Origin of the sequence: Marisediminitalea lipolytica (genome assembly GCF_001758465.1) — a bacterium.
GTDB lineage: Bacteria > Pseudomonadota > Gammaproteobacteria > Enterobacterales > Alteromonadaceae > Alteromonas > Alteromonas lipolytica.
The window spans coordinates 115,343-346,028 of sequence record NZ_MJIC01000015.1 but is presented as its reverse complement, the minus strand read 5'-3'; the positions used below and the strand labels follow the sequence as shown (position 1 = coordinate 346,028).

223 protein-coding genes (2 of these 223 cut by a window edge) are annotated in these 230,686 nt (G+C 49.5%); 100 read left to right on the top strand and 123 right to left on the bottom strand.

The features are described from left to right. Positions 1-309, bottom strand: the beginning of a protein-coding gene (locus BFC17_RS16090; protein WP_083271783.1) for an efflux RND transporter permease subunit. 2,244 nt of this gene lie to the left of the window's left edge; 309 of the gene's 2,553 nt are visible here — the first part of the coding sequence; its start codon is at positions 307-309; its stop codon lies beyond the left edge, outside the window. 210 nt (positions 310-519) lie between these two features. Here BFC17_RS16090 and BFC17_RS16085 point away from each other — a divergent pair, with 210 nt between their 5' ends. The 11 genes from BFC17_RS16085 to BFC17_RS16040 all read left to right on the top strand — a co-directional run bounded on the left by BFC17_RS16085 (position 520) and on the right by BFC17_RS16040 (position 10,982). Continuing rightward, on the top strand, positions 520-1,719 hold the full coding sequence (locus tag BFC17_RS16085) for an MFS transporter (protein WP_083271782.1): 1,200 nt from the start codon (positions 520-522) through the stop codon (positions 1,717-1,719). A gap of 221 nt (positions 1,720-1,940) precedes the next feature. After that, positions 1,941-2,522, top strand: a complete 582-nt coding sequence (locus tag BFC17_RS16080) for a TetR/AcrR family transcriptional regulator (protein ID WP_070177502.1) — start codon at positions 1,941-1,943, stop codon at positions 2,520-2,522. Continuing rightward, positions 2,519-3,454 (top strand): DMT family transporter, encoded by a 936-nt coding sequence (locus tag BFC17_RS16075; RefSeq protein WP_070177501.1) that lies wholly within the window; start codon positions 2,519-2,521, stop codon positions 3,452-3,454. The genes BFC17_RS16080 and BFC17_RS16075 overlap by 4 nt, the downstream gene beginning before the upstream one ends. Before the next feature lie 95 nt (positions 3,455-3,549). Continuing rightward, positions 3,550-5,049 carry a leucyl aminopeptidase gene (locus BFC17_RS16070; protein ID WP_070177500.1) on the top strand — a complete coding sequence of 500 codons (1,500 nt, stop codon included), beginning with the start codon at positions 3,550-3,552 and terminating at the stop codon, positions 5,047-5,049. A gap of 98 nt (positions 5,050-5,147) precedes the next feature. After that, the gene (gene pqqA, locus BFC17_RS22950; protein ID WP_073324441.1) at positions 5,148-5,219 is read left to right on the top strand and encodes a pyrroloquinoline quinone precursor peptide PqqA; all 72 of its coding nucleotides are present in this window, start codon (positions 5,148-5,150) and stop codon (positions 5,217-5,219) included. A gap of 160 nt (positions 5,220-5,379) precedes the next feature. After that, positions 5,380-6,303 carry a pyrroloquinoline quinone biosynthesis protein PqqB gene (gene pqqB, locus BFC17_RS16065; protein WP_070177499.1) on the top strand — a complete coding sequence of 308 codons (924 nt, stop codon included), beginning with the start codon at positions 5,380-5,382 and terminating at the stop codon, positions 6,301-6,303. A gap of 12 nt (positions 6,304-6,315) precedes the next feature. Next, positions 6,316-7,074 carry a pyrroloquinoline-quinone synthase PqqC gene (pqqC, locus tag BFC17_RS16060; RefSeq protein ID WP_070177498.1) on the top strand — a complete coding sequence of 253 codons (759 nt, stop codon included), beginning with the start codon at positions 6,316-6,318 and terminating at the stop codon, positions 7,072-7,074. Beyond that, on the top strand, positions 7,075-7,350 hold the full coding sequence (gene pqqD, locus BFC17_RS16055) for a pyrroloquinoline quinone biosynthesis peptide chaperone PqqD (protein WP_070177497.1): 276 nt from the start codon (positions 7,075-7,077) through the stop codon (positions 7,348-7,350). Continuing rightward, the gene (pqqE, locus tag BFC17_RS16050) at positions 7,343-8,473 is read left to right on the top strand and encodes a pyrroloquinoline quinone biosynthesis protein PqqE (protein WP_070177496.1); all 1,131 of its coding nucleotides are present in this window, start codon (positions 7,343-7,345) and stop codon (positions 8,471-8,473) included. Before pqqD ends, pqqE begins: the two co-directional genes overlap by 8 nt. A 7-nt stretch (positions 8,474-8,480) precedes the next feature. Continuing rightward, on the top strand, positions 8,481-9,929 hold the full coding sequence (locus BFC17_RS16045) for an insulinase family protein (protein WP_070177495.1): 1,449 nt from the start codon (positions 8,481-8,483) through the stop codon (positions 9,927-9,929). Between the two features lie 264 nt (positions 9,930-10,193). After that, positions 10,194-10,982, top strand: a complete 789-nt coding sequence (locus BFC17_RS16040; RefSeq protein WP_070177494.1) for a siderophore-interacting protein — start codon at positions 10,194-10,196, stop codon at positions 10,980-10,982. Here BFC17_RS16040 and BFC17_RS16035 read toward each other — a convergent pair. The 10 genes from BFC17_RS16035 to BFC17_RS15995 form a co-directional block, all read right to left on the bottom strand. After that, positions 10,979-11,578 (bottom strand): DNA-J related domain-containing protein, encoded by a 600-nt coding sequence (locus BFC17_RS16035; protein WP_083271781.1) that lies wholly within the window; start codon positions 11,576-11,578, stop codon positions 10,979-10,981. The two genes, BFC17_RS16040 and BFC17_RS16035, sit on opposite strands and share 4 nt — an antisense overlap. A gap of 61 nt (positions 11,579-11,639) precedes the next feature. Continuing rightward, on the bottom strand, positions 11,640-12,515 hold the full coding sequence (locus BFC17_RS16030) for a DMT family transporter (RefSeq protein WP_070177492.1): 876 nt from the start codon (positions 12,513-12,515) through the stop codon (positions 11,640-11,642). 141 nt (positions 12,516-12,656) lie between these two features. Continuing rightward, on the bottom strand, positions 12,657-12,797 hold the full coding sequence (locus BFC17_RS22615; RefSeq protein WP_175439584.1) for a hypothetical protein: 141 nt from the start codon (positions 12,795-12,797) through the stop codon (positions 12,657-12,659). A 125-nt stretch (positions 12,798-12,922) separates the two neighbouring features. Continuing rightward, positions 12,923-13,270 carry a Fis family transcriptional regulator gene (locus BFC17_RS16025; protein ID WP_070177491.1) on the bottom strand — a complete coding sequence of 116 codons (348 nt, stop codon included), beginning with the start codon at positions 13,268-13,270 and terminating at the stop codon, positions 12,923-12,925. 18 nt (positions 13,271-13,288) lie between these two features. Continuing rightward, positions 13,289-13,864, bottom strand: a complete 576-nt coding sequence (locus BFC17_RS16020; protein WP_070177490.1) for a DUF502 domain-containing protein — start codon at positions 13,862-13,864, stop codon at positions 13,289-13,291. A 72-nt stretch (positions 13,865-13,936) separates the two neighbouring features. After that, positions 13,937-15,445 carry an ADP-ribosylglycohydrolase family protein gene (locus BFC17_RS16015; RefSeq protein ID WP_070177489.1) on the bottom strand — a complete coding sequence of 503 codons (1,509 nt, stop codon included), beginning with the start codon at positions 15,443-15,445 and terminating at the stop codon, positions 13,937-13,939. Positions 15,446-15,510: 65 nt separating this feature from the next. Next, positions 15,511-16,692 carry a BaiN/RdsA family NAD(P)/FAD-dependent oxidoreductase gene (locus tag BFC17_RS16010; RefSeq protein ID WP_070177966.1) on the bottom strand — a complete coding sequence of 394 codons (1,182 nt, stop codon included), beginning with the start codon at positions 16,690-16,692 and terminating at the stop codon, positions 15,511-15,513. A gap of 71 nt (positions 16,693-16,763) precedes the next feature. Further along, positions 16,764-18,395 (bottom strand): carboxylesterase/lipase family protein, encoded by a 1,632-nt coding sequence (locus BFC17_RS16005; protein WP_217494032.1) that lies wholly within the window; start codon positions 18,393-18,395, stop codon positions 16,764-16,766. A gap of 77 nt (positions 18,396-18,472) precedes the next feature. After that, positions 18,473-18,946, bottom strand: coding sequence for a peroxiredoxin (locus BFC17_RS16000; RefSeq protein WP_070177488.1), 474 nt, complete (start codon positions 18,944-18,946; stop codon positions 18,473-18,475). A 149-nt stretch (positions 18,947-19,095) separates the two neighbouring features. Continuing rightward, positions 19,096-19,344 (bottom strand): superinfection immunity protein, encoded by a 249-nt coding sequence (locus BFC17_RS15995; protein WP_070177487.1) that lies wholly within the window; start codon positions 19,342-19,344, stop codon positions 19,096-19,098. A 161-nt stretch (positions 19,345-19,505) separates the two neighbouring features. Here BFC17_RS15995 and BFC17_RS15990 point away from each other — a divergent pair, with 161 nt between their 5' ends. The 5 genes from BFC17_RS15990 to envZ all read left to right on the top strand — a co-directional run bounded on the left by BFC17_RS15990 (position 19,506) and on the right by envZ (position 25,664). Beyond that, entirely contained in the window at positions 19,506-20,522 is a 1,017-nt protein-coding gene (locus BFC17_RS15990) for an ion transporter (protein ID WP_070177486.1), read from the top strand. 106 nt (positions 20,523-20,628) lie between these two features. Further along, positions 20,629-21,525, top strand: a complete 897-nt coding sequence (locus tag BFC17_RS15985; RefSeq protein WP_070177485.1) for a phosphoribulokinase — start codon at positions 20,629-20,631, stop codon at positions 21,523-21,525. A gap of 699 nt (positions 21,526-22,224) precedes the next feature. Continuing rightward, positions 22,225-23,478, top strand: coding sequence for a sodium:proton antiporter NhaD (gene nhaD / locus BFC17_RS15980; protein ID WP_070177484.1), 1,254 nt, complete (start codon positions 22,225-22,227; stop codon positions 23,476-23,478). 104 nt (positions 23,479-23,582) lie between these two features. After that, positions 23,583-24,305, top strand: coding sequence for an osmolarity response regulator transcription factor OmpR (gene ompR, locus BFC17_RS15975; RefSeq protein ID WP_070177483.1), 723 nt, complete (start codon positions 23,583-23,585; stop codon positions 24,303-24,305). An 18-nt stretch (positions 24,306-24,323) separates the two neighbouring features. Then, the gene (envZ, locus tag BFC17_RS15970) at positions 24,324-25,664 is read left to right on the top strand and encodes a two-component system sensor histidine kinase EnvZ (protein ID WP_070177482.1); all 1,341 of its coding nucleotides are present in this window, start codon (positions 24,324-24,326) and stop codon (positions 25,662-25,664) included. On the opposite strand, the gene BFC17_RS15965 is transcribed toward envZ, so the two are convergent. After that, positions 25,665-26,840, bottom strand: a complete 1,176-nt coding sequence (locus BFC17_RS15965) for an MFS transporter (RefSeq protein WP_070177964.1) — start codon at positions 26,838-26,840, stop codon at positions 25,665-25,667. A gap of 138 nt (positions 26,841-26,978) precedes the next feature. On the opposite strand from BFC17_RS15965, the gene BFC17_RS15960 reads away from it, so the two are divergent. Next, positions 26,979-27,860, top strand: coding sequence for a hypothetical protein (locus tag BFC17_RS15960; protein WP_139142109.1), 882 nt, complete (start codon positions 26,979-26,981; stop codon positions 27,858-27,860). Positions 27,861-27,863: 3 nt separating this feature from the next. Here BFC17_RS15960 and BFC17_RS15955 read toward each other — a convergent pair whose 3' ends face one another. From BFC17_RS15955 to hslR, 3 genes are read right to left on the bottom strand one after another with little or no spacing between them, the layout of a single operon-like run. Further along, complete coding sequence (locus BFC17_RS15955) at positions 27,864-28,133, bottom strand: hypothetical protein (RefSeq protein ID WP_217494031.1); 270 nt, start codon at positions 28,131-28,133, stop codon at positions 27,864-27,866. 46 nt (positions 28,134-28,179) lie between these two features. Continuing rightward, a complete protein-coding gene (gene hslO / locus BFC17_RS15950; RefSeq protein WP_070177480.1) occupies positions 28,180-29,079 on the bottom strand; it encodes an Hsp33 family molecular chaperone HslO in 900 nt (299 codons plus the stop codon). Positions 29,080-29,106: 27 nt separating this feature from the next. Then, positions 29,107-29,505 (bottom strand): ribosome-associated heat shock protein Hsp15, encoded by a 399-nt coding sequence (gene hslR, locus BFC17_RS15945; protein ID WP_139142108.1) that lies wholly within the window; start codon positions 29,503-29,505, stop codon positions 29,107-29,109. Between the two features lie 138 nt (positions 29,506-29,643). Here hslR and gspC point away from each other — a divergent pair, with 138 nt between their 5' ends. Genes gspC through BFC17_RS15885 form a run of 12 tightly spaced genes read left to right on the top strand, consistent with a single transcriptional unit; the run spans position 29,644 to position 41,008 of the window. Then, positions 29,644-30,603 (top strand): type II secretion system protein GspC, encoded by a 960-nt coding sequence (gspC, locus tag BFC17_RS15940; protein ID WP_070177478.1) that lies wholly within the window; start codon positions 29,644-29,646, stop codon positions 30,601-30,603. Positions 30,604-30,630: 27 nt separating this feature from the next. Beyond that, positions 30,631-32,700, top strand: a complete 2,070-nt coding sequence (gspD, locus tag BFC17_RS15935; RefSeq protein ID WP_083271780.1) for a type II secretion system secretin GspD — start codon at positions 30,631-30,633, stop codon at positions 32,698-32,700. After that, positions 32,700-34,259, top strand: coding sequence for a type II secretion system ATPase GspE (gspE, locus tag BFC17_RS15930; RefSeq protein ID WP_070177477.1), 1,560 nt, complete (start codon positions 32,700-32,702; stop codon positions 34,257-34,259). Before gspD ends, gspE begins: the two co-directional genes overlap by 1 nt. Continuing rightward, positions 34,259-35,482 (top strand): type II secretion system inner membrane protein GspF, encoded by a 1,224-nt coding sequence (gene gspF / locus BFC17_RS15925; protein WP_070177476.1) that lies wholly within the window; start codon positions 34,259-34,261, stop codon positions 35,480-35,482. Before gspE ends, gspF begins: the two co-directional genes overlap by 1 nt. Beyond that, complete coding sequence (gspG, locus tag BFC17_RS15920) at positions 35,482-35,919, top strand: type II secretion system major pseudopilin GspG (protein ID WP_070177475.1); 438 nt, start codon at positions 35,482-35,484, stop codon at positions 35,917-35,919. The genes gspF and gspG overlap by 1 nt, the downstream gene beginning before the upstream one ends. Before the next feature lie 16 nt (positions 35,920-35,935). After that, complete coding sequence (gene gspH, locus BFC17_RS15915) at positions 35,936-36,598, top strand: type II secretion system minor pseudopilin GspH (RefSeq protein ID WP_083271779.1); 663 nt, start codon at positions 35,936-35,938, stop codon at positions 36,596-36,598. After that, positions 36,589-36,975 carry a type II secretion system minor pseudopilin GspI gene (gene gspI / locus BFC17_RS15910; protein ID WP_070177474.1) on the top strand — a complete coding sequence of 129 codons (387 nt, stop codon included), beginning with the start codon at positions 36,589-36,591 and terminating at the stop codon, positions 36,973-36,975. The genes gspH and gspI overlap by 10 nt, the downstream gene beginning before the upstream one ends. Continuing rightward, positions 36,975-37,592 carry a type II secretion system minor pseudopilin GspJ gene (gspJ, locus tag BFC17_RS15905; RefSeq protein ID WP_070177473.1) on the top strand — a complete coding sequence of 206 codons (618 nt, stop codon included), beginning with the start codon at positions 36,975-36,977 and terminating at the stop codon, positions 37,590-37,592. The genes gspI and gspJ overlap by 1 nt, the downstream gene beginning before the upstream one ends. Further along, the gene (gspK, locus tag BFC17_RS15900) at positions 37,589-38,572 is read left to right on the top strand and encodes a type II secretion system minor pseudopilin GspK (RefSeq protein ID WP_139142107.1); all 984 of its coding nucleotides are present in this window, start codon (positions 37,589-37,591) and stop codon (positions 38,570-38,572) included. The genes gspJ and gspK overlap by 4 nt, the downstream gene beginning before the upstream one ends. Beyond that, the gene (gene gspL / locus BFC17_RS15895; protein ID WP_070177472.1) at positions 38,572-39,777 is read left to right on the top strand and encodes a type II secretion system protein GspL; all 1,206 of its coding nucleotides are present in this window, start codon (positions 38,572-38,574) and stop codon (positions 39,775-39,777) included. The genes gspK and gspL overlap by 1 nt, the downstream gene beginning before the upstream one ends. Then, positions 39,774-40,250, top strand: a complete 477-nt coding sequence (gene gspM, locus BFC17_RS15890; protein ID WP_070177471.1) for a type II secretion system protein GspM — start codon at positions 39,774-39,776, stop codon at positions 40,248-40,250. Before gspL ends, gspM begins: the two co-directional genes overlap by 4 nt. Next, entirely contained in the window at positions 40,247-41,008 is a 762-nt protein-coding gene (locus BFC17_RS15885) for a type II secretion system protein N (RefSeq protein ID WP_229680923.1), read from the top strand. The genes gspM and BFC17_RS15885 overlap by 4 nt, the downstream gene beginning before the upstream one ends. Before the next feature lie 9 nt (positions 41,009-41,017). On the opposite strand, the gene yjjX is transcribed toward BFC17_RS15885, so the two are convergent. Then, positions 41,018-41,548, bottom strand: coding sequence for an inosine/xanthosine triphosphatase (yjjX, locus tag BFC17_RS15880; protein ID WP_070177470.1), 531 nt, complete (start codon positions 41,546-41,548; stop codon positions 41,018-41,020). A 14-nt stretch (positions 41,549-41,562) separates the two neighbouring features. After that, positions 41,563-42,249, bottom strand: coding sequence for a GMP/IMP nucleotidase (gene yrfG / locus BFC17_RS15875; RefSeq protein WP_070177469.1), 687 nt, complete (start codon positions 42,247-42,249; stop codon positions 41,563-41,565). A 68-nt stretch (positions 42,250-42,317) separates the two neighbouring features. Between yrfG and nudE the strand changes: the two genes are divergently transcribed. The 4 genes from nudE to BFC17_RS15855 all read left to right on the top strand — a co-directional run bounded on the left by nudE (position 42,318) and on the right by BFC17_RS15855 (position 44,631). Further along, the gene (gene nudE / locus BFC17_RS15870) at positions 42,318-42,890 is read left to right on the top strand and encodes an ADP compounds hydrolase NudE (protein WP_070177468.1); all 573 of its coding nucleotides are present in this window, start codon (positions 42,318-42,320) and stop codon (positions 42,888-42,890) included. Further along, on the top strand, positions 42,883-43,701 hold the full coding sequence (gene cysQ, locus BFC17_RS15865) for a 3'(2'),5'-bisphosphate nucleotidase CysQ (RefSeq protein ID WP_070177467.1): 819 nt from the start codon (positions 42,883-42,885) through the stop codon (positions 43,699-43,701). The genes nudE and cysQ overlap by 8 nt, the downstream gene beginning before the upstream one ends. A gap of 15 nt (positions 43,702-43,716) precedes the next feature. Then, on the top strand, positions 43,717-44,286 hold the full coding sequence (locus BFC17_RS15860; protein ID WP_070177466.1) for a YceI family protein: 570 nt from the start codon (positions 43,717-43,719) through the stop codon (positions 44,284-44,286). A gap of 123 nt (positions 44,287-44,409) precedes the next feature. Continuing rightward, the gene (locus BFC17_RS15855; protein WP_070177958.1) at positions 44,410-44,631 is read left to right on the top strand and encodes a VF530 family protein; all 222 of its coding nucleotides are present in this window, start codon (positions 44,410-44,412) and stop codon (positions 44,629-44,631) included. Positions 44,632-44,773: 142 nt separating this feature from the next. Here BFC17_RS15855 and mdoH read toward each other — a convergent pair whose 3' ends face one another. Together mdoH and BFC17_RS15845 are read right to left on the bottom strand one after the other, a co-directional pair. Further along, a complete protein-coding gene (gene mdoH / locus BFC17_RS15850) occupies positions 44,774-46,741 on the bottom strand; it encodes a glucans biosynthesis glucosyltransferase MdoH (protein ID WP_139142106.1) in 1,968 nt (655 codons plus the stop codon). After that, positions 46,722-48,353: an OpgD/OpgG family glucan biosynthesis protein gene (locus BFC17_RS15845; protein WP_229680924.1), complete on the bottom strand. Its 1,632-nt coding sequence runs from the start codon at positions 48,351-48,353 to the stop codon at positions 46,722-46,724. Before BFC17_RS15845 ends, mdoH begins: the two co-directional genes overlap by 20 nt. Positions 48,354-48,755: 402 nt before the next feature. Between BFC17_RS15845 and BFC17_RS15840 the strand changes: the two genes are divergently transcribed. Further along, positions 48,756-49,304: an outer membrane beta-barrel protein gene (locus tag BFC17_RS15840; RefSeq protein WP_070177465.1), complete on the top strand. Its 549-nt coding sequence runs from the start codon at positions 48,756-48,758 to the stop codon at positions 49,302-49,304. 113 nt (positions 49,305-49,417) lie between these two features. Here the strand turns inward: BFC17_RS15840 and BFC17_RS15835 are convergent, their stop codons facing one another. The 6 genes from BFC17_RS15835 to BFC17_RS15810 form a co-directional block, all read right to left on the bottom strand. After that, positions 49,418-50,803 (bottom strand): M16 family metallopeptidase, encoded by a 1,386-nt coding sequence (locus BFC17_RS15835; protein ID WP_083271778.1) that lies wholly within the window; start codon positions 50,801-50,803, stop codon positions 49,418-49,420. 2 nt (positions 50,804-50,805) lie between these two features. Next, a complete protein-coding gene (locus tag BFC17_RS15830) occupies positions 50,806-52,275 on the bottom strand; it encodes a M16 family metallopeptidase (protein WP_070177463.1) in 1,470 nt (489 codons plus the stop codon). Positions 52,276-52,440: 165 nt separating this feature from the next. Next, on the bottom strand, positions 52,441-52,668 hold the full coding sequence (locus tag BFC17_RS15825) for a YheU family protein (RefSeq protein WP_070177462.1): 228 nt from the start codon (positions 52,666-52,668) through the stop codon (positions 52,441-52,443). Then, entirely contained in the window at positions 52,665-53,690 is a 1,026-nt protein-coding gene (locus tag BFC17_RS15820; protein WP_070177461.1) for a hydrolase, read from the bottom strand. The genes BFC17_RS15825 and BFC17_RS15820 overlap by 4 nt, the downstream gene beginning before the upstream one ends. Further along, positions 53,687-54,157 carry a TIGR02444 family protein gene (locus BFC17_RS15815; RefSeq protein WP_070177460.1) on the bottom strand — a complete coding sequence of 157 codons (471 nt, stop codon included), beginning with the start codon at positions 54,155-54,157 and terminating at the stop codon, positions 53,687-53,689. Before BFC17_RS15815 ends, BFC17_RS15820 begins: the two co-directional genes overlap by 4 nt. Continuing rightward, entirely contained in the window at positions 54,141-56,054 is a 1,914-nt protein-coding gene (locus BFC17_RS15810; RefSeq protein ID WP_070177459.1) for an ATP-binding cassette domain-containing protein, read from the bottom strand. Before BFC17_RS15810 ends, BFC17_RS15815 begins: the two co-directional genes overlap by 17 nt. 124 nt (positions 56,055-56,178) lie before the next feature. On the opposite strand from BFC17_RS15810, the gene BFC17_RS15805 reads away from it, so the two are divergent. Then, a complete protein-coding gene (locus tag BFC17_RS15805) occupies positions 56,179-56,382 on the top strand; it encodes a YheV family putative zinc ribbon protein (protein ID WP_070177458.1) in 204 nt (67 codons plus the stop codon). Between the two features lie 35 nt (positions 56,383-56,417). Beyond that, positions 56,418-56,951: a YgjV family protein gene (locus tag BFC17_RS15800; RefSeq protein ID WP_268235979.1), complete on the top strand. Its 534-nt coding sequence runs from the start codon at positions 56,418-56,420 to the stop codon at positions 56,949-56,951. Positions 56,952-56,963: 12 nt separating this feature from the next. On the opposite strand, the gene BFC17_RS15795 is transcribed toward BFC17_RS15800, so the two are convergent. The 3 genes from BFC17_RS15795 to BFC17_RS15785 all read right to left on the bottom strand — a co-directional run bounded on the left by BFC17_RS15795 (position 56,964) and on the right by BFC17_RS15785 (position 62,193). Further along, on the bottom strand, positions 56,964-59,540 hold the full coding sequence (locus BFC17_RS15795; protein WP_070177456.1) for a PKD domain-containing protein: 2,577 nt from the start codon (positions 59,538-59,540) through the stop codon (positions 56,964-56,966). A 106-nt stretch (positions 59,541-59,646) separates the two neighbouring features. Continuing rightward, positions 59,647-60,060, bottom strand: coding sequence for a hypothetical protein (locus tag BFC17_RS15790; protein ID WP_070177455.1), 414 nt, complete (start codon positions 60,058-60,060; stop codon positions 59,647-59,649). 96 nt (positions 60,061-60,156) lie between these two features. Then, the gene (locus BFC17_RS15785; protein ID WP_070177454.1) at positions 60,157-62,193 is read right to left on the bottom strand and encodes a winged helix-turn-helix domain-containing protein; all 2,037 of its coding nucleotides are present in this window, start codon (positions 62,191-62,193) and stop codon (positions 60,157-60,159) included. Positions 62,194-62,397: 204 nt separating this feature from the next. Between BFC17_RS15785 and BFC17_RS15780 the strand changes: the two genes are divergently transcribed. Together BFC17_RS15780 and BFC17_RS15775 are read left to right on the top strand one after the other, a co-directional pair. Beyond that, positions 62,398-63,027, top strand: coding sequence for a YqiJ family protein (locus tag BFC17_RS15780; protein ID WP_070177453.1), 630 nt, complete (start codon positions 62,398-62,400; stop codon positions 63,025-63,027). 71 nt (positions 63,028-63,098) lie between these two features. Next, positions 63,099-63,539 (top strand): DUF1294 domain-containing protein, encoded by a 441-nt coding sequence (locus BFC17_RS15775; RefSeq protein ID WP_070177452.1) that lies wholly within the window; start codon positions 63,099-63,101, stop codon positions 63,537-63,539. Positions 63,540-63,575: 36 nt separating this feature from the next. Here the strand turns inward: BFC17_RS15775 and BFC17_RS15770 are convergent, their stop codons facing one another. Further along, positions 63,576-63,821 (bottom strand): SlyX family protein, encoded by a 246-nt coding sequence (locus BFC17_RS15770; RefSeq protein ID WP_070177451.1) that lies wholly within the window; start codon positions 63,819-63,821, stop codon positions 63,576-63,578. 1 nt (position 63,822) lies between these two features. Next, a complete protein-coding gene (locus BFC17_RS15765) occupies positions 63,823-64,818 on the bottom strand; it encodes a WD40 repeat domain-containing protein (RefSeq protein WP_070177450.1) in 996 nt (331 codons plus the stop codon). Between the two features lie 209 nt (positions 64,819-65,027). Between BFC17_RS15765 and fkpA the strand changes: the two genes are divergently transcribed. After that, the gene (fkpA, locus tag BFC17_RS15760) at positions 65,028-65,795 is read left to right on the top strand and encodes an FKBP-type peptidyl-prolyl cis-trans isomerase (protein WP_070177449.1); all 768 of its coding nucleotides are present in this window, start codon (positions 65,028-65,030) and stop codon (positions 65,793-65,795) included. A gap of 361 nt (positions 65,796-66,156) precedes the next feature. Here fkpA and BFC17_RS15755 read toward each other — a convergent pair whose 3' ends face one another. From BFC17_RS15755 to BFC17_RS15745, 3 genes are all read right to left on the bottom strand, one after another. Then, a complete protein-coding gene (locus BFC17_RS15755) occupies positions 66,157-66,444 on the bottom strand; it encodes a hypothetical protein (protein ID WP_070177448.1) in 288 nt (95 codons plus the stop codon). Between the two features lie 347 nt (positions 66,445-66,791). Beyond that, complete coding sequence (locus BFC17_RS15750; RefSeq protein ID WP_139142105.1) at positions 66,792-67,775, bottom strand: GGDEF domain-containing response regulator; 984 nt, start codon at positions 67,773-67,775, stop codon at positions 66,792-66,794. Positions 67,776-67,881: 106 nt separating this feature from the next. Continuing rightward, a complete protein-coding gene (locus BFC17_RS15745; protein WP_070177447.1) occupies positions 67,882-69,276 on the bottom strand; it encodes a sigma-54-dependent transcriptional regulator in 1,395 nt (464 codons plus the stop codon). 268 nt (positions 69,277-69,544) lie between these two features. Here BFC17_RS15745 and BFC17_RS15740 point away from each other — a divergent pair, with 268 nt between their 5' ends. From BFC17_RS15740 to BFC17_RS15710, 7 genes are all read left to right on the top strand, one after another. Next, positions 69,545-70,801, top strand: coding sequence for a PP2C family protein-serine/threonine phosphatase (locus tag BFC17_RS15740; protein ID WP_083271775.1), 1,257 nt, complete (start codon positions 69,545-69,547; stop codon positions 70,799-70,801). Further along, the gene (locus tag BFC17_RS15735) at positions 70,798-71,241 is read left to right on the top strand and encodes a hypothetical protein (RefSeq protein ID WP_070177445.1); all 444 of its coding nucleotides are present in this window, start codon (positions 70,798-70,800) and stop codon (positions 71,239-71,241) included. The genes BFC17_RS15740 and BFC17_RS15735 overlap by 4 nt, the downstream gene beginning before the upstream one ends. Continuing rightward, a complete protein-coding gene (locus BFC17_RS15730) occupies positions 71,234-72,175 on the top strand; it encodes a hypothetical protein (protein ID WP_070177444.1) in 942 nt (313 codons plus the stop codon). The genes BFC17_RS15735 and BFC17_RS15730 overlap by 8 nt, the downstream gene beginning before the upstream one ends. Further along, complete coding sequence (locus BFC17_RS15725) at positions 72,175-75,036, top strand: SLBB domain-containing protein (RefSeq protein ID WP_070177443.1); 2,862 nt, start codon at positions 72,175-72,177, stop codon at positions 75,034-75,036. The genes BFC17_RS15730 and BFC17_RS15725 overlap by 1 nt, the downstream gene beginning before the upstream one ends. Further along, positions 75,029-76,087, top strand: a complete 1,059-nt coding sequence (locus tag BFC17_RS15720; RefSeq protein WP_070177442.1) for a GumC domain-containing protein — start codon at positions 75,029-75,031, stop codon at positions 76,085-76,087. The genes BFC17_RS15725 and BFC17_RS15720 overlap by 8 nt, the downstream gene beginning before the upstream one ends. A gap of 131 nt (positions 76,088-76,218) precedes the next feature. Then, positions 76,219-77,541, top strand: coding sequence for a lipopolysaccharide biosynthesis protein (locus tag BFC17_RS15715; protein ID WP_070177441.1), 1,323 nt, complete (start codon positions 76,219-76,221; stop codon positions 77,539-77,541). Further along, positions 77,528-78,454 (top strand): sulfotransferase family protein, encoded by a 927-nt coding sequence (locus tag BFC17_RS15710; RefSeq protein WP_070177440.1) that lies wholly within the window; start codon positions 77,528-77,530, stop codon positions 78,452-78,454. The genes BFC17_RS15715 and BFC17_RS15710 overlap by 14 nt, the downstream gene beginning before the upstream one ends. Here the strand turns inward: BFC17_RS15710 and BFC17_RS15705 are convergent. Genes BFC17_RS15705 through BFC17_RS15690 form a run of 4 tightly spaced genes read right to left on the bottom strand, consistent with a single transcriptional unit; the run spans position 78,442 to position 82,846 of the window. Then, on the bottom strand, positions 78,442-79,710 hold the full coding sequence (locus BFC17_RS15705) for an O-antigen ligase family protein (RefSeq protein ID WP_070177439.1): 1,269 nt from the start codon (positions 79,708-79,710) through the stop codon (positions 78,442-78,444). The two genes, BFC17_RS15710 and BFC17_RS15705, sit on opposite strands and share 13 nt — an antisense overlap. A 13-nt stretch (positions 79,711-79,723) precedes the next feature. Then, the gene (locus BFC17_RS22610) at positions 79,724-80,770 is read right to left on the bottom strand and encodes a glycosyltransferase family 2 protein (RefSeq protein WP_070177438.1); all 1,047 of its coding nucleotides are present in this window, start codon (positions 80,768-80,770) and stop codon (positions 79,724-79,726) included. After that, a complete protein-coding gene (locus BFC17_RS15695; protein ID WP_070177437.1) occupies positions 80,757-81,968 on the bottom strand; it encodes a glycosyltransferase in 1,212 nt (403 codons plus the stop codon). Before BFC17_RS15695 ends, BFC17_RS22610 begins: the two co-directional genes overlap by 14 nt. After that, positions 81,965-82,846, bottom strand: a complete 882-nt coding sequence (locus BFC17_RS15690) for a DUF6492 family protein (RefSeq protein WP_070177436.1) — start codon at positions 82,844-82,846, stop codon at positions 81,965-81,967. The genes BFC17_RS15695 and BFC17_RS15690 overlap by 4 nt, the downstream gene beginning before the upstream one ends. Before the next feature lie 267 nt (positions 82,847-83,113). On the opposite strand from BFC17_RS15690, the gene BFC17_RS15685 reads away from it, so the two are divergent. The 5 genes from BFC17_RS15685 to BFC17_RS15665 all read left to right on the top strand — a co-directional run bounded on the left by BFC17_RS15685 (position 83,114) and on the right by BFC17_RS15665 (position 88,073). Then, on the top strand, positions 83,114-83,686 hold the full coding sequence (locus BFC17_RS15685) for a hypothetical protein (RefSeq protein ID WP_070177435.1): 573 nt from the start codon (positions 83,114-83,116) through the stop codon (positions 83,684-83,686). Between the two features lie 163 nt (positions 83,687-83,849). Next, the gene (locus tag BFC17_RS15680; RefSeq protein ID WP_083271774.1) at positions 83,850-84,629 is read left to right on the top strand and encodes a sugar transferase; all 780 of its coding nucleotides are present in this window, start codon (positions 83,850-83,852) and stop codon (positions 84,627-84,629) included. After that, positions 84,629-86,059 carry a glycosyltransferase gene (locus BFC17_RS15675; protein WP_070177434.1) on the top strand — a complete coding sequence of 477 codons (1,431 nt, stop codon included), beginning with the start codon at positions 84,629-84,631 and terminating at the stop codon, positions 86,057-86,059. Before BFC17_RS15680 ends, BFC17_RS15675 begins: the two co-directional genes overlap by 1 nt. After that, on the top strand, positions 86,056-86,391 hold the full coding sequence (locus tag BFC17_RS15670; protein WP_070177433.1) for an STAS domain-containing protein: 336 nt from the start codon (positions 86,056-86,058) through the stop codon (positions 86,389-86,391). The genes BFC17_RS15675 and BFC17_RS15670 overlap by 4 nt, the downstream gene beginning before the upstream one ends. A 44-nt stretch (positions 86,392-86,435) precedes the next feature. After that, complete coding sequence (locus tag BFC17_RS15665; RefSeq protein WP_070177432.1) at positions 86,436-88,073, top strand: WecB/TagA/CpsF family glycosyltransferase; 1,638 nt, start codon at positions 86,436-86,438, stop codon at positions 88,071-88,073. 26 nt (positions 88,074-88,099) lie between these two features. On the opposite strand, the gene BFC17_RS15660 is transcribed toward BFC17_RS15665, so the two are convergent. Together BFC17_RS15660 and greB are read right to left on the bottom strand one after the other, a co-directional pair. Beyond that, positions 88,100-90,865: a PAS domain-containing hybrid sensor histidine kinase/response regulator gene (locus BFC17_RS15660; protein ID WP_070177431.1), complete on the bottom strand. Its 2,766-nt coding sequence runs from the start codon at positions 90,863-90,865 to the stop codon at positions 88,100-88,102. 164 nt (positions 90,866-91,029) lie between these two features. Next, a complete protein-coding gene (greB, locus tag BFC17_RS15655) occupies positions 91,030-91,506 on the bottom strand; it encodes a transcription elongation factor GreB (RefSeq protein WP_070177430.1) in 477 nt (158 codons plus the stop codon). A gap of 199 nt (positions 91,507-91,705) precedes the next feature. Between greB and BFC17_RS15650 the strand changes: the two genes are divergently transcribed. The 3 genes from BFC17_RS15650 (at position 91,706) to BFC17_RS15640 (ending at position 95,862) form a co-directional block, all read left to right on the top strand. Beyond that, positions 91,706-92,407 carry a hypothetical protein gene (locus BFC17_RS15650; RefSeq protein WP_070177953.1) on the top strand — a complete coding sequence of 234 codons (702 nt, stop codon included), beginning with the start codon at positions 91,706-91,708 and terminating at the stop codon, positions 92,405-92,407. A gap of 11 nt (positions 92,408-92,418) precedes the next feature. Continuing rightward, entirely contained in the window at positions 92,419-93,342 is a 924-nt protein-coding gene (locus BFC17_RS15645) for a hypothetical protein (protein ID WP_070177429.1), read from the top strand. Positions 93,343-93,528: 186 nt separating this feature from the next. Beyond that, positions 93,529-95,862: a Tex family protein gene (locus BFC17_RS15640; RefSeq protein WP_070177952.1), complete on the top strand. Its 2,334-nt coding sequence runs from the start codon at positions 93,529-93,531 to the stop codon at positions 95,860-95,862. 74 nt (positions 95,863-95,936) lie between these two features. Here the strand turns inward: BFC17_RS15640 and BFC17_RS15635 are convergent, their stop codons facing one another. The 3 genes from BFC17_RS15635 to bioH form a co-directional block, all read right to left on the bottom strand. Next, positions 95,937-96,863 (bottom strand): putative metalloprotease CJM1_0395 family protein, encoded by a 927-nt coding sequence (locus tag BFC17_RS15635; protein WP_070177428.1) that lies wholly within the window; start codon positions 96,861-96,863, stop codon positions 95,937-95,939. Positions 96,864-96,880: 17 nt separating this feature from the next. After that, the gene (locus tag BFC17_RS15630; protein WP_070177427.1) at positions 96,881-97,207 is read right to left on the bottom strand and encodes a hypothetical protein; all 327 of its coding nucleotides are present in this window, start codon (positions 97,205-97,207) and stop codon (positions 96,881-96,883) included. A gap of 161 nt (positions 97,208-97,368) precedes the next feature. Next, entirely contained in the window at positions 97,369-98,169 is an 801-nt protein-coding gene (gene bioH / locus BFC17_RS15625; protein ID WP_083271773.1) for a pimeloyl-ACP methyl ester esterase BioH, read from the bottom strand. Positions 98,170-98,205: 36 nt separating this feature from the next. On the opposite strand from bioH, the gene BFC17_RS15620 reads away from it, so the two are divergent. Beyond that, entirely contained in the window at positions 98,206-98,964 is a 759-nt protein-coding gene (locus BFC17_RS15620) for a ComF family protein (protein ID WP_070177426.1), read from the top strand. Between the two features lie 4 nt (positions 98,965-98,968). Here the strand turns inward: BFC17_RS15620 and BFC17_RS15615 are convergent, their stop codons facing one another. Continuing rightward, entirely contained in the window at positions 98,969-101,575 is a 2,607-nt protein-coding gene (locus BFC17_RS15615) for a M14 metallopeptidase family protein (RefSeq protein WP_083271830.1), read from the bottom strand. A gap of 141 nt (positions 101,576-101,716) precedes the next feature. On the opposite strand from BFC17_RS15615, the gene nfuA reads away from it, so the two are divergent. Next, positions 101,717-102,295, top strand: a complete 579-nt coding sequence (nfuA, locus tag BFC17_RS15610) for a Fe-S biogenesis protein NfuA (protein WP_070177425.1) — start codon at positions 101,717-101,719, stop codon at positions 102,293-102,295. 17 nt (positions 102,296-102,312) lie between these two features. Further along, complete coding sequence (locus tag BFC17_RS15605) at positions 102,313-102,528, top strand: hypothetical protein (RefSeq protein WP_070177424.1); 216 nt, start codon at positions 102,313-102,315, stop codon at positions 102,526-102,528. Here BFC17_RS15605 and BFC17_RS15600 read toward each other — a convergent pair. Then, the gene (locus BFC17_RS15600; RefSeq protein WP_083271829.1) at positions 102,525-103,793 is read right to left on the bottom strand and encodes an MATE family efflux transporter; all 1,269 of its coding nucleotides are present in this window, start codon (positions 103,791-103,793) and stop codon (positions 102,525-102,527) included. The genes BFC17_RS15605 and BFC17_RS15600 overlap by 4 nt on opposite strands. Positions 103,794-103,901: 108 nt before the next feature. On the opposite strand from BFC17_RS15600, the gene BFC17_RS15595 reads away from it, so the two are divergent. After that, the gene (locus BFC17_RS15595) at positions 103,902-104,996 is read left to right on the top strand and encodes a polysaccharide deacetylase family protein (protein WP_070177423.1); all 1,095 of its coding nucleotides are present in this window, start codon (positions 103,902-103,904) and stop codon (positions 104,994-104,996) included. A gap of 65 nt (positions 104,997-105,061) precedes the next feature. On the opposite strand, the gene BFC17_RS15590 is transcribed toward BFC17_RS15595, so the two are convergent. From BFC17_RS15590 to BFC17_RS15565, 6 genes are read right to left on the bottom strand one after another with little or no spacing between them, the layout of a single operon-like run. Continuing rightward, positions 105,062-105,670: a GNAT family N-acetyltransferase gene (locus tag BFC17_RS15590; RefSeq protein WP_070177422.1), complete on the bottom strand. Its 609-nt coding sequence runs from the start codon at positions 105,668-105,670 to the stop codon at positions 105,062-105,064. Beyond that, the gene (locus BFC17_RS15585) at positions 105,671-106,315 is read right to left on the bottom strand and encodes an SCO family protein (protein ID WP_070177421.1); all 645 of its coding nucleotides are present in this window, start codon (positions 106,313-106,315) and stop codon (positions 105,671-105,673) included. It lies immediately after the preceding gene. Then, positions 106,312-107,247, bottom strand: coding sequence for a heme o synthase (cyoE, locus tag BFC17_RS15580; protein ID WP_070177420.1), 936 nt, complete (start codon positions 107,245-107,247; stop codon positions 106,312-106,314). The genes BFC17_RS15585 and cyoE (BFC17_RS15580) overlap by 4 nt, the downstream gene beginning before the upstream one ends. An 11-nt stretch (positions 107,248-107,258) precedes the next feature. Then, positions 107,259-108,236, bottom strand: a complete 978-nt coding sequence (locus BFC17_RS15575) for a COX15/CtaA family protein (RefSeq protein WP_070177419.1) — start codon at positions 108,234-108,236, stop codon at positions 107,259-107,261. Between the two features lie 9 nt (positions 108,237-108,245). Next, a complete protein-coding gene (locus BFC17_RS15570; RefSeq protein ID WP_070177418.1) occupies positions 108,246-108,818 on the bottom strand; it encodes a hypothetical protein in 573 nt (190 codons plus the stop codon). A gap of 1 nt (position 108,819) precedes the next feature. After that, complete coding sequence (locus tag BFC17_RS15565) at positions 108,820-109,563, bottom strand: SURF1 family protein (protein ID WP_175439583.1); 744 nt, start codon at positions 109,561-109,563, stop codon at positions 108,820-108,822. On the opposite strand from BFC17_RS15565, the gene BFC17_RS15560 reads away from it, so the two are divergent. Further along, positions 109,562-109,771 (top strand): DUF2909 domain-containing protein, encoded by a 210-nt coding sequence (locus tag BFC17_RS15560; RefSeq protein ID WP_070177417.1) that lies wholly within the window; start codon positions 109,562-109,564, stop codon positions 109,769-109,771. The genes BFC17_RS15565 and BFC17_RS15560 overlap by 2 nt on opposite strands. A gap of 3 nt (positions 109,772-109,774) precedes the next feature. Here the strand turns inward: BFC17_RS15560 and BFC17_RS15555 are convergent, their stop codons facing one another. The 5 genes from BFC17_RS15555 to lexA all read right to left on the bottom strand — a co-directional run bounded on the left by BFC17_RS15555 (position 109,775) and on the right by lexA (position 115,054). Next, a complete protein-coding gene (locus tag BFC17_RS15555; protein WP_070177416.1) occupies positions 109,775-110,653 on the bottom strand; it encodes a cytochrome c oxidase subunit 3 in 879 nt (292 codons plus the stop codon). Between the two features lie 16 nt (positions 110,654-110,669). Then, a complete protein-coding gene (locus tag BFC17_RS15550) occupies positions 110,670-111,245 on the bottom strand; it encodes a cytochrome c oxidase assembly protein (protein ID WP_070177415.1) in 576 nt (191 codons plus the stop codon). Positions 111,246-111,255: 10 nt separating this feature from the next. After that, entirely contained in the window at positions 111,256-112,872 is a 1,617-nt protein-coding gene (gene ctaD / locus BFC17_RS15545; RefSeq protein WP_070177414.1) for a cytochrome c oxidase subunit I, read from the bottom strand. Positions 112,873-112,881: 9 nt separating this feature from the next. Further along, complete coding sequence (coxB, locus tag BFC17_RS15540; protein ID WP_070177413.1) at positions 112,882-113,988, bottom strand: cytochrome c oxidase subunit II; 1,107 nt, start codon at positions 113,986-113,988, stop codon at positions 112,882-112,884. 442 nt (positions 113,989-114,430) lie between these two features. Further along, positions 114,431-115,054, bottom strand: coding sequence for a transcriptional repressor LexA (gene lexA / locus BFC17_RS15535; protein ID WP_070177412.1), 624 nt, complete (start codon positions 115,052-115,054; stop codon positions 114,431-114,433). Positions 115,055-115,411: 357 nt separating this feature from the next. Here lexA and BFC17_RS15530 point away from each other — a divergent pair, with 357 nt between their 5' ends. Beyond that, complete coding sequence (locus tag BFC17_RS15530; protein ID WP_070177411.1) at positions 115,412-115,834, top strand: hypothetical protein; 423 nt, start codon at positions 115,412-115,414, stop codon at positions 115,832-115,834. Positions 115,835-116,279: 445 nt separating this feature from the next. Here BFC17_RS15530 and BFC17_RS15525 read toward each other — a convergent pair whose 3' ends face one another. After that, on the bottom strand, positions 116,280-116,492 hold the full coding sequence (locus BFC17_RS15525; protein ID WP_070177410.1) for a hypothetical protein: 213 nt from the start codon (positions 116,490-116,492) through the stop codon (positions 116,280-116,282). A gap of 205 nt (positions 116,493-116,697) precedes the next feature. Between BFC17_RS15525 and BFC17_RS15520 the strand changes: the two genes are divergently transcribed. The 5 genes from BFC17_RS15520 (at position 116,698) to BFC17_RS15500 (ending at position 121,906) form a co-directional block, all read left to right on the top strand. Next, a complete protein-coding gene (locus BFC17_RS15520; RefSeq protein WP_070177409.1) occupies positions 116,698-117,156 on the top strand; it encodes a hypothetical protein in 459 nt (152 codons plus the stop codon). Positions 117,157-117,599: 443 nt separating this feature from the next. Then, complete coding sequence (locus BFC17_RS15515) at positions 117,600-118,577, top strand: DUF1852 domain-containing protein (RefSeq protein ID WP_070177408.1); 978 nt, start codon at positions 117,600-117,602, stop codon at positions 118,575-118,577. Positions 118,578-118,603: 26 nt separating this feature from the next. Further along, on the top strand, positions 118,604-119,632 hold the full coding sequence (locus BFC17_RS15510; protein WP_070177407.1) for a methionine synthase: 1,029 nt from the start codon (positions 118,604-118,606) through the stop codon (positions 119,630-119,632). A gap of 174 nt (positions 119,633-119,806) precedes the next feature. After that, positions 119,807-121,468 (top strand): sensor histidine kinase, encoded by a 1,662-nt coding sequence (locus tag BFC17_RS15505; protein WP_070177406.1) that lies wholly within the window; start codon positions 119,807-119,809, stop codon positions 121,466-121,468. A gap of 51 nt (positions 121,469-121,519) precedes the next feature. Then, a complete protein-coding gene (locus BFC17_RS15500; RefSeq protein ID WP_070177405.1) occupies positions 121,520-121,906 on the top strand; it encodes a VanZ family protein in 387 nt (128 codons plus the stop codon). Between the two features lie 8 nt (positions 121,907-121,914). On the opposite strand, the gene BFC17_RS15495 is transcribed toward BFC17_RS15500, so the two are convergent. The 7 genes from BFC17_RS15495 to BFC17_RS15465 form a co-directional block, all read right to left on the bottom strand. Continuing rightward, on the bottom strand, positions 121,915-122,583 hold the full coding sequence (locus BFC17_RS15495; protein WP_070177404.1) for a YoaK family protein: 669 nt from the start codon (positions 122,581-122,583) through the stop codon (positions 121,915-121,917). Positions 122,584-122,722: 139 nt separating this feature from the next. Further along, entirely contained in the window at positions 122,723-123,010 is a 288-nt protein-coding gene (locus BFC17_RS15490; RefSeq protein WP_070177403.1) for a hypothetical protein, read from the bottom strand. A gap of 254 nt (positions 123,011-123,264) precedes the next feature. Next, on the bottom strand, positions 123,265-123,909 hold the full coding sequence (locus BFC17_RS15485) for a tetratricopeptide repeat protein (RefSeq protein WP_217494030.1): 645 nt from the start codon (positions 123,907-123,909) through the stop codon (positions 123,265-123,267). Then, a complete protein-coding gene (locus BFC17_RS15480) occupies positions 123,906-124,715 on the bottom strand; it encodes an SDR family oxidoreductase (RefSeq protein ID WP_070177402.1) in 810 nt (269 codons plus the stop codon). The genes BFC17_RS15485 and BFC17_RS15480 overlap by 4 nt, the downstream gene beginning before the upstream one ends. Then, positions 124,715-125,386: an iron-containing redox enzyme family protein gene (locus BFC17_RS15475; RefSeq protein ID WP_070177401.1), complete on the bottom strand. Its 672-nt coding sequence runs from the start codon at positions 125,384-125,386 to the stop codon at positions 124,715-124,717. Before BFC17_RS15475 ends, BFC17_RS15480 begins: the two co-directional genes overlap by 1 nt. 16 nt (positions 125,387-125,402) lie before the next feature. Then, positions 125,403-126,845: an AMP-binding protein gene (locus BFC17_RS15470; protein WP_070177400.1), complete on the bottom strand. Its 1,443-nt coding sequence runs from the start codon at positions 126,843-126,845 to the stop codon at positions 125,403-125,405. Continuing rightward, positions 126,845-127,543, bottom strand: a complete 699-nt coding sequence (locus tag BFC17_RS15465) for a thermostable hemolysin (protein WP_070177399.1) — start codon at positions 127,541-127,543, stop codon at positions 126,845-126,847. Before BFC17_RS15465 ends, BFC17_RS15470 begins: the two co-directional genes overlap by 1 nt. A 269-nt stretch (positions 127,544-127,812) precedes the next feature. Between BFC17_RS15465 and BFC17_RS15460 the strand changes: the two genes are divergently transcribed. Next, positions 127,813-128,391 (top strand): DapH/DapD/GlmU-related protein, encoded by a 579-nt coding sequence (locus tag BFC17_RS15460; protein ID WP_070177398.1) that lies wholly within the window; start codon positions 127,813-127,815, stop codon positions 128,389-128,391. 113 nt (positions 128,392-128,504) lie between these two features. Next, positions 128,505-129,035, top strand: coding sequence for a cold shock domain-containing protein (locus BFC17_RS15455; protein ID WP_070177397.1), 531 nt, complete (start codon positions 128,505-128,507; stop codon positions 129,033-129,035). On the opposite strand, the gene BFC17_RS15450 is transcribed toward BFC17_RS15455, so the two are convergent. From BFC17_RS15450 to BFC17_RS15380, 15 genes are all read right to left on the bottom strand, one after another. Continuing rightward, a complete protein-coding gene (locus BFC17_RS15450; protein ID WP_070177396.1) occupies positions 129,036-129,734 on the bottom strand; it encodes a hypothetical protein in 699 nt (232 codons plus the stop codon). Continuing rightward, positions 129,731-130,498 (bottom strand): hypothetical protein, encoded by a 768-nt coding sequence (locus BFC17_RS15445; RefSeq protein WP_070177395.1) that lies wholly within the window; start codon positions 130,496-130,498, stop codon positions 129,731-129,733. The genes BFC17_RS15450 and BFC17_RS15445 overlap by 4 nt, the downstream gene beginning before the upstream one ends. Then, entirely contained in the window at positions 130,488-130,844 is a 357-nt protein-coding gene (locus BFC17_RS15440) for a cupredoxin domain-containing protein (RefSeq protein WP_070177394.1), read from the bottom strand. Before BFC17_RS15440 ends, BFC17_RS15445 begins: the two co-directional genes overlap by 11 nt. Beyond that, positions 130,841-132,142, bottom strand: coding sequence for a sensor histidine kinase (locus BFC17_RS15435; RefSeq protein ID WP_070177393.1), 1,302 nt, complete (start codon positions 132,140-132,142; stop codon positions 130,841-130,843). The genes BFC17_RS15440 and BFC17_RS15435 overlap by 4 nt, the downstream gene beginning before the upstream one ends. A gap of 3 nt (positions 132,143-132,145) precedes the next feature. Then, the gene (locus BFC17_RS15430) at positions 132,146-132,811 is read right to left on the bottom strand and encodes a response regulator transcription factor (protein ID WP_070177392.1); all 666 of its coding nucleotides are present in this window, start codon (positions 132,809-132,811) and stop codon (positions 132,146-132,148) included. Positions 132,812-132,954: 143 nt separating this feature from the next. After that, positions 132,955-133,881, bottom strand: a complete 927-nt coding sequence (locus BFC17_RS15425; RefSeq protein ID WP_070177391.1) for a flavin reductase — start codon at positions 133,879-133,881, stop codon at positions 132,955-132,957. Between the two features lie 8 nt (positions 133,882-133,889). Continuing rightward, positions 133,890-134,081 carry a 2-hydroxymuconate tautomerase gene (locus BFC17_RS15420; protein ID WP_070177390.1) on the bottom strand — a complete coding sequence of 64 codons (192 nt, stop codon included), beginning with the start codon at positions 134,079-134,081 and terminating at the stop codon, positions 133,890-133,892. 43 nt (positions 134,082-134,124) lie between these two features. After that, a complete protein-coding gene (locus BFC17_RS15415; RefSeq protein ID WP_070177389.1) occupies positions 134,125-135,081 on the bottom strand; it encodes a PDR/VanB family oxidoreductase in 957 nt (318 codons plus the stop codon). 22 nt (positions 135,082-135,103) lie between these two features. After that, complete coding sequence (locus tag BFC17_RS15410; RefSeq protein WP_070177388.1) at positions 135,104-135,847, bottom strand: SDR family NAD(P)-dependent oxidoreductase; 744 nt, start codon at positions 135,845-135,847, stop codon at positions 135,104-135,106. Positions 135,848-135,855: 8 nt separating this feature from the next. Further along, the gene (locus tag BFC17_RS15405; RefSeq protein ID WP_070177387.1) at positions 135,856-136,335 is read right to left on the bottom strand and encodes an aromatic-ring-hydroxylating dioxygenase subunit beta; all 480 of its coding nucleotides are present in this window, start codon (positions 136,333-136,335) and stop codon (positions 135,856-135,858) included. Between the two features lie 4 nt (positions 136,336-136,339). After that, positions 136,340-137,632, bottom strand: coding sequence for an aromatic ring-hydroxylating oxygenase subunit alpha (locus tag BFC17_RS15400; RefSeq protein WP_070177386.1), 1,293 nt, complete (start codon positions 137,630-137,632; stop codon positions 136,340-136,342). An 11-nt stretch (positions 137,633-137,643) separates the two neighbouring features. Beyond that, positions 137,644-138,153, bottom strand: a complete 510-nt coding sequence (locus BFC17_RS15395) for a nuclear transport factor 2 family protein (protein WP_070177385.1) — start codon at positions 138,151-138,153, stop codon at positions 137,644-137,646. An 8-nt stretch (positions 138,154-138,161) separates the two neighbouring features. Beyond that, entirely contained in the window at positions 138,162-138,521 is a 360-nt protein-coding gene (locus tag BFC17_RS15390) for an IacB protein (RefSeq protein WP_070177384.1), read from the bottom strand. Between the two features lie 29 nt (positions 138,522-138,550). Further along, positions 138,551-139,696: an acyl-CoA dehydrogenase family protein gene (locus tag BFC17_RS15385; RefSeq protein ID WP_070177383.1), complete on the bottom strand. Its 1,146-nt coding sequence runs from the start codon at positions 139,694-139,696 to the stop codon at positions 138,551-138,553. Positions 139,697-139,699: 3 nt separating this feature from the next. Further along, a complete protein-coding gene (locus tag BFC17_RS15380; RefSeq protein ID WP_070177382.1) occupies positions 139,700-140,851 on the bottom strand; it encodes an amidase in 1,152 nt (383 codons plus the stop codon). 419 nt (positions 140,852-141,270) lie between these two features. Between BFC17_RS15380 and BFC17_RS15375 the strand changes: the two genes are divergently transcribed. Beyond that, positions 141,271-141,732, top strand: a complete 462-nt coding sequence (locus BFC17_RS15375) for a MarR family winged helix-turn-helix transcriptional regulator (protein WP_070177381.1) — start codon at positions 141,271-141,273, stop codon at positions 141,730-141,732. A 10-nt stretch (positions 141,733-141,742) separates the two neighbouring features. Here BFC17_RS15375 and BFC17_RS15370 read toward each other — a convergent pair whose 3' ends face one another. Beyond that, positions 141,743-143,056, bottom strand: coding sequence for an MFS transporter (locus BFC17_RS15370; RefSeq protein ID WP_070177380.1), 1,314 nt, complete (start codon positions 143,054-143,056; stop codon positions 141,743-141,745). A 328-nt stretch (positions 143,057-143,384) separates the two neighbouring features. On the opposite strand from BFC17_RS15370, the gene BFC17_RS15365 reads away from it, so the two are divergent. The 3 genes from BFC17_RS15365 to BFC17_RS15355 all read left to right on the top strand — a co-directional run bounded on the left by BFC17_RS15365 (position 143,385) and on the right by BFC17_RS15355 (position 149,345). Further along, entirely contained in the window at positions 143,385-145,679 is a 2,295-nt protein-coding gene (locus BFC17_RS15365; protein WP_070177379.1) for a TonB-dependent receptor, read from the top strand. Between the two features lie 99 nt (positions 145,680-145,778). After that, on the top strand, positions 145,779-147,860 hold the full coding sequence (locus BFC17_RS15360; protein ID WP_070177378.1) for a PQQ-dependent dehydrogenase, methanol/ethanol family: 2,082 nt from the start codon (positions 145,779-145,781) through the stop codon (positions 147,858-147,860). Between the two features lie 60 nt (positions 147,861-147,920). Further along, complete coding sequence (locus BFC17_RS15355; protein ID WP_070177377.1) at positions 147,921-149,345, top strand: aldehyde dehydrogenase family protein; 1,425 nt, start codon at positions 147,921-147,923, stop codon at positions 149,343-149,345. A gap of 55 nt (positions 149,346-149,400) precedes the next feature. Here the strand turns inward: BFC17_RS15355 and tmpT are convergent, their stop codons facing one another. Beyond that, positions 149,401-150,042, bottom strand: coding sequence for a thiopurine S-methyltransferase (tmpT, locus tag BFC17_RS15350; RefSeq protein WP_070177376.1), 642 nt, complete (start codon positions 150,040-150,042; stop codon positions 149,401-149,403). A gap of 206 nt (positions 150,043-150,248) precedes the next feature. Here tmpT and BFC17_RS15345 point away from each other — a divergent pair, with 206 nt between their 5' ends. The 4 genes from BFC17_RS15345 to BFC17_RS15330 all read left to right on the top strand — a co-directional run bounded on the left by BFC17_RS15345 (position 150,249) and on the right by BFC17_RS15330 (position 154,547). Then, the gene (locus tag BFC17_RS15345) at positions 150,249-150,671 is read left to right on the top strand and encodes a DUF2177 family protein (RefSeq protein ID WP_070177375.1); all 423 of its coding nucleotides are present in this window, start codon (positions 150,249-150,251) and stop codon (positions 150,669-150,671) included. Positions 150,672-150,754: 83 nt separating this feature from the next. After that, positions 150,755-153,232, top strand: coding sequence for a glycerol-3-phosphate 1-O-acyltransferase PlsB (plsB, locus tag BFC17_RS15340; protein WP_070177374.1), 2,478 nt, complete (start codon positions 150,755-150,757; stop codon positions 153,230-153,232). Beyond that, positions 153,219-153,704 (top strand): WbuC family cupin fold metalloprotein, encoded by a 486-nt coding sequence (locus BFC17_RS15335; RefSeq protein WP_139142101.1) that lies wholly within the window; start codon positions 153,219-153,221, stop codon positions 153,702-153,704. Before plsB ends, BFC17_RS15335 begins: the two co-directional genes overlap by 14 nt. Positions 153,705-154,022: 318 nt before the next feature. Beyond that, positions 154,023-154,547, top strand: a complete 525-nt coding sequence (locus BFC17_RS15330; protein WP_070177373.1) for a porin family protein — start codon at positions 154,023-154,025, stop codon at positions 154,545-154,547. Between the two features lie 55 nt (positions 154,548-154,602). Here the strand turns inward: BFC17_RS15330 and BFC17_RS15325 are convergent, their stop codons facing one another. Then, positions 154,603-156,201: a M28 family metallopeptidase gene (locus BFC17_RS15325; RefSeq protein ID WP_070177372.1), complete on the bottom strand. Its 1,599-nt coding sequence runs from the start codon at positions 156,199-156,201 to the stop codon at positions 154,603-154,605. A gap of 211 nt (positions 156,202-156,412) precedes the next feature. Between BFC17_RS15325 and BFC17_RS15320 the strand changes: the two genes are divergently transcribed. Continuing rightward, positions 156,413-156,829 carry a hypothetical protein gene (locus BFC17_RS15320; protein WP_070177371.1) on the top strand — a complete coding sequence of 139 codons (417 nt, stop codon included), beginning with the start codon at positions 156,413-156,415 and terminating at the stop codon, positions 156,827-156,829. Next, positions 156,826-158,442: an LruC domain-containing protein gene (locus BFC17_RS15315; protein WP_070177370.1), complete on the top strand. Its 1,617-nt coding sequence runs from the start codon at positions 156,826-156,828 to the stop codon at positions 158,440-158,442. The genes BFC17_RS15320 and BFC17_RS15315 overlap by 4 nt, the downstream gene beginning before the upstream one ends. 25 nt (positions 158,443-158,467) lie before the next feature. Here the strand turns inward: BFC17_RS15315 and nhaC are convergent, their stop codons facing one another. The 3 genes from nhaC to BFC17_RS15300 all read right to left on the bottom strand — a co-directional run bounded on the left by nhaC (position 158,468) and on the right by BFC17_RS15300 (position 161,028). Beyond that, the gene (nhaC, locus tag BFC17_RS15310; RefSeq protein WP_070177369.1) at positions 158,468-159,871 is read right to left on the bottom strand and encodes a Na+/H+ antiporter NhaC; all 1,404 of its coding nucleotides are present in this window, start codon (positions 159,869-159,871) and stop codon (positions 158,468-158,470) included. Between the two features lie 390 nt (positions 159,872-160,261). Next, complete coding sequence (locus BFC17_RS15305) at positions 160,262-160,759, bottom strand: GNAT family N-acetyltransferase (protein ID WP_070177368.1); 498 nt, start codon at positions 160,757-160,759, stop codon at positions 160,262-160,264. After that, complete coding sequence (locus BFC17_RS15300; protein WP_070177367.1) at positions 160,756-161,028, bottom strand: type II toxin-antitoxin system TacA family antitoxin; 273 nt, start codon at positions 161,026-161,028, stop codon at positions 160,756-160,758. Before BFC17_RS15300 ends, BFC17_RS15305 begins: the two co-directional genes overlap by 4 nt. 104 nt (positions 161,029-161,132) lie before the next feature. Between BFC17_RS15300 and BFC17_RS15295 the strand changes: the two genes are divergently transcribed. After that, positions 161,133-161,372, top strand: coding sequence for a DinB family protein (locus tag BFC17_RS15295; RefSeq protein ID WP_070177366.1), 240 nt, complete (start codon positions 161,133-161,135; stop codon positions 161,370-161,372). A gap of 252 nt (positions 161,373-161,624) precedes the next feature. Here BFC17_RS15295 and BFC17_RS15290 read toward each other — a convergent pair whose 3' ends face one another. The 13 genes from BFC17_RS15290 to BFC17_RS15230 form a co-directional block, all read right to left on the bottom strand. Then, positions 161,625-165,062, bottom strand: coding sequence for a PKD domain-containing protein (locus tag BFC17_RS15290; protein WP_070177365.1), 3,438 nt, complete (start codon positions 165,060-165,062; stop codon positions 161,625-161,627). Between the two features lie 450 nt (positions 165,063-165,512). After that, a complete protein-coding gene (gene cyoE, locus BFC17_RS15285; protein WP_070177364.1) occupies positions 165,513-166,412 on the bottom strand; it encodes a heme o synthase in 900 nt (299 codons plus the stop codon). An 8-nt stretch (positions 166,413-166,420) separates the two neighbouring features. Next, positions 166,421-166,777, bottom strand: coding sequence for a cytochrome o ubiquinol oxidase subunit IV (gene cyoD / locus BFC17_RS15280; protein ID WP_070177363.1), 357 nt, complete (start codon positions 166,775-166,777; stop codon positions 166,421-166,423). Then, positions 166,777-167,397, bottom strand: coding sequence for a cytochrome o ubiquinol oxidase subunit III (gene cyoC / locus BFC17_RS15275; RefSeq protein ID WP_070177362.1), 621 nt, complete (start codon positions 167,395-167,397; stop codon positions 166,777-166,779). The genes cyoD and cyoC overlap by 1 nt, the downstream gene beginning before the upstream one ends. Then, positions 167,394-169,382, bottom strand: coding sequence for a cytochrome o ubiquinol oxidase subunit I (gene cyoB, locus BFC17_RS15270; protein ID WP_070177361.1), 1,989 nt, complete (start codon positions 169,380-169,382; stop codon positions 167,394-167,396). The genes cyoC and cyoB overlap by 4 nt, the downstream gene beginning before the upstream one ends. Before the next feature lie 2 nt (positions 169,383-169,384). Continuing rightward, positions 169,385-170,296: a ubiquinol oxidase subunit II gene (gene cyoA / locus BFC17_RS15265; protein ID WP_070177360.1), complete on the bottom strand. Its 912-nt coding sequence runs from the start codon at positions 170,294-170,296 to the stop codon at positions 169,385-169,387. Positions 170,297-170,430: 134 nt separating this feature from the next. Then, positions 170,431-170,832 (bottom strand): hypothetical protein, encoded by a 402-nt coding sequence (locus BFC17_RS15260; protein ID WP_070177359.1) that lies wholly within the window; start codon positions 170,830-170,832, stop codon positions 170,431-170,433. Between the two features lie 319 nt (positions 170,833-171,151). Further along, positions 171,152-171,895 (bottom strand): protein kinase family protein, encoded by a 744-nt coding sequence (locus BFC17_RS15255; RefSeq protein ID WP_175439582.1) that lies wholly within the window; start codon positions 171,893-171,895, stop codon positions 171,152-171,154. Between the two features lie 98 nt (positions 171,896-171,993). Further along, a complete protein-coding gene (locus BFC17_RS15250; protein WP_070177357.1) occupies positions 171,994-172,410 on the bottom strand; it encodes a MarR family winged helix-turn-helix transcriptional regulator in 417 nt (138 codons plus the stop codon). 100 nt (positions 172,411-172,510) lie between these two features. Next, a complete protein-coding gene (locus BFC17_RS15245; protein ID WP_070177356.1) occupies positions 172,511-172,882 on the bottom strand; it encodes a hypothetical protein in 372 nt (123 codons plus the stop codon). Between the two features lie 134 nt (positions 172,883-173,016). Beyond that, positions 173,017-174,555 (bottom strand): threonine ammonia-lyase, biosynthetic, encoded by a 1,539-nt coding sequence (ilvA, locus tag BFC17_RS15240; protein ID WP_070177355.1) that lies wholly within the window; start codon positions 174,553-174,555, stop codon positions 173,017-173,019. After that, entirely contained in the window at positions 174,552-176,402 is a 1,851-nt protein-coding gene (gene ilvD, locus BFC17_RS15235) for a dihydroxy-acid dehydratase (protein WP_070177354.1), read from the bottom strand. Before ilvD ends, ilvA begins: the two co-directional genes overlap by 4 nt. A 29-nt stretch (positions 176,403-176,431) precedes the next feature. Beyond that, positions 176,432-177,364 (bottom strand): branched-chain amino acid transaminase, encoded by a 933-nt coding sequence (locus BFC17_RS15230; RefSeq protein ID WP_070177353.1) that lies wholly within the window; start codon positions 177,362-177,364, stop codon positions 176,432-176,434. 507 nt (positions 177,365-177,871) lie between these two features. Between BFC17_RS15230 and BFC17_RS15225 the strand changes: the two genes are divergently transcribed. Further along, a complete protein-coding gene (locus BFC17_RS15225) occupies positions 177,872-179,383 on the top strand; it encodes a YifB family Mg chelatase-like AAA ATPase (RefSeq protein ID WP_070177352.1) in 1,512 nt (503 codons plus the stop codon). Here the strand turns inward: BFC17_RS15225 and ilvY are convergent. Continuing rightward, positions 179,365-180,228, bottom strand: coding sequence for an HTH-type transcriptional activator IlvY (gene ilvY / locus BFC17_RS15220; protein WP_070177945.1), 864 nt, complete (start codon positions 180,226-180,228; stop codon positions 179,365-179,367). The genes BFC17_RS15225 and ilvY overlap by 19 nt on opposite strands. Before the next feature lie 155 nt (positions 180,229-180,383). Between ilvY and ilvC the strand changes: the two genes are divergently transcribed. The 4 genes from ilvC (at position 180,384) to BFC17_RS15200 (ending at position 183,660) form a co-directional block, all read left to right on the top strand. Beyond that, a complete protein-coding gene (ilvC, locus tag BFC17_RS15215; protein ID WP_070177944.1) occupies positions 180,384-181,865 on the top strand; it encodes a ketol-acid reductoisomerase in 1,482 nt (493 codons plus the stop codon). Between the two features lie 190 nt (positions 181,866-182,055). Further along, the gene (locus BFC17_RS22945; RefSeq protein ID WP_083271769.1) at positions 182,056-182,685 is read left to right on the top strand and encodes a DNA topoisomerase IB; all 630 of its coding nucleotides are present in this window, start codon (positions 182,056-182,058) and stop codon (positions 182,683-182,685) included. Continuing rightward, the gene (locus tag BFC17_RS22940) at positions 182,652-183,110 is read left to right on the top strand and encodes a hypothetical protein (protein WP_070177350.1); all 459 of its coding nucleotides are present in this window, start codon (positions 182,652-182,654) and stop codon (positions 183,108-183,110) included. The genes BFC17_RS22945 and BFC17_RS22940 overlap by 34 nt, the downstream gene beginning before the upstream one ends. Before the next feature lie 202 nt (positions 183,111-183,312). Next, positions 183,313-183,660 (top strand): hypothetical protein, encoded by a 348-nt coding sequence (locus BFC17_RS15200; RefSeq protein WP_070177349.1) that lies wholly within the window; start codon positions 183,313-183,315, stop codon positions 183,658-183,660. A 7-nt stretch (positions 183,661-183,667) separates the two neighbouring features. Here BFC17_RS15200 and BFC17_RS15195 read toward each other — a convergent pair whose 3' ends face one another. The 5 genes from BFC17_RS15195 to BFC17_RS15180 all read right to left on the bottom strand — a co-directional run bounded on the left by BFC17_RS15195 (position 183,668) and on the right by BFC17_RS15180 (position 188,825). Continuing rightward, positions 183,668-184,891 carry a multidrug effflux MFS transporter gene (locus BFC17_RS15195; RefSeq protein ID WP_070177348.1) on the bottom strand — a complete coding sequence of 408 codons (1,224 nt, stop codon included), beginning with the start codon at positions 184,889-184,891 and terminating at the stop codon, positions 183,668-183,670. 235 nt (positions 184,892-185,126) lie between these two features. Further along, positions 185,127-185,429: a hypothetical protein gene (locus BFC17_RS15190; protein WP_083271768.1), complete on the bottom strand. Its 303-nt coding sequence runs from the start codon at positions 185,427-185,429 to the stop codon at positions 185,127-185,129. Positions 185,430-185,463: 34 nt separating this feature from the next. Then, complete coding sequence (locus tag BFC17_RS22605; RefSeq protein ID WP_175439581.1) at positions 185,464-185,628, bottom strand: hypothetical protein; 165 nt, start codon at positions 185,626-185,628, stop codon at positions 185,464-185,466. Positions 185,629-185,803: 175 nt separating this feature from the next. Then, a complete protein-coding gene (gene ppk2, locus BFC17_RS15185) occupies positions 185,804-186,736 on the bottom strand; it encodes a polyphosphate kinase 2 (RefSeq protein WP_229680925.1) in 933 nt (310 codons plus the stop codon). Between the two features lie 154 nt (positions 186,737-186,890). Further along, positions 186,891-188,825 (bottom strand): alpha/beta hydrolase family protein, encoded by a 1,935-nt coding sequence (locus BFC17_RS15180; protein WP_139142098.1) that lies wholly within the window; start codon positions 188,823-188,825, stop codon positions 186,891-186,893. Positions 188,826-189,026: 201 nt separating this feature from the next. On the opposite strand from BFC17_RS15180, the gene BFC17_RS15175 reads away from it, so the two are divergent. Together BFC17_RS15175 and BFC17_RS15170 are read left to right on the top strand one after the other, a co-directional pair. Next, a complete protein-coding gene (locus tag BFC17_RS15175) occupies positions 189,027-190,778 on the top strand; it encodes an autotransporter assembly complex protein TamA (protein ID WP_070177347.1) in 1,752 nt (583 codons plus the stop codon). Then, positions 190,775-194,443: a translocation/assembly module TamB domain-containing protein gene (locus BFC17_RS15170; RefSeq protein WP_070177346.1), complete on the top strand. Its 3,669-nt coding sequence runs from the start codon at positions 190,775-190,777 to the stop codon at positions 194,441-194,443. The genes BFC17_RS15175 and BFC17_RS15170 overlap by 4 nt, the downstream gene beginning before the upstream one ends. 2 nt (positions 194,444-194,445) lie before the next feature. Here the strand turns inward: BFC17_RS15170 and can are convergent, their stop codons facing one another. The 3 genes from can to BFC17_RS15155 are packed head-to-tail and all read right to left on the bottom strand — an operon-like array spanning position 194,446 to position 196,183. Next, positions 194,446-195,033, bottom strand: a complete 588-nt coding sequence (gene can, locus BFC17_RS15165; protein WP_070177345.1) for a carbonate dehydratase — start codon at positions 195,031-195,033, stop codon at positions 194,446-194,448. 60 nt (positions 195,034-195,093) lie between these two features. Continuing rightward, positions 195,094-195,687 (bottom strand): hypothetical protein, encoded by a 594-nt coding sequence (locus BFC17_RS15160; RefSeq protein WP_070177344.1) that lies wholly within the window; start codon positions 195,685-195,687, stop codon positions 195,094-195,096. After that, a complete protein-coding gene (locus BFC17_RS15155) occupies positions 195,680-196,183 on the bottom strand; it encodes an RNA polymerase sigma factor (protein ID WP_070177343.1) in 504 nt (167 codons plus the stop codon). Before BFC17_RS15155 ends, BFC17_RS15160 begins: the two co-directional genes overlap by 8 nt. A 153-nt stretch (positions 196,184-196,336) precedes the next feature. Here BFC17_RS15155 and BFC17_RS15150 point away from each other — a divergent pair, with 153 nt between their 5' ends. Further along, positions 196,337-196,618 (top strand): hypothetical protein, encoded by a 282-nt coding sequence (locus BFC17_RS15150; protein ID WP_070177342.1) that lies wholly within the window; start codon positions 196,337-196,339, stop codon positions 196,616-196,618. Positions 196,619-197,383: 765 nt separating this feature from the next. Here BFC17_RS15150 and BFC17_RS15145 read toward each other — a convergent pair. Genes BFC17_RS15145 through BFC17_RS15135 form a run of 3 tightly spaced genes read right to left on the bottom strand, consistent with a single transcriptional unit; the run spans position 197,384 to position 202,449 of the window. Next, entirely contained in the window at positions 197,384-200,041 is a 2,658-nt protein-coding gene (locus BFC17_RS15145) for a M14 family zinc carboxypeptidase (protein ID WP_070177341.1), read from the bottom strand. A gap of 21 nt (positions 200,042-200,062) precedes the next feature. Further along, the gene (locus BFC17_RS15140; protein WP_070177340.1) at positions 200,063-201,499 is read right to left on the bottom strand and encodes an ATP-grasp domain-containing protein; all 1,437 of its coding nucleotides are present in this window, start codon (positions 201,497-201,499) and stop codon (positions 200,063-200,065) included. Positions 201,500-201,501: 2 nt separating this feature from the next. Beyond that, positions 201,502-202,449, bottom strand: a complete 948-nt coding sequence (locus tag BFC17_RS15135; protein ID WP_229680932.1) for an ATP-grasp domain-containing protein — start codon at positions 202,447-202,449, stop codon at positions 201,502-201,504. Positions 202,450-202,689: 240 nt separating this feature from the next. Here BFC17_RS15135 and BFC17_RS15130 point away from each other — a divergent pair, with 240 nt between their 5' ends. Continuing rightward, the gene (locus BFC17_RS15130; protein WP_070177338.1) at positions 202,690-203,787 is read left to right on the top strand and encodes a M20 family metallopeptidase; all 1,098 of its coding nucleotides are present in this window, start codon (positions 202,690-202,692) and stop codon (positions 203,785-203,787) included. Here BFC17_RS15130 and BFC17_RS15125 read toward each other — a convergent pair. From BFC17_RS15125 to proB, 4 genes are all read right to left on the bottom strand, one after another. Continuing rightward, complete coding sequence (locus tag BFC17_RS15125) at positions 203,771-204,703, bottom strand: D-2-hydroxyacid dehydrogenase (RefSeq protein ID WP_070177337.1); 933 nt, start codon at positions 204,701-204,703, stop codon at positions 203,771-203,773. The genes BFC17_RS15130 and BFC17_RS15125 overlap by 17 nt on opposite strands. After that, positions 204,700-205,137, bottom strand: a complete 438-nt coding sequence (locus BFC17_RS15120; protein ID WP_070177941.1) for an acyl-CoA thioesterase — start codon at positions 205,135-205,137, stop codon at positions 204,700-204,702. The genes BFC17_RS15125 and BFC17_RS15120 overlap by 4 nt, the downstream gene beginning before the upstream one ends. Positions 205,138-205,236: 99 nt before the next feature. Then, positions 205,237-206,487, bottom strand: a complete 1,251-nt coding sequence (locus BFC17_RS15115; protein ID WP_070177336.1) for a glutamate-5-semialdehyde dehydrogenase — start codon at positions 206,485-206,487, stop codon at positions 205,237-205,239. Positions 206,488-206,500: 13 nt separating this feature from the next. Next, positions 206,501-207,610 (bottom strand): glutamate 5-kinase, encoded by a 1,110-nt coding sequence (gene proB, locus BFC17_RS15110; protein ID WP_070177335.1) that lies wholly within the window; start codon positions 207,608-207,610, stop codon positions 206,501-206,503. A gap of 292 nt (positions 207,611-207,902) precedes the next feature. On the opposite strand from proB, the gene BFC17_RS15105 reads away from it, so the two are divergent. From BFC17_RS15105 to BFC17_RS15090, 4 genes are all read left to right on the top strand, one after another. Then, the gene (locus BFC17_RS15105; protein WP_373287161.1) at positions 207,903-210,350 is read left to right on the top strand and encodes a M1 family metallopeptidase; all 2,448 of its coding nucleotides are present in this window, start codon (positions 207,903-207,905) and stop codon (positions 210,348-210,350) included. 22 nt (positions 210,351-210,372) lie between these two features. Continuing rightward, positions 210,373-210,861, top strand: a complete 489-nt coding sequence (locus BFC17_RS15100; protein ID WP_070177333.1) for a DUF6702 family protein — start codon at positions 210,373-210,375, stop codon at positions 210,859-210,861. A 122-nt stretch (positions 210,862-210,983) separates the two neighbouring features. Beyond that, complete coding sequence (locus BFC17_RS15095) at positions 210,984-211,259, top strand: hypothetical protein (RefSeq protein ID WP_070177332.1); 276 nt, start codon at positions 210,984-210,986, stop codon at positions 211,257-211,259. Positions 211,260-211,265: 6 nt separating this feature from the next. Next, the gene (locus BFC17_RS15090) at positions 211,266-212,579 is read left to right on the top strand and encodes an ABC1 kinase family protein (protein ID WP_070177331.1); all 1,314 of its coding nucleotides are present in this window, start codon (positions 211,266-211,268) and stop codon (positions 212,577-212,579) included. Here BFC17_RS15090 and BFC17_RS15085 read toward each other — a convergent pair. Then, positions 212,576-212,884: a DUF6482 family protein gene (locus BFC17_RS15085; RefSeq protein WP_070177330.1), complete on the bottom strand. Its 309-nt coding sequence runs from the start codon at positions 212,882-212,884 to the stop codon at positions 212,576-212,578. The genes BFC17_RS15090 and BFC17_RS15085 overlap by 4 nt on opposite strands. 265 nt (positions 212,885-213,149) lie before the next feature. On the opposite strand from BFC17_RS15085, the gene BFC17_RS15080 reads away from it, so the two are divergent. Continuing rightward, complete coding sequence (locus BFC17_RS15080) at positions 213,150-213,998, top strand: DUF3014 domain-containing protein (protein WP_070177329.1); 849 nt, start codon at positions 213,150-213,152, stop codon at positions 213,996-213,998. Positions 213,999-214,076: 78 nt separating this feature from the next. Here BFC17_RS15080 and BFC17_RS15075 read toward each other — a convergent pair whose 3' ends face one another. From BFC17_RS15075 to BFC17_RS15065, 3 genes are read right to left on the bottom strand one after another with little or no spacing between them, the layout of a single operon-like run. Then, positions 214,077-215,177: a response regulator gene (locus BFC17_RS15075; protein WP_070177328.1), complete on the bottom strand. Its 1,101-nt coding sequence runs from the start codon at positions 215,175-215,177 to the stop codon at positions 214,077-214,079. Then, a complete protein-coding gene (locus tag BFC17_RS15070; protein ID WP_070177327.1) occupies positions 215,167-218,658 on the bottom strand; it encodes a response regulator in 3,492 nt (1,163 codons plus the stop codon). Before BFC17_RS15070 ends, BFC17_RS15075 begins: the two co-directional genes overlap by 11 nt. Beyond that, positions 218,655-219,596, bottom strand: coding sequence for a cytochrome-c peroxidase (locus BFC17_RS15065; protein ID WP_217494037.1), 942 nt, complete (start codon positions 219,594-219,596; stop codon positions 218,655-218,657). The genes BFC17_RS15070 and BFC17_RS15065 overlap by 4 nt, the downstream gene beginning before the upstream one ends. A gap of 388 nt (positions 219,597-219,984) precedes the next feature. Between BFC17_RS15065 and BFC17_RS15060 the strand changes: the two genes are divergently transcribed. From BFC17_RS15060 to BFC17_RS15050, 3 genes are read left to right on the top strand one after another with little or no spacing between them, the layout of a single operon-like run. Beyond that, on the top strand, positions 219,985-221,091 hold the full coding sequence (locus tag BFC17_RS15060) for a hypothetical protein (protein WP_070177325.1): 1,107 nt from the start codon (positions 219,985-219,987) through the stop codon (positions 221,089-221,091). Then, entirely contained in the window at positions 221,081-222,055 is a 975-nt protein-coding gene (locus BFC17_RS15055) for a hypothetical protein (RefSeq protein WP_070177324.1), read from the top strand. The genes BFC17_RS15060 and BFC17_RS15055 overlap by 11 nt, the downstream gene beginning before the upstream one ends. A gap of 14 nt (positions 222,056-222,069) precedes the next feature. After that, entirely contained in the window at positions 222,070-222,906 is an 837-nt protein-coding gene (locus BFC17_RS15050) for a hypothetical protein (protein ID WP_070177323.1), read from the top strand. Positions 222,907-222,977: 71 nt separating this feature from the next. Here BFC17_RS15050 and BFC17_RS15045 read toward each other — a convergent pair whose 3' ends face one another. Both BFC17_RS15045 and BFC17_RS15040 read right to left on the bottom strand, forming a co-directional pair. Beyond that, a complete protein-coding gene (locus BFC17_RS15045) occupies positions 222,978-223,976 on the bottom strand; it encodes an LPP20 family lipoprotein (RefSeq protein ID WP_070177322.1) in 999 nt (332 codons plus the stop codon). Between the two features lie 91 nt (positions 223,977-224,067). Further along, complete coding sequence (locus BFC17_RS15040; protein WP_070177321.1) at positions 224,068-224,367, bottom strand: DUF3566 domain-containing protein; 300 nt, start codon at positions 224,365-224,367, stop codon at positions 224,068-224,070. A gap of 127 nt (positions 224,368-224,494) precedes the next feature. Between BFC17_RS15040 and BFC17_RS15035 the strand changes: the two genes are divergently transcribed. The 4 genes from BFC17_RS15035 to BFC17_RS22600 all read left to right on the top strand — a co-directional run bounded on the left by BFC17_RS15035 (position 224,495) and on the right by BFC17_RS22600 (position 227,099). After that, positions 224,495-225,784: an amidohydrolase family protein gene (locus tag BFC17_RS15035; RefSeq protein ID WP_070177320.1), complete on the top strand. Its 1,290-nt coding sequence runs from the start codon at positions 224,495-224,497 to the stop codon at positions 225,782-225,784. 68 nt (positions 225,785-225,852) lie between these two features. Beyond that, the gene (locus BFC17_RS15030) at positions 225,853-226,374 is read left to right on the top strand and encodes a YqaA family protein (RefSeq protein ID WP_070177319.1); all 522 of its coding nucleotides are present in this window, start codon (positions 225,853-225,855) and stop codon (positions 226,372-226,374) included. A gap of 102 nt (positions 226,375-226,476) precedes the next feature. Next, positions 226,477-226,914, top strand: a complete 438-nt coding sequence (locus BFC17_RS15025; protein WP_070177318.1) for a PIN domain-containing protein — start codon at positions 226,477-226,479, stop codon at positions 226,912-226,914. Positions 226,915-226,928: 14 nt separating this feature from the next. Beyond that, a complete protein-coding gene (locus tag BFC17_RS22600; RefSeq protein WP_175439580.1) occupies positions 226,929-227,099 on the top strand; it encodes a hypothetical protein in 171 nt (56 codons plus the stop codon). Here BFC17_RS22600 and tusA read toward each other — a convergent pair. Genes tusA through rph form a run of 3 tightly spaced genes read right to left on the bottom strand, consistent with a single transcriptional unit; the run spans position 227,096 to position 228,706 of the window. Beyond that, a complete protein-coding gene (gene tusA / locus BFC17_RS15020; RefSeq protein WP_070177317.1) occupies positions 227,096-227,347 on the bottom strand; it encodes a sulfurtransferase TusA in 252 nt (83 codons plus the stop codon). The two genes, BFC17_RS22600 and tusA, sit on opposite strands and share 4 nt — an antisense overlap. Beyond that, positions 227,337-227,978, bottom strand: a complete 642-nt coding sequence (pyrE, locus tag BFC17_RS15015; RefSeq protein ID WP_070177316.1) for an orotate phosphoribosyltransferase — start codon at positions 227,976-227,978, stop codon at positions 227,337-227,339. The genes tusA and pyrE overlap by 11 nt, the downstream gene beginning before the upstream one ends. Positions 227,979-227,992: 14 nt before the next feature. Then, complete coding sequence (gene rph, locus BFC17_RS15010; RefSeq protein WP_070177315.1) at positions 227,993-228,706, bottom strand: ribonuclease PH; 714 nt, start codon at positions 228,704-228,706, stop codon at positions 227,993-227,995. 216 nt (positions 228,707-228,922) lie between these two features. Here rph and BFC17_RS15005 point away from each other — a divergent pair, with 216 nt between their 5' ends. Next, positions 228,923-229,786, top strand: coding sequence for a YicC/YloC family endoribonuclease (locus BFC17_RS15005; protein WP_070177314.1), 864 nt, complete (start codon positions 228,923-228,925; stop codon positions 229,784-229,786). 234 nt (positions 229,787-230,020) lie between these two features. Here the strand turns inward: BFC17_RS15005 and BFC17_RS15000 are convergent, their stop codons facing one another. Further along, a protein-coding gene (locus tag BFC17_RS15000) for an IS1182 family transposase (protein ID WP_139142097.1) crosses the window boundary here: on the bottom strand, positions 230,021-230,686 show its end. It continues 681 nt past the right edge of the window; 666 of the gene's 1,347 nt are visible here — the last part of the coding sequence; its start codon lies off the right edge, out of view; it ends in the stop codon at positions 230,021-230,023.

Below are 230,686 nucleotides of genomic sequence, written 5' to 3'. Positions count from 1 at the left end.
GTCAATTGCCAAAATTGACTGAGTCAGGTCAAAAATGTCAGTCAAAGATGACTGATTGTAAACACCTTGTGAATTATGGTCATTCACCATACCCACCACAATGGCATCGTACATGCCAAAATTAGCTTTGGTGGCATTGTGAAAAACCCGTGCCGGATGCTCTGCATCCAACATGTTCTCAGGGTCTGTATCAATGGTAATCCGTGGGATCTGGCTACCCACACCCAAAGTCAGAATCAATAATACGGCATACACCCACAATGGTTTTTGGGTACTCACCGCAACAAGTTTGCTGGATAAACTATTCATAATCACCGTCGTTAAGACAATAAAGGATATTACTACAGAGCAATATATGCGCCAAATCTAATATAACAAGTAATATTTTAGCTCTGTGGGTAAGTTTAGGTGGTTTGTTCTATGTCATCGGTATCGGTAACATTCTGACCTGAGGCGAGAATTCTTATTTACCATGGTATTATAACCATTCTGTTTCGTGACCGGACCCTCTGCTACCCGATGACCTTTCGCCTCCTGTTTTTCTCTCTGTTAGCAACAGCCATGGGCCAGTCTGTGGTGATGACAACCCTGCCGCCACTGGGACGTGAGGTAGGCTTGAGTGAATTCAACGTCGCTTTTTTAATGTCGAGTTCGGCGATTATGTACGCTTTGGGTAATGCATTCTGGTCGAGGATTGGCAAAAAGCGTGGCTACCGGCGCATTCTCATCATTGGTCTGAGTGGCTACACCATGGGTACCCTGATTTTTGCGTCGGTGTGGTTTGTCGGTTTACAGGGCTGGCTTGCAGGCAGCGCGCTGTTTGCAGCACTGCTGCTATCCCGTACCGGTCAGGCCACCATCATGTCGGCAACACCGCCGTCGGTGGTAGGTATGGCCATCGCCATCAGTAACGATAACGAACGTGTAAAGGCCATTAGTAAGGTGTCTTCAGCCCATAGCCTTGGGCAAATTCTTGGTCCTACCTTTGCGGGACTCATGGTAAGCATTCATCTGCTGGCTCCGCTTTACGGCATTACGCTGATGACGCTGATAGCCGTAGTCCTGGTCTGGCGATTCCTGCCTCAGGTCCACGCCGCCTCCGCCAATGCTCCCGCGGGAAGCAAAGCCAGTCAGCCAGCACGAACCATCCAACCTTTTGTACCAGTGCTGATTGCCATGAATGTCAGTGTGTTTCTGGCTATCGCCATGATGCAACAGTCCCTGGCGTTTTTCCTGATTGATCATCACGGGCTAACCACCACAGAAGCGGCACAGGCGGTTGGCCTGGCAATGATGATAAGTGCAGTCTGTGCACTGACGATTCAGGTCACGCTGGTACAACGCACCAGCATGCATCCGGGCAATCTGCTGAAAATTGCTTTTCCGTTATTGTCCATCGGCTATCTGATCATCTACCTGCATCAGCAGCCCATGCACCTTTATATTGCCATGTTATTTTTAGGCAGCGGGCTAGGCATCAGCTATCCGGCAATTGCCGCCTTAGCCAGCTCCAGTTGCAAGCCGGAGAATCAGGCAACCGTCACCGGTTTTATCACCGCCTCTCCGGCCATGGGTTATATTATCGGGCCGCCTATTGCAGCAACGCTCTATAGTATGGGTAATCGAATGCCTTTTATTGCCGCCTCTGTGTTGCTGGCGCTGGTAACTGTGATTGCGATAACACATTTACGCGCCCGCCCGACAAAAGTTAATCCCTAGATTTTTCAACAGCGCCAGGTGATGCAACGGCGTCAACTCAACCGCGGAATATCGTCATTAATGGCTTACCTCTGCGCCAAAACCAAAGCTAGACCGATCAGTACAAGAACAAATAGATTCAATAGCTACAAAGAATAGTTATTGATTTCACCGGAGGTTTAACTTGATTATTGAAAATCACTATATAGACTAGTCTGTATAGTTGTAGCACAGAGCATAACATGAACAAAATCACAGCCCGGGAAAAACTGCTAAAAGCAGCGGGCGAATTATTTTATAACAATGGCATCACAGCCACGGGAATTGATTCGGTAATCAACCGCGCCGGCGTTGCCAAAATGTCGCTGTACAACAATTTTAAATCAAAGTCAGATTTAGTTGCTGCCTATATTGATGCGCGTCATCAGGAGTGGCTGGATTTATATGCAATCCGTTCTGCTAACCTGGCCAACGGCTGGGAGCGGGTTCTGGCCATTTTTGATGCTTATCAGGACCATGCTGAATTTGACTATCAGAATGGTTTTCGCGGCTGTGGTTTACTCAATGCCGCCGCCGAAATGCCAGCCAACAGTATTGAACGGGAAGCGGTTAACCGACATAAACAGGAGGTCCGCGCGATCGTTCACCAGCAATTAAGCGAGCTGCCATTTACCGATGATTCACCAGCACATCTGACACAGCTCACCGAACATATCTGCTTTTTGTTAGAGGGTGCTATTTCACTCGCCGGGCTGAGCAAAGATACCGGTGCTATTACCCGGGCCAGAACCATGGCCGACCAGTTAATCGAGCAGGCCCTATGAAGACTCAGCCAAATTATTATGCTGGCATTCTGGCGGTAGTTATTGCGGCGGTACTGTGGGGAACCACAGGCACCGCGGCTACTTTTGCCCCCCAGGTGAGTCCATTGGGGATCGCCTCCGTCACAATGGGTATTGGCGGGTTGCTGCTGGCATTGTTGGCAATCCGGCCTATCAGACAGCATAGATTAGCCCTGTTTGAGGCTAAGTATCTGGTGTTTGCCGCGGCGCTTAATGTGGCTATCTACCCCCTGGCTTTTTACAGCGCGATGAAGTTTTCCGGTGTCGCGGTGGGTAATGTGGTTTCCATCGGCATAGCGCCTATTGCCGCCGCTTTAATTGAATGGTTTTACGACAAACAGGCGCTAAACAAAAAGTGGCTGTTCAGCATTGTATTGGGCGTTACCGGGGTTGTCCTGCTCGCTACGGCAAAGCCAGCTTCTTCGTTTGAATCTGCCGCTACCAACTGGCACAACACCTTAGGTATTTTATTGGGTCTGGTTGCCGCTTTTACCTATGCCATGTATTCGTGGATAGCGCGACGTCTGATTGATAAAGGTATCGCTTCGCGCGCAGCGATGGGGAGCATGTTTGGCGTGGGCGGCCTGATGCTACTTCCGGTGCTGCTAATCACCGGCGGCCCCATTCTGGCCTCGTACAACAATTTCGGCGTAGCCATGTATATGGCGCTGGTGCCGATGGTGCTAGCCTATTTGTTATTTGGTAAAGGGTTAGCCGTGGTGCGCGCCAGCCTGGCTACCACGATTACATTACTCGAGCCTGTGGTTGCCGCATTGCTGGCTGTAACCATTGTCGGCGAGCAGCTCACGCTGACAGGCTGGCTTGGCATTGCTTTAATCAGCACCTGCCTGCTGATTGCCACGGTAAGAATACCTCGCCGTAAAATAAATGCCGCCGCGTCACAAGCCCACTAGCCTGTTTCACGGGCAGAGCAGTTAGCGAAACCAGGCTGTAAACGGTAGACTGGAGTCATCATTAAGAAAGGCTTTAACGCACAGGAGCAGTTGCTGTGATTATTAAAATGCATCAGATAGTCCCCGGCCAGATAGAGCAGCAAGACCCGGAGCTGCTTGTTTTACTGGTGCCAGCCGGTCAGTCCGGCTTTACCGGACACGATTATCCGCAGGCGCTGACAGACACCATCAGCCACTATCAGGCATTGGGCGACTGGCATGAAAAAAGTAAATACTTACTATGTTTAAGCCCTACACAGATTAAAGCCAAACGATTATTGTTAGTAAACACTGACATGGATATCCCAGTTTCGCAGGCGAGGCAGACAAGCCAGCTTATCGACGGTACGCTAAAGCAGCTTAACCTCACCGAAGCACAGCTTTTTATGCCGCCATGGCTAACCAACAGCCAGCGGTTAATTCACGCTTTATACCATGCATCCTATCGGTTTGCTGATTATAAAACGTCACCGCAGCCCGCCTTGCCAGAAAAAATCGAATTACTGGTTTGCAATGACGAACTGCAAGATGAGCTGGCTTACGCCACAGCCTTACACACCGGCAAATGCATCAGCCGTGATTTGGCAAATATGCCCGGTAACTTATGCACACCCACTTATTTTGCGCAGCAGGCGCTTTTACTGGCTGAACGCTATAGCAGCATAACAACCGAAATCCTTGATGAGCAGCAGCTGGCTGAACTTGGCATGGGAGCCTATCTGGCCGTTGGGCGTGGTTCGGCGCAGCCAACCTGCATGCCGGTAATGCATTACCGGGGCACCCTGTCTGACGTACCAACCATTTGGGTTATTGGTAAAGGCATTACCTTTGATACTGGTGGTATTACCCTTAAAAAGCCGCCGGGTATGCAAAACATGATTTACGATATGTGTGGCGGTGCCGCCGTAGCAGGCCTTATGGCTGCACTGGCTGAACTAAAACTTGCGGTTAATGTAACCGGCGTTATCGCCACCGCCGAAAACATGCCTGATGGCGATGCCTTTCGACCCGGCGATATTCTTACCACCATGTCCGGCCAAACCGTGGAAATTATCAGTACCGACGCCGAAGGCCGCTTAGTCCTGTGTGATGCCATTACCTATGCCAGGCAACATAACCCCGCGTTAATTATTGACGTCGCCACCCTTACCGGTGCGCAAATAGTGAGCCTCGGCAGTCACGCCAGCGGTTTAATGGGCAATTCCCCGGCGTTAAATCAGGCGCTGGAGAAAGCCGGCGAAGACAGCGACGATCGCGCCTGGACTATGCCGATATGGCCTGACTATCAGGAGCCTCTGGACTCACCTTTTGCCGACATGCGCAACGCAGGTAGCAATTCACCGGGCATGATTACTGCCGGTTGCTATTTAGCCCGCTTCGCCGGTGACACGCCATGGGCACATCTTGACATCGCTGGCACCAGCTTTCATTATGGAACAGGAAACAGCGCAACAGGCAGACCACTGCCGCTGCTTTTACAATTTTTACGAAATTATAGCAACTTAAGCGCTGCGCAATGGTCGATAGATACGGACGCTTGTGGATTTTTACCCTAAAGGGATTATAAAAAGTAGTTCCAAAGTAGGATTTTTTTTTAGCTAGGCGAGTCCTACAATCATCTAAGTGTTAAAACGAAGTTAATAAGGAGCCCGTTATGTGGACTAAACCTCAATACACTGAAATGCGTTTAGGCTTTGAAGTTACTCTGTACATCAGCAACAGATAATTTCTTACTCAGAGCATCTGCTCTGGAAACGTCATCTCGACAATACCTATAAAAGGTTGCGCTTTAGCTTAAAGTTAGTGCAGCCTTTTTTATTGGTAACGCTTTTAATCATTTATTACCTGCCGCATAAGCGACAAGGTAACCAATCAGGGTTCATTGCATGAAGATTCTGATCCTGGGTGCGGGCGCCGGGGGCGGCTTTCCACAATGGAACTGCCACTGCGACAATTGCCGTGGCGTGCGCGAAGGCACCATCAAAGCATCTCCTCGTACTCAATCAAGTATTGCAGTTAGTGCTAACGGCACAGACTGGGTATTAATTAATGCTTCTCCCGACCTGCGCCAGCAAATCAATCATACACCAGAGCTATGGCCGGTCGATAAAAACCAGCAACGGGGCACCAGCATTCGCTCGATTATTCTGACCGACAGTCAAATCGACCACACTACCGGCCTGCTTACCCTGCGCGAAGGCCTGCCATTACCGGTATATTGTACCGATGTGGTGTATGAAGATCTCACTACGGCATTTCCGTTATTTACCATGCTCAAGCACTGGCATGGCGGCCTTGAACGTCATGGTATCGATACCGATTACCAAGCCGCTTTTACGCCTCAGGGCGCAGAGGGCCTGGTGTTTAATCCGGTGGTGCTGGAGTCAAATGCGCCGCCTTACTCAAGCTATCGCGATAAAGTGGTGCCCGGCAATAATATCGGCCTGCAAATTACCGATACAGCCAGCGGCAAAAGCCTGTTTTACGCGCCGGGTTGCGTACAGGCCAGTCCATTAGTGGAGTCCATGCTGGACCAGGCCTCCTGCGTATTGTTCGACGGCACCTTATGGCTCGACGACGAAATGATCCAAAAAGGCTTTAGTAACCGTTTAGGCAGTCAGATGGGGCATATGCCGGTAAACGGGCCAGACGGCACAGTAAGCCTGCTGAATCGCTTTAATATTGATCGCAAAGTGCTGATTCATATCAACAACACTAACCCGGTTCTGAATGAAGATTCAGACGCGCATCAGTATTTAACTGATAACGATATTGAACTGGCATACGACGGTATGCAAATTACGCTATAAAAGAGGTATCCCATGAGCGATCAACGCCCCTGGAGTAAAGAAGAGTTCGAACAAAAGCTGCGCGCCAAAGGCCAGTACTACCATATTTACCACCCGTTTCATCAGGCGATGAATCAGGGCAAATGCAGTAAAGAACAAATTCAGGGCTGGGTAGCCAACCGTTTCTTCTATCAGATGTGTATTCCGATCAAGGACGCGGCTATTCTGGCTAATTGTCCGGACATGCAAACCCGCCGCAAATGGATCCAGCGTATTCTGGACCACGACGGTGAAGAAGGTGATCCGCGCTTAGGCGGTATTGAAGCCTGGTTACGCCTTGGCGAGGCCGTGGGTCTGGATCGCCAGGACATTCTGGACGAAAAGTTACTGCTCCCCGGTGTTAAATTTGCCGTGGGTGCTTACGTTAACTTTGCCCGCCGCGCCACCTGGGAAGAAGCGGCCTGTTCATCATTAACCGAAATGTTTGCTCCGGAAATCCATCAAAGCCGCCTGGACACCTGGCCAGAGCATTACCCATGGATAGACGCCGAAGGCTTTAAGTACTTCCAGATGCGCCTGGGACAGGCAAGACGAGACGTTGAACATGGTTTACAAATTACGCTGGACCATTTCACTACCCGCGAATTGCAGGAAAAAGCGCTTAACATTCTGCAATTCAAGCTGGATGTCTTGTGGTCGCTGGCTGATGCGATTAGTCTGGCCTACGAATTCGATCGTCGCCCGTTCCATGGCGTAGCCGATCAAAGTATTTGCCATAAGGGGTTAATGTAAGTGAGTGAACTCGCCACGAAAGTACCAAAGTTAAACCGCCTGTTTAAATTTCAGTTTGAAAAGGCCCAGGATTGCTACGTACTGCTGTTTCCCGAAGGTATGATAAAACTCAATGGTAGCGCCTCGGCTATTTTGCTGCAGGTAGATGGCGAAAAAACCGTGGCTGATATCGTTGCGGCACTGGTAGCTGAATATCCTGAAGCCGAGGGTATAGAAGAAGACGTGTTAGCTTTTTTTGAGCACGCCGAAGAAAAACGCTGGATTAATTATGTCTGATACGCCATCGGCCAATCCTAACCAGCCCGGCCCACCATTGTGGTTACTGGCAGAATTAACCTATGAATGCCCGCTACACTGCCCATACTGTTCAAATCCGGTCAATCTTGGGTCCCGTGAGCAGGAATGCGATACAGAAACCTGGTTAAAGGTATTAAGCGACGCCCGTGAAATGGGCGCGGTACAGCTGGGTTTTTCCGGCGGCGAGCCGCTGCTGCGTAAAGATTTGGAACAACTGGTAGCACACGCCAGTGGTCTGGGTTATTACACCAATTTAATCACCTCAGGCATTGGCCTTACCGAAAAACGTATCGCGGCGTTGCGCGAAGCCGGACTGGACCATATTCAGCTGAGCTTTCAGGCGGCTAATGCCGACGCCAACGATTTGATTGGCAATAAGCGCCACTCCTTTGAGCAAAAACTTAAAGTAGCCAAGCTGGTGAAGCAGTATGAATACCCCATGGTGCTTAATTTCTGTCTGACTGCACAAAATATCCATCAAATCGAAGAAGTGATGGCACTGTGTTGTGAGCTGGAAGGTGACTACGTGGAGCTGGCCACCGTACAGTACTACGGCTGGGCGTACCTGAATCGCGATCATCTGCTACCAACTCAGGCGCAATTAATCGAGGCCGAAGCCAAAGTTAACGCCTTCCGTGAAAAACAGCAGGGCAAAGGCCCGCATTTTATTTTTGTAACGCCGGATTATTACGAAGAACGCCCTAAAGCCTGCATGAATGGCTGGGGAACCACGTTTTTAACCGTAGCGCCGGATGGCAGCGCGCTACCTTGTCACAGCGCAAAAATCCTGCCGCTGACCTTTCCCAATGTGAAAGAAAAGTCGGTGCGGGATATCTGGTTTGATGATTTTTCGTTTAACCATTTCCGTGGTTACGAGTGGATGCAGGGCCCATGCAAAACCTGTGACGAAAAAGAAAAGGACTTCGGAGGCTGTCGTTGCCAGGCCTATATGCTTACCGGCGACATGTATAAAACCGACCCGGTGTGCGCAAAATCGCCGGATCATCATTTAATGGCCGAAGCCGCAGCAAAATCTCAAACGCCTCAGCGCGAATTAGTGTATCGTGACCCGAAAGTCACTATCCCAATCACGGAAATCTGATTCAACCATGGCACACCAGACGCGCCTGAGCAACGGCCTCAACGTTGTCAGCTTTAAACAACCCGCCCAGGAATACGGCGCTGCCTTTGTAGTGCCAACTCCTGCGGTCGATAGTTCCGGCATTGCGCATCTGGTTGAACATCTGGTTTTTCGCTACTCCGACCGCTACCAACAGCGCCATGCCCTGTTCGCAGCCAACAGCGTGTTGCCTGTCAAAATAAACGCCTCCAGCCATAACGGGTACAGCTATTTTTATGCGGTATCGCCCAGTAAATCCGTACTCCTGAAAATAATTGGCTATCTGTATGCGGGCTTACAGCAAATGGAATACGCTGGCGACGATATAAAACGTGAGCGCGACGGCGTCATTGCGCGCGAGTTAGCCATGTATGAAGCCACCCAGGGCTATCAGTCACAAATGAGTATCTGGCGTGGCGACAGGGCACCGGATTGTTACCATCACTGGGGCGGCTATTGCGATACGCTGGCGCAGATCTGTACCGACGATGTTACAGCCTACAAGAGTCAGTATTATCAACCAGAGCACATTACCTTGTTACTGGCTGGTGTTGAAGCCGACGAACTGCCACTGCTTTGCACCACCAAAGGCAAGTCTGGCGAGCAGACCTATGAACCCAAACAGCATCGCTTTTTCAGCGATACGTTGCAGGATGATTATATTTTTAGCTGGTGGCTGCCAGAGTGTTACATAGACGGACTGCTATCCGCGCAGGAGCGTCTGAGCCAGAGCATGCAACGTTTTGGCATGCGCGTATTTATTGAAGACTCACCCAACCACCAACAAAAGTTTGCCCTGCGGCTGATTGGCCGGCCAGGACAGCTCATGGCGGCACAACAAGCTTTGATAGACCAGGCACGGCAACTGCATATTGTGCCCAAGCAGCATCTGTTTTTTGAGTCCAAGTATCCCGAAACCATTAATGCCTTATTGGCCTGGTACCATGGCCAGCAGCCGCTGAACCGCAAGGTTGTGGCGCTTTCTCAGGCGCTGGCGCTAACCCCGGTAATCACCGGAGCCCGGCCACTGAAGAAACCAGTTATCCGCATTATGGATCGCAAAACCGAAGTAGAAACCACCTGTCCGCTGGTTAGCGATACGCTGGAAAACCATACGCCGCAAGTGCCCACTGAGCTCCCAGGCCGTTTAAATCCGCTGGCTTTGCTGCTGGACGACAAAGAGCACTTTGCCTGTGACCTGCAGGACTGGATTTACCAGTATTCACTGGCAGGCATGACGCCAGAGCAGCAAAACACCCTGATAACCGGCGTAATGTGTGATGAAAGATTATGGCTCCCTCGCACCGCCGGACATTGCTATGCCATGGGCGTACAGCGGGTAGAAAACGGCCTGCGCATATACGGTGTGATGGACGATGAGCCTCACCAGCGCCGCGAAGCCATTAACCAGCTGCTGGCGCTGTACCGTCACGCCTGAGCCCTGTCTGGTCATTCTAATTTATGGAACATCACGTCCCATTCATTTCACTTTATTGCAAATGATTCTCATTTATAATAACGACAGATGAGATAAATGCTGCGCCCGTTGCACACGCAGACAATGAAAAAAGCAGTATGATGTATACAAGCTAGTCCCAGTGCCAACAACCAGTATGCAGCACGCATCGGGTTGCCGGGCCATTCACCTTTCCTCATTACACGGACGATCAGGACGGGTTCATAACCATAAAAAGGAGTCGCTATGAAAAAACGTCAATACTATACGCTGGAGGTTCTCCGTACCGAGCGTGTTTCCCCTAATTTACAACGTCTGGTATTAACCGGTGACGACCTTATGGCATTTCCGGCGGCACCACCGGGCAGTTACATTAAACTGTTATTCAATCAGTATGGCGAACCACAGACTTCGCTGCCTCAGGAAGACCAGAAAATCCTGATGCGCACTTACACCGTACGCCATTTAGACCCACAGGCACGCACTCTTACCGTAGATTTTATGCTGCACGGTGATGGTGTAGAAGCCGGACCGGCTTCCCACTGGGCCCAAACAGCAAAGGTCGGTGATGTTATTGTGGTTGCCGGACCAGGCTCGTCAAAAGGTCTGGCCGAACAGCGCGACTGGGTAATATTACTGGGTGATATGACGGCCCTGCCGGCCATTAGCGCACAACTGGAAGCCATGCCAAAGGATACGCGCGGCTATGTCATCATTAATATTGTTGATGCGGCCGACCAGCAGTCTCTTACGGCACCCGAAGGTGTAGAAATCAGCTGGCTGACGCAGCCAACCAGCTCCGGACTGGCAAAAAGCCTGCACGATGTCCAGTGGCTGGAAGGCACGCCAGCGGTGTGGGCTGCCTGCGAGTTTTCTTCTATGCGTGCCATTCGTAGTACGCTGGATGTGGAATTTAATGTGCCACGGTCACAGGTATACGTTACCAGCTACTGGCGCGAAGGACGCTCTGAAGACCAGCACAAAATTGATAAACGCAAAGACGTGGAAAGCTATAACGCTGCGGTTGCCGGTTAGTCCATTACCTTACACAGGACCCGGTAAGCCTGGCTGATAGCCTGGGCTTTTGCCGTACTGCCGCCCTTATCAGGGTGGTGCTGCTGTAAAAGCTTGCGGTACTGTTTTTTGACCAGCGCAGGCTCCAGCGGCAAATCGCTCTCCAGCTCCAGGGTCGACCTGGCCGCAGTTACGTCGCTGGCGGGCAGGGTTTGGCCCGCCATACGCTGCCAGAAATCATCCAGTAGCGCGTTAACGTCGTTACTGTTGGTGTCAGTAAAATTATCCCAGTTTAAATAATAGGCCTTTAGTCCGTCGTGCCCGGTAAGCGCAGCTTTACTCTGAGTAACCGGCTTTAACCTGATAGCCAGCGTATGAATATCCAGCTCTCCCACGCCCGCCTGTCGCCATTCTTCGCTAAGCCGGTAAAGGGCATTGAACAGCGCAAAATGACACTGAAACATGGCTAGCGGCTCGCTAAGCTCGATGCCGGTAAACAGCAGCCAGGGCGGCGCTTGTAACTGCTTAATCAGCTGATATTCCGAGATGCCCTCTGCCAGCAGAGGTTTGCATTCTGTCAGTGCTTCCAGCAAAACCGGATCGGTATAATCAGACAAGCTGTTTCCCAGTTGATAGGTAATGCATTAAGCCTAGCGTGGTAGCGCTGATAAAGCGAGACTAGGTCCACATTACCAGCACGGCCGCCAGGCCAATTAACACCAGACCAATAAATTCATGGCGGCGCACCGGCTGCTTAAACCAGAAAATGGTGATCAGCATTGTGGTAAAGACCTCTAACTGACCGAGGGTTTTAACGTAGGCCACATGCTGCATGGCCATAGCCGTAAACCAGCCAATTGAACCTAAACAGCTGGTAATACTGGCCGCCACCACGGTACCAGGCCGGGCTGCCAGTTTTTTAAAGGTGTCGGGTTGTCTGGCATAAATAAACGCACACAGCAGCACCGTTTGAAAGGATAACAGCCAGAATAATACCCAGCCCGCAGCTGGCACAAAAGGAATGCCAAGCGCATGTGCGGCTTCCCGCGCATAAAGGGAAGTGAGGGCAAAACAGGTACCGCAGGCCAAACCAATTGCCACGGTTTTTGCCGACAAATCGCCGCCTTTACGCCAGCCACTTAAAACAAACACAGCCGCCGCACCAATCAGGATCCCCAGCCAGCCCAGCAAGGTCAGGTTACTGCCAAAAAACAACATACCTAACACACCGGCCACCAGCGCCTCGCTTTTGGCCAGGCCTGCACCAACGGCAAAGTTTTTTTGCTTAAACAGCACTACCATCAGCGAGGTGGCGGCTATTTGTAACACTGCCCCCAGACTGATAAACACCCAAAAGCGCAGCGAAAACTCAGGCACACCAAGATTGCCCTGTACCGAAACCGCATACACATAAATTGCCACCAGCGGCGGCGCAAACAAAAAGCGTGAGAGCGTAACGCCAGCTGTTGGCACCGTGCTACTCAGCTTACTTTGGATGGCGTTACGAAACGTTTGAAACACCACGGCCATCAGGGTGAAGAGGATCCAGGTCACAGGCTTTGTATTAATTAATAAAACAAGAAGGGTCGCTAGAGTACTCTATTCTGGCAGGCAATGGGCAGATAAATATCAAGAAACTAAGACGATAAGGCGCTTAAGACAGGCAAAGGGCTTAAGCCCCTTGCCTGCTGCTGACTAACCAAACAGAAACACTTTTAAGCTTGCCATCATGGCCGGGTTACCGGCTGTAACGGCGACCATAGCTGAACTAAAAGCCACCAGTGCCGGAGCGTATTTCTCGAAAAATGCAGGTTTATTTTTTGCTGAAGTTGTCATTGCGATTTCCTTTTAAGTGAATAAGAACAAGTCATTTACTCTAAAGAAACTGCAATCGATAAAGGTGTGACAAAAATAGTGAATTATTTTTTGCTGATTATATAAAAGGTTTGCTGTTGCGCCGCTTAGCAGTGGATAAGGCGCTTATCCCAGTCGCCCTGATGTTCGCGTTCGCAGCTTTCCTCGCTGTCGAAACACACATGGCGGCGAATATCTTTTACCTTTATCCCCACTTTTAGCAGATGACTCTGGATAAGCTGGCGCAGCTTTTTGTCATGCTCTGACTCTGTCAGCTGCAAGACGTCATTATCTGTCGAAAATACGCAGGTTACCATCAAACTACCGGGGAAATGCTCATACCGGGCAGTATGCGTTAGCCACACAAACCCAATATCCCAGTCCTTGGCAGTTTCGCAGGCCAGAGTGAGGGCTTTTACTACATTGTTATCGAGCTTCTTGATGGTCTTTTTCATGCTAGCCGAAACCTGAGCTTACTTTGCTTCTTTCTCAATGGAGTTACCGCCGGTCACGGCAATCCGCATAGCGGTTTCCACATCAATATCCAGCAGGGTGACCTTGTCACGCTCCAGATAAACCGTGTAGCCGCCAATCTGATAACTCAGAGGCAGATACACCGCCACCTTGTCTTCATCCGGAAACAGCTTATTAGCCACTTTATCGCTGGTCATAAAACCCACGAGCTTCATACCGTTAATCTCTACCGCTACGGCTTTTCTGCTGTCTGACTCTTTCTTAACTTCAAACAGTTCCACTGCATCCTGCACCGCACCAAATAAGGTTTTTACAATCGGCACCCGGGCAAAAATGCGCTCACCCAGCAAAATAATCCAGTTAAACAAATAGGCGTTAATCAGTATGCCCACCAGGGCCAGCGCCAGGATTACGGTAACAACCCCTAAGCCCGGAAAATAGTAGCGTGCGGGTAACAACGGCGATAACAACGCTTCGGTAGTACCAACCAGCCACACCAGAAAATAAATGGTAATCGCAAAAGGCAAAATGGTAAGCAGGCCTTTTACAGGTAATAACAACAGTTTATTAAACATATTTGCCTTTTAAAAATACCGGGCGGGCATTGTAACCCACCACAACCGGAAATCTAACCGCGCGCCTGTAGGTTACTGGTAAACAGCAATACTGTTAAGCTGAAGATACGCTTCGCTGTTGTGATTATTCAGCGATATCTTCATTTTGTGCTGGCCAGCCGGCAGGGTGAGATCCCAGTTTAAAAAGAAGCGACGGGTTAAATAATTTACTGGCGCAGTAACGGTTTTTGGCGGGTTATCATCAATTTGGATCACCGCCTCAATCACATCCCCCTCATTACCAAAGGCATCAGCAATAACCACAATTCCTCTGCCTTCAAACTCGTAGAGAAAATCGTCTGGCATGGTAATTCCCCCCTGGTAATCCGCCAGGAAAAAGGGATCGTAGCGATGTTTATCCGCCGGTTTCAGATCTGCGAAAGACTGCTCCAGCGGTTGTGTAACTGGTGCCTGCACAGCAATTGAAACCTGGCTATCCTCGACTTTGCCGCCATTTCTGCCAATATTGGCCAGCGCATGTTCGTAAGAAAGCTTATAGACCTGCTCAAGAGTGAGGGTAGTGTACGGAAAAGGTTTATCAGCAATGGCCTTCAAACCGTTTGTCCATTTTGGCGAAATAGCCTGGTAGCCAGAAATAGCGCCTAAAATCCCTAAGGCGGTAGCCGGATTACAGTCGGCGTCGTCACCCGCGCGGGTAGCAATATCCATGGTTTTAGCAAAATCCCCTTCACCATACAGTAGCGCCAGTACAACCCAGGCCGCATTGATTTTTGCGTCGATATTAAACGGCCCCTGAATGCCCTTGGGATCCATATCCAGATGCGCCCACTTGCGATGCACCGCAAACCACGCCTGTCGCCAGTCGGTTTTGTTATCCGCATATTCGGTGACGACGTCACGAATAATCCGATAGAACAGGCTCTCTTTGGGCACCATCTTAAGCGCGGCATCAACAATAGCTGAAATATCATTCTGCACCAGCGCCTGCGAGTACATAGAGGCAACGAACAAACCGCCGTAGTAACCATCGCCATAATTCATGATATGACCCACTTTGTCGGCGTATGCCGCCGCTGTATTTGGCATTCCCGGGGTCATAATGCCGATAAAATCTGACTCAATCTGAAAATCAATATCGTCGGCCGCCGGGTTATTCTGCCAATGGCCAGATTCGGTAGCCGGAATACCATTTAACAGGTTATTCCGCGCCACCTGATTAGCAAACCATAAGGGATACGCTGCGTGGGCGAACGCGTCGCCGTAATCCTGGGCGGTGGCATCCAGCCCTTTTTCGGCGATCACGTTAACAAAAGTCAGATCCACATAGATATCATCGTAAGCACCAGGCTCGCTGTTAAACAGGTCAGCAATGCTGTTAGCATGCCAGTCTAACCGATGATTATCCGGGATCATGGTGCTCATATATTTGAATTCCACAGGAAAGCCGTAAGTAACACCAATAACCTGCGCCGCCCATGCACCTTTGATCTTATCTTTAAGGGCGTCTTTGGAAAGCGTTACTGTTTCCCCGTGGACCAGCCACGGCAAAGCCAACAGCAACACTACTGCAAATTTTTTCATTCTTGGATACCAATTATATTTATTTAAAAAAAAACAATACGTTGATTGTGTTTCTGCGGATAAAATCAAACGTATTGCGCGGCAGCCCAGCCACTGCTCCAGGCCCACTGGAAGTTATAACCTCCTAGCCAACCTGTTACATCCACTACTTCGCCAATAAAGAACAGCTGTTCTACTTTTTTGCTCATCATGGTTTTAGAAGACAACTCATCTGTGTCTACGCCACCCAATGTGACTTCGGCAGTACGGTAACCTTCGGTTCCGTTTGGCTGAATTTGCCAGTCTTCAAAAAAGTTAGCTATTGCCGAGACTTCCCTGCTATTTAGCTGTTTTACCGGCTTATTTTCCCAGTTATTCAGCTCACAAAAGGTTGCTGCAACGCGTTTGGGAAAGTGTTTGGCCAGCCAGGTAGTAATTAAAGAATCAGGGTTCTTTAATTGTGCCTCAGCAAGGCTCTCAGCCACATCAAAGGTGGGAGCAGCATTAATATGCAAGGTATCGCCCGGATGCCAGAAGCTGGAGATTTGCAGCATAGCAGGTCCGCTTAGGCCGCGGTGGGTAAACAACGTGTTTTCCCGGAAGGTGGTCCCGTTACAGCTGGCGTAGGTGTCGATAGCAACACCGCTGAGTTCGGCCAGAATTTCTTTGTCTTTTTCATGCAGGGTAAAGGGCACCAGACCAGCGCGGGTTGGCAACACTCTGATACCAAACTGCTCGGCAATTTTATAGCCAAATGGCGTAGCGCCCAGTTTGGGCAGGCTTAAGCCGCCAGTAGCGATAACCAGCGATTCGCATTCGTAGTCGCCCATGGAAGTACTGAGTGCAAAGCCCGATTCGGTTTTTGCCACGCTTTGAATTTCGCAACGGGTGGTAATGGTTACGTTAGCTTTACTGCATTCACTCACCAGCAAGTTAACGATATCGGCTGCTGAATCATCACAAAACAGCTGGCCCAGGGTTTTCTCGTGATAAGCAATGCCGTGCTCTGCCACCAGCGAGATAAAATCCCATTGCGTATAACGACTTAGCGCTGATTTGCAGAAATGAGGGTTAGTACAAAGGTAGTTTTCGTGGGTGGCATACATGTTGGTGAAATTACACCGCCCGCCGCCAGACATGAGGATTTTACGGCCAATTTTTTTAGCGTGATCCAGCACTGCCACACTGCGCCCGCGTTTACCGGCTTCTGCCGCGCAAAACAATCCGGCCGCCCCAGCGCCAATCACCACTACATCAAATTTATTCACAACCATTCGCTCCTCTCCCGACCGGCGTATTATAGGTCAGGAGAGGCGCGGTTAATATGGCCGGAATTGATTTAATTACGGGCTTCGGTTGCCGCTTTCACCACATCAAGACGGGCTTTCCATGGGTCGGTACCATGCACCACTTCGCCATTACGTTGCATGTCGAGCATGTTAGACAGCTCAGCACGGAAGGGTTGCCACTCTGCATTTCCTTCTCCACCGGGTTTACCGGTTTTCGCGAAGTTCACAATGTACTGGTGAATGGTTTGTGCAGCCATTTTGTCTTGTTCGGTAAGGGCGTCACCGTATTTGGCCGCCACAGTATTAAAGAAAAACGGTATGTCAGAGGCGTGCGGAGCGCCAGGGCTGTCGTTACTTTGCGCAACCGTACCAAAACGGTAGTAATAAGCACGAGGGCCCATGCTGGAAACCTGCTCAGCCACGTAACGCGCCGGTTCCTGCATACTGCGATCCTGACCTACCAGGTAACCCACTAACTGAAATGGTGCTTCACCCGTTGGGTCGTACACTTTACGCGCTTCATCGGCGTAGGCACCAAATGAGGCAAACAGGGCGTCTTTATCGGCAAACATGTTAAAACCGATGTCGGCACTGGTTGCGCCAACCATAACGTCTACTTTGGCTACGGTGCCATTTTTAAGCGCACTGCCGGTGCTGTTGGTGATAATCTCACCGTCTTGCATTGGCCCGCCCACAAAAGTGGGTTTGTCAGTTGGCGTAGGACGGAACAAGGCAGCCAGGTTAAGGCCATCAACCACATCTTCCGCGCTGAGCGCTCTTAACGCCGACAGTGCCGCGGCATCAGTGCCTTCGATACCGTGTTTTTCAGCGTAGTTCAGGCCATACTGCTCACCGGAAAGTGCCCCGGGCATTGCCTCGGTAATTTTACGCTCGCCAAACAGCGAACGACCGCCGCCCGACATAATAATCGCGCGATCAAATAAGCCTCTGACCTGCTTAGCCTGCATCATGGCATGCACCGAACCGCCGCCGGCCGATTCACCCATAATGGTAACGTTGTTCACATCCCCACCAAAGGCGGCAATGTTGTTTTTTACCCATTGCAGCGCGGCAATCTGATCCATGTAAGCATAGTTACCTAACATATCGCCGTTGGCCTTAGCTTCGGCGGTAAGCGCCGGGTGAGCAAAAAAGCCAAAACGACCCAGACGATAGTTAAAGCTAACGAAGATCACGCCGTTTTTAGCAAATTCGCTGCCGTCATAAACAGCCGGTGACGCACCACCGTTAACGAAGCCACCGCCGTAGATCCACACCATTACCGGCGTGCTGCCATCAGCATCTTTAGGGGCCCAAACGTTGGCGTATAAGCAGTCTTCTGCGGGGGTTTTACCTAAAGGGGCAGCATCGCTGGGGAAAGGCAGCTGCATACAATCGTTACCGTAATCGATAGTTTGCTTAACGCCTTCCCATGGTGTTACGGGTTGCGGTGGACGCCAGCGCAAATCACCTACTGGCGGTGCCGCAAACGGGATACCTTTGTAGATAGCCAGCGTATCGGTTAACTCGCCCTTAATTGCACCGCCGGTTACTGTTGCTTCGCCTGCCACCCTTACGACTTCAGGTTCGGTGGTAGTTTCGGTTGTCGGTGAACATGCCATTACACCAAACAATGCGCCAAGCATAACCAGGCAACACTTTTGCAATGAGTTACTGCTCATGAAGAGATCCTGTAAAAAAAAATAGAATTGTAGATTTGGAAACCCCAGGGCGCGGCAGCGCCCTGATGGCTAAAATATTAGAGGCTGTTGAGCATGGTTTCGGCATCGCTTACTTCAAAGCGCCCCGGATCTTCGACGTTCAGTTTAACCACTTCACCGTCTTCCACTAACATGGAATAACGCATTGAGCGAATACCACCAAAGTCGCTGGTGTTCATATCAAGGCCAATGCTTTTGGTAAAGAACGCGTTACCATCAGCCACCATCAGAATTTCTTCGGCGTTGGCAGATTTTCCCCAGGCGTCCATAACGTAGGCATCGTTTACGCTCAGACAAATAATGCTGTCTACGCCTTTGGCTTTGATTTTATCTGCCAGCGCGACATATCCTGGCAAATGGGCTTCTGAACAGGTTGGAGTAAATGCACCTGGCACAGCAAATACCACTACTCGTTTACCACCGAATAAGTCGTTTGTGTGCGGGCTGGTCATTTTACCGTCTTTCATCAGACCAAAGGTCACTTCAGGCAAAGTGCTACCGACGTCAATCATGTTGTTCTCCTGGCGAATTAATTTTATTTAACAGCATGCTATGTCATCTCATGCAATGCATTTCATAACTATAACAGTATCTGTAAATTGTGGTACAGAAAAGCCGCTTATATAAGCGGCTTTTTATCGCATATAAAAGAAGTAAATTATTATTCTGTAGCGTTTTTTTTGTTAAAACGATTCAACATATTGCCCGTTACTGCCCACACCATTACGCCACTCCAGGCAATCAGTGAAAAGCCAGCAGGCACACAGGCCATGGCAATCAGGCGAACCTGTTTCCGATTAGTCACCAACGCAACCAGCGCCGGTAAAAACCACACCAGCAGCACTAATGCGCCAATTAAAACAAATTGCACCGGTGTTGCCGTTGCGAATATTTCAGTGAACGTTTCCATAACCTGTACCTTATTTAATGAGAGTTACTGGTATAGTCTTAAGCTCGGCAAAAAAATTACAGCTCGCGAAAAAAATGTATTTATTGCTGTGGCTCAATGCCACTGTCTTGCCCTCTGTATCGTTAGGCGGGTAGAGTAAGCGGGTATTTTAAGGAAGCTAAATGAGTCAAAACCCGTTACGCGATCGCCTGTATCATATTCTGGAGCCTCACCGGAAGGGCGACTATGTCAGTCAGGTTTTTGATATATTCCTTATTTTACTGATTCTGGCTAACACCGCCGCTGTAATGGCATCAACCGTAAGCGAGATTCATCAGCAGTGGCACCCTCAGCTTTATGCTTTTGAGGTTTTCTCGGTTGTGGTTTTTAGTCTCGAATATATCGGACGGGTGTGGAGCGCTACCAGTGCACCGCAAACCCTGCCTTTTCGCAAAGGGCCATACCAAAAGCCCTGGCAGCAGCGCTTGCGCTACGTGTTCACCCCCATGGCGCTGGTTGATTTAGCCGCCATCCTGCCGTTTTTTCTGAGCATGTTTGTGCTCTTGGATTTACGTATCCTTCGTCTGCTGCGTTTAACTCGTCTTATTAAACTGGGGCGCTACTCACGGTCAGTTAATCTGCTGTTCACGGTTATCAAAAAAGAACTGCGTGTTTTAGCCGCTGCCGTATCGGTACTCATCATTGTAATGGTGCTGGCCGCTACCGGTATGTACTACATCGAACAGCATGCACAGCCTGAGGCATTCGGCAGTATCCCTGCTGCTTTGTGGTGGGCAATTAATACGCTTACCACGGTTGGCTACGGCGACGTAACCCCGGTAACAGCATTGGGTAAGGTGTTTAGTGGTGCCATTACCATTTTGGGTGTAGGTATTTTTGCCCTGCCTGCCGGTATTCTAGCCTCGCGGTTATCCGAGCAATTACGACTGCGCCGGGATACCTTTCGTAAGCACGTTATGGAAGTGATGGAGGACGGAAGTTTAACACCACATGAGTTATCACGCCTTAATCAACTCCGCGAGACGCTTGGCCTGGACGACGATCAGGCGAATTTATTAATTGATCTTGCCCAGGATTATAAACAGCAAAATCAGCAAGACGACCAACACTTTCGGTACTGCCCTCACTGTGGAAAATCCTTGCCACAGCCGGAAGACAGCCATTCTCATCAGGGTTGATTATTAACGCGCGCCAGCTTATAACTAGTAATTATCTTATTCAGTGTCTGGCGCGGCTTATCAAACTGCCGGTAAACTCAGATACCAATCATTCAAAAGAGTACGCATGTCGGTAAAACACCCCATTATTGCTATTACCGGTTCATCTGGTGCAGGCACGACCACAACTACCAATGCGATAAGGCATATTTTCCGCAACCTTAAAATTGATGCGGCTTACGTTGGTGGCGACAGTTTCCACCGTTTTACCCGCCCGGAAATGGAAGTCGAAATTCGTAAAGCCCAGGAACAAGGCCGGCATATCAGTTATTTTGGCCCTAAGGCAAATGATTTTTCGTTGCTGGAAACCCTGTTTAATCAATATGCAGAATCCGGTACCGGCCAGTTTCGCCAATACCTGCATACCTTCGACGATGCGGTGCCTTTTAATCAGATGCCCGGCACGTTTACGCCCTGGCAGGAATTGCCTAACGATACTGATTTGTTGTTTTACGAAGGCCTGCATGGCGGCGTAAAAACCGAAGATATCAATGTGGCCCGTCACGTGGATTTGCTGGTAGGCATGGTGCCGATTGTAAACCTGGAGTGGATCCAGAAGATTGTACGCGACACCACCGACCGCGGGCATTCAAGAGAAGCGGTAATGAGCAGTATTGTGCGCGGCCTGGATGATTACTTCCACTACATCACGCCACAATTTTCACGCACACACATTAACTTTCAGCGTGTACCAACGGTAGATACTTCAAACCCGTTTAGTGCACGGGAAATCCCCACTCAGGACGAAAGCTTTGTGGTCGTTCGCTTCCGCCGCGAAATGAAAAACGTAGATTTTCCGTATTTACTGCAAATGATCGACGGCGCCTTTATGTCGCGCATCAACACCCTGGTGGTGCCAGGCGGCAAAATGGGTCTGGCCATGGAGCTAATCTTAACGCCGCTGATTGAAGATTTAATGAAGCGCAAGAAAAGCCGTGGTTATCAGATGGATTGGGTGCAGTAATTTAGCTCTTGGGGGACAATGCTTTTTGTCCCCACATTTTGCAGGCCCTGATTTTTCCCCAAAGTTTCCTTACCCAAGAGGTCTCCTCATAGCTCCCTATTTGAACATAGGTTGGTGTGGTGCAGATTAGCCCATCAGGATAACGGTTAGTCAAAATAATGGGTGTGCACTCGCCAGAATCAGCTTTATTGTGCTTTTTCGAATTTATCCATCGGGGCGGAGGTAACGTTGACATTGGCACGCTTCAATCTGCTAAAGACCTTAATGACCTCTACCATAGCTCAGGCACGGGCCTGGTTAAAGCAGTTGTGTTTAACAATTAGCGTATCCCATACAATCCAGCGTTTTTTTAAGTCATCAATTTCGATGATTTTAAAATGTAGATTGTTTCATAGCCCCGAAAACCCAACAGAATTACGGTATCTTTTCCCGCTAAGAAAGGACAACGTTAATACTCCGGCACTACAATAACCCCAACGGTAGTGGATTTATCCACGTTTATCATGACCTCCAATCGTCTGCCGATCGAATAATACATAGCGTATTATTTGCGCAACGCTAAGGTCTTAAGACCAAAGTCGCTTATTATCCACATGAATAATAAGTATTTAAAATATTACCGGTATAAATCCCGCTGAGCCCTTTACTGGCGTGACTTTCGCCGTAAACTACGGCCACTGAAATTGCGGGACCCTCTTCATGATCGATACTATTCTCATTATTCTGGCCGCACTGGCGTTGCTTGGTGTGATGTTTGAAGAAGTGCTTCACATTAATAAAGCCAAAATTACGCTGTTTTTTGGCACCCTGGCCTGGATGATCTTGTTTATTTCTTCTGAGAGTCCGCTTCAGACCGAAGCCGTTAACGAAGGGTTGCTACACAACATCACCGAAATATCGACACTGTGGTTGTTCCTGGTTGCCGCCATGACCTTTGTGGCCTACCTCAACCGCAAAGGGCTAATTGCCAATTTGCTTAATCTGGTGATGCCCACCAATATTTCCCTGAAAAAACTCATGCTAATCACAGCCCTGTTTAGCTTTTGTTTTTCTTCACTGGCCGACAACATCACCGCAACCCTGGTGTCTATTGCGCTGGTGTTATCACTGAGCCTGCCCTTTAACCAAACCATGCGTTTCTCGGTACTGGTGGTGTTTGCGGTTAACTCCGGCGGTGTATCGTTAATTACCGGTGACGTCACCACGCTAATGATTTTTATGCAAAAAAAGGTCACCATCACCCAGTTGTTCTGGCTGCTGGTACCGTCTTTTGTAGCCGTTATGGTACTTACCGGTTTGCTTAGCATCGGTATGACTGGCAACGTCAAAATTCGTAAAACTACTCACGATACCAACAGTATCGATTATGTTATCGCCGGGATTTTCCTTAGCACCATTATCGCTACACTTATCCTTAACGTGTTGTACGCTATTCCCCCCATGCTGACATTCCTGGCCGGCATGGCCATTATGTTTTTGGTGGCCAACCAGCTTGGCGAAGATGACGACCAGGATCCCATCATGGATTATATTCGTTACATCGAGTTTGATACCCTGTTGTTTTTCCTCGGTGTGCTGCTCCTTGTGGGTATGCTGGAACACATTGAAGCCCTGCATTCCCTGCTGTTCCTGTACGAGATGTTCCCGCCGCTGGTGGCCAACTACATCATGGGCGCCACCTCCGCCCTTATCGACAACGTGCCGCTAACCGCCGCACTGCTTAAAGCGAATATCGGCATGTCGGTCAGTGAATGGATGCTGTTAACCTACGCCGTTGGCGTGGGCGGTTCGTTGCTGGTAATTGGCTCCGCAGCCGGTATTGTTACCATGAGTAAGGTAAAAGGCTTAAGCTTTGCCCGCTATGGCAAGTATTTCCTGCTGTTGTTAATGGCCTACTCGGTGGGATACGCGCTGGTGTATGGCGTTGCAACCTATATTATGCCGGCGGTTTGACACGCTTTGTAACAATCCGCGCAACTTCGAAACATTTGAGCACTTTTGTCCGGTTTCACTTAGGGTTATAGTGACACCGGAACACGGTTGTCAGTGAGGCTTAAATGGGTCAGGAAACATCAAAAATACTGGTCGTCGACGACGACATGCGCTTACGAAGCTTGTTGGAGCGATATCTGGTAGAGCAAGGCTTTCAGGTGCGCAGCGCTGCCAATGCAGAGCAAATGGACCGTTTATTAGAGCGCGAAAACTTTCACCTGATGGTGCTCGATTTGATGTTACCCGGCGAAGATGGCTTATCCATTTGCCGCCGCCTGCGTCAGGCTGAAAACAAAATGCCTATTATTATGCTTACCGCTAAAGGCGATGAAGTCGACCGTATTATCGGCCTCGAGATGGGCGCCGATGACTACCTGCCTAAGCCGTTTAACCCACGAGAACTGCTGGCCAGAGCCAAAGCGGTACTGCGACGCCAGACCCATGAAGCACCCGGTGCGCCATCAATGGAAGAGCAAATTGTGGAATTTGGTTCGTACCGCCTTAACCTGGCTACCCGTGAAATGAGCGACGATGGCAAACCTTTGTCACTCACCAGTGGTGAGTTTGCCGTATTAAAATCTTTGGTTACGCACCCCCGCGAGCCTTTGTCCCGCGACAAACTGATGAACCTGGCCCGCGGCCGCGATTACAGTGCGCTGGAGCGCAGTATTGATGTACAGGTGTCACGCCTGCGCCGGATGCTGGAAGAAGATCCTGCCAATCCGCGCTACATTCAAACCGTGTGGGGCCTGGGCTACGTATTTGTGCCCGATGGCGCTATGGCCTGATGTTTAGTTAATCTGGCAGTGCGATTACTTCCCAAAAGCGCTTTTGGTCAGACAGTCCTGCTCATTGGCGTGCTATTGCTAATCAATCAGGTGGTTTCCTATCTGTCGGTAACCATGTACTTTATTCGTCCCAGCTACGAGCAGATCAACAGCTTAATCGCTACCCAGGCCGCCACGCTGAAAACCCATATCAGCGACCTGAACGACCCGCAGTACCGCAAGTTATTAAAACAGCAAACCGGCATCGAAATCCTTAGTGATGACCAGGCCCAGACTGCCAGACTGGCCCAGGCGACCTTCTATCAGTTTATGTCGGCGCAAGTTTCAGACCAGTTAAACGAGCACGCCGAAGTCAGGATTAGCGCGCCTCAGCTGGATCAGAAAGCCACCCCCTATTACGTCTGGATCAAACTCGACAGCCTGCCAGACAAATGGATCAGGGTGCCGGTTTATGGCCTGAGTGAAGCCAATATCTTTCCGCTAACCTTATACCTGTTGTTAATTGGTATTCTCAGCGTAGGCGGCGGCTGGTTATTTGTATTCCGACTTAACCGCCCCCTGAGTGCCTTACAACAGGCGGCAGTGAAAGTAGGGCGCGGGCAGTTTCCGCCGCCGTTAAAAGAAGACGGCACCAGCGAAATGATCGAAGTAACCAAAGCATTTAACCGCATGAATCAGGGCATAAAGCAGCTCGAGCACGATCGTATGGTCATGACTGCAGGAATTTCCCACGATTTGCGAACACCGCTCACCCGCATCCGCCTTGCTACCGAAATGCTGCCGGAAGATCAGGACTGGGTAAAAGAAGGCATTGTCAGCGACATCGAAGACATGAACGCCATTATTGACCAGTTTATTGAGTATGCACGCCAGGAACAGCAGGAACGCCAGGTTATTGGCAACCTCAATCCGCTGATTACCGAACTATCTGATGCCCGTAACAGCAACCAGCAGTTTAACCCTGCCACATCTGAGCGGCAGTCTATTCACCTGGAACTTAATCCGTTACCGAATATTCCACTACGTAAAGTGGCCATCAAAAGGGTGCTGGATAACCTGATTGAAAACGCCTTCCGTTATGGCAGCAACCATATCGAAATCACCACCTACTTTGAGCTAAAGCAGCAGCGGGTGGTATGTCAGGTGCGTGATTTTGGACAAGGGATCCCAGAAGACAACCTGGAACAGGTCTTTCGACCATTTTCCCAGGGAGATGAAGCCCGTAACTCAGGTGGTTCCGGACTGGGGCTGGCAATCACCAAACGCATCATCGAAATGCACGGCGGCCAGATAAACCTGCGCAACCATCCCACAGAAGGACTGGTGGCGGAATTCTGGCTACCCAGTGAAGGACTCTGACTAGCCCTTTTTAATCAGCCGGCTGTAAAACCAGGTCGCCGCCCACAACAGAATAGCCGCCATGGCAATAGACCAATAAGCTACCTCAATAGACTCAAACCCCGCCCAGGCACCGGTCCCCAGTGAGACCACCTGCACCCCGGCGGCGTTTCCAAGAATGGTGATTCCTGAAAGCAGTGGCCCCTTGTCACTGTCTATATTCATGGCCGCAGACAATACCAGTGGGAACAACCCACCCAGACCAAGACCAAGTAAAAAATTGCCCAGCCAGATAGGCGTAAATGCCGTACCCAGCTTGGCAATGAGCGCACCTGCCAGTAATAGCGAGACCAGCACCATCATTAGCCGGTGTACACTAAACCAACGTAAAAACCAGGCAAAACTCAGGCGACTTAATGCCATGCCACCAGTAAAACCGGCCAGTAATAAACGAGCATCGTCACCCGTAAACCCCAGTCCCTGCTGGGCATAGCTAACAAACCAGTTTACCGTACCAAACTCAACGGCACCGTAACCAAAGCTCGCCACAGCCAGCAGGATAAACACCGGCTGGCGCAAAATAGTAGCAAAGGCCAGAGTTTCCTTAGGTTTGGAAGCCTGCGGCTGATCCACTGGCCGCGTTGCCTGAGCATGGCGAACGCGCAACAACGTAAACAAAGCTAATGCCACCCACAACCCGGCCAGAATATGCAGCGAAACGCGCCAGTCAGGCCGCCACAGGTAAATTAAGGACACGTAAAACGAGGCCACCAGGGTGCCCAGGCTAAACATAAAATCCATGATACCCATCATCGCAAACCGCTTTTCTTCATACAGCTGGGCGATCAACGTGTGGCCAATGGTAATTTTGCAGGAGCTGATAATTCCCACTATAAACACTAACACCAGCAATCCTGACCAGGTGGGCATGAGCGCTGCAATCACAATAAACAGAGCGTTAACCAGTGAAAGCGTGGCAAAGAGTGGCAGAAATTCAAAGCGCGAAGCATATTTGCCACCAACAATGGCGCCAATCATCATGCCCAGAGAGAACAGCGTAAACAAGGCACCGCTCACCAGGTTACTCATAGCCAGCTGTTCTGCCATTCGCGGCAACAGAATACCCCACATCAACAACAGCATGCCCAGCAGAAAGAATCCGCTAAAAATAACCGTTGTTGCCAGTCGTCGATTCATGCCTTCTCCTGAAACCTGCTGTAAAGTCATTACTTTTTTTACTGTACCAGCAGTATGCGCGAACACACAGGCACTGCAATAAGAATTCGTATGCATCCGATAAATTCGGGTAAAGTATTGATTACCTGTGCAATCGAGATGAAACTTTTGAAGATAAATGAAACCACTATTCACTACCTCACTATCTTCGGCTTTTTCGCCCTGATGATTGTATTTGCTTTCATCGGTTGGCAGCTCGTTGAGCACACACAATGGTTTGCCGAGTTCTGGCAAATCAAGCGCAACCGGCTAATGCTGTTAATTGGCCTGGCTGCAGGGTCTGTCTGGTTACTTGTTTATGGCTATTCCTATTTTTGGGGCACTAAAAAGCTCATTCGTACCTTTAAAGCCATAGAACAAAAGAATATCGCGGACTGCCAAAGTGGCGAAACCGTGCGTCTGCAAGGCGAGGTAGTTTTGCTCAAGACGGCATTATCCGCGCCTTTCACACAACGCGACTGTGCGGCATATACACTAAAAATTTCAGAAAAAGTCGAACGGGTAAGAGCCAATGGGCACACCGAAACGGCCTGGGAAACCAGTAAATTTTTTGCAGCATCAACCGATTTTTTAATCCGTTATAAAAGCCACTACGCTTTAGCCAGGGTGCAGGCGGCGAACATCGTTATTCAGCCAGATACTGTGCATGACGATAGCACTTATCACCGGGATAGCGGAGGGTTTCTCAGCGACACGGAAAATACCAAAAGACAACAAACGCTGGAGGCAGTTGGTGAATCTTTCCGTCGCTTTACCGGCGTGTACGGTGCTGATGTTAAATTTGAGGAGGGCGTTCTGGAAGCCGGCGAAGAAGTGGTAGTACTGGGCACCGGTCACTGGAAAGACACCGGGAATACTGATGATGAAACAATGCACTACCTGGCGTCACAATCCATTAAAACCTTATTCGTCATTGAATCAACCGTGCAGCAAAGCGTAAGCATCAGTGATTCGACTGCGTTGTTAAAAGCGCTGAACTAACCCTTAAGAAGATTGCACAACCAGTTGCTTCAAGCGCTCAAGCTCCTCATTCAGACGATTTTCAGGCATGGTATGTCCGGCGCGGGTATACCAGTAGCGGGCATTAAACTCATCGCCTTCAACCCGATGCAAATAACCGTGTATCAAACAGGAAAACTCGTCGTTGTGTGCTTCTACTAGATCGTGGGCCGTATCCCATTGCCCTTGTTCGGCGAGGGTGAGTGCCTGAAGATGAAAATCAGCCAAAACAGACTCCATTTTTAGTAACGCCATAAAAAAGCCCGCTCACGCGGGCTCGAATTATCATTAAGGCCCGAAGTTACTGCGTTGTATCGGGCGCGCTGCTATAGCCACTTTTGATGGCTTCGACATCAATTTCGTCAAAACGATACTCGGTATGGCAGTACTGACAGTTCATGGTAATTGCGCCTTCATCTTTAATGATGGCCAACAATTCGTCTTTCTCAATGTTACGCAGGGCTTCGGCACTGCGCTCGCGAGAACAGGTACAGGAAAAAGTCACCGCTTCTGGCGCATACACTTCAACGGTTTGTTCATGATACAAGCGGTACAGCACGTCATGAGCCGGCAGCGCAAACAGCTCTTCTGCGGTCATGGTTTCGGTTAGTTTGCACAGGTGCTCAAAGTCACTGTCAGCAGTAACACTGGTGGCTTCGCTGCTTTGTGGCACTACCTGCAGGAACATACCGGCCACTTTAGGCGCTTCGCTGTCGGTTATATCAGTATGAATAAACACCCGGGTAGCAAGCTGCTCGGAGCGTTCAAAGTAATCTTCGATACAGCCCGCCAGCGATCCTTTATCCAGTGCTACCACACCCTGATAACGCTCGCCTTCGGTAGGAGTGATGGTAATCACCAGCACGGCATTAGCCACTAAGTCAGCAAAGGTCGCACTGCTTAAATCGGCCTCTTCGTCCCAACGCGCCACGCCGCGCAGGGCTTGCTTGTGGGTAGCATTTACCACGGCATAGCGGACTTTGCCCTGACTTTGAATTTGTAGCCCTACCTCACCATCAAATTTGAGCGTAGCAGTAAGCAAACTGGTAGCTGCGGCCATTTCTGCCAGCAACTGCTGGATAGCCAGCGGATAATCGGTGCTGTGAATTATCGGCTTTAACGTGTCCTGCAATCTGACTAATTCACCGCGCACGCTCACGTCGGTAAATAAATATCGATGTAACTGATCAAACTGGTTCATTTCGGTATCCTGTTTTCACCAACGCGATTATTGGTGTTTAAATTTAATAAGTTCGCGACGCTGCTTCTTGTCCGGCCGGCTTTCTGGGTGAGGATTATGAAAGCTCTGCATTTTGCGGGCTTCCTGATTCTGCTCACGTTGCGCCACACTTTCAGGCGTTTCTTCATACAATAGCTGAGCCTCTTTGGCAGGCAAACGTTTTTCCGCCAGCCCTTTTACCACCAGCTCTCTGACATCCCATCCGGCGGGTATCCGAATCGAGGCATTAATCTCAACAACTTTGCCCGGCTTACTCTTTTGGCCATTGTAGTGAACTTTTCCGGCCTGAATCAGGTCTCTTGCCAGAGCACGGGTTTTGGTCAGTCGGGCTGCCCAAATCCATTTATCTAACCTGACTTTGAGTTCTGACGATGCATCATTAGCCATAGGTTTCACCATTCGTTTAACTGTAAAACTGTAATATTATTTTAACCTGATCGGATTAAGGTTGTTGCCCCCGCGCAGACTAAGCTATGATGAGAGCGTTTTGTCGCGGTTATTTGTTCACCAATTAGTTGTTTTCAGATGATATTAAATCAATCCAGCTTGCAAAATTTACCGGCCGTATTCAGCGCCCAACAACCACGTATAAGATTAGTGGTGATGGTGCTGTTGTGCCTGTATTTAATTGCTTATGCTGTCGAAATTACCTGGAAACTCATTCCCGAACCCACCGCTGGCAGTCAGGCAACCGGCGCTGCTCCAACGACTAACCGGTTAGCAACCTCGTCTTCAACCTCCCAACGTGGGGTCGATGTAGCCCAAATACAACGCCTCAATCTGTTTGGCGAAGTAAATAAGGTGGCTGCCCCCAAGCCGGTGGAAGAAACCATCACCGACGCCCCCGAAACTCAATTAAATCTGGTGTTGTCAGGCGTAGTCTCTACCTCAGATGAAGAACAAGGCACCGCCATTATCGAAAATCGTGGCAAGCAGGCCACCTACGCCATTGGCGAAAAAATCGACGGCACCAATGCCACTTTGGCCCAGGTGCACAGCGATCGCGTCATTATTAAAAATGGCGGACGCCACGAAACCCTGATGCTGGATGGTCTGGATTTTACCAAGCGACGCCCCGGGCAACAATCATCTAATACCGCAAGTTCAACCGCTCGCACTAACCGTCCCTCCGTCAACCCAGGCCGGGCTGGACAGCGCCGAGAGTTAAGTGATGAAGCTGTTGCCGCCACCGAAGCGCTGCGCGACAGCCCCTCCAGCTTTATTGATTTTATCGCTGTAACGCCGGCACTGGAAGGCGGGCAGATGGTCGGATACAAAGTAAAACCCGGCAAAAACCCGAGCTTGTTTGAGTCGGTGGGTTTGCAAAATGGTGACATTGTTATACAGATTAACGGATTGGATGTAACTGATCCGGCTCAGGCCAGAGATGCCATGGGCGAATTAAGAACCGCGCAGTCTATAGAGCTCACGGTTACCCGTGATGGCGAGTACAAAACCTTGTACCTGGACATGCCAGAGCAATAATTTAAGCAAGTAAAACAGGAATTAAACATGAGGCGATTTGGTCGAACCTGGTTGACCCGAGTGAGCGTAGCAATTTGTACCACGCTAATGTGTGTGCAGGCTGCAGCAGTCGATCGTATGCCCAAATTTCAGGATACCGATATCAACGAGTTCATCACGATTGTTGGTAAAAACCTGCAAAAAACCATTATTGTCGACCCTAACGTGCGCGGCAAAATCAGCGTTATCAGTTACGACATGCTAAACGAGGAACAGTATTACCAGTTCTTCCTTAACGTGCTGCAAGTATATGACTTTGCCGTGGTAGAAATGCCTAACGGTATTTTAAAAGTGGTACGTTCCAAAGACGCGAAAACCTCCAATATCCCGGTGGTAGAAAACGCCAATTTAGATGGCGATGAAATGATTACCCGGGTTATCCCGGTGTATAACGTGCCGGTTAGAGAACTTGCGCCCATTTTGCGCCAGCTGAACGATCAGGCAGGCGGCGGTAACGTGGTAAGCCACGATCCCTCTAACGTAATGATGCTCACCGGCCGTGCTGCTGTAGTAAACCGTCTGGTTGAAATTATCGAACGGGTAGACCGCGCCGGCGATGAAGAAGTAGATATCGTTAAACTTAAATTCGCGTCTGCCTCTGAGATGGTGCGAATTATTGAAAGTATCAACAAATCCCAGGGTAAACAGGCCGCAGGCGGCAAAAGCGAACCTCGCGTAGTAGCCGACGACCGCACCAACAGCGTTATTGTGAGTGGCGATTCTAAAGCCCGTAAACGCCTGATTAACCTTGTCCAGCGCATGGATCAGGAGCTGGAAACCAACGGTAATACCCGGGTTATCTTTTTAAACTACGCCAAAGCTGAAGATTTGGTAAAAGTACTGCAAGGCGTCAGCGACAGTATTCAGGCCGAAGAAAATGCCAGTAACAACAACGCCCGTCGTTCGTCGTCTAACCGCGATGTCAGCATCGATTCCCACGAAGACTCAAACGCGCTGGTGATCACCGCCGAGCCGGATATGATGCGCTCGCTGGAAGAAGTTATTCGCCAGTTAGACGTGCGCCGCGCCCAGGTACAGGTTGAAGCCATTATTGTAGAAATGTACGAAGGCGATGGCACCTCTTTGGGCGTGCAGGTTGTCTCCGAAGCAGGTGGCGGTACACAGTTTAATAACGGTGTTATTCCGGTAGGCGCACTGGGTGTAGCCCTGCGTCAGGCGGAAGACCAGGTTACCCGTTCAACCTACGTAACCGCTAATGGTCAGGTGGTGCCTACCGAAGATGTAACTCAGGGTGACTTCACCACGCTGGCAAGTTTACTGGGCGGCGCTAACGGCTTAATTGCCGGCGTCATCAAGAATGGCTGGGGCGCGGTAGTGCAGGCTGTCAGTAACGACACCAACTCAAACGTACTGGCTACCCCGCACCTGACTACCATGGATAACGAAGAAGCGTTCTTCATTGTTGGTCAGGAAGTGCCGGTTATCACCGGACAAACCACTGGCGCGAATAATTCGAACCCCTTCCAAACCGTTGATCGTCAGGAAGTGGGTATTAAGCTGCAGGTGACCCCGCAAATCAACGAAGGTAACGCCGTACAGCTGACCATTGAGCAGGAAGTTTCCAGCGTATCCGGCGCGACTGCGGTGGACATCTCAATTAACAAACGCCAAATCAAAACCACGGTTATTGTGGATGACGGCGGTACCATCGTATTGGGCGGATTAATCGACGAAGACGTTCAGGAAAGTGTATCCAAAGTGCCATTACTGGGCGACATTCCAATTCTTGGCCACTTGTTTAAATCCACCAGCAGCAGCAAACGCAAACGTAACCTGATGGTGTTTTTACGGCCTAAAATTGTTCGTGATGGCGTTACCATGAACGACATCAGTAAACGTAAGTACAACTTTATTCGCGCCGAGCAACTACAGCGTCAGTCAGAAGGCGTGACCCTGATGCCACGCACCGAAACCCCGGTATTGCCTGAGTGGAATGAGAGCCTGGCATTACCACCGTCGTATGATGATTATCTTAAACGTCGTGAGGAAGAAGAAGCCAGAGCACGTGAACTGATTAAAGATCAGGAAGGCAATTAATGAGCACCGAAGCACGGCAGCCCGATATTATCGATTCAGTAGCCAGTGTGGCGGCTGAATCAGCGGAAGCGCTGTTACCTGAAGAAACGGTTGACGAACAGCAGTTGCCCTTTGGTTTTGCCAAACGACATAAGGTGCTGCTGGAACTGAATCAGGTGCCAGCACTGCTTTATCACACCAGTGATACACCGGTTGATATATTTGCTGAAGTACGTCGCTACCATGCCGGGCCGCTGGCGTTAAAAGAACTTCCCCAGGACCAGTTTGAGCCATTGCTCACACAGGCCTATCAGCGCGACTCCTCAGCCGCCAAACAGCTAATGGAAGACCTGGGTAACGAAAGCGATTTATTCTCGCTGGCCGAAGAACTACCGGATACCGAAGACTTGCTCGACAGCGAGGATGATGCGCCTATCATCAAACTTATCAACGCCATGCTGGGTGAAGCTATTAAAGAAGGTGCTTCGGATATCCATATCGAAACCTTCGAGAATCAGCTGGTTGTGCGTTTTCGGGTAGACGGCGTGCTGCGCGAAATTTTGCGTCCTAACCGTAAGCTGTCGTCAATGCTGGTATCGCGTATTAAGGTTATGGCCAAGCTGGATATCGCCGAAAAACGCGTTCCGCAGGATGGCCGGATTACCCTGCGCATTGCCGGTCGTGCAGTGGATGTGCGGGTATCGACCCTGCCATCCAGCCACGGCGAGCGGGTGGTATTACGTTTGCTGGACAAAAACAACGCGCGGTTAAATCTGGCCGACCTCGGTATGACCGAAGTTAACCGCAACCATTTCTCATCGCTTATCCGTAAACCCCACGGCATTATTCTGGTTACCGGCCCTACCGGCTCGGGTAAAAGTACCACTTTGTACGCGGGCTTAAGCGAAATAAATTCCAAAGACCGTAATATTATGACGGTTGAGGACCCTATCGAATTCGATTTACAGGGCATTGGCCAGACCCAGGTAAACCCACGGGTCGAAATGACCTTTGCCCGCGGCTTACGGGCGATTCTTCGTCAGGACCCTGATGTGGTGATGGTGGGCGAGATCCGTGATATCGAAACCGGCCAGATCGCGGTACAGGCCAGTTTAACTGGTCACCTTGTGTTATCTACCCTGCACACCAATACCGCAGCCGGTGCGATTACCCGTCTGGAAGACATGGGGATAGAACCCTTTTTGCTGTCATCCAGCTTACTGGCTGTGCTCTCTCAGCGTTTGGTACGGACACTGTGCCCCGAATGTAAGGAGCCCCACACCCCCGGTGAACAGGAAGCCCTTATACTCGGCCTGACTCAGGGCGATGGTAAAGTGATTTACTCACCAAAAGGTTGCGCAGCCTGCAACCAAACCGGCTACCGCGGACGTACTGGTATCCATGAGCTGTTAATTGTGGATGAAACCGTACGTACCATGATGCACGAAGGCAAAGGCGAGCAGGCCATTGAAAAGTATATTCGCCAGAATACCCCCAGCATTCGCGAAGATGGCTGTCATAAAGTACTGAGCGGCGAAACGTCGCTGGAAGAAGTGCTAAGAGTGACACGGGAGGATTAATGGCAGCATTTGCATATAAAGCCATTGCTGCCAACGGGCGTAACAAAAGTGGCGTACTGGAAGGGGACAATGCCCGCCAGATTCGCCAGCAATTGCGCGAAAAAGGCCTGGTACCACTGGAAGTGGAACAGGTTGCCGAAAAGAGCGCCAAACAATCAGGCGGTGGTTTTCAACTGTTCCGTCCGCGAATCTCTGCCAGCGATTTATCGCTGCTCACCCGCCAGCTGGCCACGCTGGTAGAGTCTGCCCTGCCGATAGAAGAAGCCCTGCTGGCCGTTGCCGAACAAAGCGAAAAGCCGCGCCACAAAAACATGATGATGGCGGTGCGCAGCCGGGTGGTGGAAGGCTACACACTGGCCGATGCGTTAAGCGAATTTCCCAGCGTGTTTGACGATTTGTACCGGGCAATGGTGGCTGCAGGCGAAAAATCCGGCCACCTGGATACGGTGTTAAACCGTTTGGCAGATTACACCGAGCGTCGCCAGCAAACCCGCAGCCAGGTGATTCAGGCGCTGATTTACCCGGCTATCATGATGTTTTTTGCCATGATGATCGTAGTAGTACTGCTTACCGTGGTGGTACCTAAAATTGTTGGCCAGTTTGACCATATGGGTCAGGATTTACCCACGATTACCACAGTGCTCATTGCAGTGAGCGAATGGATGCAAAACTACGGTCTGTATTTACTCGTGGCTATCATGCTTTTAATTGTAGTGTGCCAGCGGCTGGTACAACGGCCTGCTATCCGGCTGCGCTATCATCGGGCGCTGCTAAAAGTGCCGATGATAGGTAAAGTCTCCCGTGGGTTGAACACCGCGCGCTTTGCCAGAACCTTAAGTATTCTTACCGCCAGTGCCGTGCCGCTACTGGAAAGTATGCGTATTGCAACGGATGTACTGCAAAATTTATATATTAAAGAGCGTATTGCCGAAGCCGCGGTGCACGTGAAAGAAGGCTCCAGTTTACGAGCTGCGCTGGACAATACCCGAATATTTCCGCCAATGATGATGCATATGATTGCCTCGGGTGAACGCTCGGGTGAGTTACAACAGATGCTCGGCAGGGCTGCCGATAATCAGGACAGGGAATTTGAGTCGCTTATCAGTGTCTCACTAAAGGTGTTTGAACCTTTGCTTATTGTAACAATGGCTGGCGTGGTTTTATTTATCGTCATGGCCATTATCCAACCAATTCTGGCATTAAATAATATGGTGAATGTGTAATGAAAATGCTTAAACGACAGTCGGGATTCAGCTTAATCGAAATCATGGTGGTGCTGCTGATCATTGGTATCCTCGCTTCAATGGTTGCACCACAAATCCTGGGTAATCAGGAAGAAGCGCAGCTTAAAAAGGCCGCCGTGGATATTCAGCAACTGGAAAGTGCGCTGGAAATGTACAAACTGAAAAGCAACCGTTTCCCCACTACTGAGCAAGGCCTGGAAGCCCTGGTGAGCGCGCCGACACTTGACCCTATCCCGCGTAACTATCCAACTGATGGTTATATTAAGCGTCTTCCAGACGATCCATGGGGTAACCCTTACACCCTGATCAGCCCCGGAGAAATGGGTACTATCGATATCTTCTCTAATGGTCCCGATGGTGAACCGGGTACCGATGACGATATTGGTAACTGGAATATCAACGACTACCTGAACTAAGATTTAACGCGTTTTTATGATTGCGTCAGGCCGGCTCCGGCACAGCTTCGCTAAGGCATCGTTGTCGGCCCGCCGCCAGCGTGGTTTTACATTGCTTGAAGTTATGCTGGTACTGCTGTTAATGGGGTTAGCCGCTGGCTACGTAATCTTTAACGCGTTTTCTAGCGATCTGTCTGAGCAGCTGGAACGAGAGGCCCGGCGCTTGCAGGTGGTTATTGATATGGCCAGCGATTACGCCGTACTTAACCAGCGTCAGCTCGGTGTGTTTATCGATCAGGAAAATCGCACTTACAGCTTTATGCAACTCAGCGAAGACGATGAGTGGCAATTTATTGAAGATAACCCGTTGTACGAACCCGTCACGCTCACCGAACCGTTCTTTTTTACCCTAAACCTGGACGACCTGCCCTGGCAGAACGAAGATCGCCTGTTTGACCGGGAAATGTTCGACAGCTCACTCAGCGTTAATGATAAAGACATTCAAATTGGTGATGAACAGCCGCCTCCACCGCCGCCACAAATCCTGATCATGTCGAGCGGCGAAATTACGCCATTTAGCCTGGTGTTTCATTATGAGCCGGAGTTCACTAACGAGTTACCGGCGTATTATGTGCTGAACTGCCAGGACATGCCGCCGCTGGAATTGCTCGGTCCGCTGGAGCGGCCAGAATGGGATTAAGCCTCAGACAACGCGGCATGACCCTGCTGGAGGTGATGGTAGCACTGTTTATCTTTGCCATGACTGGCACCGCAATTATGAAAGCCGCCTCCGAACACCTCAGCGGTGTGGGGCAGATTGAAGAAATCTCGATTGCCACCTGGGTCGCCAATAATCACCTTAATCAGTTGCAACTGGAACGCCCGTGGCCACTCAAGAATAACCGCAAAGGCAGTGCTGAAATGGCCGAGCGCACCTGGTACTGGAAGCAAGTGGTTAAAGACACCGGCGACAGTGAATTTAAAGCGGTGGAAGTGAGCGTAAGTCTGAATGAAGATTTTAACGACACCATTACTACCGTGGTGACCTACTTTGCTAAACCCGCGGAGAAAAGCTAATGCATAACCGCGGTTTTACGCTGATAGAAATTCTGATTGCCATGGCGATTTTTGCCATGCTCGGCCTCGCCTCTACCGCATTGCTGACCACTGTTATCGACAGCGACGAGATCTCCACTGAGAAGTTTGCCCGCCTACAGCAATTACAACGATTTATGATTACCCTCGAACGGGACGTACAGCAGGCAATGCCTCGTGCAGCCAGAGTAGAAGGGCTGGACAACAATATCGTTATGCGTGGCGGCAGCGAAACCGACGACAGCGATGCCGGGGGCTTAGCCTTTGTCCGGGGCGGCTGGCACAACCCTAAGCTGGCACTGCCGCGCAGCACATTGCAAGGTGTGGCTTATCGACTGCGCGAAGACAAGCTGGAAAGGCTGAGCACCGTGTATGTGGATAACGTTCTGGGCAATGAGCCTAAAGTCAGGGAAATGCTGGATCAGGTGACTAATTTCAGCGTGGAATTTTATACCGGCGGTGGCGAGTCCGGTGAATCAGCCTGGCACGACAGCTATATTGGCGAAGCGCTGCCAAGAGGCGTACGTATAACTATCACGCTGGCCGATATCGGCGAAATTCAGCGTGTTTTTGCGCTTACGGAGCAATCTCAGTCATGATGGCACGCCAGCAGCGCGGCGCTGCCCTTCTGATTGTATTGATGGTAGTTGCCCTGGTGGCAATTCTGGCCACCGAAATGGGCTCTCGCCTGCAACTTCAGGTGCAAAGAGCAAGTAACATCAAAAGTAGCAATCAGGCTTACTGGTATGCCAAAAGCGCCGAAGAATACGCGCGGATGTCGCTGGTTACCCTGATGGAAGAAACCGGCGACAAAATCACCCTGAACCAGCCCTGGGCCCAGGAATTTGATTACCCCATGGAAGACGGCGGTATTAATGTCACCCTGGAAGACATGCAAAGCTGCTTTAACCTTAATGCCGTACCGGGCGCCAGTCAGAATAACTCAGCCGGCCAACAGCCTACCGAAGTAATGAACGCCTTCGCCCGGTTATTAAAAAATACCAAAGACGATATCCCCAGCTATACCATTGATACGGTGAGAGACTCACTGGCTGACTGGCTGGACGGTGATGATCGTATGCGTACCTATGGTGCCGAGGATAGTGAATATGCATCCCGGGCTTTTCCGTATCTGGCGGCAAACAGTCTGATGAGCAGTCAGTCTGAATTGCGCCTGGTAAACGGCGTGGAGACAGAATGGCTGAACGATTTGTTGCCCTTTGTGTGTGTCATTCCTGACAACGACCAGCTGTTGATTAACGTAAATACCTTAACCGAAGAACGGGCACCGCTGTTAGCAGCCCTCACCGGATTAAGTGTTGCACAGGCATCATCAATCATCAGTGCGCGGCCCATGGATGGCTGGGATGATGTGAACACCTTTTTGGCAGAGCCGGATATTGCAGCGTTAAATCTGCAGGCAGAACAAACCCAGTGGTTCAGCGTAACCACAGAGTATTTTATTTTACATACCAAGAGCCGTTACAATGAGGCAACGTTTGCTATGACAACCGTGTTAAACGCCGCCGCATCAGGCAAAATATCGGTCTTGCGCCGTGAATTTGGAGTCATTAAGTAATGGAACAGTTAGTTGTTAGGCTGGGCACTAACCTCCACGACCCTGTGCATTGGGTCGTCTGGTCAACCCAGAGTCAGGACGTCATTGCCAGCGGCGAACTTGCCAGCGCAGAGGATCTGGCGAGCCTGAGTGAGCGTACCAGCCAGCGCAGAGCCATTGTTTTGGTGCCCGGCGCAGACGTTCGTCTTAGCACGGTTACGCTGCCCGGCAAAGTTAATCGTAAACTGCAAAATGCCATCCCCTTCATGCTGGAAGATGAACTGGCGGAAGACATTAGCGAACTGTTCTTCGCCATGGGCCCGGCCCAGGGCAATCAGCAGTCGATAGCGGTTGTCAGCCATCGCCAGATGGAAAAGTGGCAGCACTGGCTGAGTCAGGCTGAGCTGACCGCCGAAGCCATTATCCCGGATACGCTGGCCCTGCCTGCGCCGCAACAGGAAGAATGGATAGCCATTGCGCTGGGAGACCAGTTAATTGTTCGTCAGGGTGCATGGCAAGGCATGCAGGGTGAGCAGGCATTTCTTACCAGTGTACTGGCGTTTCAGGCTAAAACCCTGGCCGAGCCGGTGGCCGTAACCGCCTTAACGGATGTCGATTTACACGCCGTACCCAATATCAATCAAACCACCGCAAACGAAGACGTGCCGGCCATTGGTGTACTGGCCAAATACGCCGGTAAGGCCTCCTTTAGCCTGCTACAGGGTCAGTACAAAGCGAAAAAACAGCACAATCAGCTTTGGCAGGTGTGGCGTGCCCCGCTGATACTGCTGGCTGTGGTAGTACTGATAACACTGGCAGACCGAACACTTGAACTTAACCAGCTTAAGCAGCAAAACGCCACGCTTAGTGCACAAATTGATACTTTGGTAAAACAAGGGTTTCCGGATATCGGCACTTACCGAAATGTACGCCTCAAAATTCAGCAGGAAATGCAACGCCTGGAGCAGTCCGGCGATGGCAGTTCGTTACTGGTGATGCTCGAGCAATTAAACCCGGCCTTTGCCAGCTCACGGATCACACCGCAAACCTTACGATTTGATGCTAACCGCACGGAAATACGCATGCAGGCCCAGGGGAAGGATTTTAACGCCCTTGATACCTTTAAGCGCACTGCCGAAGCGGCTGGGTTTACCGTAGAGCAGGGGGCCATTAATAATCGGGACAATATGGTTATTGGCACCATGAATATTCGGGGAGCCTCATGAACGCCTTAAAACAAAAATTTGCCGCACTGACAGAGCGCGAACAACGCCTGGTAATACTCTCTGCACTGGTGGTGTTAGTGGGATTATTTTACTGGGGTCTGTGGGCGCCTCTTAATCAAAGCATCGCGCAGCAAACTCAGTTACTGCAAAGCAACAAAAAGCTGGTTACCTGGGTGGAAGAGCAGGGTTTAAAGGCCGCTCAGCTACGCCGCAACAGCGCCGCACCAGCACGGGTCAGCGGCTCATTACCGCAATTGGTCACCAGTACAAGTAGTAAACACTCACTGTCTATTTCTCGCATGCAACCACAAGGTGATGAGATTCAGGTGTGGATTGACGAAGCGCCCTTTAACAGTTTGGTTGGCTGGCTCGATGAACTGGAAAACCGCGGCATAGTAATAGACCAACTGGACGTAGCTGAGGCTAACGATCCCGGCATGATTAAAGTCAGACGACTGGTGCTTACAAAATGATGGGAATTAACTGGCGCTGGCTGCTGGCTGGCATTGCTCTGTATCTGGTTTTATTAATTGCTTATATGCCGGCCTCTCAGGTAGCCAACCGTATCGACCTGCCACGCAACGTTAAACTGGGCCAGGTAGAAGGCACACTGTGGCACGGCGAGGTCGACCGGGTCGTCGTTAACAATATTCCGGTTAATCAGCTAAGCTGGGATGTCTCGCCACTGGCGCTGCTCACCGGCCACCTGGCTCTGGAGCTGGATGCCGGCAACATGCGGGATGCCGCAGCCATCGCTTTTACAGGCCCGCTAAGTCTTAGTTTATTTGACCTGCAATCGGTCACGGCTGAAGACTTTTTACTGTATTTGCCAGTTGATCGCGTGCTCGCAGAAGTGCAGCTGCCGCTGCCGGTAAATGCCGGTGGCCGCTTTCGGGTGAATATAGAGTCACTCAGTTACTCCGGTCAGGGCTGCGATGAGATGATGGCCTATGGCGATTGGCTCAATGCCAGGGTCGCCGGAACCCGGGGCCCCATTGAACTAGGGACTTTCTCGGCGCAAATTCGCTGTCAGAACGAACAAATCGTGATCGATGTGGCCGAGCCTAACGCTTTCGGCCTGAGTATGCAGGCTACCGCTAATCAGGATTTTTCCGGATTTAAGGTAAAAGGTCAGTTTAAACCTGACCCGTCACTACCGCAGGAAGTGCACGATGCGGCCATGTTCTTTGGCCGTCCCGACGCCAGCGGCTACACCCAGTTTCAGCTTTAACTGTTAGTTTTAACGGTTAAACAGGGCTGGGTGATTAAATCTGGCCATGGCCAGAATAATAGCCAGTTCGTAAACACTTTGCCGGGTGGCCAGATGATTGGTGAGCAATCCGATGGCACCGCCTTTTTGTTTAATGTTGTCAGTATTAAACAGTCGGTCCATCACATCCCCAAGCTCCTCGCCAGCGGTTAATGCCGCATAAACCGAGCCGGGTAACGGCAGGTTAGTACTGCGTCCTACCGACCATTGTTCGCCATTACAGATAGCGATATACGCAAAGGTGGCAGGGCCATCGGTAAAATTATCCACGCCGCCTTCAATAGCCACATACCAATCGGCCTGATGCGCCGCCAGGCAGGCTTTAACCCGGTTTACTGCGCCTAGTCGCGTTTCGGCTTCGGTCATGGGTTGGTCAGCCACCAGACTGGGCGCATCCACACCGGTAACGTCCAGACTGACGTCTTCGCCAAGTACTTTTTGTAGTGCCACCCGACTGGCATTAACCTTCACCGGATTTTTTGAGCCCACGATGATTTTCATACTGATTTGTCCGTTTATCCGTTAGCGCAAGGTGTACTGATGATTTCATCAACCAGCGTGCGATAATCACTGATGGCGGGGAAGTCTTCAATCTCCCTTTCAGGCTGCTTGCTATCGGGGTTTTTGACTGCCAGCACATGCTTGATGCCAAACTCCCTGGCCGCCTGCAGAATGGTCAGGCTGTCATCAACAAACAGGGTGGTGGCTGGATCAAAGCCTAATCTGGCCTGCAAGGCCCGCCACAGATCCTGTGATTCCTTAGTGACACCAAATTCGTGGGTCGAGATGAGCGTATCGATATGATTATCCAGTTTGGTGTGCTCAACCTTTAGCGACAGACTATCGGGATGGGCGTTAGTCACCAAAACCACTTCACGCCCACTCTCATGCAATGCATCTAAAAAGGGCAGTGTATCGTCCCGCATGGCGATCAGGTGCTCAATCTCCCGCTTGGCCGCCACAATATCCATATCCAGGTGCCTGGCCCAGTAATCCAGGCAGTACCATTCTATGCGGCCGCTGACACGCGCATAGTGCTCATGCATTTCCTGGCGACAGGACGCTATCGGGCGGCCTGATCGCTCGGCCAGCTTTTGCGGCAGATGCTCCAGCCAGAACTGATTATCAAAATGGAGGTCCAGTAAGGTGCCGTCCATATCCAGTAAGACGGTATTGATTTCTTTCCAGGGCAGAAATGGCAAGCGCTTTTCCTCTAAATACGTTAATCTTAAGTTTGAGAATATGATAACGAAAGACTGACCCAAACAACATGAGCAATATCGATAAGGACAAAACGTTACCGCAAATCCATCAGCGCGAAATCGTGGCGGAGAGTCGCTTTTTCAGGGTGGAGCGTGTCGACCTGGAGTTTACCAACGGTGCAACACGTCAGTTTGAACGCATGGCCGGCTACAGCCGTGGGGCGGTAATGATTGTTGCGGTGCAGGATGGTGATTTTCTGTTGGTCAGAGAATATGCCGCTGGCACCCATACCTACGAACTGGGTTTCCCTAAGGGACTTATCGATCAGGGCGAAAGCATCGTCGAAGCCGCCAATCGCGAACTAAAAGAAGAAGCGGGCTTTGGCGCTAAAGTGCTGGACCCCATTCACAAGGTTAACATGGCGCCAACCTTCTTTAGCGCTCAAATGAATATCGTGATGGCCCGGGACCTGTATCCGGAAAGTCTGCCAGGCGACGAACCAGAGCCACTGGAACTGGTGCGCTGGCCCATTGCAAAGGCCGACGAGTTGCTCGCTCGCGAAGATTTCATTGAAGCGCGCTGTATTGCTGCGCTGTTTCTTGCTCAAAAGTGGTTAAAGGAGCATCCTGACTATGTCTGATAAATCTGATCATGATTTGCTACAACTCGCCAAAGACGCTGCGCTGGCAGCGGGCGAAGCCATCATGCGCTTATACGATATAGGTGATTTTGAAAGTTATCAAAAAGATGATGAATCCCCCGTTACCAGCGCAGACTACAAAGCTAACGAAATCATCACCGATTTGCTGCTTAAGCACACGCCGGACATTCCTATTTTATCGGAAGAAACCAAGCATGCCAGCCTGGAAGAACGCAAAACCTGGAAACGTTACTGGTTAATAGACCCCATTGACGGCACGCAGGAATTTATCGCACGCAGCGGCGACTTTGCCGTTAATATCGCGCTGATTGAGGACAACAAGCCTAAGATAGGGGTGATTTTCTGGCCGCCCGGACAAAGCTTGTATTATGCCCTGGCAGGACACGGTGCGTTTAAAGAGTCACCGGAAGCCAGCGGTCCGATTAGCGTACGAAAACTGGATGATCCCCATAACAGCGTTGTGATACTGGCCATCAGCCGTCGCCAGCCACGTGAGCGGGTTATCTCTAAATTGTGTGCGAAGCGGGTATACCAGACACTGCCTCTGGGCAGTTGTTCGCTGAAGTCCTGTTTTATTGCTGAAGGCAAGGCAGACGTATTTATGCGTTTAGGCGTTACAGGTGAGTGGGACACCGGCGCATCACAATGTATTGTGTCGGAGGCTGGCGGCACTATCTATGCTGCTGATTTTGAACCACTTAGCTACAACCAACGTAACACACTTGAGAACCCTGACTTTATCGTGTTGGGCGATCAAAATGTGCCGTGGCGGGACATCATTCAATATTAGGGAGTAAGTGTTTCTATGCTTAAACAATCGTTAGTTCTTCTTAGCAGTTTACTGGTAGCGCCGGCGTTTGCCGACTGGACAGTCGATCCTGCACAATCCAGCCTGCATTTTATGTCGACCAAGAATGCCCAGGTAACCGAAGTGCATTCATTCGACAAGCTGTCTGGCTCTGTGTCTGAAAGCGGCAGGCTGATGATTGAAGTACCACTTAGCTCAGTAAACACCAACATTCCTATTCGTAACACCCGAATGCAGGAAAAGTTGTTTAATGTTGCCGAGTTCCCGGCAGCGACGTTTTCAGCTGACATTCCGGCAGACCTGATGAATCTGAAAGCCGGTACCAGCACCACGGCAAAAGTCGACGGCACCCTGTCACTGCATGGTGTGGAAGCACCGGTAAGCTTTAACGTAAGTGTTAGTAAAGTGTCTGCAGATACTATGGTAGTAAGTACTGTATCTCCCACTTTAATTGGCGCGGAAACCTTCGGTTTAACTGCTGGCCTGGATATGCTGCAAAACATCGCGGGTCTTAAGAGCATTACTCAGACCTCACCGGTCACCTTCTCGGTAACCTTTGAAATGTAAGCAGTGCTTTACTGAATTCGAAAAGGAGCAGATAACTGCTCCTTTTTTGTTTGAGCTTAAGGCTTTTCAGGCCATCAGGTACAGGCGATAATGCCCCCCTATTACCGAAACAGGGCACCCACAGTGAACCAACAACCGAATAATCCGTTACACGGCCTGACGCTGGAAAAGATCCTTACACGTCTCCAGCAACACTATGGTTGGGATGGGCTGTATCAGCATGTCAGGGTCAATTGCTTTAGTAACGACCCGTCGATTAAGTCTTCATTGAAGTTCTTACGTAAAACCCAATGGGCCAGGGATAAGGTTGAGTCACTGTATATTGATACGTTTAGTGAAAGTTAACGCTGTTATCAATATTGAGCGCTGTAGCCGTTGTTTTGCTACAAAAGATAACTGTGGCCGAGGTTCTGGTAAAAGACTTAATCAACACTTTCGCTTCTTCTAAACCCAAAAGCCGTCATTAGACGGCTTTTTGGATGTGTAATCAGGCAGCCTCAGCGGCCAGGCTATCCCTGGGTGCCGGTTCAGCACTGAAATCCTGAATAATCATGGGCCTCCAGCTGCTTTCTGGTAGTCCCGGAACCTGAGCATTGCGACTTTCAGCTTCGCTTTGCTCGATATTTGCCATGCCGATGCGTACCCGTTTTAAGGCGCGACATTCTTTTAATTCATCGTGAATCACAAAGATACCGCCACGCATGGCTGCGCGACCCAGACTCAGGCTTGAAGTAATCCGGATAATCGGTGCCGCCAACACCAGACCAGTTAGCACTGGTAGCAACCACATAAACAAAGCAGGTGTGTAGATAAAAGTTGCTGCCCCCCAGGCAAGAGCTACCAGCGTAGCTACCTTTGAACGGTTCAGGGCAACTAACCAGGGCACCATGCTGCCTTCGCGCGCCTGTGCTTCCCACTTAACCGAAATCCCGGCGAAGACGCTAATGACAAAGTAGCTGTGATAGAACATCATCAGTGGCGCAATAATGATCGCCATAGCCAGTTCAAGTACACCGCCCTTGATCAAGCGCCATGCACCACCAAACTCTTCACGACGTTGTATTAACGCCAGAATTAGCCCCAGTACTTTAGGCATGAACAGCAACGCTGCGGTGCCCCACATGGTGGCCACCATTAACCCCTGGCGGGCTATCTGCCAGTCCGGGAATAATTGATATTCGGCGCTGAAAAACTCCACCGGAGTAAGGGCGCGATACAGCGCGTCAGCCGTACCGAAAGCCAACACCAGCAGTAACAACAGTGATGAAATATACGCAAAAGCACCAAAAACAAAGTGCAGGCGGCTGGTCGCCTTTAAGCCTTTAACGCCCAGCAGACCTAAATGCTGAATATTCCCCTGCACCCAACGGCGGTCACGGGTGGCATATTCAATCATATTAGAAGGCACTTCTTCATAGCTGCCGGTAGTATCGGTTAACAGGTAAGCCTGCCAGCCAGCGCGGCGCAACAACGCGGCCTCGACAAAGTCATGACTTAAAATATCCCCACCAAAGGGCTCTTTACCTTCCAGCGTTGGCAAGCCGCAGTGCTGCATAAACGGCTCCACGCGGATAATGGCATTATGGCCCCAGTAGTTAGCGCTGTCGGTTTGCCAAAAAGATAAACCAGTTGCCAGCATCGGGCTGTAAAGGTGCGCGGCAAACTGCACAAAACGGGCGAAAAACGTATGCTGGCGCACCGGCATCGGAATAGTCTGAATCAGCGCGGTATTCGGGTTCTGCTCAATCCGATAGGCCAAATCACTCATGCGCTCGCCAGACATTATGCTATCGGCATCCAGCACAATCATGGCTTCGTAGCGACTACCCCAACGCTGACAGAAATCCGCCAGATTACCCACTTTACGGCCGGTGTTTTTCTCACGACGACGGTAGAACACCTGGTTGCTTTTATCGCCTAGACGAGCGGTTAATGCTTCCCAGGCTGCAAGCTCAGCCTCTGCCATATCAGGCTTTGTGGTGTCACTGAGCATGTAAAAGTCGAACTGCTTACCGTTTTCGGTATCCAGTAATTCACGAACACAGGCTTCAAAACCCACCATAATGCGGCGGGTGTCTTCGTTGTACACCGGCATCACCACTGCATGACGCTGCTTTAGCGGTGCTTGCGTATCCGGCGCGGGTAACGCTTTACGCAAACTTAATGGGTCAATATTAAAAAGCTTTAATACAAAGCCAATGGCGGCTGTCCAGAACGACATCGACAGCCACAGAAACAGCAGCATACTTAATGCTAACTGGGCAATTTCCATTTCGGTTAAACGATTTGGCTTAAAGATTTCGTACAAGCTCCATCCGGCCAGCGCCGCGGTGGGCAAGACCAAAACAGCCATAATGGTTAATCGTACGCCTGCTCCCCAGGTCTGCAACGCTGATGTTGCTGCCCCAGTACTACCCTCAGCGTTCGAGTGAGTGTTATTTTGCATGATAGACATAGTTCCATACCTCACTGACACGTTGATTTTCCTGATGAATATAAAGACGCATATCCGCTGGCAGATTGCCTTGCGGCGTTAGCAAAAATGTAGCGCGAAGTAACTTACCGCCAGCAATCGGAAATACACGGGCTTGCTGAATTTGCCCCTGACTGGTGGTAATGGTGAGATTTAGCATGTCCGGTGCAATGCGCATTCCCTCTGGTACAGCAAAGTCCAGTGCGAAACGGCGGGTATGTGACTGTTGTGGCTTTTCACCGGGCAGCACTGTGGCACCCTGGCGTGTGCGAACTACCGTGGCCAGTTCGCTTTCGCGAGCACCTGTTACCGTTTCCAGCTGGTAGGCAAAATAACGACTTTCGCCGGCCAGAAAAGGTTCTTCTGGTACCCAGTACGCCACAATATTATCGTGAGTTTCGGACTTGGTTGGAATTTCTACCACTTCCAGACGTCCCTGAGCAAAACCTGCCTGCGGCGTTACCCACAAGCCCGGACGCAAATGATAATTAGCCTCGCCATCAAGATAGCTGCCAAAATCCGTGTCCCGCTGCAGCACGCCAAAGCCTTGCGGGGCGCTGTCGCTCATAGACGTAATTTGTAGCTGGCTTGGGTTAGTGAGTACTCGCCATATTTGTTCGCCGCTGTCGGTAATCATAGCGACGCCGTCACTGTCGTGTACTTCGGGGCGGTAATCATCAGGTACCACAGCCGTATTTTCACCATACAAAAACATACTGGTAAACGGTGCTATGCCGAGCTTATTAACGTCTTCGCGGGCAAACAACCAGCTTTGTACTGTTACGCTGGTTTCATCCCCCGGCGTGATAACAAATTTATAGGCACCACTGACTGAAGGGCTCTCCAGACGGGCATAAATCATCATCGGCTCGCCGTCTCGCGGCTCGATTAACCAGAACTTAGTAAAATGCGGGAATTCTTCACCCTCGGGCAGGCCGGTATCAATGGCCAGGCCACGGGCAGAAATGCCATAAACATGCTCTTTGCCAATCAGACGAAAATAAGATGCGCCTAAGAAGACCGCAAACTCGTCTTTGTATTGTTGATTTTTGATTGGGAAATGAACACGAAAGCCGGCATAGCCGTTCTCGTCTGAGGTTTCGGCGGCCATTGGCGCAGCGTCACCGTCGTAGCGAAAAGCATCACGCGCAAAAGGCAGGCGTGCTGGCTGGTTATCAGCACCTATAGTGTAAATCGTTACCGGCTGTTGGTAGAGAAAGCCGGGATGGAAAAACTGCACTTCGTAAGGGTTCTGACCGCGCCATAAGCTCTTGTCGGCTTTAAATCGAATTGCACGGTAGGTTTGGTACTTCATTTCTTTTAATGCATCAGACAGCTCATGATCGTCAGTCTGATAGGCTTGTGTCGCAGACTGACGTGCATCTTCAATAACGCTGTTTAATATGGGCGCAGATTCAGGTGGCAGGTTATTAGCAGACACTTCTTCGGCGTGGGTCACTGCCGCACCGCACAGCATAAGAATGGCGCAGGCAAAAGCCCTTACCGAATAAATCATCGTTCGTTCACTGAATACCGGCGCGCCAGCTGATACAGCAGCCAGTACACGCGGAAAAATTTGCTTGGTTGGTGGCATTGCTATCTCCATTTGATTCAAAGCAGCCAGAAAAACTACAGTGACTAGAGCAAAAGCCGATCCAACCTTATTAATTTGCACGCAAATTAATTTTATCTCTTTATTTATCAGTAGGTTAAATTGGTTAAATTACCTTTTTGCTGTTTGATAATTATCACCCACGCAATAAAACTTATACTTTAGTTCAATTAAGTGTTGGTAATTTGCAACACATTTCCCCGGTCATACTTAAAAGCATCTGGCAAAACATGTTCAAAACAGCTTGGTGTTAACGCCAGAAAATATTCTATCTAATTGTTTATATTGAATTTATTAACTTATTTTTAACTATTTTCTCCAATCTGGCCCAATGCTTGCGGTAGCGGTTACAGGATTTATTTTATTTTCATTAAGGAGCAACCAATGAAAGCAACTTCAATAATCGCCCTTACTGCATTATCAGCAGCCTTTATCTCAGTACCTGCAATGGCCGACACGCCAGACTGGCGCTATGTAGAAGGGGGTTACCTGAGCTATGACGGCGATGGTGGCTTTGATCCGGATGGTTTACAGGTTAACGGCAAGTATTTACTCGATCCAAATATCTATGTGAATGGCGAATTCGGCTGGGCCGAGACCGGCAACATCGATTTCACGACTTTGACTATTGGTGGCGGTTACCGCTTCCCATTGAATAATACGACTGATGCCTACGTCGGGGCTAACTTCGAGCGTATCGATGCGGATTTTTATGATGACAACGGCTACAGCCTGAATGCCGGTGTGCGCAGCATGCTAACGCCAGAGCTGGAAGTAAATGGTGAGTTGGGTTATCTCGACCTGGACGACGGTGACGTCACCCTGAAAGCGGGTGCGTATTATTACTTCAACCCGCAATTTGCAGTGGGCGCCAGCTATGAATTTCTCGACGATGCGGACGTGTTTCAAGTGTCAGCACGTTATGCTTTCTAAGTAAAAGTTAGTGCTCTGTCTACAGGGACGTGGCGGGGCTTTTTATACCTCAGAAGTAAAATGCCGGATGTGGGATCCGGCATTTTTTATTGGCTCAGGTTAAGCATTTTTTCCTAGTGGTAGGCCTTAAGCGCCTCTACCTCTTTTAGCTGCGGCATAACGGTTGCAGTATCGCCCACTACCGTTAAATGCATTTTGCCCGCGTCGAGATACTTTTTAGCCGTTTCACTGACCTGCTCAGGCGTTACCCCATACACGTTTTGCACATAGTTCTGCAGATAAGACTTATCCAGCCCGTGTAGTTCCAGGAATGCCAGCTGTGAGATAATGGCACTGCGCGAAGAGTTACGCAGGACAAAAATACCTGCCATGTAATTTTGTACGCCTTTTAGTTCCTCTTCAGCAGGGGCTTCATCAGACAACAAAGCAATTTCCTTGAAGATTTCCATTAAGGATGCACCGGTTGCTTCTGCGGTAACATCAGCGCCTTCATACCACACGGCACTGCCAACCCGGTCAACTACAGCTGAACGGGGTGAGTAGGTATAACCCTTATCTTCCCGAATATTAGAGGTAATTCGGCTGGAGAACGCCCCGCCCAACAGGGTATTCATCACGCTGAGTTTAGTGTAATCAGGATGGGTGGCATCCACCGCCGCCAGGCCAAGGCGTAATGTAGATTGCGGCGCGCCTGTACGCTCAATGATTTCCAGTGTAGGGCCGGGGTTGGTCAGCACGGTTTTAGCAGAACGCTCAGCGCCTTGCTGCCAGTCGGCAAAAGCAGCCTTAACCGCTTTACTCACCGCAGCCTGATCAAATACCCCGGACACATACAGGTGGCTGCGATTAGGTACCAGGTTGCTGCTGATAAAGGTCTTTGTATCATTAACCGTTACCGCCGCCAGACTTTCAGCCGTAGGGAATAAACGACCATAGGGATGATTGCCATACAGCGACTGGTAAAATGCCTCGGTAGCAATGGCGGAAGGATCAGATTTTTGCACGGCCAATTCACGCTGACTATCGGTTTTCAGACGCGCTAAATCCGCTTCATTAAAACTGGCGTTCATTACCATGTCTGCCAGCACGGCTACAGCGTCACCGGTAAATTCGCCCAAAACGTCCATGCCAATAAAGCTGGAGTCCATACCCACACTGGTGGCTATCTCGCCGCCCATACTGGCCACAGCTTCTGCCAGTGCCTTAGCTGACTGATTGGCCGTGCCCTGGCGCAGCATGTCAAAACTCAAATCAGCTAACCACACCTGTTCGCCATCATCAATATTGCCGGTATTGGTTACCAGACGCACGGTTGCCTTTGGCGTTTTGCCATAAGGAATAAAGGTGACTTTCAGGCCGTTATCCAGGGTTATTTCCTGGGTGGCAGGCACAGTAAATTCACCCGGCGTGCCGCCAGCGGGTGGTAGCTCTTTCGCAGCGGCCGAAAATGACAGTACCGCTAACAAGGATGAGGCAATGATGGTTTGCATTAATTTCATTGTTATTCTCCCTGTGCCTGAGATGCATCAGCCGGTGCTTCGCCCGGCGTTACCGTTAGGATGGTGCGATTAGTAGGGCGCAGATACTCGTTTACCGTTTTGATAATCAGCTCTGGCGTTACCTGTTTAAAGTTGGCTTCCAACTCGTTGATCTTCTGTGGTTTATCATCAAACAAGGCAAAACTGGCGAGCAAATCGGCACGACCGAAGCCATAGAGTGAATCAATCGAATCAAACAGACTCGATCGGATCTTAACGATTGCCCGTGACATTTCTTCTTCACTAAGCGGTTGTTCCGACAGTTGATTGATCACCGAATCAATCGCCCCGGTAATGGCTTCGCGACTAACGGTGTCGTCGTGGGTAAAGGAGCTCATCCACAACATTGGGCCGTTGTAATTAAACATATTTCCCAGCAGATAGTTAATTCCACCACCCACACTGCCGGTAATTTGTTTGTTCTTTACCAGTTCCTGATACAACAGGCTGTCTTCACCCTGCACCAGGATCTGGTCGATGATCCCCATGGCATAATATTCAGGTGTGTCACGGGGCGGCATTTTATACGCAAAGGCATAAGCCGGTTTGGGCGCCAGTTTGTCGTACTTGTTAAAGACCTTTTCTTTTTCCTGACGCAGCTCAGACAAATCCGGCTGTGGCGCAATCTCGGCCGCTGGAATACTGCCAAAATACTTTTCGATCATGGCTTTGGCTTCGGCGATATCAATATCACCCACTACCGCTAACGCAGCATTGTTGGGGGCGTAATACATGTCAAAGAAGGCATCGACATCTTCCAGGTTAGCGGCGTCGAGATCCGCCAGATCACCATAAAAGTTGTGGGCGTTGTACCAATTGCTAAACGCGTATTGCGGCATATCCAGCCACGGGAAACCGCCATAGGGCTGGTTAAGCACGTTAACCTTCACCTCGTTTTTCACCACGCCTTGTTGGTTAGCGAGGTTATCCTGGGTAATCGCCAGGCCTTTCATACGGTCGGCTTCTGCCCATAAAAAGGTTTCAAGTTTGTGGGCCGGCACAATTTCGAAGTAGTTGGTAAAATCGAAACGGGTAGAGCCATTCAGCACACCACCGTTATCATTAACCAACTGGATAAATTCCATTTTGCCCAGGTTTTCGGAGCCCTGGAACATCATGTGTTCAAACAGGTGGGCAAAACCCGTGCGGTCTTTAGGCTCATTACGAAAACCGATATTGTAGTAAACGGCAACGGTCACGGTAGGCGCGGTGTCGTCTTTTGAAAGCACCACTTTCAAACCGTTATCCAGTTTGAAATATTCAACAGGCACGTTGTAGCCCACATTCATGTTTACGCCAGCAGCGGCGTCGGCAATCTTCTGGGCGTCGGGCATGGCAGCACTGCTTTGTTGCGCGTCTGGCTGCGCTGGCTGACCACAACCAAACAACATCACAGACATAACGCCCGCAGCGATAACGGAGAGTTTTCTCATAGTATTCTCGAGTGTCGTTAGGGTTAATAATTATCGAAAAGCGGCCTGCTAACTCAAGGCTCGTCCCTGTTGTTATAGTCACCCAGCATGCGCGTTGCAGAAAGATTGGTCAACACTCTGAAATACTTTGAAAAGATTTTGCTCTCTTCGCGAATGCTATAACGATTATTCGGCGTTCGCCTGATAACTGTCGGTTGGGCGAATATCCACGGTTTCATGAAGTTCGGAATACACCAGGATGGCCTCGCCGCTTTTTAATTTGGCTATTACCTGTTCCACCTTGTCTTCAAAGGTAGCTTCTATTTCGCCGTAATCAGTACCTTCCCGCAGCACAAATTCTTTGGCGATGTTTTCCAGGGTATCAGGTGCCAGTTCGTCGATGGGAATAATCATGAGGACTCCGAAGTAACGGGTAAAAAGTCTTTAAAATAGCGCAGTACGCGCTGATGTAACCACACCTGTGGCGCTCTGGGTGTGCCATGCATAAAGCCCACGTGGCCGCCGGTTTCACTAAGCTCTACCGTAACACTGTGGGCCAGCTCTTGCTCCTGCGGGATCACCAGATGATTCATAAAGGGGTCATCCAGCGCATGCAAAATCAAGGTAGGGCAATGAATGGCTTTTAAAAAATAATAAGCACTGCACTTTTCGTAATAATCACGGGCATCGGCGTAACCATGCAGCGGTGCTGTGATGTTATCGTCAAACTGCCAGAAGGTCTGAATGTCCTTAACTTCTGCTTCGCTGATTTGCAGGATGTCGCGGTAATCAATGCGCTGCATTTTTTTAAGCAGGTTTTGCTTCATACTGCCCAGCAAATACTTTTGATAAACCTTAGAAAACCCCTGATTCACGCTGGTTGCGCATTCATCCAGCTTGAGCGGCGCAGACACCGCCACCGCCGCCTGAAGCCCAAGGCTATCAGGGTTTTCACCGAGCAGCTTAAGCAGCATATTGGCGCCTAAGGAAAAACCGATAGCGACCTTGGGAATAGCCGGATAGCGCTGATGCAACAGGTTTATAATAAAACCAGGGTCGCTGGTTTCACCAGAGTGATAGGCCCGTGGCGTTAAATTAGCCTCGCCACTGCAACCGCGAAAATGCATCAGCACCACTTGCCAGCCATTTTGACTCAGCGTGGCCATCATATCGTTAGCGTAGTGCGAATGAATAGAGCCCTCCAGGCCGTGAAACATTATCACGATACCTGTAAGTTTTGCCGGCGCGGGTCCCCAGGCCAGATCCAGAAAGTCCCCGTCAGCAGTTTTAATGCGTTCTGTGGTGTAGCGCAGCGGCAGGCGGCGCTGAATAAAGCGCGGGTAGATGGTCTGGATATGGCGATTCTTCGCCCAGCGTGGGGCGGTAAAACTGCTCTTAACAATGCGTCCGTGTGATTGGTTAGTCCGTATGGTCATGCTTTCAATACTGTATTAATTAATGTCGTTGTCTCGGTAGTAGTGGGTAGTGCCAGCCAGTGGTACAGTGATTCGATGCCCAATTGCTCAATCTCACGCTCGCCCTCAGGCTCGGGCAATCTGTGATGATATGCCTCCACCAGCGCCGCCTGTTGCGCGGCTTCAAGGCTGAGTTCGTCTTGCTTTAGCTGTTCGTAATTGCTGGTGCCTTTGGCTTTACGACGAACTTCCCGATGCGCCTGAATGGCCGCATCTGTCTGGCTTATCACGGTGTTCAGCGCATTGTTTAATGAAGGGCGAACCCGAACCTGATTGCAGTAACACCATTGATAAAACAGCAATAGATTAACGTTCACCTGATAATCATCCTGCAAGGTAAGACATGCTGAAGCCACACCAGGCTTAGCGTACACGGCTAAGCTGTGCTGCCAGAACAGTGCTGGGGTTAACTCAGGCGCTGATGTCATGGGCCTCTTTTGCCGCTTCGATTTGCTCCTGAGCATCCAGCCAAAGCATCTCTTCATCCTCTATTTGAGATTTAAGACTTGCCTGCTGATCAAGAAACTTCATTAACTCGGCCTTTTTATCTGCTTCATATAATTCTGTGCGACCCAGTTCGTTTTCAACCTTGGCCAGTGCAGCATTCAGCTTTTCCATATTCTTTTCAGACTGTTGGATTTGCTTGCGCAGATGCGCGGTGGACTGCCGGAACTCGGCTTCGCGGCGCTTTTCGGCTTTTCTGTCGACCTTGGTTTTGTCGTCCGTTGTTGTTTCTACCGATGACTTGTCGTCACTTTGCTGGGCCAGGATCCAATCGCGGTAATCGTCCAGATCACCATTAAATGGCGCAACCTGACCACTGTCGACCAGATAAAACTCTTCACATACCGCTGATAATAAGAAACGGTCGTGCGACACCAGTACCATGGCCCCTTCAAACCCTTGCAGCGCCATATTAAGGGCATGACGCATTTCTAAATCAAGGTGGTTGGTCGGTTCATCGAGCAGCAACAGGTTAGGCTTTTGATACACAATCAGCGCCAGCACCAGCCGCGCTTTCTCTCCGCCCGACATAGGTGCTACCGGCCCGGTAGCCTCATCGCCATGAAAACCAAAGCCGCCCAGGAAATCCCGGTGCTGCTGTTCGGTAGCTTTGCTGTCCAGTCGCTGTAAATGCAGTAAGGCCGAGGCCTGTGGATCCAGATACTCCAGTTGATGCTGAGCAAAGTAGCCCACGTTCAGGCCTTTAGCGGTGGTAAACATCCCGGTTTTCGGCTCGTGTACACCAGCCAGTAATTTAATCAGGGTAGACTTACCCTGACCGTTGCGGCCCAGTAAACCAATGCGGCTGCCCGGCACCAGATTCAGTTTTACCTGCTCTAGCACAATATGATCGCCATAACCCAACATCACCTTTTCCATCTGAATTAACGGGTTAGGCAGTGCCGTGGGCGCTTTAAATTCAAAGCTGAACTGGCTGGCATGGTGCGCAGGCAGCAGCGTTTCCATGCGCTCTAGTTGCTTGATGCGGCTCTGTGCCTGCTTGGCTTTACTCGCCTTGGCTTTAAAGCGGGTAATAAAGGATTCCAGGTGGGCGATTTTGTCCTGCTGCTTGCGATATTCGATATCCTGCAAGCGCAGGCGCTCAGCACGCTGCGTTTCGTAGCTGGAGTAGTTGCCGGTGTAGGCAACAAGCTTTTGCTGTTCCACGCTGACAATCTGCGCCACGGTGTTATCAATAAAGGCTTTATCGTGAGAAATCAGCAACAGCGTGCCCTGATAACGTTGTAACCAGCGCTCAAGCCATATTACGGCGTCTAAATCGAGGTGGTTGGTGGGTTCGTCGAGCAGCAGTAAATCAGACGGGCATAACAACGCCTGCGCCAGGTTTAACCGCATACGCCAGCCACCGGAAAAATCGGTCACCGGCGAGTTCAGCTGGCTTTGAGAAAAGCCTAAACCGGCCAGAATGGTCGCCGCCCGGGCTTCCACATCGTAAGCCCCCGCCTGGGCCAGCAAGTCGTGATACTTGCCGATATTCTCGCCGTGATGCGCCTCTTCGGCCTCACTGAGTTTTTGCTGCAAGCCGCGCAAATAGGTATCACCGTCGATCACGTAGTCGATGGCACTGCGCTGAACCGCGGGGGTTTCCTGCGCTACGCTGACAATGCGCCAGTCTGATGGAACCTTGCAATCACCGGCATCAACGCTCAGTTCACCACGTAACAGGGCAAACAGGCTTGATTTGCCACACCCATTGCTGCCGATTAAAGCAACCTTATGGCCGGGAAACACCTGAGCCGATGCGCCATCAAGCAACACTTTGCTGCCGCGTAACAATGTGACGTCGGATAACTGGATCATAAAACTGCGAATACCTGTGATTGTGATAACATAGTCTGGCTGCGTAGTTTACCAGAAGCTCAACGAGCGATCTTCATTTGCGCGCAGTGCGTAACTACCTTAATTATTCACAACGGTCTGCAACATGAGTCAACGCCAACGAAAACGCTTTATTGCCGGAGCCACCTGCCCAGAATGCAAAGCTACCGACACCATCATGTTATTTTTTGAAAACAACGTGGAAAAACTTACCTGCGTGGAGTGCGGTTATGCCGAGTCACAGCCCCAGGAAAAGGTAAAAGAAGCCAGTAAGAACGCTAATGTTATCGGCGTTTTTAAGCCTGAATAACCTAGCCAACAATAACAGTAAGTAATTACTTAATCTTGTTCCCTGACCTTCCCGAATTCAATCTGGCCCAGGCCTTTGGCATGCTGAGCTTCGTGCTCGGCATCCTGTGCTTTTATCAAAAAGATGATCAGCACCTGCGCATTATGATGGTGGTGATGAACTTAAATCACGCCCTGCATTTTGCGCTGCTGGGCGCCACAACGGCTTGCCTGAGTGCGTTGTTATCGGTGGTCAGAACCGGCTTATCCATTAAAACCCGCTCCCGCATTGTTGCTTATATTTTTATAGCGATAACGCTGGCGCTGGGTAGTTATCTGGCCGATGAATGGTACGACCTATTTCCCATTCTGGGTACCTGCATAGGCACTTATGCCCTGTTTTGCCTGGCCGGCATTAAAATGCGACTGGCGTTTTTATGCGGGGCTATCTGCTGGCTGACCAATAATATTCTGGTGGGCTCAATTGGCGGTACGTTGTTGGAAATGACATTACTGATGGTGAACTGCTTTACGATATGGCGGTTATACCGGCTAGGGAAATTGAAGATGTCAGGAAGCGATGCTTCCTGACATAAACGATAGTTACTGTGCAAAACACATATCTGTTAAACACTGAGTCTCTGTGGCAAGCTCAATATAGTAAGTCTGCTCTCCGTATTGATTCCACCAACGCATTTGAATATATCCATCCAGGCTTTCGATACCGTAATCAGACAGCAAAAACTTATGCTCACCTTCCTGCTCATAACTCAGATCCCCTATAAATGATGTCGGTTCTTCAAGAGTAGATGACGGAAAATAGGTAATATCTACATTATCTGCCCCTTCCGTTTTCCATGACAATCTCGCTTTCCCCACTAGATCGGCGTCAAGATAATAGTAGAAAACCGTCGGTGCCTGCTCGCTGACATAAGAAAGTGAGAAATCTAATCTTGTGTTACCATAGCTATTTTCCAGCAGTGCATACACATTAACAGTCGACGCGACATCTTCTTCCTCCACGACGTATTTGGCCTCAGCGCCCTCTGGCAAGCGGGTACCTCCATCTGTGATGGCGATTGAATATACTTCAACTGTATTGTCTTCATCTTGAATAAAACCACCACCAACAGTAAGAATGTTATGGGTAATGGTTTGTTGGCCATCTACTTCCTCAAACTTCGGAAACAAGGTGGCACTCCAGGAAGTAAACTGAGGCTTATCATCATCAGGCAGGGTCATGTTTAATTCAATATCTTCACCCAAGCACACAAATGAACGCTTAGAATAGTTAAGACCATCAGATAAGGTAAAACTGTAATAACTACCCGACATTACACGTGATTCGACCGGCTTCCCATAATAAGTAAAAGCGGATGTTATCACGCTGTAAGGCCAGCCCGGCGTTGTTCTTGCCATACGACCGGACAGACCAGAGCCTTCTTTGGGGCCAGTAATATTAATAGTAATATCACACCATTTAGAACGTTGTTCACCGGGAAGATCTGAACCTGGGGCGACAGGACCTGCGCCAGGATAGCCCCATGCATCAGCGTTAAACCATGAAAAATGGCTGGTAGTTGCCTTCAGAGCAAATCCTGTTGGGCTAGTAGTGGATGTTACCACTTCGCCCATACCTTCCTGCATCCATATCCCTGTTTCTTCATCCAGGATCCAAAAAGGAATGCTGTCACCTTCCTGTACTGTATCGCCTCCCAAATGTTGAGCCATAAACAAAGGCACTTCTAGCTCCATGGTATTACCGGGAATCAGTTGTAAGGTTTCTCCCTCATAGATGAAGGTCATTTCCACTAAACCGTAACTGGCAATTTCAACCGGCTCCCCTGGCAAATCTGTCGCCTCTCCCATAAAACTACCAGGAAAGGCATTACGATCAAGCGCGTCACTAATATCCACGGTAGTCATTGTCAGCGTTACCGTATCGGAAATAATCGTGCCGTCAGTGGTTTGCAGTGAATAGGCCGGCACGGTTAATTTTGCACCATCACCGGTAACGAATTCGCCGCCGAGTGTGGTGTCCACTTCAAATCCTTGTCCCAACTGTTTGAAGGTGACATCTTTACTCTGGTTAATCTTCGCACCGTCGAAATAAACTAACGCATCGGTGTACCCGTCTAGCGCTATCCTTAAGAGGCTAGCGTTGTCCTGCGGTAACAAGCGAATTAACAGTTGTTGATACTCGTTTTCTGAATAACTCTCAATCTCGTAATCAGAGGATAATACGGTTACGTCGCTAATATCTTCGCCTTCGCTACCACGCATATTGATGGTCAATGTGATGTATGGGTCGACTACCTCAATCCAGTCTTCGTGCGTGACGCTATCGCTGCCATCCGCAGTCACGCTTAACGAAACGCTGTATGTCCCCGCTTCGGTGTAGGTATGGGAGGGGTTAGCCTCATCACTGGTAGTACCGTCGCCAAAATCCCATAGCCATTGGGTAATCTCTCCACTACCGGCAGAAGAGGTATCGGTAAAGGTCACTGTAAATGGCATATCGCCTGAGGTTGCCGATACTTCCATTGCCGCTTCAGGTGGCACCGCAAGCACAACAATTGGCTCTTCCGCAGTACTGGAGTGGGAACTGTATTCATCACTCACCGTTAAGCTGACTGTATACTCTCCAGACGCGGTGTAAGTGTGTTCCGGCGATGATTCGGTGCTGGTATTGCCGTCACCAAAATCCCATTGCCACTGGTTGATTGTGCCAGTGCCCTGGGTTGAATCATCGCTAAAGGTAACGGTTAGCGGCGCATCTCCCGTGGTAGCACTTACGCTAAACGCCGCAACCGGAGGCAGCGCTTCAACACTGATTAAGTCAGTGCGGGTTTGAGTGTCGGTACCGTCTTCTGAGGTGACCGTTAAGCTGACGGTATAAGTACCCGGAATGGGGTAGTCATGCTGCGGGTTTTGCAAACTGCTCGTGTTACCGTCACCAAACTCCCATAACCACTGATAAATGTCATCACTGCCATCATCAGAGGTATCGGTAAATGTAATCGTTATCGGCGCGGTGCCGCTGGTTTCATTTACTGTGAAACTCGCCGAGGGTGCTTCCGTTTCATCGTCCTTATTAAATAAATCGCAGCCGCTTAATGCACCGAGCAGCAAAGTGAGGGTGGTTACACGGGTAACTAATGGGTATTGGGTTATGTCCATGGTCTTCTCCTGTTGAACCTGACCATGTCACTTTGCGTTTTATTTTTCTGAGTTACCTGAATCTAGTCTGAAACTTTCTGAAAACGCTATATTTCAATACGTTAACTCATCTTTTAGTCAGTATGAACGGTGCACTAACAGCGCCATCCAGGCGCTTTACACACAGGTCATTACCGGGCTGAACAAAGATTTCTGAACCGGCAGGGCAGCTTATTAGCGTTGGTTCCGCCATTGCGCTGAGACACCTGTCCTCCATATGCTGATAATCGGCATTCAGCGTTGAATATGGCGCCTTGCAGGGGGCTGGCTCCACAAAACTTTCCTGCGGATAACGAATACAGCGAGCTGCCTGATGGCGGGCTTCAAAAGTAAAACCGTTTGGGCAGGTATAAAACTGGTCGCTGCCGCCGTCAAAAGCATAAACTGCGCTGGTATTGTGCTGAAAGACAATAAGTCCACACAAAACAACAGCAACAATCAGAAAGCAAACACGATAAGGGTGTCCAGTTAGCATTAACATAGTGGTCTCCGGCATATTAAGTCATCAATATGCTCGCAGCCCCGAAACTGAAAAGCCTGAAATAAACCCTGAAAAACCTGAAAGTGGCTGAATTAGCTACAACACCCGCGCCTGCATGTAGTCAATATCCCGCTTTACGCCGGTGTCAGCGTCATGCAGAAAGATATCCAGATACTTTTGATGTGCAGCCGACCATTGCTCACCCAGGCCTTGTTTTACCGCCAGGGATTCATCCACTGCCTGCTGTAGATTGCCTTTACAATGCGCATAGCTGGCTTTTAGCAGGCTAAAATTGGGGCGGGGGTCAAACCATTCATATTTTTCCTGTTCTGCCAGTAAGTCAGGCACTGGCGCAGGGTTGTTCTGGTTAAGATAAATCAGCGCCATCACGGCAGAGGAATAAGAACGCACATAGGTAAATTGCTCGCCGGCTTGCTCAAATGCTTCTTTTACCAGCGTTAATGCACCGTCCAAATCACCTTTTAATACCGCTATATCTGCCAGCTCAGTTTTAACTAGTAACAATCCTTCTTCATCACCGGCCTGCCGGTACAATTCAGCAACCTGCTTAATCAATGAGCTGGCCTCATCCAACCGGCCTAAATTGCGTTTTTGTTGTGCCAGCGCCGACATCGCATAGGCAAGATAAGCATTCGCCTGAAACTGGCGAAAAATAGCCGCGGCATGTTCGTATTGTTGGGTGGATTCAATGGAGTTTGGTTCCTTTAAAAACAACGCATTGCCTAAATTCAAGCTGGCCTGGGCCTCACGTAACGTTAACTGGTGCTCACGGTACACGGTAATAGCCTGTTGCAGATATTCGATGGCTTTTTCGGTATCACCCAGAGCGGTGTAGCTTGACCCGGTATTCATTAACAAATTGCCCTGCATTTCGAATTCGTTGGCGTTTGCAGCAATCGAAATTAACGGCAGGCTTGCCTCTACCGAGTCTTGCAACAGGCCTTTAGCGTAGAGAGTATTGGCAGTTAAATTACCCAAAAACAGCTTCGCTCTGGCTGAATCAGCTTGTGGTATCAATGCCGTGGTGGCCAGCTCAGCACCGGGGTAATTGCCTGTGCGATACATCACATCGGCCAGATAGGCGCGCGCCCAAAAAAAGTCATCCTGCTGCTGTAACGCCATTCGCAACGCATGTTCGGCAGAGGCATAGTCGCCGTGATATAACGCGCTTACGCCCATGGCAAACTGCATATTGGCGCGCTGATTAGCACTGTAAAGGGGTCTAAGCTCCAGCCTTTCCTGCATCACCGGTACCAGTTGGCCCACCGCATGAGTGAGCATTTGCCGGGCCGCTTCCATCACGCTGTCATGATTAAAAATAAATTCAGGGGATTGCAAGGTGGCTTGCACAATGCGATAGCTCAACGCAGGTTTGCCTTGCAGTACCTTAAGTTCAGGAATTACCAGGGTCTGGCAACCCAACGCTTCACATACTAGGGTAAATTTTCGCGCAGCATCAGCTGTGGGTTCAAATGGCAGCGCATTAAGGCCACTTAACACCGAATCCACGTCGGCAATCTGAATATCCGGATATTCCCTGAGTTGTTGAGTGAGCATCGACATTATGCCAAATTCGGCCCAGCTGTCCTGCACATCACCCGTTTGTACCCATACCGGCAACACGACCACGCGCTGAGACGTATCAACCAGGTAACTGTCTGGTTTGCGCCACCAATCGCTGATCAAGAGTAAAGCGCCCAGTAAACACACGCCAAATATCGCTGGCCATAGCAGCTTGTTCCCGGCTTTTACTGGTTCTGACGTATCCGCAGCCTCGCTAACCTGGGTAACAGCCTGCGTGACTGGCTCAATAAAACGAAAGCCTTTACCACGAACGGTTTGAATAAAGTCGGTGTCGGGGGCATCTGCATTTAATAACTGACGGGTGTCAGAGACTAATCGTGAAATGGAAGCTTCACTGACAAATTGATCGGGCCACAAGGCATCAAGGATCTGATCTTTGGTAATCACTTCGCCGGGACTGGCGACTAACAACAGCAGGAAATCGCTAATCTTGCCGGCGGTTACTCTGGGCTCACTCTGAAAATACAATCTGCCAGTTTCACTGTCGAGAGTAAATTCTGCAAACTGGTAATGGGTATGCCCGTTCATAAACACTTCCGGTGTTAGTCATCCTCTGGCAACGATTACGGGCCTGGTGCGCCCGCTTTCAGTTACTCATATTCCAATCACTTAAGCTTACCCTGATAGCTTGAGGAAGCAAGCCAACGGCGTCAATTCCAAAAGTTTTGCCAACCTAATGCTTTGGGATTAAACTGGTTTCTTGCTTTTAGCTCTACCATCAGGGACGGTGGCATGTTGTCATTCTTATTAGATGATGCCAATTTCTGGTTTAGCTGTGCGCTGGGCATTGTTATAGCGCTTTTTATACTGGAAATGGCAGGGATGTTTCTTGGCGTAAGTCTGATCGGGCTCATTGATGATCAGGCCGCCCTCGATACCGACGCAGATGCGTCATCAGGTTTCACTCAGTTTGGCAGTTGGCTGGCGCTCGACCGCTTACCGCTGCTGGTTTGGCTGGTCATACTCTTCACCACCTTTGGTATAGCAGGGCTGCTGTTTAATTTTATTGCGCTGTCAGCTACCGATGCACTATTACCGCGTTGGCTAATTCTGCCATTAGCGTTTATTTGCGGTCTATTTTTAACCGCACGCTTTGGCGCTTTAATTGGCCGCCTGCTCCCCAAACAAGAATCTTCTGCAACCACAGCTGACGAAATGGTCGGCACCGTTGGCCATATAACCGTTGGCGTAGCACGGGTCAACAGCCCGGCCGAAGGCAAATTTATCGACAAACATGGCCAGCCCCACTACCTGCTGGTAGAGCCTATTGAGTCAGAAGAGCACTTTAGCCAGGGTGAAAAAATATTATTAATACAAAAGCGGGACTACCGCTGGTTAGCAAGTCGTTATACAGACCTTTAACCATTTTTGCTGGCAATGTTCGCGCATCTTGCAGTCTATGTCATAAACAACGAACCTGAATACCATATACAATGAACAATAAAACCTCAGCGGTTAACGCTTCAGCAGGCTCACAAAATCAGTCATCAAACAAAAAGTCGAAGCGGCCTAAAAGCTGGCGTTCACTGGGTTTGTACCTCACCTCATTATTCATCCTGGTGCTAATTGTTGCGGTGCTGCTGGAACGCTTGTCACTACTGGCACTGTACGCCTATGGCTCGTTGAGCTTGCTGACGTTTATGGTGTATGCATGGGATAAGGCAGCCGCCAAACGTGAACGGCGCAGAATACCGGAAAAATATCTGCAAATTCTTGCCCTGGCAGGAGGATGGCCTGGTGCTGCTCTGGCGCAACGGATAGTCAGGCACAAATCGAGCAAACGCCCATTTCAGATATTATTCTGGCTAATGACCGCACTAAACTGTGGTTTACTTGGCTTTTGGATTTATCTTACCGGTCAGGGCCTGGTCTGACCGATTGTGCAACGGCAGGAAGCCCAATAGCCGCTATTAGTAATGCGGCGGCGGCGTTTCTTCCGAAAGTTTGGCAATGTTGGACGGCTCCATGCCCTTTACCTTGTCGATAACATGGCGCAGCTGGTACTGCATTTTGTCTATTTGCTTCTGCTGATTGGATAGTGCTTCATTTAAAGCGTCTATCGTGTGTTCCTGAAAAGCAACTTTCGTCTCGAGCTCAGCAATGGCATCTTCAGCCCTGGCCAGCTCAGCCGCCAGTATTTCGTTAGTTGTTGTCATATCAGGGCATACTCCAAAGTTCTGCCAAACCGCTACTGCTTACCGACAGCACGTGCTTATCATCGATAAACCCTACGCCGTATACCACAGCAGAAGGGGGGGACATGTTTTCCCGCGGCGCCACTTTCCATTCACCAACTTGTTTACCCGTAGCCACTTCCCACAGGTATAAACGTCGGGATGGCGCACCAGTAAGCAAGTACTTACCATCTTTAGAAAACACCGCGTCGGTAAATATTTTCTGGCGCGCAATATACTGTAATTGGCTGATGGGTTCACCTGTTTGTACATTCCAGATTTGCGATTTTTGCTGGCTGTCTGCAGTAAAGGCATAGCGGCCTTCGTCATCGAGGGCGACCAGGGTTACCCGACTGGGGTGGGTAAAGGTGTGGATCACCTGTCCGCTATCCGTATTCCACAGGTAGGCCACATAATCGTTACCGCCGGTCAGGGCATAGCGGCCATTGGGCGTAATATCCACACTGTTAATGCGTTCCTGATGCCCCAAAAACTCAATCCGCCGACCACTCTCGGGTTCAAAAAACATGACCTTGCCATTAGAGCGGCCAACTAACACACCACGGCCATTATCAGATACGGCAACATCGCGGATACTCGACTCGTCAATACGCCAGAATCCGATGGGCTCTCCGGAAGTCAGACTCCAGATAGCAAATGCTTCGCGATCCGCGGTCACCGCAAACAAACTGTCAGCACTGATATGCACATTGGCCACCAGATTATTACTCTGATCGCCCCCTTCACTTTGATGACTCCACTGAAACAAAGGCTGCGCTTCACCAAACCGCCACACATGAATGCCATTATTGATACCCGACACAACACTTAACTGTGCATCGGCAGATACATCGGCTGCGTAAGCGCCTTCATCCACTATCCGCCACTGGTTATCCGGCGTGCTGTCGGCCACCATGCAACTGGTGAGTAACATGGCCAGGAAAAGAGTGATGAACGTTTTGGCTTGTGCTGTTGTCATATGGCTTTCTTATTGCGAATGCTCGCATTAACATAGCATGAAATGGTGATAAGCGTCGCGAATCCCGGCGTTTTACCGCAATGCGAAGCCGATATTCGTATTTATTTTAACAGGCGTGTTACAGTAACGCGCAATTAAACCAGATTAGCTATTTAATTTGCTGCAGCCTTAAAAGTGGCGCTGCTCAATACCAACAAACGGAGAAGTTTATGCAAAAGTCGCTCGTTGCCCTGACCATTATGGCTACTTTAGGTCTGGCTGCCTGCCAGCCGGAAAAGGGCACCACTACTGAAACCGCACAGGTTCCAAAGCTGACTAAAGAAGAAATGACCGATGCACAAAAGCAAGCCTATGCCATGGGCGCAAGCATGGGTATGTTCGTGTTTACCCGCGACAAGCAAATGCAACAATTCGGTGAAAGCATCGATAAAGAAGCCCTGATGCAGGGTATGAAAGACGGTATGGCTAACTCGCTGATTTTTGAAGCGGCTGAAATTCAGCAAATCGCTCAGCAAGGCGAGCAGGCGATGCAAGCCAAACAACAGGAAATGGCTGGCAAAATGGCCGTTGAAAACCTGGAAAAAGGCGCGGCATTCCTGGCTGAAAACGGCGCCAAAGAAGGTGTAGTAACCACTGAGTCTGGTCTGCAATACGAAATCATCGCCGAAGGTGAAGGCAGCAGCCCGGTTGCAACCGACACCGTAAAAGTACATTACAAAGGCACACTGCTGGATGGTACTGAGTTTGATTCATCTTACTCTCGTGGCGAGCCAGCGGTATTCCCACTTAACCGCGTTATTCCTGGCTGGACCGAAGGCGTACAAACCATGAAAGAAGGCGGCAAAACCCGTTTCTTCATTCCTGCTGAACTGGCCTACGGCGAACGCTCTACTGGCAATATCACGCCAAACTCAACGCTGATTTTCGAAGTAGAATTACTGGAAGTCATCAAGCCTGAAGCAGAAGCAGACGAGTAATATTAGCAGCGCTGCATTTGGCAGCGCTTTTAATTGCTTACCGTAAAAAAGGAAAAAGCCGACATCTTAATTGTCGGCTTTTTTACTTAGCACCTGTCCTTGCTCATCAGTAAGTCCATACTGTTTGCATACTGGTACCAGTCAGCAAAGCTGGCAACGCATGCGCCCAAATACGCATTTGGGATTCGTTTTGTTTGCACTATTAAGACTAGCGTAAATTTCTGACTTTGCCTGTTGAAGGCGGCTATTTTTTACGAACTTTTAACACTTAGAGCAGGTGCTTTTATTACGATTTGAACTGAGGGAATGGGTTTTGAAGCGCAGGCAACCCATATAGCGTTACCTGCCAAAAGAAACATGCTTAAGAAATTACACTTCGGCGGCGGTTAGTCGGCAACATAAATTTGCCAACCTGCTGTAATAAAAACTTACCCGTACGGTACATCGCCAGGCAAATCAGCACTGACACCATGGTTTTTGTGCCCTCATCGGTGCTGAAGGCATTAATGGTTGTCAGGATAAACATTAAAACACCGCTGAGTAATAACATAAAGCCCATTAAACACAACCCGAGCGCACTGGCTGTGGGTCTTTTTTCGCTGCGCTTAGCCGTTGGCTGCGCTTGCTGTGACAGAGAGTATCGATTCATGGTTTGGCTTCGTATAGTTGTAAACGGTTTCATTACTACTGTTAGTCAGCAACAAGATGAATTCGTTCAAAAAATTTACATTTTGATTACAATACCCGAGAACCGTTTGTACCACTATGGGTCTTTAGTATAGATAACAATCGCGATTTGCATTTATTATAAACAACAATTTCAATTTTGTCGCCAATCAGCTACAGGTATTATCGGCATTTCGCATAAAACTTTTACTTCTTATAAATAATTTTTATGTGTTTCGGGAGTTTTTTGACACTCTCTGTACTCATACCTGGCTTTTATCAGTAACTAAACACAACTACCGGTAACCATGTAACAGCCATCTGTCACCGTTATTCTCTGCTGACCACGCAATTTCTTCCGCCATTTTTAGCTTCGTAAAGCAGTTCGTCGGCGCGCGAAATCAGGTTGCTCAGGTTGTCGTTTTTACGTAAATGGGTCACACCAAAGCTGGCCGTCACATTACGGTTAAGAATATCTGTGTCAAAGTTGATGTTAGCGATGGATTCCCGCAATCGGTCAATAATCCCTGATGCATTTTGCAGCTGGCATTCAGGCAGGATGATACAAAATTCCTCGCCACCTATTCGCCCCAGCATGTCCACTTTTCTTAGCTCCATCTCCACTACACTGCATATCCTTTGTAGTACCTTATCCCCGGCATTATGACCAAAGTTGTCATTGATTCGCTTAAAAAAGTCGATATCAAAATAGGCTATCGACATCGCGTAGTTGTAACGCCGGCATCGACTTATCTCGTTTTCTAATAAATTAAATATGTGCCTGCGATTAGCAATTCCCGTTAATTCATCAAAATGGGCCTGACGGCTAAGGGTTTCCTGGGTTTTGACCAGTCGCCTTCGCATCTCAGCTATGCGGGTCATCGCGCGCATTTTTGCCAGCAAGGTAATACTGTCGACAGGTTTTGTCAGGTAATCATCCGCCCCGCATTCAATACCCATGGCAATGCTTTGAGGGTCGTGCTGACCGCTTAGAAAAATGATCGGATGCCACTCCAGAAAACTTTCCGATTCCATCTTGCGAATTTGCGCTGCAAGCTGATAACCACTGATATCGGGCATCTGAATGTCCATGAGAATCAGGTCGATATTAAGCTTAGGGGTCTGCAAACATTGCAGCGCAGAATCAGCCCCCTCCGCTTCGATTACTTTTACACCGAATCGCTCTAATATGGCACTGAGTAATGCACGCTCTGTCGCTGAATCATCTACAACTAATACATTTAGCGGATCAGAGAAGGAAATCTTACTCTGAATAGTTGTTAAAGGATTCTCGCACTCTGTTTTAAAATTCACCCGAACTCCCACTGCTACTACGTTGTGCTTTCCTGATGGATGAATTCAATTCTGCAAACTATGCGCCAATCAAAAAAACAAAAATTAATTCAGTGGGTTATAAAAATCACTCCCAGGATACTTTTTTGCGATAAATAGTCGACGGGCTCACTTCCAGTAATTGCGCAGCCTGGGGGATATTCCCGTCGCAAAATGCAATTGCCGCTTCTATGGCTTCTCTTTCGGTAACGGCAAGCGGTTTTATCACCATCGGCGATACCGCTGCCACGGGCACCTGAGGTATATCTGGCGCCCTGATACTGCTATTGTCAGCCACTGAAACGGTGTTCAGCGGGTGGGGAAGATGCTCTATTTCTACCTGCGTTGCATTATGCAATACCACGATATTCTGGATCACGTTCTGTAATTGCCGCACGTTGCCTGGCCAGTCATATTGCAGAAACAGTTGCTGCACTTTGTCACTTAAACTAGTGAAATCTTTATTTTCTTCGGCTGCAAATTGCTTAAGAAAATAGTCAGCGATTGCCAGCGTGTCGGTGCCACGTTCGGCTAGTCTGGGCAAGTGGATAGGAATAACCTGCAGCCGGTAGTAAAGGTCTTCGCGAAAGCGACCGGCTTTTACCTCATCCAGCGGTTTTTTATTCGTGGCGCACACAAACCGTATATCCACACTGATCTCTTTATCACTGCCTACCGGTTGAAATTTCCCGGTTTGCAAAAAGCGCAGTAACTTTGTTTGCAGGTCCATATCCATTTCGGCTATTTCATCAAGAAACAGCGTGCCACCATTAGCCTGCGCTGCCACGCCCTCCCGGGATTTCTGAGCACCGGTAAAAGCCCCTTTGATGTGACCAAAGATCTCACTTTCCATTAACTCCCGCGGAATAGCGCCGCAGTTTAACGCAATAAAAGGCGCATTTTTTCGTGGGCTTTGTTCGTGAATAGCCCGGGCGCAAACCTCTTTGCCTGAGCCACTTTCACCCGTTATAAATACAGTGGCGCGACTGGGTGCCGCCGCTTCAATAATTTTGTATATGGCCTGCATTGCCAGACTGCTGCCAATAAAACCCTGGTACTCGCTACGCGCATAGGTTTTTTGTAATGTTTCCACCTGTTGGCTCAGGGCGATTTGTTTAAGCGCATTCTTAACCGTGGTGATCAGTCGCTTACCGTCGAAAGGCTTTTCGATAAAATCCATTGCCCCCAGGCGCATGACTTCTACCACGGTATCAATTGCATTTTGCGAAGTGATAATTACCACTTCTATCTGTGGCGTCCCCTGCTTAATCCACTCCAGCAGTTCCATACCGTCAATATCGGGCAAACCGAGATCCAAAAGTACCAGCGCTGGCTGGTGTTTAGTCACCAGGAATCTGGCCTCCGCGCCATTTCCGGCTGTCAGCAGCTCGACGTTTTCATTGCGTAAATATTGCTGGTACAAAATATTAAGCGAGGTGGAATCTTCAACGATTAGCACCTTTTCCTTTGCTAAAACTGGCATGTTCTCTCTCCCGATTTCCTGAATTCAGCCGCCAAAACACCGTAGTGGCTTTTTAAACGTAGTCGAAATTTGCAATTTGCAAAGCTCGGTTCTTGATCATTTCGCCAAACTCAGACTAATGGATAGGTAAAAAACAGCATATCCATCACGTTCTACAATTTTAGCCGCAAAATCACCAACTTTAGCTACAAAATTACCCAACCTGCGATTTGGCACCTAACTTGCTCAACACTAAAACAGTAATATCGCAATTAAGTCAGAGGTGCTTATGAAACTACATTCCCCACAACCAGAGGCCATGCGCAGTCAATGTCGCCAGGACTGTGGTGAGGTATTGTTAGTAGACGACAACGCCGCTGATCGTAGCCTGTTAAAAGCCATGCTGGAAAAGCTGGATTATCGGATATGGGAAGCTGAGAATGGCAAACAAGCCTTAGAGCAGCTCTCGTGCCGCCCCTTTGACATGGTACTCAGCGATTGGATGATGCCTGAAATGACGGGGCCAGAACTTTGCCAACGCATTGCCACGCGATTTGAAAACAAGCCTTACATTATTTTGATTACTGGCCGGCAGGAAACCAATGACCTTATCCGTGGTATCGAATCCGGTGCCGATGACTTCTTAACCAAACCTTTTCACTATGACGAGTTGCGGGTCAGGGTTCATGCCGGCTCACGCGTAGCTAAATTGCAGCGTAAATTGCTTGAACAAAACCTTATTCTGGTTCGCCACCTGCATCAGCAACATAAACTGGTAGAGCAGAACAAACAAGAACTGACACTGGCCGCCAGAGTACTGATGGCTGATTTGCCAGACAGTATTAATGTTTACGGCAAAAGCGTTGAGGTATATGGCCAGTTGAAACCGGCCAATACCCTCGGCGGTGATGTGCTCAATCACTTTATGCTCGACGATGCCCATTTGGCATTTTACCTCATAGATGTGGTCGGCCATGGCGTTTCTGCGGCACTTAACGCGTTTCTGTTATCAAAAACCCTGGTACGCCACGATGACCAGCAATCGCTGCTGTATCAAAACCAGCAACTGCGTTCGCCGGGCGAAGTTGCCAGTGCACTTAATACCCAATTTTTTGATCCGCTCTCCACCTCACAGTACTTCACCATGATTTATGGCGTACTTAACATAAATACCGGCGATGGTGTGTTTTGTCAGGCTGGTAGTCCTTCGCCAGTGATTTGTGATACCGACGGACACTGCACCGAGCCCGGTCACGGCGGCTTCCCGGTCGGCCTGATTGATAATGCCACCTTTGAAGAATATGCCTTTACACTCAAACCCGGACAGCGCTTACTGGTATTTTCTGACGGCTTTGTTGAGCTGGATATCGACAACAGCCGGTGTCAGCAGCAGCGCCTGTATGCGCTACTTAGCGCCACCGCGTCGCTGCCGTTAGACCAGGCCATCGCCTATTGCTACAACGAAGTGGAAAACTGGACTGAGCACCATACTCAGCTCGATGACATGTCTATGCTGGCCATTCAAATGCGGGAGGCCGGGCAATGAAAAACAGCGCTGGCAGAAACGAATCAAGCCGCATTTTTGCTGACTACACCATAAGTCGGCTGGCTCCTGAGATCCGCGAAAGCCTGACTAACCGTCAGCTCAACGGTATTCGTGAAGCAATCTTTGCCACCCAGTCTGGCTCTCACCATAAAGTCGACTGCCGGTTTACCGTACCGCTGTTTCTGGCCCGCTATTATGTGGTTTTTCTGGTTGGCCGTGACCGGCGTAAGAAAACCCGGTTACTCGAAATGCGCCGCAATCAGAGCGGTAATATCCAGCTTGCCCCGCTCATGTCATTTTTGCTGTTAAGCCTGTTAATCTGCCTGCTGTGGCTTGCCGTGTTCATTACCCTGTACTGGCTTAAACGCGAATTAGGCATCGATATTTTTGAGAACTTCCACCTCATGGATTTACTCCCACGAGGAGTGGTTGATGAATAGCCGTATCCCCATACTGTTGAGTCTGCGCTTTTTACCGTTCTGGATTGCACTGTTGCTGCTGTGTGGCTGTGCCTCTCATGAGTATGTCATTAACGCGCCAAAACACGACAGCGAAGCCCGGTTTGAGGATTATGCAACAGCCACTTTTACCCGGGTTCACGATGTATTTACCCCAATCCGCCTGCAAACCAAAGCCGACAAACAGCAATTGCAGGTAAAAGTGAGCAATCTGCTGGTGTTAATTGACACCAGTCTGGACGAGCAGGCGCCTGAGCACTACTCGCCTTATTTTTTGCCCGCCTACGAAGCCCTGCACCGGTTTGTTCACAGCACCCCTGATTTACCCTTGCAAACCAGCGTTTTCGAGATTGGCCAATCCGCCCGTTACAGCCTGTCGGATTTGCAGTTTACCGCCGGGCAGCAAAACCTGGCTCAGGTGTCACCACGATTTGACCTGCATGAACTCGATTTAAAACTGGAAAAGCGAGATCATCTGCCATCATTGGGGCAGGGTCAGCTGGCAGAATCACTGGATATTCTGACCGCAAATCCATGGCAGTTCAGTGAGCCACTGACACTGTTAATTATCGCCCCATGGCAACAAATTAATGTGCACTCAATACGCGCGCTTAACATGTTTAAAAAGCGTATGGCGATCCATCAAGGCGTTTGCGTTTATATGATTGGCATCGGTGCCAGGCACTCCCGCTCACGCTTTGATAACGCCGAAGACTGTGGCTTTTCGGTTTCGGCCGAGTGGATCGCGCAACCGGCTGAAATGGCCTATTTTGTTGAACGCATGATGTATTCCTTCCCGGCGGATACCGACAACGACGGAATCTACGATTTTGTTGATCAGTGCCCTGACTCTCTGCCAGGCCGTATCGTTAATTCCCAGGGCTGTTATCAGTTCACTTCAGGACGGAGCCACTAATGCACACGACCTCACATTATCCTGTCAGCCGGGGCCTGTGCTGGCTGTTACTGCTTACTTTTGCACTGCTGCCAGCAAAAGTAGCAGCCAATGATCCGCGTATTGGCGTGTTATGGCCAGAAGACGTACAACGCCAGAATGCCGTAAAAGCCGCTAGCCAGGGGCTTGATGAACCCTTAGCTGAACCGGCAGTGGCCATTAATCAGCCTAACCCGTTAACCCTGCTTCCCGACATGCCTTCGGAGCTCGAAAAAGCGGTTTCAGAAACACTGGAGCCCATCACGCTGGAAGAGCAAATTCAGCAACAGGTTGTGCAGTCTGAGCTGAGTCAGTTTGGCTACGACATTTTTGCTGTTACCCCCACTACCTTTGCCCCGGTAGAGGGAATACCAGTACCGCCGGACTATATTATTGGTCCCGGCGATACCTTTGTGCTGCAAATATACGGGCCCTCTGATGTGGAATACCGCTTGGTTGTTACCCGCGAGGGACGCCTGCTGATCCCCGAAATTGGCGATATTCAGGTGGCCGGGCTGACCTTTGAAGAAGCCAAACTTACCCTGCAGCAAACCATCACCAAAATGCGTATAGGTGTTAAAACCGTTATTACTCTGGCAGACCTGCACACCATTCAGATTCTGATGGTAGGGGATGTAAGTCGGCCGGGTATGTATACCGTAAGTGGCTTATCCTCGCTGTTAAACACGCTGATCACCACCGGTGGCGTAAAGCGTACCGGCTCCCTGCGGGATATTCAGGTGCGTCGTCACAACCAGGTGGTCGCACGCATGGATATCTACAATGTGCTGCTCAGGGGCATGGATGAGGACAATATTTACCTTCGTCAGGGCGATGTCATCTTTGTGCCGCCCATTGGCCCAACAGTTAGCATTGCAGGCGAGGTGCATCGCCCGGCCATTTACGAACTAAAAGCAGAACAAACCGTGGCCGACATTGTCGCCCTGACCGGTGGATTGCTGCCCACTGCCGATATCGCAAAATCTCACATCGAACGGATTACTGCCGACGCTCAGCGGACTCTGCTGACCATCGGCAAACAGGATGCAATGGCAACGTTGCCTGTTCGCAATGGCGATGTCGTACGGGTGTTCCCGGCGCTGAAACGCATGGCCGACGTGGTGGTGTTGTCCGGCCATGTGATGCATCCCGGCGGCTACCAGTGGCGCCCGGGCATGCGTGTTTCCAGCGTGATTAACAACGTCTCAATGCTGCGTCACAGCACCGACTTTACGGTAGCCATGATCCAACGGGAGGACCGTAAAACCAAACGTATTTCCGTGCGCTACTTTGCCCTGGGAGACGCGTTGTCAAAGCCGGGGAGCCAGCAGGATATGCCGCTTGAGCCCAGAGACCAACTGGTGATCTTCGATACCCAAAGCGCCAGACAGAAGCTGGTCCAGCCAACGCTGACTAAAATAACCCGCCAGCAAAGCGGCTCACAACTGGCCAGTACCTTTGAGCTTAAAGGGCACATCGATCATCCGGGTACTTACCCGTTGGAACATGATAAACGGCTGCTGGATCTGGTGAAGGCCGGTGGTGGGCTCCGTCCGGGCACAGACATGCAGTACAGTCTGCTGGTAAGAACCGACCCGGTTAGTAAACACATCGGCTTTATTCGCCTTAACCTGCAGAAGGCCCAGGCCGATGAGCAGGGCGATCACAATCCCTTGTTGCAACCCGGCGATAAACTGTACTTATTTGGCAGCCAAACCAACCGCGCCGCTCTTATTGCTGATGATGTCGCACAATTAAGGGCGCAAACCCGCTACGGAGAATTGTCGCCGGTGGTTACTTTGTCTGGTGAGGTCGTGCACGCCGGCGTGTACCCGGTAACACCAGGCATGCGCCTTAAAGATCTCATTGCAGCCGGAGGCGGCATGACCGAAAGAGCCTTTGGCGAGTTTGCCACCTTGTCTCGCCAGGCACTGCTGGCTTCGCAGCAAACCACTACGGATACGCTTAACATTTCGCTGGCCGGGCCGGACCAGTATGGCCTCGACAGTAATATGATTGTGCATCCCTACGATCACCTCACCCTGCGCGTTAAACCGGACTGGGTCAGCCAACCTAAATTAGTCCGTATTGAAGGCGAGGTGGCTTATCCCGGCGAATACCGGGTGGGTAAGTACGATACGCTGTGTTCTGTTGTGCAGCGTGCGGGGGGCTTTACCGAGCACGCCTATCTGTTTGGCGCAGTGTTCCTGCGTGACAGCGTAAAGCAAAAAGAGCAGCAGGCGCTGGATAAGCTATTTGAGCAACTGGATGATTTACTGGTGGATGTCCATTTATCGCCGGGCTACCAAAAAGATCAGAAACTGCCGGTGAACAAAGGCGCCACGGATATTCTTAAAGTGATGCAGGGCCTCGACCGTCCTCAGGCTGTCGGCAGAATGGTGATTGATCTGGAATCGGCGGTCAGTCGCTGTGATGAGCGCCATGACATCGTGCTGGAAAATGGCGATCGATTGATTGTGCCCACCTTGCAGGATGAAGTCAGCGTGGTGGGGCAGGTTTATCAACCCTCATCCCATCATTTCCGTAGCGACCGCGCGGCCTTTGATTACGTTAATTTAAGCGGTGGCACCAAACAGTTTGCTGCCATCGAACATATTTACATTGTGCAGGCCAACGGCGAGGTGATGTCAGTCCGCTCATCACAGAGCAGCTGGACCTGGCTGGGCAAACCGAAAAACTTAACCGTAACGCCGGGCGCAACTATCTATGTACCGCTGGATGTGGATCGCATCAATGGCCGGGAGTTCTCTGAATCCTGGGCAGAGCTAATCTATAAAATGGCTATCTCAGCCGCCGGACTGAAGTTTATTCTTAATGACTAAGCCTGTCGCTCCACCTCACCCACCGGCGCAGCAGCCTTTGCCAACCCAGGCAATGCCTTTTGGCGTCGACGATGATGTTGATCTCATCGAATACTTAAACGCCATTTTACGGTTTAAGTACCGGATTGTGCTGTGTGCGGTGCTGGTTGCCGGCGTGGTCTTCGGGTTGTCGCTGATGGTGGAAAACCGCTACATGTCTACGGCAGTGGTCGCGCTTAACATAAAAGAAAAGCCCGGCGGTGTGTCACCCAAGGAATACCGCGCCAGTGATGCGCTTGGCCTGCTTGAACATGATTTTATTATCGAAGGCGCGCACTCCAATGAACAGGACCGGCTACTGGCCCGGATGCGTTCGATGAAGTTCAGCCAGACTTTTATTCAGGAAAACCAACTGCTGCCCTATATCTTCCACAAACAATGGGACAGCGCGTTGCAACAGTGGAAAGGCGAATTTAAACCGGATTTACGTGAGGCCGGCATGACTTTTATGACCACCCTGCGCGGCGTGGAACTGGACGAAGCAACAGGTCTGTTACGCATTAATTTTACCACCCGTGATCCAGCGCTTTCGGCTACCCTGGCAAATACCTTTGTGGCCCGGTTTAACCAGTATATTCGCGATGCTGAAGCCAGCGAACTGGAGGCCAGACGAGAATACCTGACCCAACGCCTCAACGAAGTCGACAACATCGAGTTACATAAATCTATCTATCGCCTGATGGAAACGCAGCTCGCCGCCGAATCGCTGCTGTACGCTCGCACGGAATACCCGCTTGAGCTTATTCAGCCAGCGTTTCCGGCGTTATATAAAACTTATCCGCTACGCAAAAAGTGGGCGGTTATGGCGATGCTCGCCACCATTATGCTCGGCATTATGATTGCCATTGGCAGCGTGCTGTTTGGCAAGATTAGACAGGCCGTATCGGCCTATCAGGTTAAGCAGGTTGAGGACTTGCTTGCTCCCGCGCAGAAACCCGCGGCGGCACCAACTGAGGAACACCAAACGGACGATACCCGCTATCGCGGCGATGAATGGATAGATGATAAATAACCCGCTTATTGGTTTGTAGCTGGCACTGTGCTTGCTCTGGTACCAACAGGATTAATCAGGGTTGCGTGCTCAACACGCAAATTGGACATTTTTTCGCAAAATGCAAAACCCACTAACCAGAGTGTTGAAAAATGCAAAAGCGCCCGATGATACAAGTGTTACTTACCCGCTCGGTTGGCCTGGGTTTACAATTAATTCTGACGCTGGTGATGGGGCGTTATCTTGGCGCGGTAGGTGTTGGCCAGTATACGCTGTACAACACCTGGATGGTGACGCTGGGCTGTCTTGGCGACCTTGGGCTGCCTACCCTTGCCCTACGCAACGTATCAGTGAGCGCCGAACGCGGTAAGTACCAGCAGATTCGCTATTACATCAAACAAGCCTTAAGCCGGTTACTGCTGCTTGGCGGCGTTTCGGCGCTGGTATTAATTATTGGTTCGCTGGTCATTGGTCACTTTGTTACACAGCAGTCCGCGTTACTGCCTTTATTTCAGCTGGCAGTAATTACTGCCGTCTTCTTTATTATTATGCGCGTGCTATCTGAAACCCTGAAAGGACTTGGTTATATTAACCTGGCGTTTAGCCTGGATACCTCTTTACTGCCGGTTTTATTGTTACTGATAATGGGCATAAGCTGGCTGGCCGACGCCCCACTGTCAGTATTTCAACTGGTGTTGTGTCATCTGCTATTTTCCGTGTTGATTGTGGTTATTATGGGACTGGTGTTTTTTACGCTGATCCGCAAAGCCGCCACCGGAGACTTGCCAACAGAACAAGCCCAAACAACCACGCCCGCAACAACAAGCCTGTTCACCCGCCAACTGATTCCAATCTGGGTTGGTGGCTGTCTGGGCATGCTGAGCCTGAATCTGCCGGTATTATTTTTGCCGCTTTACGCCAGTGCCGAAGAAACCGGTATTTTTGGCGTGAGTTACCGGCTGATGCTGGCGGGCACATCAGTGCTAACCACCCTTGCATCCTATTACGGTCCGGTTTTCGCCCGGGCCTATGCCAATCAGGATACCCAGCAATTAAAGCGCAGTTTGCGCCACTCCCAGAAAGTGTCGTTAATGGTTTATCTGCCGTTTTTCCTGCTGTTTACGCTGTTTTCAGAGCCCTTGCTGGCGCTTTTTGGCGATGAATTTACCGCCGGTGCCTCGTTACTGGGGATCATGGTGTTTGGCCAGCTAGTGAATACCTCTACAGGACTGGTAGGTATCATGCTGAATATGATCCACCGCGAAAAAGAAGAGTTTGTTATTCAGCTTGGTAACCTGATTATTACTCTGATTTTACTCAATGTGCTTGGCGCTTTATATGGCGTGTCGGGCATTGCAACAGCCTGTGCTATTAGCATCGGGCTCAAGAATATTCTGTCTTATATTGCCGCTCAGCAATTTCTCAGCCTGAGCCAAAGCCGATGCTATAAGGAAACAAAACATGAAACCGCTTGATTTTTTGATTATTGGTGCACAAAAATCCGGTACGACCTCCCTGTTTAAATACTTAAATCAGCATCCGGACATTGCGATGCCTGCGGATAAAGAAGCCCCCTATTTCACCAATGACAGCTTGTATAACGCTGGCTGGCAGGCGTATCTGGATAATTACTTTGGCGGTGCAAGCCCCAACCAGCTGTGGGGCACCGCCAGTCCTCAGTACATGAGTGATTTAACCGCCGCAAGCCGAATTACCCGTGATTTGCCGGATACCCGACTGGTCGCCATTCTGCGCAACCCTATCGACCGCGCTTACTCACACTACCTGATGCAAAAGCGACGGGGCCTCGACCAACGTTCTTTCGACGCCGCCGTAGATACCCTGTTGCAGCAAGACCGCGTAAGCCATGCCAGGGAGCATCAGCCGGTATTCAATACCGAAATGAATTATGAGGATGAGTCCGGCCATTATCTGGTTCTGGGCGAATACGGCCGAATTCTGCACACCTATCGTCATTTCTTTGCCCGTAACCAGATACTGGTGTTGTTTATGGACGAGCTCACCGAGCGCCCACACGAGACAGTAACCCGGGTACTCGAATTTATCGGCGCAGACAGCCACAACGTGCCAGACAATGTAGGCAAGGTTTATCATCAGGGCGGTGGCAAACAGATTATTCCTAACGCCTGGCGTAACCAGTTAAAAACCAGCGGACTGTTCCGAGTCTTCTGGGACCGGATACCTGAACGCACTAAAAGCAGCATTCGTTACTGGTACGATCAAAAAAATGTCCGCAAGGAGCAGGATAAGAGCGGTCCGTCGGAACAGGCTAAACAGCGCTTGGCTGAATTTTATCGTGGCGATATCCAGCAGTTACAGACTCTCACCAATCAGGCCGTTCCCTGGTCAGAATTTCAGGCAGAATAAGCGGGGGATGCGAGCAGGGCTTGCCTGAGCTTGTGCTGCCAGGCCGAGGTTAAGCCAATACTGAAAGCAGCCAGGGTTAACCCCGGAATATATACCAGCGCCGGATTAAGCAGGATATTGATGAACAGCGCGATAAACACCACACTCAGAGCCACCAGCAAAGCATGTACCTGACCATACACCCGCCGGTAGAGCCAAATGGTTCGCACCAGCCGCTGAATGATAAAAATACTGAAAAAGATATACAGCGCAGCCCCTACCAGGCCGTATTTGAACGCTGTGCCTATCAGACCTAAGTCGGCCGAATAAAACTTGTACCAGAAAATATCCTGCTCTGTTTTGCTGTAACCGCTTTGCTGACCAAAGCCAAGAAACGGATGTTCAGCTATCGAATTAAGCGCAATGGAATAGGACTTTAACCGCACACCGTCGCCTTCAGACGAGGCGTTCTCCAGTTTGCCTGCCACGGTCATACTCACCGTTAACACCAGCATAATAATCACCGGAATTGATAAGAAGAACACGCCAACCCGTTGCTTACGCAGAAAGAACAGCAGGTAAACCAACGAAGCCAGTATCAGTGATGCCGCCATCGACCGCGCCTTAACCAGAAACCAGATATAACCCACCACCAGCACAACCACAAACCATCCCAGTGTTTTTGCCGCACTGCGACTCTTTACTAACTTTACTGGAGCCAGCACCGACAACATAAACAGTGCAATGGACGACGGTTTTAACCGATAACCACGCCACGGATCAAAGGTCACCAGTCCGGCAATGGTGGGATCCGAGGAAAAATAAGCCGCCACCAAATCCAGTCGGATATAGTGAAAGAGGTAGTTAAACGCCAGAAATATCAGCGCATAAACGAATACCCGTTCCAGCGTTAGCAAGTCATAACCCATGCGGTATAAATAGTAGATAGCCGGGCCAAAGAAGATAATTAAGAACTCACGGGAGGCCATGATACTTGGCATCACCGGCACATTAGCATTTTGCGAAAACAACCAGGCTGGCAGAAAAAAGGTGTAGGCGATAAAGCACAAAGTGGCGAAAAACCACCAGTTCCAGCGCAGATCAGCGCGTCTTATCTGTACCGCGCTCATTAGCGCACTGTACAGGAACAAACTGAGTGACATCAGCAGGCCAAGCTCCTGCACCCGGTTTGCCATAAAGTACCTGCCGCCCTGAAAGCCGGTATAAAAAATGATAAAAAAAGCGAGCCCGAGCAAGGCGCTGAATTTCAGTTTCATCAAAGAACTCAGGTCAGGGGTAGTGTTGCTTGCCCAGCATCACTTTGGTTAGCAGCAGCGCTTTTTTCAGGTAGCCCTGTTTAACCCGGTTGAATACCTGGAGCAAGGTAGATAAATACACCACAGGCAAGGCCCAGGGCGTAAACTTTTTCGCCAGCAGAAACTTATTTCTGGCCAGATAAAAGTCTGACAACATGGAGGCCGGACGATTAAGGGTTTTCGAACCGATACTACTGCCTTCCTTATGATACACCAGTGATTCTGGTGCATAGGTCAGCGCATAATGTTGCTTGCTGCGCAGCACCCAGTCGATCTCTTCGTAATACAGAAAATACTTCTCTTCCATCAAGCCGATTTGGGTTAAAAAGTCTTCCGGGATCAGCCACGAACACCCCGTAATGTAATCCAGGCGTTGCTGATAGCGGCCATGATCAATGTTGTCACCACGCTTTAAAAAACGGCCCAGGGTTTGCGACGCAATGCCGGTCCAGCGGTTAAAGCTCGCACCGCCCAGCGCTTGAATCACATTCGGATCGTCATAGAAATGAACGCTGCTGCCGCAGGTGTTTTTAATGCCCCTGGCCCTGAGTGCTGAAGAATGCTTTACCATTTGGCATAACGCGTCGGCCTCAACCACGGTATCGTTATTTAACAGCCAGACATAATCACAACCTTGCTGCATCGCAAAGCGGATCCCGACATTGTTGCCGCCGGCAAAGCCCAGATTCCCCTGAGTCTGAATAATAACCAGTGGACTTTCATCACACACGCCGTTGTCAACGTCTTCCCGGTTGTAACATTGGTAGGACAGTGGTTTAGCAACTGGCGGAATAATCAAATGAGGCAGGGGATGACAACGCCCCGGCACAACTGGCAAAACCCCGCGTGTCCAGTCCACGATATTTTTCACCGAGTCATCACTGGAGTCATTATCACAAACGATCACCTGAAAATTAGGATAGTTGAGCTTAAACACCGATTCGAGACATTCGACGGTATCCCGCCAGCCATTCCAGTTAAGAATGACGATTCTTACTTTTGGCTGTTCAGACTGCTTCATTGTGCCCCCCAATACACTGGTTTATCTCAGTGACCATGCTCCCCAGTACTTTATTCCAGGTGTACTGACTGGCGATTAATGCACGAGAGCATTGTTCCATTTGCTGCCACTGATGTTTGTCCCGTAAGATCAAATCGGTATAAGCCACCATTTGCTGAGCACAGTCAGTAACGGCCAGGTGTTGCAGGTTGGTGAAGTCGAGACCTTCTGCCCCCACCGATGTAGTAACGACAGGCAAGCCGCGGCTCATTGCGTTGAGCACTTTAACTTTGATTCCGGAGCCAAAGCGCAGTGGCGAAACAAACACCCGGGCACGGGTAAAATAGGTTTCCAGATCATCAACAAATCCCACCAGTTCTACCCCATCCGACTCGCTGACCAGTTGCACTAAACGCTCGTCAGGGTTAGCCCCGACCACATAAAATTGCAGGTCCGGATGAATCGCTTTGAGTTGTGGCCAGACGTCCTGCAAAAACCACAACAGTCCGTCCACATTGGCTTCCCAGTTTAAGGTTCCTACGTAGAGCAAGGCTTTTTCTGTGTCTTCATACTGCAACGAGGGTAAATCCAACTGGGAATCGTCGCCCAAATGATAGGTTACCCGGCATTTCTCTTTAACCGTGCCTATCTTCACCAGGCTATCGATGTCATTTGGCGCAGCAAAAACCAGATTAGCCTGTTGCGTCGTGCGCTGTTCGTATTGTTTCACCCGCACGGCCTCCAGGGCAGACGCGATACGATGCAACAGGTTGGAGCAGGACGTGGCAAAACGTTCCCACATCAGGTATGTCGCATTGTGGGTATGGAAAATAACCCGTCCTTTGTAATCGCGGGGAACATACTGATAGGCTTCGTAGTGATCCAGTAAAATAATGTCGTAGTGATGAGCAATACGGGCGACCTTTGCTACCAGTTGCTCCGAGCGCGACCGGTAAACGTTAATTGGCATGCCTTGCAGGTAACTCTTAAGCAGCACGCCCAGCGAGCGTGGACGCTGAACCTCATCAGACAAAAACACCGACAGTGGCAACTGCTGCTGAAATTCGCTTAATTTATCGCGACCATATTTCAGCGGGCACGCCAGTCCCACATCAAAATGACGGGACAAAAACTTCAGCATGTTCCAGCTTTTCATTCTGCCCCCACTGGTAGGCGGATAAGGCAGCTCTATAGAAATCATGAGGAGGGACTTTTTCATACGGCCTCCGGCGCACGATGAGAAATGTTTGCTATCCAGCGCTGATATTGTTCGGGGCTGAAGCCAAGATTGGACTGCACATGCACGGCAACATGTTCTTTATCGAGGTGATTCAGGTATGCCTGCACATCGTCGGCAGAGTGAATATCGTAAAACCATGAACTATGGGTGAGTTGCTTAAAATCCTGCCAGTGCCCGTTACCTTGCTGTACGTGTTCGACAAAAGCGCCATACAAAATGAATTCCGATAGATCGAGCTCACGGGCGAGGGCACGATGCCAGGGTTTCCAGGCAGTCACAGCAATATGGTCAAGCAACGCCAGGCAGGTATCACGCCGAAAGGCATTCAGCTGTGCAATATAACCATGTTTAATGTTTTTTTGACTGGTGATACCAAACAATCTGGCCGCCAGTGAATACCAGTTGAGATACCGGCGATCGGTTTGTAATACCGGGCCGCGTAGTTTGACTGATAAGCGCAACTTATCGCCCCGCCAGAGCTGATTGAGATTAAAGGGGCGGATAAATTCAACATCAGAATCAGCAAAAACGATGGCATCACAATCTACTTTTTCGGCGATCGCAAACTTGCACAGCTGCTGAAAAATCCAGCCTCTGACAGGCAGTGTCTTTTTCCCCCACCACCATTTACGTAACACCGGCAGATTAATATTGCGGTACGGCAGCAGTGATTCCTTGGTCATTAACACCACTTTTGCACTGGCCAGGTGTGCAAACAGCGACCACTCTTTCTCATCAATAATCAGGTAGTGCTTTTCGTAGCCGGATAAATAGCACTGAGCCGTAGCGACCAGCCTCTCACATCGCTGTAAGTCATCTTTAAAGGTCGGCGTGACCAATATATTGCGCTTGGACATCTTCACATTGTTACCTTTTGCACGTTATTACTTGTCGTAACGAGCAAGATAGCAACCACCATGCCACAGAAATTAGCCTTTATTTTTCATGCACTTACGCATTAAACGGAAGAATATGACCACGACTATGCAAGCAAAATGAAAATGCATTAGCAAAATGCAATTACGAACACTGGCGCACTAATTGAATAGCTTGATTAAACAGGCTGTTATTGTTGCGTTAACGTACCCCGATCAGCAGCTAAACCTTGTTTGAGGAGATAATATATGAAACCGGTTGTCGCCCGATTATTGTGGCTTTGCGGCTATGTTCTGCTGATTGGCCCGCCGCGGCTGTACGAGCTTAAACACAAAGCCCGGCAAACCGGCAATGAGCTGTCTAATCTGCCATTTACGGTGTTAATTGGCGTTGAAGTACTGGTGCGACTGGGCTTATTCCTGATGATTGTGACAGCTACGGAAGCCTTAACCGGTAAAGCCCGCTACGACTACTTTTTACTGGATTTTTTCTTTGCCGCGCTGGCGCTGGCCGGGGCTGGTCATCTCGCAGTCTTCCTGCTTTGCTTTAGCGTCTGTCAGGGCAACCCTTCCAGCATGCGCTGGTACCGACTGGGTCGCAATACCATTTATGCCGTACCTCCCGCTCTGGTGGCAGGCTTGCTGGCGTTACTGTGGCAACACCAGAATCACCAGGCACTGGTGAGTGGAAACCTGGTACAGCAGGCTTTCGGCTTATGCTGGGCCGGCTTTTTTATGCTGGGGCTAGCCGAAGCGTGGCTGATGCGCCGTAAGCCCACCGGACTGGACACAGTTCTTTCTGCCAGCATTCGCAATCGCTAGTTGCAATTCGCATTTTGCAAAATGCGAATTGCGCAGCAAAGTGCGTGTCCCCTGGCTGTTCCAGCGTCAAAAAATAATCATATACACATGATTCAAAAGGATTTTACGACATTGGTTTAATAATTGCTCAGCACCTCCTAGTCGTAAATAACCGGGAATCGTCATGCCCAAAGATGTCAACTACAGCAATACGGGGTCGCCACAAACCGATGGCGATACTCAGTGGCTGGCTGAACAGAAGTTCATTGAGCAGTACAAAGCTCACCATAGTTTTGTGAGACGTGTGGTCAGAAACTTGCGTATCCACTACAAACGGGCGCTTTGGCGTTTTGTAATTCAGTCTTCCCGGGCAGTAAAACGCGGTCTGGATATCGTGTTAAGTCTGGCTGCAATTGTTCTGTTGCTGCCTGTTTATGCACTTACTGCTATTGCTATCTACGTGGATGCGCCGGGCCCGGTAATTTTTACTCAGCTGCGAGCCGGTCGCTTTGGCAAGCCTTTCACCATGTTTAAGTTTCGCTCCATGGTAGTCAAAGCCGAAAGCGAAAAAGCGGCCCTGCTGGATCAGAACGAATCTTCAGCCGGCGTCATTTTTAAGATGAAACGGGATCCCCGCATCACCCGTGTTGGCCGCTTTATCAGAAAATTTTCCATTGATGAACTACCACAGCTGTTTAATGTGCTGCGCGGTGATATGTCCCTGGTTGGCCCTCGTCCGCCTACACTCAGTGAAGTCGCTCAGTACAGCTTATCTGATCGCAAACGACTCTATGTAGCGCCAGGCATTACCTGTATCTGGCAGGTCAGCGGGCGTTCAGAGATTGATTTTGCCGGTCAGGTAAAACTGGATGTGGCCTATATCCAAAGCCAAAGCCTATGGACCGATTTACGTATTCTGCTGAAAACCATTCCTGCCGTGCTACTTGGTAAAGGAGCCTACTGATGCAAACGCCACTGAACAGTTACTCTCTGGCGGTTTTAATTGAACCGACTGATTTACCGGCTTTACAGCCGCTGCTGGTGCGCCGCTCGCTGGCCTTGCTGCCAGTTGCCGGTAAGCCGATTATTCAGCTGTGGCTGGAACATATCAGCCTGATGGGCTTTACCTCGGTAAGTATCGGTGTGCGGGATTTCCCGCAAGCGCTGCGTGACTTTGTGGGCAACGGCTCTCGCTGGGGCCTGTCTATCGAGGTTCATGCACTTACCGAGCACATGTCCAATGAAGACGCTGTAGCGCATATTGCCGCAGCAGGGCCTCAGTTAGTTGCTTGTTTAAATGCCATCCCTACAGATAACCTGTCGATTTTACTGAGTCATCAGGTCAGTGAAGCCACCGTGCCTTTTACTGCGGGAACCGGGCAATACCCCTTAGCTTACCTGCTACCGAAAGCCAGCGAAGCGGGCCAGGAAAAGCTTTGCATCCCACTGACCGCTGAGTTTTTTAAGCGCATCGATAGTGTTAGCAGTCTTTGGCAGGTGAATAACGCCATTTTGCACGGGCAAACCTTCGACCCGTTGCCCAGCGGATTTGAAGTCGAACCCGGCATTTTTATGGAAACCGGCATCCAGGTTAAACCCGGCGTGAATATGCAGGGCCCCGTCAAAATCGGCCAGAACAGTTATCTGGGCAGAAACGTCAAAATAAAAAATAATGTGGTTATAGGTGCCTGCGTCATTATCGAAGACGGCTGCGAACTGGAAAACACCCTGATACTGGATAACACCTATGTGGGTGCACAGTCTAACCTCAGCAATGTGGTTATCGACGGCGCTTCGGTCTTCTCATTACAAGCCGGTACATTTACCTGGATAAACGACCCAAGCATCCTGGGCTGGACCAACAGCGCTGCCAATTCGGTATCCGTACTCGAACGCATCACTGCACTGGCTTTAATGGCCGTATTTTTGCCGGCTATGTTGACCCACGCTGCGCTCCAGTGTTTGCGTCGACGCCCGGTGTTTAAGCACGCAACCGGCTTTATCCCACAAGGGATGAGTTTTACTGGTCAACCCAGGCATCAAACGCTGGCGCTAATGCAGTTTACCAGTGGCAATCATCGCTTTAATAAACTGCCGTGGCTGACCGAAGTGGTAAAGGGCAATCTGCATCTGGTGGGCATAGGTCTGCCCTCATCCACCAGCCAGCCAATTCCTCAATGGGCATTTGAATTACAAAATAAGCGACCCGGCGTTATTACGCTGCATGAGAGTCAACCTGCTGCGCTGGCTGAGGAAACCCATTACGTTGAAGATCTTTATTACCTGAATCACTGCAAGCGTCCGCGCAACCTGCTCATTTTGCTTAACTGGGTAACCCGGTTATGCATTGCAGGGTTCAGTTTCACTAACCGGAAAAACGAGGCAAGACTATGAATATTTCACAAGTGGTAATTGACGATACCGTGGTGTTACGACTCACTGGCAAACTCGATGGCAGCGCCGTTGAGACCTTATCCAACCAGGTAAAGGAGGCCATCTGGTCGCGGCACAGCGCCATACTGATCAATCTGCAGGGGGTCGAATTTGTTGACTCAACAGGCCTGGGATTACTGGTCTTTTTATTTCGCCAGGCCAAGGAGCAAAATACGGATTTTGCTATCTGCGGACTATCCGCCCAGGCACTGATGGTGTTTGAGATAACCCGGATGACCAGGATTTTTGTGGTGCATCCAAATGAGTCAGCCGCGCTGAGTGTCAGCGCCTGAGATTTTCCTGAACTTACTTTTTACGAAGAACAGGCAGGTACCCCATGACCAGTAAAGCATTTTTTTCACCTCCGGCAGCCGCCGCTCCGGCCTCATTATCCAGGTCTGTTATCAAGGATAACTACACGCCTATCCTTGGCATTCCCATTGATAACCTGACGCTGGAGGAAACTACCGACGCGGTCTTTGAGTTGATAAAACAGTACCCGTTAACCCAGCGCCCCAGTTTTGTCGCGACGGTGAATGTCGACTTTCTGGTTAACGCCCATGCCTGGCTACCAGGTCAGTTGCCCAGGCACCCGGAGCTACTGGATATTTTGCGCAACGCCGATATTGTTACCGCCGACGGTATGCCGTTGGTATGGTTAAGCAAATTGCTGGGCCGATCACTTAAACAGCGGGTCACAGGAGCCGATTTGGTCCCGGCACTCTGTCTGCGGGCTGCACAGGAAAATGCTTCGGTGTACTTGTTGGGCGGCCGCGAACAAATCGCCTTGCAGGCTGCTGACAAATTAAAATCGCAGTATCCCGGCCTAACCGTCGCCGGCGTTAACTCACCTTTTGTCACCACCGAAGGCGTTAATATCGATAATGAAGCCAACGACCAGCAAATTGTCGATGCTATTAATCAGGCCCGGCCAGATATTTTGTTTATTGGCTTTGGTAATCCCAAGCAGGAAATTTGGTTTCAACGCAATAAACACAAGCTAAACGTACCGGTGTCTCTTGGCATTGGGGGTACCTTTGAATTTATTGTTGGCTCGGTAAACCGTGCACCGCGCTGGATGCAGGCCAGTGGGCTGGAGTGGATCTATCGCATCACCCAGGACCCCAAGCGCCTGATAGGACGTTACCTTACAGGCATTGCCAAGCTCGCGATAATGACCACACCTATGCTGTTAAACAGTCGGCCAGGCGCTCGTCAGCACGGTAATGCAGCGGCAAATGAGCAGGCCAACGCAGCTTTGGACATCCTTGATCAGGATATTGCATACCCGGATATTTGTGCATTAAGCGCAGACCATTATCATCTGATTTGCCTGCCTGAAGAAATCACCACAGACTGGGTTGAACGGAACGCCATTTTCATTACCCAGATGCTCAATCAACAGCGGCCGTTATTGCTCGATTTTACCGATGCTAAATACTTTGAACCCGGTACCGAACACTTGTTTTTGCAGATGTTTCGCCACTCTACCAACAACCATCAGCAGGTTTACGTGTCAGGGCTGAACAACCCGCAGTTAATCAGGCAGCTTAAATCATTCCGCGTGTATGACATGTTCCAGTTTAAGGTGTTCTCATCTTTCGAAAAAATATTATTTCTGATTGGTGACAATCAAGAAAGTAACGCAGTGCATTATCAGAGCCGGGCGGGTATTTTTCACATTACCATTACCGGCACCATTTATGCCCAGGACACCAGGCCAATTGATATCAGTGCAATTTCGGCTGCTTCACAGGGGCGCCCGCTGCTGCTGGATATCTCCAGAGTTACTGATATAGACAACCGCGGTCTGGCGCAGCTGGTCTGTTTGGCAAAGCATTGCCAGCAGCACCACCAGCAATTGGTAATGCTGGGTGCCAACGCGGCTTTTCGTCAACGTTTGAGCGCTGCCGGGTTAGCAACAGCCTTTGCTATGACTGACACCTACGAACAAGCCCACAGGCTACTGCGTTAATTACCCAAAACAGAGCACGACCCGGTCTATCTGACCGGCGTCGTTATCTCTGACTGTTCCAGGCCTGTTGCGGTCATCTCTTCCAGCACTTGCTCTGAAACCTGCAACGATGCCTCAGCGATGCGCTCAAACTCAGCAACCATTGCAAACACCCACTCCTCGTCTCCCTCAATACAACGGCGCTCTATATCTTTGGCAATGGCATGCAAACGCAGGTTAGCGTGAGAAGCAGACGAACTTTTAACACTATGTGCGGCAAATTCGATTTTTTTCAAATCACCGTTATCCCTGGCTTGCACCACTTGTTGCAAAATCTTACGAGTTTCGCTGATGTATACCGTTAGAAGCTTCGGCACAACTTCCCGGCTGGTGTCGTAAATCAAGCGGTTGAGCACCTCGGTATCAAACAGTTTGTACTGTAAATAAGCGCTTTCATCCTGTGTGGGAACCGCTGATACGGTGTGGGTAACGACCGTTTCCGGCTCTTGCTCCTGATGAAGTAAATCGTCAGACTGATTACCCTGCGACCAGTAATTAATTTTTTCGAACAGGCATTTCTTGGTGCAGGGCTTACTTAAGTGATCGCACATACCGGCTACTTTAAAGCGGTTGATCTCGTTCTCCATCGAATGCGCTGTCAGGGCGATAATAGGGGTTTGTGCATTAATTCCCTGCGCAGAAATAATCCGCCGGGTTGCTTCCAGACCATCCATCTCTGGCATGGAAATATCCATTAATATCACATCAAAAGGCTGCTGCTGACTTATCTCAACCGCTTGCTTACCATTTTCGGCAAATATTAGCTGAATATCTTCTTTAAGCAGTTGGTTTTCGACTATCAGGCGATTTGATTCATTATCCTCGGCTACCAGAATACGGATCCCGGGGTAGATATTCAGATTATCGTTTTTCTTAACGGTGCGGAGGGCGGCGATTTCTTCCTCGGTACAGTGGCTCAGGCGGATACTAAAGGAAAACCTCGCACCTGTGCCATTACGGTTATTCTGCGCCGATAGCTGACCGTGCATTTTTTTTACCAGATTCATGCAAATGCTCAGACCCAATCCGGCACCGGAGCGTTGTCGGGATGATGAGTTATCGGCCATGGTAAACTCGTCAAACAACTGCGATTTAAACGCTTCGTCAATACCAATACCAGTGTCGGTGACATCGCAAAGCAATTCAAATTCATCCCCCTCCATCGCCACCGCAGACAAGGTTACCGCAATGCTGCCTTTGTCAGTAAATTTTACGGCGTTATCAATCAGGTTTATCAGGATTTGACGAATGCGGGTAAAATCGCCTACGGCAAACCCGGGTAACGCCGGCGAAGTTTGAAAAAGCAACGACAGGTTCTTCTCGCTCACAGCGGTTTGCATAATACCCCTGGTACTTTCTATCAACGCTTCGGTACTAAAAGGCTTGGGCGAGATAGTAAAGTTACCGGAGTTCATCCGCGATAAGTCCAGAATACTGTTGATAATCTCCAGCAACTGTGTGCCCGACGACATGGCCAGATGAATCAGTTTGAGCTGTTCCGGATGCACGTTATCTTCTTCCAGTAGCTCCAGGATCCCCAGCACAGCATTCATTGGCGTGCGTATTTCGTGACTCATGGTGGCTAAAAAACGCCCTTTGGCTTCACTGGCCTGCTCGGCCAGTTCCCGGGCATCTTTTAATTTGTTTTCATACTCTTTACTTTCGCTGATATCTTTTAACTCGCAAACATAACGGTTGCTGTTCGGGTCCTCCCCAGGAATTACCGACACATGAGCTAAAGCCGGAAAATGCGAACCATCGGCCTTTATGATAGTCACCTCCTGCGACCAACTGCCCTTTTCATCGAGCGCCGTCCACATTTCTCTGCGTACGGATTTATCGTTATCAAAAAATAATCGGGTGGCTTTAAAGTCTTCTGGCAGGGTACTGGGGTAGCCCAATGTTGCTTTAAATGCATCATTGGCTTTTATAATGTGTGCTTCGTGGTCGGTGACAAACATTGGGATATTGATATTAAATACGCAGCTGGCCAGCAAGGATTCCATATGCAGACGCTTTTGCTCCGAGATATCGCGTATAAACGCAGCAAAGAATAAAGCTTCACCATCATCAACCGTACAAATGGCTATTTCGATAAAGAACTCATGCCCCTCCTTGTGCAGAGCTACCAGCTCAATGCGTTTGTTTAAAACTTTACTTTCCTTGTTTTTGTCAAATTTTGCCATAGCGGCATCATGCATTGACCTGAAACGTTGTGGAATAATGATTTCACTAAGTTGTTTGCCGACAATTTCTGCTTTCTGCCAGCCGAAAATGGCCTCTGCGTGGCTATTAAAATCGACAATAACGCCATCGCGATTGGCTGTAACAATAGCATCCAGTGAGGAGTTCAGCAGGGCCTTGGATTTCGCTTCGCTGGAGCTATGCCTTTCCAACAGATGTTTGTTTTGTTTTCGGTTTAACTCCGAGGTCTCGCGGCTTTCGCGCAGCTGGTTTATCAGGGTGTTATGACGCGAAACGAGCTCGTCAATAGCCGCTTCGCCCACATCGGATAGCGCAGACGAGTCCGTATCCCCGCCATTTTCCAGCTGCTTTTTAAGCTGGGTATTGGGGTTGAAAGCGGACATGCGATAAAAATGCAGGCAGGCCAGATTAAACAGTGCCAGGCTTATCGCTGCGCCCCAGTTTACCCAACTTGCTTTATCCGCAGTCAGGGGGAAATTCAGCCACAGCAACAAGATCGAAAAAGTGCCGGCATTTAACAGCAGGAATGGAAAATAAATTTTAAGCATCAAAGACACAAATACATCGCCCTCTAAACTACAGAATCCACGGAAAACATCAAAAGACAATTACGTAATAAGCGTAGTTTGTGCAGCGAAAAACACTCATTAACCAATAGTTTAATTTTTCGCCAATGGGGTGTTGAGCCGGGGGTGCTAGTGTGAAGACGGGACTAAAGCGGCTGGTAGGAAATACGGTTGATGTACCACACTTTAATCCCTTCCGGTGTTTTTACATCTACCTGGTCGTCTTGTTCTTTTTTGAGCAGTGCGCGCGCCATGGGCGAGTCGATAGAAATATAATCCTTGCGGTCATAAATCTCATCGGGGCCTACAATCCGAAAGGACTTAGTGTCGCCATCATCGTTTTCTATCTCTACCCATGCACCAAAGAACACCCTGCCCTCCTGTTCGGGCGCAAAGTCCACCACTTTTAACGTTTCCAGGCGCTTACGCAAAAAACGAATTCGCGAGTCAATCTTACGCAGCAGCCGCTTATTCTCTTTGTAATCGGCATTCTCAGAGCGATCGCCCAGGCTGGCAGCCCAGGTTACCTTGGCGGTGATCTCCGGACGGTACTCACGCCAGAGGTAATTCAGCTCATCACGCAATTTGTCGTACCCTTCGCGGGTAACCAGATCAGTTCGCAAGTAGTGTTCCTTTCTAACAGATAACCGGGCAAAGAAAGTATTGCCGGATTGTATCGGCAAATAACCGTAACGCCAACGGGAATCTGCCAACACTCTTAACCTTATAAAATCTATACTAATTGTGCAGAAAAAAGCGATGACAGCGGCTATTGTTTACCGCTATATTGATGCTCCTTTTGACGTAAATGGAATAACAATAATGAGCTTTAACAGCCGCAATATCAAAATCGCCCTGGTTTCCGCCTTAACACTTTTACTTGCCGCCTGCGGAAGTACACCACAGCCTACTGTCCCTCTGCAAACCAACAACGTAGGTGCCGATAAGCGTGTGGTATTTGCTTATGTCGGACCGGAAGATGCTAAAGGTACAACGCACATTTATGGCGCCAGCTGTTTACTTTGCTACGGCGTTGCAGCAGGTTTAACCAGCTCTCTGGACACCCATCTGGAGTCTACCGTTGATGCCACCGAACTCGAAGCGATTCGTGACGTTGTCATTAGCGAATATCGCCAGCATAACAGTAACATCAGCCTGGTAACGCTGAACACCGAAGTCAGCAAGCTGAAAAAATTCAAGGGCGAACATGGTTTTGCGCCTAAGGATTTCCGTCCGTTGGCTGAATCACTCAATGCCGATGTACTGGTACTGCTGGAAATGCAGGAACACGGCGCGTTCAGAAGCTTTAGTGGCTATGTACCCAATGGTGACCCACAAGGCTATGTTCGTGGCTTATTATCTACCATTGATTTAAAAACCAACGCTTATATTCAGTACCTGGTCATTGACGAAAAAGTGCAGCCTGAAGGCGAATGGGATGAGCCAACCACGTTTCCTGGCGTAACCCACGCTTACTACCAGGCGGTAGAAAACGTAAAACAAAAACTCGCTGACGCTATTTAACAGGTCGCGTTATGAACCGGTTAATTGCACTGTTGGTGTTATTGGCGATGGCGGGGTGCTCCAGCACCACGCCATACCGTGATGACTATGCCCGTCACGTTAATAGCGACAATGCCGCGCCATTTAGCACCGAGTCGTTTCGCATGGTCCTGGTCGACCCTGAGCAGGTCGATCTACGGGCCACTTACGAAAATGACAATACCGTTGGGGATTCGTCGGTTTTGTATCAGGGTGGCTCCGGCGCTGCCGGACTACTGGCCATGGTCGCGCAGATTGGCATTCACAGCTCTTTAGTCTCCTCGCAACGGGAAGAAAAGCTGGCCGCCATGCAGCAACAGGCTAATCAGCGAATTTTGCCACTGCTGGATAATGCGGGCGCCATGTCGGTTACCGAACTCATGCCTGAAGCCCAGTCAGCCTGGCTTGCCACAGACGAAATGCCTGCTGAGGCACTACAGGTAAAACCAATCTTTTTTAGTGCCCAGGATTTATCCCGTTTAAGCCTTAAAATGGTTATCTGGGTAACGGATCCCAAGGGCAGCAAAAAAAGGCCGGATAAATACAAAAACCTGATCCAGGTTTATGGCAAACCGCTTAACGAAACCGAAAAAACCGAGCTTCGTAACGGTAATAAACAGCTGTTGGCACAGCATCTCAGTGGATTGCTAACGACAGCTCTGGATATGGCTAAACGAGCAGCCACCGGCTACTATCCCACCGCTGGCGGCACCATGAAAACCTATAAAATCCAAAAGCAAGGCAAGAACAAGGTGATAAGAGCGTCGCAAGTTGACGATACCTGTCAGTACACCGTTGTTCGCGATCTGCGTAAATGGCTGATTGCCCTGCCCAAAAGCCCTGCCGAAGGTGAGCAGAACCTGACTGTTCAGCAGCCGCAACCGGGTAATGAAAACAGCTGTTACACTGCGGTGTAACAGCGCTTTTCAGCGCCTGCCCAGAATCTTCATTTCTCATTGCAAAGCCATGTGACACCGTCAGCAGAGGTGCTATACTCTGTGCCCATAAAAAAGCGTGGTTACGCTTGTCGATTGCAACTCAATAGTAGGTAGGAAGGGACACTTCCAATCATTACATTCACTACTGCCTGAATCTCATACATGATGATAATAAATACCATTGCCAACGAACTCGCCGTTAAACCTGCTCAGGTTGAGGCTGCCGTTAAACTGCTCGACGAGGGTGCAACCGTACCTTTTATTGCGCGTTATCGTAAAGAAGTGACCCAGGGTCTTGATGATACCCAGTTACGTAACCTCGATCAGCGGTTGGGCTATCTGCGTGAATTAGAAGATCGCCGTCAGGTGATTTTGAAATCCATCGGCGAACAGGAAAAACTAACGCCGGAACTCGAACAGCAAATTCGGGCCGCCGATAACAAAACCACGCTGGAAGATTTATATCTGCCGTACAAACCTCGCCGCCGTACCAAGGGCCAGATCGCTATTGAAGCTGGCCTTGAGCCATTGGCCGCTGCGCTGTTTGGTAACCCGACACTGGATCCGGAAGCCGAAGCTGCTGCCTTTGTTAATGCCGACAACGGCGTTGCCGATACTAAAGCGGCTCTGGAAGGCGCCCGCTATATCCTGATGGAACGGTTTGCCGAAGACGCCGGTCTGCTGGCCAAAATTCGTCGTTACCTTAACGACAATGCCTTTATTCGCAGCCGCGTGGTAGAAGGTCAGGAAAAAGCCGCCGTAAAATACAGCGACTACTTTGACCATTCTGAAAAACTCGCATCAGTACCCTCACACCGCGCGCTGGCAATGTTCCGCGGTCGTAACGAAAACATGCTGCACATTCAGATGATTGCCGATCCGGGTCAGGAAGACTCGCCAGGCCAGGCGTCTTATTGTGAACAAATCATTGCCGGGCATTTCGAGCTACGCAACCAGGGCCGCCCGGCAGATATGTGGCTGGCTCAGGTAGTCACCTGGACCTGGAAAATCAAAATTGCTCTGCACATGGAAACTGAGTTGTTTGGGCAGTTACGCGAAAAAGCCGAAGAAGAAGCGATCAACGTTTTTGCCAAAAATCTTAATGACCTGCTGATGGCAGCCCCGGCTGGTGCAAAAGTCACCATGGGTCTGGACCCGGGCTTACGCACCGGGGTTAAGGTCGCGATTGTGGATAAAACCGGTAAGGTGGTAGGTACCACAACGATTTTCCCACACGCACCGCAGAATCAATGGGACAAATCCCAGCGCACGCTGGCTAATCTGTGTAAGCAGCATAAGGTAGAGCTTATCAGTATCGGTAACGGTACCGGCTCACGCGAAACTGACAAGCTGGTGGCAGAAATGATCAAGCAGACACCTGAACTGAACGTTCAGAAAATCATGGTCAGCGAAGCGGGTGCTTCGGTGTATTCGGCATCTGAACTGGCTTCTAAAGAATTGCCGGAGCTGGATGTATCATTACGGGGGGCGGTCTCTATTGCCCGCCGGTTGCAGGATCCGCTGGCCGAATTGGTAAAAATTGAGCCCAAGGCCATTGGTGTTGGTCAGTATCAGCATGACGTGAGCCAAAGCCTGTTAGGTAAATCACTGGATCAGGTCATTGAGGACTGTGTAAACGCGGTTGGAGTAGACCTGAATACCGCGTCACCGGCACTGCTCAGCTACGTCTCCGGACTAAACAAAACCCTGGCGCAGAATATCGTTAACTATCGTGACGCGAATGGCGCATTTGCCCGTCGTCAGGATTTAAAATCTGTTGAACGCCTGGGGCCAAAAGCGTTTGAACAGGCCGCCGGATTCCTGCGCATTGTAAATGGCACTAACCCGCTGGACAGCTCCGCGGTTCACCCTGAAGCTTACCCGGTGGTCGACAGTATTGTTAACCGTACCGATGTCGCTGTGAATGATCTTATTGGTAACACCGATTTGCTGCGCAAGCTGAATCCGGAAGACTTTGTCAGTGACGATTTTGGTGTCCCTACCGTTAAAGACATTCTTAAAGAGTTAGACAAACCTGGTCGCGATCCGCGTCCTGAGTTTAAAACCGCCGCGTTTAAAGAGGGAGTGGAAACACTGGCTGATTTAAAACCGGGGATGATCCTCGAAGGCGTGGTAAGTAATGTAGCTAACTTTGGTGCCTTTGTAGATGTGGGTGTTCATCAGGACGGTCTGGTGCATATTTCGGCCCTGACTAATAAATTTATTTCTGACCCCCGCGAAGTCGTTAAAGCCGGCGATATCGTTAAGGTTAAGGTGCTGGAAGTCGATGTCGAGCGCAAGCGAATCTCCTTCACCATGCGTCTGGATGACACCCCGGCCCCACAAACCAAAGGCAGCACGGCCAAACCACAGGGTGGCAAAGGGAAAGGCAACAACAGCCGCAACCAGAACCGCCCGGCACCGCGCCAACAAGCACCGGCGAATGCCGCCATGGGTAATGCCTTTGCCGACGCCTTTGCTAAAGCCAAGAAAAACTAAGCAACGCGGTAGTCTTTACTAATAAGCAAAAGCCCCGTTCAAACGGGGCTTTTTGGTTATCTGGCAGCCGCTAATCAGGCCGAAGCGCTGAAGCCTCCCTCAAACGGCGTGCTCACGTTTTTATAAAACGAAGCGATGACAGCATTACGCTGCTGCATTTGCTGTGTATCGATTTGCAGCGAGCGGCGGCCACTGCTTTGGCTGTAGCGGTCGTCATCTTCTACCGCCAGTTCATCCAGTTTACGGGTAGGGATTTGTGGCTGATTATTTGCCACAATTTCTTCGAGGGTTGGCACCTGTACCCGCGCGGTGCTCGTTTGCGCCTCATCTGCTGGCGCAGCAGTCGCTTCACTGCGCTCATCCGCCAGCTTATTTCGGGCTTCAAACGCAATCCGCGAAGCTTCTGCCGCCACCTGTAAATCCTGCGGGGAAGGCTCAGCGGGTGCCAGTGCTGCGGCGCGCACCTGCTGCATTTTACGAATCGTCTGCTGCGGTGTATTCTCGGTAGATACGTCTATGGATACCTGGCCTTCCACGGCATAACGCTGACCATCGGGTCCGCGCTGAAATTCGTACTGCGGCGAGCCAGCGTACTGACCGCCGATACTGGCATGGGCCTGTTCATGCGCTCTGACTTCCTGATCGCGCTGCTGCAACATATCAATCTGACGCTGCTCAGACTGTTGCTGCTGACGATCACGGGCATCATCTTTACCCGCACTTTCTTCGTTAGCGTTATTAAACTGTTGGTCAGACTCAGCCGCTGTCTGAGCGCCGCCCTGATTGTTTTGCAGACGTTCGTAGGTAAGCGGCTGGTTGCCCTTAACCGACGACTTTAGTTTATCAGATTCAGAACCCAGTCCCTGTTCGGCACTGCCTTGTTTGGCATCGGCGGGCTGGGGGATAGTATCTCTTACGAGGTTGTCACGCCGGGCAGCTTCCACACTGAGGTTCGCAGTGGGGATTGCGAAGGACGTTGGGATTGGCGTGACGATATTCATTGGGGGTTATCCGCTGCTCAGGCAATGGTATCGATGATCTTACCAACAGTGTCGTTGGCTACATCGATAACCTTGGCAGAAGCCAGCGCATTCATAGAATACAGCTGCATTGAAAGTAAATCAGACGTGAGACTATCACCACCTGATGGCAGTAAATCAGAAACGGTAGATAAGCCACGCAGCGATGCACTGGCCAACAGATCACCCGGACCATTTTGCGCGACATCCTGCTGAGCCGTTCGCTGCGCAATGTTTAAGGCTGACTGAGTCATGCCATCAAAGGATTGCTGCAAACCAAACTGACCCGCAATAATCGCCGAATTTACGTTATTGCTAATTGCCATACACTACCCCCACACTCTCATGGTTAATTATTAACCAAAAAGCGCTAAAAGGAAAGCCTGCTGTTGCAGTAGAGGTGTTGATAAAACGTTACACAGCCCTTGCCAATAAAGGGGTGATAGCCAAAAATGCCAGGCCAGTGAGTGCTGTAACGGCTATGACCCTAAACACGGGTCATATTGTTTATAAAATTCAGCATGATATCGGCGGTTTGCCGGGGGTGCGAAATAAACGGAGCATGCGCCGCATGGGGCATTACCACGGTGTCTGCACGGGGATGCAACTCGTGGATACGATCGATACTGCTGGTTGGTACCAGACTATCCAGGCGGCCGTAGAGCCGGAGTGTAGGCTGACTGGTGCGGCCAATCATGCCGCGCAGATCGACAGTTTCAAGCAACGAAAGTCCGGCAGCCAGCGCTTCCTCTGCTGGCGACGGCAGCTCACTAAGCTGCTGACGAATCGCTTTAACGTCTTGTTTGGCAGTAGCGCTGCCCATGGCCTGAATCGCCAGAAAACGGTCCAGGGTTTTTTCGTAGTCACGGGCCAGCTGGCGCTGAAATCCCTGCAATATTTCCGGCTCTATGCCTTTCCAGCAGCCTTTAGATACAAAACAGGGCGAAGACGCCATAGTGATTAACCCGGCCACTTTTTCCGGATAGCTAAGTGCCAGTTGTTGCGCCACTAAACCACCCAGTGACCAGCCAGCGACAATTGCCCCTTCAGGCAGGGATTCATTAACCAGCGCCGCCAGATTTTCTATGGAGTAATCTTCAGGCAACTGGTCGCTGTTTTGACCAAAGCCGGGCAGGCAAACACGGGTAATGTGCAGCTCGTCGGCTAAAAAAGGTAAGAATTCACTAAAAACCGCGCTGTTCATACCCCAGCCATGGAGTAAAACCAGTGCTTTTCCCGCTCCCTGAGACAGGCTTTTAAGGCCTGCATTAGTGTTATTGTCAACCACGCGATCACTTCCCCTTAAAACGTAGCAAAAGTTTACATGAGCATTTTAAAAAGCCCAATAAAGAAATGTCTGGAATCGCTAAGTCTCGCGACGAAATACCTGCCACAGGGCCTTTGTTATCTGTGTCAGCAGCCTTCCGCAGCCTCGGTTTGCCCCACTTGCGAGCAAGACTGCTTATTCTTTAACTGCGCCAAAGCTGGCCATAACCTGCTTAACTGGCCCGCCATAAAACAAGGGCTGACCCCGGGTAAGTATCAACAGCTTGTGGCATTGAGTTATTTTCAGTGGCCGCTTGATCATCTGGTTCGCCGGTTTAAATATGGCCACCCTAAACTTGCCAGTATTCTGGTGCCGTGGTTTTTACGCTATACCCAGGTCACCAGCCAGCCTTTACCAGACTGTTTACTGCCGGTACCGGTCAGCCCCTGGCGATATGGCCAGCGCCAGTATCATCAAACTTTATTGCTGGCCCACGCTCTGGGTAAAGCGCTTAATATTGAGGTATCGGCAAACTGGGCGCGACGTCGGGGCTGGCAGGCCAGTCAGCAATCGCTGGGGAGACAGGCGCGCCTGCGTAATCTTAAGCAGGCTTATCAGTTAAATCAGGCACCATTGCCACGCCGGGTAGCAATTATTGACGATGTGGTTACCACCGGTGCGACCATTGCTACCCTTAGCAAAATGCTGCATAAAGCATCACCAGAAACTGAAATTGTGGTGTGGGCGATGGCCATTACGCCGGTAAAACCCGACCCACATATTCTGCAGGCCGGGTACCAGTTTAATCTGCCCTAGAGGTTTAGTTGATGGCATTGGCCATAAATAACGCATTACTCATAAGCTTATTGGTGCCGTACCAAAACCCTCTGAACTGTGGGTCGTCGATAAAGCCAATCACCCGCCCTTTGCCCATAGGCTGCGCCATGGTAGCAACAGAGCCTGCAATTTCTTCGGCCAGTACGTCGGCACTAAATCCTGCAACTAACGGAGACTCGCTGTAACGCCCCGGCACGACCAGTGGTGAGGCACTGCTACTGGCCATCATATTACTGGTTTTAAACAGGTTTAAGGTAGACTTATCAAAGCCATAATATAGCGGGTGGGAGATATCAATATTGGCCTGATACACAGCACCTGCCACTAACTGCTGTGCATTGTGCGCAGCGCGCTCACCAAAGGTTAAGCTTTTTTCGCTGAATAACTCCGCGACATCCTCACGAGAAGTGAGCTTAACATCCAGCCACTTATACTGGCTAAACAGTCGCAGAGCTGAGGTTTGCCCCACCAGAGTGCCCCCCGCTCTTACCCAGTCTGAAATAGTATCTGCCAGCTTACCGGATAAATCGTAACGCCCACCCACGAACAGAATGTGGGTATAGTTATTCAGATCGATGCGGGCTAAACGCTGCTGCTCTACCAGGGTAACCGGCATGCCAACCTGGGTATCCAGGTAGTGCCAGACTTCCCCGGCCTCATACTGACTTACGCCTTCACCACCAACCAACAACACCTTAGGCGCGGTGACCGGCACCATGCTGCGGCTGCCAATATCAATACCCTGTTGGGTAAAACCACTGGTAATGGATAACAGCGGGACACCGCTATCCTGTGCCGCCTGATTTAACAACACAGTTAACTGCGATGGTTGTGGTACACCTTGCGGAATTACAATCGTACCCGCCGCAAAAGCCTTATCGCCACTGGCAGTTTTAGCGGTAAAGGCTTTGGTTGCTATGCGGGTCTGCACGTTGGCCGCACTCAGGCGTTGTAACAACGCGGGCGCTTTGTAGTGGTGCCATTCAAACGCATAGGCATAGGCGTTTTGCTGAACTGCGGTAATGGTTGGTTTGGCCACAGCGGTGGCCGAAGCAAGTTTTGCCCGGCGCAGCTCGCGGCTGCTCATTGGCGCAAAGTCTAAATCAAAAGCCAGCGGCAGGTTAAAGTTAGACACATCATAGAAGGTATTATCGACAAATTTTTGCTGGGTCGAGAATAACGCTTTAACCAAACGGTACTGGGGCTGTGCCAAAGGTACTACCAAGGTTTGTCCGGCGGCGTAAGTAGTATCATTAACCTCAAGATCCTGCGTCGCAACCTGATAAGCAATATTGTGCTGGGCCAGAACCCAGCGGGCTTGTTCGAGTCGCCAGGCATCCAGGGGTTCGTGCAGCAAATAAGCAGCATGGTCATCCTGACTGGCTAACTCTTCGGTTTCCTTATAAAAATTCTGCTGATAATCGAGAATGGCCGCCTTGTTTGCCATGGCACCGTCGAACACCGCGACTGACATAGTAAACTGATTCTGAATTGTTTTGGCAAAGGCCAGTGGACCATTGATGGAATCCTGCAGGTGGCCGCGACTGCTGGCCTGCTCAAACAGCACTCCGATGCTGCCCTGGGCGTCGGGATAAGACGAGCCCTTGCCATAGTAAAAATCGTCAAACCCTTCCTGACTGAAGTATAGCTGTTTCTGCTGGTCAAACGCCTTTACATAATACTCAGCCAAGGCATTGGTTAGTCGTACGTTTCCTTCTGGTGTAAAAGGGTTTTTGCGGCTGGGGACGCCGGGCTGAAAGAAATAGCTGCTGTCGGTACCCATTTCGTGAAAATCGGTCAGTATATGCGGTCGCCACTGCTGAAACCGGGTAATGCGGGCGCGGGATTCCGGGTGAACCATCATTAACCAGTCACGGTTTAAATCAAACCAGTAATGGTTTGTACGTCCGTTAGGCCAGCCTTCGGTATGCTCACGGTCTGCGGGGTCCGACGATAACACCTGACCTTTATGCATATTTGCCCACTGTGCAAACCGGGACAGACCATCCGGGTTGTATGACGGATCCAGCAGCACCACGTTTTCTTTTAATAAACGAGTGACCCGCTCATCCTGTGAGGCAGCAAGATAGTAAGCCACTAACAAAGAGGCATTTGCCCCCGATGGCTCATTGCCATGCACGCTGTAACCCATGTAAAAAAACAGCGGGGCATCACTGCCTGGCTTTTTACCCTGCTGCACCTGTGCAATATGAGCCGCTTGCCAGTCTGGCAGCTTGCTGCGATTTTCTGGCGCAGTAATGGTGAGTAACAACAGCGGCCGCTGTTCATGGGTGTAGCCGGTGACTTCCAGGCTAACCCGGTCTGAGGCGTCAGCTAAACGACGCATATAATTTACCAGTAAGTCGTGGCGAATATGCCAGTCCCCTACCTTAAAGCCGATCACAGATTCTGGCGTGGGGATGGCCGGATCGAGTTTGACATCGGCAGGCAAATATTGCGCGGCGGTTTTACCCTGTGCCAGCGCAACGCTACTTGCGCAAAGCGCAAAAAGGCCTAGCAGCAGATGACAGATAATAGTGAAACAAGAACGGGGAGAGTTAGATTTTGTCGTGATTGGCGCTGATAGCATTTTACGGACACCATAATTAGTTTTATCAGATGGTATTGAAACCAGTAAGTACGGCATAATATATTTATTCAATACCTGACTGTTTTACTCAGGTTAATTTGTTATTATATGCGTTAGTTAATGATTATGCAGGACTCTACAATGATCTCAATATCAAAAGAGGCCCAGGGGCATTTTGTTAAGTTGCTGGCAAAACAGGAAGAAGGCACCAATATTCGTGTTTTCGTCGTTAATCCAGGAACTTCCAGTGCCGAATGTGGTGTTTCTTACTGTCCACCGGATGCGGTGGAGCCTTCCGACACCCGTTTGCCTTTTGATGGCTTCGATGCTGTTGTTGACGAAGAAAGCGCGCCTTACTTAGAAGCCGCCGAAATCGACTATGTTACCGACCAGATGGGCTCTCAGTTAACCCTGAAAGCACCCAATGCCAAAGCCCGCAAAGTGGCTGATGATGCGCCGCTGGTTGAGCGTATCAACTATATGATTGAGTCAGAAGTAAACCCACAGCTGGCCAACCATGGCGGTCAGGTAGTGCTGTTGGAAGTAACCGAAGACGGTTATGCCGTATTGCAGTTTGGCGGCGGTTGTAATGGTTGTTCAATGGTAGACGTAACCCTGAAAGAAGGCATCGAAAAGCAAATGCTTGAAGAGTTTGCCGGCGAAATCAAAGGTGTACGCGATGCCACAGAACACCAGTCTGGCGAGCACTCTTACTACTAAGCTCAACAGCCAGCGTGATGCTGCCGTTTAGTCACTGGCAACGGTTTATTCAGGGCCTCAGTGTGTTTGCACTGGGGCTTGTGGTTATGGTGATTGGAGCCTGGTGGGTTTTGCCACTGTACTACGCTGGCCTGGCTATTCTGCTCGGCGGCTTTGGCTGGGCAATGTCTGGCTATCTGGGCCTGCTGTGGCAGCGTCTGACTAAAAACATTAATCCCAACAAATACCGCTAGGCGCTGGCAGGCGTCACCAGTTTGCTGTTGCGCCAGTAAAAAACGGCGGCGAGGGTCACGCCCCTAGCCAGTAGAAAGGCCAGCAATGCCCACCATAGCGCCGGATTCCCCTGGGCCTGAGTAACATACCATACCGGAAAAAATACCAGTAACGCACTTAGGATCATGGTATCGCGCATCGCTTTGGCATGAGTTAAGCCAACAAACACGCCATCAAATAAAAAACACCAGTGGGCAAGCAGCGGTAATAAGGTCATCATTCCCAGATACGGATAAGCAGCCTCTTGCAGAGGCACGATATCGGTTAATAAGCGGATGATATCCGGCCCGTAAGCCCAGAACACCAGGGCATATCCCACCGCAAATACACCAGACCACAACAGCCCCCTGTGAGTCTGGCGCATTACCCCACGCGGGCTTTTCGCGCCAGCCGCTTCGCCAACGGTAGCCTCAACAGCATACGCAATGCCATCCAGCCCCAGCGCAATCAGCACAAAAAATTGCATTAAAATGGCATTCACTGCTGTTGCCGTTTGCCCGTAGCGGGCTCCCTGAATGGTCAGAAATGCCAGGCACGCCTGCAAGGCAAGATTCCGTAACAACATATCGCCGTTCAGCTTCATCAGGAATTTGCGGGCGGTTTTGTCAAACCAGGCGCGCAGCGGTTTTTGCCAGCCAATCTGGCCCAGCGCAATCACTACCGCCATCAGCATCATGGTATATTCAGCGACAACGCTGGCAAGGGCGACACCACTCACGCCCCAGTCCCACCACCAGACCAACGTAATATCCAATCCGGCGTTCAGCAGATTCCCCACTATCTGCACAATCAGCACACTGGTTGTTTTTTGCTGTCCGACCAACCAGCCAATCAAGGCCAGATTTAATAACGCTGCGGGAGCACCCCATACGCGAACAGAGAAATACTCCCGACTGTACTGAGCAACCTCAGCCGTTGGCGCTGCCAGCCATAAGCCGGTGTGCAAAATAACCTGCTGACCAAGCCAGATTAATACCCCCAGCAACAGGGCTATCAGAGCGGTCTGGTAAAAGGATTTAGCCATGGCGGTAAGGTTATTCTCACCTTTAGCCTGGGCACTCATGCCGGTGGCTGACATGCGGATAAAACCGCACACCCAGTACAGTTGAGTCAGGATCAACGCTCCGATTGACGCCCCGGCCAGTTGTGCCGATGAATCCATATGCCCCATTACCGCCGTATCAACCAGTCCTAGGAGTGGCGTAGTGATATTGGCTAAAATCATTGGGATCGCCAGCTTCAGTAACTGAATATGAGCGGCTGGGCCTTGTAACTGATAGGATAGGGTAGTCACCAGAACGTTTAACTTTTGTTTTATTATCAAGGAGAATGCATGCAGTTTATCACGAGACGACAATTTATCCCGCTGTTCCTGAGTCTCCTGTTTCTGCACAGTACCCTGAGCCTGAGCTGGGCGAGCGCCGCGCCTGCACACTCAAGCGGTGTCATTTTGCTTTATCACCATGTTTCGGACGACACACCACGCAGTACATCGATAACGCCTGCAAAGTTTGCCGAACACCTTGATTACATTAACCAGCACTTTACCGTGGTGCCCCTTAACAAACTGATTAATGCGGCAAAAGGGCAGGGACAGGTTCCGGACAATGCGCTGGCGATCACCTTTGACGATGGCTACGAAAATATTTTGCAAAATGGCCACCCGTTAATTAAAAAATATGGCTTTCCCTACACTATTTTTATTAACCCCCAGGTTATAGGTAAACAGGCAAACCAGCTCGACTGGCAGCAGGTAAAGGCCATGCAAAACGAAGGGGTTACCTTTGCCAATCACACCCTGGACCATCTGCATCTGCTGGAGAAGTTGCCTGGTGAGCAAGAGTCAGACTGGCTTGAGCGCGTGTGGCAAAACATTACTGAGGCAGAAACCATTCTGCAACAACATACGGGGCAATCGTTAAAGTACCTCGCCTATCCCTTTGGCGAATACAACCAAACCCTTGCCACTAAACTCACCAACAATGGTTACACCGCATTTGGGCAACACTCCGGCGGAGTGGGTACATTTAGCGACATGGCCGCGATCCCGCGCTTTCCCGCTGCGGGTCGCTACGCCAACCTGAGTACGCTGAAAACCAAAATGGCCAGTCTGGCAATGCCGGTAAGCAAGGTATCGCTTAGCAATCCCCAACAGGATAAGCGGGAACTCGGCGATGATGTGGTGATTATGCTGGATAAGAACGGGGCAGCGGATGTCAGATTATCCCAGTTAGCCTGCTATTATCAGGGCGATACACTGGAGACTTCGACCACAGAGAATCAGTTTACCTTTACGCTTACCGCTACTTTACCCGTAGGTCGTTCGCGGGTTAACTGCACAGCGCCGTCAAACTCGGCAAACGGACGTTTTTACTGGTATTCCATGCCTTTTTTTGTGGCCACCGAAGAAGGGAAATATCCTGACTAAACTAAGCCTGGAATATAAGGGCTTGCTTCAAACAGCCATGGCGGCGGCCGGCAAGCCCTTAACGGTTATTTAGTTTCGATATGTAACGCTCTAATCATCTGAACAAACTGATCGTTAGCGCGGTGTTCACCGAATCCTAAACGTTTATAAAACGCAATTGCGCCTTCGTTAGCGATTTCACAGTTTAAAACAAGGGCGTTTTTCTTCATTGCGCGGGCTTTTACTTCCATAAACTCGATAAGGGCAGAACCGGTTCCCTGACGCCTTGCGTCGGGCGAAACCGCCAGGTGACCTATACCCATCTCAGTAAATAAAGGGGCCTCCAACACCGCAAGATATCGCTGAGAGCGCATGACAATTTCCAGCGCATCATCGATACCAAAGTGTTCTACAATGGAAGACAGGGTTTCGCGGTCAAAGTTTTCAGGCAAGCGGTCGTGCCAGCAACTAATCAGGCCGGCTACGTTACCGTTAACTTCGGCAACCCAATGATTTTCAAAACCGTACTGCCCCCCTCCTTTATTCCAGGCTGATAACAGGTACTGGCTGGCGACTTCGGGGTCACCTTCGCCAAATACTTCCGTAAGCAGATGCTTACCGGCGTTAAACAGCAAGGGAACAGCTACACTACCATCATCCTTTTTGGCATTTCGGATAATACTACAACATGGCATTTAATGGTCTTTGATAATATAAGGTAAGTCAGTAAGCATTTGAATACTATCACTAACTGCTACCTCACCGGGATTATACTTTGGCTTAAACCTTCCGATGGCCAAACCATCCGGGTCGACAACAACCACAGACGCACTGTGGTCGACAAGGTAATTAGGATTATCTGTACTTTCCGCAATGGCGTACATGAGTCCTAACGACCTCGCAAACGGAAACAACATCTTGTGTTCACCCGTTAGCGCAACAAATTCAGGATTGAAATACGCCAGGTAAGATTCCAGTCTTTCAGGGGTGTCCCGTTTGGGATCAACAGAGACAAACACTACCTGAATTGGCGCACCGGGGGAAATATCTTTTAGTTCTGGATAAATTTGCCCTAATGCAGACATGGTCGTAGGACACACATCCGGACAGAAGGTGTAACCTAAAAACAACAGGCTCCAGTGGTCTTTAAACACCTCATTAGTCACGGTTTCGCCATGCTGATTGACCAGCTCAACCGGCGCTAACTGGCGGGGTTCAGGGAATGTCTGAAAATACTGGGGCGCACCTGTTGAATTGCCAGAGGCTTTCCACCAGGCAAAACCAGCGCCTGCAGCCAGAGCCACAGCCGCTACCAGAGACAACAATAATTTTTGATTCATAAAGCCAACGGTACATAGTGATCTACCAGCAATACTACAAATAATACCATCAGATGCAAAATCGAGTATTTAAAGGTGGTCATGGCCGTTTGCTCATCGGCAGCATATTTAAGTTTTAGCGCATAATACAAAAAGCCAGCATTGAGTACCGAAGATCCCAGCAGGTAAATGAGATGTGCTTTACCAATTAAGTACGGCAACAGGCACACCAGGCAAAGCAATATGGTGTAAAGCAGCACACAGGTTTTGGTAAACGCAATACCATGGGTAACCGGCAACATCGGTACCTTTGCTTTGGCGTAGTCTTTTTCGCGGTGGATAGCCAGCGCCCAGAAGTGCGGCGGCGTCCAGGTAAACACAATCAGCACCAGCAGCAAGGCATGGGCATGCACTTCTCCGGTAACGGCTGTCCAGCCCAGCAGTGGTGGCGCCGCGCCGGCTAAGCCGCCGATCACAATATTTTGTGGTGTTGCTCGCTTAAGAAACATTGTGTAAATGACCGCATAACCCACCAGACTGGCCAGGGTAAGAAAAGCCGTCAGCCGGTTTACCCATATTTCCAGCAATGCGTAACCAACCACAGCCAGCACAAATGAAAATACCAGCGCCTGGGGAATACTTACTTTGCCTTTTACCACCGGGCGATTAAAGGTGCGCGCCATCTGGCTGTCTATCTTGTGGTCCACAATGTGATTCAGCACTGCCGCAGCACTGGCCAGCAGGCCAATACCCAGTAATCCGGCAATCAGTTTGTCGGCGGGAACCCAGCCCGGCGTTGCCAGGCACATCCCGACCAATGCCGTGAGTAACAGCAGCATAACCACTCTGGGCTTGGTCATTTCGTAATAGTAGCCCCAGTGGGTTCGCCAGCTACTTAAGCGGGTAGTCTTGGCAGGGGGAACACCAGCACCAATCAATTGTGATTTAGCCATATAAGAATCTCCTACACTTTTCGATACAGTGTGTAAGTAATGAGAACCAGCACCAGCAGCAAGCATGCCGCTACCGCGTTGTGTAATACTGCTACCTGCAAGGGTAAGCTGAACACCACGTTGCTCACGCCAAGACCAACCTGCGCCAGCAGCGTAATGGCCAGCACCACAGCCGCACTGCGCAAATGCTGGGAAGCCGAGTGGCGGTATAAACTAATGGCCAGCCACCCCAGATATAAAAAGGTAATGACAGCGCCTAACCGGTGAGCAATGTGCATGGTCATCCGCTCGCCATAGTCGTGGGCCCCGTATTCGTAGTTATCGGCTTCGGGGACGCTATAGGCACCCGCGATATCAACCCGGGCAAGCCAGTCGCCCTCACACAGAGGAAATTCGGTACAGGCCAGCGCCGCATAGTTAGCCGAAGTCCAGCCGCCCAAGGCAATTTGCCCCACCAGCACCACAATGCCCAGCACGGCAAAAGCGGCGTAACGCTTAATGCGCATATCCACAAAACCCAATCGGTATCGACACAGGCGCAGGTACAGTAAAAACAGGCAGGTGAGTACGCTGAAGCCCCCCAGCAGATGGCCCATCACCACCACGGGCAACAGATTCAGCGTTACTGTCCACATGCCTAGCAGCGCCTGAAAGGTGACCAGTACCAGCAGCAAAAGCGGCAGCTTTAGCGGCACCTGTGGAGAGCGCTTTACCAAGGACCAGATGGCTATCGCCAAAATACACAAGCCGAGGGTGCCGGCAAAATAGCGGTGGATCATTTCGTTCCAGGCTTTATGCGTCTCAACCGGGCGCTCGGGGTAGGCTTCGTTAGCCGCATTGATGAGAGTTTCAGACTGGGGTACTGTTAAATGGCCGTAACAACCGGGCCAGTCTGGGCAACCTAGCCCTGCATCGGTTAACCGGGTATACGCGCCTAATACAATCACCACGACTGCCAGCAGAATGCTAAATCCGACGAGTTTGCGCATAGTACCGCCTTAACCTATCCGGGATAACTTAAGTAACTTACGTAAATCAGCCAGCACATCCCGGCTGCCCATCACGGCATCCTGACGCAGGTTATACAGCGGGTATCGCAACATCGCACTGCCCTGGGTATCGACCAGAAACAAGTGTCCGTTTAACTGACTTTCGGTTAACGCCTGCATCTGCTCGCGGGTTAACGACACCGCATTGATGTGCTGATATTCATGCAGAATAGCCATCGCCTTGGGGTCGCTGGCCGCAGATAAAAATACCGCTGGCTGAGCACGGTCAGACTCTTTACCCAGTGCCAGCCACACTTGCTGCATGGCATAGATGGCATTTTCGCATTCGCTGTTACAGGTTGCCGGAACAATGTACATTACCCGCCATTTCGGTGTCTGATCAGCAAGCAGTGGCTGGACATTTTCTACCGGCTGCAGCAGCTCGCCTTTGTTGGTAGCGGCCTGTTCAAACCAGCTAAAATCAAGCGCCAGCCTGGCCAGAATGACAGGCACAATAAACGCGGCCAGTAATACCAGCAGCGCACGTTTTGGTTTGGATTGAGTCTCAATTGCAGTCGCCATCTTATTTGGATCTCCTGATGAGCACGATAATGAAAATAACCACAGCGGCGATGGCCAGGCCAAACCACTGAATGGCATAGCCCAGATGTTTTTGCGGCGGCATCACAACCGGTTGCCAGTTGGTAACCAACTGTTCCAATCCGGGCTGCGATGACAATCGCTCTATCACCATATCCGGCAGTGCAGTAGCCCATTGCTGATTTAACAAGGGAATATCAATTTGCTGAACCAGCAACGGAAAGCGGTCAAATTGCTGTTGGGTTTCCTTAATCAATGGGTTCAGGCCAGGCTGGGTAATCACGCCGTCGATTTGAATTTCACCCGTTGGCAGCGATAACGACGGCAGTTCATCCCGCGTAGCGGGGGCAGCCATCCAGCCCATGTTGACCAGTATTGCCCTGCCCTGGGTAACCACAGGAACCAGCACGTCGTAGCCTGTTTTGCCGTTTGTAATCTGATTATCAAGCAGGATCATCATCCCGGTTTGAACCTGACCGCGAAAGCTGACCGGCACGTCTCTGATATCCTGCCACTGTGCCGCCACATCCAACGGATGCATTGGCGCAGTGGCGTATTTTTGCGCTATGCTGTCGAGACGGTGTTGTTTTTGCTCCATGCGATCAAGCTGCCAAAACCCCAAAAACACCATAATGACAACCGCTGTCAGCGTTACGCAGCTTGCCAGAATTGGCCATTTAAATGGCACAATGGTATGAACCCTGGAGCCCTGAGGAGTTTTGCTCATGGTTATTAAATTGATTATTGTGGGTTTACTGATTTTTATGATCATTAACCTGTTTTTAGCCATGAAGGTGATGCTGGGTAACGACTCGGGCAAAGGCCCTATGAGCAAATACATTGGCCGACGGGTAATGACATCGGCACTGATTGTGGTGATCATCCTGATTGCCATGGCAACCGGACTGATCACCCCAAATCCGAGTCCTTACTAAGCATTAAAGGATGTACACAAACACAAACAACATTACCCACACCACGTCGACAAAGTGCCAGTACCAGCTGCCGGCCTGAAAAGCGAAGTGGTTGTCGGGACTAAAATGCCCCTTTAGTACTCTTAAAAACAATACGGCTAAAATGATCGTGCCCAGCGTAACGTGCATACCGTGGAAGCCGGTTAGCAGAAAGAAAGTATTGCCATACACGCCGGATTGCAGGGTTAACCCCAACTCCTGATACGCGTGGATATATTCCTCTACCTGCAGGAACAAAAAGGTACCGCCGAGTAAAATCGTCACGCCCAGCATAGCGGTTAGCTGTTTACGCTTACCCTGCTCCAGCCCGACATGAGCAAAATGCAGTGTTACCGACGAAATCAGCAAAATAATAGTATTGATGGTGGGTAATCCGGCCCAGCTCATGGGCGTGGTACTGGTGCCTCCCGGCGTTTCAACCAGCGGCCACATGGCCTGAAAACCCGGCCACAGCACTTCATTGGTCATGGCGTTGTTAGAGGAGCCCCCAAGCCATGGCACGGCAATCATGCGTGCATAAAACAATGCACCAAAGAATGCTGCAAAAAACATCACCTCAGAGAAAATAAACCAGCTCATCCCCTGACGGTATGAACGGCCCAGCTGCTCGCTGTATAAGCCACTCATGGACTCGTTGATTTGGTCTTTAAACCAGCCAAACAACATGACCAGTAACATAACAATACCGGCACCGAGCACATTGTCGCCCCAGCCGGCTTCGCCACGAGTTGCCTCTATTACAAAATTACCGGCACCCACCGCGATTAAAAACAGCGCAATGGCACCAACAATAGGCCAGTAGCTTTGCGCCGGAACATAGTATTTCTGATACTCTTGTTGCATTACATTCTCCTTAGACTCAGTTAGCAGTAAACGAAGTCAGGAAAGGGTTATTAATAGGGTTATTGTTGTCACCGTTACCGGTGACATCAAAAAGCGTGTATTGCACGGTAAAAAAGTGAATGTCCTCCGGCAGCTGCGGATCCACATAAAAGCGCATCGGCATGAGGGTTTCTGCGCCCGCTGCCAGTGGCTGACTGTTAAAACAAAAACACTCGGTTTTGTTTAAAAACAGCGCCGCCTGACCGGGCGTCACCGAGGGAATGGCCTGAGCAACCATGGCCTTACCCACCGGATTACGCACATAAAACTCCACCATATTCATCTCACCCGGATGCACTTTTACCTTGTGCGTTTGCGCTCGAAACTCCCAGGGCATACCGGTGTGAGTGCGGGTAATAAACTCTACGGTTACCGTGCGCGACTCATCTATTTGTCCATCGTAATAAACCGCGGCGGTATCCCGGGTTTTGCCATTAATGCCAGTGATGTCGCAGAACACGTCATACAGCGGCACCAACGCAAAACCAAAGCCAAACATGCCCACCACAATAAGCAGCAGTTTGGTGACCAGCGCAGTATTAGGATTGGCCATGATCGCGTCCTTACTTCACTACTGGCGGCGTATCAAAAGTATGATAAGGCGCCGGTGATGGGATTTCCCATTCGAGGCCTTCAGCACCTTCCCAAACCTGGTCGGATACCGGCTCGCCCTGTTTACGGCAGGCTTTAATCATCACGGCGAGGAAAATAAGCTGAGACAAACCAAAGGCGAAGCCGCCCAGGCTGATCCACTTATTGAAGTCAGCAAACTGCAGCGCATAATCCGGAATACGCCGGGGCATACCGGCCAGACCCACAAAATGCATGGGGAAGAACAGCACATTTACCGAAATCAGCGAGCACCAGAAGTGCCATTTGGCCAGGGTGATATCGAACATCCGACCGGTCCATTTAGGGATCCAGTAGTACACCGCCGCCATAATCGAGAACACCGCTCCCGTTACCAGTACATAATGGAAATGCGCCACCACAAAATAGGTATCGTGATACTGGAAGTCCACCGGCGTAATGGCCAGCATTAATCCTGATAATCCCCCAATGGTAAACAGCACAATAAAGGCCAGGGCAAACATCATGGGAATTTCGAAGGTCATTGAACCGCGCCACATGGTGGCCACCCAGTTAAATACTTTCACCCCGGTGGGCACCGAGATGAGCATGGTAGCAAACATAAAGAACATCTCTGCCGCCACCGGCATACCGGTAGTAAACATGTGGTGCGCCCACACAATAAAGCTCAGTAACGCAATAGACGCCGTGGCATAAACCATAGAGGCGTAGCCGAACAAACGCTTACGGGCAAAGGTTGGAATAATCTGCGAGATAATACCGAAGGCCGGTAAAATCATGATGTACACTTCGGGATGACCAAAGAACCAGAAAATATGCTGGAACATTACCGGGTCGCCACCACCCGCGGCATCAAAGAAACTGGTGCCAAAGAACTTGTCGGTCAGTACCATGGTTACCGCCCCTGCTAACACCGGCATTACGGCAATCAGCAGGAATGCCGTAATTAACCAGGTCCACACAAACAGCGGCATTTTCATCCAGGTCATGCCCGGTGCACGCATGTTAAAGATGGTAACGATTACGTTGATGGCCCCCATAATCGACGAGATACCCATAATGTGTACCGAGAACACAAACAACGCGGTGCTGTCGCCGCTGTAAGTTGTGGATAATGGTGCATAGAAGGTCCAGCCAAATGCCGGGCCGCCGCCTTCCACAAACAACGATGCCAGTAGAATGGAGAACGCAAACGGCAGGATCCAGAAACTCCAGTTATTCATGCGTGGCAGCGCCATGTCCGGCGCACCAATCATCATGGGGATCAGCCAGTTGGCTAAGCCGGTAAAAGCCGGCATTACCGCACCGAATACCATGATCAGGCCATGCACGGTGGTCATCTGATTAAAGAAGTTAGGCTCAACAATTTGTAAGCCCGGCTGAAACAGCTCGGCTCTTATTACCATCGCCATGGCGCCGCCCACCAAAAACATGATGAAGGCGAACCACAGGTACAACGTACCTATGTCTTTGTGGTTGGTAGTTAATACCCAACGCATAATGCCTTTGGGAATATGATGCTCATGATGATCGTCGTGAGCATCTGCCGCCCCGTGTTCGGGGCTCAAAATATCAGTTGCTTTACTCATGGTATGCTCCTATTCCCCGCTGGCTACAGCGTTGACGTCTTTTGCCTGCACCATATCACCGGTGTTGTTGCCCCAGGCATTACGCTCGTAGGTAATCACTGCTGCCAGCTCTTTAAGGCTCAGCATTTTGCCAAAGGCCTGCATGGCGGTACCGGTTTTACCATTCAATACAATGTTGATATGCCCCTGCATGTCGTTGAGAGCCATAGGACTGCCTTTCAGCGCCGGGAAGACGCCGGGTAGTCCTTCACCATTGGGCATATGACAAGCTGCGCAAGTGGCGTTGTATACTCGCTCACCTTCTGCCATCAGCTCTTCCATAGACATATTCATTGCCAGTAAGCGCTGTTCTTCTTGCTTCGCCTGTTTACGGATTGTTTCCTGCTCACTTACCCACGCCTCATAAGCCGCTGGCTCTTTAGCAATCACCACCACAGGCATAAAACCATGGTCCTTGCCGCACAGCTCTGCACATTGACCACGGTAAATGCCTGGCTCGTCAACTCGGGTCCAGGCTTCGTTAATAAAGCCGGGATTGGCATCTTTTTTAACGGCGAAATCCGGTACCCACCAAGAGTGAATCACGTCGTCAGAGGTGATCAGAAAACGGACTTTCTGACCGGTAGGGATAACCAGTGGACGATCCACTTCCAGCAGGTAGTTTTCACCTTTGCTGTAGCGGTTATCAATTTGCTCACGCTGGGTCGCCAACAGAGAGTAAAACTCCACATCACGATCCATGTATTTGTAGTGCCATTTCCACTGCGAGCCTGTTACCAGCACCGTCATATCCGGCTCTGTAGTATCTTCCATTGCAAGTAGAGTTTTGGCGGCTGGTACAGCCATAAAGATAAGGATCAGAAAGGGTATAATGGTCCAGGCTATTTCTACTTTAACGCTTTCGTGAAAATTAGCCGGTTTTGCCCCGCGTGATTTGCGGTGCAGGTACATAGAGACAAACATGATCCCAAACACAACAACTGCGATCCCCACACAAATGGAGAACATCAGCATGTGCAGATCGTAAACCTGACCACTGATTTCTGTGGCACCACGCCGCAAATTCAATGCAGACACGGCTTCATTTCCCGATGCCTGCGCCAGTGCGCCGGTCATCAACAAAGTGAGTGCGGTCCAGGCTTTCAGTACGCATATCCCGAGTCGGTTCACTCGACACCTCCCTTAGACCTTGCAGCCACTCGCGGAACGCCCCAATGCGAAAAAGCCAGACTGGTCTTCTTGGTTGTTATTTGAACTGCCTTTTTAATTATTTGTGTTTATATTGTTATTTTATTGTTAAACACAGTATAAGAATTACTCATTGTGACTATAACGTCCAGTTATTTTTGGCTAAAACTCAGACAAATGGTTATTTTTTATTCAGAGGGAAGATTAAGAAAGGTAATAGTTAGTAAGCTTTTACTAACAAAATAATACGCCCGGCAAGGCTACCAGGCTGGCAGAAAGGCCTGGTTCAGTGTATTTCAACGCCAAATAGCAAAAAACCGGCGACTGCCGGTTTTAAACTTTAGTAAATACAGTAATTACCAGCTCAATATTACATCCAGTCGGCGTTACGAATAACACCTACGGCAATGCCTTCAATATTGAACGGTTGGTTAGCCAGGTCAACCCTGATAGGGGCAAACTCTTCGTTTTCGGCATGCAGCAATACCTCTCGACCCCGTTTTTCCAAACGTTTAACGGTGACGTCCTCGTCGACCCGGGCAACCACAACCTGGCCATTGTGAACATCAGTAGTACGGTGAACTGCCAGCAAATCACCATCCAGAATACCTATGTCCTTCATACTCATGCCATTTACACGCAGCAGGAAGTCGGCTTTAGGATGAAACAATGCCGGATCGACCTTGTAATGCATCTCTACATGCTCCTGCGCCAATATAGGCTCACCCGCCGCGACCCGGCCTATAAGTGGTAAACCTTCATCCTCGGCTTCGTCGTCCAGCGGAATATTCAGTTTAATTCCCCGGGAAGTACCGGGCAAAATCTCAATCACGCCTTTTTTAGCCAGCGCCTTAAGATGCTCCTCAGCGGCATTCGCCGAGCGAAAACCCAGCTGTCTGGCAATTTCTGCACGCGTAGGCGGCATGCCGGTATCCACCATGGTGGATTTTATAAGATCGAGTACTTCTTGTTGACGGGGAGTTAGTGGACGCATAAACAGCCTGTTATTCCATACAGTTATTTGGAGTATAACCGCTTAACCACAAAACACAACGATTTTTGTGGTATCCCATACACAGGAGACTTAATACGGCTTGATTTGGCTATTCGCCGGAGAGGAAAATGTTAAACCAATCAAGACTTTGATTTTGCTTAGATAAAGCGTAATTTAGTAAATAGGAAATAAGCAACGACGCAGATACAACAGGCATTACTCGTCGTAACGCTAAAGTGGTTAGCGGTTTGTGTGCCGCGGTTGTTTCTTGCGAATACAAGTATACTCAGGAGCAGAATGCCGCATTACAATGCGCATCCTGATGCATTTGAAAATTGGAGTTAGGTTGTAATCAACATGGACGAATACGATGACATTGAACCAAAACCATTGCCCAGGTGGGTGCTCATTCCATTAGGAATAGTTCTGGTTCCATTTACCTTGCTATGCGTTATTGGCTCATCGATGCTCTTGCTCGCCCCAAATGTACCTCCTAATTTACTGACTATTTCACTGGGAAGCCTGTTTCTAGCGGGCAGCTTGTGGTTTTTTTATCTATCTCTACGCCTGTTGTTTGTAAACCCTAAAAATCAATCCGGTTTCATTGCGCCAATGGGTTTAAGAGCCATTGCGTTGGTTTTTGCCGTAATACCGGTCGCCTCATTAATTCTGGGCACTTTTTGGGAGAAGCCGTTGATTCACAGCATCATGACTGTGGCGTACATTGGAATTGTACTTAGATTGTGGGGCATGGCTAAAAACAGAGCGAAAAGTGCCTGAGAAGCGGCACCGGTTGGCTGGCTTCGTAGCGATTTGGTTAGCCGAAATTCTGGGTCGGAAATTAGCGGATAGTTAATGCCATCTAACCTGGTTTAACCACCGTAAGGAGAATGCAAAATGAAAAAGTTACTTTACCTGCCCGTTGTCGTGCTTTTGACTCAAGGGTGCCAATCGCACTCATCTCAGGTTCAAAGCCGGGTACCCGCGGTTGAATTTGGCAAGACATGTCGCGTCAGTCAAAGTTGTGTGAATTGCGATAAAGTTTCTTCATGCCAGCTTAGCAACCAGGAGGTACTGGGTGCGTATTGTTCCTGCCCTACAGCCAACGGGATTATAGATGGAACAGTCACACCCTAGCGCTCATTAAGCTAAGCAACAGGCAGTCATATACCTGTTTTAACTTCACAATGCGTCGGTAGGTCCTGTAATCACTTTGATTTGACGCTTAATGATCCGCAGTCACCTGAACGTCTTTTTTGAGCACAAGTACAGTTAAAAAAACAAGTGCCAGCGGGGGCATCAACGCGCTGAAAAAGCCTATCAGAGCAGTAAGCACCGGCGACTGGGTTTTTCTTTTACCTAAAAAATACCCGGCTACCGCCATTATAACTGCCAGTACAAATACCATCTGGCCGACCAGTGTTGCATTGATGTTCATTTATAAAAGTCCTTTTAGTTTTCTACAGCCGCACATCGCATTTTTCGCTAACGAGCTACTTGTAAGAAGTTGCTGATCACTTTACCAGCTCCCCAAAGTGGCCACCAGCGTTGAATTAAGCCGATAATCACTTTGCTTTATTAAGCTGAGATTCAGTTTAACCGTCTATTATTAATACCATACCCCATTGAACAAGGAAGCTCAGATGAAACGGTTTTCACATCCTTTGGTTATAACCGCGCTATGTAGCATAACGCTTGGTGGTTGTGCCAGCAAAGATACCCTGCCTAAGTCAGCAAAGAATCAGTTTATCACCGAGTTTTATGCCAGCGTGAATGCTGTTCAGCCAGTAAAATTCGACTCTGATATGGAGCAGAATGTCGCAGCTGGCGCTGTAATTGGTGCGGCAAATAGCATTGGCAAAGACAGAGATCCTTTCGCGGCGGCGATTGTCAGCGGCGGACTCTTTGGTTTATTGACTGCCATATGGGAAGGTAATCGCACGGGTTATGAATATTCGCTACATGCGGTAGACGGCGATGATGTACTGGTCATTGTGGAAGAGCGTAATGCCGAGGTGGGAGATTGCGTACAGGTAAGGGTAGCGGGCGATGTATTTATCCGACCAGCCGCCCCCGATCAGTGCGTGCCACTGGAAGAATAAACGCGTTTCTATTTTTCTACTGCAATAGCTAATCACAAGTAAGCACGATGCTAAGGACGCCTTGCCATTCGCTGTGGCACTTTGTGCGTGCATCTTGCTGGCGGTATCTCATGCAATTGTCTGCGGATCATTGAAGCCAGTTTAAAATGCGATCAGACTGTTTAATTGCAACAAAGAGAAAGCGGTTAGTCACAAGGACGCTCCCCTCAAAAAAACATGAACAAACTTCATGGCTCAATGAAAATAAACCATTATTTTTCATATTTAATTCCGCGTATAACGTTAATCATATTCTGAGTACCCGGCTAAGCCGCTGTTGTTTTTACTGCTTTTTTCTCGTTTCTACAGCAAATGAATAGCGGCCGGATTGGGGTTACTTGCCAAAGGCACAGCCAGAACGCTGTGTTTTATCTCAAAAAAATGGACAACCTGAGCGGAAGACTATGGACAACCAATTTACTTTTACAATAAAAAGCGTTTGTTTTGATGAGAATTACCAACCTTCAGACAATACGCGTATTACCACTAACTTTGCTAATCTTGCCCGCGGCAGTCAACGCCAGCAAAATCTGCGAAACACCCTCAACATGATCAATAACCGTTTTAATGCCCTGGCGCCCTGGGATAACCCTACCGGCGATCGCTACTGCATTGAGCTGGAAATTATCTCTGTAGATATCAATATCGCCGGCAGCGGTCAGTCATTCCCCAGCATCGAAATCCTGCAAACCATTATTTTCGATAAACAAACTAACGAACGCATTGAAGGCAACGTAGGGAATAACTTTTCGTCTTATGTGCGCGACTATGACTTTAGCGTGGTACTGCCTGAACACAACAAAGCACAGCCGGCCTTTAGCGTGCCGGACAACTTTGGTGAACTGCATGGCAAGCTGTTTAAACGGTTTATCCACTCCAGCGAATATCAGGCGGCTTTTAGCAAACCGCCGGTTATTTGCCTGAGCGTGTCAGACAGCAAAACCTATTTTCGAACCGACAATCATCACCCGGTATTAGGCGTTGAATATACGCCGGGCGAAACATCATTAACCGAACAGTATTTTAAAAAAATGGGCCTGTCTGTAAGGTATTTCATGCCTCCTAACAGCGTTGCGCCTCTAGCGTTTTATTTTATGGGTGATTTGCTCAACGACTACACCAATCTGGAACTGATCAGCACCATAAGCACCATGGAAACCTTCCAGAAAATCTATCGCCCGGAGATCTATAACGCCAATGCAACGGCCGGCAATCGCTACCAGCCTGATTTGCGACATCAGGATCATTCCTTAACGCAAATTGTCTACGACCGCGAGGAGCGCAGTGAGTTAGCCCGAGCCCAGGGGAAATTCGCCGAAGAACATTTTATTAAGCCATACCAGCAGTTCCTCGAAAATTGGTCTGCCAGTTACTCACTCTAACCTAATTAAATGGGTACTGATTTACTATGAAAACACTTTTACCTACTTCAACCGCTGGCAGCTTACCTAAACCATCGTGGCTGGCAGAGCCGGAGCAGCTGTGGTCTCCCTGGAAACTCAATGGTAATGCACTGCGTGAGGGTAAGCAGGATGCACTGCGCATTGCCCTTAAAGAACAGCAGCAGGCGGGCATTGATATTGTGAGTGATGGCGAACAAACCCGTCAGCACTTTGTAACTACGTTTATCGAACACCTTAACGGCGTTGATTTTAGCAACCGCAAAACGGTAACCATTCGCAACCGTTACGAAGCCAGTGTGCCTTCGGTAGTTGGCCCGGTAAGCAGACCCAAATCAGTGTTTGTAGAAGACGCCCGGTTTTTACGCCAACAAACCCACCTTCCCATTAAGTGGGCGCTGCCTGGCCCTATGACCATGATCGACACGTTGTACGACGACCACTATAAAAGTCGCGAAAAACTGGCCTGGGAATTTGCCATATTGCTCAATCAGGAAGCCAAAGAGCTCGAAGCAGCTGGCGTGGATATTATTCAGTTTGACGAACCCGCCTTTAACGTGTTCTTTGATGACGTAAATGACTGGGGTATTGCGGCACTGGAACGGGCCATTGAAGGCCTGAAATGCGAGACCGTTGTGCACATTTGTTACGGCTACGGCATCAAAGCCAATACCGACTGGAAAAAGACCCTGGGTTCCGAATGGCGACAGTACGAGGAAATCTTTCCTAAACTGCAACAATCCGCCATCGATATCATCTCGTTAGAATGCCATAACTCCCATGTACCAATGGAACTCATGGAATTGGTGCGCGGCAAAAAGGTTATGGTGGGGGCGATTGACGTAGCCAGCAACACTATCGAAACGCCGGAACAAGTCGCCGATACGCTGCGCAAGGCTTTGCAATACGTGGATGCCGACAAATTATACCCCTGTACCAACTGCGGTATGGCCCCGCTATCGCGCGAGGTAGCCACTGCCAAACTTCGCGCATTGGCCGCCGGTGCTGAACTGGTTCGCCGGGAACTGTCAGCCTGATCCTCGCGGTACGCTGCTTACGAAACACAACCTTTGTTGCCCGGGGAGGATACTGATAGCACTGTAAAGATCAGTATCTTCCGCTGCCGGTTAAAGAATATCTTTGGTTATGTGTCTTTTTCGGCACTTGTTAACTATATTTCAGGTAATTTATCCACAAGATAGTTAGTTTTAATGTCCAAAGCACTAGCAGGTTACTTGCTTGGCGGCGGGTTTGTTTTAGCGGTAACAATTTATGGAGCGATGATCAGTAACACGCTGCTAAAACAAGACCAGGAACTCACGTTTAAAACACCCATGCGTGAATTCACCGACCTTCTTAACGAAAAGCTTGCGTATAACGTCTTCGCGTTGCGGTCTACCGTGCAATTTTTCCGTTCTTCTGAAACGGTAGATAAGTATGAGTACGACAGTTTTGTGCGGCTGGTGATGGAGCAGTCACAAAATATCGCTGTAATGGCCTACTTCAAATTTCACAAAATCTACCCGCGCTCGTTTGGTGAAGGCGATTTGGTGCCCGTTTACTGGTCCCGGTTTGACGAAAGCAAAGGCATGTTTGCCGAAGTAGTATTGCCTCTGGTTATGGATAATCTGCGACAAAACATTTCACGGATCCCCGGCGACGCTGTTGCCACCAACATTTTTACCATTGGCAATGACGGCAAATACTATTCTTTTGTGTTGCAACGCATAGGCCGGGACAACGGCTTTTTGGGCATTCTGGTAGATGTAAGCTATGCGCTGGAACAAATACTTAATAACCGTATAGCGCAAAACTATGCGCTGTTCGAGACGGATACTATCCCGCCTCGTAAGGCATTCAGTTCGGCGGATTACATAGAGAGCCAGCATAACTATATGAGAAACGCCAGTTTCGATGATTCGCTGTTCTTTTTTGACCGGCAGTGGCAGCTTTACAGTTATCAGAAAACGCCGCCACAAAAAATTCTGATGTATGCTGCCATCCCGATCACCGGCTTTTTTCTGGGGATTTTACTGGTTTATTTTGTGTGGTTTGCCATTCGCTTAAAAGTGATTAATCACGAAAAAGAAACCGCCTTATCCCACCTGCATTTTGCGCAGGAGAAAATCATCGAAGCTGAAAAACTCAGTGCGATGGGCCTGGTTGTTGCCGGGGTTGCCCATGAGGTAAATACCCCGCTGGGAATAAGTATAACCAGCCTGTCTCATCTGGAAGAGATGGTTGACGAACTGCGAAAGGATTTTGAGCAAGGTAAACTGGACAGCGACAGCTTTGCCGATTTTTTAAGTTCAATTACCGAACTGGCCGAACTCTCACTTAACAATATCCGCAAAGCCAGCGATTTGGTTTCTAAGTTTAAGAAAATTGATGTACTCAATAACGGCTTTACCCAGGAACTGGAGCCGGTAAATATTGCCGGGGTTCTGGAAGCGTTTGTTGAGCGTTTTTATTGTGAGCACCCGGACAGTATTGTGAAGTTTAATATCAATGTGGATGCTTCTTTAACGGTAGTTACCTATCCGGCGGCGATACTCGAAATATTTTCGTATCTGGCGTCTAACGCGGTGGCTCATGCGTTTGATTACGAACAACAGCATTGCGAAATCGCCATCGACTATCCGCTGCCCGGCACTGCCCATCGTTTTCAGTTTAAAGACAATGGCACCCAATTTGACAAAAGCCTGTTACACCGTGTCCTCGACCCTTTCTTTACCACCAAACGCGGCGCAGGGTACGCGGGTTTGGGGCTGAGTGTGGTGTATAACCTGGTTACTAACAAACTTCACAGCGACATTCAAATTGAGCATGACGAAGGTTTTTGCGTTGCTTTTGACCTCAAAGACCTGCAGTGAGACCATATAAGCGTCTCCAATCCTAACAATAAAGATCAAGGTATCGCCAACATGGATGTCAAAGTACTCAGCCGGGCTCTGGCACTCAGCTTTTCAGGCTTTATCCTGTGGGTTATTTATCTGGCCAACACCGGCCAGCCCAGCCTCTTTTTTGAAATGGTTCCGGCCATCCCATTGGGCGATAAAATCGGTCACGCCGGGCTATTTGGTACCCTTACTTTTCTGGCCACCTTCGCTACGCAGTTTCGGTTTGTACATTGTTACCGTATCCGCATTTATTACGGCGTTATTGCGGTTACTGCCTTTGTCGTGACCGAGGAAATCAGTCAGATGTTTATCACTACGCGCACCTTTGATTTTACCGATTTAAGCGCCGATGCACTGGGTATGGCCGCAGCCGTTTTGCTACTCCGCAGGGTACAGTCTGGTAATAACTAATCCTCAGACTAGCTGCCCGCCCGATTTTGTTTAGCAAAAAGGTAGTAAGAAACCGCCAGTATCAAACAAACAATAGCAGGCAATATCAGCGCGATACGAGGTAAAAAATTAAACCCGATAGCCCCAGCGGTGCCACCAAACACAAAGCCAACTATAATAACTAAAAACAGCTGTAACTTGCGGGTATCCAGCGTCTCGCCGCGCACCATAGCACCCAGCATTATGCCTAAATCAGTAAAAATACCGGTAAGATGGGTGGTTCTGACCACCGCACCGCTGTAGCGGGTAGCCAGTGCATTTTGTAAGCCGCAGGCCGCTGAGGCAATAAAATGGGCATAAAACAGCCCTTCGTTTAACAGCACCTGAGCGATAATCAATAGCACACCTTCTATCAACAGCGCTGTATCATAATGACGGCCCAGTTTTAGCGAAGCATTATCCAACAAAATGCCAGCCAGAGTAGCGCCAGCTAAAAACGAGAGTAATACGCCTGAGAGGTGTAATACGCTGGCCCAGCTGGACTGAAAAATATCAGCGCCAAGCAGTGTGGCGGTGCCGGAGACATGGGAAACCGACTGGTGCTCAAAGCTCAGTAAACCAATAGCATTAACGTAACCAGCCACCAATGCCAGTAACAATGCGCCAACTTCTACCCACTTGGGTAACCTGCCAGGCACGTCGCCTCTCCTTTCTGTAAACAGACACCGGTCGGTAAGCGCAGTGCTTTACGCCACCCGGTAAATGAATAAGATAGCAATATTGCGCAGCAGTTAAAGCACAAAAACGCTAAAGCGTATTTTAATCCGCTATTTCCGATTAAACGCAGGTGTTATTGATAATGTCCCGTTGGATCTTCGCGTTCTGCGCGTCGCCGGTGGATTCTGCCACTGCCAGGTCAACCCGTGCCGCGTCACATTTACGCCGCAACTCCGCCGACATCAGGTAATTTTGATCTTTCTGCTGCTGAACCAGCCCTTTCCAGCCATTATATTCTGTGCGCTCTTCCGGGGCTCTGTCAGCCTGGTATGGCTCTGGCTCGGTCGCCTCACAGCCACTTAAAAATACCACTACAAAGCCCGTAGCCAGCCAAAGCGCGTTTTTCATCCGTTAGTTTCCAATCAGTTAGACTTACTGAATGGTATCCGGCGTCTTTACGACTGTTTTATCCCATCGTCCATTTTAAGCATCTGCGAGTCCCGTCTTTTAAACTATCAGCAAGCCCAATAGCACAGGATGGTTTACCGTAATAAAAAAGTCGGTGCAGCAAGCTACATCCGACTTTTCCGACTATCCTGCAGAGCAGGTGATAAAGCAAAGCCAGCGCGTACAAAGTACAACGCCGGCTATCTGAATGACAATTAATGTATTTTCTTTTCGACCTTGGCGCGCAGAGCCGCAATTTCCTGATGACGGCCTTCGTCAGCCAGCGGACGATCCGGACGCGGCGCTGCCTGTAACGCTTTATCCAGGTAGGCTAATGCCTGTTTATACTCGCCGTCATCAAACAGGTACTCAGCATAAAAGTAATTGCTGTCGATGCCATCGGGATTCACTTCCAGTGCACTCTTTAACAGCTGTTCAGCTTTTTTGTCACTGCCAAAGCCGATTGGCCAGCCAGGCACCTTGTGATAGAGCACACCCAGACTGGTCATTGCTGATCCTTGCAACGCATGGGAATCGATTGCCAGTGCATCCTCAAAACTCTTTTTCGCCGCTTTGGCATACTTCAACGCGCCAATTCCGCCTTCGGCACCTGCCGTGCTGGATTGCACAATACCCAGCCAGATTAGCAAGTCTGCCTGTTTAGGGTGCGCTTCAACCAGCGCTTCGGCCTTTTTGATCAGCGCTTTAAATTCGTCAGCTTTTTTGTCGCTGTCGATATCAGCATAGTTAATCTTAGCCCAGGACGTTTGAATGGAAGTCAGGCCAGGACTGGTTTCTGCGGCACTCAGAGGTAAGCACACGGCAACCAGTGCAGTAATCAGATAGCGAAGCATTTTCATGACAGTTTCTCCTTAGTGACAGAAGTCAAAAAGCGTTTAATTGTTGGTAGTTTTTTTATCAGTGCCCGATCGACGATTTCAGGCAATACGCCGTTTATTCGAGCAAAAAGCTTTTCCGGGAAGCCGATAAACCAGCGGGATTTGTTAGCCTCCAGTTGTGCCACCAGGGCATCAGCCACCAGCTCAGGCGAATCCATTTGATTGCCCAGCGCCTGATTCATTGATACCACCGCATCAGAATTAATGGCGGTTTTAGTAGCGCGAGGCGCAAGGTAATAAAAGTTAACCGGGCTGTTGGCATATTCGCGAATTAACGATTCGGTAAATCCGCGCAGCGCAAATTTCGACGCGCAGTAAGCCGCATGGCAGGGAAAACCAATACTGCCAAAGGTCGACCCCACGTTAACCACATAACCTTTTCCTGCACGTTGCAGAATCGGCAATAAGCGCTGAGTTAAAGCAATGGGGGCGGTCAGATTAGTGGCCAGCAGGGTTTCAATCCTGGCCATTGGCATATTTTTAAAATCGCCAATTTCGCTGATGCCCGCACTGTTAACCAGCATGGTTGGCTGACGTTCGTGACACACCGCCACCACCTTATCCAGACCTTCCTGGGTGGTAATATCGGCACAGGCGATGGTATGACGGCCGGGTAAGGACTCCAGCAATGCCGTCAGTTTATCGGCATTACGACCGGTCAGAATTAACGACGCCCCCAGCCCAGCCAGTTTGCGGGCAATGGCTTCGCCAATACCGCCGGACGCGCCGGTGATAAGACATACCTGATTTTGCCACTGAATAGCCATTACGCGGCCTCCACCAGTTGGGCTTTGCAATCGAGCGTGCGGAAAATATTGGCATACAGCTGGAAGAACATTTTGGCAGAGTGGATGATGATATCCTGGTCGGCTTTGTCGTCGATTTTGTTCATCAGGTCACGGAAGAACACAATGTGCTCCTGATCCAGTGAGCCATGTGAACGCAGGTAGCTAAAAGCACCAGCCGGTAAATCCAGGGTTTTTCTAATCATGCCTGCGGCGTTATCGGCCAGCGCAATGCTGGTGCCCTCCAGTACAAACACCATTCCAAAGAAACACAGTGGATTTTTACGGCGAATGGCATCGTATGCGTACGCCACCATTAACTCGGTAGCCGCTGAGGGCAGACTGTGGCGCGCCTCTTCTTTATCCACACCGCAGGTAGCCAGGTCGTTCAGGATCCACTCCTGATGACCCATCTCTTCTTCGATGTATTCACCAACCGCTTCGCGCAGCCATTCTTTGCTTTCTGGTAATGCCGCACCGGTTGCCATTAACAGCGGCACCGTATGCTTAACGTGATGATAGGCTTCACGCAAAAACGCAGTATAGTCATCTAGCGTGATGTCACCTTTGAACACCTGCTGGATAATAGGCGAACTGGTTAAGTAAGCGCGTTCTGCCTGGGTTTCCTGTTCTAATCGGGTATATAAACTCATGATAATAACTCCTCGCCTACGCGACTTCTGCTGCGTACATAGCTTCAATTTGAGACTGAAAATGGGTCAACGCGGCATCGCGCTTCAGTTTGCCATTAGCGGTAAACAAGCCGCTGTCAGGCAGAATTTCAGGGATGGTTTGCCACACACCAATGCGGGCATAATCTGGCAGCTTGCTGTTCACTGCCGCAATATACTGTTCGATAACCTCAGAACTAACGCCTGCATGGCATGGCACCAGCAACGCACCGCATTCTGCGCGCGCTTCACCCACCACCAACACCTGGCTGAACAGCCCGGCAGCAGTCAGTTCACTTTCAATCCATTCGGGCGAAATGTTGCGCCCTAAAGAGGTGATAATGAGGTTCTTTTTGCGTCCGCCCACCTGATAAAAGCCGCTGTGTTCACTGACTAAGTCGCCGGTTTTCACCACTGTCGGGTAAAAGGATTCCGGCATATTCAGATAGCCCAGGAAGATAGTGCCACTGGCCACCAACTCACCGTTTTCGATGCTAAGCTGGTTATGGCCCAGTGAGCGACCCACAGAATTCACTTGCTCAGCGCCGGGGCGGTTTAACGTATTCACTGAGACGCATTCAGACAAACCGTAGCCCTGATATACCGGCAGACCGCAGGCGCGGGCTTTGGCTAATACCGCCGACGATACGTGAGCACCGCCAACAGCAATAAATTTAAGTGATGCTGGCGGTTGCCAGCCATTGCCACAGGCCACTACCAGCAACTGCAATAATTCAGGCACCAGAATAAGTGATTCTGGCTGTGCCGCACTGATAGCGCTTAACATAGCGGCCGGATCGGTTAACCGCGCGCCAGAAAAGCCAAGCTCCTTACTGCTGGACAACACCACTGTGCCACCGCAGGTTAACGGGGCGTATACACCGGCTATGTTTTCCAGCAGTGTTGCCAGGGGCAGCAGGCACTGGTGGCGAACATGGGGCATTTGTAAGGCCGCGTCCAGACTGGCTGCCACCCTGGCCTGAGATTCGTTGCTCAGACACACGCCTTTAGGATTGCCGGTAGAACCTGAGGTAAAGGTAATTTTGCCGGTACCCTGAGGAATTTGTGGCGCTGACATATTGTCGCGAGTCAGGGCAACCAGTTGGTTAAACGGTGCACTTACCGCCTGTAAAGCGGTAAACAGAGCAGGTTGGTCAGTAATGATCAGCTCAATGCCCGCTTCGTTTAACAGATGCTCGCGCTGGGTGTCAGAAAAATAAGGCGGAACAGGAACCAGTAAGGTGCCCGCTTGCTGGCTGGCCAGGTCGCAGATTACCCATTCCGGGCCGTTACCTGCCAGCAGCGCAATGTGCTGTGCATTTTGCTGGCTTAACCAATTGGCTACGTCCTTTACGCACTGTTGTAACTGCGCATAAGTCAGGCTGCCATCGCTCCAACTTAACGCTTCGCGGTCCGCCCACTGAGGATTAAAGGTTAACATTATAACTGCGCTCCTAACTCTGCGGTAAAGGCCGGTGCTAAAGGCGCAAACTGCTCATAGCCCACACGCAGTTTAGGGTTGTCCAGCGTGAGCTGAATAATATCGGCAACTTTTGCAGCCACTACCTGTGGCGCGGTCTCGTAATAAGAACCCCAGTTTTGCTTTGGCTCACCTAATTTGGCTTCGTTGGCTTCGGTAAGGTAGTGCAGGCTAAGGCCGCCATGTTCCATCATACGTTGCAGCTTGGTAGTCGCGGTAAATACCAGCACCGAAATATGTTGCTGAAACAGCGCCATCGCGGTTAACAGCAACAGCGGCATGGTGTAACGGGAAGAACTGCTGTACAGGTTGCCAATTTCAGCTAACCGGTGACGCGGGCAGTGAATGCCTTTTTCTGACAGCGCCTGTTGCAGCGAGGTATCAAAATAAGTTTCGACGAACATATTTTCTTTACCGGTGCGCACGCCCAGTGCCGCTTCGATTTTGTCGCGACCCAGACCCACAAGTAAGGGCATAAATTCGGTAATTTGCGCCTGATAGGCCTGGTTAAAGCCTTTGGCGATATGGTTTTCAATGGTTTTTCTCTTTGCGCTTTGCTTGGCTGCTAGGTGAATGGCAGCAGGCGCGACAGTCGAGCCTTTACGCAGTGTGCGCAGGCTGGATAATTGTTCTGAAACAGGTTGGATAATGCTCAACATATATTTGTCTCATAGGTGACTGTTGAGCGTAATTATGGAATGTCAATATTAAGTGAACCTTAAGAGCAAAAAAATCTTCAATTTTTTTGTTTCCCGGAAACACAACGTGTTATCCGGGACCTCCTGAACTTTGTGACTCACTGAAAATCTTCAGGTTTTTTGGTGCCCACTTAAACCGGTCAGCGAGTCCCATTGCATATCTACCGTGTTTTGCCTGACAATAGCGCCAAACAAACACTGTACATTACCAGCTATACATCCGGAGTTTTATGAATCTTACTACCTTTATCGACATTATGAATTCCGGCGAGAAAGTTCTGGCGGGATCAGAAGTGCATTTGTATATGCATAAGCTCAGTCAGGATGCCTTTGCCGTTACCGCAAAAATAAACAACCAGTACAACACGCCAGAAGAAATGACGGCGTTGCTGTGTGAACTCACCGGTAAAGAAGTCAGTCCATCGGTTACCATTTTTCCGCCGTTATTTACTGATTGCGGTAAAAACCTCCACTTTGCTGAAAATATTTTTGTTAACTCCGGCTGTAAATTTCAGGATCAGGGCGGTATCGAGATAGGCTCTGGTACCCTGGTCGGCCATAACGTGGTATTTGCATCGCTCAACCACGAGCAAGACCCCAAAGCCCGAGGCAATTTGCTGCCGGGCAAAATCGCCGTTGGTGAAAATGTCTGGATAGGTGCAAACGCGACAATCCTGGCAGGCGTAACCATTGGCGATGGCGCTATTATTGCGGCTGGCGCAGTAGTTAACCGTGATGTCCAGGCCAATACTATTGTCGGCGGCATTCCGGCTAAATATATTAAGGATGTAGAAATCAACGCTGAGTAAAATGGCGGGGCGCCATCGCGTATCTTTTTCCATAACAGTAGAAGCCAGGCAGTCTCCGTAAACCTGCCTCGGCTGTTATACTCAGATTAACGGATAAACAGGGATGATGTTATATGAGAGCTAAGGGAACACTAAAAAGCTGGAACAACGACAGAGGCTTTGGCTTTATAACTGCGCCGCTGTATGCCAAAGACGTGTTTGTGCATATCTCAGCATTTACCGATAACCATCATCAGCCAAGGGTCGGTGAACCGCTCACCTTTGATATTGAACAGGATAAAACCGGTAAGGTTCGCGCTATTGAGGTAAAAAGTCCCATTTCAGGTACGGCAGGAAGTGGGTATTTGGAATCCCAAAAGCAGGGACTACCGCTGGCTAAAATCATGTTGCTTTTAGCCTTGATAGTGGTGGGTTTTATCGCCTTGCAAAAGCCTGAAACACTTCACGTAGCAACGCCTCAAACCAATGTACTGCCCTACCAGGAGCCTGAATCTATCACTCAGCATTTTAAATGTGATGGCAGACAATATTGTGGCCAGATGAACTCACGGGCCGAGGCCGAGTTTTTTCTGGCAAACTGTCCGGACACCAAAATGGACGGCGACGATGACGGTATTCCATGTGAAAATGACACGCGGTTTTAATTAAAACTCATATTCCATGGCCATGCGTAAGGTATGGTCTTTATTGTCACCGTTAAATCCGGCAATAAAGCCCACTTCCCACTTTAGCTGCTTTTGTTTGTCAAACCGCTTAATGCCCATAAATGCAGGCCCGATGCCGACAAAATCCTCGGCCGCGTAAAACTCCACCGCGGGTTGAATTTCGGGTATCCAGCGATAACGGAATTTTACTTTAAGCTCGCTTTCAAACTCCGAAGGCACGGTGTCGCCCCATTCGTACACTAACAGGATATTGGTAGTCAAACTAAAGCGGCCCAGTTCCTTTTCGGTGAGTACGCCGCCTTTGAACTCCCAGTCGTTGCTGGCATTTTGCTTTTCCAGCTCAAATAACAACCCCCAGTCGGCCCAGTACTGGCCTTGCTCGGTTAGCATCGAACGCAACTCAAGCTCATACCCGGCAGTGCCAAAGTCGCCGTGCTCGTCCCGCGAACCCACAATATAAGCTTCTAATATGGTGTATTCAGATAAGGCGTGACCAAAGGAAAAGCGCTGCATCAGGATATTGCCGCCATCATCGCTTTGCCGTGAGGTTAAGCGCCACTCTACTTCCCGCTCGAAAGGCAGAACATAGGGGTGATACACCTTATCGACGGTAAAGTTGTCGGCCCACGCCAGTTTTGGCAACAGTACCAGCAATATTATGCCCAGTATTACTCTCATCTTAACCTCCCGGTCGACGCCTGCCGGCCAACCAGTAACGAACGCAGGTACCAGTACGCAACGGGAAAAAACAATGATGCCAGATATACCATCATATAAGCTCCCGACGGGGTGGCTTCATAACCCACCAGTACATTTAAAAAATGGCCATACTCGCTGTCGTCTGCCACCCAACCGGAGGTATCCCACAGCCGGCTTTGGTTTGGCAGCAAATTTATCTGCTCTAACAGCATTGCAATACCGGCCACCTGGCCAGCAAAAAAGACATTTAAAAATAATAACTTGAGCAAATTAAAGCGGATTGCGTTAAGCAATACATAAAGCAGTACACCAACGCTCAGGCTGATCCCCAGTCCGATAACATTACCCAGAACTAGCGACGTACCCGCATCAGGCGCAGTCCAGTACGCCAGAAAATAAATAATAAAATGAATCACATTAATAAAGGTGATCCCGGTCATCAGAATAAACGCCAGCCACTGGGTATTGCTAGCCGCCTGTAGGTATTGGCGACGAAGAAACTCGCCAAGCCCGATCAGCATAACCAGTAATACCAGGGTTTTAATCAGTTCCAGACCGCCACCCTCAAACCATTCGGATACCACGGACAAATTAAAATACAAGGCTGCGGCCAGTAAAAAGCCTACCAGAATGCCGCCCAACAAATGCCGGGCACTGCCTTCATTTTGGGCCAGCAAGAAACTAAACAGTAAGAACACCGGCAGGGTGTCCCGAATAAACAGGATCACGGTATTAATTAGCATCCGTTGCCTCCTTATCCGTCACAATGACGCTGCCTACGGCGGAGTTAGGATGTAACTCGCCAAAAAACTTGTAGGTACCTTCGGGCAACGGCCCGACAAAAATGGTGCCTTTGCTGTTGGCAAAAATCACTTTTTCACGATTAAGGTCAAAACTGTCGATTTCTTCCGGCGTAGGGTCATGGTTAATAAACACCAGACGCACTTTTTTGTTGGGCGGAATTCGCACCGTTTGCGGAATAAACAAATGGTCACGTATTTCAATCACCACTTCTGGCAAAGCGGCCATGGCTGGCATGGTGCTGAGTGTCAGTAATGCAATGGTGCAGCTACGCAGGATCACTTTCATGACTCAATGACCTCAAACGGCAGCCTGATGGTCACGCAAAGTCCGCCCAGCGAAGATTCGTCCAGCGTAATAGTGCCATGATGCAACGTGACTATCTGACCAACAATCGCCAGACCTAAGCCACTGCCAGTGGACTTATATTTTTCGTCTTTTTGATCACGGTAAAAACGCTTTAACACCTGCGGCCGTTCTTGTGGCGCGATGCCAGGACCAGAGTCCTCCACCATCAGCAATACCTGTCCATCCTGTGCCTGTACGCTAACCTGAATCGCCGCGCCCTCAGGCGAATAGGCACTGGCGTTAGCAATCAGGTTTTGCAACATGGTATACAGCGTAAATTCGGTGCTCATCAGCAAAGCACTGTCTCCCTCAAGGCTGATGTCCTGCTGTTTACTCTCTATTTTACTGTAAATATCGGTAATCACATTTTGCGCTACCAAAAACGCATCCACCTTGCTTAACTGCAAATGAAACATTTCGGGACTGGTGCGACTTAACAATAATATCTGGTTTACCACGTGGATCATGCGGTCGGTATCTTGCTGGATAGCCTTGAGTTTACCTTCATCTTCCTGACGCTCTTTGGCAAGGTTATGCAGGTTAATTTTCATCACACTTAAGGGCGTTCTCAACTCATGGGCGGCATTAGAGGCAAATTGCTGCTCTCTCTCAAAAGCCTCATTAAGACGTGAAAACATGGTATTGAGGGTATCCATAACCGGCTGCATTTCTTCTGGTACATGGGGTAGCGATACCGGAGATAAGTCTTTTCCTTTACGGTGGGACAGCTTTTGCGACAGCAATTTAAGTGGTTTTAAACCTAAACTCACCGAAACAAATACAATCAACGCCAGAATGGGCACGGCATATAAAAAGGGCATGATCACAGAAACAGTCAGCGAATCAGTAAGGCCAACCCGGCTTTGCAATGGCTGGGCAACTATCACAATGGTGTTATCCACCAGCGTTTGTTTGTATACGCGCCAGCGTTTACCAGCAAAATTCTGCTCGGAAAAGCCGTCATCGCCCAGTGTTAGTGGCTGATCCGGCTGATTAGGCGAGTCGGTAATCAGTTCGCCATTACGCCAAATCTGATACACCAGTTCACTGCTGCCTAAACCTTCTGCCTGCTGACCATGACTTATCGAAACAGAGTAGAGCAGTGTGGTGAGTTCCTGATCCATAAACCGCGAAGACATAGATAGTGCAGCACGATAGCCATGGATGGCAGCGCTAAATATCACCAGAATCAGAGAGCTGACCAATACCAGTGTGATGGTGCGCCGAATAGAATGCAACCGTCATGCTCCATTGACAGGAATACTGTAACCCACACCGCGGATCGTTTTAATAAAATTGTCCGGCAGCTTTTTACGCAGGTGGTGAATATGTACCTCGATGGTATTGCTCGATACTTCATCACCCCACTCGTAAAGCCGAGACTCCAGTTTTTGCTTGGGCTGAATACGTCCACCATTTTCCATTAACACCTTAAGCAGCATAAGCTCTCGGCGCGGCAATGAGACCGCTTCTCCGGCTACGGTAAGTTCCAGTGTTTGCGTGTTCAGCGCCACCTCACCAATTTTTACCATGGCGCTGGTGGCGGTACCTAAACGGCGCTCCAATACCCGCAGGCGGGCAAATAACTCGTCCATATCGAAGGGTTTGGGCAGGTAATCATCGGCTCCAGCGTCCAGCCCTAAAATCTTGTCGGTCACCTTATCCCGGGCAGTAAGAATAATCACCGGCATCTCTTTTATTTTATGGCGAATTTCCCGTAATACTTCGAGGCCATCCATGTCCGGCAAGCCCAAATCCAGAATAACAATATCAGTTTGCTCAGCAGCCAGCATCGACAGCGCTTCGCGGCCGCGGTAAACACAATCCACCACATAATTTGCCGCGCGCAACGAATTGCTGAGCGCGGCCGACAGCGGCTGATCATCTTCCACAAGAAGTATTCGCATGTTATTGATATCGGTATTAATTCGGTTTGACCAGTATAGCAGCTAAAGCTTAAGTAAACCTTAAGGATAGTTTGCGTTGAGTAGCAGAAAGGATGGCCCGTAACCACTGCACTAAGCAAATAGCTACAGGCCCAGGGAGAGTATTACAAGCCTTGCAGGCGGCGCAGCATGGTTTTAAGCAGCTGTTCTTCTTCTGCACTGAGGTTATTCATAAAGCCAGATTCGTGCTGTTTGGCGGTTTGCTTCAAGGCGGTCTGTTGCACTAAACCTTCACTGGTCAGGGTAACCGCATCGTCTGCCACCGCGACCCAGCCTTGTTCACTTAAGGTTTGCAGCATTACCTGTAAATCTTCTGGCGGTTGCATTGCCAGCTCACTGAGTTCAGTAAACGACTGCGCCTGCCCGGCACTGAGCAGCGTCATAATGCGCCAGCGCTCCGGCGTAATCCCGTGCTTCTCCATCAGCTTAGGGTAAAGTTCGTGCTGATAACGGGTAGTTGTGCCATTAAGCAAGTACAGCAGATAATCGTGCAAAAACTCACTGTTCGATGGCGTATTTTTGTCATCACTGGCCATAGCCGGGTGCTGATTAGTTACCGCATAACTGCCGCGGGAAAATACCAGCGGCGTGGCCGACTCAACATTTTCGTAAGCGGTGACTTCACCCACAATAATAATGTGGTCGCCGCCATCATAAGTTTGCCAGGTTTTGCAGATAAACAGCGCAGCATAATCTGCCAATAGCGGGCAGCCCTGCTCGTTAACGCTGAATTCGATACCGCTGAACTTATCATCGCCACGGCTGGCAAAGCGATTCGATACCGCGACCTGCTCTTCATGTAAAACGTGAACAGCAAAATACCCGGCGGTTTCGAATGTTTTCGCACTGAATGAACGCTTATCGATGCTCCATAAAATCAGCGGCGGGTCCATAGACACACTGTTAAAGCTGCTGGCTGTTACGCCAACCGGCTGCTTATCACTGTCAGTGGTGGTAATAACGGTTACGCCGGTGGGAAACTGCCCCAACGCGCGACGAAAAATCTTTGGATCGATATCCGTGGTTAACATATCGCCCCCTACCTGCCAGCCTTGTGAGCGGGCAGTTTGCCCATGCCCCAATGCCCTTTGGCATATTCATTAATAATTACCCGGATGTTTTCTTCCGGAGCACCAATACTGTCCATAACGGCCTGTGCTACGGCGGCTATCAGCGCCTCTTTCTGCTCGGTCGTTCGACCTTCAATCATTTGTACATTGATAATTGGCATGTTGATTTGCCCCTGTTTTTACACTGCTTAAATTTGTGCGCGATTAAATGTCCAGAACCAGTCGTTTAGAGCAAGCCCGTGAACAACACACGGCAATCTGATCGTTATCTTCTTTTTCTTCGTCGGTAAGGAAATGATCCCGGTGGTCAGGTTCGCCCTCGAGCACATCGGTAATGCAGGTACCGCAAACCCCTTCTTCACAGGACACGTCTATCTTTATGCCTGCGCCTTTCAGCGCCTTGGCAATAGACTGATCGCTGCCTACCTCTACGGTGATATCGCTTTGTGCGCAGTACACTTCAAAGGAGTCGCCGGTGATATCCACTTCGGCGTTAAAGTATTCAAAATGCACATGGTCACTGGAGTAACCCGCGGCTTTGGCGCTATCAATAACCCAGTCCATAAAGCCGCCGGGACCGCAAACATACACATGCTGACCACTCTCCGGCGCCGTAAACAACTCGCCAGGATTCAGTTTTTGGGCGTCGCCCAGATCGTCACAGTGCAGGGTTAAGCGCTCACCAAACTCGGCTTGCAACTCTGCCACAAAAGCGCCTGCTGACTGGCTGCGTAAACAATAATGCAAGGCAAAGTCAGCACCTTGCTGTGCCAGGGTTTTCGCCATCGCTATCATTGGCGTAATACCAATGCCACCGCCAATCAGCAGATGTTTGGTGGCATTATCTGCCAGCGGAAAGTGATTCCGTGGGGCACTGATTTGCACCTGACTACCCACATTCAGCTGTTCAAACACATACACCGAACCACCCCGTGAGGCCGGGTCATTTAACACGCCAATGCGGTAACTTTCGGTACTGTCCGGACTGCCACACAAGGAATACTGACGAATCAGCTCATCTGCCAGGTGAATATCGATGTGCGCGCCCGCCGTAAATGCCGGCAGTACTGTGCCGTCAGCACGTTTTAAAGTCAGTACGGCAATACCGTTACCCTGGTTGGTGCGCTCGCTTACAACGACGTCAATTAGTTCACTACTCATATCTCTTTCTCTCTATCATTGCTTAGCGCATAAACATGCCGCCATTGATATCCCAGGTAGCCCCGGTGACCGTGGCCGCGCCGTCACTGGCCAACATAACGACCATCTGACCGATAAACGCCGGATCGCTAAGTGCCTGAACAGGGATAACATTCTGGATAATATGTTCGAGCTTGTCGGCCGGGACTTTTTCGCGCACCGTGGCCAAATCTACCGGCCCTGGTGCAATGGCATTCACCGTTACGCCTTTACCGGCCAGATTACGGGCAAAAATCTTGGTTAATGTCACAATGCCGGCCTTGGAGGATGCATAGTGCGCCCCGGCAGCCACACCGCCCATCTGCCCGGCCAAAGACGCCAGATTAATAATTCGCCCGGTACCGCGCTCCATCATGGTTTTGCCGATCACCTGACAGGCCAGAAACGTGCCGCGCAGATTGATATCCACCACCTGAGAGAACTCCTCAGGTGTGATATCAAACAAGCTGGTGGTGGGTGTCATGGCCGCATTGTTCACCAGCACGTCAACTGGTCCCCAGGCGTTTGCCACGGCTTCCTGCACATCAATAAACTGCTGTTTATCCAGCACATCCAGCTTAAGTGCCATTACCCTTGCGGTATCGTCTGAAAGCGCTTTGGCAGCCGCTTCAACGCCAGACTGGTTAGCATCGGTCATCACTACCCGGTAACCAGCGGCCAGTAGCTGACCACTGATAATTTCGCCAAGTCCCTGGGCCGCACCGGTAATTAATGCTGTTTTTTGCATACCAAACCTCAGAACAGGTAACTAACAGTGGTCAGGTGTTCGTTGGATTTCATCACCCGCGCCACTTTTTGCTGAATTAAAAAGCTGTCTTCGGTCGGCTTCAGAATAAACTCCACATTGGCCGGGAATGCCCGCACACCATTTTTATTGTTTTCATATAAACAATAAGCGCAGCGTACTGTTACCAGCTCATCGCTGGCTTCAAGAATGCGAATGCGTGATAACGTGCGCACGGTGTTTTCAGCACCTACTGTCGACACTGCCTCACCATTGCTCAGGCGGGCAATACGCAGCTGGCGCATTTCATCATCGTCGTAGGCAACATTCAGGTGATTCGCGAAATCGGTAACGTCATGCTCAACCGGCACAATGTACAGACCGCTTTTTTCCCACAGCGCGAGCCACTCGTCGTAGGCTTTGTGGTCGAGTAAATCCGCCTCCAGACTCAAAAATTCGCTTACCCGGGTATATAATTGGTTTTCACTCATGGGATTACTCCTTCTCTTCTGCCGCCATCATTTTTTTGTACTGCTGGTAGGCTGCGCGCATACCGGTTTCAGAGCACACTGCGCCTTTGACATTGCCATCTTCGGAGGTGGATAAGCGCGACATACCGCGGTTAACCATGATCCAGCCGTCGGTGCCAGCCTTTGAACCATGTTGCACCCGCTCCCAGGCTTCACCATCATCCGGCGTACCAAAGCCCATCGGCCCCTGGAAGTGCTCATGCAAACGCATCCGTTTCTGGTTAAACGCAGCGGGAGCGCCTTTACCACCAATAGCAACATGGTGAATCTCGGTTTCGTCCACACTGATTGGCACCAGATTGCGGAAAAACGCCATTGAGCAAGACACGTTAGGGAACAGGTTAAGGTTAAATCCACTGCCACCCACGGCACGAACCAGACGTTTAATTTCTGCTTCGGATTTGCCTTCTTTGGCCAGCTCGTCGGCCAGCGGCTGGAAACGCTCAGGGATGGGGTCATCCAGATTAGCTTCTAAATCCACTAAGTCCGGGATCATCACCATTACGCTGTGGCCATTGCCTAAGTCTTCAACAAAGCCATCGCCATCGAGGAAGTCGAAGACTTCAGCGGTCTGGTCGTCAATGGAAGAAATAAACGATTTATGCACAATCGGGAAATGATAGGCGTCGGTGGTATTTTCCAGCTGAATTTTCCAGTTGCCCGGGAAACGGAAACGATGATCGCCTAACACCTGCACCGGGTAGCCGCCGGACTGTTTCATAAACAAATCCATCCACTTTTTAGCGCCACCCAGGAAGCTGTCCAGCGATTCGATGCTGTCATCCAGCGTAGCGAAGATCATGCCCTGATAGGTTTCAAAGCGCAGCGAATTTAGTCCAAACTCAGCCTTGTCGAGGATGTTTTCGTACTCTTCTGGTTTAGGCAGGGCACGCAGGCTGCCATCCAGACCGTAACCCCAGCCATGGTAAGGGCAGGTAAACGCTTTGGTTTTGCCGTGTTTCTTCTCGCACACAGTTGCGCCGCGGTGACGACAACGGTTTTGCAATACGTGGATATTGCCTTTGCGGTCACGTACTACGATAACCGGCTGACGACCAATCTTAGCCGTTTTATACGAACCACTGTCAGGGATCTCGCTTTCATGTGCCAGCCACACCCAGGTATGGTTAAACACTTTATCCAGTTCTTCTTCGAAAATCTCCGGATCGGAATATAAGGATTTGTGTACACGGTCTTCCATTACCATATCAGCGGCGCTGGTAATGGATTTGACGGGTATTGATGTAGTTTTAGTCATAATATTCTCCGCTAATCTTGGTTATCCGGAACAGGCAGCTCGGCGGTGTTATCCCAGGGGGATGCCATAGGACGGCTAAAAATGTTCTCGGTAGTAAAATGATGGATGAGCCACTGCGCATGGCGTTGTACAAAGGTTACCGACAGGCGGGCGCAGCTCAGTTGCGAGCGGCCATCAATAAAGTCAGAGGGCTGCATCAGCAGCCAGCTGCCAGTAGCGCTATCGCCCCTGACTTGGATATCTTCGTTACCCAACACATGGATATTCATTAAAAAGTGGCCGGGCTCGCGGGTGTAGCCTGCAAACATTTGCCGAATTGCAACGCAGCCCTCGTAGCGACCAAAGGTTTTTTTATAACGTTTTCCCAACCCTTCCCAGGTCGCATCCGCGGCAAACAGTGACATCAGCGCATCTAAATCGCTGCCTGGACCCAGTTCATCACACAGCGCCATATACCGGTGCATACAGCGTCTGACTTTCTTTTCGGCGTCCCACTGCGCCAGCAATTCAGCGTAACTCATGGTCGTTCTTACTCCGGCACAACCAGTTTGCGACCAATGCGCGCTTCTACCTTGCAGTATTTCCACAGACTGTAAGTACCGTCGCCTACCGGTGTAGTACGGAAGAAATTACAGGCTTCAATAACGGTTTCCAGATCCGGCACATCGGCCATAATGTAAGCTGTCCAAGGTGAATCATAAGACGGTCCAACCTGAATGCGGTCGTCGTCCATAATGCCCAGAATGGTCACGCCAGGCAGTTCATCAATACCTTTCATCATGGCGCTGAAGGCCTGCCAGACATCGCCCATTTCTTCTTTGGTGGCATCCATAAAGTTCTGGTTGATGCCCATGCAAAATAAAACTCGGTGAGTAGTTGGTTCAGTCATAATTTAATCCTTATGTAAAATTCTTTGGGTTACAGATAGCCAGGGAAGGGTTCGTGACCAAACATAATGGCCCCGGCATTTTGGTAGGTGACTTCACCCATAAAGGCATGCTGCGTTAGCATGGAAGCGTTGCGCATGCAGTAAGAAAGCGGGTGCTGTGCGTAGCTGCCATCCATTCCGGACAGCTGGTAAGCCATGCGGGTTGCCTCAGCAGTTTCGCGAGCGACATTGGTAGTGGCCAGACGGACCATGCTGACCTGATGCTTGCTGGGTTTATCTCCCTGCATGATGGCATCCCAGACTTCGTCGGTAGATTCATAGAAAAACGCCCGCGCAGCGCGTAATTTCGCTTCGGCTTTGGCCAGCTCGATTTGCGCATAGTGACGCTCACCGAGATTTGGCGCGCCGGTAACCGACTTGCGGCCTTCGGCCAGCGCCACTACCGAGTCAATTGCATCACGGGCCACACCCAGACCGGTAACCGACAGCACCTGTGCAGCAAATGACAAAGACGGATAACTAAAAAAGGCAGAATCCATACTGGGCTTGCCACCACGAACAAATGTCCAGTCTTCAGGCACAAATTCGTCTTCCAGCACCACATCAAAGCTGCCGGTACCAACCATGCCATGCACTTCCCAGGTTTGTTCAATGGTCACTTTATCAACCGGGAATACCGCCATGCGGGGCAGGGCATTCACTTCGTCAGCGATAATGCCAACGCCAATTAACTCTGCACCCATGCAGCCACTGGCCCACTGCCAACGCCCTGAAACCAGATAACCACCGTCCACTTTCTTCGCCTTCTGCGGTGGAAACACGCCACCGGCGAATACGATATCCGGCGAGTCACCCCATACCTTGTACAGGGTTTCCTCGGGCAGTGCCGCCAGATAAGCCGGGTTCATACCAAAGCTGGCTACCCAACCGGCGGAACCATCTGCCGTTGCGATAGCTTCAATCGCGCGCAGAAATTCACTGGGTGATTTCTCATCGCCACCAAAGGCTTTTGGGACAAAAGAACGGTAGATACCGATGTCTTTAAACATGGCAACAACGTCTTTTGGGATAAAGCGCTGTGCTTCAAATTCGGCTCTGCGTTCCCGAATGGTTGCCAACATGGCATCAAATTTCTCTGCGCCCCCCCACTGGGACTTATCTACGGTTTTCGGCATGATTTATTCTCCAATTCCAGATTGGCCGTGGTGTTCGATTTCCCACAGTTGGCGGGCAACTGCGAACAACAATTCGTCTTCGTTTTTGCGGGTAACTAACTGAATACTCAGTGGCGCTGAAGCGTCGCCGCGTAAAGGCATCACCAGCGCCGGGTGGCCTGACAGGTTAAAAGGCCGGGTAAATAAACTGATATTCAAATCCACTTCGCCAGCCAGAGCAGCCTCACGCTGCATAGGTTTAGCGGGCAAAGACGGCAGGATAAGCACATCAAAATCGTTAAATAAGGTGTCGAGTTCATCGGTAAAGGCCTGGCGGACCTGCTCAGCCTGGTCCACAGCCTGAGCGCTTACTCCCGATGCATTTTGCAAACGTATGGCCACATCTTTGCCCAGTTTGCTCATGTCCAGCCCATGAAAGCTGTGCCAGACTTCGCTGTTCATGATGGTCAGAGCCGCATCAAAGGCCGGTTTAAACCAGACTGGCTGGGCAACAACAGATAGCGCACCACGCAAATGACCGGATAACTGGTTCAGCAGGTTGTCCATTGCCTTTTCGTTGGCTGCGGTATCCGCTACCTTAATGCGGCCCAGGCGCACATCCGCAGGCAAGGCCATGCCCGGTTCAAAGGAGGGGTCCATGGCCGACATACCAAGCTCAAGCGTAGCAATATCACGAGCCATCGGACCAATAGCATCCAGCGATGACTCGGCAGGGGTTGCACCTTTGCGACTGATGCGATTAAAGGTGGGTTTAAGCCCGGCAATACCGCAGCATGCTGCTGGTACACGAATAGAACCACCGGTATCGGTGCCAACGCTGAAGGTGACTTCGCCTGCGGCAACCGCAGCTGCACTACCACTTGATGAGCCGCCGGTAATCAGCGCCGGAAAGCGTGGATTCAGTGGCGTACCAAAATGCAGATTAACCCCGGTCATGCCGTAAGCCAGCTCGTGTAAATTGGTTTTGCCGACAATGTCGACGCCTGAATCACGCAGGTGTTTTACCACTTCGGCATCAGTACTGGCAGGCAGCGAATCAGCGAACGCCGCGCTGCCACAGGTGGTGGGCAACCCCGCCACATCCAGGCAGTCTTTGATTGCCACGGTAACCGGGGCAGTCGTTGACGTTGTCTGACGCGAAATAAAATTACTCACTGCTGCAATACCTCACCTGGCTAATGTTTAATCTAGTATTATGTCAATTTACTTTACTATTCAAGTAATTTTTCATGTAATTATTTATAGTCTGTTTGTTGCAATTTTTGTTTTGCGCCCAACAAGGGGGGACCACCATCAAACCAGACAGCAGTGCCACTAAGGCATCATTCAATATCACTATTTGCCTGACAGACCACCTAAAAACAAAGCCTTCAGGTCAAACCATCAATGTTTCCCTTGCGCAAAAACCCAGCGATACGCCCACCATTTAACAATCAAATCAAACTATTTTTACTTAACTTTTTAAGTTCCCTACCACGGTACTTATATATAGGTTATGATGCCCGCGGTCTTCGGGTCTGTAACCGCCCCGGGGACACCTTAATACCGATTACCCCTGTAAAGAGAAAGCATTTATGGATAACCAGCTAGACCGATTCAAACCCGCCTCCGGACATTTTGAATATCGTAATTTTCCGTTTTACTGGATATCCCGTGTATGGAGCGCCTACTCTCTGCGTATGGAGCGCCATCTCAAGCGCGCCAAACTGAATACCACGACCTGGCGGATCATCATGATCCTTAACGAACGTGGCTGTTTGTCGGTAACCGAACTGGCCACCCATGCGGTAGCCAAAACGCCTACCATTACCAAAGCTATCTATAAAATGCAGGAAGACAGCATTGTTGAAATCTTCCCCAGCAAAACCGATGGCCGCGTATCCATGGTGTTGCTGACCCCCAAAGGCCGTAAGATCCTTGAGGAAATTATTCAGGACACCCAAAAGGTGTTTCATGACGCTTATGCTGATATGTCCCATGAAGAAATCGACAACCTTAATTACATCCTGAAAAAGCTTTTTGCTAACCTCGATTAAGCGCGGCCGCTTACTTAATTTTTAGCCGCGACACCAGTGTGGCGGCCACCAAAAGCGGCCCGGCGAATACCAGAAAACTGCTTTGCATGGTCATGCCTCCGGCAATTAATAAACCACCAAAATAGGGGCCGATCACGGCACCGGAGCGACCCAGGCCCAACGCCCAGCCAATCCCCGTGGCGCGAATCTCAGCCGGATACATTTTGGCCGAAACCGAGTACAGGCCTACATAACCGCCCTGCATAAAAAAGCCTAAAACAAACAGCAGGCCAATTAGCGTCCATTGCGCGCTGATCTGAGCAAGAATAACCAGCAGTACCGCGGCTAACAGCAAGAACACGCCAACCAAACGGGATAAACCAAAGCGTACCGCCAACCAGCCCAGTAAAATCGTGCCTACAACGCCACCAAAATTCAGCGCCACGCCGGTGTAAATCCCCTGTTGCTCACTCAGCCCGCTGCCAATGGCCAGCTTAGGTAACCAGCTCATAAAAAAGTACATCCCCATAAAGACGCAAAAGAACGTCCCCCACAACATCGTGGTACGGGCGCGCCAGTGCGGAGAAACCAACTGCCTTACGCTGTTGACTGGTGCTTCATCATTATTAGTAGTGCTCACAATGGCTACATCGGCGGCTACAGGGCGTTTCATGCGCGACAAAATCGCCACAATATCCTGCTGATCGGCCTGTCGGTTGCGTTTTGCTAAAAACGGAATGGACTCCGGTATCAACAAATAAACGATAAAAGCCATTAACAGGGTTAACACACCAGGCACCACAAAGACGCCGGCCCAGCTCATGGATGCCATCAGCGCAGGGGCCAGAAAGCCACCGGCCGTCGCCCCCAACGGAAAACCAGCGGCAATGATCGCAACAGTAAAGCTGCGGTGACTGTTAGGCGTATATTCAGAAGTCAGTGCTGTAACATTTGCCAGCATGCAGCCCACAGCCAACCCGGTAATAAAGCGCAGCAAATACAGATGCCACAGGGCATCGATGAACCCGGTTATAACCATACTCAGTCCGGCCGCGCCGACGCTGTAGATTAATAACGCCCGACGACCATAACGGTCAGCAAGCGGCGCCAGAAACAATGCACCAAACATTATCCCGGCCAGCGTAATACTGAACACGCCTCCGAGATTGGCGGCATCTATGCTCAGCTCATCACTGACCCGATGGGCCACATAGGCCATGGAAGTGATATCAAACCCGTCCAGAATCATCAGCAGTAAAGAAGTGATTACCACTGTCACCTGGGTGGGCGTAAATGGATGCCCGTCATGCAGCGTGTCCGCCACAATGTGTTTTTGCACTGTCATTTGCTGCCTCTGCTAATTGTTTTAATTGGTTAAATTTTTAGCGGCTTAAATTCAACCTAAATCAATTACATGAAAAGTCAAGTAACTGAAAATCACTTTTTTGATAGCACAAAAATGACGCAAAAGTCCCATCCGCACCAATACTGAAGCCATAGAAAGCAATGCACTCACACGGTGCGAAAAAAATTTTGAATTGATCAATTGCGGGGCAAGATGCCAATTTAACAACAAAATTTAGTTGAATTTTTTACGTGACAATTCAAATAAATTAATTTAGTTGTAAAAAAGGTGCTGCTCAAAAAGCACTCAGAATATTGGAGAACGCAACGTGAACCCACTCATAATAACTAGTAACACCAAAGTTTCAGGCAAGCTCACAAGAACCCTACTCGCCAGTGCTATCTCAACACTGCTTTGCACGCCCGCAGCATTTGCTCAAGACGCGGAAGCAGAGAAGAAAAGTGGTACCAATGCGATGTTGGAACAAATTACGGTGACTTCGCGTAAAACCGAAGAAAACCTCCAGGAAGCGCCATTATCGGTTACCGCATTTTCGGGCGCGGGCCTTGAAGCCCGAGGTATCGAAAACATCGTTGAAGTCGGTTCGGTAACGCCTAACCTGACCTATCAGAACAACCCCGGAGCCGGAGCGTCCTCTTCCGTTGCTACCGTGTATATCCGTGGTGTGGGTCAGCGGGACTTCCTGGGTACTATCGATAATGGCGTCGGTTTTTACATTGACGATGTCTACATCGCCCGCACCGTAGGGGCTAACGTTGACCTGCTGGATATAGACCGCATTGAGGTATTGCGCGGTCCACAAGGCACCCTGTTTGGGCGTAACAACATCGGTGGCGCACTGGCGATCCATACCAAAAAGCCTAATGCCGATACCGAAGCCTTTGTGGACGTAACCCTGGGTACCGACTCACTGCAAAAATTCAAGTTTGGCGGTAATGTCGCACTCACCGACCACCTGTTTGCCAATATCGCGCTGTCTGATACCTCACAGGACGGCTATGTAAAACGCCCTGCCGGCGGTGATTTAGGCGATGACAACAGCACAGCCGCGCGGGCTAGTTTGTACTGGGAGCCCAGCGACGACTTAAACATTCAGTTAAGCGGTGATTACTCTACCGAAGAGGAAAACGGCCCGGCCTTTACACTGAACTATATCGATTTGTTCCTGGCCGATGGTTTTCCCGGTTTTTACAACAACGTGACCGCGGCAGCGGATTGTGCTTATCCTGGCGGACTGACCTCAACTAATCCCGTTTGTTATAACAATCAGTGGCTGTCTGATGACACTAACTACGGTACCGCACCGACCTTTTCGAACACCGATACCTGGGGTCTGAACATGCGGGTTAACTGGCAAATTAACGACTCACTCTCGTTTAAATCCGTGACCGCGTTCCGCTCACTGGATGCCGAATTTGCCCGTGACGCCGACGCTTCCCCGCATACCGTTGTTACCTTCTATGATGATTTTGAAACCGAACAGTTCTCGCAGGAATTCCAACTGCAGGGTACGTCTTTTAACGACAAACTCGAGTGGATAGCCGGTTTATATTACTTCGACGAAGACGGCTATAATTTTAACCGCCTTAATTTTGCTATCGCTCAGTTTGACAGTGATAATGATTTCACTACGACCAGTCAGGCAGTATACCTACAGGGTACCTATCACCTTACCGAACAGCTGGATCTGACCTTAGGTCTGCGTTACACCGACGAAGAGAAGACCTTTGATCCGGTACAAACTGTTGGACCAAACAATATCGGTATTCCAATTGGTGCGCCCATACTGCCACTGGGCCTGAACGAGCGCGATACCCAGGAAACCACACCAATGGCTAACCTGGCTTACTACGCCAACGACGATTTAATGCTGTATGCCACATACTCTGAAGGCTTCCGTTCCGGCGGTTATGTTCAGCGTATTTTCCCACCACTGGCGGTAGTGCCGGAATTTGAACCTGAATACGTAAAAGCCTATGAAGCAGGCTTTAAATACAATTCAGGTGATTTAGTCCTCAACGGTGCCGGTTTCTTTATGGACTACACCGATATTCAGGTACGCACGCAAAACCCCGGCTTTGTGGGTTTCTTTGAAGCCAACGTGGGTAATGCTGAAATTTCAGGTTTTGAACTGGAAACCAAGTGGGCCTTTGCCGAACAATGGTTCTTCGAAGGTGGCTTAGGTTACACCAATGCAGAATACACCAGCATTGATGTTGAACCGCCATTGGTGGCCGTTATTACCACCGAGAGCGAGTTTGACCACGTGCCGGAATGGTCGGTAACCGCCAGTTTAGCCCGTGATTTCTATTTTGATGGCGGCAGCATGCTGACTGCCCGGGTAAGTGGTGACTACCATACCAGTTACTTCAATAACCCGGAAAATACGCCACAAACCAAAACACCGGAAATCGCTATCTACAACGCGGCGTTGATTTGGAAATCGGCCGATGACACCTACGGCGTGGATTTTGGCATCAAGAACCTGACCGACGAAGTGTACATTTCCTCGGGTTATTACAACCCCACCATTGGTACGTCGGAGCTAATTCTTGACCGTGGCAGACAATGGTACGCGTCGTTCCGTTATACCTACTATTAAGTTTTTACCAACAACATGTGCCGGGCGTTCTGCCCGGCGCAATCTTTGCTTAACCTCTGAGTACACCATTTGAGGTCTGTTCGTAGATGGGGAAATTGAATGAAAATTCACAGTAAATTTCTGGCTTTTACGCTGGCTGTAGCCAGTTTTTCCGTTTTTTCCGCCGACGACGATGTCGCCTGGCCGGTGCATGGTGGCACCAATAAAGAGCAACGCTTCAGTCCGCTGGACAAAATAAACACCCAGAACGTCGACCAGTTATCACTGGCCTGGTACGTCGATTTACCCGAAGCCCGTGGTCAGGAAGCCACGCCACTGGTAGTTGATGGCGTAATGTATACCTCTGCGGCCTGGAGTCACGTATACGCTATAAACCCGGTAACGGGTGAAGTACTGTGGCACTTTGACCCGAAAATTGATAAATCCTATCGCATTAAAGGTTGCTGCGGCCCGGTAAACCGCGGCGTAGCCTACGATAATGGCACCATTTTTATTGGCGCCTACGATGGCCACCTGATTGCGCTGGATGCTAAAACCGGCAAGCAAAAATGGTCGACCTTAACTGTCGATCAGTCACAAAGCTATACCATTACCGGCGCGCCACGAGTAGCCAACGGTAAAGTCTTTATTGGTAACGGCGGTGCTGAGTTTGGCGTACGCGGCTACGTATCGGCGTATGATCAAACAACCGGTGAGCTGGTGTGGCGCTTTTATACCGTTCCCGGGGACCCGAATAAACCGCAGGAATCAGCCATCCTGGAAATGGCCGCCAAAACCTGGGCCGGTGATTACTATAAGCTCGGCGGTGGTGGCGGTACAGTGTGGGACACCATTACCTTTGACCCCGAGACCAACCTGATTATATTTGGCGTAGGCAATGGTAGCCCCTGGAATCCGCGTATCCGTTCAGCCGGTAAGGGTGACAACCTGTTCCTGTCTTCCATTGTCGCGGTTGATGCCGACAGCGGCGAATATAAGTGGCATTACCAGACTACGCCCCAGGAGGGCTGGGATTACACCGCCACCCAAAACATCATTTTTACCGAAATGGAAATTGACGGTAAAACACGTAAAGTCCTGATGCAAGCACCTAAGAATGGCTATTTTTACGTGCTTGACCGTGAAACCGGCGAGTTCCTGTCGGCCAAAAACTATGTGCCCACCAACTGGGCAACCCATATCGACGAAAACGGCAAGGCTCACGTTAATCCCGAGGCTAAATACTGGGACTACAAAGAACCCAAAATTGTGATGCCTTCTACCTTTGGTGCCCACAACTGGCATCCCATGAGCTACAACCCAAACCTGAATCTGGTGTATATCCCGGCCCATGAAATTGCTTTTCCGTATCAGGATGAGCCGGGCTTTAAATACAAAACCCAGGCGGTAAATCTGGGTTCAGAAATGCTGGCGCCGGGCTTTCCCGAGGATCCTAAGGTGCGCAAAATGATCAAAGCTGCGAACAAAGGGCATCTGGCAGCCTGGGATCCGGTGGCGCAAAAGGAAGTGTGGCGGGTGCAGTACCCGGGACCGTGGAATGGTGGCACACTGGCTACTGCTGGCGACCTGGTATTTCAGGGCAGTGCCGCGGGATTTCTTAATGCCTATGATGGTAAAACCGGCGACAAGCTGTGGCAGTATCCGGTGCAAACCGGCATTGTTGCACCGCCAATTTCCTACAGTATCGATGGCGAGCAATATATTACGGTGTCGGCCGGATGGGGCGGAATTTTCCCGCTGTTAACCGGCCCGCTAACCCGGATTGCCAAAGAGCACCCGGTGAATGTCAGCCGCTTACTCACCTTTAAAATCGGCGGTAAGGAAGATCTATCGGAATTGGTGCTCAATGCGCAGGACTTACCGGATATGTCTTCCGTCACCGTTGATCCCGAAGTGAAAAAGAAAGGCCACTGGACATTTGAATATTATTGTTCAGCGTGCCACGGTACCAGCGCCATGAGTGGTGGTGTGACTCCTGATCTGCGCTTTACGCCAGCGCTCCCTAACAAGGATTTATGGCAATCAATAGTCCATGACGGTGCGCTTAAAAAACGCGGTATGGTACCTTTTGGTAATGTACTCAGCCGTGAAGAGATCGAGCAAATTCGTCAGTACGTGATTACCCAGAATCAGTATGCGCGTAAGCAGGGAGACACTGTGCGCTATACCCCCAAAAGATAAACGGATACCGGGCGCTGGTCGCCCGGTCAGTCCACCGGATAAATAGCAAGAGGACACGTTATGCAACAATACGCCCTACAAATTAACGGCAAGCCGGTAATGACCGAGCAAACCTTTGACGTCATTGACCCGGCACTGGGCAAACCTTTCGCCGCCTGTTCAAAGGCCGACGCTGCATTAGTTAATAAGGCCGTGGCAGCCGCCAGCGAGGCATTTCCGGCCTGGCGTAACACGCCACTGACTGAACGCGCCGCACTGCTAAACAAACTGGCGGATGCTATGGAAGCTAATATGCCAGCGCTAATGGAACTGGTGACCCGCGAAGTAGGCAAGCCCATGGGCGGCCTGAACGGCATTGGTTCGGGGATGGAAGTGGGCGGCGCTATCGCCTGGACCCGTTACACCACCTCGCTGCAACTGCCAGTTGATGTACTCCAGGATGACGATGCAATGCGGGTTGAAGTGCACCGCAAACCATTAGGGGTAATTGCCTCTGTAACGCCCTGGAACTGGCCCTTAATGATTGGTATCTGGCACATTATGCCAGCGCTGTTGGCCGGTAACACGGTAGTGATGAAACCATCAGAATTCACCCCTCTGTCAACTATCAAAATGGTTGAACTGGCCAATGAGATTCTGCCTGCCGGCGTACTTAATCTGGTGGCCGGTGACGGTGAAACCGGCAGCGTTCTGACCACCCATAAAGACGTAGCTAAAATTGTCTTTACCGGCTCAACGGCCACCGGCAAAAAGATAATGGAAGGTGCATCGGCCTCATTAAAGCGTCTCACCCTGGAATTAGGCGGTAACGACGCGGGTATACTGTTGCCTGACTTCGATATGGCCTTGCTGCCTAAACTGTTTACCACCTGTTTCCATAATAATGGCCAGACCTGCGCCTGTCTGAAGCGTTTGTATGTGCACAGCAGCATTTACGACGAAGTCGCAAACGGACTGGCAGCCATTGCCCGTGACACCATTGTTGGCAATGGCCTCAACGAAGCATCACAGTTAGGACCGGTGCAAAATAAAATGCAGTTCGATAAGGTAATTGATCTTGCCGCGGCCACTAAAGCACAGGGTGCTACCATTTTAAGTGGCGGCGAACCGCTGGATACCGAAGGCTACTTCTTCCCGCCAACGGTTTACGCCAATGTAAAAGATGGAGATCGCATTGTTGATGAAGAGCAGTTTGGCCCGCTGTTACCGGTAATCAGTTACGACGATATCGACGAAGTCATCAGCCGCGCTAACCAAAACGAAAATGGTCTGGGCGGCTCGGTCTGGTCAGCTGATATTGGTAAAGCAGCCGAACTGGCAAAGCAGCTTGAAACGGGCACCGTATGGATTAACGAACACGGTGCCGTGCAACCTAACGCGCCATTTGGCGGTGTTAAGCAGTCTGGTCTGGGTGTGGAATTTGGTGACTACGGGCTGGATGAGTACGTGTCATTACAAACCCTGATGATCCCCAAAGCCAGCTAATTTACCCAACGAGTCTCCGTAGGCTGGCCCGGCAACCGTTGTCGGGCTGGCCAATTTATCCCAACCCTTTAAGCAACCAGGCTTTTTCCAGTGCTGGCACTTTTCCTTTAAGACCCCCTTCCAGAGATTCGCTGGCAAGCATCTCAATATCACAATACTTGCCGTAGTGGTGCTCAATTTCCAGGGTAGATATAGCAAAAGGCGGGCCCGCAATGGCTGACTGATCGTACTCAAAGGTGATCAGCAACTGCCGCGCCCGGGGTGCCAGCCCACAAATACGCTGACCATACTGCGCTCGCATATCTTCGGGTAAAGCTACCAGTGCGGCGCGATCATAAACCACATCTACCGACCCGAGCTGCTCGGGCGTCAGGGCAAAGAAATCGCCACAATACAGCGTGATATCCGGCGCAGAATAACGCTCCAGATGACCGCAGGTTTCGATGGTTGGCGTAACTCCAAGCCCCTCGAAATACTGAGTAACAGCCAGTTTACTAAGCTCAATACCGACCACTTCGCAGCCGCGCTCAAGCAAAAACGTCATATCATTAGACTTACCGCACAAGGGCACAAAAACACGACAAGGCTCGTTAAGACCTAATTGATCGGCAAATTTAAGCAACATGGGGTGGATATCACTTTGGTGAAAGCCAATCTCTCCTTTTTCCCATTTATCATGCCAAAACGTATGCTCCACGACTTCTCCTGTAGTTAACACTGATTGCTGCGAGTCAGTTTTTTATTTTATACACAATACGTATAGCCTCAAGGTTTAGCGCATTTTGTGTTTGCCCGGAAAGTAGCGATATAGTGGGCAGCGCACGGAGCGAACCGGCTAAAACGATCTGTTTGTGCGCTAAACGCATATTAATCAAAGTAAATTTTCACTGACAGGGATACTGCATGTCATTACCCACCAGACCGATCACCCGCTTCCGACTGCTTATGGCATACCTTACAATGTTGCTGACCTTTGGCATTCTGGACGGGATCTGGCTGGGTGCAATTGCTAATCAGTGGTACTTTGGCAGTTTGTCTTCGTTACTGCGCGAACAGTTTATTACCTGGCCCTGGCTGGTGTTTTACCTGGCTTATTGTGCCGCCACACTTTATTTAGCGGTGGTTCCGGCATCAGGTCACTGGCAGCAGGCCGCGGTAAAAGGGGCGGTGCTGGGCGCAACGGCCTACGGTGCTTATAATCTGACTAACTATTCTATTGTGGCCAACTGGCCTTTACCCATTACTCTGATCGACTGGAGCTGGGGGACGCTGGCAACAGCAGTGGTAAGTACCAGTGGCGCACTGGCGTTAAAACTAAAACATTAGCTGGCAGACTGCGGTGACAGGCTATCACAGCCATAATTCGTGATACACTAAGCGCGTATTTGATTAAACAGGACACCCTATTCATGACTTGGATGCGTCAGGCTTTGCTTAACGTGTTTCGTCTCCCGGTTAAGTGGCTGGTAAAAACCAACAGTATTCCTGCCGATGTGGGCAGCGAACTCGGCATTGATAAATCACGCCCTATTATCTATTTGTTGCCCACCGACTCGGTCACCGACCAGCTGGCACTGCAAATGTCAGCCAGCAGTCTGGGGCTGCCCAGCCCGGTAAGTAAAGTTACCCTGGCGGGTAAAGATTATCCTGGCAGCCTGTTTTTGCGCCGCTCAGAAAACCTGTTTCGTAAGCAACGACAGCATACCGATTTAGAGCCGGTGATCACCGACCTGTTTCAATGGCACCGTGAGCATACCGGACTGGATGTTCAGGTAGTGCCGGTATTTATTACCTGGGGCCGCGCGCCGGGCAAAGGCAAACCCGGCCTGGCCGACCTGCTGACCCTGTCAGCCGCGCCAAGCTGGCTACGCAAATTCTTCATCGTTTTGTTTTTAGGTCGCGATACGTTTATCAGTTACAGCCGGGCCGTGTCATCCCGGGCCATGACCGATCAGCACAGCACCGACGCAAAGCTTGCGCATAAACTGGCCCGGGTTGCCAGTACCCATTTCCACCGTAAGCGACAGGCCATGACCGGCCCGACATTGCTGGAGCGCCAGGCACTTAACAATGCGGTGCTAGGATCAGAAATGGTCCGCAATGCCATTAGCGAAGAAATGCGCGTGAAAAAACTCAGTGCTGATGAGGCCCGTAACGTTGCCGCTGGTTACCTTAAAGAGATTGCTGCCGATTACCGGGAAGGACTCATCCGCTTTGGTGACCGACTGTTAACCCGGATTTGGAATAAAATTTATAACGGTATCAGTGTCGGTCACGCTAATCGCATCCGCGAACTGGCCAACAATGGCCATGAAATCATTTATATTCCCTGCCACCGTAGCCATATGGATTATCTGTTACTGACCTACGTGATTTATCACGAAGGTTTGGTTACACCACATATTGCCGCCGGTATTAACCTGAATTTCTGGCCAGTGGGCGGCATATTCCGCCGTGGTGGCGCGTTTTTCCTGCGCCGCAGTTTTGCCGGCAATAAGCTCTACACCGCGGTTTTCAGAGAGTATCTGGAGCTGCTGTTTAAAAAAGGGTATGCAGTAAAATACTACCCTGAAGGCGGCCGTAGCAGAACAGGCCGACTGATCCCGCCGAAAACCGGCATGCTGGCGATGACCATTCAGGCCGCGGCTAAGGGCATCAACCGACCAATCAGTTTAGTGCCGGTTTATATTGGCTACGAAAACGTAATGGAAGTGAAAAGCTACCTGAGCGAACTGAAAGGCGGTGCCAAAAAGAAAGAGTCTAACTGGCAGGTTTTTTCGGCTATTAAAAAGCTTAAAAATTATGGCCATGGCTACGTAAATTTTGGTGACCCCCTTTCGCTGAATCAGTTTCTGGACAGTAAAGCGCCGGACTGGCGCGGCAGTCAGAGTCTGAACCCGGAGAAAAAGCCCGCCTGGCTTACGCCTACGGTAAATAGTCTGGCTGGCGAGCTGATGACTCGCGTTAACAGTGCTGCCGCCATTAACGGTATGGCCCTGACTTCACTTTGCCTGCTGGCGTCTAAAACCCAGACCATGAGCAAAACCGAGCTGACCCAGGCCATGACTGACTATCTGGCCCTGTTTGCTGTGGCCCCTTACAGTAAAAATGCCACTTTGCCCAAAGAGGATGCCAAAGCCCTGCTGGAGCACACGCTTTCCCTTAAGCGTCTGAATGTCAGCGAAGATCAGTACGGAACTTTGATTAGCCCGCAGCCGGATAACGCGGTATTTTTAACTTACTATCGCAACAATATTATTCATTTGTTTGCCCTGCCTGGCATCATCATGACCGCTGTTTTTGCCCATGGAAAGCTGGAAAAAAACGCCATTCTGCAATTAATTGCGGCACTCTATCCGTTATTGCAGCGGGAACTGTTTTTGCACATGTCACAGGATCAGGCGCTGGCCTACACAGCAGAACTGATTGATGCGTTTAAGCAAGTGGGAATGTTGCAGCAAAAAGGCCGCTACCTCGCACCACCAGAGTCAGAAAGCGAGCAGTTTCATTCCAGCTGGCTGTTGAGCCGCTGTATGCAGGAAACCTTGCAGCGCTACGCCGTGGTACTGACCATTTTAAAACGTGAAAAATCCATCAGTCGCAACGCGCTGGAAAAAGAAAGTAAAACCGTGGCCGAGCGTTTATCCAGGCTTTATGGCATGCATTCACCGGAGTTTTATGACAAAAATGTACTCTCCAGTTTTATTAGCGCCCTGCGCGATAATCACTGGTTGGATGCAGCCGAAGACGGCAGTCTGAAGTACTCCGAGGAAGCCTCTGCGCTACGCAAGGATATAATGGCATTAGTCTGGCCAGAAATTGTCCAGCATTTACAGCAGAACATTCTGCAAGCCGACAGGGAACCCCACGATAATGAAAAAGTTTGATTTAGAATTACTCAGCGAATTACGCGCTCAGGCCGAAGCCAGCCCACGTCGCCGGGCTCATCACAACGTGCATGAAGATTACCAGCAGGTTGTGCAGCGATTGTTTGTGTGCATGCTGCCAGACTCCTATGTACGTCCCCATCGCCACAGTGACGCCCACAAATGGGAATTTTTCATGGTAGTTGACGGCTGTTTAGAACTGCTGTTTTTTGATGATGCAGGCACCCTAACTGAGCGGTTGGCACTGGGACCGGGCAGCGATTGCCTGGGTGTCGAAATTCCACCAAATACCTGGCATGCAACGGTTTGTCATGCACCAGTGACCTTTGTGGAGGTGAAGCAAGGCCCCTATGAACAAACCGGAGATAAAGACTTCGCGGCCTGGGCGCCAGTCGAAGGCGATGAAGCGGTGCCGCGCTTTCTTGAAAATATGAAAGTATTGCGTCCGGGATACTCACTAAAAACAGCCTGACAGGGTATAAAAGCGGTTTAGTCTTACATTTTTTACCCCGTGAGACAGTAAGCAGATTTGCACGACAAACCTAAGCTGCAATTCCAAAAAACCCTGATAAAATACTTTATCTACAACAGGTTAGAGTCCATCCCGGTTCATCTCTGCCTAATGACGACCGGGCAATTCCGGTAACATATCCTTTCTACCGTGTTATTTTCCAGGCCATAACCTGTGTGTTTTCCGCAGAGTCCCGCTCTGCATTTTCAGCCGTGATTGAGAGGAAGCAGTCACGCTGATTTCGTCACTTCCTCTTGTTTTTTGTATTAAGGACATGAAATGAAAAAAGCACTCTTTTTGCTAACCACTGGTCTGCTAGCCGCTGCCAGCAACGTTAATGCAGCAGAAACCCTTTCTCCTTCTATCTATGCTGGCGCAAGTGCCGTGTACGTAGATTACTCAGAAGGCGACATCGATATGGACCTGGGCGCTATTTTGGGCCGTGTTGGTACCCAGTTAACCGACTATGTTGCACTGGAAGCCCGTTTAGGTACTGGCGTTTCTGACGATTCACTGTATGGCGTGGAACTGGAACTAAACTACATGTACGGCCTGTATGCCAAAGCCGGTTTTGAAAACAATGGTTTCTATCCGTACGTGGTTCTGGGTTACACCAAAGGCGAATTAGAAGCCAGCTACGGCGGTTACCATGAGAACGCCAGTGACAGCGATTTGAGCTACGGTGCAGGCATTGATTACGCGTTCACAGATCGTGTTAGCGGCAACATCGAGTATATGTCTTATCTGGACAAAGATGGCTACGAATTAAACGGTTTTAGTGCTGGTTTTACTTACAAGTTCTAAAGCCAGAGGCCAGCCGCTGGTTATCGCTGGCGGCTGGCTGAATCGTCGGCAATTACTAGCGCCCCGATGCTTTGCGGGCTTCTTTAAATGAAGAATCGGCCTTCCAATGAGGCCAGTCACCATTGTTAGCAAGCTCTGCCATCACCTGACCGATTAAGTCTAAATCCTGCAAAACACCGCCTAATGACCAGCTGGCAAAATAGTCGTCACCTGATTTGTGATAGCGACTGGCAATAAACTGCGGATCGGTATCGCCAAGACTCATAAACAGATAAGACGGGATCCCCTGACGTGCCGCGGCAAAGTGATCAGAGCGGAAAAACAAGCCATTTTGCGGACGCGGATCCGGCTTAACAAACCGGCCCTGATTTTTCGCCACCCGGGCGACATAATCTTCCAGTTCAGAAACCCCTTCGCCGTACTGTAGCGTGTAATCGGTGGCATTGTTCACGTTCATACCGTCAATATTCAAAAACGCCACAATGTCTTTTGCCGGGACGGGCGGATTTTTGGCAAAGTGTTCAGCGCCTATCAGGCCGGTTTCTTCGGCCGTAAACGCACCAAACATTAACGTGCGTTTAAAGGGTTTTGCTTTTACCTGCGCTTTAAACACCCGGGCCAGTTCCAGTACCCCGGCAACCCCGGAAGCATTATCAACGGCACCGTTTAATACCACTTGCTTAGCATTTTCCATACCCATACCAAGCCCGTCCCAGTGAGCATGCAATGCAACCCACTCATCAGGGTTTTGGCTGCCTGGTAAAATAGCCGCGACGTTTTGTGAGGCTTTGTGTTCAATACTATTACGCAGCGCCAGTTTAACCTGTTGCTTTAAATCGATGGCTTTAAAACCCGGCTGGCCCGCCGCTTTTTTAACGGCCCGATAATCGACCCCCGCCGCACTGAAGACCTTTTCAGCAGCGCGTAACGTCATCCAGCCCATGACACCCACTTTGGACTGATTTTGCTGATTATCCACCAGCGTATACTTAGGCGTGGTCCCTCCCGCCTGCACCACACCCCAACCATAACCGGCGGCCATGGTTTCATGTACGATAAAAACAGCTTTAGCACCCTGGCGGGCGGCTTCTTCGTATTTGTAAGTCCAGCGACCGTAATAGGTCATGGCCCGGCCATTAAAAAACGCCTTGTCACCCGACGTGAACCCCGGGTCGTTGACCAGCACAATCACGGTTTTACCCTTAACGTCGATACCGGCGTAATCGTTCCAGTTATATTCCGGCGCGTTGATGCCATAACCGGCAAACACCAGGTCATTATCCAGGGTAATCTCTTCGCTGATACGCTCGGTACGAGCAACAAAATCACTGCCATTAACCAGGCTCAGATCACCCATCTGTAGCGCCATATTCTGATCGGCGGTTATTTTTGCCAGTGGCACTTCCTGAACATAACTTGTGCCAAATGCTGGTTGCAGACCCATGTCCTTAAACTGGCTAACCAGGTATTCAATGGTTTTGGTTTCACCGGCGGACAACGGGGCCCGGCCTTCAAATTCATCACTGGCCAGGGTTTTAACATCCTGACGGTAATTATCCAGATTGATGGACTGACCGATGGCTGACAGGTTTTCGGCCAGAGCCGCGGCACCAGTGCACGTTAGCGCGCCGCATAATAAGAGAGTTCTAAACATGATAATTATATTGAGCTACAGGTTGGCACAGGGTAGCGAATTCACCGCGGATGCTCAAACCAGACAGGATTGATGCACCAACAGGCACGGTTAAGCAAAAGCCCAACGACTCAACCTTTAGTTCATTTTTGCTGTTACAGCGGGGCGGAATACAAATTTAGCGACTACTTTGAGAATGATTAGCAGTACATTGTGTTCAGAGGTAGGCGTTATGCACAAATACATCCCGTTACCGGCTATTTTACTCCTTGCTGCGTGCGGCGGAGGCGGTAGCTCAGAAACTAGCGCTCCGGCCCCGGCCCCTGCTCCGGCGGGCAATGCGCCTGCTGCTCAGGTTGGCGGCGGTGATGTAGCAACGGTACCAGCCAGTTTTGACTTTAGTAACTTTGTTCAGCAAACCGTGAGTTTTAGTGTCCCGGATGACTTATCCGGTCAGGTAAACTTTAAACTTACCGCCAGTTGGGATGATAAAATTCAGGACTTGTATCTGGGCCGCTCGCAGGCAGGTGAGCAGATATCGGTTACCGTAAACATTCCGAGTATTATCGACCTCGTGACCATTGAATATATGGCCTACGATGTGGCTACCGACACTGCCCAGGTAAAAATTATGGAGGTAGCACTATGAAGCCTCTGTATGGGTTAAATTCCCCCGGTATATTGTTACCACTTATCGCCAGCGCCTTGGCGGTTAACTGCTATGCCGAGTCACATTTAATCAGCGATGTGATTCAGTCCAGCGGCACCGGCGCCATCACGCTGGCTGACGAAACCGCTTTGGGCGCGACCGTTGCCGAACGGATGCAGCGATTGGAAAGCTTGCGTTTAGAACACAACGGTAAGCTGGTATTTGCCGTGGATATTAACGAAGCAGCCAGTGGCACTGAAAAGGCCGAAACTCAGGCTGTTGCGATAAAGTCAGCGGTATTAACCGTTACGATTAACGGTGATAGCTTTAGTTACAGCCAGTACACCACCCGTACCAAGTATCTGCTGGCTGAGGGTAACCAATCTGCTGCCGAGCGCAGTTTGTATTACACCCTGCTTGGTCGTACCGGTTCCAGCCAGATAACCGGCTCGGTATCCAGCATTGCCGCCGATTTTGACGCCACGCTAAGCTTTCCCCTTGATATTGATATCAGTAACGCCAGCGAAGTCACGCTGAATATTGAGCTGCTGAAAACCAACGGCAAACTTGGCGATCCGGAATTGTTTTACGACTATTCCAACGGTTTTGAAGACATGGCGATTGTCGATAGCGTGGATGCCCGGTTTCTTGATTTAGAGGCAGCGGGGGTTGCCGAAGCACCAGGTGTATTTGATTTGCGTGAAGAAGATCCCGCCTTTACCCAGGACGGCTACTCCAACGAGTGGTACGCCTGGACCGCTTATCCGTCGGCAGATACCTACTATCTGGTAGGCTACGAAGATTTATTTCCCAACTTAGGTGACTATGACTTTAATGATCTGATCGTTGCTTACCGGGTCGAGTATGGCGTAGATAAATATTCGGAGATCAGCAAGCTGCGCGGCGAAGCCGTGTTGGTGACTCGCGGCGCTACGTATAATCACGACTGGCATTTACGCATTAATGCGCCGGGCATGTCGGGCGAAATTTCTGAGTCGATGTTTCCGCCCACGGCGGACGGATTACCCGGAGCAGACATCAGTGAACCTTATTTTGTTAACCGGCAGCGAACCTTTAGCGGCAACCTGGATCTACAGGCGTTTAAAGACACTAAAACCATTTTTGCTCCGGCGACAGGGTGCAGCTTTACCAATACCGAAAAGGACTGTGAAGCGGTTGATAAATTTGTTCAGGGGCCCAAATACACCTTCAGCGTGGCGTTAGATCAGGGGGTTACTTTCAGTAACGCCGAACAGCCCCCGTTTGATCCTTATTTATTTGTTCACCGGGAACGTGCTGATGGCAGTACTTTTGCCTACGAGATCCATTTGCCGGATAAACGCCTGGCCGGTGACAGAACAAGCAATGGCTATCAGGCCAGCAATAATACCAACGATAACTTTACCGACGACAACGGTTATCCCTTTGCGATGATTTTCTCTACCGACTGGCTGCCACTGATTGAAGGGCACAATATTAGCCGCGGCTACAGTGAGTTTATTCCCTTTGTAGAGTCATCCGGCACCCGGTACCAGGACTGGTACCTGAACAAAGATATGCAAAGCATTTACGATACCAAAGAAGCCGACAACAGTAATAAATGGCATTGGTAACCGGCCAATGCCAGCAGACTTGATCTTAGTTTGCCTCGGTGGCGACTTCAGGGATCGCAACCGGTTTGAAGTGATACCAGCCGGCATAGCTATACAGAATAGAAATGCCAATCACCAGCCAGTGATACCATAAAAACGGCAGGTAGGTGAGGGTACTCACGCCCAGTGTGGTAGCCATAAAAATACCGCCGTCGGTCCACGGGATCATCGGTGTTGTCACCGTGCCCCCCGATTCGACATTACGGGAAAGCACCCGTCTGTCGATACCCAGTTGTTCATAATTACGTGAGGTTATGGTGCTAGCGGTCATTATGGAAACATAAGCAGCGCCTCCAAGTGCGTTGCCCAGTACGCCACTTAACAGGGTAGCAAGCCCCAGACGGCCCGTACTGGTAGCCCAGTGCTGCAATGAATTACATACCGAAGCCAGCACACCAATGGACTCCATAAGACCACCCAGTCCCATGGCCAGTATTACCAGCAGGATGGTTGAAAGCATGGAGGTGATGCCGCCGCGGTTAAGCAGGATTTGCAAAAACTCTACGTCAGTATCAATAAAGTTACCGTGGTAAAGACTGTTAAAAGCAGTGGTGGCCGAGGCTTGTTCAAACATCATCGCCCAGATAACACCCAGTACGGCGCCAAAACAAATCACCGGAAAAGACGGCATTCGCATCATCAGCATGCCAATAACAATTAATGCTGGCAGCAACATGTACCAGCCAATCGTATAATGACCGGCAATAGCATCCATTACCTGTTGCGCGGTACCAGTGCTGCCATCGTGCTCGAACCCTAAGCCCACCAGCAAGAACGCCGATGCAGCTATAACACAGGCTGGCACACTGACGTAAAGCATCGATTTAATGTGAGCGATAAGATTGACCTGACACATAGAGGCTGTCATGACGGTGGTGTCTGACAAAGGCGAGAGTTTATCGCCCACGTAAGCACCAGAAATTGCCGCGCCAGCTACCAGCGCCGGCGGCAAACCAAAACCGGCACCGATCCCCATCATGGCAATACCAGCGGTGCCTGCGGTACCAAAGGATGTGCCGGTAGCCAGCGAGGTAATAGCACAAATAATAAAGGCCGCCGGTAAAAACAGTGACGGATCCATTACCGATAAGCCCAGATAAATGATATTCGGTACTATGCCACCCGCCATCCAACTGCCAATTAAAGCACCAACCGAAATCAGGATCAGGATCGCTTCCATCCCCTGGGTTACGCCACCGATGATACCCTTTTGCAACTGATGGTATGTGTAGCCAAGGTACTTACCAAACCCCATGGTCGCAAACCAGCAACCAATAAACGCCAGTTGGATGGGTAGGTCGAGCTGATGCGCTACAACAAAAATGATAACCAGCAAAGAAGCGGTAAGCAGTAGAATTTCGGTAAGAGAAGGCAGTCGCTGTTGTCGCATGAAAATCCCGTGACCTGTAGCGCTTGGCTGCCGCAACAGAACGGCATTACTACAATAGATATTATTCTGTATACTTTTTATCCCACATAAGAATATGAATGTAAAGGCAGTTTTGGCTTAGTTCATTTATCAACTGAACCTTTCTATTTCAGAGCGTCTTAACAGGATATACTTCTTTAATCATCAAACCCGCCACCGTAGCAGGTAACTACTTTACTCAATCAATATGGCGCTGATATGGCCGTGACCGATTTACTAGCGTTGTTACCAGATACAGCGATGGCATAAAGACATCTGCAAACAGTGTGCGAATCACTGATGAGAATGATACTCTAAGAATTAAAAGAGTACTGGTAAACTTGCTCCAGTCTTCAACAGGCTGACAGTTACCTACCCCAAGCTTGCTCTTACATCTGCAATGGTAATGAAGAGTTTGTTTTCGGCATCCTTAAATACTTGAAAGCCATAGCGCTCATAGAATTGTATTGCACCGTCTTTTGCATCAACGATAACCACCGGAAATGCAACACTATCACTAGCAGCTAATAGCTTTCGGAGCGCGTCAACAAGTAGCCACTCACCAAAGCCTTTGCCTTTGTATCTCTCATCAATAGCGAGGCGGGCAATAAGACCACCAGAGGTTGATGATTGGTGCTTCTTTTGCAATTTTTCGGGTAATGCCTTTAAGTCAATTGGTGTCATTGTTAGTGTGTAAAAGCCGATGATATATGACGTATCAGTATCATCTTCCAACACAAAGGTTCTGGTGTTGTCTTTCTTTACTTGCTGGCTTGCCATTACTTTTAAGTAATTATTTAAGGCCGTGACACCACAGTTGAATCGGTTTCTATCGTGTTTCGCTTTATCCAGAAGTACCGTATTCATTATTGAGTTTTGCTTTCGTATCGCTCAGATGCAGCTTTTAGCTTTGAGTTAGGGGTTGCAGGGCGATCTAAAGCTTCCATTAGCAACATCGCATCATCCTGGCTTAGTTTTAAGGTTTGTTCACGCTCAATGATTTGTTTAGCCTTTTCAATCGCAGCACTTAGCACAAATGAGTTAATGCTTGTCATGCCAGCGATTGCGGCGGCCTGTGTAAGTAAATCTTGTGTATCCACATCAACTCTGGCGGTTATTCGAGGCAAAGTGGTAGCCATAATCAAGTCTCCTATTGTGTCAAAGTGTCACATAGGAATTATGTTCTTAAAGCGTACAAAAAGCAAACTTGTGTCACTTTGGCACATAAACCATAAACCAATGGATGAACAACAAGGTTAACAACGCCGCAGCAACTCTTACTCAGGCTGCCTTCACTGAGCATCGCGGTGCCTATTTTGACTCTGTCTCGGGTACCCTTAACCATATTCTGGTAGCAGATATTATCTGTCTGAAGCGTTACACCAAGCATCCGATGGATTTCCCGGCGCTTGCACCGGTTTTAGCATTGCCAGACCCGGCCAGTTTAGATGCATTATTGGTTTATTTCATCCTTAGCTTTTAATGATTGCTCAGTAAGTAGAGCAGAAACAAATCTTTGATAAACACCATTCTTGTTTGATACGGCATTATTGAATGCGCAAGTATTTGCCACATCTAACCGTTCAATCCTTTGCTGAATGTAATCGCATCCACAAAAAGTTTTAGCTATTGAGGCTTCATCGCTCACAACATCTTGTGTAACTTCTCTGTTCAGACCATCGTAAGTAGTGACAACGCCTGTACCAGTCAGAAAATTTTGACCGGCACGCGTTCGTTATTTTTTCTCGCGAAAAGCGCGGACTGTTATTCCGAATAACAATAGAAGGAGTAAAGGTCCTGGAGCCCCTCCCCCACCTCCCGAGCTGCCTGAAGTGCCGGGATTTGAAGGTGTGCTTGTAACCTGATTTTCTATAGTAAGACTAATGCTATCCGTTACTGTTTCTCGGCCATCACTTACGGCAAGTTGTATTACCGCAACTGCATTGGCTGAAACGGTTGGAGCTGTAAATGTTGGATTAATGGTATCTGCTCCTCCTATTGTTAGCGTTGGCCCACTCAGCTGAGTCCATTCATAGGTTAAAGTCTCGCCATCAGCATCAGTCACACTCACCTCAAGAGTAATGCTGTCCCCCTCTTTCACAGTGGCAGTATCTGCCATTGTGATAATAGGTGCCGCGTTTGGAGTACTATCTACTACTACCAGAATAGGCTGCGAAGATGTCAGTCCATCAGAAGCTATCACTTCAATTCCGGCCTTATCCCCGTCATTCAGAGTAAACTCAATTGTGTTATCAGATATCTGGCTGTGGGTCAGTGTATTAGTTACAGCAAAATTAAACTTAGACCATGCAGTATTGTCGCTCGAAACAGTCACTCTGAATGCATTATCACCTAAATCGATAATTTCAGAAGTTAGCGCAACAATAGGTCTCAACGGAATGCTTTCGCCAAATAATTGCGTACCGTCTTCAACAGGTAGAGAAACCGCTCCATTTGCCTCGCCTGTTTGTGTGTAATTTTCACTTACAAAGTACGCAACCCCATCAGTTGTAAGTTCAAAACCAACAACCGTTTTAAACCCTGGACTGATTTCATTATTGTAACGCGTTCCAATATAATCAAAATCCGCAAATGGCCCACGATAATTATCCCAATACTCAATAGCTTGTGGCATTCCCGAATTATGACGCTTTCCCCATACCCAAGCTTTACCTTGTGAATCTAAAGCTAAATAGTGCTGAGCAACCTGAACCACCTTAGTAATATTCATTAGTGGCTCGCCCGTTTCAGCATTAATTGGTGACACAATGTATTCAGCTGCTAACTGTTCTTGGTTGTTGCCACCGCAGTAATTGTTACAAGCACCCCAAATATATAAATCACCATCGTAAGAGACCGCCATCCCGTGGGATCCTTTATCATCCAGCATAATTTGGCGTATGTTAGCAGATAGTTGGCTAAATCCTGTTTCTGCTGGATGTAAAAAGTCTTCTGGAGCCTGGTCTGGTTTAAAAAATTGCCAAATGGAATCTCCCCATACTTTTACCCTCCCCACATTATCAAGTATCAGTACTGCTCCCACGAGGTTATAATCTGTATACTCTCTGCTGACAGCAATGTCCTTAACATGGCGAACCGGCTCTCCGCTGCCATCGACCAGCTCAATCGCTTTCGATACAAATCCATGATTTAACCCGTTAAAACTAAGTGTATTCCCCCATTCATGAACGGTACCATCTGCATGAATAGCGGCAGACCAGAATCCTGTTGTTACTACCTTAACCACATTTTCTAATGGTTTGTCATCGGCATCTACTACCAGCGTAGGCGTTAACAAAAACCAATCTGTAGCGCCTGTACCTAATAATCCTCGTCTAAACGTATTAAAATATTCCCTGTTATTACCAAAAGCCAATACTCTGCCTTCATCAGTAATAACGTAATTATTGCCGTTATTGCCATGACCTTTAGCGACGCCCTTGATATTGCCTAACGGGTTACCGCCATTATCTATCCCAAATTGAAATAGAGCTGTATTTGAGACAGCATCTGCTTCGTTATAATAAGTAATTCCGTCACCGTTTTGCCCCATACTGCCGCGGCCAAAAGTGCGAAACAGCCCGGAATTATCCACAAAAGAGAGGGATATGTCGTTTCTATAATTAGTTAGCAAGCCTTCTGCATAATATGAGCTAGCAGATAGTTCTGGTATTTTAGGAAAAAGAGAGGCATAGCCTTCAACGCCATCCCCTAAAGCAGTGACTCCACAAGCTGATATGCCTTGTATCCAGTACTGATAGCGCTGTTCAGGCTGAATATCTTTATCCAAGTATGTCATGGGTAATCCGCGAATTACCTCTTCAGCGGAAAAATCGGTTATCGTTGCTATGATTTCTGCCGCCTGGGATTCGCTCTCACGGTAAATATCAAAAGACGAGTAGTAGTTAAGAGGCAGCCAGCGTAAGGTAATTGCATCAGCACTTTGCCCCTTCGAAGCAAAAACGGGAATTGATAGAGCGCTACAAGGTTGCTTTTCAAGCAGGTATTCACCGTTACTTAAAAGGCTAACTTTAAGCACTAAGTCACTTATAACTATAAATTCTCCGTCCGTGTATATGCCTTGAGGGTCGTTACCATCTTTATCGTGGTCTGCGTCATATACAATTGGCATAGGATCAAATTTATGAACCACAACACCACTTTGTGGAATGTTAAAATCATAATCGGTTTTATCCTCCAAGGTTGTGCGGCGTGCTTCAATGGAGTATTCATTAATACCATCATGGTAATATGCCAGACGATACGACGTTTCCGGCACATTCTCTGGTTGCCAAGAAAGTGGAGCTAGTGAAAATGACGTGGTCTGGCTATCAATGCTGAGTACTTCACTATCGTTAAGCCAGCCCAGCTCATATTTATTCGCACCAATGGTATGTACATTATTTACAGGGTAAGTTGTTGATGAACTGTTTCCACTTATAAAACCGCGAAAAACACCGTAACTACTCATTACGTCCCATAATGAGCCATAGTCTTCGCTCACATGATCACGTGAATGATGTAAGCCCAATGCGTGCCCAAATTCGTGTGCTACCACGTTTAATGCAAAACGCGCTTCACCATTAACATCTTCAAATTGGTCAAACAGATCGGGGTAAGATAATATTGTGTTGCCACCATAAGTATCTGGTGTAAATAATCCAAGTACCTTTCGCCCCTGACTTCTAAAACCTTCATTAACAATTAAATTGATAATGTCAAAATTATCAGGCTGCGCCGTTTCGCCAGATTCTGTCAGCGCGGTCAAACAACTCTCAAATAACCCCTGATGATCGGTAATCATCCCTGTACTATGATTAATAAACAGAGAAGAGTCAGCATCAACTGTCACCCAATTTGGTACTACCTCACTTCCTGCAAAAGTTATTTTTCCATATGCGTTAGTTTGCCAAAAGTCGAAAAGACTCGGGAATTCATCTAACAATAAATACGATTCAAATTCTGTTGGTGATATGGTTTCAGAGGCGTTCTGCGCCGTTGTGAAATCACAAAATACGTTGAGCACTTTAAAATTGCCTAAAGCATGTGTAGATGAATTGCTGAAGGTTTGAGTGGAATTATCTGGCGTATTGGCACTAACAGCAAATACCGCCAGAAATGAAAAAGTCAGTATGACTAAATTTAGATTTGTAATTTTTACCTGATTTAACATCAATCTTCCTTAATTCATTCTTTTTAAAGCTGCAGCCTTGCCTACACAAAATTACCTTACATTTTTCCCTGCCCATTATAAATGTGTGGCAGTGCCCTAATAAATCAATTGTTCTAATTTTAGGCAAACCCGAATCATTTTTAGTTGGTTAATTTGGCAATGTCAATTTTTTGTTAAGTTAGTCATGTAGAATGTGTGAAAACCCAAAAATTTCGAAAAGGCTTATCTTCACGAAAATAGTCTCTCTGTCTTTCAGGGTAGAGAATCTATTAAGTTCAAAACGTCCCATAAAAATGGACTGACACAATCAGCCTCGATAAACGATTAGGTTTGATTATTTAACTAATTTTCCTCCGTTTTGATCAGTCAAATTAATAAAGTAAGAGATATTAAACCTTAACTTAGAATTTTGCCCCCACACTCACAAAAGCCGTTAATCCACTACTCAATCTAACCAAACACCGGCATTACTATAGTGTGGTAATCCAGTGCCATGGTAATGCTGAGCAGAGTGATATTTAAAATAGAATAGCCAAACACTTTGCGAGCCCACACTACAGTATCGGTTTGCGCCTGGTACCCTTTTAGCGCCAGATACAGCCACCATAAACTGGTGGTGGCGGCAACAGCCATAAAGGCTATGCCAGTATACCCGTTGATTGGTAGCAGCAGGGTTACCAGTGCATACACCGCAATGTAGATCACAATATGATGTTTGGCTTTGGTAATACCCTGAGCTACCGGCAACACCGGAATTCCAGCCGCCTTGTAATCGTCATAACGGAAAATTCCAATGGCATAGGAGTGGGGCATTTGCCACAGGCAAAACATCAGCAGCAAAATTGCCGCGCCGCTGTCGAATTGTCCGCTTACAGCACAGTACCCTACCACCGGCGGCACCGCGCCGGATAAGCTCCCCACCAACGTGCCATACACCGAATTGCGCTTCATATACAGGCTGTAAATGCCCACGTATACCACATAACCAAGTATGGCAAAGGCCACCGCTGCGGCAGTGGTATACAACGCCAGCAGGGTAAAACCTGCAATACCGAGCACAACACCGTGAGCAAACGCTGCTGACAGTGACATTTCCCCGGTTACTGTTACCCGTGAACGGGTGCGTTGCATGCGGCTGTCGATATCGCGGTCGATGCCGTTGTTTATGGCACAACCAGAGGCCACTACCAGAGAAATACCCAGCAGGGTAGCCAGCATCAAAACGCCATCGATATTGCCCCGGGAAGCCAGTAAAAATCCGCCCGTGGTGGCAATCAGATTACCCATAATAATGCCAGGCTTGGTAACCTGCACATAGCGGTGAAAATAACGACGCAGATGCTGACTCATAACCGGCCTCAGTACATCATCATTGCGTTGGATTCGTAGATGATCCAAACCGATAAGCCAACCACCATCACGATAATAACGGCGCTGAACAAAAACGAAAATGTACTGGCTTTGCCATCTTCAGTAGTGAAGTTAAGGTGCAAAAAGTATTTCAAATGCACCCAGATTTGCACTATCGCCAGAGTAACTATGGTCCAGAGCAGGGTGCCTTTGCTGAACCCGCCATTCATGACTGCCCAGAACGGGATTACCGTTAAGATAACGGATAATACAAAGCCAATCAGGTAAGATTTAACGTCGCCATGACCATGGTCGGCATGGGCAGCCGTGTGCTGCCCCACAATATGTGATTCGCTGTGACTCATTACATCGCTCCCATTAAGTAAACCACGGTAAATACACAAATCCAGACAATGTCCAGAAAGTGCCAGAACAGGCTAAGACAGCTCAGGCGCGTGACGGTTTGATGGCCCAATCCGCGGCGCACCACTTCAATCATCATCACCGTCATCCAGATAAGTCCGGCAGTAACGTGTAAACCGTGTAACCCCACCAGCGAGAAAAACGCACTTAAAAAGGCGCTTTTTTGCGGGCCGTACCCTTCAGCGATCAGGTGATGAAACTCATTAATTTCCATGCCGATAAACACCGCACCAAAAGCAAAAGTCACGAGCAGCCAGCCAAGCGTGGCACGTTGCTTTTGCCCCTGGGCGGTGATCATGGCAAAGCCAAAAGTAATACTGGATAACAGTAGCGCAGCGGTTTCTATGGCCACATAGTCCAGTTCAAAAATATCCTTACCTGACACGCCACCAGCGGTGTTCATGTACAATACTGCGTAGGTTGCGAAGAACGACGCAAACAACAAACAGTCGGTCATCAGGTACAGCCAAAAGCCAAATACGCTGTGGCTGGTGTGTTCCTCGTGGCCGCCATGTTCATGCACAGCAGCATCCGGGGTTAAATAATTGGCTGCGGTATTCATGCAGTCACCTCCTTGGCCGCCGCAGCAGCATGGGCTTGTTCAATTTCATGCACTTCTTCTGGCATCACAAAGTAATCGACATCGCGGCTGTAGCAGCGCTTAATGTACACACCAATAGCGAACACCAGGCCCACAATCGCCAGCCACCAGATGTGCCAGATCATGGCAAAACCAAAACCGGTGAAGCCCAGACTCATCAGCACACCTGCCGAGGTATTTTTAGGCATGTGAATAGGCAGGTATTTGTCGAGTAATTTGTACGCGATACCTTTTTCTTTCATATCGGTCCAGGCATCAATGTCATGCACCGTTGGGATATGACCAAAGTTATAAAATTGCGGTGGTGAGGCGGTCGACCATTCCAGAGTGTGACCATTCCACGGATCGCCGGTGGTATCTTTAAGCTGTTTACGCTCCTTAAAGCTGACGTACAGTTGAATGAATTGGAAGATAATACCAAACATGATAATCACACCGCCGACCGCAGCTATGTAAAGCCACAGGTTCCACTCCGGATTATTGGTGTGATTCAGTCGACGGGTCATGCCGAGGAAGCCAAGCACATATAACGGCATAAAGGCCACAAAGAAACCTACCAGCCAGCACCAGAACGAGGCTTTGCCCCAGCCTTCATGGAGCTTGAAACCCATGGCTTTAGGGAACCAGTAGTTAAAGCCGGCAAAGTAGCCAAACACGGCGCCCCCCAGAATAGTGTTATGGAAGTGCGCAATCAGAAATAAGCTGTTGTGCAGCACGTAGTCTGCACCGGGGATAGCCAGTAACACACCGGTCATACCGCCAATGGTGAAGGTCACCATAAAACCGATGGTCCAGAGCACCGGCACGGTAATCCGCAACCGACCGCGGTACATGGTAAATAACCAGTTAAACAACTTAGCGCCGGTGGGTACCGCAATGATCATGGTCATCACCCCAAAGAAGGCATTCACATTGGCACTTGAACCCATGGTAAAGAAATGGTGCAGCCACACGATAAAGCCCAGAATGGAGATAGCGCCACTGGCGTAAACCATAGACTTATAGCCAAATAACCGCTTACCGGTAAAGGTAGAGATAACCTCAGAGAAAATACCAAAGGCAGGGAGAATTAAGATATACACCTCAGGATGTCCCCACGCCCAGAACAGGTTGATGTACATCATGGCGTTACCGCCAGCTTCGTTAGTGAAGAAATGGAAGCCTAAGTAACGGTCCAGTGTCAGCATGGCCAGCACGGCAGTTAAAATGGGGAACGACGCCGCAACCAGAATATTGGCCCAGGTACAGGTCCAGGTAAAAATTGGCATTTGCATTAAGCGCATGCCCGGTGCACGCATCTTAAACACGGTAACCAAAAAGTTGACCGCGGTTAACAGCGTGCCCATCCCCGAGAGCTGCAAGGCCCATATGTAATAGTCCACCCCCACGCCGGGACTGTAAGCCAACTCTGATAATGGTGGGTAAGCTACCCAGCCGGTGCGGGCAAACTCACCTACGGCCAGCGAGATATTGATCAGAATGGCACCGCCAGCAGTAAGCCAGAAGCTCAGGTTGTTCAAAAACGGAAACGCAACATCCCGTGCCCCAACTTGCAGCGGCACAATAATATTCATCAGTCCAATCATAAACGGCATGGCCATAAAGATAATCATGATCACACCGTGGGCCGAGAAGATTTGGTCGTAGTGTTCCGGCGGCAAATAACCTGCTGCGCCGTTAGTTGCCAACGCCAGTTGTGAACGCATCATAATGGCATCGGCAAAGCCGCGTACCAGCATCACCAGGGCCAGCACAATGTACATGATGCCTAAGCGTTTATGGTCAATAGAGGTGATCCAGTCATGCCAGAGTACGCTCCATTGCTTGTATTTGGTAATGAGCCCGGCAATCACCAGACCCACAACGGCTACCACTGCAAGGGTAACCATAATAATCGGCTCATGGTAGGGCACCGATTCAAGTGTGAGTTTTCCAAAAATCGACATGCTTACTCCTCAGCCTCGCTCATTGAATGCATTTGATGGGCTGAATGTTCGGGTTTTTCGTAGTAGTTCATTTCGCCGTGGGCCTGCATGTACTTCATCACGATAGAATGAAACAAGCCGTCAGAGACGTTGGCAAAATATTCCACCGGATGGTTTTCACTGGGCTCCGCCAGGGCCGGATAAGATTGCTGCGTAAGACTGCCGCCACCGGCTTTTACTTTGGCAACCCAGTCGTTAAAGTCCTGTCTGGTGGGGGTGGCGATGGCTTTAAACTTCATGCCAGAGAAGCCCGCGCCACTGTAGTTAGACGAGAAGCCGTCAAAGGTACCGGGTTCGTTAGCAATCAGATGCAGTTTGGTCTCCATACCTGCCATGGAGTAAATCTGGCTACCCAACTGGGGAATAAAAAACGAGTTCATGGTGCTTTCCGAGGTAATCTTGTATTCCACCGGCACATTGGCCGGAAACACCAGTTCGTTCACCGTAGCAATGCCTTGCTCGGGATAGATAAACAGCCACTTCCAATTAAGTGATACCACTTCAACGGTCAGGTGTTCCCCCTTGTCTTCAATTGGCTTGTAGGGGTCAAGTGCGTGGGTAGAACGCCAGGTGATTACCCCTAGCACCACTACAATAACGATGGGAATGGTCCAAACGATAGCCTCAATTTTGGAGGAGTGAGACCATTTTGGCTCGTAGGCTTCATTACGATCGGCGCGGTATTTCCAGGCAAAATACAATGTCATCACGATCACTGGTATAACAACCAGTAGCATTAAAATGGTACAGATGATAATCAGCGATTTTTCATCGGCACCAATTTGTCCTTTCGGATCCAGTATGCCGCCGCTACAGCCGGTCAAAGACAACAGCGCAGCCGCACATACCCATTTACTAAGGTTACGAATAAACAAAAGATTTCCTCTCAGCGAAGAGGTTGAGTAACTCATCGTTTGTACCCAAACGACACAAATAACGTGGTAGGTTCCACGCAACAGAGATATCGACTACAGCGCTAGTGACCGGGTGAACGGTCAGGTGTAATCAATCAGATAGCGAAAGGAGGAGCACGACTACCATGAGCCTGATGAACCGGAAGGGCAGGCAAAGGCTCGGTAACTGAGTATTGATATTTCGCTAAAAACAAACCTGCGCGTTTGGCAGGACAAAACTGAGAAAGTAACCAGCACACCACACTGAGCAGCGGATTAGCCAGTAACGGAGCAGACAATAATGCCGCCAGTGCCGCATAGAAAAAGGGTTCGAGCAGAATGCTTTCGTTCATTGCCAGCGCGAGTTCGCCGGTATCTTTAAAAGCGCCATCTACTATCAACAGCAGATTAAGCACAAACAACAACAGCAACCACACACCCCGTTCACAGGTGTGTTTATCAATCCACTGAGCCAGGCGTACCATTGACTCAAATTGTTGTTTTGCTGTTGAATTCATGTCTACATTTTTTCTTTCGAACACGGATTATGATTGTGCCTACTCATAAACAACCTGAGTACAGACGCGAGTGAGAATAACAAATTAAAAAATCACCAACAAAGGGCCCCTGCGGATGTTAATAAGGCCGTCAGGTTACCAAGCCACCTTGGCAAAACCAATCTATCCACATGATTTACATAATTAAAAACTACAGTTTTTAATATCTTATCCGCCTTATGCCAACACCTGACCTTGCGACGAACAAACCGATTCCTGTTATCTACAACAGGGCGGTTAACATAATGTATTCTCATTAACATTTGTATTTATTGGCCGGTTAAAACTTATCCATCAGGTTTCTGACAATATCCAGCGCCATCACATTAGCGGCTAACCCCTGCAACCTCACCTGCATGCGGTGAATGGGGTAACCTTTGAAAACCCATAGTTTTCGGGTTTTGTTGTAGCGCGTTAAAAAACGCTTTTTGTGTGCGGGTAACGGTGTGGTGCCATACCGGTCCCAGGCCTTATAAGCGCCGGTAATATCGGCGTAGCGCATAAACTTCTGTAACCACTGTGGAAACCGGCGCCACTGGATACTTGACTGAAAATCAATCAGAGCCGGATTGCCATTCTCGTCCACCAGAATGTTGCCCATATTGCGCAGATCCAAATGCACCCGACCGTTGTCATGCATAGCCTTAATGGTGTTCTCAAGCTGATAAAAGAATGCCGGTTCCAGCTTGTCGCCGTTTTTAGCAAAATGACTCAGCGTCTGACCCGCTATATGTTGATAAGCTATGCTGCAATCAGACAGGCGGTAGCAATCTGGTGTAATGCCATCAATATGCTTTAACTGACTGATAGTTTTATATTCCTGGTTAACCGACAGACGTCCGATTGTTTTTCTGACCAGCCAGTGGCGGGACGAAAAGTCCTTGATGACCAGACAATACTGCGCATCCTGATATAGATACACCACGGCATTGGCAAACCTCCCCTGATGCAAAACCTGTAAACATGCCGGGCTAAATTCATGACCCGGAATGGCCGCACAAAGGGAATCAATAACAACTTGCACAACAATCCTCTCAATATAGTTGACTAGGCAAGCACAGTAACAAATTTAATTGACTGGGCAACTATATTGAGATGATTTTACAAATTCTGGCGGTAAAGTTAGCTCAGATTATCCCGGCACTTTTCGAGTACACTAAAAAATTGCTCACGTTCGGCTGGTTCAGCGCCTTTGAGAGCCTGACCATAAATCTCTTCGACTAACTCTACCGTTTGCGGATAAAGCGCCAGAGCTTTGTCGGACAAGGCCAGTTTAAAAGCACGGCCATCGTCAGGACAGGGTTTCCGCACGATAAGGGATTTCTCTTCCATACGACTCAGAATTCGGCTCATAGCACCTTTATCGTGCTGCATGGTTTCGCATAATGTCGCCAGCGTATCGGCTTTACTTTCGACAATGGTTTTCAGGACACCATACTGCGACGACGTTAAATCATACGCTTTTAGCGCGTCATCCAGTTTTGCCATCATTAAATTGCGTACTAAAGCAATGAGCTTGCCAAAATCACCTACTACCACCTGGTTTCTCCTGCGGGGGGGTTACATCGCATCTTCGCTATATAGTGCCTTAAAAGACCATAAAAGGCGAAACAGGTTCATTTTTGCTGTAGCCATAAGGTCAGACTAACCGTTTTAGTAACGCATTATAGGCAGCAAGATCCTGATTCTTAAGTCTGAATAAATCAGCTTCAACGCTTTCCAACAAGGTTTTGTTTTTTAACGCCTCAATATCTTTAGCCAATGTACGCAGTGCCTCTACTGCTTCACCAGGCTCACCATCGGCGAGTTCCAGCACCGCACTGGTGAGTTTACCCAGTTGTTTACCATAGCTGGCCACTTTGGTGATCACCTGCTTTTCCAATGCAGCGTTGCCGGCAATATTAATTTCGTACTGAGGCGAAAACCAGTTGGTCATAGGCGAGATGTCTTTTACATCGCCACTAAGCGGCAGTTGCCAGGCCATTGGGGGCAAAGAGAAGGGATAAAACATGTCACACTCCTTATGAACAGTAATTGGGTTTAGTATAGAGTGGTGAGCGCAGACTGGCTATTTTTTATACATCACGATTACGGGCTGGTGCTGGCCAGAAACAAAACACCCGGCTGTTGCCGGGTGTTTTTACGTTACTTAGGCTCTGATAAGAAGAACCGGTAAGCCGGGTTGTCTGTGACATCCTGACAAGTGTAATTAAGCGCGGTAACATGCTCATCAAAAGCTTCGCGACTTTCTGGCGGAATATCAAAGCCAGCCAGCACAAGCCCCTCTGCTGCACCATGGTTGCGGTAATGGAACAAAGTAATATTCCAGCGCTCACCTAAGGTGTTTAAGAAGTTTAACAGCGCGCCCGGATATTCCGGGAATTCAAAGCTAAACACCACTTCGTTCAGAATCGTTGGCGGACGTCCACCCACCATATGGCGTACGTGCAGCTTGGCCAGCTCGTTATCCGATAAGTCGAAGCACTGATAGCCTTTGTCGGTTAATTCAGCGGTAAGCTCATCAAATTCAGCACGGCCACCACGCAGTTTAATGCCCACAAAAATGTGCGCTTCGTTCTGCGAGGCATAGCGGTAGTTAAATTCGGTAATCGTTCGGCCACCCAGGCACTCACAAAACTGCTTAAAGGCGCCCTGACGTTCCGGGATTTTTACCGCAAACACCGCTTCTTTCTGTTCGCCTAACTCACAGCGTTCAGAGACATAACGTAAGGTGTGGAAATTGGTGTTAGAGCCACACAATATGCCACCCAGCTTTTTGCCCTGAATGCCGGTTTGCTTAACGTACTTGCGAATAGCGGCCACTGACATGGCACCAGCAGGCTCAGCGATTACGCGGGTATCGTCAAAAATATCCTTAATGGCGGCGCAAATCTCGTCGTTGGTGACCGTCATGATCTCATCAACGTACTGATTGCACAGGCGGAAGGTTTCGCTACCCATTAATTTAACCGCAACGCCGTCGGCAAAAATGCCCACCGAGCTTAAGCTCGTAGGCTGGCCAGCCTCTTTAGCCGCAACAAAGCACGCAGACTCTTCAGACTCCACGGCAATGATCTTAATCTCCGGCTTTAACTGCTTGAGGTATACCGCAATACCCGCCGCCAGACCACCGCCACCAACTGCAATAAACAGCGTCTCAAGATTCGGATTTTGTTCCAGCAGTTCACGGGCAATGGTGCCCTGACCGGCAATAACATCCGGATCATCAAACGGCGGTACCAGCGTATAGCCATGCTCCGCACTCAGAGCGCGAGCATGGGCACTGGCGGTATCAAAGTTAGTACCATGCAGCACAATATTAACGTGCTGACCGCCAAAGCGACGTACGGCTTCAATCTTTATATCCGGCGTAGTTTCTGGCATCACGATAGTCGCGCTGATGCCTTTCATATTTGCCGCATAGGCAACACCCTGAGCGTGATTACCGGCAGAGGCCGCGATAACCCCGGCGTTGGCCTGCTCTGGGGTGAGGTTGGCGATACGATTATACGCACCGCGCAACTTAAAGGATTTAACCGGCTGCTGGTCTTCGCGCTTTAAGTAAACGTCGTTGCCCAGTTCGGCGGTTAATCGGGATAACAATACCAAATCACTGTTAACCGCCACGTCATAAACCGGGGCTAACAGGATTTTTTTGAGGTATTCGTGATCGCTAACGGTCATAGATCTTCCAGTTTGGATGGGTCACGTACCGCGCCTTTATCGGCACTGGTTGCCAGCATGGCAAAGGTTTTCAGCGACAGCGACACTTCACGCTGACGATTAACCGGACGCCATGGACGCTCACTGGCTTCCATCGCTACGCGACGAGCCTGTAATTCAGCATCAGTGATAGCAATATTAATGGTACGGTTAGGGATATCGATTTCGATAGTGTCGCCTTCCTGCACCAGACCAATACCACCGCCACTGGCAGCTTCTGGCGAACAGTGACCGATCGACAGACCTGAGGTACCACCAGAGAAGCGACCGTCGGTGATAAGCGCACACTCTTTACCTAAGCCCTTAGATTTCAGATAGGAAGTTGGGTAAAGCATTTCCTGCATACCCGGGCCGCCTTTAGGGCCTTCGTAACGAATGATTACCGCGTCACCTGCAACGATTTGATCATTCAGAATACCAGCAACAGCATCGTCCTGACTTTCGAAGATACGCGCACGACCGGTGAATTTAAGGATGGATTCATCCACACCTGCGGTTTTAACAATACAGCCGTTCTCAGCAAGGTTACCAAACAGTACGGCCAGACCGCCTTCCTGACTGTAGGCGTGTTCCATATCACGGATACATCCTTCGCTGCGGTCGTCATCGGCGTCATCCCAGCGACAATCCTGGCTAAAGGCTTTGGTGGTGCGAATACCAGCCGGGCCAGCACGATAGAACGTAATCGCGTCGGTGTTTTCCGGATTGGTAATATCCCACTCGCTGATCACATCACCGATGTTTTTACCTAATACATGGGCACAATCGCCATGTAACAAGCCGCCTTTATTCAGCTCGTTTAAGATACCCAGTACGCCACCGGCACGGTGTACATCTTCCATATGGTATTTCGGCGTAGACGGTGCCACTTTACATAAGTGAGGTACTTTACGGGATAAACGGTCGATATCAGCCATAGTGAATGGCACTTCACCTTCCATTGCGGCTGCCAGTAAGTGCAGAATAGTATTGGTGGAGCCGCCCATAGCGATATCCAGACTCATTGCATTCTCAAAGGCATTAAAGTTAGCAATGTTACGCGGCAGAGCCGAAGCATCATCGTTTTTGTACCAACGTTCACACAACTCAACCACCAGTTCACCCGCTTGCTTAAACAGGTTTTCACGGTCGGCGTGGGTGGCCAGCATCGAACCATTACCCGGCAGGGATAAACCCAGCGCTTCGGTTAAGCAGTTCATGGAATTGGCAGTAAACATACCAGAGCACGAACCACAGGTTGGGCAGGCTGAACGCTCGATTTTATCCGAATCATCATCAGACACTTTATCGTCGGCCGCTGCAACCATGGCATCAACCAGGTCAAGTTTGATCAGCTGATCAGACAGTTTGGTTTTACCGGCTTCCATCGGGCCACCGGAGACAAACACAACCGGAATGTTCAGGCGCATAGAGGCCATTAACATTCCCGGGGTGATTTTGTCACAGTTAGAGATACACACGATGGCGTCGGCGCAGTGCGCATTGACCATGTACTCTACTGAGTCAGCAATAATTTCACGGGACGGCAGGCTGTACAGCATACCGCTGTGGCCCATGGCAATACCGTCGTCTACCGCGATGGTATTAAATTCTTTTGCCACACCGCCTGCCGCTTCAACACTGCGCGCCACAAGCTGGCCCATGTCTTTTAAATGCACGTGGCCAGGCACGAATTGCGTAAAGGAGTTAGCAATAGCAATAATGGGCTTACCAAAATCGCCGTCTTTCATACCGGTGGCCCGCCATAGAGCGCGCGCACCAGCCATGTTACGTCCTTGGGTTGAAGTAGCAGATCTTAACTTAGGCATAAAAAACTCTCGTCCCGTGGGGGTATTTATTACTTATAAACCGGCGTTAACCAGTTCCATTTATCTTCGGTTTTGCCGTTAAACAAACCAAAGAACATGTTTTGGATTTCTTCAGTGATTGGGCCACGACCACCTTTGCCAACGGTAATACCGTCAACGCTGTTTACCGGTGTTACTTCGGCAGCAGTACCACACATAAAGATTTCATCAGCCAGGTACATAGCTTCACGCGGAATGTTCTCTTCGCGAATTTCGTAACCCAGTTCTTTAGCCAGGGTCATGACAGTGTCGCGGGTAATCCCCGGCAGGATAGCCGCTGTTTTAGGGGTAGTGCTGATAACACCGTCGCGGATAACAAAGATGTTCTCGCCCGCGCCTTCACTAATGAAACCGTTTGTATCTAATGCAATACCTTCACCATAACCATGGCGACGCGCTTCCATTGAGATAAGCTGTGAAGACAGGTAGTTACCACCGGCTTTCGCACCGGTAGGAATGGTATTGGCTGCTAAGCGGTTCCATGAAGAGATACCGGCGTTAACGCCATTTTTAAGCGCTTCTTCACCTAAATAAGCACCCCATTCAAAAGCTGCAATCGATACTTCCGCTTCAGCGTCCAGAGGCACTTTAATACCCATACCAATATCACCGAAGAAAGCAATCGGGCGAATATAGGCGGATTTCAGATCGTTTTTAACAATGGTATCGATGAGCGCCTGATTTAACTCATCCATGGTGTACGGGATGTTCATGCGATAAATTTTGGCCGAGTCAAACAAGCGACGGGTATGTTCCTGTAAACGGAATACACAGGTGCCCTGATCTGGTGTGTTATAGGCACGCACACCTTCAAAGACCGATGAACCGTAGTGAATAGCGTGAGTCATTACGTGAACGGTAGCTTCTTTCCAGGGGATAATTTTACCGTTAAACCAGATATAATCAGCAAGTTGCTTAGCCATGACGTTTCCTTAAGAACGAGCGGGATGTTGTGAACCCGTAAAGTGTAGTCAGTATGTCACTGACCACCATAAATAATACCGCGATGAATGATACATGACGCGGACTCGCGACCCAATGCACAGAGGCATTTTTCGCAGAAAATAATGTAAACCGAGGCAAATTTATTGATACTCGCAAAATTACAGCGGGCCGATCAGTTTGCTCGGATAAAACATACCGTTTTCACCAATGATTTTATTGGCCGACGATGACAAGTTGTAGACACAGATTCGGAAGTTTTTGGCTGGCTATTGAAAGGTAAATGTTGCCTGGCTGTAGCGACTCGCCTTTCAGGGGCGTAGAAATACCACGGATCCCAACAGCTGATCAAGGGCAGGGAACAAAAATTAACCTTTTGACCGACTAAATCGCCAATTCTTTCGACGAATCTGCACCAAGGCCCAGTTTGAGCCCATCCCGGCTCCCTCTACACTACCGGTATACCATCACAACAATGCAGAACAGCTATGGGAATGGGAATTGTATACACGCGAGGAGCCGCTGGCATTAACGCACCAAAGGTTAAGGTGGAAGTGCACCTCTCCAACGGATTGCCCTCTTTCAAACTGGTTGGTTTAGCCGAAACCGCCGTCCAGGAAGCCAAAGAAAGGGTACGTAGTGCACTGATTAACAGTGGCTTCGAATATCCAGCCCGGCGGATCACTGTTAATCTGGCGCCGGCGGATATCCCCAAAAGTGGTGGCCGTTACGACCTGGCAATTGCTCTTGGGATCCTGATAGCCATGGGATTAATCGAGCAAAAACAGCTGGAACAGACAGAGGTCGCCGGTGAACTGAGTCTGAATGGCGATATCAGACCGGTATCGGGTTTATTGCCGGTGGCCATGAGCTGTGCCACGGAACAACACACATTGCTAATTCCCCAAGGCAATGAAGCTGAAATTCAACTGATAGAAGCGCTGAGTTATATTACGCCCGACACGTTGCTGAGCGCCTTTTTACATTTTAGCGGGCAACAAATACTGACACTCCGGCATACCGAAAATGCCATTACCACAACCCCGCCAGCGCCCCGCTGGGATGATATTATCGGCCAGCAACAGGCCAAACGCGCGTTAACCATAGCCGCCGCAGGTTCGCATAATCTGCTGATGGTAGGTCCCGCAGGCACCGGTAAAAGCTTGCTGGCGAGTCGACTGGTGGGGCTGTTACCACCACTAACACACCAGCAGGCACTTGCCACTGCTGCGCTATATTCAATTAAAGGCGAACAGCGCAATACCGCTGACTGGCTTACTCCACCTTTTCGCTCGCCTCACCATACCTCTTCGGCAATAGCCATTACCGGTGGCGGCGCGCATCCGCAACCGGGCGAAGTGTCACTAGCCCACAATGGCGTGCTGTTTTTAGATGAGTTACCGGAATTTGGCCGACAAGCCCTTGATGTGCTGCGCGAACCACTGGAAACCGGCGATATTTGCTTATCCAGAGCTTCGGGACAGGCAAAGTACCCCGCCCGCTTTCAACTGTTAACCGCAATGAACCCAAGTCCAACAGGGGATATTGACGATGGGCGCAGCACCAGTCAGCAAATTCAGCGTTATTTAAGTAAATTATCCGGCCCGTTGCTGGACCGTATTGATATTCAGATAGAAGTCAGGCGGCCCGATTCCTATGCATTTGCCCAAACCAGTCAGACTGATGATAGTGCCATAGAGGCCAAAGCTCGTGTGATGGAAGCTTATGCGCGGCAGCAGGCCAGGCAGGGGAAAAGCAATGCCAGTCTTAGCGTGGCCGAACTGAGTATTCACTGCCCCATGAACAGCGACACCGAGGAATTTTTACAACGGGCTGCAACCAAACTAAAGCTCTCCATGCGGGTGTTTCACCGAACTATCAAGGTAGCCCGGACCATTGCCGATTTAAATAATGAGAGGCAAATCAGCACTGATCATATTGGTGAAGCTCTTGGTTACCGGGCGCTGGATAATTTAATTCGTCAGTTTAATTCAAGCTGAAACAACGCATTAATCAGAGGTTCGTGGCGGCGTTCCTGCAAACAGGCCAGGCCCAGTTCGTAGGAACCTATATCATCAACCTGAATACGGGTAACGCTTGATGCCATGCTGGAATGCTCAAGCACTACCTGCGGCACAAAACCAATGCCACAGCCCAGCGCCACCATGGACACAATGGCTTCGTTACCGCCTACCGAGGCGTAAACATTAGGCCGGATACCATGCTCAGCAAACCAGTGATACACAATCCGGCGGCTTGGCCCCTGCTCAGGCAGGATCACCTGATTTACCCGCCAGTCGACTTGCGCGAGCTGAGTTAACCGCCAGTCACGGGGCGCAATTAATACCAGCGGCACAAAATCTAACCCGGAAAAACACAGGTCGGTGGGAAAGCCCGGTGAGTTGATTGCAATAGCCACATCGGATTTTTTTTGCTTAACATGATCGATTGCAAGACCGGGATCGCCAGTTACCAAACGAATGTCCACCCCCGGGTAACGCTGACGAAAACGAGACAGTACCGCCGGCAGGTGACTCTGGCTGGCAGTTACCGAACAATAGAGGCTTAGCTCCCCCTGTAAGGCCTTACCGTCATCCCGTAACTCCTGCCTTATCTTTTGCCATTCACCTAGTACTTGCTCGCTAAAATTCAACAACTTATGACCACCGTGCGTGAGCGCTACCGAACGGTTATCGCGTTTAAACAGCACGCAGCCGCATTCCTCTTCCAAGCGCTGTATCACCCGGCTTAAAGTCGACGGCGACACGTACATGGCATCCGCCGTGTCACCAAAATGTAAGCTTTTTGCGAGATGATTAAATAGCTGTAGACTGCGAAAATCCATGGTGATTTCACTTTTTGCAATACTGTTTTGCAAATATATCATTTTTCAAAACGATAGGGGTAGCGTATTGTTCGCTGCAAGTCGTCAATGACGAGGTCATCCCTGCTGTATGAAGCGATGGGATAATGACAAAAGATGTTCGGAATTATTTAAAAATGGCTAATTATTTTAATACTCTGTCTCTACGCCAGCAACTGGACCAGTTAGGTCGTTGTCGTTTTATGAACCGCGACGAATTTGCTGAAGGTTGTGAGTTTCTTAAAGGTAAAAAGATTGTCATCGTTGGCTGCGGTGCACAAGGCCTGAACCAGGGACTCAACATGCGTGACTCGGGGTTAGACGTAGCATACGCTCTGCGTCAGGCTGCGATTGATGAGAAACGTGACTCATTCCAGCGCGCATCAAGCAACGGTTTTAAAGTTGGTACGTATCAGGATCTGATCCCAACTGCGGATGTGGTTTATAACCTGACTCCGGATAAGCAGCACGCCAGCGTAGTTGAAGCAGTGATGCCTTTAATGAAAGAAGGCGCAACCTTAGGTTACTCACACGGCTTCAACATTGTTGAAGAAGGTCAGCAAATCCGTAGCGACATCACTGTTGTTATGTGTGCACCTAAGTGCCCGGGTACTGAAGTTCGTGAAGAATACAAGCGTGGTTTCGGTGTACCTACACTGATTGCTGTTCACCCTGAGAACGATCCGAAAGGTGAAGGCTGGCCAATCGCTAAAGCACTGGCAAGTGCCACTGGTGGTGACCGTGCTGGTGTTCTGGAATCATCATTTGTTGCCGAAGTTAAGTCTGACCTGATGGGTGAGCAAACTATCCTTTGTGGTATGCAACAAACTGCAGCTATTCTGGCTTACGAAAAAATGACTGCAGACGGCATCGACGCCGGCTACGCAGCAGCTTTAATCCAGTATGGCTTAGAAGCTATCACTGAAGCGCTGAAAATCGGCGGCGTAACCAACATGATGGATCGCCTGTCTAACCCAGCGAAACTGAAAGCATTTGAACTGTCAGAAGAACTGACAACTCTGATGCGCCCATTGTTTGAAAAACACCAGGACGACATCATCAGCGGTGAATTCTCACGCACCATGATGGCAGACTGGGCAAACAACGACGCAAACCTGTTAGGCTGGCGTGAAGAAACCGGTCAGACTGGTTTTGAAAATGCCCCGGTTTACGACGGCGAAATCTCAGAGCAGGAATTCTTCGACAACGGTATTTTGTTAGTGGCAATGATTAAAGCCGGTGTAGAAATGGCCTTCGACGTAATGGTTGAAGCAGGCATTCTGCCAGAGTCAGCTTACTATGAATCACTGCACGAAACGCCTCTGATTTCGAACACCATTTCGCGTAAGCGTCTGTACGAAATGAACGTGGTTATTTCTGACACTGCAGAATACGGTAACTATTTATTTGCGAACGCAGCAGTACCATTACTGCGCGAGAAGTTCATGCCAAACATCGATACATCAGTTATCGGTCGTGGCCTGAACGTAACGTCTAACCAGGTAGACAACAAACGTCTGACCGAGGTTAACGAAGCGATTCGCAACACTGGCGTTGAAGCCATTGGTAAAGAATTACGCGGTTACATGACGGATATGAAAGCCATCATCGAAGCGTAGACAGTTTCTGTCGTTAGGTGCTTAACCAAGCCCTTTTGCCCGACCAATTTGGTCGGGCTTTTTTATGCCTGTAATAAACATCCTTCCACGCCAACCTGCCTGCATCATCGCTACTAAGACATAAACTGAACCACTACGACTGACTACCGTATAAACCGTTGTCACTTCACGGTCAGAAGTAAAGGAACAGATGGGGATAAACGCACCAACGACGGTAGCCAGACGATACACCTGTAGCGTGGCATCGAAGCACGTCAGGGAAATTCACGAGTGTGAGAGCTTTAATGTTACCCGCCATAAATACGGGCGTGGGTTTCAGTACCGGTTACCTGACAACACCAGGATAACCGAGCGACATTTACTTAAACGCTTTAAAGCCATGGTGATCCCGCCTATGTGGCAGGATGTGAAAATCAGCGCCTGTAACCAATCCAAGATTCAGGCGTTTGGCTATGATCAGCGTCAACGCAAACAGTATATCTATCATGAACAATGGGAGCTTCAGCGACAGGCCGAGAAATTTGCCAGGCTCAAAGCTTTTGCCCGCCAGCTTCCGACTATCCGCAAGCACTATGTAGAGGCTCTGGAACGGCCAGACTGGGATATCACAAAATCCTGTGCGCTGGCACTGATGCTGTTAGATCGCACCGGTATGCGTATTGGCAACAAAACCTATCAACAGGAAAACGGCACCACAGGTTTAACTACGTTGCGGCGTAAACACCTGGACTCTCAGGGGAAGATTTGGTTTTTCACTTTACCGGTAAACATGGCAAGGAACGCCATGTGGAAATTTCCGATCCGGTGGCGTCACAGCTGATTAGTGAAAGTGCAGCACAGCCGGGTTATCCGTTGCTACGCTACAAGAAAAACGGACACTGGCAGGACTTACTTAGCGACGATGTTAATGAGCACCTACAAGGCCTCACCGGCCTTCCTGTTTCGGCTAAGGATTTTCGTACCTGGACAGGCACGCGACTGGCCATGCAGCTGGCCTGTGAAGCAGCAGAACATACAGAGGCTCATCCAAGCCGAAAATTCGACTCCACGCTGGTAAAGCTGGTTGCCGGCGAGCTGGGTAATACACCTGCAATCTGTAAAAAGTACTATATTCATCCTGCGGTATTGTCTGCCCTCACAACCAACTATAACCGCGATGGTTCTGCCCCCGAATTTACGGCACCGGTTGACTGGCTGGGTACATCTCTTACCTCCTCTGAGAATGCCGTATTAGCATTACTCTGATCCCGAGGCTGCTTCGCAGCGTCGATGCAAATCACGCTGTCGTGTTACCAACTGGCAACAGATGAGATGTAGCGCCCTTCACCTGTAAAACATAACTGGCTGAAATTATTAAACTTAATAGTTGGCACACTGCTTGTAATAGTGTCCGGTTATCTAAAAAAGCAATGCATAATAATTAGCGTTATCTTAAGGGGAGTTTTTCATGCAATTAGGCATTTCCAGATTCACTCAAATTGGCAACTGGATATTCGAAGTCAAAATGGTGCGCGCATTACGGGTTGAAAAATATGGCCAACCTTACGATGCAGTGGCTACGCTGACGGCTAATGGAGAAAACATGTACGTTGATACACAGCTTACCCGTGAGCATAACGAGCTCAGTCGGGAAGATTGTATGGCATTTTATGAATTCGCCAAACAATTGGAAATGAAGCAAATCCAATACGATAAATTACGCAATGGCGAGCGTCACTCCCGACAGGTGGAAGTTGTTGAAAACCTGCGTCCCCGTGCAGTTGTCCAGCTGGCTAATGGGCTTCGCTCACGCTGAGCAGAGACTATCCTACATTTTCCGGTTTATCCATACTAAACCGGATAATAATGAACGAAAGGGAAAAGAACACCACAAAGCCAATTCCAATAGGTACCAGATCATCAGTAAGGTAAGAATCTACTGTAGTCGCCACCAGCACAGCAATAATACTCGACAATGAGCCAATAATCGCCGCACCCAGCCCTGCCATATCTCCCAGAGGATGCATGGCAATCGCGTTCAGATTACCAAATAGCAAACCCACAAAGAAAAAACCTATAAATAACGAAGCTATTGTTACTGCTAACGGCGGCAACCCACCCGAGATTTCGATAATGCCCAGAAAGATCACAGCAAATGCGACAGAGCCTACCAAGCCTAGTTGCGTTACCCGATACATCCCCATGCGCATTACAATCTTACTGTTGATAAAAGAAGCCAGGCCGATGGAAAAGGCCAGTAGGGCAAAGATGTACGAGAACATTTTGCCTACCCCGTAAAAACCCTGAAAAATGGTTTGCGAGGCACTCAGATAAGAAAGAAAGCCTCCAAACACACAACCCATAGCCAACGTTGGGCCAATCACCGGCTTATGGGTAACAATAAACCACGACGAGCGGAAAAACTGCATCCACGAAAAAGCCTGACGATGACTGGCTGGTAACGTTTCTGGCTGTCTAATCCAAAACCATGCGCCGGTCATTACAGCCACTACAAGAAACAGGGTAAAGATATGGATCCAGGATGCTATATTGAGTACCCACTGCCCTACCATAGGCGCCAGCATAGGCACTAAAATAAACACCATCATAATAAATGACATGACCCTGGCCATGGCTTCGCCAGCAAACTGATCGCGAATAACAGCAGTTGAGGCAATACGAGGGCCAGACACCCCGAATGCCTGAATAACGCGTCCGATTAACATGGTTTGCATGTCCTCAGCGAGCATACACACGATGGTACCTACCACAAAAATAGCCAGCCCAAGGATTATGGCTTCACGGCGTCCCCGGGTATCACAATAGGGCCCAAAGAAAAGCTGTCCTACCGCCATCCCAGCAAAGAACAAAGACACAATTAAGTGACTCTCATGCACATCCGCTGCGCCCATAGCAGAGCCAATGGCTGATAAAGCCGGTAACATGGCATCAATACTCAGCGCCACCAACGACGTCATTACCGCCATTAATGCGATAAACTCAGGTAAGCCAAGTGCAGGTTTAACGTGAGCGGTTTTCTGGGTCATAACTAGAGAGTATTCCGGCTGGTAAGGACTTAAGACTGCTGAGTAAACTGAAAAAACAGCCCATAAATTAGCCGGCTAGTATACAGGAACTTTACGCTGACTGCGCTGAGTTAAGCGTGAAATAGCGGTAAAATAGCGCAGAATTTTAACGCTTTTTACGCACAGTCTGGACAAAAGGCGGAAACGAAGGTCGGCGCAGCCAGCGCTGCGCGCACAACATATATAGTATGGGGGATTAACAGTCTTTGTCTTTCAGGTCTAATTTCTCTTTGGCGTCTTCACAGGCATCTTCAAGGGCATCGCCTGCATCATCGGCTAAATCTTCGGCTTTATCCGCGGCATCTTCAGCCATTTCCTTAGCTTTGTCTGCGGCATCAGAAGCGGCCACTTTAGCGTCGTCCATGGCCTGACTGGCTGCACTTTTAAACTTACTCAGCGAATCTTCCGCCTGCTCTTTCTTTTCTTCGCTACAAGCGCTTAAAAACAGGGTAAAAAAACTCACAACAAGGAGGGTAGATAAATGTTTGTTCGCTTTCATAAGCAGAGTGTCCTTAGCAGGTGTACTTTATGTTTTAATGATGTCTGAACAGTAATGCTTTGACTACTTTGTTTAAAAATACCACATAAACACTTAACACCAAGATGAATTTTCCCACACTGTTCATTACCCGGGATGCCCCCTGCATTTTGATAAAAGTGGCTAGTACAGTCAGCCCGATAAGGATAAAAATAATCATCTGCTATTCCTTTAAAATACGGCGCCGCGTTCGCGGCATAACAAGCTTACATTGCGAATAGCTTGCCAGATCTTAAATAGCACTATGGAACAACGGGTTAGATATTAATCACAGGAAAAGTTTAGGGGGGCAGTGTGTAAAAGTGTCTGCCCAAGCAGACACTTTTACCCAGCGGTTAGCCTTTTTGCTGATCAGGATGCAGCGACTTACCCAGAATATGATTATCCCGGTCGATAACGGTTGAAGCACGGCCCACAATCAGTGGATCCGGCGCTTTAGCAATACGTCTGTCCTTATTAGGATAAGGCATGGAGTGCAAGAAATACTGCATACAGTTAAGGCGAGCCCGTTTTTTATCATCAGACTTAATGACCACCCAGGGCGCATCATTGGTATCGGTGTAGAAAAACATAGCTTCTTTGGCCTCGGTATAGTCGTCCCATTTTTGCTGAGCCAGTTTATCAATAGGGCTTAACTTCCATTGTTTCAGCGGATCGGTTTCGCGTTTCTGGAAACGACGGGTTTGTTCTTCCTGCGTTACCGAGAACCAGAATTTGAATACCCGGATACCGCTGTTAACCAGCATCCGTTCCAGCTCAGGGGTCTGGCGCATAAACTCAAGATATTCATTGGGCTCACAAAAACCCATTACCCGTTCTACGCCTGCCCGGTTATACCAGGAACGGTCAAACAGCACTATTTCGCCGGCGGTGGGTAAATGCTTAATGTAACGCTGGAAGTACCATTGTCCTTTTTCTTCTTCAGAGGGTTTTTCCAGCGCAACAACCCGAGCACCACGAGGATTAAGATGTTCCATAAAACGTTTTATGGTGCCGCCTTTACCCGCCGCATCGCGTCCTTCAAAGATCATAACAACCCGCTCGCCGGTTTCTTTAACCCATTTCTGTACTTTAAGCAGTTCTACCTGCAACTGATGTTTATGCTGCTCGTAGAACTGTCGCGTTACCTTGCGCTTGTACGGGTATTCACCAGAGCGAAATGACTCGGCAATATACTGATCGTCATGGCGCATTTCGGCCAGTGAATGGGGATGTTCGTTATCATCTGCCGGGGTCGGCACTGCGGTTAGTTTTTGCGTTTCGGACACGTTCAATTCTCCTTCTATCTGGAATAATTGTACGCCTGTTACCACCTTTTCGGAGGGCAGTTTCACGCTTAATCCCGTCACGTCTGATCTGGATCAAAAGCAAACCGAAGCCCCGGAAAGGTGCGCTCAGGCACCTCTCCCAGGTCGACATGGATTATAAATATTCAGCCAGAAACTTATCCATTTCCTGAAAGAACTTTACGCGATTAGACTGAATGGATAAATGGTGATTACCCATAGGTAGTTCAACATAGCGGAAGGATTTGTCTTCATCTTCCAGTTCGCCGGCCATCATGCGGCTTTGCTCTACATGCACCACCCGGTCTTCCTCACCATGCACCAGCAGAATTGGGGTTTTGATTTTTTCCACATAGTTAATCGGGGAGCGACGATCCCGGTCATCACTGTCTTCGCCAATTTGCTTCTGTACCAGCTTTGAGTTCAGGAATCCCCTTGCCCGGCGTACCAGCCGGTCCAAATCACTCACACCGGCAAAGCTTACCGCGCACTGATACATGTCCGGGCTTTTCACGGTGGCCGCCAACGCAGCAAATCCACCGTAGCTGGCACCCACAATACAAATGCGATTTTTATCTGCATAGCCTTGATCAATCATCCACTGGGTGCCATCCACTACATCATCCTGCATGGCCATACCCCAGTTTTGCATTTGTGACTCACTAAAGGAAAAACCATACCCGGAGGAGCCTCTGAAATTAGGCCGTAACACGGCATAGCCACGGCTGGTAAAATAGGCAGTCCAGTAATCAAAACCGTCATACTCGCGGCCACTTGGCCCGCCATGAGGAAATATCACCGTTGGGTAAGGCGCCTGCCCTTGTTTTGGTAATGTAAGGTAGCCTTCGATCTCGGCTTTGTCGCGAGCGGTAAAGGTTATCAGGTTATGCTCGGCTAAAACGTCCGTGTTTATATCCGGATACTGATCAAACAAAAAGTTGATGGTGACTTCTTTCTGATTACCAATGTAATAACGGCCCGGCGACGTATCACTTTCGGAATAAAGCAGATAAATGTCCTCGTTGGTGCTAAACCCTCTAAGGTAGTTGTGTTTACCCTTAAACAGTTTATCGAGACCTTTTTGCAGCGGTGCATAACGGTCATCCCAATAATACCGGCCACCTGGTGCATTACTGTGCTTTACCCCAATCGCATCCCTGGTTTTAGGCGAGTAGATGAGCCCGCCATCCACGTCGTAACTGTCGTCGGCATACACCAGAGTTTCCTCACGGGTTGTCAAATCCAGTTTGTATAGCGCCTTAAATTGATTTAAGTATTTTTTGATGTACAAAATGTTGGGATCCAGCGCAAATCCTGCAACATAAACCGGTTTGTCGGTAGACACATTAAACGCGTACAGCTCTTCGTAGTTGTCGTCTTCATCACGCAAAAAGATTTGCCGGTCGCCGGTTTCATAATCCAACGCAATACCAATTCGCACGTTGCCCTGACGATCAGTAATCCAGTCCCGGATCCGCTTTTTCCCTTTGATCAACCGCTGTATTTTCCGTGATTTTAAACTGACTTTGAAAACCGACTTTTCAAAGGGGCGGGAAATATCGATTGCCATTAAAATGTTGTCAGGATCATCGGGCAGATAATCAATAATGTCATCCTGAAACTGGGGGACATAACCCGCATCGTTCTGGTAGCGTTTAATATGCCGCCAGTCGATCACCTGTTCCGGCGTTTCGCCCTGGGAGTCGTATTTCATTTTATACAGGCGGGTTTTAAAGAATTTCTGCCCGCCTTCAGAAACTTCATAACGGGCGCTTACAAGCAGGTCTTCGTTGTTAGCCCAGTGATACCAGTTTATCTTAACCTGGCGGTTATCGGCCTTAAGCAGGTAGTAGGCCTTACCGGTAGCCAGGTCCAGAGTCATCAGGGCGGCTAAATCTTCGCTCGCCGAATTACGTTCCATGGCAATTCGCTTGCCGTCAGGTGACATAGCAACACTGTAAAATTGCGGCAAACGGGCAAACACATCGACAGGTTGAGGCTCTCCGAAAGCGGGTAATAAAAAGAAAACTCCCCACAATAAAGCCACTAACTTTACAGACCGGCAAATCATTCTACGTTCCTTGTTTTTTATAATAAAAATAGCAAACACAATATAAACGAAAGTGCTCAACAGTCGCAACAAGCCGCTTGTCGGCGGAAATTGCTGTAGTGCAAGGAACGAAAAGAGTAAACTTCTGGCGTAGATTCTGCTTATGTCTGCGTTAGTACCTTTATAGTGTTAGCCAGCGTGCGAGGAGCACAATTCTTTTTAATGCCAGTTTGTATTGTATTGCCGTTTCGATATTTGCTACGCCCTTTAGTTTTGCTTGCGCTTTTTGCTTTGCAGCCAGCGCAGGCTTTGGAATTCAAACTGAAAGGCGTGGACAAAAGCGAACTAAAAAAGAATATCGGACTGTATCTGGACCCGATAACGCTAACCAACAATAGCCTCGACGAGCCCACCGAAGAGCGCATTATCCGTGCTGTAAAAACTGCGCTGCAGCCATTCGGTTTTTACAAAAGTGAGGTTGAGCTGTATTTCGACGACGAAGACTTAGTCGTCGATGTTACCCTGAAAGAGCCTCTGCGGATAACCAATGTAACCCGTGAAATCATCGGTGAGGGCCGCGATGATGACGCATTTCGGCAACGCTTTAACGCCTTTTCGCTCAAACCCGGTGATGTGTTGCATCAGCCCACGTACGAAAAATTTAAGTCAGAGATGTTTAATTATGCCCTGTCAAACGGGTATTTCGATTTTCATTGGCAGGCAACCCGGCTCGACCTGGTCAGAGAAGAGTATGCAGCCAATATTCTGCTGATCGCACAAAGCGGCCGTCAGTATGAATTTGGTGACATAGAATTTATTGGCGACGACCGCGCCAGTGCTATTATTGGCCGTCTTAAAACCTTTACTAACGGCGAGAAGTACAGCTCAGCCAAACTTACCGAATTTAACCGACGATTAAACGAAACGGGCTATTTTGCCCGTGCTATTGCACGCCCTGTTGTGAGCCGCGCTGACGGCGCCAAAGTGCCTATCCAGGTTGCACTTTCGCATCTGCCACGGGATATCTTTAACCTTGGTGGTGGTGCTAACTCTGACAAAGGCCCCCGGGTCCGGGCACGTTGGGAACGTCCCTGGGTGAATACCCGTGGTCACTCTCTTACCGGTCAGATATTTGTGTCTCAGCTTGAGCAGGCCGCAAGCCTTGATTACCGCATTCCGCTGGAGGACGTAAATAACGATTACGCGAGCTTTCAGACCAGTTATGAATTTGAAGACAACGACACCAGTGATACGGAAAGTGAAACACTGAGTATCTCCGCACATCGGTTTTGGAAAGACGCCCAATCCCCCTGGCAACGCAGCGTGTCGCTAACCTACGAAAGAGAGATGTTTACCCAGGGTATCAGCGAGCCACAAACCATTAATTTGCTCATGCCTGGCTACTCCATAGGTTACACCAAGTCGGATCAGGAGCTCAGCATCAGTAATGGCCAGCAGTACATTATTGCCGTCCAAGGCGGGCATGAGAGCGCAGGAAGTGACATATCGTTACTCAAGGTCACCGCTAACGCCAAGATTATTACCACGTTTAACGATAAGCATCGTCTTTACCTGCGGGCAGAAGCCGGGGCAATCCGCACCGATGATTTTAACCGGGTACCGTCGTCATTACGCTTTTTTACCGGTGGCGACCAAAGTATCCGTGGTTTCAGCTATCAGGAAATATCACCTACCGTGCTCGATGAAGAAGGTGAGACCGTGCTGACCGGTGCGCGCTACCTGGCTACCGCCAGCGTTGAGTACGCCTACCCCGTTGCCGACAACTGGCGTGCAGCCATTTTTGCCGATGTGGGTACTGCTACCAATGATTTTTCGGAAAGCGTATCCCGCGGTATCGGTATCGGCGCTCATTGGCTGACCCTCATTGGCCCGGTGCGATTTTATATTGCCCTGGGTGAAAACGATTACGATTCGCAGTTACGCTTCCACTTCTCGCTGGGGCCGGAACTATGAGTATTAACCGTCTGGCCAGGTTTTTTCTGCTGATACTGCTCACAGTGCTACTGCTGGCGGGTGCCCTGTTATCTCCATTGGGCACACCGCTATTGAGTTATGCTGCCAATAAATACGTGCCCGGTTTATCAGTAAAATCCATATCGGGAAGTGTGCTTAGCGAACTGACAGTAGAGCAACTGAACTGGCAAAATGAACAATGGCAGGTCAGTGTCGCTAGGGCATCAATTGCCCACGACTGGCACTGCTTGCTGAACACTCAGGCCTGTATTACCGCGCTTAAGGTTACCTCGCCCCACGTCACGCAATTAGCGGTAAGCGCACCAGCAGAAAGCGCCACTACCGAGCCCACCGGGGACATCAGCTTACCCCTTGGGATCACCATTGACGCTTTAACGGTTAGCGATGTCCGCTTTAACAGTCCTGCTGTAAATATTAGCGCGCAGCAGTTAACCGGCCAGCTTAGCTGGATAGACGTACTGCGGGCGCAGTCACTGCATCTTGATGGCGTTGAGCTTACTCTGCCGGAAAGTGAGCCCCAACCGAAAACACCGTTAATACTGGCGTATCAGGCGCCAGCATTACCTGAAGTCTACGTGCCCTTATCGATAGACCTGATTAATTTTAATCTGACAGACTTTAGTGTTGTTCAGGGTAAACAGGAACTGGTCGCCCTGGACGCTTCCTTAAATCAGGCGCAGATTCACGGCAATGAGGTCCGGGTTACCGACTTACAAGTCAATATGCCCCAGCTCCAGGCTGGTTTAAACGGTAAGCTCTCGCTTAGTGGTCAGTATCCACTGGAGCTGGCCCTGCTCGCCGATCTGCCGGTAGAGGACTCTGCCCAGCATGCTGAATTGAATGCCAGCGGCGATTTAAGCGACCTGGCACTAACCCTGACTACAAGCGGTCTGGCCAGCGCTGACATTAAAGGTAATATCAATGTGCTGAACGATAACCTGCCAGTTTCGCTGCACACCCAATGGCCGGCCCAAACCCTTAAACCGCTAGCCGATGTGCAGCTTGATAGTGGCGTAATGTCAGTGCAGGGGCAAATGGGCGAATACGCTATCCAGCTCAACGGCGCAGCCACCATCCCGGACGTGTCGCCAGTTAAAGTGGATTTACTTGCACTACTGGGCGACCGCTCACTGGCCGTCTCGGCACTTAACAGCGAAATACTGCAAGGCGAGGTTACGAACAGCGGGATTTTATATTTTAGTGAATCACTCAGCTGGGAAGGTATAACCCGCCTGACCGGTGTAGACTTACAGACCTTGTCGGAAAACGCACCGGGCAACCTTAATGGTGTACTTAAAGCACAGGTAAACATAAACGACAAAGGGCCTAATATACTGGTTTCGGATATTCGCCTGACGGGCGAGCACCTTCGCCACCCATTCAGTTTAAGCGGTGATGCTGTTTACTCAGCCAATAGCGATATCATGGTTGCCAACCTGGCAGGGGATCTGGCCAGCAATCAGTTTTCGGCCGTTGGCCAGGTATTCAACAAGCAGTATCTCGATGCTTTGATCGCCCTGGATTTACCCGAGCTGGCAGCACTTTACCCGGATATTTCCGGTTATCTTAATGGTACTGTTGCGGTTAAAGGTGAATGGGCAACTCCGGTTATCGATGGCAAGATCAATCTGACCAATGTAGCGGCCAGTCCGCGCCTGAGCGAAGCCGCGGCTAACGAGGGCCCGCTTAATGGTGAAATCAACTTGCAAGGCTCCCTGGCCGAGCACAACCTCACGGCGAATCTTCGGTTACCTGAGCACACCACCACTCTGAACCTGCAAGGACAATGGCAGGATCAGCAATGGCGCGGCGTTCTGTCTGATACGCAGCTGGCTATTTTAAACACGGTCTGGAAATTACAAACAGACGTTGAGCTGAGTTTTGATGCCGAATCACAGCACGCCATAGTCAGCAAACATTGTTGGAAAGCCAGAGAACAAGGCTCACTTTGCATTAACAACATGGACTACACTCCGGCAAAGATTGCCTGGAATGTGCAGGCAGACTCACTGCCACTGGGTTTATGGGTTGACGAGTTAATGCCAGAGTTACTGGTAGAACGTAACAATGCCATGTTGAATATAGCCACCAGCGGCAATTTTAATACCACCAGCCAAAACGCCGCCGGTCAGCTACAAATTAACGTTAGCCCGGACAGATGGCAGTTGGCCGGCAATGAACCCGTAACAATTAATCTGGATGAGGTGAGCTTTAGCGGGGAATTCGATGAACAACAGCTGGCTTTAACCGGCAGTATTAAGAGCCCTCAGATTGGCGCTATTACGTCACAAGCCACTATTTTTCCATTTACTGAAACCCCGGGCATAGAAGCGAGCATCAACATAGCTGACTGGCAACTGGCACCGTTTAAGCCGCTCATTGCCCGAATGGAAGAATTAACCGGGGATATTAACGGCAATATCACCCTGAAAGGGCCGCTGAGTTTACCCGCTATTGAAGGGCAACTCTCATTACAGGATGGCTTTATTAACAGCGAAGACCTGCCGGTTACCATTGGACAATGGCACCAGACTATTAACTTAAACGGCGCCAGCGCCGACTTTGAAGGTGACTTTTTACTGGGCGACGGCCCCGGTAAGCTCAGCGGTTCAGTAGACTGGCAGGACGAACTTTTAGTCGATTTGGCCGTTAAGGGTGATGCTTTTACCGTGCACTATGATGGCAGTCAGGTAAAGGTTTCACCTGATCTGGAAGTCGCTTTGCGCCCTCATCAGGTTGATATTACCGGCAGAATTGATATCCCCTGGGCCAGGGTCAAAATTGAAGAGTTACCGCCCAGCGCCGTGTCGCCGTCACGGGATGTGCATTTACGCGGAGAACCGCCCAGTGAAGCGCTGGTCGATAACATTAACGCTAATATTATGGTGACCATTGATGACGATGAACGTGAAGAAGTCAGACTGGACGCCTTTGGCTTAAAAGCCACGCTAACCGGCGGATTGAATGTGCAAACTCAACCCGCCCTGACTGGCTATGGTGATTTGCGGATTTTAAGCGGCCGCTATGCCGCTTATGGCCAGAACCTGATTATTCGTACGGGTGAAGTACAGTTTAACGGTCCGCTTGATCAACCTATTCTGCTGGTTGAGGCAATTCGCGATCCGGATGTCACCGAGGACGACGTGATCGCCGGAGTAAGAGTAGAGGGTCCGGCCAATCAACCCAGCGTTTCACTGTTTTCTGAACCCACCATGGATCAGGCCAAAAATCTCGCCTACTTACTTAATGGCAGCGGCGGACTGGGCGGTGGCCAGATGGACGAAAGCGCTTATGCAGCCATGTTAATAGGCTTTGGTATATCCAGCTCCGAATCACTCACCAGCAACGTAGGCAATGCTTTGGGCATTGAAGATTTATCGCTGAGTACTACCGGACAAGGTGACAACACCAAGGTCGCCATTTCCGGCAAAATCGCCCCCAATCTGACCGTGCGGTACGGCGTAGGTATGTTCTCTGAAGGAGAAAGCGGCGGTCAGGAAGTGGCCCTGAGGTATCAGATATTATCTGACCTGTACCTTGAGATAGTGCGCAGTTTATATGTCACGGTGGATCTTTATTACCAGTTTACCCTCGGTGACAACAAGCCACCGGCGAAGGAAGAAACCAGTAATAAAGACAATTAACGTTAGCCTCTGGCACCGAGATCGGTTACGCGACCGTTTTTAAGGCTGTAAATCCAGCTGTGGATGTGCAGTTCCTGATTTCGGGCCAGCGCATCCTTAACAATGGTAGTGCGTTTTACATTATCGGTTTGCGCCATCACGTTAAGCTCACACAAACGGGCAGAACGCTCTGATTCCGGCAGAGCCTGCACTTCATTGTAGTGTTGTTTATAAATATCTTTGATGTGGCCCAACCAGTTATCAATAAGACCAAACTGCTTGTCGCTCATAGCGGCTTCCACACCTCCGCAACCATAATGACCGCAGACAATAATGTGCTTCACCTTAAGCACGTCCACCGCATATTGCAGCACTGACAAACAGTTAAAATCAGTATGAATAATCAGATTCGCCACATTACGATGAACAAATATATCCCCCGGCAACAAATCAACAATCTGATTTGCCGGCACCCGGCTGTCTGAACAGCCTATCCACAAATAGTCCGGTGCCTGCTGCTTGGATAAGGTATCGAAAAAAGTGGGATCAGCGGCGTGCGTGCGGGCTGCCCAATGTTCGTTGTTATCAAGTAACCGTTTAATATCATTCATAAAAAGCAGGCAGCCTGTAGTAGGAGAGGGCAAAAGAGCGCGAATTCTAGGGCCACATCGCTATGGCCACAAGTCATTTTGCTCCTGACTGACCAGTTGCTCGTATTCGGCCTTAAACTTTTGTTCACGTTTATAAGCCCAGAGCCCGAACCCCGCCATCAGCATACACACAACCAGCAGGGTAACAATACCCCCATTATCAACAAAGCGCTGCCACGTTACTTCACCCATCAACCCCGCAACAGCCCAAACAAGCACCATTATAACGACGCCAGACCAGCTCGAATGTAAGGTTACACGGGCGATTTTCTGGTTGCTTAGATATTGCTTTTTAAGGGTTTCACGGTATTGATTGGTATCTGAAAACGAGGCCAGCAAAGCATGGCGGCGCAGCCAGATAATATAGCCGGTAAAAGCCCCGCCACAAACCATGACGCCGCTTAGTACTACGGCCATAAAAAGCGAGATTTCCTGCCAGCTGTAAAGTAGCGCACCAAGACCAATCAAAAAGCCCGTTAAATCCGATACTACATACCAGCGCTGCAACCACTTCTGATGCTTCAGTCGGCGGGTAACGTCAGCAAGATCGATTTCGCTCACCGGCTGCTGCTGCCACAGCGCTGAAAAATCCGGTTCCGGAGTATTGTTAGTCATTGCTCATCCTCTCCTGCAACGTGGTTTTGGCGCGTTGCAGTAATACGCCCACGTGATTTTTATTCAAGCCGCAGACATCAGCGATTTCCTGATAGCTCAGTCCTTCCAACGTTAGGGTCATCACCTGACGCATGGTTACCGGCAGGGTGCGAATTGCCTCCAATAAAGTGGATACCTGCCTGCTGCGGCTGGCCACATATTCCGGCTCGTCATCAATGGTCCCGGCGGTAGCGACAATGTTATCGTCATCCTGCAGGCTCACATCACGGCTTTTCACTTCTTTACTTACGTGTGTGACCGCACGGTTATGGGCAATTCTAAGTATGTAGGTTTTTAAACTGGCATCGCCATTAAACCGCTCCAGCCCCTGCCAAACGGCCAAAGCAATCTCCTGAAGTAACTCCTGACGCAACGATTCATTGGCCTCATAGCTCGATGCTACGCGGCTCAGTAACGCCTGATGCTCGGAGAGTATTTGCCTGAAGTCCTTTTGCACGAGTGTCCCGTTCAGTATGTGGTTAAGATGCCTTGCTTACTTCCTCTAGTCTGCGTGGCGAAAAAAAATTACACCGGTTTGTAATTTTTTTTAATCCGTCATGACTATACCGGTAACACAGCAGTTTGGTTAGTAGCTAAAGAGGAAAACACAATGATTCATACAGAAGTAATTTTATTGGTTAGCGCAATGATTGGTTTAGGCTTATTTTGTCATTATCTTGATGCTAAGTATCAATGGCAGTTAAGTGCATGGTTTTATGGAAAGCCGGTAAACCCATTTTTAAAGAAAGTCGCAGCGAGCGGCCACTCTTCCGCTGAAACAAAAAAAGACGCCGAAATAGCCGCTCTAAAAGAACGCATAGCGGTACTGGAAAAAATCGTCACCGAACCGGCATATGAGCTAAATCAGGAACTTAGTAAGTTGTGTCGGTAATAAAGAAAGTAACCGTCATCCCGCGAATTTAATAATTTCTCGTCATCCCCGAATTTACGCAGTAAATATCGGGGTTCTCCCAACATGTTATCGTGGGCTTAAAACATCTGCGGCTGCATTCGTCGGCACCCCGACGAATGCAGAGAAATCTATTGCAGCTAAACTCGATTTAGTCAGTCAGACTGTTCAGGAGATACCGGATAATTCCTGCGGAATTTCCGGTATGACGAATTTTTTGATAACGGATGGTTCTTGCAGAACTTCCGGTAAGACGGATTTTATTGATACCGGGCTGGTTAAGCACTGCCGAAGCTGCACTTTCATCCTCGTCATCCCCGAATTTACGCAGTAAATATCGGGGATCTCACAACATGATATCGTGGGCTTAAAACAGCCTGCTTTTCATTTGGTTCTTTTTATCGCGAAATACTGTGAGTGGGCAGAATAAGTAAAAGCGTAGAGTCTTCATGGAAGAAGACTCCGTCCAGCGAGGGCAGGACGCCCTCTCTGGACGATAGGTTTTACCTGCCCGCTCACAGTATGTTTCTTCGCGATCAAAGAACTGGGGGATTCCAAAGGGGAGCCACCTCCCCTTTGGGTGCTGTCGGCACCCCGACAAATGCAGAGAAATCGATTGCACTTAAACCATGATTTGGTGAGTCACACGGTTCAGGAGATACCGGATAATTCCTGCGGAATTTCCGGTATGACGGATTTATTGATACCGGATAGCTCCTCCGGCTCTTCCGGTAATAACAGTAGCAGCTAATCCTGCCCGGATTCCCCCATATCATCATCAACATCCTGCTCTTCATACTCAATATCCTCCAGCGGAATCACTTCACTGGTGCTGTAGCTCAGGCTCACTGGCGCAGAGTAGTTGGGTACATCATCGTAGCTGAAAACAGAATAATACTTAGCGATATTCGGGTTACCGAAGTTATCGTAAGTGTAGTTATCCGGGCCGGCGTAAAGCTTAACGCCATCGAGTGGTGACTTCGGCGGGTGGAAACGATTACGTACTACAAAGGTACCAACGAAGTCTTCGTGTTCCGGGTTCTTCCAGGTCAGTTTCACCTGCTTATTTTCTATCGTGGCATCAAACTGCGTCGGGCCGGGCAGGGTAGACTTGCGGCGTTGGATATATTTGATCACCAGCTGACACACCAGACTGCTGTTCTCGCTGTGCCAGTCCACCAGCGCACTGTGCTGAGGGGATGAAGCGGTGGCGCGGATAATAAAATGGAACGGCTGATTTTCGCCATACAACGCTTCTAAGTGCGTTTTACAGAAGCTGTCGAAAATAAAGTGATGGGTATTCCGCTCTTTTAACTGCGCATTACTCACTTCATAGCCAATAAATTCGATTTTCTGGCGGGCTTTTACGCTGTCATAGTCCAGGGCTTCAAGTCCGGCCAACTCAATAGTAAAGCGGATATCCTTGTTGGTATCCATGGCGCTTTTACTTTGCATGACCAGATACGCTTCGGTGATCACGGTGCGATCTGGTGGCGGCAGGTTATCCGGCTTAAACGCCATCTGGCCATACACAATCTCGCCCTGTTCATCAAAGCCGGAGCGCAGTTCACCATTAATCACCTTATCGCGGTAAATGGTGTGCAGTGCATCAGGTTTTAGCTCCAGGCGGTTAGTCGGCAGCGTATAAATCAGCTCAAGGTTAGGCCGGTAATGAATACCCGCACCGAATTTGCCGTAGCCAATATCAAACTGCATCATTTGCGAGTCTGCACCCACCGGCAGCTTTTTCGGGCCTTCAATACGCAGCAGCAAACGGCCACCATTGATAGAGCGCTTGATAATATGACGCTCTGCCACGTTCAACACCCACTCAGACCAAATGCCCTGGGTAAGCTTGTCTGAGGCCACGGACTGACCAAAGGTCTGCACCGGTGTCGCCTGATGGATTTGATTGAAATCGGTGATGTCGGAGATTTCATCGCCATCAAGCACCGATACCGTCCATTCGCCAAAATTCTCTACCTTGGCGTTTACGCGATTCATCGGGTACAGCGAGAATCGAGCGGCTTTTATCCGGGCACCTTCAGGCAAACTGTCAAGATTAAACGCAATCACGCCATAGCAGATACCGCGGCGCTTATTCACCCCCACAAACAGTGAGTTGTAGCCAAAGTGGTCGCGGTTTTTCTCGATCGTGTACTGCCCTACATAGCCCACGTTTTGTCTGGCCGGAAACAGGCCACGGAAATACTCGTCGCTGGAGAGTTTGGTACGCAGCTTAATTTCCGGGCTGAAGGGTGATTTGATACCGGAGATACGATCCACCGCGCGAATATTGTAAAAGTACTTATGGCCACTTTTGAGCTGCACATCAGTAAAGGTTAACTGGCGGGTGCGGGCGATTAAATTGGCTTCGCTGCACGGGCTTTTTACCGATTCTGCGCGATAAATCTCAAAATAAATGTCGTCAGACACCGCATATTCCCAACTCAGGGTAACGGTATACACATCCACATCGGATACCGTGAAGTTATCCACCCGGGCAGGGGCCGATGCAGAATAGTTAATCGCCTCGGACAGCGCATACTTCACCGCCGGAATGTTCTCATCCACACTTTGCGACATGTTAGTCAGGTAATCCGGGATGTTGCGGGTGCCCACTTCAACCACGGTAGCCAGAATACCCAGTGAATAATAGTATTCGCGGCCACTGCCGTGAATAAGGTTAGCCGGTGGCTTGCCCCGGTGAATACCGTACTTTCGGCCGGTGACCTTATGAATTTCTTTATTCATATTGGCGCACAGCACGTTGAGATCGGTACCTTCAATCTCAGACTCATGATTAAACTTATGCGCCGGGAAAAACACGTTACCCTGGGAGTGATAATCCAGTGCAATAGTGATGTTAGGGTGGGACAACACAAAATCACGAATGGCAGCGGTTTCGGGTTCAGAAAACGCTTCAGGCCCGGAGTAAGTATTTACCGTGGTATCCGCAGAACGTCTGAACCGGACGGCAAAATTACGGTTGAGGTCCACACCAAAAGTACCGTCACCATTATCCCGGCGATTCTTCCGCCAGAACGAAAAGTGAGTGCGGGAGTACTCAAATCCGTCCGGGTTTAAACAGGGCACCATATACAGCGTATTGCGGGTGAGGATTTGTTTGAGCGTAGGGTCGCTGCGGTAATTATCGACAATATGCTCAATAAACCTTATCCCCAGTTCATTGCCAATCCATTCCCGGGCGTGAATGGTGCCGGTATACAACAACGCCGGTTTATTATCAGCAAATTCCACGTCCAGTGACACCGTCACCAGCATAATAGGCCGCCCTTCCCAGGTGGTGCCAATCGACTGCAATCGGATCAGGTGCGGATGCTCGCCCATCACTTTTTCCAGATACTCAATAGTTTGCGGATAGGACGTGTATTGCTTTTTCATACTGCGTAAACCAACTCGTTGTTATGCCGAAGCAAGCTGTGACTGACGTGCAAACCCTGACCAGTGCGACAGGATCAAATCACGTTTTTTCTCACGCAGGTTCTTTACCTGCATTAACTGTTCAGGATCCTGAGTCAGTGCCAGGGTTAAGCCTTCTACGCCCAGCGTGGCAAAGATATCTTTGATCATCTTGGGGCCAACGCCTTTAATTTCTGCTAAAAAGGCTTCCAGCTCGACTTTGCTGTAACTCACCTGAGGTGCCTGCATCACGTCGCTATCGTCCTGCTGCGCATCTTCCAGACCCACTTCCTGATGCTCCAAATGTAAGTCCGGGATATGACGGCTTAATGATTGCGGGATGTAGTTATCCTGAAAGTTCCAGTACTCGCTTGGCCACTCTTCGCCATCGCGCAGTTCAACCGGCAACAGCGGGTACTGCTCACGACTGACCATGGCTAAACTGTCGGCACAGTCGTAGCTTGGCGTGTATTCACCAAAGGTAATGTGGCGCATGGTACGCAGTAATGACGAGCGGATTTTGCCCAGTTCTTCCCAGTTAAACAGCGGGATAAACGGCTTTTTAAAGGTATCTTCTGCCAGCATCCACATAATGTACTGACCAATCCAGTCACGCACGTAAGGAAATGCCGCAAAGGCAGTAGCGCATTCCAGAATGCGGAACTTGCCATCGGTACCCAGCGCAATATCACACGCCCAGTATTCGGCCTGGGCGGCTTTAGACGCACGGGCAGCAATATCCAGCGCTTCTTTGGGTACATCCTGATAATCCATGGAACCGCCCTGACTGGTATTGGTTAACCAGTGGCCGGTAGGCGGACGACGCCAGAAGGCACAAATGGGTTTATGCCCCACCAGCATCACACGAATATCCGCCGCCATGGGCACAAATTCCTGCACGTAAACCGGATAGTATTTCTTCTGGCCAATCAGTGCGCTGGCCTCACTAAAGCTATCCACCTTATGCACAAAGTAACCGCCGTAGTTAGACGGCCCGTAAGACTTTTTAATGATCTTCGGATAGCTGGTGGCCGTTAAGAATTCCATCGCCTCGGATTTTTCATAAAAGATATGCGTGGTGGGAATAGGCAGATCGTGCTTGCGGCAAAAGTGCGTCACATTTTCTTTGGATTTGTTGGCAAACTGCGCATCCAGCGACGGAATAAAACGCACGTCTGGCAGCTCCCGGGCAATTTCGCGGAAGGTTTCATACGCGGTGGCCGGTACGTTACCAATTAAGATATCGATACCCTTTTGCTTTACTTCACGAATAAAACGGGCCTTATCGTTACCCCAGTGGTATACCACACTCTCAATAGGGTCGGGCCAGCCTTTAAAGTTGGATTTATCAAAAAAACGCAGTACGTGATCAAGGTATAAAAAGCCAATCTTCGGCAGGTTCGATGTTGTTGTCCGGGATGTTTTGTTTGGCTGTTTCATAACTAGGCACTCAGTAATTCGATAACGGTTTGTTTAGACTGGTCGTGATGATGCGCTTTGGCTTTGCGCTCAATAAGGCTAACCACTTTTTCGATTTTCAGGTCGTTAAAGTTAAGGCCCATGGCTTCCTGCTCAGGCGTAGCAAAGGCCGGAATACCGTTCACTTCGAGAACCACATACTCTTCCGTCTCGCGGTCATAGATAATATCGACACCAGCGATTTCCAGGCCGGTGACTTTGGCCGCCTTAATCGCAATATTAACGATTTCGTCATTGGGCTCGCGCATGATCACTTTGCCACCGCTGGTCACGTTGGTTTTCCAGTCATCCGCCGGAGCCTGGCGGCCATAACAGCCAACAAACTCGCCATCGACGATATCGATACGAAAATCCGTCATGTCGTAGTTAACAAAGCGTTCAATATAGAAATGCTGAATATTGGTTTGATCAAGAAACGGAATGAGCATATCCAGTGAGCGTTCATCTTCAATTTTTACGATGCCCATGCCGCCCCAGCCGTCGGTTGGCTTATACACCAGGCGACCACCCCATTCGCGGATGGTATTTTTGAGAATTTGTTTTTCGTTGCGATTACACAGCCGGTAATCAGGGGTCCGCAGTCCGGCGCGCGCTAGGCGCTGTGAGGTACGGAATTTGTCTTCCGACAGAGCAAAGGAGGCAAAGTTGTTTAAGCAAGGGATGCTCTCATCCAGCACCTGATACAAATACACCTGATATTGTGACTGCTGACCCGCGTTATAAGAAAAGAATGCGTCCAGCTCATCCATCGCCACGTTATTGCACATTATGTGACCCGCTTTGGCGTACGCATTGGCAAGATTGAGATCGGTGATGACAGCAACATCCCGTTCCCGCAGTTGATTGATAATTTTGGACTGGATGACGTCGCCGCCACCGTTTTTGTACATCCACATTCCGGCTGTATACATCGACACCTTGATACCTTTTGTATGAAGAATTTAAAGAACAACAAGCCCGTAATACTTGTTTAGTAGCTCAGAAAACATCGAGTGACGTTGTGCGCACTTCCATGAGCGGTGCCCAGTAAACGGCTGATTTATGACAGTGTGATGACGACTTTTTAACCTACATGAATTGTTCAAAAAAGTGTCATCCCGCGTTCATCCTCGGCCTATAAAAATGCGCCAGCCAATTGTTAAGGAATCAACATGTCTGCCGATTTTGCCGAGCTAGCGACGCTCATCAACCTCAATTCTCATAGTCACAACAAAGCGGGTATCGACGCCAATGCCGCGATTTTTTCGCGCTGGATGGAAGCGCTTGGCTACACCACAAAAACCTTTCACCGGGAAACTATCGGCAACCATGTGTTATACAGCGCACCGGTTAGAAGCGGCCCGCGTGTGCTGCTACTTGGCCACTTGGATACCGTTTTTCCGCCGGGTACCTTTACCGACTTTGCTGAAGATGAACAATGGATCTACGGACCCGGCGTGTGCGATATGAAAGGCGGCAATTATGTTGCGCTTTGTGCGCTGCGAAATGTGCTTAGCCAGCAGGGACAATTAGGCAATATTGATATGCTGCTGGTGAGTGACGAAGAGACCGGCAGTGACGACAGTAAAACACTCACGGCCGAACTGGCACCAAACTATGATATTGCGCTGGTATTTGAAGCCGCGGGTAAAAACAACGAAGTCGTTATTGCCCGTAAAGGCATTGCCACGTACTTTATCGATATTACCGGCAAGGGTGCCCATGCGGGAAATCATTACAGTGACGGTGTAAACGCTAATCTGGCTGCGGCGCACCTTACCATACACCTGACATCCCTGACCGACCTGGATAAAGGCACTACGGTGAATGTGGGCAAAATCAAAGGCGGACTGAGCGCCAATACCATTTCACCGCAGGCACAACTGGTGGTGGAAGCCCGTTTTACTTCGCATCATGAAAAAACGCGTATTCTGACTGCGTTTAATCAACTACCAGAGCATAACCCGGTAGCGGGCAGTCATATTACCGTTTCAGGCGGCCTGCAACGGGATGTGATGCAGCCTTCTGATAAACAGCAGCAACTGCTACAGCAAATTACGGAAATTCTGGGTTATCCCTTGCCCACCGAAAGACGGGGCGGGGTGAGTGACGCTAATGTCACTGCCGGCGCGGGCGTGGCAACCCTGGATGGCTTTGGCCCTTTTGGTGACGGCGATCACACCATTCATGAGCGCGCCAGTAAGCAAAGCTTTAACCAGCGCATTGATGAAGTAAGTAAAATTCTGGCGGCGTTCAACCAGCCGCAATGAAGGCGTTAAGCCTGTCGGCGGCTATTTGCACTAAGCGCTGCCGGGCATCTTTTGCCGACCATGCAGAATGCGGCGTGATAAGCAGGTTGGGTAAATCGGCATTGAGCAGCGGATGATCTGACGGTGGCGGCTCTACCGACAGGGTATCCAGCGCCGCGCCGGCAATAACACCATTATTGAGGGCGCTAACCAGCGCAGCCTCATCAATTAATCCACCTCTGGCAGTATTAATCAGCAGTGCTGAGGACTTCATCAGCGCCAGTCGCTCCGCATTCATCATCTTTTCGGTTTGCGGACTCAACTGGCAATGCAGGCTCAGTACATCAGCTTCGGGCAACAGTGTATCCAAAGGCTGCCGATCCGGCGCGTCAGTGCCGGGCCGGGCTGCAACAGAAACTCGCATTCCAAATGCCCGGGCGAGTTCAGCAAAACGCTGACCCAGAGTGCCATAGCCCACAATAACCAGATGCTTGCCGGCTAATTCCATCACCGGGTTATCCAGTAAACAGAAAAACGGCGAACGTGACCAGTCACCCTGTTTTACCTGTTGCCGTGTGGGCACAAAAGAAGTGGCCAGATTGAGCAGTAACATCATGGCATGCTGGGCCACGGAATCAGTGCCGTAACCATCCACATTTTTCACCACAATATTGTGTTGCTGGCAGTAATCGGTATCTACGTTATTGGTGCCGGTAGCCAGCACGCCAACGTATTTTAACTGTGCGGCCTGGCACAATGAATCTGCATTAAGCACAACCTTGTTTACCAGCACAATGTCAGCGTCGCGGATACGCTCATCCACCTGTGCCGGGGTAGTCGCCGGATATCGAATCAGCTCTATGGGCAGCGCAGAAAACTCGTCGAGCGTAAGATCGGTTCCCAGAGAATCGCCGTCAAGTATGACTGCGCGCATCATAAGGATTCGATGATCCGCTCCAGGGCGGTTTTAGTGCGTGCAGGAACAGGCACTACGCGGTTTGTTTCGCGATCGACAAACACCTGTACAAACTGGCCATGAGCCACCCGGCGCTCATTAGTGCCGGCATAAATAGAAACGCCATAGGTAACCGAACTACGACCAATTTTGGCCACACGAACGCCAACGTCTACGTCTTCCGGATAGGCCACATGAGAAATAAACTGGCACTGCGAACTCACCACATGGGCAATTACCGGACTGGTTCGAAAATCCATCCCCGCTTCATCACATAAAAAGCGGTTCACGGCGGTATCAAAAAAGCTGTAAAACACTACGTTATTAACGTTGCCGTAAATATCATTATCCTGCCAGCGAGTCGGCAGGGTAACCTGATACGGATAATCGCTGAGCGAGGGGGTAATGTCCGTCATAATACTTTTTTCCTTTATTGACTGACAGCCTGGCGAGGCAGCAACTGCCATCGCCCAAAACATAACACTACGCCATTTAAGGTCCGGTTTAAACCTCGTTTATGCGCGGGTTTGGCCCTGACCCAGCACCACAAATTTTTCGGTTGTCAGTGACTCGGCCCCCATGGGGCCATAAGCGTGTAATTTACTGGTCGAAATACCAATCTCTGCACCCAGACCTAATTCGCCACCATCAGAAAAACGTGACGATGCATTAACCATGACGACAGCTGAGTTTATGTCGCGAATAAAGGCATTAGCCGTGGTGTAGTTCTGAGTGGCAATTACTTCAGTGTGACCCGAACCATACTCGGTGATATGTGCTATAGCATCATCGTAACTGTCAACGACCCGAACCGCAATTTCCATCGCCAGGTACTCTGCCTGCCAGTCTGCATGGGTAGCAGAAACGGCTTCGTCAAAGTGACAAATAGATGAGTCACAGGCATGGATCATGGTGTTGTGCTTTTTCAGCATCGCTGCGGCACGGGGCAGAAATTCGTCTGCCACGGCACGATGCACCAGACAGGTTTCCAGCGCATTGCACACACCGGTGCGCTGAGTTTTACCGTTTTCCAGCAGATTCAGCGCTTGTTCAAGATCGGCGTGTTGATCCACATACAAGTGGCACACGCCCTTATAATGCTGAATAACCGGGATCTGGCTACGCTCACTAACGTACTCAATAAGCCCTTCGCCACCGCGGGGAATAATCAGGTCGATGTCGTCTTTCAGGGTCATCAGTTTGTTCATGATTTCGCGATTTGGATCGGGGATCACCGTTACCGCAGCCGGGTCGATATCAAACTCCCGCAGCACGTGATGAATACAGGCGGCCAGTGCCAGATTAGAATGCAGCGCTTCTTTACCACCACGCAAAATCACCGCATTACCCGCTTTAAAACACAGCGCGGCGGCGTCGATGGTCACATTCGGGCGCGACTCGTAAATCATGGCGATAACGCCAAGGGGAATACGCATTTTGCCCACCTGAATACCACTCGGCATGGTTTTCAGTTCTTTGATTTCGCCCACAGGATCAGCCTGATTAGCAATAGAGGCAACCGCACTGGCGATGGCCATGACACGCTCTTCGGTAAGGGTTAAGCGGTCGACCATAGCGGCGTCCAGCCCCACCGTTTTGGCATGTTCCAGATCCAGCTGATTAGCGCTCAGAATATTGCTGACCTGACTAATCAGATGTTTGCTTATAGCCATCAGTACGGCGCGCTTTTGTTCGCCGCTTAAACTGGCAACCTGTCTGGCCGCGACTTTCGCTTCGCTGGCCGCTTGCTTTATTGAGAAACTCATTTCGTCTCCTTATCTATCCGGCGGGTTTGAGCAATACCAGATCGTCGCGATGAACCACCTCTTCGCCGCTGTCATAACCCAGGATATTATTGATCTGCGAGCTCTTCGCGCCCTTGATTTGCCGCAACTCCTTGGCACCGTACAAGGCAATCCCTTTGGCCAGTGTCTGGCCATTACACTCAATCTCTACTGCATCACCGGGCTTAAAGTGACCACTTACTTCCACTATACCCGAGGGTAACAAAGATGCCCCTTTGTTAACCAATGCACTCTTAGCGCCATCATCCACATTAATTTTACCGCGGGTTTTAAGGGTATGTTCTAACCATAACCGGCGGGCAGTTGTGTGCGACTGCTGTGCTTTAAACAACGTACCGGGAATCTGCCCTTCCTGTAGCGCATCGAAAACCGAACCGTTGCGACCATTCACAATCAGGGTTTGAATTCCGCTGCGCGTGCACTTGTCTGCGGCTTCGATTTTGGTTCGCATACCGCCGGTGCCCACCGAGGTCCCCGCACCGCCGGCTATAGCATAAATATCTGGCGTAATATGCTCAACTTCAGGGATCAGGGTAGCATCGGGATTCTTACGCGGGTCGGCGCTGTATAGTCCATCGATATCCGAACAAATAATCAGTGTATCAGCACCTGCTACCAACGCGGTGTAAGCGGCCAGATTATCGTTATCGCCGACTTTCAGCTCTTTAACCGCCACCGTGTCGTTTTCGTTTACGATGGGCAGCGCCTGATGGTTCAGCAATTCCCGAATTGTATTTTTGATATTTACATAGCGGGTACGGTCATGCAGATCATCGGAAGTCAGCAGCACCTGAGCGCAGGGAAAATCAAAAAACCGTTGCCAGTTGGCCATCATATCAATCTGGCCAATCGCCGCCATGGCCTGCTTTTCGGCAATGGAGGCCACATGATTAACCGGTATTTTGGCGCGTCCTGCCGCTACGCTGCCAGAAGAAACCAGGATAATTTCTTTACCCGCCTCACGGCTTGCGTTAATAAACTGTGCGATAGGAAGTAAGTACCGGCCACTGCATTGCCGCCCGTCTGGCGCAATCAAGGCGCTTCCAATTTTAATGACAGCGCGTTGCCAGGAAAATGTACTCATTTGGGTGCTAAAAATCGATAAATAAACGGGGGAGTAAGAATATTACAACGCGCCCACAAAACAAACAAAAACCGCCAATAAAAAGCTCTGTAGCGCTGTGTTTGCGTTCAGTTTTTGGCTATTTACGGTCAATAGCTGGCAAATATCTTCGTATTAGAATTAAACTATGTAGCTTCTTATAATTATAGGCAAAGGTGCGTCTGGGCATTCCCTTCACGTAATTCTGCGCCAATTACCATTTAACGACGAAGGAATACCTATGAACAAGCGTATGCCGAAGTTAGTTTGGTTAATGCCAGTGCTGACGATGATGTCGGCCTCATCAGCGTTTGCTGACGGTGCAATCAAACAAACCAAAGGTGATTTTGAGGACAAGTTCCGCCAGTTGGAAGAGGTTTTACCTACGCCAAACGTTTATCGTAACGCGGCGGGTGAACCAGGCCATCAGTACTGGCAGCAAAAAGTTGACTATGATATCGATGCCACGCTGGATGAAGAAAAGCGTCGTATTGATGCCAGCGAAGAAATTGTTTATCACAACAACTCACCGGATACGCTGAAATATCTGTGGATTCAGCTGGATCAGAACAAATTCCGCGACGACTCCATGTCGGCATTAACCACTACCTTTGGTGGTATTGGCAACCGTGGACCCGCCACCTCGGCAGCGTCTGGTGATTCACCGGCTAAGCTTTCACTGGGTGCACTGCGCCGCCAGCAGTTTGTTGACGACAACGAGCTGGGTTATCAGATTAAGAAAGTCGCCGATGGCCGCGGTAAAGCACTGCACTACGTCATTGTTGGCACTCTGATGCGTGTTGACCTTGCTGAGCCATTAAAGCCAGGCAAGAAAACCGAAGTTAACATCGACTTTGGCTACAACATTGTAGAAGAAGATGCCGTATCTGCCCGTTCTGGTTACGAGCATTTCCCGGATGATGAGCGCGAAGGCGGCAACGACATCTTCCTGTTGGCCCAATGGTTCCCACGTCTGGCTGCTTACACCGACTACGAAGCCTGGACTAACAAAGAATTTATCGGCCGTGGTGAGTTCACTCTGGAATTCGGTGACTACGACGTATCGATGACCGTACCGGCTGACCATATTGTGTCATCTACTGGTGTACTGCAAAACCCGAAAGACGTGCTAACCAGCGAACAGCGTAAGCGCCTGGAGCAGGCCGAAACGGCTGATCGCCCGGTGTTTATCGTGACGCCGGAAGAAGCGCTGGAAAATGAAAAAGAAGGCACCAGCAAAACCAAAACCTGGCATTTTAAAGCCGACAACGTACGTGACTTTGCCTGGGCGTCTTCCCGTAAGTTTATGTGGGATGCTAAAGGCGTTAAGCAGGGCGGTCCGCAGGAACACGTAATGGCGATGTCTTTCTGGCCGAAAGAGGGCGGTGACCTGTGGAAGAAATATTCTACCGAGTCTATCGTTCACACGCTGGAAGTATACAACCGCTTTACCTTTAACTATCCGTACCCGACTGCACAATCAGTAAACGGCCCGGTAGGCGGCATGGAATATCCCATGATCACCTTTAACGGCCCGCGCACAGAGCTGCAGGATGATGGTTCGCGTACCTATTCCCTGGCTGAGAAGCGCTTCCTGATTGGCGTGGTAATTCATGAGGTGGGTCATACTTACTTCCCAATGATCGTTAACTCTGACGAGCGTCAGTGGACCTGGATGGACGAAGGCTTAAACAGCTTCCTCGACGGCGTTGCCGGTCGCGAATGGGATCCGGACATTCCATGGGGTGTTGAACCACGCGACGTAACAGGTTACATGAAGTCACAAACTCAGGTACCGATCATGACACAGTCTGATTCTGTACTGCGTTTAGGTCCCAATGCCTACACCAAGCCTGCGGTTGCTCTGAATATTCTGCGTGAAACCATTCTGGGTCGAGAGCTGTTCGACTTTGCATTTAAAGAATATGCCCGGCGCTGGATGTTTAAACGTCCTACACCGTCTGATTTCTTCCGTACTATGGAAGAAGCTTCAGGTGTTGATCTGGACTGGTTCTGGCGCGGTTGGTTCTACACCACTGATCACGTGGATATTTCAATCGACAAAGTGTACAAACTGCGTTTAGACACCGAAGATCCGGATATCGATTATGCCCGTGAGCGTCAGATCGAAAAAGACAAGCCAATGTCGCTGACGGTTGAACGTAACGCCGCAGAAGGCCGTAAACTTTGGGTGGATCGCTTCACTGATATTACTGACTTCTATGACGAAAACGATCAGTTCACTGTAACCAACAAAGAACGTAACAAGTACCAGAGCTGGCTGAAAAAGCTCAAGCCGTGGGAACGTACTGCGTTTGAGCGTGCGGTTAAAGAAGACAAAAACTACTACGTGATGGAATTCTCTAACGTTGGTGGTTTGGTAATGCCGATTATTCTGGAGCTGACTTTTGCTGATGGCAGCAAAGAAATGATGCGCATTCCGGCTGAGATCTGGCGTCGTACACCTAAAGCGGTAAGCAAGCTGATCGTGACCGACAAAGACAAAGAGCTGGTTAGCGTTACTGTTGATCCGCGTTGGGAAACAGCTGATGTTGATGTGGAAAACAACCATTATCCACGTCAGATCATTCCTTCACGTATCGAAGCGTACAAGTCTAAGCCAAGTTCAGCGAAAGTTCGCCGCGATATCATGCAGGATATCAAAACCGAGCTGAAGACTGACGATAAAGAAGGCGAGAAGAAAGAAGGTGATGACAACTAAACTCAAGCGAGTGAAAAGTGTCATGCAGGCAGGGCTTTATGCCCTGCTGTTATTTATGGCCTGCGGCCAGGCAGTGGCACACCAGCAGAAAACCGCAATTACCACAGTATTGTTTAATCCGCGTACCGGTAATATTGAAATTATGCATCGTTTTAATCTGCACGATGCCGAACATGCGGTAAAAGCCCTGTTCAAGAAAACCGCCGATATTCTGGACGATACGGAAACGCAAACCGCCTTTGCGGAATATGTGGCTAATCGTTTTATGCTAGAAAACGCCAAAGATGAATCGCTGCCACTTAACCTGGTAGGTTATGAGGTAGAAGGTAAACACTTCTGGGTGTATCAGGAAACAGCGCAACCACCCGCGCTGGAAGGCCTGAAGATTCGCCATGATGCGCTGCGTGATTTATGGCCGTCACAGGTCAATACTATCAATGTGGAAGGTAACGGCGATCTGCAAACGCTGACCTTCAGCGATAGCGTTGAACTGCTGGAAGTCCACTTTTAATCAACGTTTAAGCACCGGTTGATGCCGGTGCTGACGTTTTTGTACCAGCTCAGACCAAGGTCGCATTTGACCTGCCCTGTGTAAGTCGTCATCATGCTCTAAACAACAACAGGGCAATATGAATGACCGACACCAAGCAAACTGATACCCCCGAAATCGCCAAAAAAAATGTGATATGGGTATACCTGTCCGGCGCGATGGCGCTAACCATTATTGTAATGATGTTTTTACCTAACAGCGGCATGGGCGATGGCCTGATGGCCATTTACGGCAGCATGTTATGGTGTGGTATTTTTGGTGCCTCACTGGCCCGTTATCTGGATAAAAATGGCTGGCGCGGCTTTGCCCTGGGCAGCGCGGCAGGTATGTTGATCCAGGTGTTGTCTACGTTCGTTTAAGGCGATATGAGCCAAACACCGAAAAGTAAGCCTGTTCCCAGTTCCCGCATTGCCCGGCTCTCGCGGATAGGTTCTCTGGCCACCAAAATTGCCGGTTCGGTGATCACCAATGGCGCCACTAAATTACTCTCCGGCGAGCGGCCAGTGTTATCAGACCTGGTGCTCACGCCCAAAAACATCCAGCGCATTACCACTCAGCTAGCATCATTACGCGGTGCAGCCATGAAACTTGGTCAGCTAATCTCAATGGACAGCGGCGAACTGCTCCCGCCAGAACTCAGTGCCATTTTAGCCCGCCTGCGGGAAGACGCCGATCCCATGCCTAAAGCGCAGCTCCAGCAGGTGCTGGATGACGCCTGGGGAGCAGGCTGGAACGACAAACTGCTGTATTTTTCCTATGCACCAATTGCGGCCGCCTCTATTGGCCAGGTACACAAAGTCATTACCATGGATGGCCAGACCCTGGCGGTTAAAGTGCAATATCCCGGCATTGGTAATAGCATCGACAGCGATGTAGACAACGTCGCCAGCATCATTAAATTATCCGGCTTGTTGCCCGGCTCATTCGATCTTAAACCGTTGCTCTCGGAGGCCAAACTGCAATTGCATGACGAAGCGAATTACCAGCGCGAAGCGCTGATGATGAGCCGCTATCAAACTGCCTGCGCAGGCTACCCCTGTTTTGTGGTTACTGAGGTCTACACCGCATTGAGTACCGACAAAGTGCTGGCGATGACACACCTGAACAGTGTGCCGGTGGAAGCGCTGGCCGACCAGCCACAGGCGCAACGTAACGCACTAATGACCGAGCTTTTCCGCTTGTTCTTTGATGAAGTGTTTACTTTCAGGCTTATCCAAAGCGACCCGAACATGGCCAACTACCGCTATATGCCGGAGACAGAGCAGATTGCGCTGCTGGATTTTGGTGCCTGCCGGGAGATACCTGCCGCGATCTCCGCTGGCTATTTACAGCTACTGCGTGCCATGGCCACAGATGATATGCCCGGCGTGGCAGAGGCAGCACTGAGCATTGGCCTGATGCAGGAAAGCCATAGCGAAACGCAGCAGGCCAGCGTGCTCGCCATGGGCCGACTCGCCTGCGAAGCTTTGTATAATGACGGACCTTATGACTTTGGTGCCAGCGATTTGCTGAGCCGTTTGCAACAGGCTGGAATGGCACTGAGCTTTGAGCAGGATTTCTGGCATGTACCGCCTATCGATGCGGTGTTTATTCACCGCAAACTCGGTGGGTTATATCTGCTGGCCAAACGTTTAAACACCCAGGTGGATTTGCGTGACGCGGCCAGCAAATGGCTCTAGTAAGGTAAATCCATACTGAATGGCAAGGCCATGGAATGCCCGGCCTTAGGCGGATTACCAATCATCTCATCGTAGGGGGTGTCGTGGGTCATAAATGAATTACCAACCTTGCAATGGGCAAAAAATTCCCGGATGTGCCCGGCACTGAAAAAGCGCATCGGCTGATCCTTGGCGTTATAAACCAAACCAGTTTTTCCGTCGATGGTCAGTTGCACCAGATAAACATTCATTTCAAATGACTGCACCTCCAGGTTCTCAATGTCCAGCGGTGTATTTTCGATTTCGCTACTCAAAAACTTGTACATGACAACTCCCGATTTAATGGCATTAGCGTTGATACGAAAAAGTCCGAAGAAAAGATGATGTGAACCGATCGGGCACTAAATCATCTATAAAATCGTACCTGTTAACGGTTTACTCTTGCCGCTAAGTCCTGTATTCAATAATGATAGGAGTGGTAAGTCAGTTTTCAAAAATTGAAAAGATTTGCAATTGCGCATTGATTTTCACCGGATTGTCATTAACTCTGATAGTATGGAAATCCGCAGCCAATGATCAAGGTAGACAAATATGAGCGAAAATTCTGAGCAACGATCCTGGTTACCTTACGCCATTGTCGGTGGTGTAATAGTTGTAGTGCTACTGGTCGTTTTATTGTGGCCCTCATCAGCGCCTGAGCCACAGCCGGTCACTGAACCCGTAACGCCTGCGGTTGCCCAACCTGAGCCGATTGAACCAGAGCCCACCGATACATTTGAGGCCACACCACCGCCTGAACCGGTAGAAATCGATCCGGATCAGGAAATTGAGCCGATGCCTGAGCCCGTTGCAGAACCCGAGCCGCTGGATATCAGTGATACTGCCATTAAAACCGCGTTAGAAGCCATAGCCACCTCTCCGACCTTAAGTCGATTGCTGGTAAATGACGGCCTGTTACAACGCTTTGTGGTCTCAACCACTAATCTGGCCAATAACGAGATGGCGCCCAATCACCGTTTGCTGACACCGCCGGATCAAGATTTCAGGGTTTACACCCAGGCTAATCGCGAGTGGATTGATTCGGCCAGCTATAAGCGTTATACCCCTTATGTTGACGCGCTGGAATCGATGAGCAATGAAGATTTAATCGAGCTGTACAGCACTTACGAAGAAGAGATTCAGGCCAAATATGCTGAAATCGGAGACCCGGACCAACCCTTCAGTGAAGTGCTGATTGAAGCCATTGATACCTTACTGGATACCCCGGAAGTGAAAATGCCGGTAGAGGTTTACACCGACTCGGTTATGTACAAGTATGCTGATGACCGCCTGGAAAACTTATCCGCCCCGCAGAAACAACTGCTGCGAACTGGTCCGGATAATATGCGCCGCATCAAGGCCAAACTGCGTGAACTCAGAGACAGCCTGATGGCGCAGTAAAGATTACCTTTACACTGTTAAAACAAAGCCACCAAAAAGGTGGCTTTGCTGTTTCTGGCTTATGATAAGTGTCAGTGCTTAATCCTGATAGCGAGCAGCAATAGCCTGAAATTCAGGCTCCAGAACAATAAATGCATCAACAATCACCGGATCAAAATGCGAGCCTCTGCCGTCAAGAATAATGGTTCGGGCCTGCTCATGTGTCATGGGCTCTTTGTAAACCCGGCGACTGATCAGCGCGTCATAAACATCGGCCACAGCCATTAATCGTGCCGATAACGGAATATCCACGCCGCTGAGGCCCTCGGGGTAGCCACTGCCATCCCACTTTTCATGATGGCTATAAGCAATCTCCCGGGCGAGTCGCAAAAAAGAGGTCTTGGAAACGTCCTCATCACCCACATCCTGTAGTTCAGCTTCAGCTTTGGCAATGGCATCGCGGCCCAGTGTAGTATGGGTTTTCATGACATCAAACTCGTTATGATCCAGTTTACCTGGCTTTAGCAAGATAGCGTCTGGGATCCCCACTTTACCAATATCATGCAACGGCGCTGACTTAAACAAAGGCTCGACCACGCCCTGGGGTAGCTCTTTGGCATAGGGGCCCTGCAGCTGTAAGTACTCAGCCAAAGCCTTAACGTAATACTGCGTACGGCGTATGTGGTTGCCCGTTTCGTTATCACGGGTTTCCGCCAGAGAGGCAAGACTGTGAATGGTGACATCCTGGGTTATTGCCAGCTCTCTGGTGCGCAATTGAACCTGCTCTTCCAACTGCTGATTGTGCGCTTTCATTGCCTTTTGCGCCTGACACAGCTGAATATGGGTACTTACCCGGGCCAGCACCACAGGCGGCGAAAAAGGCTTGGTAATGTAGTCCACAGCACCGACTTCAAATCCCCGGGTTTCATCCTGCACCTCTCCCATGGCAGAAATAAAGATCACTGGAATATCCCGGGTATCCGGACTCGCCTTTAGACGTTCACAAACGCTGTAGCCATCCATTCCGGGCATCATGATATCCAGTAAAATCAGATCCGGCGTGCTTTGCGACACACGTTGTAACGCCTGCGTACCGTCTTTGGCGGCAATCAGACGGTAATCAGATTTTAGTAAATCCATAAGAATATTAATGTTCATTGATTCATCATCAACGATCAGCACCGTAGGTTTATTCTTCATTAGAAAGCTCCTTGCTGGTTCCCAGGGATAATTTCAACGTGTGCAGATATTGCAGCGCGTCATCAAAATCGAAGGAATTAATGGCTTTAGTCAGTGCACTAAATGCCGCCTTTTGTGACACTGAAGTAATGAATGGTTTAAGTAAAGGCAGTTGCTCCGCCGCGTCCAGGTCCGCTTCATTAAGCAGCATTTCCAGTCGCGCAAGGAGATCTGGTAATTGCGTATAATCCACAGACTTGCCAGTAACTCCCTGAGGCTCAGCCTCGCGGGCCACATCCAGCACCTGTTCGATTGAGGTTAGTACCACATTAAGGGCGATACTGAATTTACTGAGGCAGGTAAATAACGCCGCTGGTTCGCTATCTTTAACGACATGTTGTTCAAACTCACCGGCGACGTCGGCAAGCTCTGTAGCACCGATAGCAGCCGCTACTGAACGCAATGTATGCAGATATCGCCTGGTTGTGTCCAGATCAGCCTGATCCATCACACGGGCCAGAGTGTTATCCATATCGCTATAATTATCTTTAAACTGACCTAATAACGAACGATATAACTTACGATTTCCTCTGACTGAGCGTAATCCGGCACACGTATCGACGCCGTCTAAATTTACGCAGTCCGGCTCTGTGCCAGCCGGAACATCAGTCATATGCCGTGATTCCAGCGCCGCGGATGACAACCACTTTGTCAGCAACGTAAACAGGGCATTTTCGTCAAAGGGTTTGGCGATATGTTCGTTCATCCCCAGCTGCAAACACTTATCGCGAATGCTTTCCTGAGCATGCGCAGTCATGGCAATAACGGGTAAATCCTGCCACATCATGTTAGCCCGGATATGCCCGATAGTTTCAAAGCCATCCATGACAGGCATATCAATGTCCAGTAAAACTAAATCGATCTTATGCTGCTTTAAAAGAGTTAGCGCTTCTACACCGTTGCCGGCAATCATAACCTCAATACCGTATGCTTCGAGCAGTTCGTTGGCTACCTGCTGATTAATCGGGTTATCCTCCACCAGCAGTACTCTGGTACCCAGCAAATGCTGGATATCATCCGGAGCATTAACTGAAACTGGCAAATCAGAATGTGTAGCAGAGCTTGCTGAAGCATAAAATGACAGTAACTGATCGGCCAGCGCTATGCTTGAAAGTGGCTTAGCCAGAATGGCGATATCGGTTAACTGATGCTGCGCAATCTGTGCCAGTGCATCTTCGCGGCTATAGGCGGTGACTAACACGCAGTGGAGCGGGTGCTTGTGATGCGCCTGAACGGCCCTAAGCTGATGCAGGGTTTCTATCCCATCGAGCCCCGGCATCTGCCAGTCGACAATGGCAAAATCAAAAGGCGCTGACGCAGACTCAAGTAACTGCAGGGCTTGCTCACCCGAGTCGGTTGCACTTACCTGCATGCCCAAACTTTGTAATGCTTCGGTGATGATGTTACGAGCTGACTCGGTATCATCAACAATGAGTGCCCGTTTGCCTCGCAACAGGGAGATTTCATTTTTAGCCTGAGCAACCGTCGCCGTGCGCTCAAAAGGTATGCTAAAGAAAAATTCGCTACCACGACCTGTTTCGCTGCTAACACCAATGCAGCCCTGCATGGCCGTAACCAGCTTTTTGCAAATGGCCAGACCCAGCCCCGTGCCGCCAAATTTTCGGGTTGTGGAGCTATCCGCCTGAGAAAACGACTCAAAAAGCCGGGATTGCTGCTGTTCAGACAGACCAATACCGGTATCTTTAACACTAAATGTTAACGTGGCCTGATTATCTTCCTGGTGAGTCACCTCGACCCGCAACACAATCTCGCCTTGTTCAGTAAATTTGATCGCATTACTGATCAGGTTGGTGAGGATTTGATTAAGCCTGAGCGGATCGCCGATAAGCCGTTGCGGCACCCTGGCATCACAATAAAATAAAACTTCGAGCCCCTTTTCCTCAGCGCGCAAACAGTTCATGGCGAAAACCTGGTTAACCACATCCTGCAAACTAAACTCAATGTGTTCTATATTGAGCTTGCCAGCCTCAATCTTTGAAAAATCGAGGATATCGTTCAGTATGCTCAGCAGAGCGGTGGCTGACGTCTGAATTTTTTCAAGGTAGTCTTTTTGTTTGTCATTTAGCGGTGTCTTTAACGCCAGGTGACTTAAGCCAATTACCGCATTCATTGGCGTTCGTATTTCGTGACTCATATTGGCTAAAAAGTCACTTTTAGCACGGTTTGCCGCAATGACCTCTTTCTCCATTTGTTTACGCTGCGTGATATCCGTGCGAATAGAGACATACTGAAAAGGACGTTGCTGCTTATCCAAAAAGGGCACAATGGTGGAGGCCACCCAGTAAACACTGCCATCCTTTGCCCGGTTTTTAATGTCTCCACGCCACACCTTACCGGCCCGAATAGTTGACCACAGATCAATAAACAGCTCATCGGGCGTATCCGGACTTCTAACCAGACGGTGATTTTGTCCCATCAGTTCTTCGTGAGTATATTTACTTAAATCACAAAAACGCTGATTGGCATAAGTAATATTGCCCCGTTTGTCGGTAATACTCACAATGGCGTGCTGGTCGAGGGCAAACTTCTGAAAATTAAGCTGCTCGATGGTTTGTTTGAGGGTTGCCGACACCCGGGTGATGCGAAACATGTAAAACGCCAGAGCCAGCGTCAGTAAAGCTGCCAGTAAAATAGTTAGCCCGCGATAGTAGCTGGCCCTTCGCTCTATGCCGTGGTACAGCTTTAAATACTGATTAAACAAATCTCGCAGCGCTGCTTCGGTAGGTACGTTAAACGCAATCTGCACCAACTCATCCACTTCAGCTTTATATTCTTCCACCAGCTCTGCATGCCTTAATACCAGCCGTAATGCTTCCTGATCAAAATCACCACTGTTTTTCAGCTGCGAGTTAACTAAAACCATCTGTTGTCTGGTCGCATCGACAGTCTGAGGATCGGATGACAGATTTAACTGCAGGATAAGGCGAACCAACCGATGCAATGATTCAATCAGGTCTTGTTGTTCAACCTTATCCAACGTAGCCGTAAAATTGTCTACCGCCGTTGGCAGATACTGCAGGGAGTTTTTTAACACGGCATTGTGAGACTTAAAGTCTTCCAAAGATTCGCGCTGCGCCATTAATAATGCAAGGTAGCGTTCGGTTGGCTTTTTGATGTCGGCAAACCACGCTCTTTCACCCAGAGTCACTTGCAACTGTTCGCTTTGTTGAAACAGGCGCTTATTGGTATAAACCAGCTCGTCATAACTGCCAACCAGGCCATAGCGGGTAACAATCAGTGCACGCTGAAACTCTGCCTCCAGCTCTCTCAGTTCAGAAATGACGCCGACAATCTCACTGTGTTTTTCGGTGTCGGCCAATTGGCTACGAGAATATAAAAATGCCAACAACAACATTGCGGCCAGTAAACCCGCCACAATCAGCCCGGATGTTTTATCCAGTGTGTGCAGTCCGCGCTTCATTTTGCATCTTCCGGTAATTCACCCGTTAGCGAATGTAAAAAAGCGACGATAGCCTGCTGATCGGCTGGTGGGATTTTTCGACCAAGCTGATAATAAGCCATGACTTCAACCGCAGCTTCCAGCGACTGCGCCGAACCATCGTGGAAATAAGGCGCAGTCTCGGCGATATTTCGTAGCGAGGGCACTTTAAACTCAAATTTATGCTCTTCTTTGCCCGTAACATTGTAGCGACCATAATCTGCGCGGGTTAAGTTACCTCGTTCGCTAAAATAATCCCTGACCACGCCCATTCTCTCAAACATGTTGCCACCTACATTTACGCCCTGGTGGCACGAGGAACAGCCATAAGATTTGAACAGTTTATAGCCCCGTTTTGCCCGTTGTCCAAGCGCCGCTAAATCCCCCCGCAGATAACGATCGAAAGGGCTGTTTGGTGTGATTAAGGTTTTCTCGTAAGAGGCGATAGCATCCTTGATAACCTGCTCAGACAGCGGTTCGGCATAAGCTTGTTGTATGGCAAGCAGCAGGTCTTTATCTGCCTTTAACTTATCCAGAATTTCTGGCCAGGAGCTGGCCATTTCATGTTGGTTGTGGATTGGCCCATCAATTTGCGCTTCCAGCGAAGCCGCCCGACCATCCCAGAAAAATAAAAAGTTAAACGCGCTGTTAAACACCGTTGGCGCATTAACGGGTCCTTTAGCTCCCTTAACACCAATAGAGGTAGCTAATCTGTCGGTTCCCCCAAGTTCAAGTCGGTGGCAGCTGGCACATGAGACGGTGTTGTCTGCCGACAGGCGGGGATCGTTGTATAATAGTTTACCAATATTTGCCTTCAGCGGGTTCTGCTGATGAACTAACGGAATAGGGATAATGGGTTCAGACGACAGAAATCCGCTATACGCCCCCCCCTCCCCATAAGAGGACGAGACAAAAAACAACAAGCATAAGGGGATGATCGAGCTGCACGTGAAGCGAATCGGTAATATCCTATAGCACCAGGGCAAATAAATATTTCTCTTTCTAAAAATAGTCTCTGTTCACGTTATCGCCACTAAACTAAAGGCTAATTTAGTCCAATTCTACCAACCTGCATTTACGCACTGACTGTTCAAAATTAATACTGATCAAATATTGTACTAGCTCGATTTGTCTGACATATTAGTTATGTAATATACACCGCCACTGAACAGGGAGAGTCCAATGCGGAACACGATTATTAGTGTTAACCTCATACAACCACTGTTTTTCGCAACCTTTCCCGGAGTAAAAGTACTCGCAATAAAATCACCTTTGTGGCTCTTAAGGGTTATAGCAACTCTTTGTTTAATGCAGCCTGGCGAGCTACTGGCTCAGCCAACTATCTACTTTGCGGGCCTCTCCTATCTCGGCGAGGCGAAGCATGCCAAAGCTAACTATCCGGTAGTTACCAGCATCAATGTTTCGCCCGGGAAAGGACAAGCGGCACCACTAGACAAAGCATTTCGCACAATGCTGGAGCAAACTGCAGGCCTGCCTTATAAGATTGCTGCCGGCGAGAAGGGAGACTACGAGTCCGGACCAGCCATTGCTATGACACTAGCCATCGAGAGAGAGACGGTTAGCGTGGATAAGTTTCCCGACTACTACAAACTGGTGGCCGAAATCAGTGCGCAGATTCTGTTTTTTGATTTTCAGTCTATGCGACTGATAGCCAGTATTCCCCTGGACATAGCGCGCAACGATGTAGTTAGTGTTTACGACGACCTGGCACTTGCGAAAGAAACCAATGTAAAAGCGCTTTATCAGCCAGACAATAGCGATATCAATCTGTTTACCATTGCCCGGGACAGGATCCTGGAATCCCACTTACCTGAAGAAGATGCCCTGCGGTTTAAGGTTGATACATTATCTTTTGGCGACAAAGCCGCACCGCTGCTCCCGCCATCGCTGGCAGTAAATCCGTTAAGCCAGACCTTTGGCCAGTACTTTACGGCTCAGCTCGCGCAAAATGCCAGGCTCAATATGGTGCCCTACACCAAGGGTTATGCCATCGGTAATAAAATGTCCGGGCGCATGTCTAATGGTGATGTTTATCAGTTGGCTTTACCCGAGCCAGACTATGTCTTTGATCTCACTGTTACCAACTTTAAGGTCATGAAAAAAACCAATAAAAATCTTTACGCCGCCCGGGTGCTGTTAAACGCCCGTGAAGCCACGGATACCGACCTGCTGATAAACGATTATTTTCATTATGCCGTGCCTATGCTGGTGAGTAAGAACCAAAGTTCAGAAACCGACTGGCCCGGTTATGAAGATGCCCTCGAAATGCTACTGCTGGATATTGCGCATCAGTTAAAGGCGCCAGAGAAAAAATGGTTCGACACCCACACCCAGCAAAAGCGAAAAACCTACCAGACTTTTACCGCATGGAGCGAACAGTTTAATGAAATGTAGCAACCTAACCGCTAAATTATGGCTGATATTCATTATTGTATTTTCGGCTTTTCCTGCCACTAGTGCCGAATACAAAGGTGTTGTAGAGTACCCCTATTCAGGCTGGCTGGATGACGACGAGCGTGCAGCCGCTTACGCAGAAGCCAAGCTAAAAGCGGTTGAAACCTGGCTGGCAAAAACCCAGCAATACCAGTTGCCTAATTTTGCGCTGATTAAAGACGACATTAGCGCCAACATAGACGACTACCTGTTACAGTCGACCGTTATCTCAAAGAAAGAAAATAAAGACGACAATCTGTTCCGGGTGGTTATGCGGGTCAGCATTAACGAGTCAAAACTGCTGGCCAAACTCACCGAAGCAGGCCGGGGTCAAGCCGCGCCCAGCAACGAGGATCAGTACATTACCTTTGTTTTTGTGGCCCGGGAACTGGCTTCACGCATAGAAGCGAAAGACACCCAAAGTGGCGACTTTCAGCGCGGGGAAAATACCTGGCAAGCCACTACCACTAACGAAGTAGATTCAGCCGTTGGCGCGGTTTTTTCGGCGGCTAACTACTACGTAATAGACGCGGCGCTGCTGGAAGAAGAAACCGAAGGCCAGCTGGACGTTAATAATTTTATTATGGACTACGAACAGGGCGACGACCTGACCCCAGCAACCAAGCGCGACGCCATTCGTGGCTTAAGGGGCCTGCTGGATCCTGTGCAGTACCTGGCCATAGGCACACTGGACGTTGACGAACACAGCACTGATGATGTGAGTGGTTTATACCAGGTACCGGTTTCCGTAACCGCCAAAATTCTTGCCATCAAACGCCGCGGAGCCGCTGTAGCTTCGGTTGGACCGGTGCAATACATCGGCCTTGGCCCCACCCCTATTGTTGCTAAAAACAATGCACTCAAACTCGCAGCTGAAAAAATGGCTGCCGGGCTCATTGGACAACTCAGTTCTAAATCAATCTAATAAGGAAATAAAGCATGACTGTTTTTCGTTTTCGCCAGTTAGTTACGGCATCGTTGTTGTTAAGCGCAGTGGCAAGCTTTAACGCCAATGCCCAGTTTGGAGGCTTGTTCTCTGACGATGACAAAAAAGCCGCCCCCTGGGCCAAAGAAGCCTTTCTGACCAAAGATAACTGCGCTGATTTAAGTTACATGGACATGGCTGATTTTTTGGTGAAATACCTGCCGCTGAGCGGCGACGGTAAAAACATCAAAAAGGCCTCTGATCAGGTAATGACCTCCTACATACTGGCAGCCTTAGCCGTTAACCAGGCTAATATTTGTCTGGCCGAATCCCTCGACCTGAAAAGTGCTAAAGAAGAGCTGTTAAAAGAGCGGGAAATTCTTACTTCGGGCACCAGCCTGAGTGAAAAGGAAATAGAAAAGCACCGTGAGTATGCCGATGGTGCCAGTGCGGAGATTCGGGCAAAAACTCTGCAAACAAAGTTAATTGAACCCGCTCAGCAAAAGTCATTTGTACTCGGCGCCTCAACCTACCTGTTAGGAACCTATAAAACCTACGTGATTAAAGAAGATGCCGACAACCTGATGGAAGTGGCCGAAAAAGATGCCCAAAAGGAAAAGAAAAAATCTTCCGGCGGCTTTTCCATGGGCGGCCTGGTAGACAGTGTGAGTAAAGGAGGTGACTATGCTGCCGCAACGGGCACCTTGCAGGATGTGCTGGAAGGTTTACCAGAACACTTACCCAAGCTCGTTGCTACCGCAAAGTACTTTATTGAATACGCGCAATCCCAGGACCTGAAACTCGAGCCAGACGCCACAGAAGAATTTAATGAGGCAATAAGTTGGGACTAATAGTTAGCCTGAGTTTGTACAACTAATCTGAGTAACGACCGTGGCACGTCCACGGTCTTTTTTTTGCCCGATTAATACACTTTGATATTGAGTAACTTAGCCGGGTCCTTACGCTGAATTTTTAATTTAAACGCCTTTACGGCTTTATCCAGCGCCTGAGACTCTCTTTTATAATCCCGTCCCTTGGTTTGAAATGTCGCGTGGCCAATTTCACCAAACGCCGTTGAACTCACGTTTACTGTGGTTTGCAACTCGGCAATGTAAGCATCGCGCTTATCCTGATAAGCATCTACTGTGGTGGTCAGCTCAATGACATCCGTTTTGGCTGATTTGCTGGGAGCCAGGTTTACCCCTTGTTTGGATAACCAGTTACGAAACTCCTTGGCCACCAGCGTGTCGGCTTGCTGGTCATTCAGAAAAACCTGGTTAGCCGCGGTGGCTTGTTGCAGTTGCTTTAAATACTGGTTGTATTGCTGCACATACTGAGAGGTCGAAAAGGCGGGGGAGTAGTATTTGACCTGCATGATCAGGCGCTTTAACCGGGTAATGCTGGTGGCAGCTTCATTAGCCTGCAAAAACTGCATAAACGCCGACTGATTGAGCAACGCCTGCATTTGCGAAGTTAGGGTGCCATGCTCCACTTCAAACTGTGCTTTCAGATCGTTAGCCATTTTGGTTTTATCTAGCACCAGCTCAACCCAGTACACACTGCCTGACTGTTCCGTCTGATTTACATAAAAATACTTTAAATCTGTCGCGCCTACTTCGACCCGGGTATCCAGCGACATCTCACTGGAATAATCGTCATTAACCGCTTGTTCCTGCATTTGAAACAGCTGTTGAACCTGGCTGTTTACCTTGCCAGCCAGCTCGGCCAGAGCCATATTTTTGGCCTGCTCCAACGAGTTACCAGAACCGATACCATACATGTGAGCGTCGGTATCCTGAGTGCTTTTCTGTACCCAGCCGGGCATCTGAGCATGTGCACTGGTGGACAGCACAATTAATACACAGGTTAATGCCAGATAGCCTGACCAGAGCTGCTGAACGTCCTTCGTTGTCCATATCATGTTGTGGTCGCCTCCTGCTGATAGATTAGTTCAAAAAACAATCAATCTGAATATATCAGCAAACCCTCATAATGAACATCCCGATCCCGACTTAGTCTGACGACGATTCCAGTGTGACTTTTACACCGCCGGTCATTTTAGCCAACAGGTTATACAGCAGCGCCATAATAAAACTAAAAATATAGGTAAAGATAAAATAGATAATGGGCATAACGAAGGCCAGGACACCCGATGCAGCAAACGGCATCCCTGCGTCGTCAGGCATATTGGGTGCCATTGCAGACATTAAAAAAGTAAACGGCAGCATAAATACAAGCGAAATCACGGCAAAAACCAATGCCATGTGTAGCGCTACGGAATGAGGGGAAAGTTTGGTTAGTCGTTGTTGCATGATGTATTTCCTTGTTAGTTATAGGTGATTCCTCGATGTTGTTGCAGGGCCTTTCGCCGTCGACTTTGTAAAAGTACCGGGCATGGCATAAAGTGAGAAAACTTCACAACAACAAGAGCAAATAGTAATGAAGAAATTGGTTAAATCAATCCTGATGGGAACCGTTCTGCTACCAGTAAGTGTTTTACACGCAGCAACGATAATCCATGCAGGCAACGCTTTTACCGGCACCGACGACAAATTAACCGGTCCGGTATCCCTGACAATAGAAGATGACAAAATTACCCACGTTGATAAGGGGTATATCAAGGCTGGCGCAGAAGACACGCTGGTAGATTTAAAAGACGCAGTAATAATGCCGGGCTTTATGGATATGCATGTGCATTTAAGCTCGCAACAAAGCGGCACCGCCTCTTATCTGAAACGCTACACCCAGAACGAGGCAGACTACGCATTAGCAGCCGCCTATTACGCAGAAAAAACATTGCAGGCCGGATTTACCACGGTCAGAAATCTGGGCGACAGCTACAACGAAACGGTTGCCCTGCGTAACGCCATCAGTAAAGGGATGGCTGTGGGCCCGCGCATTTACACCGCAGCAAAATCCATTGCCACCACCGGTGGACATGCCGATCCCAGTAACGGTCTTGCAAAGCTACTGCGGCCAGATACCGGGCCTGAAAGCGGCGTAATTAATGGTGAAGCAGAAGCCCGCGAAGCGGTCAGACAACGTTACCAGGATGGTGCAGATGCCATCAAAATTACGGCAACAGGTGGCGTGTTGAGCGTGGCCAAAAGCGGTCAGAATCCCCAGTTTATGCCAGACGAGCTCGATGGCGTGGTGCAAACGGCCAAAGACTACGGAATGACGGTAGCGGTTCATGCCCATGGTAAAGAGGGAATGATCAGAGCCATTAAGGCGGGCGTGACATCTATTGAGCACGGCACCTACATGGACAATGAGGTCATGAAGCTGATGAAAAAGCATGGTACCTACTACGTGCCAACCATTCTGGCTGGCGAATTTGTGGCTGAAAAAGCCAAAATAGATGGCTACTTCCCGGAGATTGTTCGCCCCAAAGCGGCCGCCATTGGACCGCTGATTAAATCGACCTTTGGCAAAGCCTACAAAGCCGGCGTAAACATAGCTTTTGGCACCGACAGTGGGGTATCAGCGCACGGCGACAACGCCCAGGAATTTGGCTTAATGGTTGAGGCTGGCATGCCCCCTGCAAAAGCTATACAAGCCGCCACGATAAATGCAGCCACCATGTTGGGTATTGAAAATGAAGTCGGTACCCTGGAAGCCGGTAAATTCGCGGACATCGTTGCGGTTAAGGGCAATCCGCTTGACGATATTACGATTCTGGAGAATGTGCAGTTTGTCATGAAAGGCGGAAAAATTTACAAACAATAGGGGAGTTTTATCCCTTGATAAAAAACACATTAAAACGTAAAACCAAGGCATTCGTAGAGTCGAAGCATATGCTGCGCAGCATTACGATTGCCTCGTTTTTTGAATCCACCATAGTGCCCATTCCACTGGAAGCGGTGCTCATCCCGTTAATGCAGGCCAGACGCGAGAAGCTTTGGTTGCTCGCACTGATGTCTACACTCGGCTGTATTGCCGGCGCACTGTTTGGCTACGCCATTGGTTACTTTTTGTTTGATGCCATCGGCCACGATCTGATCGCCTGGTTTGGCTCTGAGCAACAATTTGAAACCGTCACCAACAAGATGGAAGCCCAGGGTTTCTGGTTTGTATTAACCCTTGGCATTGTACCGGTTCCTTTTCAGATAGCCATGCTGGCAGCCGGTGCTACCAAGTACTCTGTCTGGCTGTTTCTGCTGGCGACCGTGATAGCCCGTTCGTTACGCTATTTTGGTTTGGCCGTGGTGGTAAAAATCTTTGGTAATAAGGCCGAACACCTTATTCGCCGCTATAAAACCAAAGCCATGCTTGGGATTACTGCGGTAGTGGCGGGTCTGTGGCTGGTATTCAGTTAAGATTCTGCCAACTCTTTATTGATAATAATTCTCATTTAGATTAACTTAGTAATGAACATGCTCACATTATGCTCGCATCAACACACCGAGGAGATCGTTGATATGCGTAATTCATTACTTTGCCCGGTTTACCGAAAATGGTTACAACTGCACCCCGAGCAGGCCCGCATAAAGCGTCAAACGCTAAAAGCTGAGGCGCTGCAACTGCGCCGTAAAGGCCAGATATCGCGCGCCCGCAAGCTTTATACTCAGGCCTGGGAGATTGCTCACTCAATTTTGTTGAGTTTGCGCGCACCGGAGAATCAGTCCGCTTTGTATCATCAGGATCTGGTGAGCTACGCTGCCACAGCGATGGCGGTTAATCACTGTAGCGAGGATCAAACCGAACTGCGCCAGTATGTACTGACCGATACTCAACACCAGCTAAATGCGTTAATGCCAATGTACGCCTCTGAACCTTCATTACTTTTTACCATTCAGCAGCTAAAGGAATGGTTAGGTTACGCCGAGGTGTTACCCACTTCTGCACATCTGCATTAACAGGGAGAGAAAGAATGAAAGTTACTCAGCCACAGCCAGAGTTTTTAAACGTTCAGGTAAGGGTATCTGTGCTCAAACAGCTGTTACGGGGGCAAAAAATTCATCTTAGTGATATTCACAGCAGTACGCTGGAACATAAGCACTGCCTGCAACAACTGGTGCTACAGGCAGTATCAGAAGCTTAAACGCCTTTTTTTAGCAGGTAACGATAGGGCAGTTCATCGGTTTGTGAAGCCAGCAATGTGTGCTGCATAAAACGACAGAAACTGGGGATGTCCCTTACCGTTGCCGGATCATCGGCGGTGATACACAGGGTCTGGCCATCCTGCAGTTTACGCATGTGCATGCGCACCATCATCACCGGCTCCGGGCAACGCAGACCCAGCGCGTCTAACTGATGATCTGCGCTTTCCCACTCTGGCTCAGATGCCATAGTTTTCCCGGTATTTTTCGATAGCGGCAATCGCGTCGTCATGACCACCCACAGACTGAAGGTAAGTCACTACATCGTTTAGCGTAACAATCGACACTACCTGAGTGTTATAGTCACGCTCTACTTCCTGAATAGCAGACAATTCACCGGTTCCACGCTCCTGGCGGTCCAGTGCAATCAGCACACCGGCCAGAGACGCGTTATTAGCTTCGATCAGCGACATGGATTCACGGATAGCCGTACCGGCAGTGATCACGTCGTCTACCAGCATGACTTTACCTTCCAGCGGACTGCCTACCAGATTGCCACCTTCGCCGTGATCCTTGGCTTCTTTGCGGTTAAAGCAGTAGGGAACATCCTGATCATGATGATCAGCCAGTGCCACTGCCGTGGTGGTGGCAATCGGAATACCTTTATAGGCAGGGCCAAACAGCACATCAAAATCGATTCCGGCATCGGTTAAGGCATCGGCATAGTAGCGACCCAATTTAGCCAGATCGCCACCACGATTAAACAGGCCGGCGTTAAAGAAATAGGGGCTCTTACGGCCAGACTTTAACGTAAACTCACCAAACTTAAGAACGCCACGGGCAATCGCGAACTCAATAAACGCTTGTTGGAATGCTTTCATGGGATCTCCGAAACTTAGTTTAATGCGGCTTTTTGGATATCAAACAGTTCGCGCAAACCGTGCTTGGCAATATCCAGCAGTTCGTGCATTTCATCAAAAGTGAAAGGCTCGCCTTCAGCGGTGCCCTGAACTTCGATCAGCTTACCGGTTTCGGTCATTACCACGTTCATATCGGTTTCAGCCGCTGAATCTTCGATATATTCAAGGTCAGCAATCGGTGTACCTTCGTATATACCTACTGAAAGTGCAGCAATCATATGCTTAAGCGGGTTAGCCTTGATAATGCCCTTGTTGCGCATGTAGGTCAGTGCATCAACCAGTGCTACACAAGCACCAGTGATCGACGCAGTACGTGTACCACCGTCGGCCTGAATTACATCACAATCGAAGGTAATGGTATTTTCGCCCAGCAGTTTAAGGTCGACCGCAGCGCGCAATGAGCGAGCAATAAGACGCTGGATTTCCAGAGTACGACCACCTTGCTTTCCACGCGCAGCTTCACGTTGTGAACGAGTATGGGTAGAACGCGGCAACATGCTGTATTCCGCCGTGATCCAGCCTTTACCCTGGCCTTTCATAAAACGTGGTACACCTTCTTCTACCGTGGCATTACACAACACTTTGGTGTTACCAAACTCAACCAGTACGGAACCTTCCGCATGACAGGTAAAGTTACGGGTAATGGTGACAGGACGGATTTGGCTGGCAGTTCGGCCACTTGGGCGCATGGTGATCTCCTGAGATTCAGTATTAAGCATAAATTTATCGGCTGTAGTATAACGTACTTAGTGCAATAAGTTGAACGTTGAATCGCCGCAGGCAGCACAGATGTTTCATGTGGAACGCAGGTTTGAGAGCGGGCGTTGCAAAGGCATAGGGTTCCCGTGCTGACTGTAGTATGATAGGCGTATAAACACGCAATCAATATGCCGACGGACAAGACAATGATTTATAGCATGACGGCTTTCGCACGCTGCGAAGTGAAAAAAGACTGGGGCACAGCGGTATGGGAAATACGCTCGGTAAACCAGCGCTACCTGGAAACATATTTTCGCTTACCTGAGCAATTTCGCGGATTAGAACCTATCCTGCGCGACCGCTTCAGAAAACGCCTGCAGCGCGGAAAAGTTGAATGTGCCCTGCGGTTTACCGCTAATGATGCGGCCGTTACCAAACTTACCCTTAATGAAGAGCTGGCCAAGCAAGTATTGCATGCTGCCGACTGGGTGCAATCTCACGGCCAGTCAACCGGTGTAAATCCACTGGACGTGCTGAAATGGCCCGGTGTAATTGCGGCCGAAGAAGCCGATATGGATACGATCCAGGCCGATGTACTGGCAGGCCTTGATCAGGCAATGGACGACTTTATCGCCGCCCGAGGTGCAGAAGGGGATAACCTGAAAGCCCTGATTGAACAACGTCTGGATGCCATTGAAGTTGAAGCTGGCAAAGTCGCAGAGCGCATGCCGGAAATTCTTAACTGGCAACGTGAAAGACTGCTAACCCGTTTTGAAGAAGCGAAGCTGGAACTGGACGCAGCCCGTGTTGAACAGGAAATGATCCTGCTGGCACAGAAAGTCGATGTAGCAGAAGAACTGGACCGCCTTAACTCTCACGTAGGTGAAACCCGTAAAATCCTCAAAAAAGGCGGCGCCTGTGGCCGTCGTCTGGATTTCATGATGCAGGAATTCAACCGCGAGTCGAATACACTGGGCTCTAAATCTATCAGCACAGAGATCACCCAATCTGCGGTAGAACTTAAAGTGCTTATCGAGCAGATGCGCGAGCAGATCCAGAATATTGAATAGCATTTCGCTTGCATCAATAGATTCATACTGGCCGCTTTATTAAGCGGCTTCAGACTGATGATAAACCCCTCCATTTTTGGTGGGGTTTATTTTTTGAGCAGCCGAAGGCTGCGATCGCAGTATTTTTTCAGTTTTATGGGTAAGTCGTTTTTTAGGTGATTTATTTTAGCTGTTGTAGTAGCCGGTTGTAGGCTCAGACGACGATTTAAGTAGTATTTTCGAGGGGCTATTGGCTTACTTGGCCTTGGCTAAGGCCATTTTCTTCATATTCTGACAAGCAGCGGCGAGCAGACACTGCATCGAGACATTATTGAGCCCACGATAGCGGCAGTATCGGTGTCCGTGGTGTTGTTTGGCATCCGCGAAGCTGCGTTCAACGGTCTCAGCCCGCCTTCGGTATTGTTTCTTTCCCCATTCGCTTAATCGTACTTCATTGGCGCGTTCTACACTGGCTTGCCAGACATGCCGGGTTATGACCTTGGTATGGTTTTTACTGTTTGTACACTGTGACCTGACGGGGCAGTCTTTGCATTGTTTCGCATCCGAGTGATATTGACGGTAACCTTCGCGGTTAGTGGTGTTGTAAGCAATTACCTGACCTTGAGGACAGGTGTACGTATCCGATTCTGTGTCGTACACATACTCCCGTTTAGCGAAGTAGCCCTTCTTTTTAGTCGGGCGGCGATAGCCCATCACTCCAATTAACTGCCGCTCTTCCAGATGATGACACACCGAGGCCGTGAAGTAGCCTGCATCCAAGCCGATGGCAACATGGTTGAGCTTGAAGGTCTCTCTGGCTCTGTCGATTCGCTTAATAATGGGCTGACTATCATGCACATTGCCAGGTGTGGCATGGGTATCAATGATAATGCCATGACGGCCATCTACAATCCGGTGGTC

Coding starts and splice junctions, on each gene's coding strand:
- BFC17_RS15550 (WP_070177415.1), bottom strand. CDS start 111,245: ATGGCCAATCCTAATACTGCGCTGGTCACCAAACTGCTGCTTATTGTG.
- BFC17_RS15485 (WP_217494030.1), bottom strand. CDS start 123,909: ATGAAAATGCTTCGCTATCTGATTACTGCACTGGTTGCCGTGTGCTTA.
- BFC17_RS15095 (WP_070177332.1), top strand. CDS start 210,984: ATGACCGACACCAAGCAAACTGATACCCCCGAAATCGCCAAAAAAAAT.
- cyoC (WP_070177362.1), bottom strand. CDS start 167,397: ATGAATACCGCAGCCAATTATTTAACCCCGGATGCTGCTGTGCATGAA.
- gspF (WP_070177476.1), top strand. CDS start 34,259: ATGGCAGCATTTGCATATAAAGCCATTGCTGCCAACGGGCGTAACAAA.
- BFC17_RS15490 (WP_070177403.1), bottom strand. CDS start 123,010: ATGAAAAACGCGCTTTGGCTGGCTACGGGCTTTGTAGTGGTATTTTTA.
- BFC17_RS15565 (WP_175439583.1), bottom strand. CDS start 109,563: ATGAGCAAAACTCCTCAGGGCTCCAGGGTTCATACCATTGTGCCATTT.
- BFC17_RS15640 (WP_070177952.1), top strand. CDS start 93,529: ATGATAATAAATACCATTGCCAACGAACTCGCCGTTAAACCTGCTCAG.
- BFC17_RS15315 (WP_070177370.1), top strand. CDS start 156,826: ATGAAGCCTCTGTATGGGTTAAATTCCCCCGGTATATTGTTACCACTT.
- BFC17_RS15510 (WP_070177407.1), top strand. CDS start 118,604: ATGAAAACACTTTTACCTACTTCAACCGCTGGCAGCTTACCTAAACCA.
- BFC17_RS15070 (WP_070177327.1), bottom strand. CDS start 218,658: ATGAAGCGCGGACTGCACACACTGGATAAAACATCCGGGCTGATTGTG.
- BFC17_RS15685 (WP_070177435.1), top strand. CDS start 83,114: ATGAAACCGGTTGTCGCCCGATTATTGTGGCTTTGCGGCTATGTTCTG.
- BFC17_RS15195 (WP_070177348.1), bottom strand. CDS start 184,891: ATGACCCAGAAAACCGCTCACGTTAAACCTGCACTTGGCTTACCTGAG.
- BFC17_RS15780 (WP_070177453.1), top strand. CDS start 62,398: ATGTTGTCATTCTTATTAGATGATGCCAATTTCTGGTTTAGCTGTGCG.
- BFC17_RS15450 (WP_070177396.1), bottom strand. CDS start 129,734: ATGAGAGTAATACTGGGCATAATATTGCTGGTACTGTTGCCAAAACTG.
- BFC17_RS15605 (WP_070177424.1), top strand. CDS start 102,313: ATGCTGCCGTTTAGTCACTGGCAACGGTTTATTCAGGGCCTCAGTGTG.
- lexA (WP_070177412.1), bottom strand. CDS start 115,054: ATGCGTCCACTAACTCCCCGTCAACAAGAAGTACTCGATCTTATAAAA.
- BFC17_RS15150 (WP_070177342.1), top strand. CDS start 196,337: ATGATTCATACAGAAGTAATTTTATTGGTTAGCGCAATGATTGGTTTA.
- BFC17_RS15030 (WP_070177319.1), top strand. CDS start 225,853: ATGCTGCGCAGCATTACGATTGCCTCGTTTTTTGAATCCACCATAGTG.
- BFC17_RS22600 (WP_175439580.1), top strand. CDS start 226,929: ATGAAAGTTACTCAGCCACAGCCAGAGTTTTTAAACGTTCAGGTAAGG.
- BFC17_RS15695 (WP_070177437.1), bottom strand. CDS start 81,968: ATGAAAAAGTCCCTCCTCATGATTTCTATAGAGCTGCCTTATCCGCCT.
- BFC17_RS15475 (WP_070177401.1), bottom strand. CDS start 125,386: ATGAGTTTATATACCCGATTAGAACAGGAAACCCAGGCAGAACGCGCT.
- BFC17_RS15410 (WP_070177388.1), bottom strand. CDS start 135,847: ATGCAAAAAACAGCATTAATTACCGGTGCGGCCCAGGGACTTGGCGAA.
- BFC17_RS15620 (WP_070177426.1), top strand. CDS start 98,206: ATGAGCATTTTAAAAAGCCCAATAAAGAAATGTCTGGAATCGCTAAGT.
- BFC17_RS15480 (WP_070177402.1), bottom strand. CDS start 124,715: ATGGCTATTCAGTGGCAAAATCAGGTATGTCTTATCACCGGCGCGTCC.
- BFC17_RS15735 (WP_070177445.1), top strand. CDS start 70,798: ATGAAAAACAGCGCTGGCAGAAACGAATCAAGCCGCATTTTTGCTGAC.
- BFC17_RS15440 (WP_070177394.1), bottom strand. CDS start 130,844: ATGAAAGTGATCCTGCGTAGCTGCACCATTGCATTACTGACACTCAGC.
- pyrE (WP_070177316.1), bottom strand. CDS start 227,978: ATGAAAGCATTCCAACAAGCGTTTATTGAGTTCGCGATTGCCCGTGGC.
- BFC17_RS16025 (WP_070177491.1), bottom strand. CDS start 13,270: ATGAAAAAGACCATCAAGAAGCTCGATAACAATGTAGTAAAAGCCCTC.
- BFC17_RS15710 (WP_070177440.1), top strand. CDS start 77,528: ATGAAACCGCTTGATTTTTTGATTATTGGTGCACAAAAATCCGGTACG.
- BFC17_RS15455 (WP_070177397.1), top strand. CDS start 128,505: ATGAGAGCTAAGGGAACACTAAAAAGCTGGAACAACGACAGAGGCTTT.
- BFC17_RS15790 (WP_070177455.1), bottom strand. CDS start 60,060: ATGTTAATGCTAACTGGACACCCTTATCGTGTTTGCTTTCTGATTGTT.
- BFC17_RS15600 (WP_083271829.1), bottom strand. CDS start 103,793: ATGATTTTAGCCAATATCACTACGCCACTCCTAGGACTGGTTGATACG.
- gspD (WP_083271780.1), top strand. CDS start 30,631: ATGAGGCGATTTGGTCGAACCTGGTTGACCCGAGTGAGCGTAGCAATT.
- BFC17_RS15645 (WP_070177429.1), top strand. CDS start 92,419: ATGAACCGGTTAATTGCACTGTTGGTGTTATTGGCGATGGCGGGGTGC.
- BFC17_RS15465 (WP_070177399.1), bottom strand. CDS start 127,543: ATGTTGAGCATTATCCAACCTGTTTCAGAACAATTATCCAGCCTGCGC.
- BFC17_RS15060 (WP_070177325.1), top strand. CDS start 219,985: ATGCAGCCTGGCGAGCTACTGGCTCAGCCAACTATCTACTTTGCGGGC.
- pqqC (WP_070177498.1), top strand. CDS start 6,316: ATGAGCGATCAACGCCCCTGGAGTAAAGAAGAGTTCGAACAAAAGCTG.
- BFC17_RS15370 (WP_070177380.1), bottom strand. CDS start 143,056: ATGACAGTGCAAAAACACATTGTGGCGGACACGCTGCATGACGGGCAT.
- BFC17_RS15300 (WP_070177367.1), bottom strand. CDS start 161,028: ATGGCTACCACTTTGCCTCGAATAACCGCCAGAGTTGATGTGGATACA.
- BFC17_RS15745 (WP_070177447.1), bottom strand. CDS start 69,276: ATGCCAGTTTTAGCAAAGGAAAAGGTGCTAATCGTTGAAGATTCCACC.
- BFC17_RS15570 (WP_070177418.1), bottom strand. CDS start 108,818: ATGGCGACTGCAATTGAGACTCAATCCAAACCAAAACGTGCGCTGCTG.
- BFC17_RS15345 (WP_070177375.1), top strand. CDS start 150,249: ATGTCATTACCCACCAGACCGATCACCCGCTTCCGACTGCTTATGGCA.
- BFC17_RS15055 (WP_070177324.1), top strand. CDS start 221,081: ATGAAATGTAGCAACCTAACCGCTAAATTATGGCTGATATTCATTATT.
- BFC17_RS15720 (WP_070177442.1), top strand. CDS start 75,029: ATGACTAAGCCTGTCGCTCCACCTCACCCACCGGCGCAGCAGCCTTTG.
- BFC17_RS15105 (WP_373287161.1), top strand. CDS start 207,903: ATGCCAGTGCTGACGATGATGTCGGCCTCATCAGCGTTTGCTGACGGT.
- BFC17_RS15245 (WP_070177356.1), bottom strand. CDS start 172,882: ATGTTTTATCCCTTCTCTTTGCCCCCAATGGCCTGGCAACTGCCGCTT.
- gspH (WP_083271779.1), top strand. CDS start 35,936: ATGATTGCGTCAGGCCGGCTCCGGCACAGCTTCGCTAAGGCATCGTTG.
- BFC17_RS15100 (WP_070177333.1), top strand. CDS start 210,373: ATGCAGGCAGGGCTTTATGCCCTGCTGTTATTTATGGCCTGCGGCCAG.
- BFC17_RS15690 (WP_070177436.1), bottom strand. CDS start 82,846: ATGTCCAAGCGCAATATATTGGTCACGCCGACCTTTAAAGATGACTTA.
- BFC17_RS15500 (WP_070177405.1), top strand. CDS start 121,520: ATGGATGTCAAAGTACTCAGCCGGGCTCTGGCACTCAGCTTTTCAGGC.
- BFC17_RS15135 (WP_229680932.1), bottom strand. CDS start 202,449: ATGTATACAGCCGGAATGTGGATGTACAAAAACGGTGGCGGCGACGTC.
- BFC17_RS15390 (WP_070177384.1), bottom strand. CDS start 138,521: ATGACTGAACCAACTACTCACCGAGTTTTATTTTGCATGGGCATCAAC.
- BFC17_RS15675 (WP_070177434.1), top strand. CDS start 84,629: ATGCAAACGCCACTGAACAGTTACTCTCTGGCGGTTTTAATTGAACCG.
- plsB (WP_070177374.1), top strand. CDS start 150,755: ATGACTTGGATGCGTCAGGCTTTGCTTAACGTGTTTCGTCTCCCGGTT.
- BFC17_RS15170 (WP_070177346.1), top strand. CDS start 190,775: ATGAGTATTAACCGTCTGGCCAGGTTTTTTCTGCTGATACTGCTCACA.
- BFC17_RS15470 (WP_070177400.1), bottom strand. CDS start 126,845: ATGTTAACCTTTAATCCTCAGTGGGCGGACCGCGAAGCGTTAAGTTGG.
- BFC17_RS15290 (WP_070177365.1), bottom strand. CDS start 165,062: ATGTTAAATCAGGTAAAAATTACAAATCTAAATTTAGTCATACTGACT.
- BFC17_RS15330 (WP_070177373.1), top strand. CDS start 154,023: ATGAAAAAAGCACTCTTTTTGCTAACCACTGGTCTGCTAGCCGCTGCC.
- BFC17_RS16045 (WP_070177495.1), top strand. CDS start 8,481: ATGGCACACCAGACGCGCCTGAGCAACGGCCTCAACGTTGTCAGCTTT.
- yjjX (WP_070177470.1), bottom strand. CDS start 41,548: ATGAAAATCATCGTGGGCTCAAAAAATCCGGTGAAGGTTAATGCCAGT.
- BFC17_RS15635 (WP_070177428.1), bottom strand. CDS start 96,863: ATGAATATCGTCACGCCAATCCCAACGTCCTTCGCAATCCCCACTGCG.
- BFC17_RS15080 (WP_070177329.1), top strand. CDS start 213,150: ATGAGCGAAAATTCTGAGCAACGATCCTGGTTACCTTACGCCATTGTC.
- BFC17_RS15430 (WP_070177392.1), bottom strand. CDS start 132,811: ATGCGAATACTTCTTGTGGAAGATGATCAGCCGCTGTCGGCCGCGCTC.
- BFC17_RS15795 (WP_070177456.1), bottom strand. CDS start 59,540: ATGGACATAACCCAATACCCATTAGTTACCCGTGTAACCACCCTCACT.
- BFC17_RS15530 (WP_070177411.1), top strand. CDS start 115,412: ATGGACGAATACGATGACATTGAACCAAAACCATTGCCCAGGTGGGTG.
- coxB (WP_070177413.1), bottom strand. CDS start 113,988: ATGACCGGCGCACTGGCGCAGGCATCGGGAAATGAAGCCGTGTCTGCA.
- BFC17_RS15115 (WP_070177336.1), bottom strand. CDS start 206,487: ATGAGTTTCTCAATAAAGCAAGCGGCCAGCGAAGCGAAAGTCGCGGCC.
- BFC17_RS15670 (WP_070177433.1), top strand. CDS start 86,056: ATGAATATTTCACAAGTGGTAATTGACGATACCGTGGTGTTACGACTC.
- BFC17_RS15595 (WP_070177423.1), top strand. CDS start 103,902: ATGCAGTTTATCACGAGACGACAATTTATCCCGCTGTTCCTGAGTCTC.
- BFC17_RS15090 (WP_070177331.1), top strand. CDS start 211,266: ATGAGCCAAACACCGAAAAGTAAGCCTGTTCCCAGTTCCCGCATTGCC.
- cysQ (WP_070177467.1), top strand. CDS start 42,883: ATGTCTGATAAATCTGATCATGATTTGCTACAACTCGCCAAAGACGCT.
- gspM (WP_070177471.1), top strand. CDS start 39,774: ATGAACGCCTTAAAACAAAAATTTGCCGCACTGACAGAGCGCGAACAA.
- BFC17_RS15995 (WP_070177487.1), bottom strand. CDS start 19,344: ATGGAAACGTTCACTGAAATATTCGCAACGGCAACACCGGTGCAATTT.
- BFC17_RS15460 (WP_070177398.1), top strand. CDS start 127,813: ATGAATCTTACTACCTTTATCGACATTATGAATTCCGGCGAGAAAGTT.
- BFC17_RS16020 (WP_070177490.1), bottom strand. CDS start 13,864: ATGTTTAATAAACTGTTGTTATTACCTGTAAAAGGCCTGCTTACCATT.
- BFC17_RS15085 (WP_070177330.1), bottom strand. CDS start 212,884: ATGTACAAGTTTTTGAGTAGCGAAATCGAAAATACACCGCTGGACATT.
- BFC17_RS22945 (WP_083271769.1), top strand. CDS start 182,056: ATGGGGATAAACGCACCAACGACGGTAGCCAGACGATACACCTGTAGC.
- BFC17_RS15260 (WP_070177359.1), bottom strand. CDS start 170,832: ATGAATTCAACAGCAAAACAACAATTTGAGTCAATGGTACGCCTGGCT.
- BFC17_RS15650 (WP_070177953.1), top strand. CDS start 91,706: ATGAGCTTTAACAGCCGCAATATCAAAATCGCCCTGGTTTCCGCCTTA.
- BFC17_RS15660 (WP_070177431.1), bottom strand. CDS start 90,865: ATGCTTAAAATTTATTTTCCATTCCTGCTGTTAAATGCCGGCACTTTT.
- BFC17_RS15830 (WP_070177463.1), bottom strand. CDS start 52,275: ATGAGAAAACTCTCCGTTATCGCTGCGGGCGTTATGTCTGTGATGTTG.
- BFC17_RS15175 (WP_070177347.1), top strand. CDS start 189,027: ATGCCAGTTTGTATTGTATTGCCGTTTCGATATTTGCTACGCCCTTTA.
- BFC17_RS15615 (WP_083271830.1), bottom strand. CDS start 101,575: ATGCTATCAGCGCCAATCACGACAAAATCTAACTCTCCCCGTTCTTGT.
- BFC17_RS15630 (WP_070177427.1), bottom strand. CDS start 97,207: ATGGCAATTAGCAATAACGTAAATTCGGCGATTATTGCGGGTCAGTTT.
- ilvD (WP_070177354.1), bottom strand. CDS start 176,402: ATGCCTAAGTTAAGATCTGCTACTTCAACCCAAGGACGTAACATGGCT.
- ilvA (WP_070177355.1), bottom strand. CDS start 174,555: ATGACCGTTAGCGATCACGAATACCTCAAAAAAATCCTGTTAGCCCCG.
- BFC17_RS15120 (WP_070177941.1), bottom strand. CDS start 205,137: ATGACGGACATTACCCCCTCGCTCAGCGATTATCCGTATCAGGTTACC.
- BFC17_RS15035 (WP_070177320.1), top strand. CDS start 224,495: ATGAAGAAATTGGTTAAATCAATCCTGATGGGAACCGTTCTGCTACCA.
- BFC17_RS15775 (WP_070177452.1), top strand. CDS start 63,099: ATGAACAATAAAACCTCAGCGGTTAACGCTTCAGCAGGCTCACAAAAT.
- BFC17_RS15415 (WP_070177389.1), bottom strand. CDS start 135,081: ATGAGTAGTGAACTAATTGACGTCGTTGTAAGCGAGCGCACCAACCAG.
- BFC17_RS15730 (WP_070177444.1), top strand. CDS start 71,234: ATGAATAGCCGTATCCCCATACTGTTGAGTCTGCGCTTTTTACCGTTC.
- hslO (WP_070177480.1), bottom strand. CDS start 29,079: ATGAACCAGTTTGATCAGTTACATCGATATTTATTTACCGACGTGAGC.
- BFC17_RS15555 (WP_070177416.1), bottom strand. CDS start 110,653: ATGCAACAAGAGTATCAGAAATACTATGTTCCGGCGCAAAGCTACTGG.
- BFC17_RS15325 (WP_070177372.1), bottom strand. CDS start 156,201: ATGTTTAGAACTCTCTTATTATGCGGCGCGCTAACGTGCACTGGTGCC.
- pqqE (WP_070177496.1), top strand. CDS start 7,343: ATGTCTGATACGCCATCGGCCAATCCTAACCAGCCCGGCCCACCATTG.
- BFC17_RS15125 (WP_070177337.1), bottom strand. CDS start 204,703: ATGATGCGCGCAGTCATACTTGACGGCGATTCTCTGGGAACCGATCTT.
- BFC17_RS15425 (WP_070177391.1), bottom strand. CDS start 133,881: ATGTTAACCACGGATATCGATCCAAAGATTTTTCGTCGCGCGTTGGGG.
- BFC17_RS16085 (WP_083271782.1), top strand. CDS start 520: ATGACCTTTCGCCTCCTGTTTTTCTCTCTGTTAGCAACAGCCATGGGC.
- BFC17_RS16040 (WP_070177494.1), top strand. CDS start 10,194: ATGAAAAAACGTCAATACTATACGCTGGAGGTTCTCCGTACCGAGCGT.
- BFC17_RS15825 (WP_070177462.1), bottom strand. CDS start 52,668: ATGATTATTCCCATCGACGAACTGGCACCTGATACCCTGGAAAACATC.
- BFC17_RS15785 (WP_070177454.1), bottom strand. CDS start 62,193: ATGAACGGGCATACCCATTACCAGTTTGCAGAATTTACTCTCGACAGT.
- BFC17_RS15180 (WP_139142098.1), bottom strand. CDS start 188,825: ATGATTTGCCGGTCTGTAAAGTTAGTGGCTTTATTGTGGGGAGTTTTC.
- BFC17_RS15765 (WP_070177450.1), bottom strand. CDS start 64,818: ATGACAACAGCACAAGCCAAAACGTTCATCACTCTTTTCCTGGCCATG.
- BFC17_RS16000 (WP_070177488.1), bottom strand. CDS start 18,946: ATGATTGACGTCGGTAGCACTTTGCCTGAAGTGACCTTTGGTCTGATG.
- BFC17_RS15355 (WP_070177377.1), top strand. CDS start 147,921: ATGCAACAATACGCCCTACAAATTAACGGCAAGCCGGTAATGACCGAG.
- ilvY (WP_070177945.1), bottom strand. CDS start 180,228: ATGGATTTTCGCAGTCTACAGCTATTTAATCATCTCGCAAAAAGCTTA.
- BFC17_RS15040 (WP_070177321.1), bottom strand. CDS start 224,367: ATGCAACAACGACTAACCAAACTTTCCCCTCATTCCGTAGCGCTACAC.
- BFC17_RS15840 (WP_070177465.1), top strand. CDS start 48,756: ATGAAAGCAACTTCAATAATCGCCCTTACTGCATTATCAGCAGCCTTT.
- BFC17_RS16075 (WP_070177501.1), top strand. CDS start 2,519: ATGAAGACTCAGCCAAATTATTATGCTGGCATTCTGGCGGTAGTTATT.
- can (WP_070177345.1), bottom strand. CDS start 195,033: ATGAATGATATTAAACGGTTACTTGATAACAACGAACATTGGGCAGCC.
- BFC17_RS15815 (WP_070177460.1), bottom strand. CDS start 54,157: ATGACATCAGCGCCTGAGTTAACCCCAGCACTGTTCTGGCAGCACAGC.
- BFC17_RS22610 (WP_070177438.1), bottom strand. CDS start 80,770: ATGAAGCAGTCTGAACAGCCAAAAGTAAGAATCGTCATTCTTAACTGG.
- BFC17_RS15505 (WP_070177406.1), top strand. CDS start 119,807: ATGTCCAAAGCACTAGCAGGTTACTTGCTTGGCGGCGGGTTTGTTTTA.
- BFC17_RS15515 (WP_070177408.1), top strand. CDS start 117,600: ATGGACAACCAATTTACTTTTACAATAAAAAGCGTTTGTTTTGATGAG.
- BFC17_RS15590 (WP_070177422.1), bottom strand. CDS start 105,670: ATGCCATGTTGTAGTATTATCCGAAATGCCAAAAAGGATGATGGTAGT.
- gspC (WP_070177478.1), top strand. CDS start 29,644: ATGATATTAAATCAATCCAGCTTGCAAAATTTACCGGCCGTATTCAGC.
- BFC17_RS15805 (WP_070177458.1), top strand. CDS start 56,179: ATGAGTCAACGCCAACGAAAACGCTTTATTGCCGGAGCCACCTGCCCA.
- BFC17_RS15045 (WP_070177322.1), bottom strand. CDS start 223,976: ATGATATGGACAACGAAGGACGTTCAGCAGCTCTGGTCAGGCTATCTG.
- BFC17_RS15965 (WP_070177964.1), bottom strand. CDS start 26,840: ATGAATCGACGACTGGCAACAACGGTTATTTTTAGCGGATTCTTTCTG.
- ctaD (WP_070177414.1), bottom strand. CDS start 112,872: ATGAGTAAAGCAACTGATATTTTGAGCCCCGAACACGGGGCGGCAGAT.
- BFC17_RS15575 (WP_070177419.1), bottom strand. CDS start 108,236: ATGCGCAAACTCGTCGGATTTAGCATTCTGCTGGCAGTCGTGGTGATT.
- BFC17_RS15715 (WP_070177441.1), top strand. CDS start 76,219: ATGCAAAAGCGCCCGATGATACAAGTGTTACTTACCCGCTCGGTTGGC.
- BFC17_RS15955 (WP_217494031.1), bottom strand. CDS start 28,133: ATGGCGTTACTAAAAATGGAGTCTGTTTTGGCTGATTTTCATCTTCAG.
- BFC17_RS15835 (WP_083271778.1), bottom strand. CDS start 50,803: ATGAAATTAATGCAAACCATCATTGCCTCATCCTTGTTAGCGGTACTG.
- BFC17_RS15320 (WP_070177371.1), top strand. CDS start 156,413: ATGCACAAATACATCCCGTTACCGGCTATTTTACTCCTTGCTGCGTGC.
- BFC17_RS22615 (WP_175439584.1), bottom strand. CDS start 12,797: ATGACAACTTCAGCAAAAAATAAACCTGCATTTTTCGAGAAATACGCT.
- proB (WP_070177335.1), bottom strand. CDS start 207,610: ATGAGTACATTTTCCTGGCAACGCGCTGTCATTAAAATTGGAAGCGCC.
- BFC17_RS15755 (WP_070177448.1), bottom strand. CDS start 66,444: ATGAATCGATACTCTCTGTCACAGCAAGCGCAGCCAACGGCTAAGCGC.
- BFC17_RS15005 (WP_070177314.1), top strand. CDS start 228,923: ATGATTTATAGCATGACGGCTTTCGCACGCTGCGAAGTGAAAAAAGAC.
- BFC17_RS15295 (WP_070177366.1), top strand. CDS start 161,133: ATGAACAACAAGGTTAACAACGCCGCAGCAACTCTTACTCAGGCTGCC.
- BFC17_RS15885 (WP_229680923.1), top strand. CDS start 40,247: ATGATGGGAATTAACTGGCGCTGGCTGCTGGCTGGCATTGCTCTGTAT.
- BFC17_RS15025 (WP_070177318.1), top strand. CDS start 226,477: ATGCGTAATTCATTACTTTGCCCGGTTTACCGAAAATGGTTACAACTG.
- BFC17_RS15400 (WP_070177386.1), bottom strand. CDS start 137,632: ATGACTAAAACTACATCAATACCCGTCAAATCCATTACCAGCGCCGCT.
- BFC17_RS15810 (WP_070177459.1), bottom strand. CDS start 56,054: ATGATCCAGTTATCCGACGTCACATTGTTACGCGGCAGCAAAGTGTTG.
- BFC17_RS15860 (WP_070177466.1), top strand. CDS start 43,717: ATGCTTAAACAATCGTTAGTTCTTCTTAGCAGTTTACTGGTAGCGCCG.
- BFC17_RS15725 (WP_070177443.1), top strand. CDS start 72,175: ATGCACACGACCTCACATTATCCTGTCAGCCGGGGCCTGTGCTGGCTG.
- BFC17_RS15145 (WP_070177341.1), bottom strand. CDS start 200,041: ATGAAAAAGCAATACACGTCCTATCCGCAAACTATTGAGTATCTGGAA.
- cyoE (WP_070177420.1), bottom strand. CDS start 107,247: ATGGCTAAATCACAATTGATTGGTGCTGGTGTTCCCCCTGCCAAGACT.
- BFC17_RS15075 (WP_070177328.1), bottom strand. CDS start 215,177: ATGAAGAATAAACCTACGGTGCTGATCGTTGATGATGAATCAATGAAC.
- BFC17_RS15050 (WP_070177323.1), top strand. CDS start 222,070: ATGACTGTTTTTCGTTTTCGCCAGTTAGTTACGGCATCGTTGTTGTTA.
- BFC17_RS15445 (WP_070177395.1), bottom strand. CDS start 130,498: ATGCTAATTAATACCGTGATCCTGTTTATTCGGGACACCCTGCCGGTG.
- BFC17_RS15705 (WP_070177439.1), bottom strand. CDS start 79,710: ATGAAACTGAAATTCAGCGCCTTGCTCGGGCTCGCTTTTTTTATCATT.
- BFC17_RS15190 (WP_083271768.1), bottom strand. CDS start 185,429: ATGAAAGCGAACAAACATTTATCTACCCTCCTTGTTGTGAGTTTTTTT.
- gspK (WP_139142107.1), top strand. CDS start 37,589: ATGATGGCACGCCAGCAGCGCGGCGCTGCCCTTCTGATTGTATTGATG.
- BFC17_RS15820 (WP_070177461.1), bottom strand. CDS start 53,690: ATGACCATACGGACTAACCAATCACACGGACGCATTGTTAAGAGCAGT.
- gspE (WP_070177477.1), top strand. CDS start 32,700: ATGAGCACCGAAGCACGGCAGCCCGATATTATCGATTCAGTAGCCAGT.
- gspJ (WP_070177473.1), top strand. CDS start 36,975: ATGCATAACCGCGGTTTTACGCTGATAGAAATTCTGATTGCCATGGCG.
- mdoH (WP_139142106.1), bottom strand. CDS start 46,741: ATGTCTATCATGCAAAATAACACTCACTCGAACGCTGAGGGTAGTACT.
- BFC17_RS15560 (WP_070177417.1), top strand. CDS start 109,562: ATGGTTATTAAATTGATTATTGTGGGTTTACTGATTTTTATGATCATT.
- rph (WP_070177315.1), bottom strand. CDS start 228,706: ATGCGCCCAAGTGGCCGAACTGCCAGCCAAATCCGTCCTGTCACCATT.
- BFC17_RS15230 (WP_070177353.1), bottom strand. CDS start 177,364: ATGGCTAAGCAACTTGCTGATTATATCTGGTTTAACGGTAAAATTATC.
- gspG (WP_070177475.1), top strand. CDS start 35,482: ATGAAAATGCTTAAACGACAGTCGGGATTCAGCTTAATCGAAATCATG.
- BFC17_RS15385 (WP_070177383.1), bottom strand. CDS start 139,696: ATGCCGAAAACCGTAGATAAGTCCCAGTGGGGGGGCGCAGAGAAATTT.
- BFC17_RS15420 (WP_070177390.1), bottom strand. CDS start 134,081: ATGCCAATTATCAATGTACAAATGATTGAAGGTCGAACGACCGAGCAG.
- BFC17_RS15225 (WP_070177352.1), top strand. CDS start 177,872: ATGGGAATGGGAATTGTATACACGCGAGGAGCCGCTGGCATTAACGCA.
- BFC17_RS15520 (WP_070177409.1), top strand. CDS start 116,698: ATGAAACGGTTTTCACATCCTTTGGTTATAACCGCGCTATGTAGCATA.
- BFC17_RS15960 (WP_139142109.1), top strand. CDS start 26,979: ATGAAACTTTTGAAGATAAATGAAACCACTATTCACTACCTCACTATC.
- BFC17_RS15360 (WP_070177378.1), top strand. CDS start 145,779: ATGAAAATTCACAGTAAATTTCTGGCTTTTACGCTGGCTGTAGCCAGT.
- BFC17_RS15990 (WP_070177486.1), top strand. CDS start 19,506: ATGAGTCAAAACCCGTTACGCGATCGCCTGTATCATATTCTGGAGCCT.
- BFC17_RS15680 (WP_083271774.1), top strand. CDS start 83,850: ATGCCCAAAGATGTCAACTACAGCAATACGGGGTCGCCACAAACCGAT.
- BFC17_RS15665 (WP_070177432.1), top strand. CDS start 86,436: ATGACCAGTAAAGCATTTTTTTCACCTCCGGCAGCCGCCGCTCCGGCC.
- BFC17_RS15845 (WP_229680924.1), bottom strand. CDS start 48,353: ATGCCACCAACCAAGCAAATTTTTCCGCGTGTACTGGCTGCTGTATCA.
- ilvC (WP_070177944.1), top strand. CDS start 180,384: ATGGCTAATTATTTTAATACTCTGTCTCTACGCCAGCAACTGGACCAG.
- gspI (WP_070177474.1), top strand. CDS start 36,589: ATGGGATTAAGCCTCAGACAACGCGGCATGACCCTGCTGGAGGTGATG.
- fkpA (WP_070177449.1), top strand. CDS start 65,028: ATGCAAAAGTCGCTCGTTGCCCTGACCATTATGGCTACTTTAGGTCTG.
- BFC17_RS15985 (WP_070177485.1), top strand. CDS start 20,629: ATGTCGGTAAAACACCCCATTATTGCTATTACCGGTTCATCTGGTGCA.
- nudE (WP_070177468.1), top strand. CDS start 42,318: ATGAGCAATATCGATAAGGACAAAACGTTACCGCAAATCCATCAGCGC.
- hslR (WP_139142108.1), bottom strand. CDS start 29,505: ATGGCTAATGATGCATCGTCAGAACTCAAAGTCAGGTTAGATAAATGG.
- BFC17_RS15375 (WP_070177381.1), top strand. CDS start 141,271: ATGGATAACCAGCTAGACCGATTCAAACCCGCCTCCGGACATTTTGAA.
- nhaD (WP_070177484.1), top strand. CDS start 22,225: ATGATCGATACTATTCTCATTATTCTGGCCGCACTGGCGTTGCTTGGT.
- BFC17_RS16080 (WP_070177502.1), top strand. CDS start 1,941: ATGAACAAAATCACAGCCCGGGAAAAACTGCTAAAAGCAGCGGGCGAA.
- cyoB (WP_070177361.1), bottom strand. CDS start 169,382: ATGTCGATTTTTGGAAAACTCACACTTGAATCGGTGCCCTACCATGAG.
- tusA (WP_070177317.1), bottom strand. CDS start 227,347: ATGGCATCTGAGCCAGAGTGGGAAAGCGCAGATCATCAGTTAGACGCG.
- cyoD (WP_070177363.1), bottom strand. CDS start 166,777: ATGAGTCACAGCGAATCACATATTGTGGGGCAGCACACGGCTGCCCAT.
- BFC17_RS15335 (WP_139142101.1), top strand. CDS start 153,219: ATGAAAAAGTTTGATTTAGAATTACTCAGCGAATTACGCGCTCAGGCC.
- BFC17_RS15740 (WP_083271775.1), top strand. CDS start 69,545: ATGAAACTACATTCCCCACAACCAGAGGCCATGCGCAGTCAATGTCGC.
- BFC17_RS15585 (WP_070177421.1), bottom strand. CDS start 106,315: ATGAATCAAAAATTATTGTTGTCTCTGGTAGCGGCTGTGGCTCTGGCT.
- gspL (WP_070177472.1), top strand. CDS start 38,572: ATGGAACAGTTAGTTGTTAGGCTGGGCACTAACCTCCACGACCCTGTG.
- BFC17_RS15525 (WP_070177410.1), bottom strand. CDS start 116,492: ATGAACATCAATGCAACACTGGTCGGCCAGATGGTATTTGTACTGGCA.
- ompR (WP_070177483.1), top strand. CDS start 23,583: ATGGGTCAGGAAACATCAAAAATACTGGTCGTCGACGACGACATGCGC.
- nfuA (WP_070177425.1), top strand. CDS start 101,717: ATGATCTCAATATCAAAAGAGGCCCAGGGGCATTTTGTTAAGTTGCTG.
- BFC17_RS15395 (WP_070177385.1), bottom strand. CDS start 138,153: ATGAGTTACGCTGAATTGCTGGCGCAGTGGGACGCCGAAAAGAAAGTC.
- BFC17_RS15140 (WP_070177340.1), bottom strand. CDS start 201,499: ATGAAACAGCCAAACAAAACATCCCGGACAACAACATCGAACCTGCCG.
- BFC17_RS15405 (WP_070177387.1), bottom strand. CDS start 136,335: ATGAGTGAAAACCAATTATATACCCGGGTAAGCGAATTTTTGAGTCTG.
- nhaC (WP_070177369.1), bottom strand. CDS start 159,871: ATGCGACAACAGCGACTGCCTTCTCTTACCGAAATTCTACTGCTTACC.
- pqqB (WP_070177499.1), top strand. CDS start 5,380: ATGAAGATTCTGATCCTGGGTGCGGGCGCCGGGGGCGGCTTTCCACAA.
- BFC17_RS16005 (WP_217494032.1), bottom strand. CDS start 18,395: ATGAGCAGTAACTCATTGCAAAAGTGTTGCCTGGTTATGCTTGGCGCA.
- BFC17_RS15200 (WP_070177349.1), top strand. CDS start 183,313: ATGCAATTAGGCATTTCCAGATTCACTCAAATTGGCAACTGGATATTC.
- cyoE (WP_070177364.1), bottom strand. CDS start 166,412: ATGAGTCAGCATCTGCGTCGTTATTTTCACCGCTATGTGCAGGTTACC.
- BFC17_RS15130 (WP_070177338.1), top strand. CDS start 202,690: ATGTCTGCCGATTTTGCCGAGCTAGCGACGCTCATCAACCTCAATTCT.
- BFC17_RS16015 (WP_070177489.1), bottom strand. CDS start 15,445: ATGAAAAAATTTGCAGTAGTGTTGCTGTTGGCTTTGCCGTGGCTGGTC.
- BFC17_RS15770 (WP_070177451.1), bottom strand. CDS start 63,821: ATGACAACAACTAACGAAATACTGGCGGCTGAGCTGGCCAGGGCTGAA.
- BFC17_RS22605 (WP_175439581.1), bottom strand. CDS start 185,628: ATGATTATTTTTATCCTTATCGGGCTGACTGTACTAGCCACTTTTATC.
- BFC17_RS15160 (WP_070177344.1), bottom strand. CDS start 195,687: ATGACTAACAATACTCCGGAACCGGATTTTTCAGCGCTGTGGCAGCAG.